The following is a 219777-nucleotide window of genomic DNA, read 5'->3' on the forward strand; positions in this document are numbered from 1 at the left end:
GCCCCGAACGTCGCGACGGCCGGGAGCTCCGGGTCGACTTCGCGACGACGGACGGACCCGGCCGGCCGATCTACACCGCCGCCGTCGCGCTCGACGTCGAGAGCGCAGAGCGGTTCGGCGTGACCTGCGACGCCGGCGACGAGACCCGGCATCCGCCACTCCTGCACTTCTCGCCCATCGGGAGCGTCGAGGACGCGCTCGCCGCCCTGCTGGGGGCCGCCGCCGAGCGCGAACTCCCTCGCCTCCCGACGTGGCTCTCGCCGACGCAGGTCCGGCTCGTCCCGGTCGACGAGACCCACGTCGAGCACTGCGACGCGCTGGCGGCGACGCTCGAATCGTCCGGAATCCGGGTCGACGTCGACGACCGCGACGAACCGGTCGGGGAGCGCCTGGCCCGGGCCGCGGACGACTGGGTGCCGTACTGCGCGGTCGTGGGCGACCGCGAGACCGAGCGCGACGCCGGGACGCTCAAGGTGACGGTCCGGGCCGAGGGAGTCGAACGGGAGCTGACGCCCGACGAACTGGAGGCGGCAGTCCTCGCCGACGTCGGCGATAGACCGACGACGGCGCGCTCGCTGCCGAGACGGCTCACCAGACGTCCGGACCTCGCGAACCACTGATTCCCGGTTCCGTTTGCGGTTCCACGGTCGGAATCGACCTGCTCGCGCGGAACCCGCCTTTCGGCACGACTCGCCGATTCTCCGCCGTCAGGCCGTCTCGATTCGGCCAACCCGTGTTTCACGATACCAGACTGCACTTTGAATATTCTTTATAGGAATAAAACCAATCTCCTTAATACCCTCTGGTAATAAGACCGAACGTCAATGGCTTCGATCGACTTCGAACCGCTGACGTACGGAGAGCTGTCGCCCGAGCGGCGGCCCTCGCCGGCCCAGGCGCTGGTCCCCGTGCTCGGCGTCATCGTCTTCCTCGGGATCGGGTCGGGGTACCTCAAGCTGGCGCCCCACGGCCCGCTGCTCTGGAGCATCGTGCTGACCGGCCTGGTCGGCTACTACTGGATGGGGCTGTCGTGGGAGGAGCTCTACGACGGCATCGCCGACAGCCTGCTGATGGGCCTGCAGGCGATCCTCATCCTGTTCACCATCTACGCGCTCATCGCCACCTGGGTCAGCGCCGGCACCATTCCGGGGCTGATGTACTACGGGCTGACGGTGCTCACCCCGGAGGTGTTCCTGCCCGCGACCGCCGTGCTCGCGGCGATCGTCGCGTTCTCCATCGGCTCGTCGTGGACCACCGCCGGCACGCTCGGCGTGGCGTTCGTCGGCATCGGGTCCGGGCTCGGCATCCCCGCCCCGATGACCGCCGGCGCCATCCTGAGCGGGGCGTACGCCGGCGACAAGCAGTCGCCGCTGTCGGACACGACCAACCTCGCGGCCGCAGTCACCAACACCGACCTCTACGACCACATCCGGGCGATGCGGACCGGAACCGCCGTCGCGTTCGGCGTCGCGCTGGTGCTGTACGCCGTCCTCGGCCTCCGGGCGGGCGGCGCGATCCCCGAGGGCCGCGTCGCCGAGATCCAGAGCGCTCTGGCCGGTACCTACGACCTCTCGGTGTTCGTCTTCCTGCCGCTGGTCGTGACGTTCGGCCTCGCGCTGTACGGCTACCCCGCGCTCCCGTCGCTGGTCGCCGGCGTGTTCGCGGGCGTGTTCACCACCGTCGTCGTCCAGGGCGCCGGTTTCACCGCGGCGTGGGACGTGTTCCTCAACGGGACTACCCCCGAGACCGGGATGAAGCTCGTCAACGACCTGCTGGCCGCCGGCGGCGTCTCCGGGTCGGCCTGGACCATCTCGGTCGTCGTCGCCGCGCTCTCGCTGGGCGGTCTGCTCGAGGGGATGGGCGTGCTCGCGGTGCTGGCCCACTACCTCGCGCAGGGCATCCGGAGCGCGACCGGACTCGTCATCGGGTCGGGCGTCTCGGCCATCCTGGTCAACGTGTTCAGCGCCCAGCAGTACATGGCCATCGTGATCCCCGGGATGACCCTCCGGAACCTCTACGACGAGTACGACCTCGAGAGCAGCGACCTCTCGCGGGCGGTCGAGGCCGCCGGCACCCCGACCGGCGCGCTCATCCCGTGGCACGCCGGGGCGGTGTACATGTCCAGCGTCTTCGGCGTCGCGACGCTGGAGTACTTCCCGTACTACTTCTTCGCGTTCCTCTCGCCGGCCGTGCTGTTCGCCATGGCGCTGGCCGGCGCGGCCACGACCCCGCGGGAGACCGAGGAGTCGACCGCCCCGTCGGCCGACGACTGACGCGGCCGTCCCGTCACTGGCCCGGCCCGGGGCCACACCGGACCGAACGACTCCGGCCCTTCGACAGGACTCGACACTCGTCGGGTCGCCGTCACTCTCCCGTTAGGGGCGGACTATCGGTCGGCGGTTCCCCGATTGACGGCGCGGAAGCGCAGAACACGACCGGCGACCCGGTCGAGCGCGGGGGCCTCCGACCGGCTGTCGCCTCGCGGGTAACCGTTCGATTACCGACCTCTAACTCCGATTACTTCGTGATGGCCAGTTTATAACAAAGTGCCGTTCGCGTACATGTCCTCCGGAGTACGATGCAATCGAGACACGAGCGGTCGGGAGCGAACGGTGTCGGGCGGGTCCGACGGGTGGCGAGAGTAATGGTGACACTTCTCGTGTGCGGCCTCGTCTTGAGCAGCACGGCGGTGGCGGGCATCGGGGCTTTCGGCGTCGAAACGCGGGATACGGCCCCGCTAACGACGGATTCCCCGGGGACGGCGGGACCCTCCTCGGCGAGCGCGGGGATCGCCGGACGAGAGGCCGAACCCCCGGCACGACAGGCCGAGCCCGGGGTCAACACGTCGAACGACAGCTTCGGCTGGTCGGTGTCGTCTGCGGGCGACTTCAACGGCGACGGACACACGGACGTGGTCGTCGGCGCCCCGCGACGCGGCACCAACAACACCGGCGGGGCGTACCTCTTCTACGGGCCGGTCACCGCCGAGAACATCTCGCTGTCCGACGCCGACCTGACGCTCGAAGGCGAGTCGGTCGGCGACTACGCCGGCTGGTCGGTCGACGGCGGCGACGTCGACGGCGACGGTTACTCGGACGTCGTCGTGGGCGCGCCGTACAACGACGACGGCGGCCGGAACGCCGGCGCGGCCTACGTCGTCTTCGGGCGGGAGGACGCGAACGGCACCGTCACGCTCGGCGAGGCCGGGACGGAACTCGTCGGCGCGGCCAACGGGAGCGAAGTGGGCTTCGACGTCAGCGCGCGCGACGTGAACGCCGCCGACGCTCCGGGGCTACTAATCGGCGCGCCGGCGACACGCACCGACGACCGGCGGGGAACCGCCTACCTGGTCGCCGGGTCCTCGCTCTCGAACGAGACGTCGGTCACACTCTCCACCGAGGCTAAGGGAGCGAACGCGACGCGGGCGCGGTTCGTCGGCGCGGCGCCGGACGACCGCGCCGGCTGGTCGGTCGCCTGGGCGGGCGACGCGGACGACGACGGGACCGCGGAGGTCGCGGTCGGGGCGCCGTACCACAACGCGAGCGGCGACGCCCGCGTCGGAGCCGTCTACCTCGCCGACGCGGACGCCTCGGGCCGCCAGAACCTCACGCAGTCCGAGGTCACGTTCGTCGGCGGGTCCGCGGGCGACAACGCCGGCTTCGCGGTGGGGAGGACCGCGGACGCGAACGGCGACGGCGTCGCGGACCTGCTGGTCGGCGCCCCGTCGAACGACACCTCCGGGCCGAACGCGGGCGCCGCGTACGTCGTCTACGGGGGACCGTCGCTGAACGGGACGGTGTCCGCCAGCGCGGCCGACCTGTCGGTGTTCGGCGAGGCGGCCGGCGACCGGCTCGGCTGGTCGGTGGCGTCGGCGGGCGACGTCGACTGCGACGGCGACGAGGACGTGGTCGTCGGTGCCCCGACCAACGCCGACACCGGGGCGGCGTACCTCGTCTACGGCCGGTCGACCGACGGCGGCACGGCGGCCACGAAGCTCGTCGGCGGGGAGGCCGGCGACTTCGCGGGCGCGAGCGTCGCCGGCCTGGAACGCGGCGACGGCGACGGGAGCGACGTCCTCGTCGGCGCGCCAGGCAGCGACATCGGTCGCACCGACAGCGGCGCAGTGTACCTGGTGCGGCCCCGACGCGGGTGCGGGGCGGAGTCCGGCGGAGACGGCGGCGAGCGGACGACGGAAGGGAACAGCAGTGCGGCCAGCTCGAACTCGCGCAGCGGGGGAGGGAGTGACGGGGACACCTCCCTGGAACTCGGCGGCGGGTCGGACGGAGACGCGACCGGCGCGGTCGTCCAACTCGTCTCGAACGAAGGGACCTCGGGCAGTGGACAGGAAGCAGAGCGACGAGTAGCCGGCGGAGACGAGTCCGGCGGCGATGCCGGGGCCGGTAGCGAAGACGGCTCCGGCGACGCCGGTCAATCGAACGGCGAGAGCGGTGATTCGGACGGTAGCAGCGACGGGGCGAACGACGGGAGCCGGTCCGGCGACGGCGACCCCGCCGACGCGACGCCGGCCGATCCCGGAGACGGGACGCCGGAGGACGGGACGCCCGACGACGGGAGCGCGAGTCCCGGAGACGGTGATTCGACCCCCGACGACGGAAACTCCGGACCGGACGACGGGAACCCCGACGACAGTCCGGACGACGGCGACTCCGGCGACGGACCGGGCGACGGGAGCCCCGACGACGGGGAAGACGGCCGGAACCCGGACCGGGCGGACGGGACGCCCGACCAGCGACAGGGCATCTACCTCTACCAGAACCAGTGCCAGCGCCAGGCTGGGACCGGCGAGCAGCGCCAGCGCCAGTCGCAGGGCGTCCGCGGCGGCCAGACCCAGTCGGACGGGAGTATCAGCATCCGGTGGCAGTTCCAGCGAATCCACGTCCAGCAGAGCCAGTGCCAGTACCAGGGCGACGGCCACGACAACGCCCAGCGCCAGCGTCAGCACCTGCGGATTCGGTTCGCCCAGCAGCAGGGCGGGAGCGACGGGCGGGACCAGACCCAGGACGTCGAGGGCGGCCAGAACCAGAGTCAGCGCCAGTCCGGGTCCGAGCAGGTCCAGACGCAGGTCCAGTGGCTCAGCGTGACCTTCGTCCAGGTCCAGCCGGCGGGCGACGACCCGGACCAGCTGCAGTCCCAGTACCTCGACGTCGACCAGGACCAGGAGCAGAGCCAGGGCGACGGGTACGACCAGACCCAGACGCAGTTCCAGGTCGTCCAGATCGTCTACCAGGGCCAGACCCAGACGTACGGGGACGCGCAGGACCAGACCCAGAACCAGTCGGTCGAGGCGAGCCAGCGCCAGCACCAGGAGCAGACCAACGTCTCGCAGAACCAGACGCAGAACCAGTCGATCGAGCTCCGGCAGAACCAGACCCAGAACCAGACCGACCCGAACGCCAGCCAGACCCAGAACCAGAGCATCGACGTCGACCAGACCCAGAACCAGAGCCAGGGCGACGAGGGGCCGAGCCAGAACCAGACCCAGAACCAGTCGGTCGAGGCCGACCAGAACCAGACCCAGGCGGGTGGCGAGAACCAGACGCAGGTCCAGAACCAGACGGCCCGGCTGAACCAGAGCCAGACCCAGAACCAGACGCTGACGAACGCGACCGGGAACCAGAGCGGCGAGGTGGTCGCCGACCAGAATCAGACCCAGCGCCAGTCCGGCGAGAACAACACCCAGCGACAGAACGAGTCGCTTGACGTCGACCAGAACCAGACGCAGGCCCAGACCGACCCGAACGCCACGACGACCGTCTCGGCCGGAGCCGACGACAGCGTCAGGAACGCGTCGGCGTCGAACGCGACCGACGCCGGGGGTGACGACACCACCGCGCACACGGGGGAGAACACCACCGCAGCGACGAACGAGACCAGCGCGTCGGCGAACCTGACCACGACAGTGTCGAACGAGACCGGCGCGTCGACGAACGAGAACGAGACGACCCGGACGGTCGACTCCTCGACCACCGAGACCGGCTCGGCGTCAGACGAGGTCGAGACGACCGAGGAGACGGACGCGACTGCGACGGCGGAAGGAGAGACGACTGCGACGACCGAAGAGGAGCCGACCGAGGCGGAGACAACTGAGGAACAGTCTGACGAGGCGTCGACGACCGTGACGGCGGAATCGACCGGGCAAGAGACGACGACTACGGCGGCGGAATCGGTCGAGGAAGAGACGACGACCGCGACCACCGAGGGACCGACCGCGACCGACGAGCGGGCTTCGACGACCGAAGCGGGGTCGGAGGAGACGACCGCGGAAGGGGAGCCGGACCCGACCACCGGAGAGCAGTCCGAGCCGGCAACCCCAGAGTCGACGACCGCGCAGCAAGCGGCGGACGAGGAGACGGAATCCACAACCGAGGAGACCGCCCACGGAGACTCGGCCGACGAGGCGGAGCCGACCGAGTCCACCACCGAGGAGACGCCCGAACCGACGACCGAAGAGACGGACGAACAATCGGCGGACGAAGAAGAGACGGAGGAGACGACGAGCGAGGAGGAATCGGACGACGAGGGGCCGACGAGCGAAGCGGAGTCCGAGGACGAGCGGCCGACGACTGAAGCGCGGGCCGAGGAAGAGGAGGAGGAGGAGGAAACACCGACCACCGAGCAGGACAGCGACGAGGAGCCGACCACCGAACGGGACGACGAGGAGTCGGCCGACGAGGAATCAGCCGACGAGGAGCCGACGACCGAGAAGGAGGCTGACGAGGACCAGCCGCCGACCGAACAGGAGGCAGAGGAGGAGACGACCGAAGAGCACGACGAGTCCAGCGAGAGCGCGGATACCGAAGGCGACGGCGGAACCGAAGCGGACGAAGAGACCGAAGAGGAAGCGACGACGCCCGACGAGACCACCACGGAGGACGAACCGACGACCGGGGAGGACGGAAGTACGCCGACTGACGGCGAAGACGGCACGACGACCGCCCGAGAGCGCGTCGGCGTCGCCGGTCCGCAGCGGTCGCTCGTAGCGTAGTCGGTCGGCCGGTCGAGTTGTCAGTCGGAGAAAGACGAGCGGACCGCGGCGCCGCGGCCTACGTCCCGGTCGTGGTCTCGGTCTCGTTCGACTCGGTCCCGAACGGCGAGCAGTTCGCTATCGCGGACACCGTCCGGTCGTCGCCGAGGTCGTCGGTGGAGGCGAAGGCCGCGACGACGCCGTCCCCCTCGACGGAGACCGTCTCGTTCCCAGCGAGCGTCATGGTGGAGCTGCTGGTCGACGTCCCCGACGCCGACAGTTCGATGACGCTCACCTTGCCGACGTACTCGGTGTCCTCGGACGCGACGAACCGGACCTCCTCGTCCTCGCAGTCGATCTCGATCCGGGGTTCGGTCACGCGCTCCGTCTCGGTCCCGTCGGTCTCGTTCGGCGTCGTCGTCGCCTCGGCGGCATCACCGCAGTAGGTCACGTCGGACGCCACGACCGCCTCGGAGTCGTTCTCCACGATGGTGAACACGATACCTCGCTCCTCGAAGTCGACCGTCGCGTTCCCCTCGACGGAGCCGAACGACGAGCTCGACACGCTGCTGGACTCGGCCGTGACGTTCGCGACCCCGACGGTCACGCCGTACTCGTACCCCTCGGGCGCCGTGATGCTCACGTTGGTCTCGGTGCAGTTGACGGTGATGTTCACGGCGGTCTGGTCCGCGGTCATCTGCGGACTCGCTCCCTGCGTCCTGTCGATTCCATTCTCGGTCACTCCCCCGGCGATACTCGGCCCGAGGGCCCCGACGCCGAGTATCACCACCCCCACGAGAAGCGCCTCGGAGGGCGAAATTCGTACGCGAGGCATACCGGTATCTCGTCGGAGGCGTACAAACTGTTTCCGCTGGCGTTCACCGTATTCGGGATTAAAATTGCCGCGTTGATACACTGCAGCCATCCGCACCTGCGCCCGGACAGCGGGCGGTTCGTGACCGGCGTCGGCCGGGGAGTACAACGACCGCCCGAGTCGTAGTCGAGTGTGAGTAACGGTGGCAGACTGGGCCGTCGGTCAGCGGCGGTCGGCCGACCCACGCGGTCCGTCGTGCGGTGGTCCGAGTCGGAGACGTGACGGAGATTTCTCCGCTTACGGCGCTCGGAATCGGGGTTACCGTGGGTAAGGGGAAGTTCTCCGGAGGAATTAGGCCCGGTCTAATCACCGATCCGCGACCGCCCTACGGGTGTTAGGCGAATTCGCCGATTGACCCCGATCCGGCGGCAGTTCGACGCCGTAAAATCCGTTACTCAGTGTCATGTGTCAGTTTCGAGTATGTAACAGCGATTGAATTCGACGGGTCCGGATAATAACAAAGTCGGATACTGTGGAGCATCGGTCTGCGGCAGGTGCGAAATCCAATGACACGTGAGAAATCCATGACGAAGCGGATCGGCGTACTCCTCGCGATACTCGTCGCGAGCAGTATGGCCTTGTCCGGTATCGGAGCGGCAAGTGCGATCGGAACCAAAGACTGCGAGAGCGCGCAGAACCAGGCGCTGTCCGTCGACGCCAACCAGTCCAGTACGGACCTCAAGCTTTTCGACACTAACAGTACGCAGGCGGACGACCAGGACATCTCCGGCGACGTCGACCAGGAGCAGGACGCGACCGGAGACCGGAACTGCCAGAAGCAGTCCGAGAGTCTGACCGCCCAACAGAAGGCGAACCAGACGATACTCTTCGGGAGCAACAACGAGCAGACCGCCGACCAGGAAGAGACCGCCGACAGCGAGCAGACGCAGAACGTCTCGAACGGCGACGACAACTACCAGAGTCAGCAGTCGGCCCAGTGGATGGACCAGCAGCTGATCCAGCTGTCGTTCTTCGGTAGCAATAACACGCAGGACGCCACGCAGGACGCCGACCAGAAGAACGACCAGCTGCAGATCGTCGAGAACGGCGACAACAACACGCAGGTCGCCGAGAACGACCAGAACATCACCCAGAAGCTGGTCCAGTTCGTCGCCTTCGGCAGCAACAACTCGCAGGACGCCGAGCAGTACGCCGACCAGGTGAACGACCAGGACCAGATCGTCGTCAACGGTAGCAACAACACGCAGGTCGCCGAGAACGACCAGGACATCACCCAGCGCGGGGCGCAGGTCATCCTCTTCGGCGACAGGAACGACCAGGACCTCGAGCAGGACGCCGAGCAGGTGAACTACCAGGACCAGATCGTCGTCAACGGTAGCAACAACACGCAGGTCGCCGAGAACGACCAGGAGGTCCAGCAGGACGCGGGCCAGGTCGTCGTCTTCGGTAGCGACAACGACCAGTACGCCGAGCAGGAGGTCGAACAGGAGAACAAGCAGGACCAGGTCGTCAAGAGCGGCGACAAGAACGACCAGGAGGCCGAGAACGAGCAGGACGCCGACCAGTTCAGCAACCAGGAAGTCTGGTCCGGCAACGACAACGAGCAGAAGAGCGAGCAGGACGTCGAGCAGGAGAACGAGCAGGAGCAGAAGGTCAAGAACGGCGACAAGAACGACCAGGAGGCCGAGAACGAGCAGAAGGCCGACCAGCAGAACGACCAGCAGATCTGGTCCGGCGACGACAACAAGCAGGAGAACGAGCAGGACGTCGAGCAGGAGAACGAGCAGGAGCAGGAAGTGAAGAACGGCGACAAGAACGACCAGGAGGCCGAAAACGAGCAGGACGCGGAGCAGAGCAGCGAGCAGGACATCTGGGGCGACGACAACAAGCAGGAGAACGAGCAGGACGTCGAGCAGGAGAACGAGCAGGAGCAGGAAGTGAAGAACGGCGACAAGAACGACCAGGAGGCCGAAAACGAGCAGGAGGCCGAACAGGATAGCGAGCAGGAGGCCGAAGGCGACGACAACAAGCAGGAGAACGAGCAGGAGGCCGAACAGGACAGCGAGCAGGAGCAGAAGGTCAAGAACGGCGACGAGAACGACCAGGAGCAGGAGAACGAGCAGGATTCCGAACAGGACAGCGAGCAGGAGGCTGAGGGCGACGATAACAAGCAGGAGAACGAGCAGGACGTCGAGCAGGACAGCGAGCAGGAGCAGAAGGTCAAGAACGGCGACGAGAACGAGCAGGAGCAGGACAGCGAGCAGGAGGCCGAACAGGACAGCGAGCAGGACGCCGACGGTAACGACAACAAGCAGGAGAGCGAGCAGGAGATCGAGCAGGACAGCGAGCAGGAGCAGAAGGCCAGCGGTAGCAACAACGAGCAGGAGCAGGAGCAAGAGAGCGACGTCGAGCAGGAGAGCGAGCAGGAGGCCGACGGTAACGACAACAAGCAGGAGAGCGAGCAGGAGGCCGACGTCGACCAGGAGCAGAGCCAGAAGGTGAGCGGCGAGGACAACACCCAGGAGCAGAGCCAGGAGGCCGAGGTCGACCAGGAGAGCGAGCAGGAGACCGACGGTAACGACAACGAGCAGAAGCAGAGCTCGGACGTCGAGGTCGACCAGGAGCAGAGCCAGACCTCCTCCGGCAGCGGCAACGACCAGGAGCAGAGCCAGTCCGTGTCGGTCGAGACCGACCAGGACCAGGACTCGGAGGACTCGAAGCTCGTCGCGCCCCTCGGGCTCTAAGTCCGGACGCTGACCAACCGCACTATTCTTTCGGCGGACCCGACGAGCGAGGGACGGACCGAGAGCGACTCAGCAGAAGTTCTGCGTCGCGTACACCTTGCCCTCGGCCGTGACGTACACCCCGATGCCCTCGTTGTTCCACGCCTCGGTGAGGATGTTCTCGCGGTGGCCCTGGGAGTTCATCCACTGGCGGACGATGCCGGCCGCCAGATCGTCGGCGTTGGTGTAGTGGACGGTCCCCCAGTCGGCCCGGACGTCCGTGTCGTAGTAGGTGTAGGCGATGTTCTCGCCGCCGGTGTAGTACCGGGTGTCGGTGATGTACGCCCGGCAGTCGTACCCGAACTTCTCGTACCGGTCGGCCCGCGTCTCCCCGTCGGGGGACGTGTGGCTGAAGTAGTCATTCTCGGCCATGTCCCTACTGTGGTACCGGGCGATCTCGCGGAGGTCGGTGTCGAAGCTCAGCGTCCCGAGGCCGTGTTCGGTCCGGCGCTCGTTGACGTACTTGTGGATCAGCTTCTCCACCCGACTCCGGTCGAGCTCCGAGAGCGGGGTGTCCCCGTCGCCGGAGCCTCCGCCGCCCTGCTCCGCCGCGCCCTCGACCACGAGGTAGCCCACGCGTTCGCCCAGATGGGCCGTCTCGGCGTCGGCGCTGCGCTCCTCCTGGACCCGCACGTCGACCGACGACCCGGTGAGATTCCGGTACCGGACCGAGCAGGTGTTCGACCCCCGGAACGTCTGCACGTCGACCAGCAGGACGGGGTCGGAGTAGGTGCTGCCGAACTCGATGGTGGTCCAGGCGCTGCCGACGTCCGAGCGGGTGCCCGCCTCGTAGGCCCGGCCGTCGAGCGTCCCCGACCCGGGTTCGACGGCGAGGTAGCCGACGTCCTCGACCCGGTGGGCGCCGCGGGACTCGGCCTCCTGGAGGCGCACCGAGAGCCCGGAGGCCGACACGTCGCGGTGGCGCGTGACGACCGGCTGGCCGCCCGCGACCGTCTGGGCCTGCGAGAACACCGCGGGCGTCGCCGAGAACGACGCGGAGAACGAGACCGACTCCCACCGGTGGTCCGTCCGGACCCGGCCGAACTCGAAGTCGGTGCCGTCGGCGGGGCTGTAGCGTCCGGGGTCGGTGGCGAGGTAACCGACCGTCTCCGTGCGGTGGGTGCCGTCGAGGTAGTCCCACTCCTCGACCGCGACGTCGAACGCGTCGCTCGCGACGTTGCGGAGCCTGGGGGAGGCGGCCTGGGGTCCCCGGTAGCTCAGCCCGGCCGCGAGGACGACCGGGTCGTCGGCCGACCCCGACAGCCCCACCGTCCGCCACTCGTGGTCCGTCGAAGCCGAGCCCGCGTCGACCGAAATCGCGGGAGCGAGCGCTGTCGCTCGGGTGGCGACCCCGCCGAGTCCGAGGCTGCCGGCGAGCAGCCCGGTCGCCCGGAGGTAGCCGCGTCTGCTGAGTGATGCCTCTGGTTCCGTACCGACGCTCGTATCGCGTGCCATGCGCGTGGTCGGTGCTCCCGCCGACAGTTTATAAATATTCTCCTTTCTTTGAAAACCGGAACCGCAGTTTACACGAACCGGCGGCGGAGAACACGACCGGCCGACCGCCGGTCGCTCCCCTCAGTCGGCTTTCGCCGGGGCGTCGTCCTCGCGGTCGACGCCCGGGATGCTGCCGACGTCGACGTCGCCGTCGTCGCCCGCAGCGATGCCGCTGGTGATGATGGTCCGGATGCCCTCCTCGACGGTCATGTCGACGTCGTAGACGCGGTCCTCGGGGATGTGGGCGAGGTAGCCGCCCATCACCGGGTTGGGCGCGAACGGGAGGAACATCGCCACGAGGTCGTCCTCGCCGACCGCCTCGCCGATGGCCGACGGGGAGTCGGCGGTCTCGAAGCCCAGGATGTACGACCCCTTCCGGGGGTACTCGACGACCTTGACGTCCTCGAAGTTCTCGGCGTCGCTGCCCAGCATCGCGTCGCCGACCCGCCGGAAGCTCCGGTAGACGGTGCCGACGCCCGGCACCTTCGCGAGCGCCGAGTCGAGCGCGACGACGAGTCGCTCGCCGTACCGGACGTGGGCCAGCGTCCCGACCGTCACGACGGTCGCCGCCAGCAGCAGGACCGCGACCAGCTCCGACACGAAGTCGAACAGCGCGCCGTAGACGCCGAGTTCGATGAGTAGCTGCGAGAGCCACAGCGACTCGACGAACGCCACCGCGCCGGACCACTCCAGCACCGCGACGACCGGGGTGAGCGCGCTCGCGATGAACTCGATGACCATCGCCAGCACGTAGACGGTGACGACGAGCGGGACGATGATGGCGATGCCCGTCACCACGACGTCGAGCAGGCCGTCGTACAGCGATTCCCCGGTCTCGCGAACCGCGTCCGCGGGCGTCTCCCGACCTCCCATTTTCACCTACGAGTAGGCCGGCGGACATAGGGATTCGGGCCGTAGGCCGGTCTTGAACGGGGTATAGGGTCGGCCGAACCCGAATCGGCGAGTCTCGCGAGTTCGCGCCCGGAATCGCGGGGCGGCGTAATCTCGATTACGCGGGGCCGAGCGCCTGCCGGGGCCGCGAGAGCGACCACTCTACGCGTGTCGGGCGCCGGTCCCGGGTCGGTCGAGCGATTCGAGGTCGATCTCGCCGGCAGGCATCGGGACGCCGTCGTAGGGGTCGTCGGCCACCAGCAGCGAGCCGTCGAGGTCGGCGTAGTCGAGCAGCGGCGCGAGGTGGGCCGCGGCCGCGATGGCGACGTTCGTCTCGACCATGCAGCCCAGCATCACCTCCAGGCCGTGGGCGCGGGCGGCGTGGATCATCCGCGTCGCCTCGCGCAGGCCGCCGCACTTCATCAGCTTCAGGTTCGCGACGTCGACTCTGCCCGCGATCTGCGGGACGTCCTCGAGCGTGACGCACGACTCGTCGGCCGCGATGGGGAGCGCAGAGCGGTTCCGGACGAACTCGAGTCCGTCGGGGTCGCCCGCGGGCACCGGCTGCTCGACGAACTCCAGGTCGTACGCGGCGAGGGCGTCGATCTTCCGGACCGCCTCGCGGGGGGTCCAGGCCTCGTTGGCGTCGACCCGGATCGTCGCGTCGGGCGCGCGCTCGCGGACCGTCGAGACGATCTCCTCGTCGCGGTCGGTGCCGACCTTCACCTTCAGGGTGGAGTAGCCGCGCTCGACCGCGGTCTCGGTCTTCTCGGCGACGCGCTCGGTCGTGTCGATGCCGATGGTGTAGGAGGTCGAGACCGCCGCCTCGGGGTCGAGCCCCCAGTACCGGTAGAGTGGCACGTCGAGGCGCTTGCAGACCAGGTCGTGGAGCGCGATGCTGACCGCGCACCTGGCGGCCGGGTTTCGTTCGACGGTCTCGCGCATGCGGCGCTCGATGCGGTCGAGCCGGTGCGGATCGCCGACGTCCTCGACGACCGCGAGCAGCTCCGGCAGGACCGCCTCGACGGTGGCGGCGGTCTCGCCGTAGTGGGCCGAGGGCGCGGCCGCGCCGACGCCCACGGTCCCGTCGTCGTCCCGCACGTGGACGACCACGTTCTCGACGGTCTCCTGGGTGCCCCGGGCGATGGTGAAGGCGTTCTCCAGTTCGAGCGAGACCCGCTCGAAGTCGGTCGCGAGGCTCATAGGAGCGCGTCCACCACCTCGTCGGGGTCGAACCGCACGGGGTCGGTCGCGGGCGCGTCGAGGAGGTCGCCGTACGTCTCGACCGCCCCGCGGGCGGTCTCGTCGTCCTCGATCGACCGGGTGTTGAGCGCGCCGGCGACCACCTCGGTCTCGTGGACCGGCCGCGCGAGGTCCTCGTAGAGGTCGACGTACTCGTCGATCGGCGGCAGGTCGAACTCCTCGTAGCCGTGGACGACCTCCCGGCCGGCCTCGTGGCAGAGCACGAGCCGGTCGGCCATCGACCCGTGGAGGATGGCGTCGGTCACCGGCGAGTAGGCGGGGTGGACGATGCTGCCCTGGCCCTCCACGAACAGGTAGTCGTGGTCGTCGCCCCGCTCCAGGATCATCTCCTCGACCGCGCCCGCCGCGAAGTCCGAGACGATGCGGTCGATGGGGGTGCCCCACCCCTCGATCATGATGCCGGTCTGGCCGGTCGGGACGAACCCGACGTCGGCCCCGCGCTCGCGGGCGGCCTCCAGCAGCTCCATCGTGGCGGTCATCTTCCCGACCGAGCAGTCGGTGCCCACGGTCAGGACGACCTCGGCGTCGACCCGGTCGGCGACCCCCTTCGCGACGGTCAGGTCGTCCGGCGGGTTCCGGACGTCCCAGATGTCGCAGCCGTTCTCCGCGGCGAGCCGCGCGAACTCCTCGTCGTCCTCCAGGAAGTAGTGCAGCCCCGAGACGAGGTCGCAGCCCCGCTCCAGGGCGGCGGTCACGTCCGGGCGCCACGACTCGTCGAACCCGCCGCCGATGGGCGCGATGCCGATGACGAGCGCGTCGACCTCGGGGACGTCGGCCATCCCGGCGACGACGGGGGCGTCCTGGACGTCGGGCACGAAGTCCGAGACCCGCGACCCGGCGTTGTCGCGGTCGAGCACGGCCTCGATCTCGTAGTCGGAGTACCGGAGCAGCCCCACCGCGGTCTTGGCGCGGTCGGGGAACTTCTCGTGGGCGAGTACGGCGACTCTCATGGGTAGAGGGTGGGCGGAGGCGGGCTTAAAGGTCGGTGTGGCGGCACCGTGTTGGTCGACGAGGTGACGAGTCTGGTTGAAGGAGTGCTGGCTGTTTGTCGATGGCCGGATTCGAAATCGGACCGAGCTCCACCGAATCGGCGACCACGGCCTCCGGCCGCCGGGAGACAACCGCGTCTCCCGAGGTCACACTCGCTTTGCTCGCGTGACCGCGACCGGGCGGCCCCTTTCAGCCCGCCCGGACTGTGGGTTGGCCGGGCTGCCATCGCGTGACGGGTCCGACACTTCCGAGTCGGTCATCGGTCGGACCGGCGGTCAGACGTCGAAACTGCAGCGGTTCGCCGCCTGCTTGCCCTTCTCGGCCTCCGACTTCGCGCGCTCGTTGTTTCCGTTCGCCAGCGCCTCGGCCGTGGCCGCGAAGTGCTCGCTGGCGTCGCGCAGCGCCTTCGCGTAGCAGGTGAGCTGGACCACCGAGGACTCGACCGACGCCGGCGCCGACTCCTCCTGCTTCTTGAACGTCTGGTACCCGCTCGCGAAGTGGTCCTTCGCCGCCGCGAAGCGTCGCTCGGAGGTCTCGAACTCGTCGTTCCCCAGCTTCGCGTTCGCCGCCTTGAAATCGACCATCCCGAGCGAGACGTCCCTGAGCCCGTCGGCGAACGCGGTCAGCACCGGGACCAGCTCGTCGAGCGTCGCCAGGCCCGTCTGCATCGACTCGACGTCGACCCGCTCCAGTTCGCTCAGGGTGTCCGTGTCCAGCTTCTCGGCCCGGTCCCGGAGCACCGCGAGCACGTCCTCGGCGCGGCTGATCGTCTTCCGCGCCGTCTCGAGCTTGCCGGCCGCGTCCTCGAACCGCTTGGACTTGAAGTAGGTGAGCCCGGTGCCGAGCCGGGTGTACCCCTCCGCGAAGACGTCGAGGAACTCCCCGAACTTGCGGGCGAACGAGACGTAGCCGCGGGCCGCCGCGATGCGCTCGCGCTGTGGGTCGGTGGCCGACTCCTCGGCGGCGTCGAGTTCGCTCGCGGCCGTGTCCAGATACCCGTCGAGCGACTCCGTCCGGACGTCGACGCCGTCGGTCATGTCGGCCTCCTCGAGCCTGTCGCTCTGCGCCGACAGCTCCTCGCCCGCCTTCCGGAGCGCCTCTCCGGCGGCGCTGAGGTGTTGCTGCGCGTCCGCACTGGTCGTGGTCTCCGCAGTCGTCGTTCCGTCGCCGCTGCCGCTCCCGCCCGAGCAGCCGGCGATGGCTACGGCACTGGCCGCCGAGGCGGCCGTCGCGAGATACTCTCGTCTGTCCATCGACCGGGGCACTCGGCCACGCACGTATCAGCGTTCGGGTAGCTTACAATGTTGCCCGTTTATCGGTCGTCGCGGACTCGGTCGCCAACCGGCGCGCGACGTCTCTTCCCCGCGTCCTCGCAGTACCGACAACCGACACAGAAAGCTGTAGAAATCGGGGACGTCCGAGCGCGACCGACTGACGAGCGAGTCCGCCGGGGCTCACTGCCGCGGTCGAGATTCGCCCGCGTCGGACTCGCGGGGCGGCGGAGCGGTCTCGGACTCCCCGGGCGGCGTGCCGAGACCCGGCGGCTCCGGGGCCGGGTGCTCTAGCCACCCCTTCCGTCGGTGAATCGCCTGATACGCCCGCCGGAGCAACTGCTGGGAGGGACTCCGGTCGACCCTGGGCCGGACCCGGCCGTCGCGGATCGCGGCCGCGACGCTCTCGGGAGTGAGCTCGTCGGCCTCGATTTCGGTGTACGCCCGGCCGGCTTCGACCGGGTAGTGGGCGTCGCTGCCGCCGACCAGCGGGAGGTCGCGCTCGCGGGCCAGCTGCTCGACCCACTCGGGCGGGTCGGTCCCCTTGCCGTTGACCTCGACCGCGTCGAAGTCGGCGTCGGCCTCCCGGACCGTGCTGTTGCGGAACGGGTGGGCGATGACCGCGGCGCAGTCGCGGTCGTGGGCCAGTTCGACGACCCGCTTCGGCGGGAGCTCGCCCTCCGGGGTGCGCTCGGGAGGGTCCGGGCCGATCACGAGCGCGTGCCCGCGGGTGGTGGTCACCTCGATGCCGGGCAGCACCGCGACCGGGTCGCCGCCGAAGTCGAACTCGCGGTAGAAGTCGTGGTTGGTCGTGACCACGGCGTCGAGCCCCCGGTAGCTCGCGGCCGCCGCCAGCAGGCGCGCGCCGACGGGGTCGAAGGCCCGGCCGAGCGCCGGGACGCCGTGGAAGAACCGCGTGTGGGTGTGCAGGTCGACGGCGAACATGTGTCCCGTCTAGCGGAGAGAGGGAGTTATCGGTTCGGGCCGGTTCCGCGGGTCCCAAGCGCGGCGCGGGCGCTCACGCCCCGCCCCGGAGCGCCAGCCACGCCACGAACACGACGACCGCGCCCAGCCCCGTGCTCGCCACCGCCTGGGCCCGGAGGCGGTCGAGCAGCGCGTGGGCGTCGTCGGTCACCTGCGCGACCTCGTACACCTCGCCGCCGAGTTCGCACCGCGGCAGGAAGTCCATCGCGACGTGGAGGAACACCCCGGCGGCGAACCCGAAGACGACGGCGTTGACGGGAGCGCTGCTGGGCAGTTCGAGGAGCGCGGACGGAATCGCGGTGAGGCCGACGCCCGCCGCCGGCAGCAGCAGCATCGTGACCGGCTTGCCGGCCCGCCGGAGCCGGTCGGCCGCGGCGTAGCCCGCCGGCCCCTTGTGGGAGACGATGGCGAGGCCGAGCAGGTAACCGACGTCGGCCATGTTGCCGTAGACGAGCCCGATGATGGCCCCCGCCGACAGCGAGTGGGCGGTGAGCTCCACGGCGGTGTGGTCGAACGGCAGGTCGGCGTGCATCGCCCGGTGGCCCAGCGTGTGGGCCGAGAAGCCCGCGAGCACGCCGGCCGCGATGCCGAAGCCGCCGAACTTGGGGTGGTGGCCGATGGCGCCGGGCACGATGAACACCGCCGCGCTGGTGATCATCGCGCCGCTGGCGAGGCCGTACCCCCAGACCAGCCGCCCGGCGTCGGTCGTCGCACCGGTGCGCTCGCCGAGGAAGGCCGCCCCGCCCATCGCGGCGAACGCGATCCACGCGATGGCGACGACCTTCGTCAACCCCGCCCCGAGTGCGAGCGGCGTGAAGACCAGGAGTGCGAGCGGACCGACCAGGCCGAGGCGCGAGAGACGCATGTTATTAACTCTAAACCAGTAATTAATAAGGGCGTCGGTTCGCTCGAGCACGAGTCGTACAGCGGCGGAGTCGGACGGTCCGAGCGCCGACCCGAAGCTCGCGGGCGGGAGGCATATGACGGTCGAACCCGTCGGTTCCGCCGTGTTCGACGGTTCGGACGCGCGGGACCTCCCCGCGCTGTCGCTGACGTGGCGGGACGGGCTGTTCGCCCACTGGCCGGTCGACCCCTCCCGGGTCCGGCCGCTGGTCCCCGACGAACTCGACGTGGAGACCCGCGAGGGGACCGCCTGGGTGTCGGCGCTCCCGTCGCTGGTCACGGCGAGTCGGCCGTGGTTCCTGCCCGAGGCGGTCGGCCTGACGTTCCCGCAGGTCACCCTCCGGACCTACGTGCGCCACGAGACCCGGCCGGGCGTCTACTTCCTGAGCGTCGACGCGGACACCGCGCTCGGCGTCGGTATCGCCCGGGCGCTCTGGGACCTGCCGTACCACCGTGCGGACGTCGACTTCGAGACGGTCGGCGAGACCCGGCGGGTCGACAGCCGGCGCGTCGACCCCGGAGAACCGCCGGCCCGGTTCGCCGCCGCGTACCGCCCGACCGGCGAGGCCGTCCGGCCCGACCCCGACTCGCTGTCGGCGTTCCTCGCCGAGCGCCACCGGCTCTACCTCGTGCGCGACGGGACGGTCCGGTGCGCCAGGGTCGAGCACGAGCCCTGGCGGCTCTGCCCGGCCGAGGCGTCGGTCCACGCCGACGCGCTGCTGGAGGCGGCGGGGCTGCCCGCGCCCGCGGAAGACCCGATGGTCCGATACGCGCCCGGCGCGTCGTTCGCGGTCCGGACGCCGTTCCGGGCGCGAGCGCGAGGAGGGTGAAAGACGCGTTTCAGTCTCTGGAAGGCTTATTCCCGGGGATTCCGAAGGCGGGCGTATGACGGAGTGGACACGGCGCTCGGTCCTCGCGGCGGCCGGCGCGAGCCTCGCACTCGCGGGCTGTCTGACCGACGCCCCCGACGGCAGCGGCGGCGGACCGCCGACCGAGAGGACCACGACCGGAGGTGCGCCGTCGGGGACGCCCGGGCCCGACTCGCCGCCGTCCGAGACCCCCGCGGGCGACGCGACGACGGGCGACTGGGTGGAGCGCCTCTCGAACAAGCCCGACCCCGATCACGGCATCTCCATCGAGAACGAGGCGAGCGTTCCCGCCACTCTCCGGGTCGCGGTCGTCCGCGAGGCGACCGGCGAGACCGTCTTCGAGGCGACCCGGCGCGTCCGGCCGGGCGCGGAGGTCGGGGTGTACAACCTCCGGGAGGCCGACCCCGAGGGCGTCGAGCGCTTCGAGGTCTGCGCCGAACTGGTCGCGACGGGCGAGGCGGAGACCGCGACGGCCGCGACGGCGACTGCCGAGACGACTACCACGACGGCGGCCGGCACGACGACTGCGGCCCCTGCCGACGAGTCGGCCGCCGAGACCGCGAACACCACGGAGGTCAGTACCACCACCGAGTCTGGCACCGCCGGGTCCACGCCGACCGAGACCGCCGCGAGCACCGACGCCGAGACCACCACCGCCGACGCCTCTCGCCGGGACTGCGCGACCATCGCCACGAACGAGTGCTACGGGAGCGCGTCCGCCAGGTTCGCGGCGGACGGGTCGGTCCAACTCGTCTACGCCATCTGTTGAGCGTCCGTGGCGGACTACCGGTCCGCGCCGCTCCGCCACAGTTACGTCCGGCCGGCCCCGACCGTCGGTCATGTTCAGGCCCGGCCACTACGGCGTGGCGCTCGCGCTGTACGCCCCCGTCGGCGGGTGGCTGCTCACGACGGGACACCCGACGGCCGCCGTCGCGGGCGGCGCGGGCGTCCTCTGGCTGACGATGCTGCCCGACTGGGACAGCCGGCTCCCCTTCGTCGCCCACCGCGGGCCGACCCACACCCTGCCGTTCGCGGCGCTGGTGGCCGGCGCCGCGTGGCTGGTGGCGGGCGCGGTCGTCTCCGCGGCCGACCCCGCGCTGGACCTCGGCGGCCCCGTCGCGGGCCCGGTATCGCTCCAGGCGTTCGCGGCCGGCGTCGCCGCGCTGGCGATCCTCGCGCACCTCGCGGCCGACCTGCTGACCCCGATGGGCGTGGCGGTGCTGTGGCCGCTGTCCGGGCGGCGCTACTCGCTGTCGGTGACGACCGCCGACAACTCGGTCTGGAACTACGCGCTGTTCGCGCTGGGCGTCTTCGCGACCGCCGCGGCGGCGTACCTCGGCGCGGAGCTGCTGGCGAACGCGCCGGCGTAGGCCGTGATTCCGCGTCAGACTCTCGGAACCCGACGATCTGACCCCCGCCTGGCGACAACCCTTTTCAGCGCGTCGGCCCTGCTACCGATATGACCTCGGACGCGAACGACGCGCCGCCCGGCGAGCGCGGCGGCGGGCCGACGCTCGCCGACGACGCGCTCCTGGCGCCGCTCCGCGAGACCGACGACCCCGTGCTGACGACCGGGGAGGTCAGCGACACGGTCCCGTTCGGCCGGCGGGCCACGGCCGAGGGGCTCGAACGGCTCGCGAGCGAGGGCGTCGTCGAGCGCAAGTCGGTCGGCGACGGCGCGGTCTGGTGGCTCCCGGGCCACACCGACACGAACGAGCGCCGCGGACCGATGCCCGGCGCGACCCGGGAGTACGACGGCGGCCTCTCGACCGGGCTGGAGAACGCCATCTCGACCCTCTCGGTGCCCGACGAGCGCGAGCGCGGCGCGGTGTACGCGACCTGCTACTTCCTCGCGGAGTACGGCCCGGCCGCGCCCGAGAAGCTCCGTGCGGAGGTGTACCCCAACTACCCGGCCGGCCACGACGACGCCGCGTCGTGGTGGACCGAGACGATCCGGCCCGCGATCGGGGCGCTCGACGGCGTCGAGCGCGACGGCGACGCGTGGCGGGTCGCCGCGGACGAGGAGTAGCGCCGAGCGGACCCGTCCGCCCCGCGCGGCCCCGGACTCGGTCCGGGAGTCACCACTCGCGATAGGTCAGCTCGTCGGCCTTGTTGGTGACCGCCCGCATCATGCACCCGTGGCACACCCAGACGTCGCCGCCGGTGCGGGCCACCAGCCGGGTCCCGTCGGACTTCCGGGACTCGCAGATGTCACAGACGCGCATAGCTCACGTAGCCGGGCCGGAGGTTTGAATCTCTCGGGCGTCACGCCGGGAGACCGCCGTGGAACGGGCTCCCGGCCGACCCGACGTCGGTGGCCTCCCGACCGGCGACTGCCGACTCGGCTCGCGTCCGACCCGCGGGTCGCCCCTGTCATGCCATCGGCCCGGTCGGTCGGCGACCGCCGACACGCGCCGGTTCGGCCAGCCGACACGGCCCGGTCGGGCCCGCCGGTGTGCCGGCGGATTTTTGGGGCCGTCGTCCGACGTATCGGCGTGATGAGTGTTCGACGCGTCGGCGGGCGACCGGGGAGGGTTCGGCGGTGCTGACCGAGTGGTTCGTCCGCGTCGCGGGCCACGACCCCGTGATGCAGGGGCTGGTCGGCGGGATCGTCATTGCGGCGATGAACACCCTGGGCGCCGCGCTGATCGTCGTCTGGCCCGACCCCTCCGACCGGACGCTCGACGGCGCGCTCGGGTTCGCGGCTGGCGTGATGCTGTCGGCGAGTTTCACCAGCCTCATCCTGCCCGGCATCGAGGCGGCGTCCGACCCCGGGTACCGCGCCCTGTCGGTCGGCGGCGTCGAACTGGCCGGCGTCCTCCCCGTGCTGGTCGGCTTCGCGCTCGGCGTGGTGCTGCTCGACCGGGCCGACCAGTGGGTGCCCCACGTCCACGTGGTCATCACCGGCCGCGACCGGCGGGACGCGGCCGGCGAGGCGCGCGGGGTCGAAGAACGCGGAGACGAAACGTCGGCGAACGAGGCGCCGGCGAACGAGGCGCAGGTGGAGGCGATCGAATCGCCGGCGAGCGATGCCGCGTCGACGTCAGCGGTCGAGAATCCGACCGACGGCGAGCCCCGCATCGAGGAGGACACGGCGGCCGGTCGAGTGCCGCTCGACCCCGACGACGCCCGGACCGCCTCGGTCCTACTGTTCATCGTCGCCATCACTATCCACAACATGCCCGAGGGGCTCGCGGTGGGCGTCGGCTTCGGGTCGGGCAACGTCGGCGACGCGCTCGCGCTGATGCTCGCCATCGGCGTCCAGAACGTCCCGGAGGGGCTGGCGGTGTCGGTCGCGGCCGCCAACGCCGGGTTCGGCTCGCTGGCCTACGCCACGTTCGCGGGCGTCCGGGCCGGCCTCGTCGAGATCCCGCTGGCGGTGCTCGGCGCGGTCGCGGTGGGACTGGCCGCGCCGGTGCTCCCCTACGCGATGGGGTTCGCCGCCGGGGCGATGCTGTTCGTCATCAGCGACGAGATCGTGCCCGAGACCCACGCCCGCGGCCACGAGCGGATCGCCACCCTCGGCACGATGCTCGGTGTCGCCGTGATGCTGTACCTCGACATCGTGCTGGGGTGAAGCGGGAAGCGGACGGGCGTACGCCGAGCACACCGACTGAACCCCGGACCGCCAGCACGCACAACCCCTATCCTTCCCCGGACCCAATGAGTGCCCATGAGCGAGAGAGGCGAGGCGAAGGCCGACGACCTGCCCGACTCCGACGAGGAGTGGCGCGAGCGCCTGACCGACGAGGAGTACCGCGTGCTCCGGGAGGCCGGCACCGAACGACCGTTCTCGGGCGAGCACGTCGACCGCAAGGACGACGGCACCTACGCCTGCGCCGGCTGCGGCGCCGAGCTGTTCGACTCCGAGACCAAGTACGAGTCCGGTTGCGGCTGGCCGAGCTTCTACGACACCGACGACGACCGCATCGAGACCCGGCGCGACACCAGCAAGGGGATGGACCGCGTCGAGGTGCTGTGCGCCGAGTGCGGCGGCCACCTCGGCCACGTGTTCGAGGACGGCCCGGAGCCGACCGGCAAGCGCTACTGCATCAACTCGGTCGCGCTCGACTTCGAGGGCGACGAGTAGCCGCGCGGCGCGGAACACGTGGAGGCGGCGCACGGCGAAAACGAGACGACCCGCCGAACCGCGCGCTTCTCGCGAGGCGTATTCGGCCGGCAGTCGCTCAGGGGTACTGCTGCTCCTCGGTGGTGAACGGCGTGATGGCGGCGGTCCGCTGGGCCACGGTGGCGATGCGGAGCACGAACGCGAACAGCACCGCCAGCGGCGCGAACCCCACGGCGACGGTCGCGGCGAGCACCAGCGGCGGCATCGTCGAGTAGAACGACTGGGCCTGCGGGCCGGCGGCCGCGAGCAGCATCACCGTCGAGACGACCTCCGCGGGCACGCCGACGTACAGCAGCAGCCGGGACAGCGAGGCGAGCTCGCTCTGCATGTACAGCGTCTTGAAGTACTGGCGGGCGACGTCGATCTGGCGCATCCGGCTGACCAGCTCGGTCAGCACCTCGCGGTCGTCCTCGGTGAACGCGTCGCCGTACCGCGCCGCGAGCGACTGGACCCGCCGGATCTGCTCGCCGTAGTTGGTGTGGAGGGTCGCCGACAGCGTGGCGAACGTCCCGACGTCGCCCCGGCTCAGCAGCCGGCTCACCTCCGACATGTGCTCGTCGAGCGACGTCGCCAGGGCGTCGAGCTCCCGGTCGAGCGCGGGGTGCTCGCCTTCCGTGGCGACGTCGTAGAGCCGCTCGACCTGGTCGTCGGTGTTCTCCAGCAGCCGGGCGAGGAAGTCCGAGGGCGTCACCGGGGCGATCTCGCCCTCCGATGCGTTCTGGACCGCCTGGCGGTAGTTGGTGACCTCCCGGATCTCCTCGCGGAGCTCGCCCGGCGAGCTCAGCTGGCGCGAGAGCACCAGCTGGTTGATCGAGAGCACGAGCGTGACGAGGGTCAGGTTCCCGCCGACCTGGGCGCTGAACACGTACAGCAGCGGCACGGGCCAGCGGATCGCCCGGAGCACGACGAGCTCGACCGCGACCAGCAGTCCGAACACGCCGACGACGAGCAGGCCGGCGACCGCGAGCCGGTTGCCGTGGAGCATCAGCCAGTCGAGTCCGAGCGAGCCGTCGCCGAGCGCAGGACCGCTCGCCCGCTTGCGGTCCGAGGGCCAATTCATGGGAGACGCCAGGGCTCCGTCGAAGGAAAGTCCGTCGGCCCCGTCGCCGGCTACCGGTCGCAGGGGGCCGGTCGCCGCGCCGTCCCCGGCTCACACCCGGAGCCTGATTGTCGTCTCGGTGATGTTCGAGACGTACTGGTCGCGGAGGTGGTGGACGTCCTGGGAGACCGGCCCGTCCCAGCCCAGTTCCGACGCCGCCTCGTCGTCTGCGTCCGGTTCGACCGAGACGTAGAGGTCCCCGTCCCGGACGTCCTCGACGGTACCCATCTCGACGCCGCTCTGGGCGACGACGCGCTTGCCGATGTGGTCCTCGGAGTAGTCGGCCATGGCCGCGGGTAGGGCCGCCGCGCCCGAATGCGTTCGGGCCGCGGGTCGCCACCGAGCGCCGCGACCGCGAATCGGTCGCGGTTCCGAGCGCGGAACCGAACGACGGCGCGCCACCGGTTCGACCCCGGGCGTGCCACTGCGAGTCACACTTATGGCCGCACGGAGCGTACGCGGAGCCGAGAACAGATGAGCCGAACTGCCGGCGACGGGCCGACCGGCGCGGGCGCACCGACACCCGGAGGCGGCGACCCCGACGCGGCCGAGTTCGAGCGCCTCCGGGCCAGGAAGAAGGAGCGACAGGGCAACGCCGAGTCCGCCGCGGTCCGGGACGTGACCGTCGGCGAGGACCGGGTCGTCCTGACGCTGGGCTTCGACTGGACGGCCGACACCGACCGGCTCGCCTACGACCTCGACGACGACCGGGACGTGCTCAGGCTGGAGGCGCTGGCCGAGTCGCGGGGGTTCGCGTTCGAGCAGGTGTCGTTCCTCGAGGGCGAGACGCTGGACGTCGTCTACACCGGCGGGGAGTGGGTGCCGGAGGCCCACCTCGCCCACGCCGAGGGCGAGGGGTCGGTCCGCGAGACGTTCCGGGCCGAGCTCCGGCTGCTCGGTCGGGAGCTGGCCCGACTGCCGACCGCGCTCCGGCGGCTGGTCCGGGTCGCGCGGACGATGACCGCGAAGCAGGCGATCATCGCGGTCGTCCTCGTGAAGAAGCTGATAGTCATCGCGCTCGTGGCGTGGCTGGTGCTGTAGCCCCGCGGCCGCCGGGCCTTTCCGCGACAGCGGCGGAGTTCCGGAGGTCATGGCCGAGTCGATTCGCGTGCTCTCGTACAACACCCACCAGGGCATCGGGATGGACGGGCGCTACGACCTCCGGCGGATCGCCGACGTGGTCCGGCGGAGCGACGCGGACGCGGCGGCGCTCCAGGAGGTCAACCGCCACCGGAAGGAGAAGACGGACTTCGACGACCAGCCCGCCCGGCTCGAGGAGCTGACCGGGATGAACGCCGAGTACGGCGTCGTGCTGGAGGAGGACCCGACGCTGGCGTCCGACGGCGAGCCGCGCCAGATGGGCCAGCTCGTCCTGAGCGAGCGTCCCATCGAGTCGGCGGAGGTCCACCGCCTGCCGAGTCCGGACGAGAACCAGCCCCGGGCCGCGGTCCGGACGCGGATCGACGTCGAGGGGACCGAGCTCCGGTTCGTCACGACCCACCTCGGCATCGAGCACGAGGAGCGCCGGCGGCAGGTCGAGGACCTGGTGGCGTGGCTGGACGACGACGCGGCGAACCAGGTGCTGGTCGGCGACTGCAACGCCGCGGCCGACAGCGAGCCGGTCATGGCCCTCAAGGACGAGTTCCGGGAGGCGTTCGCCGCGCTCGGGAGGGAGCCGGCCCGGACCCACCCCTCGCCGTACGTCGAGGAGACGGAGGGCGACTTGTTCGTCAAGACCTACCGGCCCCGGACGCAGGCCGACTACGTCTTCGCGGGCGAGGGCGTGTCGGTCGAGGACGCGCAGGTCCGCCACTCGCTGGCCTCCGACCACTCGCCGGTGCTGGCCGACCTGACGCTGTCCGGGTGACACGTCGGGACCGGGCGACCCGCCGCGGAAAGCGTTTTGCCGACCACGGTCCTGGTCTCTCACATGTCGAACCCGGTTCCCGCGGCGGCCGAGGAACTGCTGACCAGCGAGCCGCTGATGGCCCACTTCGCGACCTGTTCCGGGGGCAACCCCCACGTCGCGCCGGTGTGGTACCACTACGACGACGGCGTGCTCGAGGTGCTCACGACCGGTCGGAAGCTCCGGAACGTCCGGGAGAACCCGCGGGTCGCGGTGTCGGTCCAGAAGGACGAGGGCGGGCGGGCCCGGTGGATGGTCACGCTACGGGGGACCGCGACCGTCGTGGAGGACGAGGACGAGACCAGGGCGGCGGCCGGCCGCATCAACCCGAAGTACGGCGCCGACGTCGACGAGTACGCCGAGAACGTGCTGGTGCGGGTCGACGTCGGGTCGGCGAGCTACCAGACGTACTGAGTGCCGGGCAGGCGGTCCGGCGTCCCGCGGAGGCGGAGCGCCTGCCGAATCTCGCGGCGGACAACCGATTCCGCGGCGGACGTCCGGAGCCTACTCGACCGGGAACCGCAGGATAGCGGCCAGTCCGCCGAACGCCTCGCGGAACCGCCGTCCCCGGTCGAAGTCGGCGGGCACCACCACGCAGTCGCCGCCCTCGTTCTCGACCCGCTCCTGGTAGTCCCGGACCTCGTCGACCGGGAGGTCGGCCGAGACCAGCAGCGTCTCCACGGCGTCGTACTCCAGCGCCTCCTCGACCGCGTCGCGGCCGTACACGACGTCGTCGCCGTCGGTCGCGTCTCCGCCGCCCGCGTTCCCGGCGTCGAGCGCGCCGAAGAACCGGTCGAGCGCCTCGCGCATCTCCCGGCGCTCCTCGTCCTCGATCCGGTCGCTGGCCTTCTCGACCAGCTGGCGGAGCCCCTGCTCGGAGGCGTACTCGACCGACACCGGGTCGCCGACCAGCATGTCCTCGAGCCGGTAGTCGAGGTGGTCGCCCTCCCGGAAGTCGTCGACCGTCACGTCGGTGCCGCCCAGCAGCAGCCCGTCGACGTCGGTGGACGCGCTCGCCGACTCGTCGTCGTGCTCGCCGAGGAACGCCCGCTCGGCCTCCTCGGCGACCGACTCGAAGAAATCCTCCTTCTGTCGCTCGCGCTCGCGCTCGAACCGCTGGGCCGACTGGCCGCCGGCCTTGGTCTTGCCCATCACGTCGCTCTCGAACGTCTCGATCACCTGCACGTCGTCGTTCTCGGTCAGGCCGAGCGCCGCGCCGCCGCGCTCGACGATCAGCAGCCCGAACGTCTTCGAGGCGCCGGCGGCCGCGTCGAGCACGCCGGTCTCGAACCCGTTGCCGCGTTCGTAGACGAACTCCGAGACCGGCGACGGCAGGTCGTCGAAGACGTAGTCGACGACCTCGCCGTCCACGACGCCCGCGAAGACGACCAGGCCGTTCTCGGGCGTCGACTCGCGGTGCTGGAGCACGCCGCGGGCGGCCTCCAGGGCGTCGAGGTACGCCGCGTCCTCGCTCTCCTCCTCGATGAACTCCGACTCGGCGCGGTCCTCCTCGACGCGCTCGAGGGCCTCGCCGACGGTGTGGTCGGGCGGGACCGCGACGGTCAGCAGGTCGTCCGCGGTGGCCTCGGCGTCCTCGACGCGCTCGATTCGCTCGTGTCGTTCGTAGTCTTCGATGTCCATCGGTAGCGTGTCCTCGCCGGCTGAGCTGTTCCCGGCGGGCCGTCCCGGCCGGCGGGGACGCCAGCGACTCCTCCCCGTGGGTGACTCCGGTAGGCCCCGCGGGCGATTGAGGGTTTGGGCCGACCCCTGGAGCCGTCGCCGGCGCTCCGGCCGCCGGACGCCGGCGGAACCCCGCACGGAGTCCCTTTTATCAGCGTCGCCGCCGTGCCTCCGCGACGCATGACGGCACGACTCGAATTCCTCCTCGGACTGGTCGCGCTGGTAGTCGCCGGACTGACGCTGACGACGCTGTACCTGCGGACGAAGCTACGACAGGAGCAGCAGGGAGACGAATCGGCGCTTTCGCGGACCGCGCCCGCCTGAGCGGGTCACTCGTCGGTCGGGCGGCGGGCGGTTCCGCCCCGCGACCCGTCGGCGAACTCCGTGGCCCGGCGGAAGCCGAGCAGCAGGAGGACGCCGCCGGAGAGCGCCGTCGTCGCGAAGTCCAGCGGCCAGTGCCAGGGGAACTGCTCCGGCGGGTCGCGCGCGCTCCGGGGGAGCCTCGCGAGCGCGGGGACGTACCAGAACAGGTAGGCGAGCAAGTAGAACCCCGCGATGATCATCCACAGCCAGTCGGTGGTCCGCAGCCACGAGACCACCCGCGAGGTGTCGCCGTCAGTCGCCGCCATCGCTGGCCCTCCGTGTCCCCGAGCACCGCCGGACGGGTTCGCCGGCGAGTCCGCTACGGGTCCGAAGTCGCGCGACGCGAACGGGGCTGCGCGGTCCGGACGCGACGACCGCCGGGGCGTCGCGGTCGGCGGTTGCGCGACCGACGCCGGTGGACCGACCCGCAGTTGGCGCTACTCGCTCCATGGTGTCGCCTCGACCGCCAGCCGGTTATGCGTAATTGCCCCCTGACGGGGACGGAAGCGACTCCTCCCTGTGGGGGCTCCGGTCGGGCCCGCTGGCGAGTGAGGATCTGGGCCGGGCCGGCCGCCGGGCGCTCGGAGGTCGCGGTTCGGTCGGCTCATCGCCCCGACTCGCGGTGGACCCGCGTGAACTCGAACCGCGCCCCGCCCGACTCGCTCTCGGTCACCGAGACCTCCCAGTCGTACACGTCGGCCAGCTCCGCCACGAACGCCAGGCCGAGCCCGGTCCCGCCCTGGTCGGCCGCGGTCGTGTACCCCTCCTCGAACACGCGCTCGCGGTCCGCCTCGGGGATGCCCGCACCGTCGTCGGCCACGTAGAACCCGATCGGGAGCTCGCCGACCGTGACGGTGACGTCGCGGCCGCCGTGCTCGACCGCGTTCTCGAACAGGTTGCGGAACAGGTGGCGCACGTACGTCTCGTCGGTGCGTATCGTGCGGTCGATGTCGACGTCGAGCGCCGCGTCGGGGGCGTCGACGTCGGCCCACACCTCGCGGGCCGCGGCGGCGAGCGGCGTCGGGGTCGGCTCGCCGACCGCCTTCCGGCCCCGGGTCAGCACGAGCATGATGTCGATCATCCGCTCGATGCGGTCGAACGCCTCGGTGACGTACTCGACCGCCTCGGCGTTCTGCCCGCCCGAGAGCTGCTGGCCGTAGATCTGGCCGATCTGGACGGGGTTGCGCAGCTCGTGGGCCAGCATGCTGGCGAAGCTGTCCAGCCGGTCGTTCTGGCGCTGGAGCCGGCGCTCGCGGTCGGTGCGTTCGAGCGCCGCTTCGGTGGTCGCCGCGACGAGTTCCACCAGGTGCTGCATCTTCCCGTCGAACGTCTCGGCGTCGGCCGCGCCGACGACCAGCGCGCCGTGGTCGCCGAGCGGGACCACCATCGCCGGGTGGCTGCCGGTCGCCGGGAGGCCGGACGAGACGTACCTGGTCTCGCCGTCGGCGAAGGACGCCCAGACCGGCGAGTCCGACCCGGCCGGAATCGGCGAGCGCTCGTCCGGGTCGGCCCCGGAGCTGACCGACGAGCTCGCGGGGGCGAGCGCGTCCGCCGAGTCGTCGAGGGCGTACACGACCGCGTCGTCGAGGGCGATGTCGTCGGTGAGCGTCTCGACGATGATGTCGCTGATCTCCCCGACGGTCGCCGTCTGGAGCAGCTCGCGGGTCGACTTCTGGAGCGCGGTGAGCGTCCGCTCGCGCTCCTTGCGCCGGATCGCGGCGATGGCGTGGCTGATGGTCTCGCCGAGCTCGCTCAGGACCGCGATCTTGCGCCCGTCGAACGCCGACTCGCTCTCGGCGTACACCGTCAGGACGCCGTACTCGACCCCGTCGTGGACGAGCGGGACCGTGACCGCCGACTCGTACCCCGCCGCGACCGAGGCCTCCCGCCACGGCTCGCCCGCGAGGTCGCCGCCGAGCCGCTGGACGGGCTGGACCGTGCCGGTCCGGAGCGCGGTCGTCCCGACGCCCTTCTCGGTCTCGTCGGCGGCGTCCGCTCTTCGGATCGCCTCCAGGTAGTCCTCGCCGACGCCGGCCCACGCCCGGGGCGTGATGTCGGTGTACCCCTCGGTGTACTCCGCGGTCCACGCGGCCGAGTACGTGTCCGACGCCGCCAGCCGGTCGCACACCGCCTGCTCGATCTCCTCGCGGGTCGTCGCCGAGACCAGCGCCTGGTCGATGTCGCGGATGACGGCGTTGATCTGGTCGAGTTCGTCCAGCTCGTCGCGCTGCTCGCGGAGCCGCTGCTCGTACTCGTGGCGCTCGGTCATGTCCCGGGTGACCTTCGCGAACCCGCGGACGTCGCCGTCGTCGTCGTAGAGCGCCGTGATGATGACGTTGGCCCAGAACGTCGTCCCGTCCTTGCGGACCCGAAGGCCCTCGTCCTCGACCCGGCCCTCCGCGGCCGCGGTCGCCAGGTTGCGCTCGGGCCGACCCGCCTCGCGGTCCTCGTCGGTGTAGAACGCCGAGAAGTGCCGGCCGACGATCTCGTCCTCGTCGTACCCCTTGAGCCGGCGCGCGCCGTCGTTCCACGTCTGGACGACGCCGTCGGCGTCGAGCAGGAAGATGGCGTAGTCCTTGACCTCGCGCACCAGCGTCTCGAACCGCTCCTTCTGCTCGCGGAGCCGCTGCTCGTACTCGCGGCGCTCGGTCATGTCCCGGGTGACCTTGAGGTACCCGCGGAGGTCGCCGTCGTCGTCGCGGAGCGCGGTGATGGTGACGTTGGCCCAGAAGCGGGTGCCGTCCTTCCGGACGCGCCAGCCCTCGTCCTCGACGCGCCCGTTCCGCCTCGCTCCCGCGAGGTTCTCCTCGGGGACGCCCGCGTCCCGTTCGGCCTGGGTGTAGAACGTCGAGAAGTGCTCGCCGACGATCTCGTCCCGGTCGTACCCCTTGATCCGGCGCGCGCCGTCGTTCCACGTCCGGACGCGGCCCTCGGCGTCGAGCGCGAAGATGGCGTAGTCGGTGACGGCCCCGACCAGCTCGTGGAACTGCGCGTCCCCGAGCGGCGCCGCCGAGTCGGTGCCCCCGTCGTCGGGGTCCTCGGCCGGCCGCCACCAGACGCGACCGTCCGACCCGACCGGCTTGGACCGGAGCTCGCCCCGGTCGGCGAGCTCCTCGAGGTGGCCGGCGACCGCGGCGGGCTCGCAGTCCAGCGCGTCGGCGACCTCGTCTGTCGTGAGCGGCGTTCCGGCGGTCTCCCGCCGGGTGAACACACCCAGCGTCTCCGCGAGCGTGCGCTGGGGCGACCCTGACGTTCCCATTGGTGGTTGTATCCCGTCGTGGCCCTATAAGCCTCCTGAACGGCCGTCCTAGTCGCGCCGGGGTCTCCGGGTGCGAGGCGCCCGCGCCGAGACCTTATACGGGACGGCGTGGTACCCCGGGGCCGAGCCATGCCCGTCATCCACTTCGAGGAGGCCGACTCGCCCGAGCGCACCCAGATCGGCGAGGGGATCGTCAAGTTCGCGCGGCGGGCCGACCGCCTGGAGACCGGCCGCGCGGAGGGCAAGTACTTCCTGAACCACGCGGACGGCTGCGGCGTCGGCGGCGAGCGCATCGCGGCCGGCGACGAGTTATACTTCGACACCGACACCGGCGAGATACTCTGCGCCGACCACGGGGCCGCCCGGAAGGAGGGCCGGGAGTAGCCGACCGTGGCGCCGGGGCCCACCGCCGACCGGACGGACGTCCGCCGGCGGCTCCGCGGCGTCGCCGCCGTAGCGAGCTTCGTCGTCGCGCTGCTGGTCTCGTTCCGGTTGCGGACCGCTCCACGGATCGTGCTCGCGTGGGACCTCGCCACCCTGGTCTGGCTGGCGCTCACGTGGCGGAGCGCCCGGGCGGCGTCCGCGGCCGAGACCCGGTCGTGGGCCCGGCTGCGGGGGTACCGGCGCTCCCGGCGCGACCGGACGCTCGCGGTCGGCTTCAGCCTGTTCGGGCTCGCGTTCGCGCTCGGGCTGTCGACGCTGGCCCGGCGGCCGACCGGGCCGGTCGACCACCTGGAGATCGGGCTGAGCGCGCTGGCCGTCGTGCTCGCGTGGCTCGCGCTCAACGCCGCGTACGCCGCCCACTACGCCGCCCTGTACTACGGCGACCGCCCGCCGGAGGCCGGGCTCGCGTTCCCCGGCGACGAGGCGCCCGCCCGAGTCGACTTCGCGTACTTCGCGTTCACGCTGGGGACCGCCATCTCCACCTCGGACGTGTCCATCACGTCACGGCGGTTCCGGACGACCGCGCTCGGTCACGTCCTGCTCGCGTTCGCCTACAACACCGGCGTCCTCGGCGTCGTGGTGAACGTGGCGAACCTCTACGCCTGACCTCTCGCCGGCAGCGAGACCTCCTGTTCGACCCTCGCGGTCGGAACCGCAGAGGGCTCACTCCTCGCCCGTCACGTCCTCGACCTGCCACTCGGGCAGGACCAGCAGCTGCTCGTTCTCGGCCAGCTCGTCGGTCGTCCAGAACTCGAGGCGGTCGCCGCCGACGACCGCGGTGCCGCCGCCGTACACGTCGTCCCAGTGGTCGAACACCGCGTCGGGCACCCGGAGCTGTCGGCTGTCGTCGGGGACGGCCGTGCTGGTCAGGAACCGCACGTCGGGGTCGTCCTCCAGTGGGTCGTAGAGCTGGGAGGCGACCACCGCGCCGTCGGTCTCGCGGACGCCCCAGTAGACCTCGCCGCCCGACTTCACCAGCTCCATGTTGACGGCCTGCTGGGGGACCGGGACCTCTCGGGAGTCGCCGCTGACTGACGCGCCGCCGAGCTGCTCGTACTCCGTCATGGGTGGAGCGTCGGCGGCCGCGCTGTTAGGTCGTGTGGCCGCCCGGCGGGTCGGCGACCGAGCGACGGGCGGTCGGGACCGACCGCCCGCTCACGCCGACTCGACGAACAGGTCGACCGCCCCGCCGTCGCCCGCCGCGAGCGTCACCGTCGCGGCCACGAAGTCGCCGCTCTCGTCGGTCGCGTACCGGACGTTCCGGATACCGCCGCCCCGACGGCCGAACGCCAGCTTCGGCGGGTCGGCGTAGGGCTTGTCGAACTCGACCCGGACCGTCCGGTCCTCGGGCGTCAGGCCGGGTTAGGCGTCCACCGGCGGCGTGTGGTCCTCGACCGCGGAGGTGGGCGCCCCGATGCGCCACGGGTCGGGCCCGTCGCCGTCGGCCCAGTTGTCCTCGTAGCGGTTGCGCCCCGCCCCGTCGCGCTCGACGAGGGCCGGCGCCCCCGACTGGAGCACGTGGTTGTGTCGCACGGTCACGCCGGAGTCGGCGACCAGGACGCCCGGCGGGGCCGACTGGGACCCGTCTCCGCCGCCGGCCGACGCGCGCAGGCCGAACTCCTTGAGGTAGTTGTCGGCGACGACGTGGCGCGCGAGCCGGTCGGCGTTTCGGGTCGCGACGCCCGCGCCGCCGACCCGCCGGACGCGGTTCCCGCTGACGGTGACGAAGCGGGCGGCGTCGAGCAGGACGCCCTCGCCGGCGGCCCCGTCGACGTAGTTGTCGCGGACGACGCCGTCGGTCGCACCGGTGACTCTGATCCCCGCCTGGCCGGCGTCGTAGACGGCGTTGTCGGTGACGCTGAAGTCCTCGACGCCGCCGCCGACGTTGATGCCCCGCCCGGCGTAGTCGTACAGGTCGTTGTCCCGAACGGCCACGTCCTCGGCGCGCTCGATGGCGAGCGAGATGCCGGAGTACTTCTCCTTCTGGGCCTGGACGCTGACGTTGCCCTCGATCTGGATGCCGCGGAGCGCCTGGCCGAAGCCGATGAGGACCAGCGACTTGTGCTCGCCGAAGCCGATGTTGTCGGAGATGTCGAAGCGGCCGACGTTCGAGTCCTGGCGACCGCCGCTGGCGCCCACGAGCGCGCCCTGCGGGTTGCCGCCCATCACGTTGCCCCGGACCGAGACGTTGGTGGCGTGACGCTCGTTCGGCACCCACGCGTCGAGCGCGACGGCGTGGTCGAAGCCGTTCACGAGCGTGTTACCGACCACCGCGATGCGGTCGCCCGCCAGCTGGATGCCGCGGTCGCCGATGTCGTAGACGTAGTTGTTCACCACCTGCACGTCGGTTGCCCGGCGCTCGACGCTGATACCGCTGCCGCCGTCGTTGTGCTCGTGGTACGGGTGGGTCCGAGTCACCGCGTTGCCCGAGAGCAGGACGTCGGCCGCGTCCCGGACGACGAACCCGTGGAGTCGCTTGGCGGTGGCGCGCTGCCCGCCGGGATTGCCGTGGTAGCCGACGCCCCGGAGCTCGACGTTCTCGCAGTGACTGTTGTGCCCGACGCGGAACCCGCCGACGTTCGCGCCGTCGGCGGGCATCACGAGCCGGCGGACGCTCGGCCCGTCGACGGTCACGCCGTCCGCGTCGACGTCGAGCCACTCCGTCGTCCGGTAGGGCGCGCCCTCGTCGCTGATCCAGACGTTCTCGCCGGCCGAGAGGTCCCGGAACGCGCGCTGGAGCTGCTCGGTCGTGGTGACGACGGTGTCCGGGACCGCCTCCTGCCGGGCCGCGGCGGCCGCGCCGGTCGTCGCCCGCCACCCCGCGGCGGCCAGCAGCCCCGACAGCACGTCGCGCCGCGAGTGGTCACTCATCGGTCGGTTCTCCGGCCCGGGTGCGCCGGTCCTCCCGCCGACCGGCCCTGCGCTCGGAATCCGACTCCCCGGTCCGACCCAGGGGGTCGCGCTTCCGGAGCAGGCGCTGGGCCCGCTCGTCCGAGAGCACGCCGAGCCCCAGCCGGGAGGCCCTGTCGCGCGCCCGGCCCCGGACGACCGCCGCGGCGTAGGTGCCCAGCGTCGCGCTGGGGCCAACGCGGTAGACCGGGTCCGGGCGGTCGGCGGTCGCGGCCCGCCGTATCGCCGCGGCGACGCGCTCGGGGCTGTTGACGCCCGGTCCGCCCGCCTCGACGACGCCGAGGTCGTCCAGCACGGCGTAGAGGTCGTCGTAGGCCGGCGAGTGGTCGTAGGCCGCGACCTCCGCGAGCACGCGGTCGTAGAAGTCGGTGGCGACGATGCCGGGTTCGACCGTGACCGCGTCCACGCCGTACTGCGAGACTTCCTGCCGGAGCGCGTCGGTCAGCGACTCCAGCGCGAACTTCGAGGCGGTGTAGACGCCGAGCCCGGGCATCGTGAGGCCGCCGACTCCCGCGGTGACGTTGATGATCGTCCCGCGGCCGCGCTCGCGCATCCGCGGCAGCGCGGCGCGGGCGAGCCGGAGCGGGCCGAACGTGTTGACCTCGAACTGGCGGTAGACCGCCTCCATCGGCACGTCCTCGACGGGGCCGAACTGGCCGTACCCCGCGTTGTTGACCAGGCAGTCGAGGCGGCCGCGGTCGTCATACACGCCGTCGACGACCGCCTCCGCCCGTTCCGGGTCGGTCACGTCGAGCGCTGCGGTCTCGGCGCCGCGGTCGGCGAGGTCGCGGACGTCGGCCGGGTCGCGGGCGGTCGCGTACACGGTCCACCCGGCGTCGAGCAACTGCGCCGCGGTCTCGCGGCCGATGCCGGTCGAGCAGCCGGTGACGAGAGCTGTCTCCCCCATGGCGCGGCTTCGGACCCGCGCGAGAAACGACTGGCGGCCGCGGCGAAGGGGTCGCTCCGTCGCCTGCGACGACCGACAGACCGATTTGTCCGGCCGCCGACCGTACGCACATGGCCACCGCCTCGAACGCCGAGTCCGAGTCCGCCGCCGAACCGCGGCCCGGCGACCGCTCCGGGCCGGGCGACCGTTCCGGGTCCGACGACGGGTCGCCGACCCCGGCGACGGTCGCCGACCGCCTCGCGACCGCGGCGCGGATCGTCTGGTGGTCGTTCCTCGGCCTCGTGGTCGTGTTCACGCTGATCCCGGTCGTCGGGCTCTGGCTCGGGGCCGTCCCGTTCGATCCGCCGCCAACACTGCCGTACTTCGCGCTCGTGGGCTTCGCCCTTGTGGGCGCTGCGGCGCTGATCGCGGCGGCGGTCTACGACGTGTGACGCGGACCGCCCGTCGGCCGGGGCGGGTCATCTGCCGGCGGGCCGTACCCTTTTGGCGGTTCGGCGCGGCCTTGTACCCGTGAGCAACACGCCCTTCCCCGACCGGATGTACCCGTGCGCCCGGTGCCGCCGGGACGTGCGCGTCAAACGAATCTTCTCCCACTTCCGGTCGATGCACGACGAGACGCTGCTGTCGGTCGAGCGCGACGGGGGCGACGTCTGCGGGCTCTGCGGGATGGAGCTGCCGGCCGCCGACGAGAACAACGCCTGGAAGCTCCGGGTCCGGCACTTCCGGGAGTACCACGGCAAGCGACTGGTCGACACCGACGCGGTGTAGGAGCGGCGGCAGTCGAAATCGGGCCAGTCGGAGATGCGGGAGGAGCCCGACGGGCGGAAGAGGCCGGAGAGGTAGAACGAGCCGGAGAACCCGTCAGTCCTCGCCGGAGGTCGCGACCGCGTTCGACTCGGCCGGCGACTCGCCGGCGGTCCCCTTCGGGCCGGCGTCGAACAGCGGGCTCTGCTCGCCCGGCGTGAGCGTGTTGAGCACCAGCGCGGTCAGCGCGGTCAGGATTACCGGCTCGCCGAAGAACGTCTCGGCCGCGTCCGGGAGCCCCTGGATCGCGTCCGGGCGGGTGGCGACGCCCAGCCCCAGGCCGAGCGCGACCCCGACGATGACCATGTTCCGGCGGTCGAGGTCGACGTGGAGGAAGATGAGCCGGGCGCCGCTGGCGGCGACCATGCCGGCCATCAGCAGCACCGCGCCGCCGAACACCGCGCTCGGGATGGTGGTGACCGCGGCGCCGACCTTCGGGCTGAAGCCCAGCAGCGCCAGGATGACGCCCGCGACGCCGACGACGTGGCGGCTCATCACGCCGGTGAAGTTGACGACGCCCGCGTTCTGCGAGAAGGAGGTGACGGGGAACGCGCCGAACACGCCGCCCAGCGAGCTCATGAGGCCGTCGGTGAACAGCCCGCCGCGGAACTCCTCGTGGGTCGGGTTGCGGCCCTCCGCGGCGGTGATCGAGGACATGTCGCCGACCGTCTCCATCGCCGAGACCAGGAAGAGGAACGCGAAGGTGACGATCGGCACCGGCTCGAACGCGAAGCCGAACGCGCCGGGCCGCGGGACCGCGAACCAGGCCGCGTCGGCGACCGGCGCGAAGTTCACGAGGCCGACCGCGACCGCGGCGACGTACCCGACCGCGATGCCGACCAGCGTGCTCAGCAGCCGCGTGATGCCCGAGGTGAAGAGGTTGAGGACGACCGCGACGCCCAGCACGAGCGCGGCCAGCCCGATGTTGTGGAGCGCGCCGTAGTCGCTCGCGCCGACGCCGCCGGCCGCGTAGTCGACCGCGACCGGGACGAGGTAGAGGCCGATGATGACCACGACCAGCCCGGTGACCAGCGGCGGGAAGAAGGGCCTGATGCGCTCGAACTGCCAGCCGATGAGCCCCTCGACGGCGAAGCCGGCGACGAGTATCGCGCCGAAGACCGCCGCGAGTCCGGCGTCCGCGCCGATGCTGGTCGCCGCGCCGACGAAGGTGAAGCTGGTCCCCATCACGATGGGCAGCCGGGCGCCGACCGGCCCGACGGTGTACGCCTGGACCACGGTCGCCAGCCCGGAGAACAGCAGCACCATCTGGACGATGTAGGCGGTGTCGGCCGCGCTCAGCCCGACCGCGCCCGCGACGATGTAGGCCACCGCGGTCGCCGGCACGATCATCACCGCGACGTGCTGGAGCCCCAGCAGCAGGGACTTCAGCAGCGGCGGCTTCTCGTCGCGTCCGTATTCGAGCTCGATTTCCCCGTCCGTTTCTGTCATGCTATACTTCCCCCGTGCGAGGCCTGATGAATAATAGTTTCGCGTTCGAGCCCATATTCGGCGTCGGGAGGGTAATAATATGCATGTTCGTGCATTTCACGTCGGCGTCCTCCGATAGCTCGGTGGTACCTACAGACTGGCGCGCGCTGGCGTCTCGGCGAGCGGAGCGAGCCGAGGCTCGTGGGAGCGTGCTCCCACGGCGGACCCTGGTGGTCCGCCATCGTCGTGCGAGGGAATACCGAGTGAGCGAAGCGAACGAGGGAGGAGGCTGGGGAGGTGTGAGGCTGTCGCGGTGCAGTGTTGGGGTGGATGAAAGGGGCCGTCCGGTCGCGTACACTTCAGGCGTCTCAGCGACCCCTATCCGGAACGAACGAAGTGAGCGGAGGATATGTCGCTGAGACGACCGCGACCGGGCGGGGGCTTTCTGGGCGGTCCCCGTTCCACTGCTGTTCACGATACTCGTGCTGCCACTGGCTGAGAGCGATCGAACGGGAGCTTTCTAAACAATCAACCCTCCAGTCCGCCCAACTACTCAGACATGATTCCGGTCATCCCCAAGAAGAAGCCGATTCAGTCCCGCGCCTCGTGGATCGTCACCTCGTAGTCCTCGACCGAGATGTCGACCAGGCTGGTCGCCTCGTACTCCGTCTCGTCGAGCGCGGTCTCGCCGACCTTCCGGATGACGACGACGATGTCGGCGATCTCGGCGCCGATCTCGTCGAGCGCGTCGCAGATGGAGGCCAGCGTGCCGCCGGTCGAGAGCAGGTCGTCGACGACGAGCACGCGGTCGCCCGCCTCGATGTCGTTGATGTACATCTCCGACTCGGAGTAGCCGGTGGTCTGGTGGAGCGCGACCTCGCCCTCCAGGCCGTACTCGCGCTTGCGGATGACCACCAGCGGGACGTCGGTCTGGAGCGACAGCGCGGTCGCGATGTGGATGCCCATCGCCTCGGGCGCGACGATCTTGTCGACGTCGAGGTCCGCCGCGCGGGTGACCCCGACCACGACCTCGCGGAGCAGCGCGGGTTCGAGCATCGGCACGCCGTTGCTGATGGGGTGGACGAGGTACTGGTAGCCGTCCTTGTCGACGATGGGCGCTTCGTGCAGCGAGTCGAGGAGCCGGTCCATGGCGTGTGTTGGGCGCAAGGGCGGCAAAAGCGGTTCGTTCTTCCGCGGGACCCGCGGGGTCGACGCGGGACGGCCGCGATCTCGAGTCGGACGCCAGCGAGCGGAGCCGACCGGAGTGGTCGAGCGCGGACCGGCACTGCGTCCGTCGGACCCGGGGGCGAGCCGGGACTGCGCCGGACGGGTGCGGTCCGGTGCCAGAACTCCCGCTACCGGCCACAGCTCCACCTCTGGTAGAACGCTCCATCGAGCGTGGAGGATTACGAGCCTGTTATATCTGAATCCGCGCACGTGTCGAAACTCGGCGTCCACTCGGATTCCGGACAGTTGTAACCGGGATTGCCAGCGGGTCACACCCGATACGGTCGGTCAACATCCGATGGGACGGACCGGACGGTCGATCGCCGGCCCGGCGGGCGTCCGCGCCGCGACCGGGCCATCGAGTTCGAAGCCGATTCCCCGCAGCGGTCGACCGGTCGAGGCGGTAAACGGAGTCAAGTCGGGATTTCGAATCGTCTGCGATTCGAACGGACGCGTTTCGCCCGACGTGACCGGGTTCGCCGCCCTCGCGATAGGTCTCATCGAACGGAACTACGGGCGCAACAATTGGTCGTAACTGTAAATTCGGCGTGTCAATCATTGTCACCTCGTCCGAGTCCGTGGAGTGCTCGCCGATTGAACGAGGCCGGGCGAGCGCAAAGCGACGGTTCTATTCGAAAACTTCCGTTGGACGGCGATACCGGGGGATACGGCGATGCAATCCACCCATCGGAACTGATGACGCATCAGTAGCATTTCCATCGAATAGACTGGTGTAATTCGAAACCTGTCCCGCTACTGTTCCTACCTCTATATGGATGAACAGGTCCTTTGAAGGCCTCTACACCCGTATCAGTTATAACATAATTCTGTCTGAATATGTCACCGAGTACTCCAGTTCGGCACGTGATACTTGCACGGAATGAACGCTCAGCGCCATTAATGCAGAACTCTGTCGTTCGATTCAACCGGACGCCGAGCCCACCGGGAGCAGTGGAAGTCCGTGGGCGGACCACTGGAACGCCAATGACACGGCGTCCACCAACGGAGTGAACACCAATGAGAAAAGCACTAAGCGTGATGCTCGCGCTCGTACTCGCAGTCGGAATGGCCGGTGTGGCGCTGACCGGGAGCGCGGCCGCAGAGGACTTCGGCAGCGAGGAAGAGTGTGAGAACTACGTGGACGACGCGGACGACGAGGTTGCACAGAACATCGACTGTGACGACTACGAGGTCGACCAGGACCAGGACGCGGACGCGGACGTCGATAACGACGCCGACGTCGACCAGGACAACGACGCCGACCTAGAGGACCAGGACGACGTCGAGGACACCGAGTCCAGCGCTGAGGTCGACGACAGCGATGACGACAACACGGCCGAATCTTCCAACGACGTCGAGACTGGCGACAACGAGATCGACCAGGACAACGACGCCGACGTCGACCAGGACGGCGAGGCTGAGGCCGAGAACGAGGGCGAGATCGACATCGACGACGGCGACGACGAGGCCGAAGCGTAAACCTGCAGTCGCTTCGTCACGTATTTCTCATTTTTCGGCGCGATTCGGCGACCGGGAGCTCGACGACCGGTGCGGCTCCGGTTCCGTATCCGGGAGCGATAGGCCGTATCCGCGAGTGATACAGTCTCCAACGGGCGCGCAGTCGTCCACGGAGGAAGCGTACACCTGACTACGGAGAGAGTCGTGACAATCAGCGAGTTTCGTCGCAACAATCAACGAGGCTCGACGCGGCGGTCGGCAGGACTCGTCACGGACACCTGCGACCGGAGCCAGCACCGGACCAGGGTCGGAATCGGCCCGCGGTGTCGCGGCGATTGGCCCGGCCTCCGGTGATTCAGAGCGAGGGCACCGGGTAGCGATGTTCGGGTCCAGTCCCGGCCATCCCGTGGGGCCTCGACGGAGCGCGGGACGCGGATTGCCGCCTGTGCTGAACGGATGGTCGGCATACCGGACCGTCTCCGAGGAACGCGGCCGTCGTAATGCGCGTTCACCCGGACCCGATCCGAGAAACACGCCCATAGGTCGTTCTCAATCCGCGTTATACGGTTGAACGATTGCGGGAACTTAGCGCCGCGATTCCTGTCTACTGAGCGGGGGTACCAATGAGAACAACGTTCAACAAACTACTCTGTCTGTGCATCGTCGCAGGGCTACTCGCGGGCGCGGCAGCGCCGGCGGCCACCGCCGCCGACCCGTGTCCCGACGAAGACGGTTCGGAAGCCGACCTCGAGGTGTGTCAGGACGCGGACGCGGACTCGTCGAACGACGCCGACGTAGATCAGGACAACGACCACGAGTCGTTCGTGAACGACGTCCTGTTCGGGGAGTCCCAGTCCAGCGATCAGAACAACGACCAGGAGTCCGACCAGAGCGGAGACTCGGAGGCCGCGAACCAGTACGAGGCCGACTCCGCGGTCGGGAGCAGCAGCCAGGACGCCGACGCGGAGTCCGACCTCGACGTCGAGTCGGACCAGGACAACGACGCCGACCAGACCGCCCGGGACAGCCGGGGACCGACGGACCAGGAGAACGACCAACTCAACCTGGGCGACTTCCTCCAGGACGGCGACGCGTCGGCGACGAACCAGGACACCGACTCGGGCGGTTCGGAGACGAGCGACCAGGACGCCGACGCCGAGGCCGACCAGGACGCCATCGGCGACCAGGAGAACGACAACAACCAGCTGATCGAGGGCGCCGGCGACGAGGCGAACCAGGAAAACGATCAGACCAACGACGCCGACCTGGCGCAGGGCGGCGACGCCGACGCGAGCAACGAGGACACCGGGTCCCAGGGCTCGGTCGAGCAGGACGCCGACGCCGACGCCGACCAGGGGCTGCTCGCCGACCAGGAGAACGACAACGACCAGGAGGCGCGGAACAACGACGGCGAGAGCGACCAGACCAGCGACCAGGACAACGAAATCGAGGGCGACCAGCTCGCCGACGTGAACGCGAGCAACCAGGACGGCTCCCGCAGCAGCGGCGAGTCGACCGACCAGGACGCCGACGCCGACGCCGAGCAGGACGCCGTCGGCGAGCAGGAGAACGACAACGACCAGGACGCGCAGAACAACGCCGGCGACGTCTCCCAGGACAGCGACCAGGAGAACACCGCCGACTTCGGCCAGGGTGCCGACTCGTCGGCGTCCAACGAGGACGGCGACGGCACGGCCGAGTCGGAGGTCGACCAGAGCGCCGAAGCCGACCAGGAGAACGACAACGACCAGTCGAGCCAGGACGCCAGCGGCGACACCGACCAGACCAACGACCAGGACAACGACGCCGACGTTCTGCAGATCGGCGATAGTTCGGCCAGCACCGACGGCGACAGCGAGTCGGCGTCGGCGGAGGTCGACCAGAACGCCGACGTCGACGAGGAGAACGACAACGAGCAGCAGCGCTCGGGCAGCAGCGACGTGACCCAGTCTAACGACCAGTCCAACGACGCCACCGTCGAGCAGAACGCCGACGTGTCGGAGGACGACGGGAGTTCGTCGGCCGAGCAGAGCGCGGACGTCGACTACGAGAACAGCAACGAGCAGTCGAGCGACACCGACGGCGGCGAGGCAAGCCAGTCCAACGAGCAGAGCAACGACGGCGAGATCGACCAGGACGCCAGCGGCGACGCCGAGCAGGACGCCGACCTGGCGTCCGACTCGTCGAACGTCCAGGAGCAGTCCTCGAGCGGCGAGGGCGCCGACCAGAGCCAGGAGTCGGACTCGGACACCGACCAGAGCATCGACCAGTCTTCGTCCGGCGAGAACAACCAGCAGGACAGCGAACTGAGCAGCGAGGAGGACAGCGAGCAGAGCCAGAGTTCGAGCGGTGACAACACCCAGGACCAGAGCCAGGAGAGCGACACCGACCAGACCGCCGACCAGACCGCCGAGGGCAGCGACAACACCCAGGAGCAGGACGCGAGCGCCGACACCGACCAGACCCAGGAGCAGAGCGCCAGCGGCGACGGCTCCGACCAGGACCAGACCCAGGACAGCGACGTCGACCAGGAGCAGAGCCAGACCGCCGAGGGCGACGGGAACGACCAGCAGCAGAGCTCCGACGTCTCGGTCGACCAGGACCAGCAGCAGACCGACAGCGGCAGCGACAACACCCAGGAGCAGGACCAGTCGGCGTCGATCAGCACCGATCAGGACCAGAAGTCGAGCGACGACGACGAGGAGGACGACAGCAGTTCGAGCAGCCTGACCGGCGCGGTCCTCGTGCGCTGAACGCGAGCTCCGCCGGACTCCTTCTTTCGACGCGCCTTACTCCCGACGGTGAGCGACACGATGCGACCCGCTCGGCCGTCGAGACGTAGCGACTGCTGGACGGACGGAAGCGCGGGGTGAAGGGAACGTCGGGCGACCGAGAACGCTAGCTGATCGAGAACAGGCCTCGCCTCACTGACCGGCCGTCCCTCGACCGGCCGCGTCGCGACCGGTCAGCGTGCCCGCGGTGAGTTCGCCGAGCGGCGCCTCGACGCGGTAGGCGGGCGTGCGGACCGCGACGACCGACGAGTCGGTGACGCCGGCGAACGGGAGTTCGAGCCGGTACGCGCCGTCCGACCGGATGCGGGTCGCCTCGCGCTGACCCGACCCGAGGTGGCGCGCCCAGGCGGTCTCGCCGGCGAACGCCGCGTCCGTCCGGCCCTCGACGACCCGGATCGGCGGGAGCCGCTCGGTGCGCTGGCCCGCCACGGGGTAGTTGCGGTCGTGCCACTCCCGGAAGCCCTCGTCGATGACGAAGACGTTCCGGTAGCCCTCGGAGAGCAGCGACGCCGCCCGGAGCGACGAGAGGTGGTGCGGACAGCTGCAGTAGCAGACGACCCGGGCGTCCTTGGGCCACTGGTCGACGGGGTCGCCGCCGGACCCCTCGGTCCCGTTCGGCGCCGGGCTCAGCACCGCGCCGAAGACGTGCGACCGGTCGTACGACGACGGCCCGCGGGCGTCGACGAACCGCGCCTCGCGCCGGGCGTACCAGTAGTAGACGTCCTCGACCGGCGCCAGCGGAACCGCGGTGCCCTCGACAGTCGTCGTGTCGAAGGCGTCGGTGTTCACCGACCGCGACGTCGGCGTATCCTCGAACGCCGGCGGGTAGCCGTCGTCGGGGTCCGAGTCGCTGGGGAGGTCGTCACCGTTCTTCGGCCCCGTCGCGCCGCCGTCGCTCGTGCCGAAGCAGCCGGCGAGGCCGGTGGTCGCCGCGGCGACGCCCGCCAGGAACGCCCGGCGGGTCCGTCGTCTCGCCGCTGTCGGTCCGGTCGGATTCGTGTTCGAGCCTGTCATTGTGCTCCGAGAAGTCGCGGGGGAAAGGTCCCGCAGTTGGACACAGTCTCTCCGGGAGCGGACTTTGTTATTGAGTGCCACGAGAAGCGGTACTGTGCACTACTGCCCGGGTCCGAGTGCGCCCGGAAACGACTCGCGGGAGTAATTCGGCGTTGTCGAAGGACTCGGAGTAGTTTCGGTTGCGAACGCGGGAACACGCCGGCAGTGGGGCGTGTTTCGGTAGCAGTGCGTTCGGGAATCGTCGGCCGGCCGTCAGTGCGAACCGGTCACACGACGTACGACAGCACGGCCAACACAAGGAACGCGATCACCAGCCACTTCGCCGCGTCCATCGACAGTCCCGCGACCCCGCCGGCGCCGAGCGCCGCCGCGATGATCGCCAGCACGAAGAACGCGATTGCCAGTTCTAGTATGGGCATAGCCGGTCATTGGCGCCCGGACGCGATACGGGTAGTGCTTGACGGGTCCGGGCGAGAAGGGTCGCGGTTACTCCCCGGGATTTCGGTGGCCTCGGCACTCATAGGGCTCGTCACCACCGGTTGCCGAGACCGGTTCGGAGCGGGCGCCTCGTCATCGGCCACCTCGACCTATCCGCTCGGGCGAAAAGACCCTTACTCCTTCCGGGCGAACCACTCGACCCCCACCGAACGCCCCTCCGCCCATGCCAGACCCAGTGGTCAGTTTCGTCGTGCCCGCCCGCAACGAGCAGGCGACGCTCCCCGCGACCCTGGCGAGCCTCCGCGGCCAGCGCACCGACCGCGACTACGAGGTCGTGGTCGTCGACGGCGACAGCGACGACGCCACCCCCGAGATCGCCCGCCGGTTCGGCGCCACCGTGGTCCACCAGCACCGGGCCGCCGCCGACGGGGGCGCGACCGGCGAGGAGCGCCGACCCGCCTCAGCGTCGCGCGTGGACGGCGACGAGTCCCCGCCGGGCATCGGCGACGCCCGCCACCGCGGCGCCGAGCGGGCCGACGGCGACTGGCTGGCGTTCGTCGACGCCGACACCGCGGTCCGGCCCGACTACGTCGACGCGATGCTCGGGTTCGTCCGCGAGGCGGGGCTGGCCGCGGCGTCCTCGCGCTGTCGGCTGGTCGGCCCCGCTCGCGCGAAGGTGATGGAGGCGACCATCAACCACGCGTTCCCGCGGCTCGACCGGCCGGTGCTGCCGGGGTTCAACTGCTTCGTCCGGCGCGACGCCTACGCCGACGTCGGCGGCTTCCCGGACGTGCCCAACGAGGACACCGCGTTCAGCCGCGAGCTGGGCAGGGAGTGGCCGACGGGCTACCACCCGGAGGTGCTGGCGGCGACGTCGGCCCGGCGCATCGCGGAGTCGGGGCTGACCGGGACGCTGTACCACTACCTGAAGCTCGACTGGCGGCGGCTCCGGGCCGACTACTGACGGTGGTGGCGGTGCGCTCGTCGGCGAGAAGCGCGCACCCTCACCCGTCGTCCGGGCCCGAGCACGCCACCGACGCGCCGCAGCACGACGACCGGTAGCGGTCGTGCTGGCGGACCAGCTTGCACTCCTGGTAGCGTCGGCCGACCACCGCGCCGCAGTCGGCGCAGGTCAGGACGTACTTGGGGTCGGCGAACGGCGGGCACTTGACCGAGGCGTCGACCGCGTCGGCCCGGTCCTCGAACGCCGGGCCGTGGTCGGTCGTGCCGTAGCGCTGGAACTGCTCGACGTGGATCAGCTCGTGGCGCAGCGTCGTGGTCCACTCGCCGACGTCGAACGACTCGAACGCGGCCCACGTCAGCGACAGGGTGCACTGCCGGAGGTCGGCGGGCGACGACCCGACGCGGTCGGCCGCGGCCCGCCAGTCGACCGGCTCGCCGACCTCGGTCTCCGGGATCTTCGGGCGCTTGACCGCGGCGGCCCGGCGCTTCGCCCGGGTCGAGACCTCCCAGTCGACCAGCGAGAACTCCACGTCGAAGCCGTACTCCCGGGCGGCCTCCCGGCAGTAGGCCCGCGACCCCAGGATCAGCTCCTCGTGGGTGCCGGCGTGGGCCAGCGCCCGGACCGTCGGCGACCGCTCGGGGTCGTCGTCTGGCGAGAGGCGGCGGGACTCGGACATCGAGGCTCCTTGGCGGGCCGACGAACCCCACCCTCATGAGGGTTTCCCGACGGGGCGGGCGACGGAACCGTCCGGGTCGGTGGGCAGGTGGAGTCAGGCGGCTGGTGGGGTCGGTCAGCAGGTGGGCTCGGTCGGCTGGTGGGTCGGGCGGCCGGTCCCGAGCGGGCCGGCCGGGGCTCCCGAACGCCTAACTTCGCGTCGCTCCTCTCTCCGAGTATGGGAACAGACACGGGCGCCGAGGCCGGCGCGGACGGTGAGGCAGACCCAGATGCGGTCCGCGTCTGGCTGGTCGAGCGCACCTACTCCGACGACGAGCAGAACCTCATCATCCTCGTCTACGCCACGCCCGACGGCGAGCGGTACTACCGGAAGGAGCGCTCGCTCACGAGCTTCTCGGACCGGCGCGACACGACCGCCGCGCTCGACGTGTCGCCCGACAACCTCGGCAGCGTCGACGACCCCGACGAGCGCGAGCAGTACGCCGCCGAGGCCTCGCGGATGGCCGAAGAGCACGAGCCCGACGATCCGATTTAACGCGCCCAGCTACTGTCGTCCCGCTACCACGGGTAGTGGGGAAGGTTTACGTAGGATAGCTAATGTCTTCGAGCCGTGTCTCGAAGCCCTCCGCCCGACGCGTTCGACCGAGTCCCCGACTGGTGCGTCACGTGTTCGATGGTGCTGGGGAGCCTGCTGCTCGTCGTCGGTACGGCGGCCGTCTTCTACGCAGCCCTGCTCGTCCCGTTCGTCGACTGACCGTGTCGGCGACGCCCCGCTCACTCGATGCGCTCGCGGGCCGCCGCGACGACCAGCGGGAGCGTGATGGTCGCGTCGGCGTAGACGCTGGCGTTCCGGGCGGCCTTCTCCAGCTTGCCCCACGACCGCGCCTCGTCGAGGGTCGCGCCCGAGAGCCCGCCGGTCTGGGGCGGGTCCATCGTGAGCTGGACCGCGTAGTCGTACGCCTCCGGCGAGACTAGCATCGTCTGGAGCACGTAGTTCTTCGGCACGCCGCCGCCGACCACCATCGCGCCCGACTTCTCGGCGTCGAACGCCTGGTCGGTGATGGTCGTCATGTCCGCCAGCGCGTCGAGCGTGAAGTCGGCCGTCTGGGAGTACATCCACGCCTGGAGGCCCAGCACCGAGTCCTGGATGGCCGGGCAGTAGATGGGCACGTCGTTCTCGTAGGCGGCGGCCGCGACGCCCGCGCCCTCGTCGACGCCCTCGCGGTCGTTGACCTCGCTGTTGGCCCGGCCGAGGGCCTCCGTGAGTTCCCGGATGCTCACCGCACTCTCGCCCTCGACGGCCGGGAACACCCCCGAGCGCAGGTGGTCCTCGAACAGCGCGAAGTGCTCTTGGGGCAGGTAGACGTTGTAGATGCGGTCGACCTGCTCGTCGCGCAGCTGCTCGTCGTGGTCGCGGAGGCTCCGGTCCTCGCCCGGTTCGTCGGTGCCGTGGTGGTGCTTGCCGCCGATGGCCTCGATGGCGTCGTGGGTCAGGTTCGCGCCGGTCGTGACCAGCGCGTCGATGTGGCCGTCCCGGATGAGGTCGGCCACGATGCGGCGCATCCCGGTCGGCACCATCGCGCCCGCGAGCCCGAAGAAGTTGGTCACCTCGTCGTCGCCCAGCATCTCGGCGTAGATGTCGACCGCCTCGTGGAGGTCGGCCGCGCCGATGCCGGCGTCGCCGTACGCGTCGGCGAGCTCGCCGACGGTCATCCCCGCCCGGACCTCAGCGTGGGCGATGGGGTCGTGGCGGAACTCCTCGCGGTGGGGGTCGTGGTGGCCCCCGTGCTCGTCGTGTCGCTCCTCGCTTCCGTCGCCGGCGTCCTCGCGCTCGTCGTGGCCGTGAGATTCCGCGGCGTCGTCGCTCATGCCCGTCCCTACTCGGGGCCGGGGTTCAATCCCTTCGGTTCGGGCGTCGCGGTGGCGACGGCTCGGCGACGACGCTCTCCGTCCGACGTCCGTCAGGTTCGCCCAAAAGCGGTAGTGCCAACTACCCCGAGGGGCCCGCGTGGCGTCGGTCGGGCGCCAGCGGCGGTTCAATTAGCCGCACCCGAGGGTCGGCTGTCGGGGGCCGGTTGGCCGCGGCCCGTCTCCGCCGAGGACCGTCGCGTGACCATTGCTCCGGCAACCCTGGCGGGTTGTTGAAACCCGGCGGACACGTGATTCAAGTCGAACGGGGGGCTTTTAATATTATCCCTTCGCCGTCGGGGAGACGGCGGGCCAGCCCCAGTTCATAGACAGTTGTCAACACTTATCGCTCTGGAGCGCCAAGCCGACACGTGGCGATCCCACGTCCGCCGGTGAAGCAGGTGACCCTGCTCGTCGTCGCCGCGGTCGCCTGCTTCACCGTCCTTCTGCTCGCCGCTATGGTCCAGTACGCGGGCTATCTCGGCGTCGCACTGTTCGCGGGCCTGCTCGTCGGTCTCGTCGCGCTCGCGGTGCTGGCCGGCGTGTCGCTCGAGGCGGGCTTCGCGGTCGTCGCGTACGTCGCCGGCGCGGCTCGCACCGCGGTCGCGATCGTCGGCGAGCGGTTCGGTCGCTGACGGCGGCCGATCAGCCCTCCGTCGGTCGAAACGCCAGCCGATAGCGGGCGCGCTCATCGCAGTCGCCCGCGGCCGGCTCGCAGCGCTCGGCCCGGACCACGCGGTAGGCGCCCGGCGGCACCTCGCCGTTCCGGGGCGCCGTCCAGACGGTCGGCTCCGTGCCGGGGAGGTCGGCGTACAGTTGCTCGCGGCCACCCGCACACGCCGAGAGCCCGGTCAGCCGGATCGTGTCGCAGTCGGTCCCCTCGCACCGGCGTTCCACGGTGAACGTGCTCCCCTCCGAGTGCCCGTCGCCGCAGGTGACGCCGCGGTGCGCGTCTGCCCTGTCGGCGTCGCCCGGTCGCGCGCCGACGTCGCCGCCGGCCGCGAGGCCGCCACCGCCGAGCGCGAGCGCGCCGGCGGTCCGTTTCAAGACGCTCCGTCGCGAGGGCGACGCCCCGGAGTTGGTGCCTGCCATCGCGCCGAGAGACAGGAGTCGGGTCCTTAGCCCTTTTCGGCGTCGGCCGATATGTCGGAGCAATGTCTGAATCGGGCCCGTCGACCCGCCGGCGCGGAACCGGTCGTTGCGAGCCGTCGACGGGCCGGCGGGTGGTACCTGACGACCACCGGACCGCGACGGACCCGACCACAGTACTTTGAGCGTCGGCGCGCTACCCCCGCGCATGTACGACGCAGCCGTCGTCGGCGGTGGCATCGTCGGGTCGTCGGTCGCCTACCACCTCGCCCGCGAGGGGGCCGAGACCGTGCTCGTGGACCGCGAGGACGAGGGCCGGGCCACCGACGCTGGCGCGGGCATCCTCTCGCCCGCGACGAGCAGCCGCACCGGCTCGGACCCGTGGTTCGAGTTCGCGGTCGAGGCGGTCGACTACTACCCCGACCTCGTCGCCGCGCTCGCCGACGAGCAGGACGGCGAGACCGGCTACGAGCAGTGCGGCCTGCTCAGCGTCGCAGTCGACGATGCGGAGGTCGAGGCGTTCGACCGGGCGAAAGAGCGCATCGAGCGCCGCCAGGAGGCGCTCGGTCGGCCCGACCCCGACTCGTTCGCCGAAGTCGACCCCGGCGAGGCCCGCGAGCGCTTCCCGCCGCTGGCCGACGTCGAGCGCGCGGCCTACTACGAGGAGGCGGCCCGCGTGGACGGCAAGCTCCTGACCGCGGCGCTCCGGCGGGCCGGCGAGGCCCACGGCCTCGACGTCCGGCGGGCGAGCGCCGAGCAGTTCCGGGTCGAGGACGGCGAGATCACGGCCGTGGAGACCGACGAGGGAACGATAGAGACCGCGGCCGCGGTGGTCGCCGGCGGCGCGTGGTCCCCGGCGTTCGGCGATCAGCTCGGCGTCGAGCTCCCGGTCGAGCCCCAGCGCGGCCAGATCGCGCACCTCGACCTCGGTGCGGAGGCCGGCGGGACCGACGCCCGCGTCGACGCTGCGACGACCGGCGCGGACGCCGCGACCGACGGACCCGACACCGGCGACTGGCCCATCGTCTCGGCGTTCCGCGAGCACTACCTCGTCTCCTGGCCCGACGGGCGAGTCGCCGCGGGCGCGACCCGCGAGACCGGGTCCGGGTTCGCGCCGCGCACGACCGCCGCGGGCGTCCGAGAAGTGCTCGACGAGGCGCTCCGGGTCGCCCCCGGCCTCGGCGACGCCGAACTCGCGGAGGTCCGGGTGGGGCTCCGGCCCGTCTCCGCGGACCGACTGCCGATTCTGGGCGCGGTGCCGGACGTGGAGGGCGCGTTCGTGGCGACCGGGCACGGCGCGACCGGCCTGCAGCTCGGGCCCTACAGCGGGAAGCTCGTGGCCGACGCGGTCCGGGGAGAGGAGCCCGAGACCGACGTCTCGGCGTTCGCGGTCTCCCGGTTCGAGTGAGCCGGCGGCCCCGACCGTGGCAATTCAGGGGCGAGTGCGTTGCCGGGGGCCGGCCCAAGAGAGTTACCCCCCGGCGGCGTCGGTGGGGGCATGCCCGACGCGACTGCGCTCGACCGACCCCCGGCGTGGCTCGACCGGACCGAGTACCCGTTCGACCCCAAGTGGCTCGACCGCCCGGCGGGCCGGGTCCACTACGTCGACGAGGGCGAGGGCCGCCCGGTGGTGCTGCTCCACGGCAACCCGACCTGGTCGTTCCTCTACCGGCACCTGATCCGCGGGCTCTCGGACGAGTACCGGTGCGTCGCGCCCGACCTGCTCGGCTTCGGTCGCTCGGCGAAGCCCTCGCCGTCGGACTTCTCGTACCGGCCGGCGGCCCACGCACGGGTCGTCGAGCGCCTGATCGACGACCTGGGCCTGCGGGACCCGGTCGTGGTCGGCCACGACTGGGGCGGTCCGCTCGCGCTCGACTACGCGACGCGAAATCCGGACGCCGTCTCGGGAATCGCGGCGCTGAACACCTGGATGTGGCCCCGCGAGCGCCTGCTGCCCCGGGTCATCTCGCGGGCCGTCGGGAATCCCGCGGGCAGGTACCTCGTCCTGCGGCACAACGCCTTCGCCCGCACGGCGGTCGGACTCCCGCACGTCGCCGGACTCGGCGTCGACGAGACGGCGTACCGCCACTACCTCGGACCGCTCGGGTCGCCCGCCGACCGGATCGGGTCGTGGACCCTCGTCCGGGAACTGCTCGGGTCGCGCGACTGGCTCGCGGCACTCTGGGACCGCCGGGCGGCCGTCGCGGACACGTCGGCGCTGCTGCTGTGGGGTGCGCGAGATCCGGTGCAGGGACCGCTCCTGCGTCGGTGGCAGGCGCTGTTCCCGGCGGCCGACACGGTGGTCTACGACGGGGTCGGTCACTTCGTCCCCGAGGAGGTCGGGCCGGACCTCGTCGGTCCGGTCCGGAGGTTCCTCCGACGGAACGCCTAATCGACTACTCCGTCTCGGCCCGCTCCCGGAGCACGTCCCGGAGAATCGTCCGGTGGCAGCGCTTGTCGTCGGTGTCCTCGTAGCAGACCAGCCACACGTCCCGCGTCTCGAGTTCGGCGAGCAGGTCGTCCATCGCGGCCCGCGCCGCCGGCGTCCGGAGGTGCTCACGGTAGCGCTCGCCGAACTCCACCTCGTCCCAGGCCCCGTCGTGGGTCAGGTCCGGCCGCTCGTCGAGCAGGCCCTTGAACTCGTCCAGGAGGTCGTCGGGCGGCGCGAGCGCCGGGACCTTCCGGTCGATGTAGTTGCCGATGCCGTAGGACGGCCGCCGGACGACACCGACCACCAGGTCCTCCTCGCCGGGGTCGACGTGGCCGTGCCGGAGCGCGGCGTGGTACGTGTCCCGGATCTCGTGGGCGGGACCGTCGGCGGACGACACGCCGGCTCAGAGCCCCGTCGGCGCGTCGATGTACGTCGTCTCGAGCCCCCAGTCGTCGGCCAGCGACTGGAGCGACTGCACGCCGAACGTCTCGGTCGCGTAGTGGCCCGCCAGCACCACGGTGAGGCCGGCCTCCCGGGCCTGGTGGTAGGCCTTCTGCTTGCCCTCGCCGGTGATGAGCGCGTCCGCCCCTTTCTCGGCGGCCTCGTCGAGCCAGTCGACGCCGCTGCCGGTCACGATGGCCACGTCCTCCAGCTCCTCGGGGCCGAAGTCCAGCACGCGCAGCCCCTGCCCGAAGTGGTCGAGCTCGGCCTCCAGGGTCTCGCGGAGGCGGTCGGTCGGAATCGGGTCGGGCGCGCGCCCGCGCTGGCCGACGTGCTCGGGCCCCATCTCGCCGAACGGCTCGCGGTCCTCCAGGCCGAGCAGGTCGGCCAGGCCGGCGGCGTTGCCCAGTTCGGGGTGGGCGTCGAGCGGCAGGTGGGAGACGTACAGCGCCACGTCGTTCTCGATCAGCGGCGCGATGCGGTCGTACTGCCGGCCGGTGACGCGCTCGATGCCGCCCCACGAGAGGCCGTGGTGGACGACCAGCGCGTCGGCGCCCCGGTCGGCCGCTGTCCGGACGGTCTGCTCGGCGGCGTCGACCGCGAACGCGACGGTCTCGACCTCGCGGTGGTCGGGGCCGACCTGCAGGCCGTTGGCGCTGGCGTCGACGTCCGCGAAGTCGCTCGTTCGGAGCTCGTCGTCGTACCGCTCGGCGAATTCGGCGAGGTCCATGGTTCTGGTTCGGACGTTGCGGGGCGAGGGGCTTGTATCTGTATCTCCGTTTGCGAGCACTGTAGGTCGGATCAGTCGAAAGAGCAAGCTATCGTCTGACCACGACATCGAAGCCAGCTACTGCCGTCACATCTGTCCCGCACCGCCACCGCACAGCACCGTAGCCTCACACCTCCCCAGCCTCCTGCGTTTCTCGCTCACTCCGCTCGTGCAGACGCCAGCGTGCGCCGAAGTAGAAAAGCGGAAGGGCTACTCGCCGTCCGAGTCGGAACCCGCCGCGTCGGCGAAGACGAACTCCCGGAGGAGCTTGCCCGCCAGCGCCGCCGACTGGCCGTCGTCGCGGTCGTTGACCTCCACGACGTCGAAGCCCGCGACCGACCCGGTGGCCGCCACCTCGCGCACGACGTCCCGCATCTCGCGGGGCATCAGGCCGAACGGCTCCATCGTCCCCGTGCCGGGCGCGAACCCCGGGTCGGCCGCGTCGATGTCCACGCTGAGGTAGACCGTCCGCTCGTCGTCTCCGCCGTCCTCCGTGCCGAAGTCGGGCGACCAGTCAGCAACCTCCTCGGGCGGAACGACCGTGACGTCCGACTCGGCGGCGCGTTCCCACTCGTCCTCACTCCCGGTTCGAGCGCCCAGAATCACCGCCTCGTCGGCCACGTCGAGGGCGTGGCGGGTCACGGTGGCGTGGCTCAGCGGGTTGCCGTCGTACTCCTCGCGGAGGTCGAGGTGGGCGTCCAGGCAGACGAAGACGTCGGGGTCGACCGCCCGCACGCCGGCGACGGTGACCGTGTGCTCGCCTCCCAGGACCAGCGGGACGGCGTCGTCCCACACCGCGTCGGTCACCACGCCCGCCAGGTACTCCAGGTACTCCGCGGCGTCGTCCCACGCGCGGACGTCGCCGTGGTCGTGGACGGCGAGGTCGGAGAAGTGCCGGTCGGTGCGGGCGTCGTAGTCGTCGTAGGATCGGGCGAACCGGCGGATCCGGTCGGGGCCGAACCGGGCGCCGGGCTGGAACGTCGTCGAGACGTCGAGCGGCGCGCCCACCACCACGTAGGCCGCGGCCTCGCGGTCGGCGGACGCGCCGGGGAACATCTATCCGAGGATCTTGCGCTGCTCTTCCATCTCGAGGTACTCGATCTCGTCGTCGGGCGAGAGGTCGACGTCGTCGGGGGTCTTGATGGTGATGGTCTCGTAGGTGTCGAGGTCCATCACCTGGGCGACGTTGTCGCTCTCGACGGAGACGACCTGGCCCTGCTTGCGGTTGATGATGGGGACCCAGATCTTGGCGTCGACCGGCTGGGAGAGGCTGCGCTTCTTGCCGTCGAAGACGCCGACGGCCTCGATCCGGGCCTTGGCGCTGCCGTGCTTGCCCGGCTTGGCCGTGCTGTAGGAGTTGATCTCGCAGGCCGCGTCGTCGATCATCACGTAGTTGCCTTCCTGGAGGTCTCGCACTTCCTTCTGCTCTTTTGCCATAGGGCGGGATAGCGTCTGGGGTAGTATAAACGGTTTGGAATGGGTTTCCGGCGTTTCCGGCCGGCGGGACGGAGCGACGGGACGACCGACGCTCGGCCGGGACCTGCGGGGAGAATCGGCGGGTGGTCGCGAAGCGGCGTAGCAGAAATATCGGGAAAGGGGAACCGGTGACCGCGGGGACCGGTCGGGCGGTCGACCGGGGACAGTCGGTCGAGCGGTCGCTGCAGCGGTCGTCAGTCCTTGCGGTAGCCGTGGCCCGCGACCAGCGCGAGGGCGTGGGCCGCGAGCAGAGCCGCGAATACGGGGGCCTCGCCGGCCGCGAAACCGCCGGCCAGCATCGGCAGGTAGGCCAGCGGGAGGGCCACGGCCGACCAGAAGCCGGCGAACCGGACCGGCGTCGCGACGAGGTCGAGCGCCGACCTGGCGGCGTCGGTCGCGCCGCCGAGGCGGTCGTCGGACAGTTCCTCGGTGATGGGGGCGTCGAGGGTGGAGGGAGCGTTCGACATCCTGTCCTTCCCTTGGACCCCCGACACCATATAACGGTCAGAGCCTTCGCGATGTTTCGCGTCTTTCACCCCTCGCGTCCCGATTTCCCGTCGTTTCACGGCGCCCCGGCGACGTTTTACTACCGGTTCAGAGGACTCTAGAAATTTTAAAATCCGATCTGAGGAAGTTTCCTCGATTCCAGTGTGTCTCACGACATCCGGTCCCCGGAACTAATCGCTGGCCGCCACGAACGGTCCGCCCGCTCGGCCTCCGACCGCGACCGACGCCCGGGAGCCGTCGTCACGCGCGGCGGTCGATGCAGTCGCCGACGCGCGCCAGCCCCTCGTCGAGTTCGTCGGTCGGCAGGCCGAACCCGATGCGGAAGTAGTCGTCGTAGCCGAACAGCGCGCCCGGCGCGAGCACGACGCTCTCCTCCTCGACGACCGCCCGGCAGAACTCCCTGCTCCCGTCGAACCCGTCCGGGACGGAGACGAACCCGTTGACGCCGACCGGGTCGTACCACGACAGGTCGCGGTCGGCGACGAACTCCCGGACGCGCTCGCGGTTGCGGGCGGCGAGTTCGCGGTTCTCCGCCAGAATGGCGTCCTCGCGCTCGCCGAGCGCCTGGCGTGCGAGGTGCTGGCCGAAGATGGACGGCGAGATGGTGGTGTAGTCCTTCCACTGCCAGGCCCGTTCGACGACCGCCTCGGGGCCGGCAATCCAGCCGAACCGCAGGCCGGCGAGGCCGTACGCCTTGGTGAGGCTGGCGGTGCTGATGCCGCGCTCACCCATGCTCGCGACGGTGGGCAGCGGGTCGTCCGAGAGCAGGCGGTACACCTCGTCGCAGAGCAGGTGGGCCCCGGCGTCGGCCGCGAGGTCGTAGACCGCCCGGACCGTCTCCTCGGGGTGGTAGCGCCCGGTCGGGTTGTTCGGGTTGTTGAGCACGACCACCGCCGTCTCGGGCCGGATGGCGTCGGCAACGGCGTCGACGTCGAGCTCCCACTCCGGCGGTTCGAGCCACACCCGGGTCACCTCGCCGAGCGACTCGGGCACGGCGTGGAGCGCCTGGTAGGTCGGCGTGACCACGACCGCGTGGGGGTCGGCCGCGGAGTCCCCGGCCGAGCCCGCGCCGTCGCTCCCGTCCGCCCCGTCCATCAGCGCCAGGAACGCCAGGAAGTTGGCCTCCTGGGCCCCGCAGGTGAACAGCACCTCGTCGGCCGACCGGTCGTAGCGGTCGGCGACCGCCGCCCGGAGTTCGGGGTCGCCGTCGGTCGGGATGACGTAGTCGAGCTTGCCGGGGTCGAGGTCGAACCGGTCGGCCGCCAGGCTCCGGATGCCGCTCTCGGCCAGCATGATGTCGGCCTCGTGCTCGTACTCGGCGAACCACCGCTCGAGTTCGAAGGGCGCGATGTCCATGCGGGGAGGTGGACGGACAAGGGGGTAAAGGCACGGAAAGAGGCAGCGTATCGGAACCGGTGATCGCCCGGCGCGGCCTACACGTACATCAGCGGGACCATCGCCGCGATGCCCGCGGCGAGTCCGGCCAGCAGCTCCCGGTGGCCCTCGCCGGGCAGGTCCTCGCCGGTCTCCAGCGCCTCGGGGATGAACTCGGTGGCGACCAGGTAAATCATCGCGCCCGCGGCGAACCCGAAGCCGAAGGGGAGGAACTCCCGGGCCCACCGCACGAACGCGAAGGCGACGACCGCGCCGATGGGCTGGGGCAGGCTGGAGAACACCGCCGCGCCGACCATCCGCCACTTGCTCACGTTCATCGCGCGCATCGGGATGGAGATGGCCAGCCCCTCCGGGACGTTGTGGATGGAGATGGCGACGGTCATGAAGACCGCGAGCAGCGGCACCGAGAAGCCGAGGATCGGGATGCCGCCCCCGAAGCCCAGTTCCGCGAACGAGACGCCGATGGCCACGCCCTCCGGGAAGCTGTGGACCGTCAGGATACCCAACACCAGCACGAGCGTCCGGAGGTCCCCGGTTGCGATGGCCTCGGCCTCCGCCGCGTGGTCGTCGTGGCCGTGGCCGCCGTCGGCGTGGACCGGCTCGTCGCGCTCGTGGCTGTGGTCGTCGTCCGCGGCGTGCTCGTGTTCCTCGTCGTGACCCCCGCCAGCGTCACCGCCGAGGTCGACCGCCTCGAGCGCCCGGTCTGCGACCTCGACCAGCGCGACGCCCGCGAGCAGGCCGGCGACCATCAGCGTCGGGAACCCGCCGGCGGCGTAGGCCAGCCCCTCGTTCACGAGGCCGAACAGCGACGCCGACACCATGATGCCCGACGCGAGCCCCCACAGCGCCACGTTCCACCGGTCGCTGAAGTCGTCGACCACGAAGAACGGGAGCGCGCCGAGCCCCGTCGCCAGCGCCGTCACGAGCCCCGCGACGAACACCAGGACGAGGTTCTCCAGTAACGCCATGTCGTACCGTTCTAACTCCTGTTCAAAAAGACTTTCCAAAACGCGAACTCGTTTTGGCTATCCTAAAACAGTCCGCGCGTCGCCGGGCTTTCGTCGGTAACCCGGAAGCTCGGTCGATTCCCCACGTTCGCACGAACTGTCGCTCCGACGAACCGTATATTTCTGTACCACATTGTGAGAAATTAAGACGGTTCGACCCGACTTTCGAAGCGCAGACTGACGACGAGCTTCCGCGACCGCGTCCGTCGGGCGACCGGGTGCTCGTCGACCCCGGCGGGAGCCGCGGCGCTCGCCGTCCCCCGACACCATGCTCGCACGAACCCCCGTCGACTGCGAAAGTCGGCACGGAGACCAGGCGTATCGACCGACGACAGTCGAACCGTCCCCCGTCGCGGACGACCCACCGGCCGGACTCGCGAGCGGACCCGCCGGGAGGGTCGCCCGATGAGCCCGGACGTCCGGTCGCTGCTCGACCGCGAGGCGTTCGACCGCGGGGTGTTCGACGTGTCGCGCGACCGGACGACGGCGGTCGTCGCCGCCGTGCTCGCGCTCGACGCCGCGTGGTGGGTGCTGCTGTACGAGGGCCACGTGCCGATGCCGGGGATGACGTGGCTGATGGAGCGGGGCGTCCCGATGGCCGCGCCCGGCGCGCCGGAACTGGGCGTCTTCCACGTCGGGACCCTCGGCGCGGTGGTCGGGTACGTCGCGATGTGGGGCGTCATGATGGGGGCGATGATGCTCCCCGCGATGACCCGGTTCGCGCGGGACTACGCCGCGGCCCACCGCGGGACGAACGCCGACGCCGGCCGCTCGCTCGCGTCGTTCCTGACGGGCTACCACCTGGTGTGGGCGCTCTCGGCGGTGATCCCGCTGGCGTTCCACGCCGTGCTCCCCGGCGGCATCTACGGGGTCACCCGCTCGCACACCGTCCCCGTCGTGGGCGGCGCGCTGGTCCTGACGGGGCTCTACCAGCTCACGTCGGTCAAGCAGTCGCTGCTACGCTCGTGCTGCGACGAGGTCGGACCCCACGCCGACCGCCCCGCCGCGGCGTTCGAGGCGGGCCTCCGGCACGGCGTCCAGTGCGTCCTCATCTGCTTCGGCCCGTTCTTCCTCCTGATGCCGTTCCTCGGCGAGATGAACCTCCTCTGGATGGTCGCGCTCACGACCGTGGTCACGATGGAGCGGCTGCCGTCGTGGGGCCGGGAGATCGCGGTCGGGACGGGCGTCGTCTCGCTGGCCGCCGGCCTGACCGTGCTCGCCCTCCGGCCGAGCCTCCCCCTGGCGTTCGCGACGGCGACCTGAGCGGCGGCGCGGCGCCGCACTCCTGACGACTCCCACCGCCCGCGTCTACTCCCCGCCGCGGCGCTGGCGCATCTCGTGGCGGGTGAACTGGGGCGTCACGCGGGTGCCCCGGCGCCCCCGGAAGTTCCGGTAGAGCAGCGCGGCGATACCCACCGAGAACAGTCCCGCGACCGCCGCGGCCTCGACGGTGGTCAGCGCGTAGAGGAACGCGGTCGAGAACGCGCCCGAGGCCAGCAGCATCCCGTAGACCAGCCGCTTGGCCAGCGTCTCGAACACGTCGTTGCCGTCCTCGACGTCGGCCCGGACGTAGAAGTCGTCGCGGTCGATCCGGTCGAGGGCGCGCTCGAGCTTCGGCGCCACGCGGATGGACGACTGGACGGACCGGCGGACCTGGTCGCTCGTCTCCTCGGCGAACTGCCGGATCGACTCCTCGCGGTAGCCCTGCTCGGTCAGGTAGTCGGTCGCGACCGCGATGAAGTCGAAGTCGGGGTCGAGCGTGACGCAGACGCCCTCGACGACCGTCGCGACCCGCAGGACGAGCGCGAGGTTCGAGGGCAGCCGGAGCGGGAACTCGTAGATGGTGTCCTCGACCTGGCCGACGATCTGCTGGACCCGGTAGGTCTCGATGTCCTCGCCGCGGGCGTCCTCGATGGCGAGCTCCATCACCTTGCCCATCGTCGCCCGGTCGGCCTCCGGGCTGAGGGTGCCCATCTCGATGAGCGCGTCCAGGATGGCGTCGATGTCCTGGTTGGCGACCGCGATGTAGAAGTCGACGATCTTCTCCTGGACGAACTCGTCGACCCGGCCCGACATCCCGAAGTCGTAGAAGACGATGGTCCCGTCCTCCCGGACCGCGAGGTTCCCCGGGTGCGGGTCGGCGTGGAACACCCCGTCCTCCAGCAGCATCTGGAGGTAGGCCCGCTGGAGGGTCACCGCCAGCTCGTGCCGGTCGAGCCCCATCGCGTCGAGCTCGTCGACGTCGTTGATCTTGGTGCCCCGGATGTACTCCATCGTCAGCACGCGGGCCCCGGAGTGGGAGTCGAGGACCGCGGGGATCGCCACGTCCTCGTCGCCCGCGAAGTTCGCCCGGATCTCCGCGAGCATCTCGGCCTCCCGCTGGTAGTCCATCTCCTGTCTGATGACCCGGTCGAACTCGTCGGCGAGGTTCTCCAGCGAGAACGCCCGGGCCTGGCCGAGGAACCGCAGCAGCACCGGCAGCGACCAGCGAATTACGCGCAGGTCGGCGTTCACCAGCTCCTCGATGTTGGGCCGGCGGACCTTGACGGCGACCTCCTCGCCGTCGACCTCGGCGGTGTACACCTGACCCAGGCTCGCGCCCGAGATGGCCTCGGTGTCGAACGCGTCGAACTCCTCCTCGATCGGGCCGAGCTCGTCCTCCAGGACCGCCCGGGCCTCGGGCCACGGCGCCGGCGGCACCTCGTCCTGGAGCTGCGAGAGGACGTCGACGTACTCGGGCGGCAGGACGTCGGGCCGGGTCGAGAGCAGCTGGCCGAGCTTGATGAACGTCGGACCGAGCGTGAGCAGCGACTCGAGCAGCGTCTCGGCCCGCTCGATCCGGGTCCGGCTGTCGACCCGGCGGGGACCGCCGAACAGCAGGAACCGGCGCCTGTCGCGGGCGTAGCTCAGCAGGAGCGGCAGGAAGTGGTACGCGACGACGAAGAACCGCCGGTAGGCACGGAGGTGAGCCAGTGTGACCACCCCGCGGGGTCACCGGCTCTCGACGGGGATGTCCCGTTCCGGGGCGGCGTCGCGCTTGGGCAGGCGGAGTTCGAGGACGCCACGGTCGATGGTGGCCTCGGCGCCCGCGCCGGTGGCGTCCGGGGGCAGCGGCAGTTCGGCGTCGAGGAACAGCGAGCGCTCCTCCTGGAGGTAGGAGAACTCCGTCGGCACGTCCTTCTCGCGGCGCGCCTCGATCTCGAGCCGCCCGTCGACCACGTCGACGTCCACCGTCTGCTCGTTGGCACCCGGCAGGTCGATGACCAGCAGGTAGGCCTCGTCGCTCTCCAGCAGGTCGGCGAACACCGCGTCCGGCAACTCCCGCATGGCATCACGAAGCGCTGACATACCAGCGTGTTAGGACGGCGGGGCGAAAAAGGGTGTGGTCCGTCCGGGCGGTCCCACACGCTTTTGGCCTCGGGCGGCCGATTTCACCCCATGAGCGACGAACGACCCGACCGCAAGCGGTCCGGGTTCAAGGACAAGACGCGGCTCGCGGCGGCCCGCGAGCGCCTCCTCGACGCCGTGAGGCCCCACGGCCGGACCGAGGAGGTGCCGCTCTCGTCGGCCGACGGACGGGCGCTGGCCGAGGCGGTCGTCGCGGCCCGGAACGTGCCCCACTACCCCCGGGCCGCGATGGACGGCTACGCGGTCCGGGCCCGCGACACCTTCGGCGCGAGCGACCGGTCGCCCGAGGTGCTCCGGCACGCCGGCGGCCCCGAGGACGCCGACGAGGTGCCCCCGGACGGCGCGGTCCGGGTCCACACCGGCAGCGAACTCCCGCCGGGCGCCGACGCCGTGGTGATGATCGAACAGACCGACGAGTTCGGCGACGAGGTGGAGGTCTTCGACGCCGTCGCGGAGGGCGAGAACGTCGCCCCGGTCGGCGAGGACGTCGAGGCGGGCCAGCGCCTCTACGACCCGGGCCACCGCCTGCGACCCTCGGACCTGGGACTGCTCAAGTCGGTCGGCGTCGACACGGTCGAGGTCCGCGACCGTCCCACCGTGGGAGTGATTCCGACGGGCGAGGAGCTGGTCCAGGCCGACCCCGAGCCGGGCGAGGTCGTCGAGACCAACGGGCTGACGGTCTCCCACTACGTCGAGCGCTGGGGCGGCGACGCCACCTACCGCGACGTGGTGACCGACGACCCCGACGCGCTCCGGGCGGCCGTCCAGCGCGACCTGACGAAGGACGTGGTGGTCACCACCGGCGGGTCGTCGGTCGGCGAGCGCGACCTGCTCCCCGAAGTCGTCTCGGACCTCGGCGAGCTCCTGTTCCACGGCGTCGCGCTCAAGCCGGGCCACCCGGTCGCGGTGGGAGTCGTCGAGGACACCCCCGTCGTCATGCTCCCGGGCTACCCGGTCGCCTGCATCATCAACGCGGTCCAGTTCCTCCGGCCCGCGATGAAGACGGCCGGCGGGCTTCCCATCGAGGGGTTCCCGACGACCGAGGCCCGACTGGCGCGGAAGATCCGGAGCGAGCCCGGCATCCGGACGTTCGCCCGGGTGCAACTGGACGAGGAGGACGGCGAGACGACCGCGACGCCCACGAGAGCGTCCGGATCGGGCGTGCTGTCGAGCGTGGCGCTGGCCGACGGCTGGGTCGAGGTGCCCGAGGGCCGCGAGGGGATTCCCGAAGGTGAAATCGTGTCGGTCCAAGACTGGGAGTGGATAGCATGAACACCTCCTCGACGATTGGCGCGCGCTGGCGCGGCTTCATGCCACGCCGAGCCGCGCGAGGGACGAGCATCGCAGGCCGAAGGCCGAGAAGCGCAGGCGGCTGGGGAGGTGTGAGGCTCTCGCCAGAGGAACTCCGTTTTCCGTCTGGGTGGATGAAAGGGGCCGGCCGGTCGCGTTCACCTGGTCGTCTCAGAGACCCCTATCCGAGGCGGTCACGCGAGCGCAGCGAGCGTGACCTCGGAAGTCGCAGCCCGCACAGCGAAGCGAGCAGGACCGTCTTCCGGCGAGCGAAGCGAGCCGAGGATATGTCGCTGAGCGACCGCGACCGGCCGGGGGCTCTCTGGGCCGTCTCTCCCGTGATTATTCCGGGTGCGAAGAGTATCGAGAGTCAAGCAACAGCTACCGACCTGACGAAGCAGAGACCAGGAGCTGATACCCGATGACAGAGCGAAAGGAGTTCAGAGACCTCGCCGACCCCGAAGCCGCAAAAGACGCCATCGCGAGCCTCGACCTTGCGCCCGACCCCGAGGAAGTCCCCCTCGCCGAGGCCAGAGGACGAGTGTTAGCCCAGCGCGTCGACGCCGACCTCGACGTGCCCGGGTTCGACCGGGCGAGCATGGACGGCTACGCGGTCCGGGCCCGCGACACCTTCGGCGCCGACGAGACCGATCCCGCGACCCTCGACCTGGTCGGGGCGGTCCACGCCGGCGAGGAGCCCGACGTCGCGGTCGGCGAGGGCGAGGCCGCCGAGATCTCCACGGGAGCCGTGATGCCGCCGGGCGCGGACGCCGTGGTGATGGTCGAGCGCACCGAAGAAGCAGACGACGGAGACCGCGTCCTCGTCCGCACCGCGGTCGCGCCGGGCGACAGCGTGATGCTCGCGGGCGCCGACGTGGCCGCGGGCGAGCGCGCGCTCGGCCCCGGCACCAGACTGACGCCCCGGGAGATCGGCCTGCTGTCGGCGCTCGGCGTCGAGTCGGTGCCGGTCCGCGGGCGACCGACCGTCGGCATCGTCTCGACCGGCGACGAGCTGGTCCGGCCGGGCGGGGAGCTCAACAGCGCGGCCGGCCAGATCTACGACGTCAACAGCTACACCGTCGCCGCCGCGGTCGAGGAGGCCGGCGGCGAGCCGGAGCTCTACCCCCACGCGGGCGACGACTACGACGAGATGGAGACCGTCCTGCGGGAGGCCGCCGACGAGTGCGACCTGGTGCTGTCGTCGGGATCGACCAGCGCGAGCGCGGTCGACGTCATCTACCGCGTGATCGAGGAGCGGGGCGAGCTCCTGCTCCACGGCGTGGCGGTCAAGCCCGGCAAGCCGATGCTCGTGGGCCGGGTCGGCGAGAGCGCCTACGTCGGCCTGCCGGGCTACCCGGTGTCGGCGCTCACCATCTTCCGGACGTTCGTCGCGCCCGCGATCCGCCGGGCCGCCGGCCTCCCCGAGCCGCGGACCGCGACCGTGGAGGCCCGGATGGCCGCCGAGGAGCGCTACGGCGAGGGCCGGACGCGGCTGATGCCGGTCGGGCTGGTCGAGACCGGCGGGGACGAAGCGGAAGCGGGTGCCGCCAGCAGCGAATCCGACGAGGGCGACCTGCTGGCCTACGTCGTCGACAAGGGCAGCGGCGCGACCACCAGCCTGGTCGAGGCCGACGGCGTGGTCGAGGTGCCGGCCGACACCGCCTACGTCGCCGCGGGCGAGCAGGTCGAGGTCCGGCTGTTCTCGCCGGACGTCCGCCCGCCCGCGGTGCTGGGGGTCGGCGAGGACGACCCCGCGCTGGCCCGGCTGCTGGACGCGGTCGACCGGCCGCGGTACCTCTCGGTCGGGACCCGGGGCGGGCTGCGCCGGCTCCGGGACGGCGTGCCCGACTTCGCGGTGGCGACCGGCGACAGCGGGCGGGAGTCGGGCGTCGACGCCACCGAGTTCGCGGCCTACGAGCGCGAGTGGGGACTGGTCGTGCCCGCCGGCAACCCCGAGGGAGTCGAGGGGCTGGCGGACCTGGTCGACCGCGACCTCCGGTTCGTCAACCGGGGGTCGGACTCGGGGCTGCGGGCGAGCCTCGACGACGCGCTCGCGGCGCTGGCCGACGAGCGGGACACCGGTCGGCGCGAGCTGACCGACAGCATCGACGGCTTCGGACTCGCCGCGAAGGCCCACGAGAGCCCCGCGCGGAAGGTGACCGGCGGTCAGGCCGACGCCGGACTCGGCCTGCGCGCGACCGCCGAGAAGCTGGGCCTGGGGTTCGTGCCGGTCGGGACCGAGACGGTCCGGGTGCTGGCGAACCCCGACCGGGCGGACAAGCCCGGCGTCCGGGACCTGTCGGCCGCGCTGGACGAGCAGCTAGACGGGGTCGTCGCAGAGCTGCCGGGATTCGGTCGATAGCGGAGTAGAACGGCCTGGAAGGGGAGAGCGGCGGGCGTTCACTGCGGGTTCAGGCCGTAGAGGAGCGAGCGGGCGAACACCAGCACGGGGATGATCTCCAGCCGGCCGACCCACATGTTGAGGATGAACATCCCCTCGGCCACCGGGGCCATCCCCGGCCCGGTGATGCCCGTCGAGAGCCCGACGTTGCCCTGGGCGCTGGCCACCTCGAACAGCGCGTCGGCGAGGTCGTGGTCGGGGCCGGTGACGTTCACCATCACCAGCGCGCTCGCGACCAGCAGGGTGACCCACAGCATGCTCACGATGGCGGCCTCGCTGAACTCCCGCTCCATCTCGTTGCGGCCCAGCCGCCGGCCGTTTATCTCGGCGGTGACTATCGCGCTCGACGGGAGGAAGACCCTGGAGAACTGCCAGATGATGCCCCGGCCGATGGTGTAGGCCCGGATGATCTTGATGCCGCCGACGGTCGACCCGGCCGCGCCGCCGATCACCATCGCCACCGACAGCAGCAGCTTCCCGCCGGCCTGCCAGCCGCCGATGGGCGAGGACTGGAATCCGGTGCACGACAGCGCGCTGATCCACTGGAACGCCGAGTCCCGTACCGCGGTGGTCTGGGCCGCCGTGAGCCCGACCGACTGGAGCCCGGCGTAGTCGGCCGCCTCGAACGCCGCGGTGACCGCCGTCGCGTTCTGGAGCGAGAGGACGAGCACGCCCACCCCGAACAGCAGCAGCAGCCACCGGGTCTGGAGGTCCTCCCAGAGCGGCTCGGGGTCGCGCTCGGCGAGCACGACGTAGTGGATGGGGAACGCGATGGCGCCCAGCGCCATGATCGGCAGCAGCACCGTCTCGATGAGCGGCGAGTCGTAGGTCCCGATGGAGTTGTCGGTGACCGAGAACCCGCCGGTCGACAGCCCGGTCATGGCGTGGTTGAGCGCCTGCCAGAACGCCTGCCAGGTCGGGAGCCGGGCGCCGTAGTCGGACAGCGAGATGGCGACGAACATCGCGACGACCGCCAGGGCGGTGTAGAGCACGAAGATCTTCCAGACGGTCCGGACCGTCGAGATGATGCTGGGGTGGATTTTCTCCTCGCGGGCCTCGCTCCGGTAGAGCGCGTAGCTCCCGCTGCCGGGCCGGGCGAGGATGGCGGTCGTGAGCACGATGACGCCCACGCCGCCGACCCACTGCATGAACGACCGCCACCACTGGATCGCGCGGGGCAGCGTCGGCTCGTGGACCGCCATGGTCAGCCCCGACCCGGTCCACCCGCTCATGCTCTCGAAGAAGGCGTGGAGCGGGTGCCGGAAGTAGACGAGGCTCGACCGGGAGGTCGCCCCGAACACGGTCACCGCCTCGTAGGACTCCGGTCCCGGCGACGACACGTACGTCGCCATCACCGCCGGCGGCGTGAGGTACGCCATCAGGAGGAAGGGCAGCGCCCCGAACACCGCGACGAAGAACCACCCCGAGGCGGCGATTATCATCCCGTGTTTCATCCGGGGTTCGGGCGCGTCGGCGAACGCACGCCGGGCGCCCAGCCCGACGGCGGCGGTGACGCCGGCCGCGACGAGGAAGGCGAGTGCGCCGTACCACTCGGCGAAGACGAGCGCGACGCCCACGGTGAACGCCATCATCGCCGACTCCATCGCGAGCAGCGACCCCACGTCCCGCGCGATGGTGGCGAGGTCCGCCGGAATCCGACGGACGGTCCGGTTCCCGGCCATGTCAGCGGTCGGCGTCGTCGTGGTCCTCGAAGTGGCCGAACACGTCGGTCACTTCGGGCGTCGCACCCCGCTCGGAGTAGACCGTCACGACGTCCCCGGCCTCGATCTCGGTGTCACCGCGGGGCGTGATCGGCTGGTCGGCCCCGTTACGCTCGACCGCGACGATGAGCATGTCCTCGGGGAGCAGCCCCGCCGAGGCGGCCTCCTCGATGGTCTTGCCCGCGATATCGGCGTCGGGGCCGACGCTGATCTCGAACACCTCGGCCTCGTCGCCGATTCGCATGTAGTCGATGATGGAGGGCCGCTTGACCGCGCGGTAGAGGTACTCGGCGATGAGCCGCTGGGGGTTCTGCATGGTGTTGACGCCGATCCGGCGGAACAGCTCCATGTGGTCGGGGTCGTGGACCACAGAGACGATGTTGGGCACCGCCAGCTCCTGGCCGAGCAGGCTGACCATGATGTTGGTCGCGTCCTGGTCGGTCGTCGAGATGAGCGCGTCCGCGCGGTCGATTCCCGCGTCGACCAGCGTGTCCTTTATCGTCGCGTCGTCGTTGAGCACGAGGCAGTCGAACGACGAGGCGGCCCGCTCGGCCTTCGCCTCGTCCTTCTCGACGACGACGACCTCGTTCCCCCCTGCAGTCGCGATCTCGATGAGCGGCGTGCCGATGTTGCCGGCGCCGACGATGACGATGTACATCTTTCGAGACTGTCCCTTCGGGGGAAACGAAAAGATAGCGGTTCGTCTCGGATTCGGAAATCAGGCGGGCCCCAAATCGACCAATCCGAATTGCTGTCGCCGGAGATTCATCTCCGAGGTGTTCGCCGACTCCGGACCGGCCGACCGCGGGACCCGTCAGTCCGCGCTGGCGGTCGTCAGCAGTTCCTCGAAGGACTCGACCCGGTAGTCGCCCAGGACGCACTGCTCGCGGCGGTGGTGGCCGTGGCGCTCGACGTGGATGGCGTCGAGGCCGGCGTTCCACGCCGCGCCGACGTCGCTCGCGCCGTCGCCCGCGTACACCCCTTCGTGGCGGTCCCGGTGGACGCCGATTCGCTCGCTGGCGTGGTGGAGCGGCGCCGGGTCGGGCTTCCAGCCCAGGTCCTCGTCGCAGCAGACCACGACGTCGAACCAGTCGCGGATGTCGAGCTCGTCGAGCACCGGGTCGGCCAGGAATGACTGGCAGTGGGTCACCAGCCCGACCGGGCAGTCGAGATCGCCCACGAACGCGGCGTCGTCGTAGAGGTAGGTCTCCTCGGCCCGGCGCTGGGGGTCCTCGACGTCGTGGAACGCGGGCCAGAACTCCTGGGGGTCGATGCCCCACTCCCGGAGCTGGTCGTTGCGGTTCCCGCCGAGGCCGTGCCAGAGGATCTCGGCCTCGCGGTCGGTGAACTCCCGGCCGAGCCGATCGCCGACCCGGTCGAACACCGACCGGGGGTACGACCAGTCCACGTCGATGAGGGTGCCGTCGAGGTCGAGCAGCCAGTAGTCGTACTCGCGGGCGACCATAGGGACAACTGAGTAAGCACTCGGGGAATTTAAGCGTTTTCCGGGGCTCGACCGCGACCGAGTGCAGTCCGTCCGGGTCCGAGTGCAGTCCGTCCGCGACCGGGATTCGGACGAACCGAGCCCTACTCCCGCCGGACCTCCAGCGAACTGCCGAGGTACTTGTTCAGCACCTCCGACACCGAGTCGGCGTTGAACTCCGCGAGGTCGTCGCGGACGGCGTCCTTGAGCGCGTCGAGGTACTCCTCGTCGGTTTCGAACGCGCGGTACTCGACCGACAGCACCGTCACGCCCAGCGCCTCCTCGACCAGCCGCCGGAAGTGCCGGTCGTCGTTGATCTCGCCGCGCCAGAGGTTGTCCCGGAAGAACAGCCACCCCTCCTCGCCCGGCGGGTCGGCCTCTCGCCGGAACCGGGTCTCGAACTCGTTCGGCGACAGCGAGACGCCCTCGGCCGCCGGGTCGAGCCGGAACCGGACCGCGAAGACGTAGCTGGCGTCCATGCGGGGTCAGCGCAGGTCGTCGGTCAGTTCGGCCATCTCGATGTCGGCGTCGGTGATGCCGCCCTCCTCGTGGCTGGTGAACCGGACCTCGACCTCCCCGTACCGAATCTCGATGGTCGGGTGGTGGAACTCCTCCTCGGCGAGTTCGCCGACCTCGCTGGCGAACGCGACCCCCTCGAGGTAGTCGTCGAACTCGTACACCCGGACGATCTCGTCGCCGACGCGCTCCCAGTCGTCTGGCATCTCGGCCTCGATCTCGTCGTCGGAAAGCAGGTCTGCCATGTCCGGTAGTTCGACGTGATCGCTGATAAAGTTCGGTGGCGGGCGTGCGAACCGTGGGGTCGGCCAGACGGGGGTCCGCGGTCAGTCGTCGCCGGCGCTCGCCCAGATCGGGCCGGCCCAGGCCATCCCGCCGTCGGTCTGGCGGACCCGCAGGTAGTAGTGGTCGTCGTCGGTGCCCCGGTCCCCGTCCCACGAGAGCCCGGTCACCGGCTCGGTGTCGACGAACGTCGCCTCCAGCGTGTACGCGTCGAAGTCGGGGTCGCCGGACGGCGCGTACCGGCTCGGCGGTCCGAAGCGGCCGGGTTCGCCGACCTCGGCCGGGATCGTCGTCCCGGAGTCCGCGTCGGACGACGTCGCACCGGTTCCGCCGTCCGCGGTGGCCGCGGCCGCGCGCGAGTCGGCGGCGACGCCCTCGGCGACCCGCCAGACGTCGTTGTTCTTCACGACCTCGACCCGGTCGAGCGGCGCGGTGCCGGCGACCGAGAGCTCGACCCGGCGGTCGGCCTCGGGACCGTCCGCCGCGACGACGCTCCGGGCGTCTCGCAGCCGGAGGCCGTCGACCGCGAACGAGACGAGGATGCGGCGGGGCTGTGTCGTCCCGTACACCGCCCGACGGTCGAGGCTGTCGAACACCGCCTCCCGGGAGAGCTCGGGGGCGTAGAACGCGGTGAGCCCGCCGGGGTAGCTCCGCTCGTTCCACACCCGCCAGATGAGTCCCCAGCCGACGCCGTCGCCCAGCCACTCCGAGAGCCGCGGGAGGTGGGGCGGCACGTGGATGTGGGAGTGGCCGGGGTACGGGCCGTGGATGTCCGAGGCCGCCATCATCCCGACGCGGTTGCCCATCGCGAGGGCGTCCTGCACGTAGTGGCCGGGCTCGTCGACCTCGCCGCTGCCGATGCCGCCGATTGGCTTCGGGTTCCCGTCGGCGCCCCGCAGTTCGCTGCTGCCCCACTGGGAGTACACCTCGACCAGCGGCGCGAGCTCGTCGTCGTAGTCGGTCGCGTCGAAGTCGAACGGGTAGAGCGCCTCCGCGGGGTGGTGCGGGATCGTCAGCACCCGGTCGCCGGTCTCCTCGCGCCACGCCCGCAGGCTGTCCCAGAGCCCCTCGTAGGTGTCGGACTCGGGGCTGCGCGAGTCGAACAGCCGGGCGCTGTCGACCGACTCGAAGTAGACGTTGACGTGGCCGCCGACGGTGGGCTGCTTCGTCCACTCGTAGCCGAACAGCGTCACGAACTCGCCGGGGTCGTGGTGGTCCTCGACCGCCGCCTTGGTCCGGTCGACGTACCGCCGGCGCATCTGCCGGAGCTGGAGCGCCGGCGGGATGAAAAAGCCCATCGTGTCGTGGTCGGTGCAGGCGACGACGTCGAGCGCCATCACCTCGCGCGCGAACCGGAACCCCTTCTCGACGCTGCCGACCCCGTCGGAGAGCCGGGAGTGGAAGTGGAGGTCGCCCCAGTACACCCGGTGGTCCGGCGCCGACTCGTGGACCCGGACGGGGTTGCTGACGAACGCCTCGTCGGTCCCGCGCCGCCGGAGCGTGACGTAGTGGACGCCGGGCGTGGCGAACTCGACGCCCCGGGCGCGGACGACCGGGTTCCCGTCGAGTTCGAGCGCGTCCGGCAGCGTCGCCGCGGGATCGGTCGACTCGACGACGAACCGCTCGGCGGGGTCGGCGACGAGTCGCTCGTAGCGGTCCCAGGCCTGCACCGTGAGCGAGGCCGACTCGCCGACGACGGCCGTCGAGGGGACGACGACGTGGGCGCTCTCGAACTCGCTGTGCCGGCTGGCGAGGAGGTCCCGGACCGAGGGTGCGCCGGCGAGAAACAGCCGGACCGACTCGCGGCCCTTCGCGAGGAAGTCGGGGACGAGTGTCACTTTCCCGATTTCTACCCCCGGCCAATTAGCGCTTCCGCCGCGCGAGGCCGGTCAGGCCAGAACCGCCTGCGACGACGGCTCGGCCGGACGGCGTCCTTTTGTCAGTTCGGACTGAACGTTGGTTCAGTCACGATGGCAGACACCCACGTCTCGGCCCGGACGGTCCTCTGGGGATTCCTGGCCGCGTTTCTCGCCCTCGCCGCCCTCGCCGCCGTCGTCGGCATCGACGCCGTCGTCGGGGGACTCGCCGACGCGGAGCCGCGGGCGACCGCCGCCGCCCTCGGCGTCGCCGCCGCCTGGCTGGTCGCCTGGGGGCTCTCGCTGTACGTCGCGCTCCGGACGCTCCGCGTGGACGTGACCCCGTGGCGGTCGGTGCTGGTCTACGCGAGCGCCACGTTCTTCAACGGGCTGACGCCGTTCGCGCAGGTCGGCGGCGAGGCGCTGTCGGCGGCCGTCATCGCGCGCTCGACCGATACCGAGTACGAGACGGGACTGGCGGCCGTGGCGAGCGTCGACCTGGTCAACCTCGCCCCGTCGCCGGCGTTCGCGCTCGCCGGACTGGTGTCGCTCGTCGCCGCCGGGGAGCGCTCCGCCGAGCTGCGCCTGGCCGCGATGACGGTGTTCGGCGTGGCGATGGCCGCGGTCGTCGCCGGGGCGCTCGCCTGGCGCTTCCGGACCGACGTCGGGCGGTCGCTCACCCGGACGACCGTCGGGGCCGTCGCGGCCGCGAACCGGGTCACCGGTCGCGTGCTGCCGGTCGACACCGCCCGCCTCGCCGGGCGGGTCGAGGCGTTCCTGGGCGGGGTCGGCCGGGTGTTCGGCTACCGACGCCGGCTGGTGGTCTGCCTGGGGCTCTCGACCGCCGGTTGGGGGTGTCTGGTCCTGGCGTTCTGGCTCTCGCTGCGCGCGGTGGGTCACCCGGTCGGGGGCGGCCTGGCGGCCTTCGTCCTGCCCGTGGGGATGCTCGCCATCGCGATTCCGCTTCCGGGCGGGGTCGGCGGCATCGAGGCGGCGCTGGTCGGCCTCCTGGTCGCCGTCGGCGGGGTGCCGGTGGCCGGCGCGACGGCCGGCGTGGTGCTCTACCGCGGCGCGACCTACTGGGCGCCGCTCCTGTTCGGCGGCGCCGTCACCGCGGCGCTGACGGTCGAGGCCCGCGCCCACCGCCGGTGAGCGGGACGCACCCGGCCCGACAGTCGCTACCTCCGTACTGAACGCAGAATCAGCCCCCGGTCGCCGGAACCGGAGTCAATCGTCGTCGGCGCTGACCCTCGCCGCGACGTCGTCGGGCATCCGCTCGGCAACCTCGTCGGGCACGTCGCCGTCGGCGATCGCGTCGCGGACGAACTCCGGCGGGCGGTCGTCGCCGCCGAAGTCCGGGTCGAACAGCTGGAGCGCCGTGTTGATGGTGGCCCAGTCGTCCTCGGCCGCGGCGTCCCGGAGGCTCTTGGTCGGCGGCGCGAGCAGCTGGGAGACCAGCGCGTCGGCCATCGACGCGACGACCTCGCGCTGGCGCTCCGAGAGGTCGCCGGTCGCGTCGAGCTTCGAGAGCGCCTCGGAGAGCTCCCGCTCCTTGACGCGCTCGGCGCTCTCGTACATCGCCGAGATGACCTCGTCGGCGCGCTTGCGCTTGTAGCTCTCCAGCAGGTGGTCGAACTCCCGGTCGATCATCGCCTCGACCGACTCGGCGGCGGCCCGCCGTCTGCGCTCGGTCTCGTCGGTGACCGACTCGAGGGCCGCCATCCCGCGGACGGTGACGCCGTCGACCGCGTCGGCGGCCGGCGAGACGTCGCGGGGCTGGGCGATGTCGACGACCCGAATCTCGCCGACGCCCCGGAAGTCGTCGGCGGTGAGGACGTGACCGCTGCTCCCGGTCGCCGAGACGACCGCGTCGGCGGCGGCGAGCGCGGCGTCGAGTTCGTCGAGCGCGAGGGTGCGGACGTCGCCGTGGTCGACGTCGCGGGCCACCTCGGCCGCGCCCTCGGGCGAGCGGTTGGCGACGTACAGCGTCCCGACGCCGGCGTCGGCGAGCGCGTGGGCCGCGATGGTGCCCATCTCGCCCGCGCCGACGACCAGCGCGGTGGCCCCGGCGAGGGCGGTCTCCTCGGCCAGCAGCTTCACCGCCGCGCTCCCGACCGACATCGCGCCGTCGTTGATGGCGGTCTCGGTCCGGGCGCGCTCGCCGACGTGGATGGCCTTGGTGACCGCCGCGTCGAGCATCGGGCCGAGCGCGCCGAGGTCGTGGGCCAGCGCGTAGGCGTCCCGGAGCTGGCCGAGGATCTGGTCCTCGCCGAGCACGAGCGACTCCAGCCCGGTCGCGACCCGCATCAGGTGCCGGAGGCTCTGCTCGTGGCCCATCTCGACGACCGAGTGGTCGGCCACGTCGGGCGCGAAGTCGGCCAGCGTCGCCCGGCCGACCGCCTCGCCGTCCGTGACCACGTAGGCCTCGAAGCGGTTGCACGTCTGGAGCGCGAACGCCTCCTCGACGCCGGGAGCGTCGAGCAGCCGCCGGAGGACCGCCTCGTCGTCGGCGTGGCAGGCCGCCTCGACCGCCTCGAGGCTCGCCCGGTCGTGGCTGACCCGGACGCCGGAGACGACGCCGGTCGCGGCGGTCACGGCGACCGCCCCCCGGCCCGCGTGTCAGAGAGAGAGAGTTCGAGAGTCATGTTGTCACCCTGTGTTCGTCCGTCGAACCGTCGTTGCCGAAAGCTATGGACGGCCGGTACGTAAAGCCTTCCAAACGAGACACGTTCTGCAGGTACCTGCAACCCGGCGTCACCCCTCGACGCCGACCGCGTCGAACCCGAGCTCCCGGACGTCCTCGAGGATGGCCTCGTGGTCGGCGTCGGCCTCGTAGTAGAACACGACGTCGAAGGTGCCGTCCCGGAGCAGCTGCTGGCACTCCCAGACGAACGACTCGTCGTCGAGCGTCAGCCCCTGGTGCTGGTTCGAGGCGAACTCGGGGTCGTCGGTGCCCGAGTAGACGAACGTGTCCGTGGGATCGTGGCCGGCGTGCTCGGCGATGATCTCGCCGACGTCGACGGTCGCCTGGTGCATCTCGGTCTCCTCGTCGCTGCCGAGGTCGGTCCTGACGATGGCGCCGTTGAGTTCGATGTCGCCGGGTTCGAGCAACTGCTTCGTCCGGCGGTAGAGGTCCTCGTCGACTGCGTCGTCCATGTGAGAGCGAAGCCGACCGCCGGTTAAACGCCCTGCGGTTCGACCGCGCGCGGTCGGCGCTCTCGGCCGAACGAGTTGCGACGAACCGGAGCCGTCCGTGGTAGCCGAAAGCGTTGCCACTGGTCGAACGTGCTACCAACGGCCGAACCCCGTTTCTCCCGACTGTACACGCGGCTCCCGACCTGACGCCGCAATTCGACGCCGACCGGCGCGGTCGCTAGCGGACTTGCTCCAATAAAAGCTCAGTTCGATGTGTGACGCTTACAGGCGCTCGAGGTTCTTCGCGCGCGGACCCTTGTCCGCCTGCTCGATCTCGAACTCGACTTCCTGCCCTTCTTCGAGGTCCGGGCCGCCGATGTCCTCCATGTGGAAGAACACGTCTTCCTCGGAGTCCTCTGTGTCGATGAAACCGTAACCGCCGGTGTCGTTGAAGAAATCAACCGTACCTTTCGCCATTGCATTCGTGTTGAGTCGCTCCACGCTTAAAAAGGTATGCAACTAGCTGAACGTGTTGGGGCGACAGGTCACCGACCCGGACGTTTCGGGGTCAAAAGGCTAATTGCGCTCGGCGCTGTCCGTGCCGGTAACGGATGTTCACGTGGGTACAGCGGCGCGCCCGGGCCGCATACGAACGCCTCCTCAGACGGGAGATCTCAGGTGCCCCGACGCACGTCGCCGTCATCCAGGACGGGAACCGGCGCTACGCCAGCAAGCAGGGCGGCGACGCCCCCGACGGCCACCGCGCCGGCGCCGAGACGACCGAGCGGGTGCTGAACTGGTGTCAGGACATGGGCGTCGAGGAGCTGACGCTGTACGCCTTCTCTACCGAGAACTTCGACAGGCCGGACCACGAGCGCGAGGCGCTGTTCGACCTGCTGGAGGAGAAGCTCTACGAGTTCGGCGACGACGACCGGGTCCACGACGGCGAGGTCTGCATCCGGGTCATCGGCGACCGGGAGCGGCTCCCCGAGCGCGTCCGCGAGGCCACCGCCTACGCCGAGCGCCGGACCGCCGACTACGACTCGTTCACGCTCAACGTCGCGCTGGCCTACGGCGGTCGGAACGAACTGCTCGGCGCCGCCCGCGACGTCGCCCGCGCGGTCGAGGACGGTGAGCTCGACCCCGAGGACGTCGACGTCGCCGAGATCGAGAGCCGGCTCTACGACCAGCCGGTCCGCGACGTCGACCTCATCATCCGGACCGGCGGCGACGAGCGCACCTCCAACTTCCTGCCGTGGCACGCCAACGGCAACGAGGCCGCGGTCTTCTTCTGCACGCCCTACTGGCCCGAGTTCTCGAAGGTGGACTTCCTCCGGGGCATCCGGACCTACGAGTCCCGCGAGGAGTCGTGGCGCCGCGCCCGGGTCAAGCGCGCGGCGGCGCTGGTGAAGGCCATCGGCGGCGTCGAACTCGCCGAGGCCCGCAGCATCATCGACCGGTTCCGCGGGAGCCTCCCCGAGGAGTCGAGCGTGGAGGACCTGAGCGCCGACGACCTGCGCATCGAGGAGATGGACGTCGAGAGCGAGTCGTCGATGGATTAAGGCCCGCCCGACCCGACCGTCGAGGTTCGCCCTAACGGCCGAACTACCGTCACTTCGCTCCGCTCGCGACGGCGTTCGGTCTACCGACCGAACCGCCGACGGACTCGCTTCGCTCGACCGTCGAGGTTCGCCCTAACGGCCGAACCGCCGCTGGCGGTTCTTGTAGTCCAGCAGCGCCCGGAGGTAGTCGCGCTTCCGGAAGTCCCGCCAGTTCACGTCGGTGAAGTACAGCTCCGAGTACACCGACTGCCAGATCATGAAGTCCGAGAGCCGCTCGGCGCCGGTCTTGAGCACGAGGTCGGGGTTCTCCGGGAACACCAGGTGGTCCTCGACGTCGGTCTCGTCGACCTGCTCGGCCGACAGCTCGCCGTCCCGGACGTTCTCGGCGATCTTCCGGACCGCGCCCGCGAACTCGTGCTTGCCGCCGAGTCCGATGGAGACCTGGATTGGCGCGTCGGCCCGGTGGGTGTCCTCGGGCCCGCGGACCGCCAGCGGGCGCGGGGCCGACACCTGGTCGAGCTCCCGCCGGAGGGTCGGGGCCGCCCCGGAGTCGAGGACGCTGACGTAGACGGTGATGCGCTCGACGTCGTACTCGAACGCCCACTCGAAGAAGGCCTCCAGGGTCGCGTACGCCCCCTGCTCCAGCAGGTCGCGCTCGGTGATGTTGACCGCGACGTGACCGGGCGGGTCGGCGTCGTGTCTCCGGAGGCGGGCGGCGAGATACCGGTCGTACAGTCCCACGAGCGGTAGTTTGCCGTCCACCGCCCTAAACGTCACGGACCGCCGGCGGCCCGGCTCCGGGGACAGTGACGTCCGCCGAACTCCGCCGGAACGGCGACCCGCCTCCCCGAGCGAGGCGGAAACGGTCGCACGCGGAGGACCGCGAGAGCCGCCGTGTCGGCCGTTCGTCCGACGCTCGTCCGACGATTCGACGGCGACGGGTCCCCTCGCTTCGGGAAGATTAAGTGGGCGTCGGCGGAACCCACGTCTAACGTGACGACCAGAGTTCGGCGCGCGGCGGCGTACGCCGCCGTCTCGACGCTGGCGCTCGCGGCTCCGGCGGCGGAGTGGGCGGCGGCGGTGGCGTTCGGCGCGCTCGCGTTGGCTGGCCTGTCGGTCACCGACGGGCCGGTGTTCGAGACGTTCGCCCGGCCCGCCGACCGCCAGGAGGGCCGGCTCCACGGGCTGGCCGCGTTCGCCTTCGCGGCCGCCGGGCTGGCGCTGCTGACCTCGTTCGCCGGCCTGCCGGACCACGTCTTCGTCGCCAGCGTCCTGATCGTCGGCTACGGCAACCTCGCCCAGCAGGTCGCCTGGGAGCTCGACGCCGAGTCGATACTCCGGACCGGCGCGTTCGTCACCGGCGCGCTGCTGGCCGCGGTGGCCGGCCAGGTGCTCGCGCTCCGGCTCCAGGGCCTGCCGATCGCGCTCCCCGAGGTCGTCTTCCTGGCGGCCAGCGGCGCGCTGCTGGCCGGCCTGCTCCGGTCGGTGCTGTTCGCCCGCGACGACCCGCTGGTGATGCTGTCGGTCGCGTTCCTGCTGTGGCTGTTCGCCGACCTCACCGTGACGGTGACCGTCGACGGCATCGCGGTCGCGCTCGCGGTGACCGCGCTGTTCGGCTACATCTCGTGGGCGCTCGACGCCGCCTCGATCCCGGGGATGATGACCGGCGCGCTGCTGGCGATGCTGACCATCGTGCTCGGCGGGTACGGCTGGTTCGCGGTGCTCATCGCCTTCTTCGGCATCGGGAGCCTCTCGACCAAGTTCCGCTACGAGGAGAAGGCCGCCCGCGGCGTCGCCGAGGACAACGAGGGCGCCCGCGGCAGCGGCAACGTCCTCGGGAACGCCGCGGTGGCACTGGTGGCCGTGCTGGCGTACGCCGCCCGCGGCCGGCTCACGGTTCCCGGCGACATCTTCCTGTTCGCGTTCGCCGGCTCCATCGCCACCGCGATGAGCGACACCCTCTCCTCGGAGATCGGCGGCATCTTCGACGAGCCGCGGCTCATCACCACGCTCGAACGGGTCGAACCCGGCACCGACGGCGGGGTGACCTGGCAGGGCGAACTCGCCGGCGTCGCCGGCGCGGCGGTCGTGGCCGGCATCGCGGCGCTGCTGTTCGAGAGCGTCGGCCCGGCGGGGGCGGCCGTCATCACGGTCGCCGGGGCGGGCGGGATGACGATGGACAGCCTGCTCGGCGCGACCCTGGAGGGCGACCGCCTCGGCAACCAGGCCGTCAACTTCCTCGCCACCCTCACGGGCGCGCTGGTCGGGGCGGGGCTGGCGGTGGTCGCGCTGGCGTGATCCGACCAGCCCGCGCGGCCGACCGCGAGCGCCTGGGCGAGATCCAGACCGCGCTCCGCGAGCCGAACCCGGCGCTGCTGACCTACGCCGCCGACGGCCCGCCGCTCGTGCTGGTGTCGACGACGCCCGACGACGAGCCGGTGGGCTACCTCGTCGCCTTCCACGACGAGACGGTCGGGTACGTCGCCGAGATCGCCGTCGAGCCCCTGCACCGCCGCGAGGGCCGGGCGCGCCGCCTCCTCGCGGCCGCGTTCGAGGGGCTCCGCGACGCCGGCTGTTCGCGGGTCCGGCTGACGGTCCACCCGGCGAACGGCGCCGCCAGGGGCCTCTACGAGTCGGTCGGCTTCGAGGCGGTCGGTCGCGAGCCCGACTACTACGACGACGGGAGCGCGGGGGTAACGATGGAGCGGGCGCTCTGAATCGGAGACCAGTCGGAGGAACCGCGGCAGATCCGGACGCAGCCGACAGTGTCGGTCGCCGCCTCAGAACTGGTCGGCGGTCCGGACCCGCACGTCCGCGGGCTGCTTGACGAACTCGTCCACGTCGGCGCCGACGACCTGACCGACCCCGCGCTGGGCCGACACGTCGAGGAGGCGCTGGTCGATGACGCCGTCGACGACCACCGCGTACGGCGGCTCGTCGGCGCCCTCGACCGCGTCGAAGGCGTTCTCGGCCGCCACCTCGGCGACCGTCTCGAACGCGTCGTCGAGCAGGCGGGCGGTGCCCGTCTCGGCGTCGACGACCGCCGCGACGTGCTCGCCGAGGGTCGCGGGTTCCGCGTCCGCGGCCCCGGTCGTCGCGGTCGAGTCGTCCGCGGTCCCGTCGGCCGTCGTCTCGTCGTCGGCGTCCGCGCCGGGAGCGGACTGGGCGGGCTCGGCGTCGGTCGCGGCGGCGTCTGTCGCCGGCCCGTCGCCGACCGTCTCGGCGTCGGTGGCGGCGTCCCCGCCGCTCGGCGACTCGGCGCCCGCCACCTCGGCCGCGGCGTCCGGGGTCGGTCCGACGTCCTCGTCGCTCTCGGGCGCGGGGCGGGCGCTCCCGTCGGTCGCGGCCGGGCCGGCCTCGCCGGCGGCGGGGTCGGCGCGCGCCGCCTGCGCTCCCTCCGCGTCGTCCGGGCCGGCGCCGTCGGACTCGGCGTCCTCGCCGTCGGCGTCGTCCGGCGCCTCCTCGACCATCGACTCCTCGAAGGGGCGCTTGCTCCGGAGCGCGGACATGACCTCGTGGCGCGCGAGGTCCTCGACCGACTTGTTCGCGGGCGCGAACGCCACGTAGTCGATGTCGCCGACCTGCGCCAGCTCCTTCCGGATGAGGTCGCCGCCCCGGTCGCCGTCGAGGAACGCGGTGACCGTCCGGTTCTGGGTGAGCTCGGCCACCGCGTCGGGGACGTTGGTCCCCTCGACCGCGATGGCGTTCTTGACGCCGTACTTCAGCAGGTTGAGTACGTCTGCCCGGCCCTCGACCACGACGATGGCGTCGCTGTCGGTCACCCGGGGACCGGCCGGCAGGCCCTCATACTCGGCGATGTCCTCGACCCGGACGCTCTGGCGGACCTCCTCCATGATCTCGCGGGAGGACATCACGTCCTCGTCGAACGACTCCGAGAGGAGCTCCTTCGCGCGGTCGACGACCTTGCGGCGCTTGGCGGCCCGCACGTCCTCGATGCCGGCGATGGAGACGGTGGCCCGGCAGGGGCCGACGCGGCTGATGGTCTCCAGCGCCGCCGCGAGGATCGAGGTCTCGACCTTGTCGAGGCTCGACGCGATGGTGATGGTGCCGAAGGACTGTCCGTTCTCGCTGTCGACGTCGACGTCGATGCGGCCCAGCTTGGATGACTGCTGAAGGTCCCGGAGGTCCAGGTCGTCGCCGAGCAGGCCCTCGGTCTGCCCGAAGACCGCCCCGACGACGTCACTCCGCTCTACCACCCCGTCGGCGGTGATGTCGGCGTGAATGACGTATTTGGCTGTGTCGTCCATGAGTGGTGAACTGCCCCGGCGAGGGGCTGGATTGTGATGTGTCCATGAGCAGCGCGGCCATGGATGTTTTAAAATCACACGCCGTGACTGAAATACCTGTCGTCAGCAGAACTGTTTGCGGGCCTATCCTACCCGAAACGTTACATCTCCGCCGACCGCCGGCCGTCGCGCACGACCGAGATCGCGTTCCGTCGACCGGCCGCCACGGTAAAGGCCGTCTCCGCCGTCCGTCGGGCGAAGGATGCGCGTTCTCCTCGTTCCCGAACTCTACCGGCCCGACGACGCGACCGCCAACGGCACGCTCAACGACGCCGTGGCGCTGGTCGAGGAGTGGCTCGCCGTCGACCCGAACCTCCACGTCTACTGGCTGCTGGCGCCGCCCGAGACCGCGAACTACGACCCCGAGTACGTCCTGGCCGACCGCGACCGGGTCACCCTCGTCGAGGCCGAGCCCTTCATGCACGGCCACGACCACGAGGACGCCTTCTCCGAGACGGGCTACACCGAGGCCCAGCTCCGGGCCGTCGAGGAGGCCGTCTTCGAGCAGACCGGCTACGTCGACGTCGCGGTCGACCAGCAGGTGACCGGCCGGTACGACCTCGCCAAGTGGCTCGACCGCCTCGGCGGGGGCCGGGAAGCAAGCGTCCGGCCGACCGACGTCGTCGGCTACGTCCACGACCTGCGGCTCCCCTTCAAGCGCCACGGCCGGGAACTGCCGGACGACAAGCCCATGAAGGCCGAGCTGTCGGCCGCGGCCGTCGCCGACGGGCTCTGGTTCAAGGCCGGGGTCGACGCCTCGCGCATGCGGGAGTACGGCAGCTCGGTGCTCGACGACGACTTCCTGGACGACCTGCTCGGCGACGCGCTCGAAACCGGGAGCCCGCTCGACTTCGAGGAGTTCGAGGAATCGTACGCCGAGGACCCCGAGTGGCTCCACGTCGCGGGCTCCGGCTGGGGCAAGAAGAACCTCGACGTGGTGATGGACGCCGCCGAGGCGCTCCACGAGGAGTTCGGCATCCGGACCCTGATGACGAACATGGACCCGATTCCCGAGGGGCTCGCGGAGTACCCCTTCGTCGACGCCTACCCGGAGTGCTCCCGCGAGCGCTACGAGGCCGCGCTCCGAACGGGCGACCTCGCCGTGGTCGCCTCGGACCACGAGACGATGCCCCGGACCCCCTTCGAGCAGGCCGCCAGCGGGCAGGTGCTCGTGATCCGGGACGAGCCGTGGGCCTACGACTGCGTGCCCGAGGACTACCGGCTCGCCGGCGGCCTCGACGACCTGGAATCGCTGGCGGTCCGCGCGGTCGAGCGCTGGGACGAGGCGGTCGCCGAGAACCGCCGGATGGTCGACCGCGTGCGCGAGGTCCGGGGTCCCGCGCAGTGCGGCCGCCGGACCCGCGAGGACCTCGTCGACCGCGTCGAGCGCCGACTCGCAGCGTTCGAGGACAACGGGAGCAGCGACGTCCTCGCGGCGGTAGAATCGGCCGCCAGCGCGTTCGACGGCGAAGTGCCCCTCGACGAACTGGCCGACCGGGTCGACGCCGACGACCGGGTCGACGACCCCACGGTCACCGACCTGGTGTACGCGCTGCGGTCGCTCGGCTACGCCGACGCCGGAAATCCGGGGACGCCGGCGTTCGTGCCGGCCGGCGATAGTGCCGGTTCGGGGACCTAAGGAGCGTCCCCGAACCGGTCGAGGCCGAACAGGCCGACTTCGCGGTCCGTCTCCCCGTCGACGGCCAGGTCCGCGAGCACCTCGCCGACGGCGCTCGCGAACTTGAAGCCGTGGCCCGAGAACCCAGCGCCGACCGTGACCTGCGGACGGTCCGGGAGCGTGTCGAGGACGAAGTGGCCGTCCGGCGTGTTCGTGAACATGCAGGTGGCGAGCCGCATCGTCGGCCCCGCGCCCTCGGGGAAGTAGCGCTCGGCGTACGCCCGCAGCAGCCGCTCGTCCTCGGGGCGGGGCTCGCGGTCCATCCCGTCGGGGTCGACGGTCTCGCCGAGGTGGTTGAACTTCCCGAACTTGAACCCGGGGACGTCGTACCGGGGAAAGCCGTAGTAGTGGCCGTCCGCGGTCGCGTGGACGAACACGGGGAAGTTCTCCGGGTCGAACCGCTCCGGGGCGCTGGGCCGGAGCCACGCCAGCACCTGGCGCTCGGGGACCGCGACGTCGGCGAGTCCGGGCAGGAGCTTCCGGGCCCACGCGCCGGCCGTCACGACGAGCCGGTCGGCCTCGTAGGCGTCCTTCGCGGTGGTCACGCGGACGCCGCCGTCGGAGAGCGCGGTGAAGTCCGCAACGGGTTCTCTCGCGCGGACCGCCGCGCCCTCCGCCTGGGCCGCCTCGACGTGGGCGATGATGGCCTGCTCGGGGACGAGGAACCCGCCGTCGGGCTGGTACACCGCGCGGTGGCCCTCGGGCAGGTCGTAGCCGGGGAACCGGTCGTTCACCTCGGCGGCCGACAGCACCTCGTGGTCGATGTCGCGGGCCTCGCACGACCGCAGCGACCCGGCGAACACGTCGCTGTCGGGCGGGCCGGCGTCGATGCCGCCGGTGACGTGCAGCAGGTCCCGGCCGGTCCGCTCTTCGAGGTCGCGCCACAGGTCGTAGGCTCGGCGGACGAGCGGGACGTACGCCGGGTCCTCGTACTGGGGCTTGCGGATGATCCGGGTGACGCCGTGCGAGGACCCCATGTCGTGGGGGACGTCGTAGCGTTCCAGTCCGAGGACGTCGAGCCCCCGCGACGCGAGGTGGTAGGTCGTCGCGCTCCCCATCCCGCCGACGCCGACGACGATGACGTCGTATCGGTCGGTCACAGGAACGACTACTCCAGCAGGTCGGCCAGCGTCTCGGCGCCGTGGGCCAGCGACGCCGCGGGGTCGTCTGGCTCGTCGTGCTCGTAGATGAGCCACTCGGTCCCGGCGTCCTCGGCGGCCTCGACCGCGGCCCCGACGTCGAGGTCGCCCTCGCCGAGTTCGACCGGCGTGGTGCCCGCGACGTCCTTGAGGTGGACCAGCGGGACGCGGTCGCTGTACTCGGCGAGCAGGTCGGCCGGGTCGTACCCCGCGGCGTTCGCCCACCCGACGTCGAGTTCGAGGTCGAAGTCGGTCGCGTCGGCGAGCGCCTCGAACGCCGACCGGCCGCCGAGGTCGACGAACTCGTGGTCGTGGTTGTGGTAGCCCAGCGCGACGCCCCGGTCGTCGAGGCGGTCCGCGAGGGCCGACAGCCGGTCGGCGGTGTCGGCGACCGCGTCCTCGCTCTCGAACGCGGACCCGTCGAGGTACGGGACGACGATGCGGTCGCAGCCAAGCGCCTCGTAGCGCTCGACCACGCCCGGCAGGTCGTCCTCCAGCGCCTCGGCACCGACGTGGGCGCCCGCGGCGTCGAGACCGGCGTCGTCGAGCGCGTCGCGGATCTCGGCGGGGTCGGCGTCGCCGAGACCGGCGAACTCGACGCCCTCGAACTGGGTGTCGCCGACGCGGGCCAGGAGGTCGGGCAGCGGCTCGTCGAGGTCGCGGAGCGTGTACAACTGGATCGCAGGTCGCATAGCGGGGGTTCGGCGGGGCGTCGTAAATCGGTTGTCGTCGGGGCAAGTGGACTGAATCGCCTTCCGCCGCACGTTCGCGGGGCACCAGCTATTAGCCGCCCTCGGCCGACCCGGAACGTATGAGCGAGCGACCCGACGTCCTGATCCCGCACTACGTCTCCCAGTCGGCCCGCCGGAGCCTGCGCGAGAGCATCGCCGACCTGCTGCCCGACGTCGACCTCTCGGTCGCCGCGACGCCGCCCGAGACCGACGAGGCCCTGTCGAGCGCCGAGGTGGTGGTGACCGACCGGTTTCCGGCCGAGAAGGTGGCGGCGGCGCCGGAGCTGCGGTGGGTGCAGTCGCTCAGCGCCGGCGTCGACCACTTCCCGCAGGAGGAGTTCGCGGACGCCGGCGTCGCGCTCACCAGCGCCTCGGGCGTCCACGCCGAGCCCATCGGCGAGCAGGTGCTGGCCTACCTGTTGGCGTTCGAGCGCAACGTCCAGAAGGGGATGGCCCAGAAGCACCGCGGCGTCTGGGAGAACTACGGCGGCCGGGAGCTCCGGGACGAGACGGTCGGCGTCCTGGGGCTCGGTGCCATCGGCGGCCGGGTGGCCGAGCTCGCGTCGGCGTTCGGCACCGAGGTCCTCGGCACCAAGCGCGACCCAGAGACCGCCCCGGAGGCCGTCGACGAGGCGTTCGGTCCCGACGGCCTGTACGAGGTGCTGGCGCGGTCGGACTACGTGGTGGTCGCGCTCCCGCTGACTGACGAGACCCGGGGGCTGATCGGCGACGACGAGGTCAGGACGATGCGGTCGTCGGCCGTGCTCGTCAACGTCGCCCGCGGCGAGATCGTCGACCAGGACGCCCTGACCGAGGCGCTCCAGGAGGGCCACCTCCGCGGGGCGGCCCTCGACGTGTTCGAGGAGGAGCCGCTGCCGGCCGACTCGCCGCTCTGGGACCTCTCGAACGTCATCCTGACGCCCCACATGGCGGGGTCGACGCCCCACTACTACGACCGCTGCGCCGACCTGTTCGCCGGGAACTACGAGGCGTTCGTCGCGGGCGACACCGACGCGATGGAGAACCGCGTCGTCTGAGGCTTCGCCGGTAGCGAGTCCGCGTCCCGGCACGTCCGCCGCTCTCGGCGCATGATTCAAGGTGGCGTCGACCGTTTTCGGAGTCACCTTGGGGGACCCAGATGCGCGTACTCATCGTTCCTGAACTCTACCGGCCCGACGACGCGACCGCCAACGGCACGCTCAACGACGCGGTGGTGTGGGTGGAGGAGTGGCTCGACGTCGACCCTGACCTCCACGTCTACTGGCTGCTGGCGCCGCCCGAGACCGCGAACTACGACCCCGAGTACGTCCTGGCCGACCGCGACCGGGTGACGCTGATCGAGGCCGAGCCCTTCATGCACGGCCACCGCTACCAGAACGCGTTCACCGAGTCGGGGTACAGCGAGGAGCAACTGGAGGCGCTCGCCGAGGCGACCTACGACCAGTTGGGCTACGTCGACGTGGTGGTCGACCAGCTCCGGCGGGGACGGGCCGACCTCGCCAAGTGGCTGTTCGCGCTCGACGGCCACCGGGTCGGCAAGCCGTGGCCCGTCGACGTCGTCACCAACGTCCACGACCTCCAGCTCCCGTTCAAGTACGCCCACACCGGGTGGCGCGACGAGTTCCAGCGCCGGACCGAGATCAGCGACGCCGTGCTGAGCGACGGGATGTGGTTCAAGGCCGCGGTCGACCTGGAGGGGATGCGGGAGTTCGGCCACGAGTTCCTGCGGGAGTCGGTGGTCGACGCCGCGCTCGACGACGCGGTCCAGACCGGCAGCCCCATCGACTTCTCGCGGTTCGAGGCCGCGTACGCCGACGAGCCCGAGTACCTCCACATCGCGGGCTCCATCTGGGACAAGAAGCAGGTCGGCACGGTGATGGAGATCGCCGAGCTGCTCCACGACCGGTTCGGCATCCGGACCGTGATGACCAGCATGTCCAAGATCCCGGCCGAGTACGCCGACCTGCCGTGGGTCGAGGCCTACCCGCAGGCCTCCCGCGAGGAGTTCGAGGCCGCCCTCCGGAAGGGCGACCTCTGCATCTCGGCGACCGAGTACGAGACGCTGGCCCGGACCTGGTTCGAGCAGGCCGGCAGCGGGCAGGTCCTGATCGCCCGGAACCAGCCGTGGATCTACGACGCCGTGCCCCGGGACTACGAGCTCGCCGGCGCCATCGAGGAGCTGCCCGACCTGGCGGTCTGGGCGGTCGAGCACTGGGACGAGGCGGTCGCCGAGAGCCGGCGGATGCTGGAGTACGCGAAGGAGATCCGGGACCCCGAGCGGTCGGGCCGGCGCACCTACGACGACATGGCCGACCGCGTAGCGGCGAAGGTCGAGGCCTACGAGCCCGACGAGAACGACGAACTCGTCGGAGAAGCGCTGGCGGAGGTCGGCGACTCGTTCGGCCTCGACGACCTCAACCGGGCGACCGCCGACCACACCGACGACGGCGAGCCCGTCCTCGACGGCGACTGCGCGCTGAGCGAGGTGGTGTTCGCGCTCCGGCGCCGGGGGTACGCCGACACCGGCGAGCCGGGGACGCCCGTCTTCGAGCGGCGGGAGTAGGCCGACGGCTGGCTACTCCCGGCGGTCGTCGGTCGTCGACTCCGGCGGCGCGTCGAGGTCGCCGGACCGCGCTGACTCGCCGGACTGCGCCGCATCGCCGGACCGCGCCGCCCCGCCGTCCGCGGTGCGCTCGCGTCCCGAGAGGGCGGCGACGGGCGGGCGGACGCCGACGTGACGGTGGGTCGCCGACCGGCCCAGCGTCCCGGAGGTGGGCGTGTCGGGTTCGACGTCGAACTCGCCGCGCTCGACCAGTTCCGGCACGATGACCCGGACGAAGTGGACCACCAGCACGAGCAGCAGCGGACCCAGGAACAGCCCGTACCAGCCGAACAGCACCGGCCCCAGCACGTACGCCAGCATCACGAGCCCGGTGTGGAGGTCCCGGCCCGAGACGTACGGCCGGAGCAGCAGCTCCGGAGCCGTGTCCACGATCACGAACGACACCAGCAGGAACAGCGCCGGGAACCACAGCAGCCTGGGGTCGGTCGCGGCCGCGACGACGGCCAGCACGATGCCGAGCGGGACGTAGACCAGCTTCATCCCGACGACCGGGATCAGGCTGGCGAGGCCGGTCAGCAGGCCCAGCAGGGTCGGCGAGGGGACCGAGACGGCGGCCGGGGCCGCCATGTCGAGGGCGTTGAACACCACCGCGGCGACGATGGCGATGACGAACGCGGTCAGGATGTTGCCGAAGTACACCGTCTCGAGGTCGTCGTCGACCGCCCGGGCGAACGCGACCGTTGGGCTGTCATCGCCGGCGACCTCGTCGCGGAACCACGCCGCGAGCCGGTGGTCGTCCCGGAGCAGGTAGAACGCGACCACGAGCACGATGACGATGCCCAGCGCGGCGCTGGCCAGGACGCCCAGCACCGCGACGACCGACGCCAGGATCTCGCGGACGGCGTCGGCGCCGCGCTCGGCGGCGAACTGCCGGAGCTGCTGCTGGAGCCGCTGGGGCGTCGTCTGGAGGAGCCCGGACAGCTGCTGCACGTCGAGCAGCCGCGCCAGGTTCAGTTCGCTCCCGACCACGCCCTCGAGCTCGTCGGCGCCGACCCCCGCCAGCGAGCTCAGCTCGCGGACGCTGACGACCACGGTGTAGCCCAGCAGGACCAGCCCGGGCAGCGCCAGCCCGAACAGCGCCGTCACGGCGGTCAGCGTCGGCTGCCCGATCCGGCCGAGCAGCGGCCGGTACATCGGCCGGGTCGCGTAGTAGACGAACAGCCCGAGCAGGAAGGTGCCCAGGAACGACGCGACGACGTAGCCGACCGCGACCGCCAGCCCGACCGCGACCAGCCACCACGCGATGCGCTCGCGGTCGAACGAGAACTCCCGTACCCAGCCCATGCCAGATTCTTCGGCTCGCGGACAATAAGTCGTCGGGCAGCTCGGCGGCCAGTCGACGCCGCCGGGGAGTTCCGGAAGCGGGGACCGACCTCAGAACAGCGGTTCGCCCTTCGTCTCCCGGCCGAACGCGAGGACGACCAGGCCGCCGAGGACGAAGGCGACCGCGAGGGGCGCGAGCGCCGTGAGGTAGCCGGTCTCGACCAGCGCGCCCGCCAGGACGGGGCCGACGACCGCGCCGATCTTGCCGACCCCGCCCGCGAACCCGTTGCCGGTGCCCCGGACCTCGGTGGGGAACAGTTCGGGCGTGTAGGCGTAGATGGCGCCCCACGCGCCGAGGGTGAAGAAGCTCGCGGCGAGTAGGCCGCCGAAAAACGGCCAGAAGCCCGACAGCCCCGCGCCGAACAGCGAGACGTCGGGCATCGAGGCCGCGAAGACGAACGTGAACACGCCCGACAGCACGAGGTAGCTCCCGAGCGTGGGCTTGCGGCCGATCCTCTCGACCAGGTAGGCCGCGCTGAAGTAGCCCGGGAACTGGACCAGCCCGATGAGCAGGAAGTAGACGTAGAGGCCCTCGACCGTCAGGCCGGCGACGGAGATGCCCTCGACGACCCCGGCCGCACCGACCGTCTGGGGCAGCCAGATGAACACGCCGTAGTAGCCGAAGTTGACCGCGAACCACGCCGCGGCGATCATCGCCGTGCGCTTGCGGAGGTCGGGCTCGAACAGCCGGCCGTAGCTCGGCGACGAGCCGGTCTCGACCGACGCGGCGGAGATGGGCGTGAACTCCTCGCCGTTCTCCTCGGCGATCTCGCGGATGCGGTCGTTGGCGGCGTCGACGTCGCCCTTCCGGGCGAGGTAGTAGGGCGTCTCCCGGAGCTGGCTCCGGATGACGAACACGAGCAGCGCCGGGAACGCCGCGCTGGCGAACAGCAGCCGCCAGCCGGCGACGTCGCCCAGGACGGGGACCGCGACGGCGCCGGCGGGGCCGGCCAGCGCCGAGAGGAACACCCACGCCAGCACGACCGCGAGGACGTTGCCCAGCGGCCAGAACGCGTCGAGGTAGACGAGGTAGCGGCCCCGCCGGTCGGTCGGCAGGTGCTCGGAGAGGTAGGAGGTGTCGACCGCGAGCGCGCCGCCCAGCCCCACGCCCGTCAGGAACCGGAGCGCGAACCCCGAGTAGAAGCCGGTGGCGAACGCGGTCAGGCCGGCGAACAGCGAGTAGGTGAGCACCGTCCACTGGAAGGCGTCGATGCGACCGTGCTCGTCGGCGTACCGGCCCCAGACCCAGTTGCCGGCGATCATGCCCATCAGGCTCGCGCTCCCGAGGAGCCCGGCGCTCAGCCCCGACAGCCCCCAGGCGGAGATGAGGACCGGCAGGGTGAAGCTGATGATGATGACCTCCATCCCGTCGAACGCCCACGCGCTCCCGCAGATGGCGAGCAGTCGGCGGTGGAACCGCCCGACCGGGATGCGGTCCATCACCTGCGAGACGGTCACGCGCTCCTCCGTCCGGACTCCGTCTGTCATGGTTTCCCTTCGGAGGAGGTGCGTATCGGACGTACTTAAGAGTAGGGAGTTTCGGCCACAGTCGCCGTTTTTGGAGAACATTTCTCTTCAATATCCGAGTCCGATTTGCCGTGCTGTTGCGTCGACCGGCTCCGAGACGCATCGCCGGTGTCACCGGATCGAATCCGCCGACGCCATCGGGTGATTGGCCGAGTCGGTGGCCGCGACGCCGACCGGTCTCCGGCGAGCGCGAAAGGCTGGATATAAGTACGCCCGTAGCCGAATTCAGGGGTATGAAGGACCAAGGCGGTTCCACGCGCAAGCGCACCGGCGGCCGACTCCGACCCTCCCACAAGAAGAAGAAGCACGAACTGGGCCGCGAGCCCACCGAGACCACCGTGGGCGAGCAGCGGCTCCGGACCACCGACGCCCGGGGCAACACCCAGAAGGTCCGCGCGCTCTCGACGGACGTGGCCAGCGTCGCGGTCGACGGCGAGACCGTCCAGGCCGAGATCGAGGACGTCGTCGAGAACGACGCCAACCCCAACTACGTCCGGCGGAACATCATCACGAAGGGCGCCATCATCGAGACCAGCGAGGGCCGCGCCCGGGTCACCTCCCGACCCGGCCAGACCGGCAACGTCAACGCGGTCCTGGTCGACGAGGAGTAGAGCGACGCTGTTTTTCCTGGCTCGGCATCACTTCCGCGGTAGCGGAGCCGAACGTCCGGTTCAGGGCGTCGCGTCGTCCGCGCCCTCCAGCCCCGAGTCCGTGATGCGGAACTTGGCCTTCTCGCCCGCGAGCTTGGCGCGGTGCTTCTCGAGGGTCGCCCGTCGGTTCCCGCCGCGGAACCGCTCGATGCGGACCACGGTGCCGGTCCAGTGCTCCAGGGTGTGGCCCCCGAGCGGCCGGGTGCGGTCGCTGTCGGGGTCGGTGTACACCTGGTTGGTGAGCACGACCGCCAGGTCGTGCTTGCGCGCCAGCGACAGCAGGTGGGTGACCTGGCTGGCGACCTCCCGGAGCGCCTCGCCGCCCTCCTCGTCCTCGGCCCGCTGGAGCCGGTAGAACCCGGTCGCGCTGTCGAGCACCACCAGGTCGGCCCGGTCGGCGAGCTCGGCGACGTCGCGGACCGCCTGCTCCTGCTCGTCGAAGTCGTAGGCCTCCTTGACGATGATGCGGGAGGTCAGGTCCTCGACGTCGTCCGCGCCGCCCGCGGCGTCCGCGCGGGCCTCGGCGACCTGTCGGAACCGCGCCAGCGACAGCCCCTCGGTGTCGATGTACACCGCGGTGCCGCCGCCGGCGGCGACCTCGACCGCCGCGCCCAGCGCGACGTTGGTCTTGCCCGCGGCGGGCGGACCGTACACCTGCGTGACGGTCCCGGCCTCGAATCCGCCGCCCAGCAGGTCGTCGAGCGGCCCGCACCCGGTCGGAATGGCCTCTTCGTTCACGACCGGCGGTTGGGGCTACCCCGCCAAAAGCCTCCGGATTCGCGTCAGCGACTCCGTCGGGGCGCCGGGTTCCGGCCGCGGAGGGTCCGCGAGACGCCGCGGCGAACCCGGTTTCCTCGGAACTGGCGGACGGTAAAACCATTCGGCCGAGCGGTATTGATAACCGTTAACAATAACCACGGTGACGGAGAGATTTGGTCCGCATGTCGGGGGAAACCAGACGAACGCGGAGAACGTACTTGAAAGCGCTCGGCGGCGTGGGGGCCGCCGGAGTGACGGGCCTGGCGACCACCGGATCGGCCGCCGGCCGGCAGGGCGGTCCGATCCCGATGGGGTCGCTCGTGCCGGTGACCGGGTCGGCGAGCCCGTACGGCGAGGGGATGCAGCGGGCGGTCAACATCGCCGTGCAGGACGTCAACGACGCCGGCGGCCCGCTCGGTCGGCAGATAGACATGACGAACCGGGACACCGAGACGAAGCCGAGTCGGGCGGTGGTGAAGCTCCGGAGCCTCATCAGCGAGCAGAACATCGTCGGGTTCGTCGGGGCCTTCTCCAGCGGGGTCTCGACCACGCTCGCGCCGGTCGCGGCCGACAGCAGGGTGATGGAGGTGAGCCACGGCAGCACCAGCCCGGTGCTCGCGGAGGCGGGCTACCGCGACGGGGTGAAGTACTTCGCGCGCACCTCGCCCAACGACGCCCAGCAGGGCATCGTGATGGCCCGGGCGATGGAGAACCAGGTCGGCGCGAGCACGGTGGCGTTCCTCCACGTCGACAACCCGTACGGCGCCGGCCTCGCGGAGAAGGCCAGCCAGGCGTTCGGCGGCGAGACGACCGCGGTGGTCGGCTACGGCCAGGACACGACCGACTTCACCTCGACGCTGGACAACGTGTTCGCCGACGACCCGGACGCGGTCGGGTTCATCGGCTACCCGGGCAACGCCCGGACCATCTTCCGGCAGTGGTCGAACGGGGGCTACGGCGGCCAGTGGGTGCTCAGCGAGGCGGTCAACTCCCCGGAGTTCATCAGCAGCATGGGCGACATCCTGGAGGGGATGTACCTCGCGTCGCCGAGCCCGGAGTCGACCGAGGGCCGAGAGCGCTACCTGGAGAAGATCGGCGACGCGAACACCCTGTTCGCGCCCCACGCCTACGACGCCCTCTTCCTCCAGGCGCTCGCCATGCAGAAGGCGGGCGAGGCCTCGGGGACCGCCATCGCCCGGAACATCCGGTCGGTGTCGCGGCCGCCGGGCACCACCGTCACTGTCGGGGAGTTCCAGCGGGCGAAGGACCTGCTGGCGAACGGCGAGCAGATCAACTACCAGGGCGCGTCGAGCCCGGTCGACCTCAACGAGCGGCTCGAACCCCTCAACCGGTTCGCGCTGCTCCGCATCTCGGGCGGGGAGACCCAGACGGTCGAGACCATCCCGCGGTCGTTCTTCCGGGGGAAGCTGTACGACGACGGCAGCGGGACGGCGACCACGACGAGTTCCTGACTGACACTCCGAGCGCGGCCGGCGCGCCGGTCGGTCCGGAAGCGTCGGTCGGTCCGGAGAGCGCCCGCCGCGGCGCGAACGTCGAACGCCGCGAGCGCCCCGGGCGAGCGTCCCGGTGCCCGCGCCGACGGCCGAGACGCCGCCGTCCGGGGCTGTCGCGGCCCGCACTCGGGTTTCAGCGTCCAAGTCGCTCGCCGGACTTCTCCGCTGGGGGTGACGTCCCGATGTCCGTACCGCGACCGGACCCGCGCGGAACTGGTAACCGAATCAACTACTATCGTATTATTTTATATTATCCAACGTTGCACTTCGTCTAGCATGATCGTCGCGACCGTGCTCGAGTGCCCCCAGTGCTCGGAGGAACACCAGGCGGAGTTCACGGGGCGACTCGTCGACGGCGACGGGGTGTGGCGGATGCGGTGCTGCGGCGCGCTCGCCGACGGCCCGCACCCCGAAGCGGGGTGACCGGGGGCGCCTGTCGGCCCCGAGCGCGCGGGGCGGTCCGCCGACGCGGCGGGAGCCCGGAGAACGGGGAGTTCGGACCGCGCCCCGGTTCGAGTCAAACGCGTCGAGTCCGAGTCGGACGCCCCCGGACGGAGGCAGATGCACTTTTCATCCCCGGCGGCCAAGCGCGAACCGTGACAGTCGTCGTCGCCACAGCGGACTTCGAGGTGTACCACGGGGTGGTCAACGAGCTTCGCGACCGGGGCGTGACCTTCACCACGGTCGAGCCCGGCGACCCGCTGCCGGACGGCGCGACGGTGCTGATCCGCGCCGAGAGCGACGAGGACGCTGCGGAAGTCGAGAGCGACGCGGACGCCGCGGAGGGCGAGCCCGCTGCCGGCGCCGACGGCGTGGAGACGGTCGTCGCCGACCCCGAGGACCCCCGACGGGCGGTCGACGAGGCGCTGGCCCGGCTCCGGGGCGGCGAGGGCCGGACCGTCGTGGGGGTCGACCCCGGCACCCGGCCCGGCATCGCGGTGCTGTCGGGCGACGTGGTGGTGGCGGCGTTCCACGTCCCGCTGGCCGACGTGGCCGAGACGGTCCGGCGGGAGGTCGCCGACGCGGTCGACCCCGTGGTCCGCATCGGCGACGGCGCGCGGCTCCAGGGCGCCCAGCTCGTCCGCGAGCTCGAGGACGTGCCGGTCGAGCTCGTCGACGAGACCGGGACCACGCCCTACCTCGGGACGGGCGCCCGCGGCATGGGCGACGTGCTGGCCGCGGTCAACATCGCCCGGCTGGAGGGCGAGCGCGTCGAGGGCCGGGACGTCGAACCCACCGCCGGCGAGCTCCAGGTCATCCAGAACCGGTCGCGCGAGCGGGCCGACGACAACCGGGAGATCGACGAGGAGCTGGCCCGGCGCGTGGCGGCCGGCGACCTCACCCTCGAGGAGGCGATGGACGAGCACCGGAACGGCGACCGGTAGCCCGAGGCCGGATTACGAGCCCCTCGCCGCGTTCTCGGCCCGCCGCATGACCTCCCGGACGGGGACGTCCGCCTCGCTGGCGACCGCCTCGCAGTCGTCGTACTCCGCGCTCACGTCGTACACCTCGCCCGAATCGTCGCTGGCGACCTTCACGTCGACCTCGTGGCGCTCGCCGCCGACCTCGACCGCGACCGTCTCGACGTCCCGGTTCGCGATCCAGCGGTGGGTCGCGCCGGTCTGGCGGACCCCGAGCGTGCCGGTCTCCTCGGCGAGGCGACGGGCGACGGCCTGGGCGTCGTCGGGCTTGCAGATGACCCGCACGAGGTGGCCCGGCCGGGACTTCTTCATCGTGAGCGGGACGATCGACACGTCCCGCGCCCCGACCGCCGCCAGCGAGTCGTGGAGGCCGCCCAGTAGCTCGGGCGCGGCGTCGTCGAGGTTGGTCTCGAGGACCGCCACGTCGTCGTAGACGAGTTCGCCGTGCGGTCCGCCCGCCGCTGCGGCCTCGGTCCCGTCCGCCTCGTCGCCGGGGCCGTCGCTCTCGCCGACCATCGCCCGGAGGACGTTGGGGTGGTCCGGGAAGTCGTACCCGCCGGCGCCGTAGCCCGAGTCGTCGACCCGGAGCGGGGGCAGCGAGTCGACGCCCTCGGCGAAGTGGGCGAGGATCGCCGCGCCGGTCGGCGTGAGCAGTTCGGCCTCGACCGGACCGCCCCGGAGCGCCCAGTCGGCGCGCTCGGCGATCTCGACCACCGCGGGCGTGGGAACCGGGTAGGTGCCGTGGCTCATCTCGACGTCGCCGCCGCCGGTGGCGAGCGGCGTCGTCACGACGCGCTCGGGGTCCAGGTCGTGGACGAGCAGCGCCGCGCCGACCACGTCGGCGATGGCGTCGTCCGCGCCGACCTCGTGGAAGTGGGTCGATTCGAGGTCGGTGCCGTGGACGCCCGCCTCGGCCTCGCCCAGTATCTCGAAGACCGCCAGGGCGTCGGCCTCGACCGGTTCGGGCAGGTCCATCGACTCGACGATGTCGACCACCTCGGGGTAGGTCCGGAGCGGGCCGGCCCCCTCGGCGTGGGTGTGGTCGTGCGAGTGACCGTGGCCCTTCGAATGGTCGTGTCCGTGGCCGTCGTGGTTCTCGTGCGAATGGTCGTGGTCACCGTCGCCGTGTTCGTGGGCGTGGTGGGCGTCCTGCGAGTCGTGGGCGTGCGAGTGACCGCCTCCGTGTGAATGGCCTCGATTGTGCGAGTGACCGCCTTCGCCCGCGTCGTCGTGAGCGACGGCGTCGTCGTCCTCCAGCAGGACCGAGACCGCGGTGGCCGAGATGCCGTTCTTCAGGGTCTCCCCGACCTCGTAGCGCACCGGCAGGGCGTCCTCGACGGGGGCGAGCGCGCCGCGGTCGGCGCCGGCCGCGAGCAGGGCGGCGAGTATCATGTCGCCGCTGGCGCCCATCCGGCCGTCGAATGCGAGCGTCCTCATGGTTGATGGTGGGTCGCTCGCGGCGAAAAAGGCGGTGATTGTCCGCGCGTCGGGTCCGGACGGCGGAGTTCAGAAGAGGGAACAGGGCGGGAGCGCGCTCCGCCGGAAGACCCATTGCCGTCCGGACCCACGTGACGACACGTATTCGGCGCCCGAACCACGCGACCGGAAAGTACCCCCGAAGGCCAAACGGCTTTGTAGCGCGAACACGTATGCAAAGCCATAGCATGCGCCCCGTCGCGACGACTCCGTCGGCCGATTCAGGACGTATCCCCGGTAGCAAAGGACTTATCCTTCGCGGGCGCGGACCGACAAACAATCCCCGTACTATCGAATCATGAATGAAGTTCAACTAGAGGTGGCAAAGGCGTACCCGAACGACTCGGGTCGCGGAATCGCCCGTCTCGACCCGGACACGCTGCTGCATCTGAAGCTGAGTCCGGGCGACATCATCGAGATCGAAGGCGGCGACACCACCGCGGCGAAGGTGTGGCGCGCGGACCGGCAGGACTGGAACACCGACACCGTCCGCATCGACGGCTTCACCCGGCAGAACGCCGACGTCGGCATCGGCGAGCGCGTCGAGATCCGGAAGGCCGAGGCCGAGAAGGCCGACAAGCTGGTGCTGGCGCCCCCGGAGGAGGCCAGCGTCCAGTTCGGCTCCGACGCCGCCGGCATGGTCAAGCGCCAGATCCTCAAGCGGCCGGTGGTCGAGCGCGACATCGTCCCCGTGATGTCCTCGACCAACCACCCGTTCATGCGGTCGCCGGGCCAGGCCATCCCGCTCATCGCGGTCGAGACCGACCCCGACGGGGTCTGTCTCATCACCGAGGACACCGAGGTCGAGCTCCGCGAGGAGCCCATCTCGGGCTTCGAGAAGACCGGCGGCGGCATCACCTACGAGGACATCGGCGGCCTGGAGAACGAGATCCAGCGCGTCCGGGAGATGGTCGAGCTCCCGATGAAGCACCCCCAGATCTTCAAGAAGCTGGGCATCGAGCCGCCCCAGGGCGTGCTGCTCCACGGCCCGCCCGGCACGGGCAAGACCCTGCTCGCCAAGGCGGTGGCCAACGAGACCTCCGCCAGTTTCTTCTCCATCGCGGGGCCCGAGATCATCTCGAAGTACTACGGGGAGTCCGAGCAGCAGCTCCGGGAGATCTTCGAGGACGCCACCGAGGAGTCGCCCTCCATCATCTTCATCGACGAACTCGACTCCATCGCCCCCAAGCGCGAGGACGTCACCGGCGAGGTCGAGCGCCGCGTGGTCGCCCAGCTGCTGACGATGATGGACGGCCTCGAGTCCCGGGGTCAGGTCATCGTCATCGCCGCCACGAACCGCGTCGACTCGGTCGACCCCGCGCTCCGGCGGCCCGGCCGGTTCGACCGCGAGATCGAGATCGGCGTGCCCGACGAGACCGGCCGCGAGGAGATCCTCCAGATCCACACCCGGGGGATGCCCCTCTCGGACGACGTGGCGCTGGACTCGCTGGCCAACGACACCCACGGCTTCGTCGGCGCCGACATCGAGAGCCTGACCAAGGAGGCCGCGATGAAGGCGCTGCGGCGCTACCTCCCGGAGATCGACCTCGACGAGGAGGACATCCCGCCGAGCCTCATCGACCGGATGATCGTCAAGCGCGAGGACTTCAACGGCGCGCTCAACGAGGTCGAGCCCTCGGCGATGCGCGAGGTCCTCGTCGAACTGCCCAAGATCTCGTGGGACGACGTCGGCGGCCTCGAGGAGGCCCAGCAGCAGGTCAAGGAGAGCGTCGAGTGGCCCCTCTCCTCGCCCGAGAAGTTCCAGCGGCTGGGCATCGAACCGCCGAGCGGCGTGCTGCTGTACGGCCCGCCCGGCACGGGCAAGACCCTGATGGCGAAGGCGGTGGCCAACGAGACCAACGCCAACTTCATCTCGGTCCGCGGGCCCCAGCTGCTGTCGAAGTGGGTCGGCGAGTCCGAGAAGGCCATCCGCCAGACGTTCCGGAAGGCCCGGCAGGTCTCCCCGACCGTCATCTTCTTCGACGAGCTCGACAGCCTCGCGCCCTCGCGCAGCCAGGAGATGGGCTCGAACGTCTCCGAGCGGGTGGTCAACCAGCTGCTGACCGAGCTCGACGGCCTGGAGGACAAGGGCGACGTGATGGTCATCGGCGCGACCAACCGTCCGGACATGATCGACCCGGCGCTGATCCGGTCGGGCCGGTTCGACCGCCTCGTCATGATCGGCCAGCCCGACGAGGAGGGCCGCGAGCAGATCCTGAAGATCCACACCGACGACACGCCGCTGGCCCCGGACGTCAGCCTGCGCGAGCTCGCCGAGATCACCGACGGCTACGTGGGTAGCGACCTCGAGTCCATCGCGCGGGAGGCCGCCATCGAGGCGCTCCGCGAGGACGACGAGGCCACCGAGGTCGGCATGAGCCACTTCCGGCAGGCGATGGAGAACGTCCGGCCCACCATCACCGAGGACCTGCTCGACTACTACGAGCAGATGGAGGACGAGTTCAAGGGCGGCTCCTCCAGCCCGACCCAGGGCCGGCGCGGCGGCCGCATCGGCTTCCAGTAACCCGCTGCTACTAGCTTTTCGAGGGGTCGCGCAACGGCCCCGGCGTTTCTGCGGACGGAACCACGGACGCGTTCCAGTTCGGGGGACTTCTCCGACGAGCCCAGGGACAACCGCCAGCACGTCGCTCGCGGCGTCCGGCGAGCGAGGCGCCGGACCTCGTCGGGTTTCCCGGCAGCGTGTCCGTCGAGGGGAACCGCCAGCGGACGCGAATATCGTGGTTGATAATCTCAAGCAGAGTTATGTACGGACCGGAATAGGTTTCGGACATGACCCTCGGCACGCTCGTTCCCGACCTCGTCCGGCGGAGCTACCTCCGGAAGTTCGCGGCGGTCCTGCTGGTGGCGCTCGTCGTGGTCGGCGGGTACGGGATGTGGACCCAGAGCCAGGCCTCGGCCACGCTCGAGCGCCAGACCCACACCGAACTGCGGACGTTCGCGTCGCTCCAGGCGACCCAGCTCCACGAGTGGATCGAGGAGCGCAAGCGGCTGGCCGGCATCATCGCCGAGCAGGGCGAGATGCAGAGCGGCGAGCCGACCACGATCAAGATCGAGTTCCACGAGCAGCTCCAGAACGCGCCCGACGACACGGAGGCGATCCACTACGTCGACGTCGATTCCCGGGAGATCCGGTCCAGTACCGCCTCGGGAGTCGAGGGGAAGTCGCTCGATCAACTCGGCGTGACGTGGATGAACGGGACGTTCGACCTCGAGAACGAGCAGGACCGGGCGGTGTCTCAGACTTACTCGCGCGACGGCGAGAAGCGCGTCGCGTTCGCGGCGCCGGTGTGGGGGCAGAACGCGGCGGTCGTCGTCACCTTCAACGCCACGGCGCGCGGGGATAGCTTCCGCAAGCCGGTCGAGGGGACCGTCACGCGGGTCGTCAACGCCAACGGGACGGTGGTCCTCTCGGACACCGGAGACGACCTCCTCGAGACCTACGGCGACGGGAGTTCGATGGCGGTCGAACGCGGCCTCCGGGGCAACGCGGCGGTCATGGAGATGAGCCAGCCGATGGAGGGCGTCATCGACTCGAAGCACCTGATGGCGTACGCCCCCGTCGCGGGGACCGACTGGGTCGTGCTGATGCACGTCCCGCAGTCGACCGCCTACGCGGTGATGTCCGGCATCGAGTCCAACCTGCTGGTGCTGGTCGGGCTGGTCGCGCTCGGGTTCGCCTTCGTGGGCGCGACCCTCGGACGGACCACCGCCAACGCGCTCGACGACATTTCGGAGAAGGCCGCGGCCATCGCCGACGGCGACCTCAGCGTGCAACTCGACGAGAGCGACCGCATCGACGAGGTCGGAGAGGTCCAGGACGCGTTCGTCTCGATGCGAGCGTACCTCGACACGGCCGCGGACCAGGCGACCGCCATCGCGAACCGGGAGTTCGACGCGCCCGTGATGGACGAGGACGTGCCGGGCGAGTTCGGCGAGACGCTCCGGACGATGAGCGCCGACCTCGAAGCGCTCATCGACGACATCGAGCAAACCCGGGCCGAGGCCCAGCGGGCCCGGACGGAGGCCGAGGACCTCAACGCCGCGCTCGAACGGAAGGCCGCCGAGTTCGGTGACGTCATGGCGGAGGCCGCCGACGGCGACCTCACCAGGCGGATGGATCCCGAGAGCCGGAGCGACGCGATGGCAGAGATCGCCGAGCAGTTCAACGAGATGATGGACGCGCTCGAACGCACGACCGGCCGCATCAAGGCGTTCTCGACGCGGGTGGCCGACGCGAGCGAAGAGGCCACCGAGGGCGTGCGCGAGGTCGAGCAGACGAGCGAGCGGGTCGCCGACTCCATCGAGGAGATCTCGACCGGCGCGGTCGAGCAGGCCGAGCACCTCGACGAGGTGACCGGGGAGATGAGCACCCTCTCGGCGACCATCGAGGAGGTCGCGGCCTCCGCCGACGAGGTCGCGAGCCTCTCCGAGCAGGCCGCCCGGGAGGGCCGGTCGGGTCGCGAGGTGGCCGGCGAGGCCATCGAGGAGATGGACCGGATCGAGGAGACGACCGTCGAGACCGTCGAAACCGTCGAACGGCTCGACGACGAGATGGCCCAGATCGGCGCCATCGTCGAGATGATCGACGACATCGCCGAGCAGACCAACGTCCTGGCGCTCAACGCGTCCATCGAGGCGGCGCGGGCCGGGGAAGCCGGCGAGGGCTTCGCCGTGGTCGCCAGCGAGGTCAAGGACCTCGCCGAGGACACCCGGGACGCCACCCAGGAGATCGGCGACCTCATCGAGCGCGTCCAGGACTCGACGTCCGAGACGGTCGCCGAGATGCAGGAGATGCGCGAGCGGGTCGACGCCGGCGCGGAAACCATCGACGAGGGCCTCGGCGCGCTCGACGAGGTGGTCGAGTCGGTGGCGGAGGCGAACACGGGCGTCCAGGAGATCCACGGGGCGACCGACGAGCAGGCCACGACGACCGAGGAGGTCGTCGCGATGGCCGGCGAGGTCGCCGACATCAGCGAGCAGACCTCCTCGGAGGCCGAGACGGTTTCGGCGGCGGCCGAGGAGCAGACCGCGTCGCTGCGCCAGGTCCGCACGGAGGTCGAGGCGCTGTCGGCGCAGTCCGACGACCTCGACGAGCTGCTCGACGGCTTCGACGTGTCCGAGGAGTTCGATCGGGACGCAGCGACCGAATCCGGGCGAATCGCGACGGCCGGGGCGGCGACTGAGGGCGCCCGGGGACCGACCCGCGCTCAGTAGATGAGTTCGTCGTCGTTCTCGACCATGTAGAGGGTCCGGGCCGCGATGTTGACCGCGTGGTCGCCCACCCGTTCGAGGTCCCGGACCGTAAGCAGGAGCCGGGAGACGTCCTGGAGGAGCTGTTCGACCTCCTCCTCGGTGTTGTTCTCGAGTTCGGTCTCGATGAGGTCCCGGACCACCAGCTCGCTGGCCCGCTCGCACAGCGCGTCGAGGTCGTCGTCGCGCTCGGCGATGCCGTAGCAGCCCTCGGCGTCCTCCTCGGCGTAGGCCTCCATCGCGTCGTCGATCATGTCGAGGGTGATGGTGCCCAGCTCCTGGATGTCGACCTCGGGGAACACGTCGTGGTTGGCGTCGAGGGTGTAGTCGCCGAGGTTGGTGGCGAGGTCGCCGATGCGCTCGAGGTCGGTGATGATCTTGAACGACGCCGCGATGAACCGGAGGTCGCCGGCGACGGGCTGCTGGAGCGCCAGCAGGTCGATGCAGTCCTGTTCGAGCTCCAGGTAGAGCTGGTTGACCTCCTCGTCGCCGTCGATGACCTCCCAGGCGAGGTCGTCGTCCTTCTGCTCGAGGGCGTCGAGTCCCATGCGAAGCCGCTCCATCACGACCTCGCTCATGTAGAGGACGTTCTCGCGGAGGTCGGTGAGCTTCTGCTGGTAGTCCTCTCGGGGCATACCTACGCATGCGCGTGTCCGGGTGTTGTACCTTTCGCCCGCGCTACCCGAGTGCCGCCGCGCGCTACCGGCCCGGTCTCCGGGCCCGACCGCGGTCACTCGATGAGCCGGTCGTCGCTCTCGACCATGTAGAGGGTCCGGGCCGCGACGTTGACCGCGTGGTCGCCGACCCGCTCGAGGTCCCGGACGGTGAGCAGCACGCGCGAGACGTCCTGGAGCAGCAGCTCGACCTCCTCGGCGTCGGCGCCGTCGGGGAGTTCGGTCTCGATGAGGTCCCGGACCACCAGCTCGCTGGCCCGCTCGCAGGCGGCGTCGAGTTCGGCGTCCCGGTCGGCCAGCGCCTCGCAGGCCTGCGGGTCGGCGGTCTCGTAGGCCGCCAGCGCGTCCTCGACCATCTCGGTGGCCTGCCGGCCGAGCGCCCGGAGGTCGACGTCCGCGAACACGTCGCGGTCGGCGTACAGCGCGTACTCGCCCAGGTTCGCCGCCAGGTCGCCGACGCGCTCGAGGTCGGTGATGACCTTGAACGACGCCGTGACGAGCCGGAGGTCGCCGGCGACGGGCTGCTGGAGCGCCAGCAGGTCGATGCAGTCCTGTTCGAGGTCGAGATAGAGCCGGTTGATCTCGTCGTCGCCGTCGATCACGTCCCACGCGAGGTCGTGGTCCTGTCGGTCGAGCGCGTTCAACCCCATGCGCAGTCGGAGGACGACGAGGTCGCCCAGGTCGACGACCTCCTCGCGCAGGGTCTCGAGCTGGTCCTGAAAGCCGGTTCGGGGCATGCGTTTACTTACAGCGTTCTTGACGCGCTGTCGTGATGAGTCCGTCGGGCGCGGCGATGCGGCGGCGAGCGGTGCTGGCTGTCAGGCGTCCCTTTCTGTCTCTCGAATGTCCGACTTCCCACCGTACACCGCAATCTTCCGCGAGCGAACGAAGTGAGCGAGCGGACCAAGGTACCCTCGACGGAGCGAAGGCGAGGCGGCCACGCCGCCTCGCCGAAGCGACCGAGGGGGTGACGCAGCGTTTTTCATGAAAGTTTTCCAAGGGTGGGCGCGTTCATGCGCCCGACCGCTGGAAAAGTTTCATCCGAACTTCCCGGTGATGTAGTCCTCGACGCGCTGGCTGTTGGGGTTCTCGAAGATCTGGTCGGTCTCCCCGTACTCCACGAGGTCGCCGCCCGTCAGGAACACCGCGGTCTGGTCGGAGATGCGGGCGGCCTGCTGCATGTTGTGCGTGACGACGACCACGGTGTAGTCCTGCGAGAGGTCCTCGATGAGGTCCTCGATCTTGGCGGTGGCGATGGGGTCGAGGGCGGAGGCGGGCTCGTCCATCAGGATGACTTCGGGGTCGACCGCGAGACAGCGCCCGATGCAGAGGCGCTGCTGCTGGCCGCCCGAGAGCCCGAGCGCGTTGTCGTCGAGGCGGTCGCTGACCTCGTCCCAGAGCGCGGCCTGCCTCAGCGAGCGCTCGACCAGCTCGTCCTCCTTCTCGGGATCGGCGGGACCGAGGAGTTTGTCGAGCAGGCCGTCGTTGATGTCGCCGTGCTTGCGCGGCCCGTAGGCGATGTTGTCGCGGATGGACTTCGGGAAGGGGTTGGGCGACTGGAAGACCATGCCGACGCGCTTGCGGAGCTCGACCAGGTTCACGCCGTCCTGGTAGATCTCCTCGCCGTCGAGCTCCACCGACCCGTCGACCCGCGCCGAGCTGATACGGTCGTTCATCCGGTTGAGACACCGCAGGAACGTCGACTTCCCGCAGCCCGACGGGCCGATCAGCGCCGTCACGCTGTTCTCGGGGATGTCCATCGACACCGACTTGATCGCGTGGTCGTCGCCGTAGTGGACGTCGAGGTCCTCGACGGAGATCTTGGGCGCGCCGTCGAACTCGTACTCGGTCCACTCGTCGCGGAGCTCCTCCTGGCTCTCCCCGCTGACGGTCGTCGACTGGGGCTGGCTGTCGGGCTGTTCCTCGGTCTGTCTGAATTCTGCGTTGCTCATTGTTCGAGTTTCCTCCGGAAGTAGATGCGGGACGCGATGCCGATCGCGTAGAACGACAGCACCACCACGAGCAGCACCAGCGCGGTCGCCCACCCGAACGCGGGGTCGGAGCTGACGACGCCGGCGGTGATGGTCGCGTACAGCTTGTAGGGCAGCGCGCTGATGCTGTCGAGCAGCGCGGGGTTCGCCACGAACGGCGGGCTCGACGTGAACTGGAACGACGACAGCACCTGCGGGCCGCCGGTGGCCCGCAGGTTCCCGGTCGCGACCAGCAGGATGGGCGCGGTCTCGCCGGCGATGCGGCCGACGCCCAGGATGACCCCCGTGATGACGCCGGGCATCGCGGCCGGCACGACCACGCTCTTGATGGTCTCCCACTGGCTGACGCCCAGCGCGGCGCTGGCGTCGCGGTACTCGTCGGGCACCGTCATGATGGCCTCACGGCTGGTGATGAGCACCAGCGGCAGGAGCATGAACCCCAGCACCAGCTGGCCCGCCAGCAGCGAGGTGGTGTTGCCGAGCCGCGGCACGAGGAAGGCGTAGCCGAAGAGGCCGTAGACGATGCTGGGCGTGCTCCACAGCCCGTTGGTCGCGATCTCGACCACGCGGGTGAACCCGCCCTGCTCGGCGTACTCGGTGAGGAACACCGCCGCGCCGACGCCGAGCGGGACCGCGAACAGCACCGCCCCGATCACCAGCCAGACCGTGCCGACGATCGAGGGCAGGACGCCGTTCATCACGTCCTGGGACAGCGAGTAGCCGTTCATCGTGAACGGCCAGTAGAACCAGACGCCGGGGATCTCGAAGATGACCCACCGGTCGAGGACGGGCGCGTGGAACCAGAAGGCGGGTTCGGTGAACAGCCCGAACTTGATGCCCTCGACCATCCGCGACCAGCCCTTCCCGGCGACGAAGAGGATGAGCAGCAGGAGCACCCCGAGCATGGCGAAGGCGTTCATGCCGACGAGCAGGTACGCCCCGGCCTGGCGCCCGCGGGTGCCGAACCCCTCGTAGGCCTTCGCGGCCGCCCACGCGGAGACGAGCCCCGCGAAGATGGTCAGCACCGGACCGGCGACGGGGCCGGTGAAGGTCGCCGAGAAGCCCTGGGGCGCCCACTCCCACGCGGGGGTGATGACGTCGAGCAGGAGGAGGGCGCCGACGAGCACCGACAGCCCGCCCGCCGGCAGCGTCGACCCGACGTCCTCCCGGGGCAGGACCGTCGCCGCGGCCACGCCGACGCCGACCAGCAGCGCGGCGGGCACCCAGCCGACGGCGCCGAGCCCCAGGGTCTGGGAGGCGAACAGGCCGCCGGCGACCACGCCGACGAGTCCGAACAGCCCGCCCGTGAGCAGGCCGGCGCTCCGGTCGGGCGCCGTGTCGACGAGGTCGGCGCGCGACGCCAGCCCCAGCGCCACGACGCCGGCGCCGGCCAGGACCAGGCTCGCGCCGTAGACGTTGAACAGCGTCACGCCGAAGAACTCGCTGTCGACCTCGGTCCACTTGAAGACGGCCGCGACGCCCAGAATTACCGACAGCACGTTCAGGCCGACGACGCCGGAGGCGACCCGCTCGGCCAGCGTCGACTCGTCGGCGACGAGGGTGCCGGTTCCGTAGCTCATCGGCTACCACCCAGCTTGCGCTCCATGTGGGCCTCCACGAGCTGCGAGGCGATGCTGAGCCCCAGCACGGTGACGAACAGCACCACGCCGGCCGCGAACAGCGCCGACATCTGGTTGCCCGAGGCGACGCCGTACTGGCCCGCGATGAGGCTGGTGAGCGTCTCGGTCCCCCGGAACACGTCGTAGATGGGGTCGGGCAGCACCTGCTGGTGGGGCAGCATCACGGTCACTGCCATGGTCTCGCCGACCGCCCGGCCGACGCCGAGCAGCACCGCGGCCGACACCCCCGAGAACGACGCCGGGACGGTGACGCTCTTGACGGTCTGCCAGTCGGTCGCGCCGAGCGCGAGCGACCCGCTCTTCATCGACTCGGGTACGCTCCCGATGGCGTCCTCGGCGACCGACACCACCGTCGGCAGCGCCATCACGCCGATGACCAGCGCGGCCGCGAACAGGCTCCCGAAGTTCGCCAGCTCGAACTCCTCCATCATGTACGTGTTGATGATGACGTAGCCGATGAAGCCGTAGACGATGGAGGGCACGCCGGCCAGGATCTCGACGCCGGGCTTGATGACTTCGCGGGCCCACCGCGGCGCGATCTCGCTGATGAACAGCGCGCCCGCGACGCCGAGCGGACCGGCGATGGCCATCGCGAGCACGGTCGTCACCAGGGTCCCCCACATCATCGGCACCAGCGAGTAGATCTCCTGGCTGGTGCTCCACAGGGGTTGCTCGGTGCGGAGGACGATGTCGAGTCCCATCGCCTGGAACACCGGAACCGACCGGAGCACCAGGTATATCGTGATGAGTCCGAGGATGACGACGGTCGAGGCCGTCATCAGGAACATCAGCAGCTTCGCGGTGTCGGCCTGGTGGGCGGCCCACCCGTAGCCGGTCACGACCAGGAACGCCAGCACCGGGAACACCGTGTACGCCGGCGCGGCGAGGAACGCCGCCAGCGCGGCGAGCACCGAGACGACGGCCGCGGCGTCGACGAACTGGGCGCCGCGGTCCATCTCGTCGACCGACGCGCGGGCCGACCTGACGCGGGCGTCGATTCCCCCGATCATTGCGCGTCCGGCAGCTTCGAGAGCTGGTTCTCCCGGCGCTTCTTCGTCAGCATCGAGTAGCCCGACGCCTTGACGAAGTTCTCCTGGCCGAACTCGCTGATGAGCATCCGCAGGTAGGCGGCCTCCATGTGCGAGGTTCCCTCGTATGTGTAGCAGTGGAGGTCGCGCGACAGCGGATACCCCTTCTCGGCCAGGTTCTTGCCGGGCTCGTACACCTTCCCGTCGAACGAGAGCTTGATCGGCGGCGTCTCGCTGGTGACGAACGCCAGCGCCATGTAGGCGATGGCGTTGGTCGACTGGGCGACGATGGTCTTGACCTGCTGGTTCTGGCCCTTCCGGACGTCGACGCCCGACATCGGCGCGTTCGCGTCGCCGAGCATGTGGAGCCGGAACGCGGTGTCGGTGCCCGACCCCTCCGCCCGGCCGACCGCCTGGATCTGCTTGTCCTCGCCGTCGTACGACGGGATCTGGGACCAGTTGGTGATCTCGCCCTGGTAGATCTTGCGGACCTGCTCGGCGGTGAGCTTGGTGACGCCCGCCTCGTAGATCTCCTTGCTGACGACGATGGGCTGGGCGTCGACCCCGACCACGTGGTTCGTGAACTTGTCGAGCTCCTCCTTGCTCAGGTCGGGCAGTTCCGCGTCGACCGGGGCGCTCGCGTTGCCGATGTCGATGAGGCCGTTCTTGAGCTTCTCCAGGCCGGTCCCGGAGTGGCTCAGGCCGACCGTCACCTTGAACGGCGGCGTCTTGCCGTCGGCCGAGAACTCCTCGTACATGCTGGCCCAGTAGTTGGCCAGCCGCTCGTCGGTGTCGATGCCGTAGTTGCTCGGTCCCCAGTACTCCTCGTCGCTCGCCGGCGGGTTGGAGTTCCACACCGACGCGGCCTTGCTCGTGATCGGGTACACCGTCGAGGACCCGCCCGCCTTCAACTGGTCGACGGACGAGTCGTCCGCGCTCCCGGACGTCGTTCCCCTGCCACCCGGAGGTGTCGGACTCGTGCTGATGCACCCCGCCAGCGATGCGATGGCGGCACCCCCTCCGAGGAGAACGGCTCGACGGTCGACTGAGGGTCTATCCCGCATTACGATGGAGTTGCCCGAGACCAAGTAAATACCCTACTATTATATCTATATAGACGTACTTACCCACGCATATTCAGGTTGACTGACGACGGGGCGCGACCGCGAAACGCCGCGAGTAGCAATCTCGACCCAATCGCCGGAGGTAGGGCGCGATTACCGTCCAGGGTGTGCCAGAAGTCTCTCAGGACGCCCGATCGGCCACCACCGGATTTCCCGGCCACGTATATAGATTTGAATAGATTTATTGTGCATCGTCACCCGGAGTCACACATGGAAACCCGGAAGGTCCAGGTCACGGGCGGTTCCACGTTCACGGTCTCCATCCCGAAGGACTGGGCGACCGAGAACGGCATCGAGGCGGGCGACCGGGTGGAGTTCCACCCGGAGGGCGACTCGCTACTGCTGTCGCCGCGGTCGACCGAGGACACCGTCGAGGGCACCGTCGAGATCACCGACCTCGAGGGGCCGGAGCTGATGCGGACCGTGTTCACGATGTACGTCAGCGGCTTCGACATCATCAACCTCGAGGCGACCCGGGTGACGCCAGACCAGCGCCGGACGGTCCGGGACGCCACGCAGGGGCTGGTCGGCCTCGAGGTCATCGAGGAGACCAGCGACCGGGTGGTACTCCAGGACCTGCTCGACTCCTCGGAGCTGTCGATACTCAACGCCATCACCCGGATGCGGCTGGTCTCGGCCACGATGCTCGAGGACGCGGTGACCGCCCTGGTCGAGGACGACGACGACCTCGCGACCGACGTCATCGAGCGCGACGACGACGTCGACCGGCTCTGGTTCATGATCTCGCGGGTGTTCCGGTCGGCGCTGCGCAACCCCAGCACCGCGGCCGACATCGGACTGCCCCGGGAGACGTGTTTCGACTACCACTCCAGCGCCCGCCAGCTCGAGCGCATCGCGGACCACGCCGCCAAGATCGGCAACCTCGCGCTCGAACTCGGGGAGATCCCCGAGGACGTCGCCGAGGCGCTCGAGGAGCTCCACGCCGAGTCGGCCGACATCGTCGAGATGGCGATGGACGCGCTGCTCGAGGACGACGGCGACGAGGCGACCCGACTGGGCAATCAGGCCCGCGAGCGCGTGCGCGGCGTGGACGAGCACACCCGCGCGGTCGACGACATCATCCGGGAGATGGACGCCCAGCGCGCCCAGCACCTGAGCCTCGTCGTCGACTCGCTGTCCCGGAGCGCCGACTACGGCGGCAACATCGCCGAGACCGCGCTCCAGAAGGCGGCGCCGCGGCCGGAGATCTAAGTCGGAATCGGAGAGAGGAGAGACGGAGAGCCGAACCGACCCGACTTCAGAGCTCGCCGAGCTTCCGGAGGAGCTGGCCCTGGTACTCCCGGTCGCTCTCGACGCCCTTCAGCTCGAGGACGTTGCGCTCCAGCTTGTCGCGCGCGACGCTGAACGCCTGCTCGGCGCCGTACCCCTCGCCCGACCCCGCGACCTGGCCCCGGTTCGTGCGGAGCCGGATCTTGCACTGGACCAGCGGCGTCCCGCGGAGCTTCTCCTTGTGCTCGTGGAACCGGACGTGGGCGTGGCGGACCCGCATCTTGCTGTACTTGTCGGCGATCTCCTCGATGGACGACCGGACGGAGTCCCGGGTGAGTGTGTCGAGCAGGCTGACGTTGGTGATCTGGACGTCCATCACGTCCTCCTCGGTGTACGACAGCGCCCGGAGCACGTCGGTCTTGGTGATGACGCCGCCGACGACCCGGTCGTCGTCCTCGGGCGTGACGACCAGCCCGGAGTAGTCGTGCTCGAACATGCGCTCGACCGCCTCGCGGACGGTCTCGTCGAGCCGGGCGGTCACGGCGGGACTCGACATCACGTCGTACACCGGCAGGTCAAGCAGCCGGTCGCCCTCGCCCGAGCGGTCGCCCCGCGTGGTCTTCTCGACGTTCCGCGTCGCGAACTCCACCACGTCTTGGGTCGTGACGACCCCGGTCAGGAACCCGTCCTCGTCGACGACCGGAAGGCGGGAGATGCCGTGCTCGCGCAGGCGGTTGATGGCCTGGCCGAGCGTCGCGTCCTCGGCGATGGTGATGGCGTTCTCGGTGTAGATCTGCTCGACGGTCAGGGTGTCGAGGTGCTCCAGAACCGCCTCGAGGATGAGGTCCTGGCCGACGACGCCCCAGAGCGACCCCGACTCGAAGACGGGCGCGACCTTGGTGCCGCCCTCCACGAGCGCGCGGGCGACGTCCCGGACGTCGTCGGTCCGGTCGACCCTGGGCGCCGACTTGGTCAGCGTCTCGATCTTGGTGTGGTCCTCGATGTGCGAGCGCAACAGCTGTTTCTGGGTGATGACTCCCTCGTACTCGCCGCCCTTCGTCACGATGATACCCTTGGGGTTCTCCTCCTCGAAGACGGACCGGGCCTTCCCGACGTTCGATTCGGCGTCCAGCTCGGTGTAGTCCGTCGTTGCGATGTCAGCGATGTCCATCGTCACGTGGAGATACTCCTCAGCCGGTAATGAAACTTAGCCGAATTACAGCCCCGTGAGAATCGCTCCGAGCGCCGGCCCGAGACGTCGAGCGGCCGCTGACCGGGGATATTTGGGCCGTCCGCCCGTACTCGGCGAGGTGATACCCGACATCGGCGCCGCGTTCGGACAGTACACGTACCTCGCGACAGAGGTCGTCTGGGGGGTCGTGGCGGTAGGACTGCTCTATCGGGCCGACGCACTGGTTCAGGCGGTCCGGACCGTCGTCGTCCTCTACCCTATCGCCTACGCGTGGGACTGGTACACGCTGCATATCGGCGTGTTCGCCATCCGGCTCCGGACCGGGATCGACCTCCTGGGCATCCCGATCGAGGAACACATATTCATGGTGGTAGTTCCGTGGCTCGTGCTCGGAATCCACGAGACCCTGCGCGACGGGTGATCGACCCTACCGTCTCAGACCGCCGAAATCGGGGGGTAAGCGGTAATTACCGCGGGACGTGCGGGGGTTGGAACAGACGTGCAACTGTTCGTAAGCAACGGTTTCTGGCGGGTAAATGGTGAATAACAAAGACTAATCCGAGCGATGTGTTCTATCCATGCTGGGTTACGAGCAAGGGGTGGCAGAGTAATGAGCACCATTGGTGACTCATCCGGAACCGAAAGCGCGGACCCGGAGGAGACTCCGGACCAGCAGGACGCTGGGGTCGCGGACTCGCAGGTCTCCGACATCGTCGACGCCGAGGACGAGGACGAGGAAGAGGAGGAGCTCTCGCGGGATCTCGTCTTCGACGTCCTCAAGAACCGGCGACGGCGGTACGCCCTCCACTACCTCCGACGCGCGGACGGCTCGGTCCAGCTCTCGGAGCTGGCCGAGCAGGTGGCGGCGTGGGAGAACGACATCACCGTCGACGCGATCTCCGCGGCCGAGCGCAAACGGGTGTACACCGCGCTCTACCAGTCCCACCTCCCCAAGTTAGACGACGCCGGCATCGTGGAGTACAACCAGAACCGCGGTATCGTTGAGCTGTCGAGCGCCGCCGACCAGCTCGACGTCTACCTGGACCTCGAGTCCCAGCCCGACGTCCCGTGGGCCAACTGGTACCTCGGGCTCGCGGTGGGCGGGCTCGGCCTGCTCTCGGGGGCGTGGCTCGGGCTGCCGCCGCTCGCGGCGGTCGCGGACGTCCTGCTCGCGACGCTCATCGTCGCGGCCTTCGGCTCGGTGGCGCTGGCCCACACCTACTACACGCGCCACGCGGGGGCTTCGAGCGAGACGCCCCCGGAGATCCAGGAGTCGTAGCCATGGAGGAGGCGGTGGGGCCCGGCGAGACGCCGGTAGCGCCGGACGCGCTCGCCGGCACCGCGACCCAGACGCTGGTCCGGACGCCGGCGGAGGCCGATCCGGTCGCCGCCCTGCCCGACCGCGCGTTCGAGAACCTCCTGGTGGTCTCGGCACGCGACCACCCGAACCGGCTCCAGACCCGCCTCGAACGCGCCGGACGGGACCCGACCGCGGTCGGGGCCGTGCCGGTGCTCCCGGCGGCAGAGGCGTACGACGGCGACCTCTGGACGACCGACCCCGTCGATCCCGACGACCTGACGGGGCTCGCCATGCGGTTCGCCGACGCGATGGAGCACGTCGAGCCCGGCACCGGCTGGGTGCTGGTCGACGCGCTCGGGGTTCTCCTCGTGTACGCCGACGACTCGCGGGCGTGTCGCTTCTTCCAGACGCTCACCAGCCGGGTCCGGGCGCGCGACGTCCGGGGCGTCTACTGCGTGAACCCGGACGCGGTCGCCGACGAGACGTACGAGCGGTTCCGCGCGATGTGCGACGCGGAGTGCACGCTGGAGTAGCGAACCGTTCTCTTCCGGTTCAGAGCGCCTACCGGACTTCAGGAACTGCCTACGACTCGTCTCGGACGGATTTCTGTCGCGGCGGCCGAGCGTCGACCGTCGTCACGGTCGACTAACTACCGTCTGGCGGACCAGTCCCGCCCCCGAAACTATCCGAAACTCGACTCAACGGTTCGAACGCCGACTCGATCACTGCCCAATAGTCAACCTACAAAGTATTACTATTTGAAACCTCGGGACAGTTCCCGTCTCCTGGAACCGACCTACCGCAAATACGTGTCGGACGATCGAACTGTCTGGCGGTTCCCATGGACGCAGACAAGTATCCGCCCGAAGGCGGTCGGCGTCGATTCGTGAAAGGCGTGGTCGGCTCGGCGGCGCTGACCGGCGTCGGGACCGCCGCGACGACCGCCCTGAACTCCGCCACCGCCGTCACCGGCGGGACCGGCGGACCGACCGACTACGTCGGCATCGAGAACACCGACGGGCCGGCCCCGCGGGGCATGCCGCTGGTGCCGCTCACTATCGACGACGAGGGGTACCTCAAGGGCATCTGGCCCGAGGTGAAGGAGAAGGAACTCAAGAGCGGCGACACCGTCACCATCACCGAGCAGGAGATCGGCGGCGTCACCTACACGGGCCGGTGGTACCAGTACTGCGGCGTCCAGACCGCCCAGGGGCTGCGCCCCGACGCCGACCAGGACAACTTCCTGCGCTCGAAGCCCGGCCTCTACGACTGGCAGGCCGACCACGAGCCGGGCCGGAAGCTCCGCGTGGACGACTTCGACGACTACGAGGAGTGGACGAACGGCATCGGGTCGGCCGGGGCGGGCAAGCCGGCCCAGACGACGTGGCGCTCGGAGTCGTCGGGCGACCAGGACGTCCAGGAGCTGCCGGTCCAGGTGCTGCGGTCGCCGAAGGTGTCCGAGCTCCCCGCCGAGAGCGACACCCCCGAGTTCCTGAAGGCGGCCACGGAGTCGGACTTCGTCGCGTGGCTCGACAAGTGCACTCACTTCTGCTGCACGCCGGGGTTCAACTCCTCGCGGGACGCCTCGAAGTTCGACGCGACCGACGCGGTGTACTGCCAGTGCCACCAGTCGGTGTACGACCCGTTCTCGCCGGTCGAACTGTCGTTCAACGCCTTCCCGCGGCCCGACTCGTAGCGGAGAGTCGGCGCTCGGCGAATCGGACTCGGAAGAAGTGGAGTGGGTTTGGGCAGATTTGAACTGCCGGCCTCCTCCATGTCAAGGAGGTGTCATAACCAACTAGACCACAAACCCATTTCGGTGCGGCCTTCGTCGGACGCATTTCCGAGTTTGTCCGGGGGATAATTGAACCTTTCGGATTCCGACGCAGTCCGGCGATTTTCGGCGAACGACCCGGCGAAGCGACGGACGGGCCGACGAGCGGCCGGTTCGGTCTGGCGGAGGAGCACCGATACCGGCCCGGGACGAGCGGACGCGCGGAACGGGAAGTCGAAACCCGACCGGCGCCCCGACAGCTTTAAGCCGATGTACGATTGTGTTCATCGTAAGACGAAGAAGTACATTGGTGATTCAGGATGCAGGACTACATCGAACGCGTCACCGAGGGCGAACACCTTTCGCAGGACGAGGCCCGCGAGGCCGCCGCGGCCGTCTTCGAGGACGCGACCGAGGCCCAGATCGGCGCACTGCTCGCCGCCCTCCGCGCGAAGGGCGAGACCGAGACCGAGATCGCGGGGTTCGCCCAGGGGATGCGCGACGCCGCCCGGACCATCGACCCCGACCGGTCGCCGCTGGTCGACACCTGCGGCACCGGCGGCGACGACTACGACACCATCAACGTCTCGACGACCAGCGCCATCGTCGCCAGCGGCGCGGGCGTGCCGGTCGCCAAGCACGGCAACTACTCGGTCTCCTCCTCGTCGGGCAGCGCCGACGTGCTCGAGGAGGTCGGCGTCGAGGTCGACGCCGAGCCGCCGGCCGTCGAGCGCGCCATCGAGGACGACGGCATCGGGTTCATGCTCGCGACCGTCTTCCACCCCGCGATGAAGGCGGTCATCGGTCCCCGCCAGGAGCTCGGCATGCGGACCGTGTTCAACGTGCTCGGCCCGCTGACCAACCCCGCGGGCGCCGACGCCCAGATCGTCGGCGTCTACGACCCCGACCTGGTGCCGGTGCTCGCGCGCTCGCTGGCTCAGATGGACGTCGACCGCGCGCTGGTCGTCCACGGCTCCGGGATGGACGAGATCGGCGTTCACGGCGAGACCACCGCCGCCGAGGTCCGGGGCAGCGACGTCGAGGAGTACACCCTCGCGCCGGCCGACCTCGGCCTCGACCGCCACGACGTGGCCGACGTCGCGGGCGGGACTCCCGCGGAGAACGCCGCCGACCTCCGCGGCATCGTCGAGGGCGAGGTCGACGGCGCGAAGCGCGACATCATCCTCGCCAACGCCGGGGCCGCCCTCTACGTCGCCGGGGAGGCCGACTCCCTGGCGGACGGCGCGGAGCTCGCCGCCAAGGCCATCGACGACGGCGCGGCCGCCGACCGACTCGAACAGCTCCGTTCGACCGTGAGAGCATGACGCGGGTGAAGATCTGCGGGCTCACCTCCCGGGAGGACCTCCGGGCCGCGATCGACGCGGGGGCGGACGCGGTCGGGCTGCTGGTCGACGTCCCGGTCGACTCGCCGCGGGAGATCGACACCCAGCGCGCGGTCGAACTCGCCGACGCCGTCCCGCCGTTCGTCACGACGGTGCTGGTGACGATGCCGGAGACGCCCGAGCGCGCGGTCGAACTCGTCGAGGCGGTCGAGCCCGACGCGGTCCAGGTCCACGGCGACATCGGCGCGGGCGACCTCGCCTACCTGACCGCGACCGTGAGCGCGCAGGTGCTCAAGGTCGTCGACGCCGCCGACCCCGAGGCGGCCCGGCGCTACGACGACCTGGCCGACGGGCTCCTGGTCGATTCGGTCGACGACGACGGCGCCGGCGGCACCGGCCGGACCCACGACTGGGAGCGCACCGCCGAGGTCGCCGCGACCCTCGACTCGCCGGTGATCCTCGCCGGGGGGCTGACCCCGGGGAACGTGGCCGACGCCGTGCGCGCCGTCGAGCCGTTCGGCGTCGACGTGGCCAGCGGCGTGGAGGCCGCCGACCCGGCGGACGTCGCCGGTCGGAAGGACCCGGACGCGGTCGCCGAGTTCGTGGCGACCGCGAAGCGCGCCCGCACGACGCCGACGCCATGAATCCCGACCGCGAGCAGTTCGTCGAGCACGCCGGCCGCGACGACCCGGCCGTGATCCGCGTCGCGGTCGAACTCGACGCCGAGACGACGCCGCTGGCGGCCTACGCGGCGCTGACCGGGCGGTCGACCGGGACGGACGCCTCCGAGTACGCCTTCCTGCTCGAGAGCGCCGAGAAGACCGCGTCCAGCGACCCGGACGGCGCGTTCTCGGCCGACCCCTCGGGCGACCGCCACGCCCGCTACTCCTACGTCGGCTACGACCCGGACGCGGTCGTGACGGTCGACCCCGAGGAGGTGGCGGTCGAGTCGCTCGGCGGCCGGGCGGCCCGGTACGTCTCGGCCGACCGCGAAGGTGACACGCTCGATACCCTCCGCGAGGCCATTCCCGACGCCACTCAGCGCGGATTCCCGGAGGGCGACCGCCAGCACTTCGAGGGCGGGCTGGTCGGCTTCCTGGCGTACGACGCGGTGTACGACCTCTGGCTCGACGAGGTAGGGGTCGACCGACCGGACTCGCGGTTCCCCGACGCACAGTTCGTGCTCAACACCAAGACCGTCGCCTTCGACCACCGGGAGGGGACGGTCTCGCTGGTGTTCACGCCGCTGGTCGGACCGGACGACGACCCCGAGGCGGTGTACGAGGACCTCCGGGCGGAAGCCGAGCGCGTGGCCGACCTGCTGGAATCGGCCGACGGACTAGAGACGGGCGGATTCGTCCGCGAGTCGGCGACCGCCGGGCCGCGCGACGAGTACGAGGAGGCGGTCCGGACCGCCAAGGAGCACGTCCTCGACGGCGACATCTATCAGGGCGTCATCTCCCGGACTCGCGAACTCCGGGGCGAGGTCGACCCGCTGGGCTTCTACGCGGCGCTCCGGGACGTCAACCCTTCGCCGTACATGTACCTGCTCGGCTACGACGACCTGACCGTGGTCGGGGCCAGCCCCGAGACGCTGGTGTCGGTGCGGGGCCGCGAGGTGATGGCCAACCCCATCGCGGGCACCTGCCCGCGGGGGTCGAGCCCGGTCGAGGACCGCCGGCTCGCGGGCGAGATGCTGGCCGACGGCAAGGAGCGGGCCGAGCACACCATGCTGGTCGACCTCGCGCGCAACGACGTCCGCCGGGTCAGCGAGCCCGGAAGCGTCCAGGTCGAGGAGTTCATGAACGTCCTCAAGTACAGCCACGTCCAGCACATCGAGAGCACCGTGACGGGCCGACTCGCCGACGATTCGGACCCCTTCGACGCGACCCGGGCGTCGTTCCCCGCCGGGACGCTGTCGGGCGCGCCGAAGATCCGGGCGATGGAGATCATCGACGACCTCGAACTGACGCCCCGCGGCCTCTACGGCGGCGGCGTCGGCTACTACTCGTGGTCGGGCGACGCCGACTTCGCCATCGTCATCCGGACTGCGACGGTCGAGTCCGGGCCGGCGGTCGACGGCGACGCGTCCGACCGCATCACGGTGCAGGCGGGCGCCGGTATCGTCGCCGACAGCGACCCGGCCGCCGAGTACGAGGAGACCGAGCAGAAGATGGACGGGGTGCTGACCGCGCTCGACCGGATCGAGGAGTCTGACGGGTCGGAGGCGGCGGACGCGCCCGACGCCGCGGACGCGCCGGGGGTGGGCCGATGACCGCGAGCGCCGACACGGAGTCGGGAACGGCCACCGACCTGCAGGTCCTGTTCGTGGACAACTTCGACTCGTTCACGTACAATCTGGTGGAGTACACCAGCGAGCACGCCGCCACCGAGGTCGTGCGGAACACGGCCTCGCTCGACGAGGTGCGGGCGGCCGACCCCGACGCCGTCGTCATCTCGCCGGGTCCGGGCCACCCCGAGAACGAGCGCGACGTCGGCGTCACGCTCGACGTGCTCAGAGAGGTGAGTCCGGAGGTGCCGACGCTCGGCGTGTGTCTCGGCCTGGAGGCGGCGGTGTACGCCTACGGCGGCTCGGTCGGCCGCGCGCCCGAGCCGATCCACGGCAAGGCGTTCCCGGTCTCCCACGACGGCGAGGGCGTCTTCGCGGGGCTCGACCAGGGGTTCCGCGCCGGCCGCTACCACTCGCTGATCGCGACCGAGGTGCCCGACTGCTTCGAGGTGACGGCGACGACCGAGCACGGAGGAGATGAACTGGTGATGGGCGTGCGCCACCGCGAGCACCCCATCGAGTGCGTCCAGTTCCACCCCGAGAGCGTGCTGACCGCTGTCGGTCACGACGTCATCCGGAACTTCCTGTCTGACGCGGCGTGATCACTCTCGGCGTCCTGTTCTGGCGCAGTCCTCTCGGAGTAGTCGGACTGGCGGTCCCGCAACGTGTACACGGTATCGGCTGCTGCCCTCGCCCGGAACCGCTCGGGGCGTCCGGTCGGGGTTCGTCCCGGCTTCGCACTTAAATTACAGGAGGACGCCGGCCGTGTAGATGCCGCCGACGACCACGATGGCGACCAGCAGCAGCTTCCACGCGAGGCTCAGCAGTATGCGTCCGACGAGCACGACCGCGGCGAGCACGACGAGTCCCGCGAGCAGCTTGCCGAGCGGAGTGGCCAGCAGACCGGCGAGGACCAGATTCATAGTAAAATCAACGCGTCCCCGGCCACGTAAACGTATCGGCTGGGGGACACCGAGGCGGTCGGAGAGAACCGCAGTACGTGGGCGGGTTACGCTGTTCCTACTAAAGTACTCGTCCGGTTCGCTGACCACTTCCGCTCCGGTCTGCATACTCTTATTAGGGGCCGGATACAAGCTACGAACGACTACGAACAGCCGCGAATCCGGCCCGTGGGAGTCCGGGATACGGCGAGGCTCATTTCCGACAGAGGCATCGCAATGCAAACCGAGTTGAAGTAGTGAAAGAAATGCTTATTTAGGAGGCTTCAGAATGAAATCGCCGTCACGAATGAATCAGAAGACGCCACCAGTAGGAGCGGAAAACGCGGGACAGACCGCCGAGGTGACCCGCGCATGAGCGGTGCGGGCGAACTCACGGCCGACGAGCTCACACTCCCCATCAAGCGGACCGAGGGCGAGACGCTGGAGGACCGGCTGACCGGCAACGCGTACCACAACATCCTGCCGGCCCGCTACCTCCGGAAGAACGCCGACGGCGACCTCATCGAGGAGCAGGAGGACCTGTTCCCCCGGGTCGCCAAGAACATCGCGCTGGCCGAGGCCGTCTACGAGGCCGAGCGGCGCGACGAGGAGATCGCGGTCACGCCCGACCAGCTCAAGCCCGACCACCCCCGGCGCGACGAGCTGGCCGAGGAGGTGTTCGGTAAGGGCACGACCGCCGACGACGACGTCGAGACGACTCTCTCGATCTACAACGTCAACAAGTTCGCGTACGACACCGTCGTCCCCGAGCTCCCCGAGGACATCCGCGAACACGTCGAGGACGTCCGCGAGGAGTTCCAGGAGCTGATGGAGGACCTCTCGTTCATGCCGAACTCGCCCACGCTGATGAACGCGGGCGACGAGCTCCAGCAGCTCTCGGCCTGCTTCGTCGACTCCCCCGACGACGACATCGACGACATCCACCAGACGGCCAAGGAGGCCGCGCAGGTGTTCCAGAGCGGCGGCGGCATGGGCTACGCCTTCTGGCGGCTCCGGCCCTACGGCGACGCCGTCGGCAGCACCGGCGGCATCGCTTCCGGCCCCATCACGTTCATGCGGACGTACGACCAGATGTGCGAGACCATCGCGCAGGGCGGCGCCCGCCGCGGCGCCCAGATGGGCGTGATGCGGGTCTCCCACCCCGACGTCATCCAGTTCATCCACGCCAAGAACAAGGACGTGAGCCTCGCGCGGACCCTCCGGCTCAACGACCCCGACGACTACACCCACAACTCCTTCGTCGAGGCCCTGGCGGAGGCCCGCGAGCTCATCGACGAGGACGGCCGGGTGCCCAAGCACCTCCGGAACGCCGCCGAGGGCCACCTCTCTAACTTCAACATCTCGGTCGGCGTCACCGACGACTTCATGGAGGCGGTGAAGAACGGCGAGGAGTTCACCTTCACGAACCCCCGAACGGGCGAGCCCCACGTCGCCACTGAGCACACCAAGGAGCTCTACGAGATGTTCGACCTCGGCGAGCACGTCGAGGTCGGCGAGGAGCTGTCGGTTCCCGCCGAGCTCATCTGGGACCGCATCGTCGAGGGCGCCCACGAGAACGGCGAGCCCGGCGTCATCTACCTCGAACGCGTCAACAAGGAGCACTCGTTCGACGTCGAGGAGCACCCCGACCACCGGATTCTCGCCACGAACCCGTGCGGCGAGCAGCCCCTCGAGGAGTACGAGGCCTGCAACCTCGGCCACATCAACCTCTCGACGCTGGCAGACACCGAGGCCCCCGACTGGCGGGTCTGGTACGACGAGCACGGCGACGAGTACGGCGACTTCGAGGAGGCGGTCGACGCCTTCCTCGCCGACGCGGTGGCGTGGGACGAGTTCGACCACCGTATCGACTACGGCACCCGCTTCCTCGAGAACGTCGTCACGATGTCGGACTTCCCGGTCGACAAGATCGAGCAGAAGGTCCGGGAGATGCGCAAGATCGGTCTCGGCGTCATGGGGCTGGCCCAGCTCTACGTCCAGCTCGGCGTCGAGTACGGCAGCGAGGCCGGCAACGAGATCGCCCGCCAGCTGATGCGGTACATCAACCACGAGAGCAAGTGGACCTCCCACGAACTCGCCGAGGAGCGCGGGTCGTTCGCCGAGTGGGACAACTCGAAGTACGCGAACCCGACCGAGTACCGCGAGTGGTTCGAGAAGCAGACCGGCCTCGACGCCGACGACTGGGAAGACGGCTTCCCGGTCCGCAACCACAACACGACCACCATCGCGCCGACCGGCACCACCTCGATGGTCGGCAACACCACGGGCGGCTGCGAGCCCATCTACAACGTCGCCTACTACAAGAACGTCTCCGACGACGTGCAGGGCGACGAGATGCTCGTGGAGTTCGACGACTACTTCCTCCGCGTGCTGGAGGACAACGACATCGACGTCGAGGAGGTCAAGCGGGAGGCCCAGGACCAGATGGCCAACAACGAGTTCGACGGCGTCGAGGGGCTCGAGACCGTCCCGGACGCCATCGGCGAGCTGTTCGTCGTCACCGCCGACCTCACGGGCAAGGAGCACGCCGCGGTCCAATGCGCCTGCCAGGAGGGCGTCGACTCGGCCATCTCGAAGACCTGCAACTTCCCGAACGACGCCAGCAAGGAGGACATGCGGGAGGTCTACGAGTACATCTACGACAACGGCGGCAAGGGCGTGACCGTCTACCGCGACGGCACCCGGAGCAAGCAGGTGCTCACGACCCGCGCCGAGAACAAGGAGTTCGCCGACGAGTCCGAGGCCGCGGCGGCGCTGGTCGAGCAGATCGAGGAGGTCTTCGGCGGCATCGAGGGCTTCCTCGACAACGAGGACGTCCGGGCCGCGCTCGACCGCGAGGTCGAGTCGCTGCTCGGCTCGGTCGACGCCGCGACCGCCGAGAGCGGCGGCGAGGGCGGCGCGTACGCCAAGGAGCGACCGCGCCCCGACGTGCTCCACGGCGTGACCCAGCGCATCGACACCGGCTACGGCAAGATGTACGTCAACATCAACGAGGACGAGAACGGCGAGCCGTTCGAGCTGTTCATCACCATCGGCAACTCCGGCGGGTTCACCAACTCGTTCACCGACGCGCTGGCGAAGGTCATCAGCTACGCGCTGCGGTCGGGCGTCGACCCCCGCGAGATCGCCGAGGACCTCCAGGGCATCCGGAGCCCGAAGGTCGCCTGGGACAAGGGCGAGCAGATCAACTCCATCCCGGACGCCGTCGGCGTGGCGATGCGCCGCTACCTCGACGACGAGATCGACAAGCCCTACCCCAAGCAGAAGAACCTCACCGAGGTCGAGGAGGAGATCGACGAGGACCCGAACCGCGAGACCGACGGCGGCGCGCGAGCCGACAGTTCGCAGGCGCCGGCCGACGGGAGCGCGACGGCCGACGCGGCCGCCGACAGGGAGGCCGACCAGCGGGACATCATCGAGTCGGGCGAGAGCCCCGAGTGTCCCAGCTGCGGCTCGCTGTCGCTGTACTACTCCGAGGGCTGCAAGACCTGCGAGTCCTGCGGCTGGTCGGAGTGCTGAGCCCCGCGTAACCGGGCGCTCCAACCGCCTCTTTCTGGGTCCCGCCGGCAGACCGGCCGGAGACGTTACGTGAATTGATACCATACCCTCTCCGGCCATGGGTTCGAACCGACGGGTCGGGACGATCGAAACGACCGCACAGCGGGCGACGACAGAGCCGACCCCACGGGAGCAGCGTCGATGCGGGGTCTGAGGGGCCCCGGCGAACGGGGCGTCGCCTTCGTGGCGGCCGGACTGCTCGTCCTGGTCGCGGCGTTCGGCGCGAGCTGGGCCCTCGCACCGGACACCGAGCGCATCGCGGACGATCCGGACGGGAACAACACGTCCGTGCTGGTGGGCGTCCAAGGGCCGGGACCGAACGGGAACGTGACCGCGCTCTCGGGTCTGGGCGAGGCGCGCTGGAGCATCGGCGACATCATCAGCTACCAGAGCGTCGAGAAGCTGGACAACGGGACCGTGCTCGCGTCGTTCGCGGCGGGCGGCTACCGCAACTGCGGGCCGTACGACGGGCCCTGCAAGCGAACGGGCGTCCGCATCGTCGAGCCGCGACCGACGCCGGAGGTCGTCTGGCAGTGGAGCTACCCGGTCCGGACCCGCGAGGACAGCGAGGTCCACGACGCCGAGATGCTCCCCTCGGGTAACGTCCTGATCGCCGACATGGAGTTCGAAAGCATCTTCGTCCTGGAGCCGAAGACGGGCGAGCGCGTCTGGACGTGGAACGCCAGCCAGCACTACGACGGCCCGGCCGATCCGACGACGACCGACTGGCTCCACCTCAACGACGTCGACCGCATCGGCAAGGGCCGCTACCTCGTCTCGATCCGGAACATGAACCAGCTCCTCGTCGTCGAGCGCGGGAAGGGCGTCGTCGACGTGATAAACGAGAACCGCGACGCGAGCGTGCTGAACAAGCAGCACAACCCCCAGTGGCTCGGCGACGGCGCGGTCCTCGTCGCCGACTCCGAGAACCACCGCGTGGTCGAACTCCACGAGAACGGGACCACCGGCGAGTGGGAGGTCGCGTGGTCGGTGGCGACGGTCGGCGGCATCCCGCTCGACTGGCCGCGGGACGCCGACCGCCTGCCGAACGGCCACACCCTGATAACCGACAGCCGGAACAACCGCGTGGCCGAGATACGCGCGAACGGGAGCGTCGTGGCGAGCTACTCGGTCCCGTCGCTCCCCTACGAGGCCGACCGGTTGCCCTACAGCGAACCCCCGGCGGAGTCGGTGTCGCCCTACGACCGCGATCGCCGGGCCGACGTCGGTCCGGGCGACAGGGAGATCCCGGTGCTGTCGACGCTGCTCGCGGGCGCCCGTCACGTCGTCGCCCTCCCGTACTGGGTGTCGGAGTTCCACCTCGTGGTGGTCGGTCTCGCCGTCGTGCTCTGGGTTCGGGGCGGCTACCTGCTGGCCCGCGCCGGGCTAGGGAAACAGTGATGGCGCTGGGGGCGCGACTGTGACCCATGAGCGAGGACGCGGGGCCGGACGCCCGATCCGACGACGCCGAACCGGGCGGTCGCCCGTGTCCGATCTGCGAGGCGCCGATGTACCACCGCCACTGCAAGTACGTCTGTCCGAACCACGGCGTCATCATGGACTGCGCCGACACCTTCTACTGACTACTTCACCGTCACCCACGTCAGGAACGCGACCGCGACCAGCTGGAGGCCCCGGAGCACGAGCACGGCCTGCTGGACGGTCGGGTCCCCCGAGTAGAGCATCTTCATGCTGAAGAAGAAGTAGAGCGCGACCACGTTCTCCGCGAGCATGACGCCGCCGAACGCCACGAGACCCAGCACCAGCGACGAGCGGAACTTCCGGTAGTTGCGGACCCACACGGCCGTGAGCAGACCGAGCAGGAGGATGTTCACGACCGCGATTCCGCTTGCGAGTTGTATCGTGCTCATGCTATGTCCCTCTCATTCGATGTGCTCCGTGATCTCCTCGAACGCCTCGCGGTGCTGCTCGAACTGGTCGGTGAGGAAGTAGAGCTTCCCGTACTCGTTGTCGCCGGGCTCGACCACGCCGTGGTCCTCGAGCATGTCGAGGTGGTGGCGGACCGTCTTGTACCGGACGTCGAGTTCGTCGGCGAGCTGGTTGGCGTTGCGCGGGCGCTCCGACAGCGCGCGGATGAGCCGCGCGCGGTTCTCGCCGCCGCGGGTCGCCGTGAGCAGGTACCAGAGCGCCTTGTCCATCGCGCTGCCCCTCGGTTCTCAGCCACGACCCTTATAGCTACGGCTCCACCCGCCGCGAGACCCAGCCCGTCGGCCCGCTCGGGAAGGCGTCGCGCCGCTTCTTCGGCTGTCGGTTCCCCTCGCCGTCGGTCGCGCGGACGACGACCTCGTGGGGCGCGTCGGCCTCGTAGGTGTACTCCCACTGGCGCCACGCGTCCTCGGCTGCCCCGGACCGGGAGCGGGACTCGGACCCCGAGGAGCCGCCAGCCGAGTCCCGCCGCCCGGTACCGGCCGGCAGCGGCTCGGAGAGGGTCGCCTCGTTCCACGAGTCGCCGCCGTCGGTCGAGACCTCCACCTTCCGAATCCCTCGCGTGCCGGCGTAGGCGTGGCCGCCGACCTGGATCGACCCGTCGTCGCGGTGGTTGACGGCGTGGAGCTTCGCGACGGTGTTGACCGGGCCGGTGCCGTGCCAGCCGCGCTTCTCCCAGTAGCCCGTCGCCTCCTCCTCGAGCACCTCGATCTCGGTGAGCCACTTGACGTTGATCTCGCCCCAGTGGCCCGGGATCAGCGCGCGCATCGGGTAGCCGTGGCTGCGGGGGAGCGGCCGGCCGTTCATCTCGAAGGCCAGGAAGCCGTTCCGGAGGGCCGACAGCGGGAACTCCTCGAAGTAGTCGTCCGCGGCACGCAGCATCACGCAGCAGTTGCCCGAGGCGTCGACGCCGGCCGACTCCAGCAGGTCCGTCACGGGCACGCCGGTCCAGAGCGCGGTGTCCATCTTCTCGCCGTTGAGCCCCTCGCCGACGCACCGCAGGGTGACGAACCGGTGCTCGACCGCGTCGGTCATGCCGCTGATCTCCCCGAAGTCGAACTCGACCTCCTCCTCGACCGCGCCGGTCACGCTGAGCGTCCACTCCTCGAGGTCGACCGCGGGGTCGACGCTGTTGATGTCGACCTGGTAGAACTGCTCGCTCACCAGGGGTTCGATGCCCGGGACGTCGAGCGACCGCGACTCGGCCTCGCCCAGCAGCGAGCCGACGTCGGCCGCGACCTCGCCGTCGTCGACCGGGTCGGGGACCCGGCCGCCCTTGCCGGAGCCGAGGACCGCGCCGACGCCGCCGACCGCGAACGCACCCGCCACGGCCTGGAGGACGCGCCGCCGGGCGGCAGTCGGGGCGGTCGCGTCGGCGCCGGAGCCGATGCCGACCGAGGCGAGCCCGACGACGAGCCCCGCGCCCGCCCCGGCCGCGAGCGCCGAGCGGGGAGCGCCGACGAGGGTCACCGCCGCGGCGACGCAGCCGACGCCGGCGACCGGCCACGCCGGAACCGCGAACCGGTCGGCCAGCGCCGCCCCGGCCGCGGCCGTCAGCGCGAACAGCCCGACCGTGAGCGCCAGCGCCAGCAGGAAGCCGAGCTGGTGGCCGAGGTCCCCGAGCGTCTGGATGGACCACGTGACGACGGCGTCGGGCGTGAGGGCCACGACGAGGTCGGCGACCGGCGCGGCGACGAACGCCGGCGTTCGACCGACCGCCGCGTACGAGCCGCCGACCGCCGCGACGCCCGCCGCGGCCGCCACCACGCCGGACGCGAGCAGGCGCTGCGGGCGGAAGGCGTCGTCCGAACCGGGGTCACCGGTCACGGTCGCCTCCGCGCGACGAACAGCGCCCCCGCGAGCGCGACGACCGCCGCCGCGACGCCGAACCCGGGCACGAAGGCGCTCGACCCGTCCGGCGTGGCCGTGCCGTCGTTCATCGTGTCGGCCATGCCCTGCTCGGTCGTCCCGTCCATCGAGCCGTCGTTCGTCCGGCTGGTGGTGTCGTCCATCGAGTCACCGCTCATCGACTCGGACGCGCAGGTGGTGGTCTCGGCGGCCATCGAATCGGTCGTCTCGTTCGTCGAGTCGCCCATCATCTGCTTGGTCGTCGCCATCGAGTCGTTACCCATCGACTCGTTGCCCATCGTCTCGGTCGTTTCGCTCGTCGAGTCGTTGGCCATCGAGTCGCCCGCCATCGACTCGGTGGTCCCGTTGGCCATCCCGTCCATGGACTCGTTGCTCATCGAGTCGTTGCCCATCGTCTCGTTGCCCATCATCGTCGTCTCGTTCATCATCTGCGCCGTCTCGTCGCCCATCGTCCCGTCACCGGTCGTCGTACCGCACTCGGTCGTCTGGGCCGCCGCCGGAACGACGCCGGCGGCGAGCACGAGCAGCGCCACCGCGATCGGAGTTGCGAAACGCATGGGTACACCGGCGACAGCCACCCTAAAAGGAATTTTTCGGACTCTCGCCCACTTCGTGACGACTCGAGTGGGACTCTCTTCCAATTTCGTTCCGACTTCCCGCGGTCGGGCGGTTGAGACTGGCAGGTGACCCCCGAGGTGACGCTACCGCCGGGCGGTCGCGGCCCGGTAGGCCGGGCCGGCGAGCAGCGCCACCGCCACCGCGGCCCCCGCCGCGATCAGTTCCCACCCGACGGCGCTCAGGCCCGCGGTCGAGAGCCGGTCGAGCGACCCGCCGGCCAGCACCGCCGCGGCGGTCCACGGCACCTCGCCGACCGCGGTCCCGGCGACGAACGCCCCGGTCGAGACGCCCGAGAGGCCCGCGGCGGCCGAGACCGGGTCGGAGGGCGCCGGCGCCAGCCGGGAGGCCACCATCCCGCGGAGGTCGCCGGTGGCGGCGAAGAACCGCTCGCCGGAGTCGGCGAGGCGCCCGACCAGCCCCGACCCCGCGCCGACGTAGCGCGCGGCGAGGAACGGGAGGAGCGCGCTCCCGGTCGTCCCCGCCAGCGCGACGGGGAACCCGACGACCGGGCCGTAGGCGTACCCCGCGAGGATCGCGACCAGCGTGGTTGGCCACGCGAACAGCGGTCGGACGAGGTAGACCCCCACCAGGAGCGCGCCGAAGGCGACCGGCCGGTCGGCCAGCCGGCGGGCGGTCCCGAGGAGGTAGTCCGGCCCGGCGAGGAGACTCGCGACCGCGACGACGGCGAGGAGGGCGAGGCCGGCGGCCTGCCGGCGGACGAACGCGGTCATCGCCGGGGATTTCGGTCCGGCGGGTAACTGCTTTTCGGGTCGCGGCGACGGCGCCGGTCCGGCCCCTCGCGCAAGGTTTAATCCGCCTCGCGGGCGAATCGGGAGTGATGGCCGACGACGAGGACCCGGCGAGCGGGGGGCCCACCGCCGACGCCGCAGGAGGGGGTTCCGCTACCGGGACGCGGTCCGACCGCGAGGAGGCCGACCCCGATCCCGTGGAGCTCGGCGTCGAGCTCCTCTCGAAGCTCGAACACCCGGAGCTGTCGGTCGCGGAGGCTGTCGACCGCATCGAGACCGTCACCACCCACCCCGCGACCACGCGGAAGATCCTCGACGAGGCCGAGAAGCGCGGCGTCATCGAGCGCGAGGACGGCGTGGTCAGGACGACCGGCGGGGGCTACGTCAGCTTTCAGAGCGAGGTCGTCACGAAGGAGGGCGAGTTCTCGTGTCGGCGCTGCGGCGCGAGCATCTCCACCGGCTACTTCATCGAGTTGGACGCCGGCGAACACGGCGCGTTCGGTCCCGAGTGCATCCGGAAGGTCACGGGGCGAGACTGACGAGGAGAGCGGGACGCGAACTGCGCGCCGTACCGCCGGTGACCGCGTCCGTCAGCGACCGCGGCTCAGCTCCTCGATGAGCTGTTCGAGCGTCCGCTGCTGCTCGGCCAGCAGCTCGTTCTGGCGCTCGACGGCCTCGGTCAGCGCGGCCAGCTGCTCCTCGGTCCCGTCGCTCTCGACCGACGAGCTCGCGGGCTCGAAGCCCGAGTCGGCGAAGCCGCTCGACTCGGCCGGTTCTTCGGTCGCGCCCGCGTCGTCGACCTCGCCGGCGTCGGCGGACCTGGCAGTCAGGGGCGAGCCCTCGGAATCGTTCGCCCGGTCGGCGTCGCCCGTCGGCGGGGCGTCCTCGCTCGCTCCGGCGCCGGTCGCCTCGGCACCGGTCGTTGCGGTCTCGTCGGTCGCGGCCTCGGCCGAGCCCGGTTCGGCGTCCCCCGGCTCCTCGGTCGCACCCGCACTTGCGGCAGTAGCCTGCGCCGTCGCCTCGTCCGACTCGGCGGTCGACTCCTCGCGAGCGGTCGACTGCACGGCGTCGTCGCGCCCGCTCGTGGTCACGCTGGTCTCCTCCTCGATGATGGCGCCGTCCGCGTCGAGCTCCGGCGGGTTGGCGTCGATGGGGTCGACCCCGCCGCCGGCCAGCGGGTCGTTCTCGTCCGGGGTCTCGGCGGCCTCCTCGGAGTCGCGTTCGGCCTCGGCCTGGTCCTCGGGGTCGGCTTGCCGGCGAGCGAACTCCTCGTACGAGCCCGCGCCGTGGTGGTCGAGCAGCGCGCGCTCGATGCGCTCGCGGACCTCGCGGGTCTGGTCGCTCGGGGTCTTGATGCGCTGGGGCCGGCCGTCGCTCTCGATGATGATCTGGGAGGAGACGCTGCCCTCCTCGACGTCGAGGGCGGTCACGTCGTCGAAGTGGAACTCCTCGTAGTCCTCGTCCCAGACCGCGGCGCCGACGTGCTTGACGACGCGCTCGCTGGTGATGACCAGCGTGAGCTCGCTGAACTGGTAGGTCTGCTTGACCGTCTCCTCGGGGCCGGTCACGCCCGCGGCGTTGAGCACGCCCGCCAGCACCGGGTGGAGCGCCTCGTACAGGCGGTTGCTCGGCACCTTGAACTTCGCCTCGCCGTCGATGCCGTAGTCGAGTTCGACCGCCGACTTGCGCCGCCCCTCCGAGATCTCGATGCGCTCGGCCTCGTGGGGGTACTCCTCGACCGACTCGTCGCTCAGCAGCCCGTCGGCGCGGTAGACGAGGGTCCGCGTCCGGGTCACGTAGAGGCCGTCCTCGCCGCCGAGCGAGACGCTTGCCGCGACCTGTTCGTCGTCTTCGAGCCGGGACTGTACGAGTCCGGGAACGTTCATGCAGACGTATGATTAGCCCCCCGGCTTAAATCCGCCGGGTGAGCAGTGCGGTGTTTTTGTCCCCGTTCGACGGACTGATTCCGGGTCGCCGGCGGGCGAATCCGGTCGGAGCCGACCCGGAAATCGCCGTGCGTCGGAGTCCCGAACCGCCGGGAGATGAGAACTTTAAAGAGCAGCACCCGCCTACGGGGAACTGAGCCCGGGTGGCTTAGCTGGACATAGCGCCGCACTCATAGGGTTACTGAGATTCGGTGCTCAGGCCTTGGAAGCCTCCCATGCCCGTGAGGCCCGCCGAGCCTCGTACCTGGGTCATGCGGAGATCGAGGGTTCGGAGCCCTCCCCGGGCATAAACTTAATCCTGTACATGCCCGAAAATTACTGTGCGAGACAAGGGTACAGGATGAACCACATTCTGCAATAGCCACCGCTCCCGCAACAGCGGAAACTCGGGGGTGTTCCGCGTGACGGGCGTCTGTCCCTGCTGTGGGACGGCCTACGGGCCCGGTGACTACCGCTGCGGCGAGTGCGGCAAGGACCTCGTCGATATCGACGAAAGCTCGTCCCGTAGCGCGGGGTGGTCGGCGTGAGCGACGTCCCGAACCTCGACTGGGACGCCCTCTTCTGGGAGACCCGGGGGTTCCTCGACATCGACGAAGACGCCCCAGTCCCACGCGACGAGCTCAAGGAGACGGCGCTCGCGAACGGCTGGAGCGAGCGCGAGTTCGAGACAGCGTTGCGGGCGACCGACGACGTCGAAGCCGTCGACGATCCCCTCGCCTCGAACCCCGACCTCCAGCTCACCACCGCCGACCAGAGCGATAGCGCCGGCGACAACGACCCAGACGGTGATCACAACCATGCCCAATCCGAGGATGAGAACCCCGAGGACCTCAGCTCGACCGACGCACGGTCGACCAACACTGGGTGGGGTGACGCTGACTTTACGACGCCCGACTCAGGCGTCTGGCCCGCGGAACTCCTCGAGCGCCAGCAGTGGATGGGCCACGTCGAGAAGAAGCCGTTCGCCCCCTGGGGCAACCGCGACGCCCCGGCAGACTGCAGCAAGGATGGTCACGACACCGCGGCGACGTGCGACTGCGACGCCCGCTGGAAGTGGGGCTACACCGACCACTACGTCGACGGTGAAACGGTCGCGATGGCCGAGGTCGACGACCGCCTCGATGGCCGGGCGTTCCTCCAGCAAGAGGACGACCCCTACGTCTACGTCGACGGCGACGACGTCCGCGACCCCGAGACCGGCGACGTCCACCCGGCCTTCGAGGCCATCCTCGAGCATCTCGGCCTGACCTACGCCGACGTCTCCCAGTCCGGCGCCGGCGCGCACGCCATCTACCGCGGCGACCTCCCCGACGATGTAAAGGAGGCCTCGTGGCAGCTCGACGACGAGCCGTGGGGCGCCAACGACGACCTCCCGAGCATCGAAATCTACCCGGGCAAGCGCGTATGCGTGATGACCGGCGACCACGTTCCCGGCACCCCGACCGCGGTCACCGAGTGGAACGACGACGTCCTCGAACCGCTCCTCGAGGCCAACGACCAGACCACCGAGGACCGACCGGACGTCTCGACCGCTCGCGAGGACTACGACCTCGACAACTACGAGCCAGAGGCGACCACCGCAGCCGAGACCACCGACGACATCCGCGACATCTTCGCTGCGCTCGACCGCCTCGACGCCCGCCGCGTCGCCGACCGCACCATCGTCCACCGCTGGAACGACTCTGCATCGACCAGCCAGGGCAAGCGCGCGTTCGCCCCGACGTGGGGGCGAAACTCGAACGGGACCGCGAACATCGTCGACGAGAACATCTGGCAGGACACCGGCGACGAGGGCGGCTACGGAGGCCCGGTGACGATGGCCGCGATCGACGCCGGCGAGATGAGCCACCGAAACGCCTCCCCACCTCGTGGTGAGACGTGGTGGAAGGGCGTCGAGCACCTCCGCGAGCTCGGCTTCGACATCCCGAAACTCGACCGGTGTACTGCTCGCGACGACGAGGACCTCCCGGGCCTCCTCGAGGACGGCCTCGACGCCGGCGACGACGTCGACAGCCAGCCCGTCAGCTCGCTCCCGGTCGGCCAGCTAGAACACCTCTCCTACCAGGAGCGCAAGCGCGCCGCGAAGAAGCGCGGCCTCGACTGGCCAAGTACTCGCGAGGCTCGCGACCAGTTGTTCGCGACCATCACCGAGGTCATGCGGAACGGGGACACCGCAGTCGTCGATGCGCCAACCTCGCTCGGAAAGAGTCACACCGTCGCGACCACCGCCTGGAACAGCGACCCCTCACTCGACGGCATCACCGGCGGCAAGCCCGTCGTCCACCTGCAGGCGACTCGCGACGCTCGCGACGAGGCCATCGAGGCCGCCCAGAGAGCCGACGGCATCGACTCCTTCGTCCTGCAGTCCCGCCATGAGGCGTGCCCGGTCGCCGCCGGCGACTACGACCCGCCCGAGGACGACGAAGACGTCAACCACGAGCCGATCACCATGGACGGGGTACCGGCGTCCGAGTGGATCGAGATGATGTGCGATGGCCGTGGCCTCCCGTTCTCGTTCGTCCACCGTCGCCTCGAGGACCACAACGACCAAGGCACCAAGCTCCCGTGCTGTGAGGGCTCGTCGAGGACCTACAACGAGGACGAGGGCGACTTCGACGACGGCGAACCCTCCCAGTGCCCGGCGATCCGGCAATGGGAGACCTTCCGGTCGAAGCGCGAGCACGGCGAGCTCGACGTCGTCTTCGCGACCCACAACTTCGCGCACGTCCCCGGCCTCCGGATGGGGACGAACATCGTCATCGACGAGGAGCCCGACTTCGTCCAGGACATGGACAAGCAGCGCGTCGAGGAGGCGGTCACCGCCTACCTCCAAGAGATTGATGCGCCGGTCACCAACTGGGAGGCGTTCATCCAACTCTCCCGGCATGGCGGCTACCAAGGTGACGCCGCTCGCGAGCGCGACGCCCTCCAGGACGCCCTCGACAAAGAGCCGTCGGCCGAGCACTACTTCGAGGATCCCCGGGCGCACACGATGGCGCCAGCACTCGCCCGCGCGATCTTCCACGCCGAAGACCGCGGCAACGGCCGCCGCGTCGGCAAGACCAGCTACGAGCCACCCCGGCTCGACGCCGGCGCCGTCGACGACGACGGCTGGAACCGCGAATGGGTCACCGTCGTGCTCACCGACGACAACGAACTCCAGACGGTCCGCTGCTCGCCTGACTTCAGCCAGACCCGCTCGGTGGTCGGCCTCGACGCCCACCCAGCTCGCCCGAAGTGGATGGCCGACGTCCACCCTAACATCCAGGTCAAGCAGGTGCTCGACCCCGAGGAGCGCCAGCTCTGGCGGCGGTTCGAGCGCGGCCTCCGCGTTGTCCAAGTCGGCACGGCGACCCGGCCGCTCGCGAGCGGCGAGTACTTCAACGAAGACCAGGTCCGCACGCTCGTCGACCACCTCCAGGAGGAGTTCGGCCACCAATTCCGGACCGCCATCACCACCAGCTCGGTCGAAGCCCAGACGAAGCAGCTGATGCAGGACGCCGGCTGTCCGGAGCCCGAGACGATGCACTACGGGGAGGAGAAGAGCCGGAACGATTTCGCTCACGAGCGCGTCGGCCTCATCAACGGCTGCATCGACCCCGGCGACGACTTCGTCCTCGACCTGCTCGCGGAGCTCGACTTCGACGCTACACCCGAGACGACCGTCGACGACGACGGCACAGAGCACCGGGCCCACGGCCGTGGGTTCGTCGGCGAGGACGCGGACATCGCCGAGGAGATTCTCGCGAGCGTTCGCGAAAACCACACCGCCCAGGCCGCCGGTCGCTACGCTCGGGACCCGAGCAACGACGACTCCCACGCGACCGTGTTCGTCCGGACCGACGCCATGCCCACCAACTTCGCCGACGTCCAAGTCTCGGGGGTCGAGTGGGTCTATACTGACACCCAGCGCGCGATCGTTGAGGAACTCCGTGACGCGACCGGGAGCGTGACGGCTCGGGAGGTCGCCGACGCGGTCGGCTGCAGCAAAGAGCACGTTCGGAAGACGTTCCGCCGCCTTGAGGAGCGTGACGTCCTCCAGGCGTTCGAAGGTGCAGGCCCGAACGGCGCCACTCTCTACGCCGAGGAGGGCTGTCCGAACTCGGGGATGGTCGATGTCTCCCCGTCGACTGCCAACAGCAACGTATGGGGGTCCTATACGTGGTCGTTGGCGATTCGAGAGCCGGCGACGCCAGTTCAGACCGAGTCCGAGCACACCTCTGCTGGAACTACTGGTAAGACGGAGGTGTGGGACTGGCAATCGACTAGTGACCCACCGAGTTGACGGCCGAGAACGAGCCGCGACCGCCCGGCGGAATAGCTGCAGGACTATCCACCCGGTGATACCATGACCTCGCTTACAATCGACTCCGAGGCCGTCCGCGATCTTCCGCCGAGTGCGAAGCTCGTCTATCTCGTCCTGCAGGAGGACGGCCCGCTGACGCAGGCCGACCTCATCGACCAGACCGCGCTCCCCGAACGGACTGCCCGGTTTGCGCTCGACGAGCTCGCCGACGCCGGCGTCGTTTCAGAGCGGCCATTCACTGGGGGTGACGCCCGTAAGAGCGTCTATACCGTGCGTTCACGGCAAAAGAACAAGTAATAATTCCGGTATAGAATGTCACTAATACCTACTTCCCGTTTATCTCAGGCAATAGGATCGCCCGTCGCTCGGATGGTCTTGACCGCGGTCGTCGAGGCCGATGAAGGGGGACGAACCACAGCGACAGCTTTCCTCTCTGCGAGACGATGAAAGGCGCACACAAGTTCAGCCCTAGCAGTGGCGCTGACCTCTCCCGTGACCGACTCTACCCCGGCTCGATCCCGCTCCGCGAAGCACTCGACGGTAGCGGCGAACTCTCCAACGGCAAACTGGTCTCTGACTCCTCGACTGCGCTCGCCCGCTACTTCAAGCGAATGCACCAACGCCGCCACGACAACGAGGACGCCGACCTTTACCGGGCGGCCGCCCTCGCGATCAAGCGCCTGCGCGAGCAAGACCCGTGGGACTGCTGGCTCTGGTACGCACTTGCCGAGCGACTCCACCGGAAAGACCACGACGTCGAGTGGATGCTCGACCACGTCGAAGCCCGCTGCCCTCGCTGCTCGAGCCAGCTCCAGTACGAGCCCTCAGTATCGGGGTACGCAAACGCGAAGTGCGCGTCATCCTGCGGCGCTGACCAGTACAAGGACCGCACCATCGAGATCCTCACCCGAATCCTCGACCTCTACGCCGACACGTTCGGCGATATCGACCGCATCACCCTCCTCTCCCGAGAGTAACCCTATGGCTCGCCAGCCGCCGATCGAGTTCGCCCTCGGAGCTCCCCTACAGCTTCGGCGTGTCGACGGCGACCTCGTCGTCGGCATCCGGACGGCGAACGGCTGGCTGGAGTTGAAGCGCATCCGAGAATAGGATTCTGACAGCACTACACCATGAGCACGAAGAACACGCCCGTCTGGTTCTGCCCGCGGGAACTCACGGAACACAACCAGCAACTCGCACGCATCGCACACATGGACATCCGTAAGCTCAAGGCCATCAAGGCCCTCGTCGTCAGCCTCGCAATCCTCGTCGTCGCCGCCTACGGCATCCACTCCGGCGGCGATCCCACCACGATCAGCTGGCTCGGCCTCGCTGGCCTGCTCCTCGTCAACGGCATCGAAGTCGGCGAACTCCTCGCCGTCGCCGCTGCCGCCCGCAACGACCCCAGCGATGGGGAGGACCACCAGTGACTATCCAAGACCTTCTCGAGCTCGCCCAGTCTCCGCTCGGTCAGGCGCTCGTCGCGCTCGCCGGCGCCGTCTCCACCACGGCCGTCCAGTACCGCCGCACCGGCCGCGTCCCCCTGGCCGACGTCCCCTGGCGAGCACTCCGGCGCGTCCTCTACGCAGCCCGCCGGCGATTCTTCTCGGTCGAGCGCCCCGACGTCGACGTCTTCACCGTCGACGCCAGCCTCAACGACGTCCGCCGCACGCTCGCCGCCCAGTCGTACAACCCCGGCTGGCCCCTCTCCTACCACTACTACGGCGAAGACCTCAACGCCCGCCGGTACTTCTACGACCCAACCCGACCCCACCCTCACCGCCAGCTCCACATCCGGGGCTTCGAGACCACCGAGGGCGCCGTGGAACTCATCGCCCACGAGGAACCAGCACCCGAGCATCACCCGCGAGCCCACCTCAAGGAGATCGACCTCCACGACGCGACCGCGTGGGTCGAGGACGTCTGGGACTCGAAGAACCTCGACCCGCGGGGGTTCGAGCGCATCGGGCCGAAGTAGCCCCATGACTTGGACGTGCTCGAGCGGCGTCGCCGACGACTGCCGGGAAGGCGACCTTTTCGACCCGCCCCACCGGAAGGGCGAGGCCGCGATCTGCACGGCCTGCGCTCGCGAACTCGGCCTCACCGACTCATCCATGAAGCAACTCGACTTCCGAAACGGCACCCCAGTGGAACCGGACGAGAACGACGACCAGGACGACGTCGACGAAGACGCGGAGGACGACGAACAGTGAACCCGTTCATCGAGCTCTACCAGAACCCGGTCGGGTTCCTCACCGCGGTCGCGTACACGCTCGCACTCCTCGCGCTCGTGTTCGTCACGCTCGCCGCCTGCTGGCGGAACGCCGCCGTAGTGAAAGCCCAGTTCGACAAACAGTACCCCCACAAGTGGCAGTACTTCCCACCCGCCAGCTGGCTCCTCCGCGTCGCCGCAATCCCCGCGGTGCTCGCCGTTGACGCCTGGGCGCTCTCCGCACTCATCTGGCTGGTGTTCTGACACATGGGCTACAAGAGCGAATGCGACCACTGCGAGGACACCGTCGACGAACCGATGCTCATGGGCCAGTTCCACGAGGACGAGTACATGACGAGCGACGTCGGCGACCTCCTCAAGGACGCCGGCTACGACCTCGCCGATACCATCACCTTCTGTCCCGACTGCACGGTCGAACTACTCACCGATGCCGGATGACGCCGACAGCCGCGAACGCGCCCGCCGCCAGTACTGGCAACGCCGATCCGCGAAGGGCTGGCGATGCCCCGGCTGCAACCGGTCCCGCAGCGAGGTCGACCGCGTCGACGTCCACCACCGCGACGGCAATCCGAACAACAACGACCCCGACAACCTCGTCGCGCTCTGCCGGCGCTGCCACCTCGGCGGCCAACACGACCGCGACGTCGACGAAGAACACCTCGGCCCACCCGAGCCTCGAGGCACGGGCCCGCCCCAGCCGCGCAACCTCGACCCGCCGTGACCCGTCCGCGACCGCCATGCACGGTGAGTTCCGACGAAACCCCCATGCACGACGATGACATCTGAAGAACCGCTCCCGGATCGCTGCGCGGCCGAGTGCCGTGACGGCGGCTACTGCACGAACTATCCCGTCGACGGCGCCGAGCGCTGTCGGATGCACGGCGGCACCCAGCCGACGGGATCTGACTCGCCGAACTTCGAGCACGGTGCGTACTCGAAGCACTTCAAGAGCGACCTGTCTGACCGCGAGCAGGAGGCGTTCGGCGACCTCGTCGACGCCCTCAAGGACGAGGAGCGCACCCAGGACGTCTTTCGGGAGACCGCCGCCGAGCTGTTCCTCAAGTACAAGCGCTCCGGAGATCCGCGGTTCCTTCGGGAGGCCCGGCAGTTGCTCTCGGAGTTCAACGTCGTCGACGCGACCGACCACCGCGAGGTCGAGTTCGACGTCACGACGATGAGCCCCGAGGAGAAGGAACAGCTCAACGGACTGCTCGACCGCAACCCCCAGGAGTAACCGACCATGTCCGACCTCGATCTCTCCCAGCTCGCCGAACAGCACCCGCTCGCCCACCCGGCGGTCGCGAGCATCCGGCTGTTCGACTACAGCAACCCGCCGGGCGACCACCTCCTCGAGTTCTACAACGCGCTCTGGCGCGCCACCGACCCCGACTTCCCCCACGCGCCCACCAGGATCGCCCGACTCATGCCGCGCGGCCACGGGAAGACCGAGGGCGCCGGCGTTGTCTTCCCGACCTGGCTCGTCCTCAGCCAGCCCGACGTCCGGGTGGCGGTGATCTCGAAGACGAAGGGGCTCGCCGCAGAGCGGACTGAGAAGGCGGTCGAGTACATCGGTCGGTACGCCGAGCAGTTCGGGATTGAGATCTCGGACGAGGGCCGCACCCAGCTGACGACGTCGGCGAACGACCACAAGGAGCCGACGATCAGCCCGTACGGCATCGAGTCGCAGCTGACCGGGAAGCACTTCGACTGCATCGTCTACGACGACATCGCCGACTGGGACAACCAGCGCACCGAGACCCAACGCCGGAACGTCCGCAACTACTTCGGCGACTACGTCGACAACCTCCCGAGCAACGACAGTGTGCTGCCGAACGGGCCCGTCCAGGCCGTGATCGGCACCCGGAAGCACCTCGAGGACATCTACGCCACCCACATCCTGGACTCGGCGACCTGGGACGTCGAAGTCTACCGAGCCATCCACGAGAAGGACTGGCCGATCGTCGAATCTCGGGACTGGAAGGTCCGCGGCGAGGACGGCGAGCTCTACGACTCGCTCGCTGACCTACCGCCGGATGTGAACCTCGCGAACGACGGCGTCGTCCCGAACCGGGACGTCAACGTGCTCTGGCCGGAGCTCCAGCCGCCCGAGTCACTCCTGTTCGACATCGTCGACGGCGACAGCTCGCTGGCCGTCTGGCAGCGGGAGAACCAGCAGGACCCGAACGCGCTCGCCGGCCAGGTCTTCCAGTCCGAGTGGCTGATCTACGAGGACGAACTCCCGACCACCGAGGACGGCGAGCCGGTGCCGCTCCGGTGGGTCGCCGGCCTCGACCTCGGGCTCGTCGAGGACCCCCAGAAGGCCGCCGAGGGCGACAGCGACTACACCGCGCTCGCCGTGGTCGGCGTCGATCCCCGGAACAAGCGCGCCTACCTGGACCACCTTGTCCGCAAGCGCGGGATGAGCGTGAAGGGCATCGTCGAGTGGGTCCAGGCGCACGTCGACGGAACCGCGGAGGGGTCGCCGGGCTACGAGATCAGCAAGCTGCTGGTCGAGCAGAACGCCGGTCGCGGGCCCGGCCAGCGCCTCCGCGATGACACCGACATCCCGACCGAGAACGTCTCCTCGAGCGGCTCGAAGGAGTCTCGAATCCACAGTCTCTCGGCGGACTTCGAGAGTGGGACGCTCCGGATCCACGGCGACCCGGACGAGCAACCGTGGCGGGGCTGGGAGCAGAACGAGTGGGTCCAGTTCCCGACCTCCGCGCACGACGATCGCCTCGACGCCATCGAGCTCGCGATGCGTGCGGTCGGGTTCGGGTCGGTGCCGGTCGCGACCGCGACCATCGGCGAGGGCCCGCCGCCAAGCACGCCCGAGGAGAAGGCGCGCCGGGACTTCAAGCAGAGCCCGATCGGGCAGGCCGTCCAGAACTACCAGGACCAGCAGCGCGGAGGGTTCCGCCGATGAAACTGCCGGCGCCGATCAACCACGACCCGAGCAACGAGCGCCCGGCGCCGACCGAGGACGAGCTCGACATCCGGGCGCCGCTCGACACGATGCCAGCGTCGTCGTTCCAGTCGTCGAACGTCCACTCGGCGCTCTACGACTACGGCGAAGCCCAGCTCTACATCCGATACCTCCGCGACGGCCAGGATGCCATCTACGAGTACTGGGGCGTGCCCGCCTCGACGTGGGACGGCCTCCTGAAAGCCGCCAGCAAGGGGTCGTTCATCAACGCGAACATCGCCCAGAGCTACACGTACAGCAAGCTGTCCGCGAGCAGCTTCCCGCAGCGAGGCCACGGCCTCAACAACGACCTCGCGCGCCGGTTCGTCACCACACCGTAGGAGCACACGACCATGGGAATCTTCGAGAATGCAACCCGAGAAGCAGCAGATCGCTTGCACAGTGACGACGCCGGTACCAACCAACCACCGCCGACGAGCGCGTCGACGGCCACTATGGCCGGGTCGCGGGCGGCCAAGACTACGGTCGCCGGCGAGACCGTCACGGTCGAGGAGCCCGAGACCGTCCAGGGCGACGACGACACCTGGCTGTCCGGCACAAACAAGTACGGCTGGCCCCGCGGCCGCGAAGCGCTCGAGGCCCGGGAGATCGTGCAGACGTCGGCGATGCAGTCGATCACGAACGGCATCGTCGACCAGCTGGTCGGCGGCGAGCTCGCATTCGAGAGCGAGACCGAAGGCGAAGCGGACGGCGTCGAGGCCGAGGTCCAGGAGCTCATCCGGGACGTCCTGACGGGCCCGCACCTGATGGACGACGACCTCGACGACCTCCTGACCGCGGCGGTCGAGGACATGATGGGGCCCGGCAACGCCTACTGGCAGCTGCTCTCCTCGGAGGACGGCAGCCTGCCGGTCGTGAGCCTGATCCCGCTCGACGCACTCACCATCCGGCACAACTACAACCGGCACGGCTACCCGAAGGATCCGCCGTACTACCAGGCGTCCAGCGCGTTCTCGGGTGACAGCATCGCGTCGATGTCGAGCATGAATCCGACGCCGCTCCAGGCGGAGGATCTCGCAGTGATGCACTACCCGAAGGGCCGCCGGACCCACAAGGTCTACCCGGTGAGCCCGAGCCTCCAGGTGCGGGAGTGGCTTGAGATCCTCGCGAACTCGACGACCCACCATAACCGGTTCTACAGCGATAACGAGATTCCGCCGGGCCTCATCCAGATCATCGGCTCGCAGAACGTCGACGACGTCAAGGACAAGATCCAGGCCGCGTCGGGCGACCCCCGGGACGTCCCGGTGATCGGCGGCGAGGGCGGCGCGCAGTGGATCGAGCTCGGCGGGACAGCGGTGAACCTCAACATCATCGAGGAGCAGCGCTGGTTCTTCCAGATGTGCCTCGCCTCGCTCGGGCTCGGCAAGCAGGAGCTGGGGTTCATCGAGGACGTCAACCGGTCGAACGGCGAGGTCGAGTCGTCGAGGATCTACAAGCGGGTGACGGGCCCGTTCGCCAAGCAGTTCCACAAGGCGTTCGAGCACATCGCCAGCCAGTTCGACGCCTACAACTCGCTCGACGAGCCGTTCAAACCCCGGCTCCGGTTCACGGATCCACGCGAGGAGCGCGCTCGCGAGGAGCGCCTGCGCGAGATGTACAACGCCGGCGGGCTCACCCTCCGCCAGTACATCCGGCGGCGGGGTGACGACGACCTCGCCGACGAGGACCTCACGGTGGAGCTCAACGGGGAGACGGTTGACTACGGCGACCACCCGAAGCACGTCGTCGACGCACTCCTCCGAGACGCTCGCACTGGTGAGGACGCAAACAGTGACGTGGGAAGTGAGCCTAAATGACCTCGTCCAAGACGACCTTTGCTGAAGCAGCTATCAATTCTGGTCCAGGGAGTACAAGGGCGACAAGTAACAACCTAAGCGGACTAAACGGTCCTCCGAGTTGGCTCCAGAACTCCACGAGAACAGCGAGGAGAACGAAACTCAAGATAAGTCGGCCGCCGAGGTATCTACTGAAATCTATTAGTCCTTCCATACCTCCGGAACCTGATTGAATCATAATAAACACCCTACCCTCAACGCATAGGAACTCTCCCGATGACCCCACTGCCTGCCGTGGGCGTGGGACGCGAAGGGCACCATCACCACGGCCACCCCCCTTTTCGAGGACATGCACTGACATGACTCCCCAGAACGAGCTCCAGCATCGCGCCTATCACCAACCCGACCCCGACCGCGTCACCGTCCGGGAACCCGACGACGAGGACACGGACGGCGTGTTCACGGTCCGGATGCCCATCGCCAGCACTGGCGAGGTCCGGAACCAGGGCGACGACCCGCTCACCCGCGACGAGCTCGCGGGGATGGCCCAACAGATCGAGGAGCGATCGGTCGGCGTCTTCCTCGACCACGGCGCCAACCGCGACATCTCAGCGTCACGGTACGGCGCCACCGGCAAGGTCGGCGAGTGGGCGAACCCCGACGTCGTCGACGCCGGCGAGGAAGATCTCCTCGAGGCCGACGCCCGCCTGATGGACCCCGACACGCTCCCCGACGCGACCGGGAGCGTCCGGGAGGCACTGTCCGCGCTGAAAGCCCAGGTCGAGCGCGACTTCGCGCTGTCCTCGAGCATCGGCTGGCGCGAGGACGACACCTACCCGGGCGGGAACGACCTGATGGAGGCGTCCATCGTCGGCATCGGCGCCGACCCTCGGACGACGAGCGAGGCGCCCGGCGCTGCGACAGCTCGGGCTGTGGTGATGGGCCCAGATGGCGACCACCGCCATCTCTCCGGCCAGCAGGCCGAGATCGCCCAGCAGATGCTGGCGTCCTACCGCGACGAACAGGGCAACGGCAGCGTCTCGAACTTCGAGGACTGGCTGTGGTCGGTCGCCTACTACGAGTTCGACGACAACCAGTTCCACGCTGCACGCACGGCCCTCCAGGAGTTCTACCGCGACACCACGCCGCTCGAGGAGCCGGTCAGCGAGCAGTTCGCACCCTTCCTCGACGGCCAGCAGGACGCCAGCGGCGACGGAGATGGCGATAGCGGCGACGGTGCGGAGCAGAACCAGAACGACATGAGCGACACCGACACCGAACAGTCCGGCGACGAACCGGACAACGAGAACGACGGATCGGACGGCATCTCGGCGGACGAGTTCCGCTCGACGATGCTCGAGATGCAGGAACAGCAGACCGAGACCCTTCGGACCCTCGCCGACTCGCTCCGTGCTGACGACGAGGACGACGAGGACAACGAGGGCGACGATGACGACGACGATGACGACGAGCCCGGCGAGGACGACGACGATGACGGCGAGCAGTCGTCCGACGACCCCGACACCACGCAGACCGTGGTGATCGACGGCGAGGAGCGCGCCCTCGAGGACGTCGTCGACGAGCAGCGCGAGCAGCTCGCGGCGCTCCGCGAGGGCGGCGTGAGCCTCCACGACCTCGACCTCGACACCGTCGACGACGCCAGCAGCGACGGCGCCGACGGCGAACGCGAGGCCAAGACCGAGGAGTCCGAGCAGACGACCAGCGACCCCCGCGACCTTCTGTAACCCATGAGCACGACCCCCAACTCCACGCAGTTCGACGACCTGCAGACGGACCGCGACATCGCGGCCCGACTCGCATCGCCTACTGACGACAACGCCCGGACCGTCTACGACACGCTCCTGCGCGCCTGGGGCCTCCCCGAGGTCCCGATCGAGCAGGGCCGGACGGGCGTCCCCATCTCCCACATCCAGGACAAGCTCCTCGCGAGCCACAAGCGCGCCGAGGACGACCCGGACGCCGAGACGCGCGCCGAGCAGCAGTACGGCACGCGCTCGCCGTTCGCCGCCGCTGCGGCGGCCGGTGACGGCTACGACGACGTCGACTCCTCGGACCGCATCAGCGCGATCGACGACATGGTCGAGCGCGCCGCCATCGACAAGTCCGTCGTCGGCGCCGCGACCCCCATCGAGGTCGACCCCCGACTCGTCGACGTCCAGCGGTCGGCTGCCCCGATCCTGGGGATCATCACGACCCAGGCGCAGGCCGGTTTCACTGCGCAGTACAACGTCATCGACAGTCGGAACGACCCGATCGGCATGGTCTCCGAGGCGGAGGCCGCGGGTGACATCTCCTCGCTGTCGGAGGGTGACTTCGGGCTCACCACCGAGTCGAAGGACATGAAGATCTACCTCGACCAGGCCCGGATCTCCGACTACAGCCAGCGTGCGGAGGATACGCTCGGCTACATGGACCTGAGCGAGACCACGCTCGGCCAGCGCGCCATCGCTCACGCGCTGTTCAAGGCCAAGCAGATCTTCTACGGTGACCCTTCGGTCGCGGCGGGCGACAAGTCCATCGAGGACGGCGACGCCTACGAGGGCATCGCGAAGATCGCGAGCGACGCCGGGAACACCGTCGACAAGTCGACGAAGTCGAGCGGGTTCCTCGAGGACCTCCTCGACGAGGTCACCGGGCTCGTCACCGACACGGGCGCGATGTGGGATTCGACCCGCGTCGTCTGCAGCCCGCAGTTCTACAACAAGGTCTACGACGAGGTCACGCCCGTCGTCCGGCTGGACGGCTACGACGCCGACGTCGAGTACGGGCCGAACGGCCTCGCGATCGGCTTCGAGCAGGGCAGCGTCCAGATCTCGCCGTGCGACAACATCCGCTCGTACAGCGGGCTCACGGGTGTCGGTGCGAACTCGAGCACGGGCGACGTGTTCGTGTTCGACGAGCGTGCGCTCCAGTTCCGCCAGCTGGCGCCGTTCTCGACGGTGCCGCTCGGGCGGACCGGCCTCGCGGACAAGGTCGCGATGTTCGAGTACGGCACGCTCATCGACAAGTCGCAGGGCAACCACACGCTCTGGCTGCAGAACTACAGCCTCTGAGGTGCCAGATGACGCATAGTACTACAGTCGAACGGCGTGGGATCGCGGGCGACCACGAGTACGTGGTCGCGACGCTCGACATCACGTCGCTCGACGCGGCGAACAACGAAACGTTCGACCCCGCCAGCGAGTTCGGGTTCGACGACGTCTTCGGTGTCAGCATCCTTGGCGTCGAGAACGCCGGGTCGTACATCGCACAGTTCGACCATCTCGCCGGCAACGCCCTCTACGTCGAGGGCTACGGTGGCACCGACCCGACCGCCGGTACGGACGTCGGTGAGGTCCGAGTCAAGGTCTCCGGCGACGGGAGTGCCTGACCCATGCAGGTCGAGCATCCGCTCGCCGGCGACGGCGACGGCGTCCCGCCCGGCAAGGTCGACGTCAACGGCGAGGCCATCTCGGTCGACGAGGAGGGCGTGTTCGAGCTCCCCGACGATCAGTCCGGGTGGCTGCAGCGGTTCGCAGACGCCTACGACGTCGACCCCGAGACGCTCATCCCCTCGGACGACGCGGTGGAACCGCCGTTCGACCCGAGCGAGTTCAACGTCGACGAGCTCGAGGAGCGCCTCGAGGGCGCCGATCTCACCGTCGACGAGCTCGACGCGCTCGCCGACGCAGAGGCGGACGGGAAGAACCGCGAGACCGCTCTCGATGCGATCTCCGACGCGAAGGAGGAGTAATCCGTGCCGGGTAACGACAAGTGGACGTTCACCCTCTCCATCACGGACACGAACACCCACGACCTCCCGAACACCGACGGCGACGACAGCGGTGCCGCGACCAACAACGGTGGCGAGGGGCTCCAGGTCGATCGGGAGAAGACCCAGCTGGTGAAGGTCGTCAACACGCACGATCAGGACCTTACGGTCAACCTGCGCGGGTCGACCCACGACGACGCCGGCATGGCCGAGGACGTCCAGGACAGCGGCGGCAAGACCGCGTCCGCCAGCGGTGGGGTCGCGTACTTCAAGACGGACGCACCCTGGGACTACCTCCGCGTGACGGTCTCCGCAGCGACCGCGCCGACCGCCGGCGATGTAACGGCTGTCTTCCAGGAGGGCTGATAGATGCCGACGGGGTTCTGCGAGACCGAGGACGTCCGAGAGGCACTCCAGGAAACCGATCTCTCCGGGTCAACCAACGAGTCTATCGTCACGAGCGCGATCACGGCGGTCTCGCGGTGGTTCTCGAGAGCGACGAACGGCCACTGGTACGACTCGACCGCCTCGTCGAGCGACCTCGTCGACGCCACGCACGCGACCGCGTCGGACGTCCGTCTAGACGTCCCCTCGAGTCCGCACCGCCAGGACCGCCAGCTGTTCCAGCACGAGACGGGCGTCCGCTACCCCGTCACGCGGAACGGCCCGTACGCAAAGATCCAGCTCCCCCACCCGTACGTGACGTCGGTGACCGTGCTCGAGGTCCGCGGCCGCGGCGGTGACGTCGAGGACTGGGTCGCTGCCAGCGACAAGCAGGAGGGCCGCGGATCGACTACGGGGGGCTGCTCTCGCTCGACTACGAGTACGGGCTCGACTGGCAGACCGAGGCGTGGGATGACGTCCAGCGGGGCGTCGCGAACCTGGCGGCCGCCGAAGTCGTCGACGACGACTCCGTCATCGCGCAGATCCCCGAGAACGCCCGGCTCGCCGGCGTCAGCACCGAGCACCAGAACCTCATCGACACCGCCAGCCGGTTCCTCGACCCCTACCTCGCCGGAGGGAACGTCCGGTGAAGCTCGACTCGGACTTCGAAGACCAGCTCCGTGAGGCCGTCCTGGACGAGGCAGAGCACGAACTCATAGGGCAACACAACGGCCTCGTCCACCAGGCCATCCAGCGGAGCCGCGAGGCGCTCGAGCAGTTCGCCGACCAGTACGACGTCGAGCCGATCCTGCAGTCGCTCGAGGGCCCGGAGGTCGACCGGACGGACGACTCGATCACGATCCGGTGGCGGTTCAGTCACCCCGCGGCCGGCTACTTCGAGTTCGGGACGCCCGACCACTACGACATCGAGGGCAACCCCGTTCTGTCGTTCGTCTGGACAGACCCGCCGGCGGACGCGATCCCGTGGCTCAGGGAGAACTTCGAGCGCGAGGGCGACGGCTGGCGCGTGTTCCTCCCGGAGGTCGACTCCGGGGAGGGCATCAAGGAGACCCGATTCACCCGCCGCGGACTGCGGTGGCTCCGTAACCAACTGGAGGAGTGGTAGATGGCAGACCCACGCTACGTCGATCTCGTCCTCAACTGGTTGGAGTCGAACTGGGACAGCAGTAACTACCCCGGAACTGACAGCAACGGCGACTTGACCGGGAAGGTCCCGGCGTTCGTCGACAAGGACGACACGACATCAACGTCGGAGTACTCGGGCCGTAAGGTCGCCTTCGACCTCTCGAAGAACAACGCCGTCATCGTCTCGTCGAGTCCCGACCGGACGCAGGAGCCAATCGGCTCGTCGTTCGACTACCGGTTCGAGGACGGCGTCAGCATCCGGGTCGTGGCCGCCCACGAGAGCGAGGTCGCGTTCCCGGGCGACGATGGAACGCCGGCGGGCGTCGCCGGCAGTGACGAGTTCCGCCAGCTCTACCAGGAGGTCCGCCGCGTCCTCCACGCCGATCGTGTCTGGCCGAATCCGAACCAGTCGGGCAGCCAGCACGCGTACACGCTGCGCATCCCCGACGAGACGAATCTCTCCTCGCGGTATCAGAACCTCTACGAGTACGACATCACCGTGCTCGTCCGCGGCCACGAAGAACTATGACTACACTCAGCAGCATCCCCCCTGACGACGGAGGTATCGACACATGACCGGCGCCGGCACTGCGGACCTCGCGTTCGCGAAGGAGTCCAGCTTCCTGGGCTCGCTCGTCGACAGTGACGCCGACGGCACCCCGGAGTACTTCGAACCCGGGAAGGATCCGACGCTCCAGGAGCTCACCCTGCAGCGGGCGCTCCAACGCCAGCGCGACCCGTCGAACGTCTGGTCGTCGCAGTCGGTCGCCCAGAACCTCGAGGGCGCGTTCGGCATCCAGTTCACCATGGATGACTCCCGGATCGGTGACGTCCACGACATCGTCTTCAACGACGCCGGCACCGGCCTCACCTCGGGGCTCGCCGCCTCCAGTCGGTGGTTCCTCGGCCTCGACTACCTCTCGGGGACCGCCGAACGCGTCCTCAAAGGCGTGGTCCCGATGGACTTCACGGTCGAGTACTCCCAGGGCGGCCAGATCCGGCTCAACATCACGTTCGCCTACGCCGACGAGGAGTACAACACCTCGATCACCCCGAGCTCGGTCCAAGCCGCGAACGGCGCCTCGGCCCAGTGGCACGGGATGGACCTCACAATCGGCGGAACCACTCAGGTGAAAGAACAGAGCGCGACGCTGTCCATCTCGGACATGAGCCGGTTCCAGCGCGGCTCCGAGCCCATCGCGGTCGAGGCCGTCGTCGCCAACCCCCAAGCAACCCTCGACGTCACTGGCATCTTCTCCGAGACCAACCAGATGGAGCTCGCCTACGGCGGCTCGGGCCAGACGACGACGTCGAAGACGATGAGCAGCGTCTCGGGCTCGATGGCGCTGTCAGCCGCCGGTGCGACGGTCACGACGTACAACTTCGGCCAGCTGAAGCCGAACGAGTACTCGTGGAACGAGCTCCTCGGCACTGAGGATACGACCGAACAGGTCCCGTTCAACATCGACGGCAACCCTGCGGTGAGCATCACGTGACACTCAACAGTGAGACCCTCCGGCTCGGCGACGAGCTGGACCGGCTCGACGAACAGGCCGACGAGTACGCCCAGCTGCTACGCGACGCCGACAACGACGACGGCGAGGAGGGGGAGTCTGCGTCGGCGGCGGCGCTCCAGCAGTCGGCGAACGAGATCGACCAGCAGGGCCGCGGCGTCGCCTACCTCGCTGCCGAGTACGGCGAGGACGCCGAGGTCGTCGTGGCCGGCCTCGACGCTGGCGAGTTCGCACGGGTCGAGGACCGCGTCGCCGCGATCCGTGCGGGGCGGACCGACCAGAGCCCGACCCCGGGCGCCCACCGGAACGTCTACGCGGCGGTCGGCCTCCAGGACGCACCGTTCCTCGACCTCGAGGACGAGGCCGACCTCTCGCAGCGCGAGCGCGTCGACGCGAAGCTCGACGCGGTCAGCGCGCTCCCGGTCGGGGCGACGAAGTGGCTGTACGACCGCGTGGACAACCTCTCGACGGTGTCGGAGGGAAACTGGCGGCGCTTCGGCGAGCGGCTACAGGAAACGTCCACGGACTGACGACGGACGAGCTCGTCTTGTACGCGATCGGCCTGCTCGGCACTTACGGCATCCCTCCGCGGGAGACGCTCGAGATGCCGTGGCGGTACGTCGAGGCGATCCTCACCGTCGACCAACTTAAAGCGCGAGGTGGAAGGCTATGACAGAGTTCTCAACCGGCGCGAGTCTCGAGCTCACGGTCCCCGACCGCGAGCTGCGGGCGGCGCGCCAGCAAATCGAAGAGGAGATCGGCGAGACCCCCATCTCGGTCTCGGTCGACGTTGAATCGAGTGGCGCCGGCGCGTCGAGCGTGAACCGGCGGTCGCGGGAGAACGCGATGGCGCGTCAGCTGATGTCGACGTCGAACGACTACCTGGAGGACGTCAGCAAGTACGGTGAGGAGAACCTCCAGTTGAACCAAACGCGGAACGAACTCCTCCAGGAGCTCGTCGACGAGAGTGAGGTCGCCGGCGGCAGTGGCAACATCGGACTCCCCCGGCCGCGCAACCCCGGCGGCGGTGGAGGTGGCGGTCTCGGCGGTGCGGGCCTCGCGGGCGCTGCGATGCTCGGGACTGCGATGCTCGGGCTGACGAGCGCGCTGACCGGGTTCGAGATCGAGGTTCCCGACATCCCACCGCTGGAGGTGCCGAAGATCCCGCCGGTCACCATCAAGAAGCCGGACTGGCTGCCGCTCCCGGTCGCCACTCCGACCGGTACCGGGCCCGGAACTGGGACTGGCACCGGGACAGGGGGTTCGGGCGTCACTATTCCGGGGACTGGAACACCGGGGGTGTCGCCGCGTGATCACGGCGTACCATCCGGTGGAGGGTCACCGTCACCGGGGCCCTCGGGGATGAACCTGCCCCTCCCAGATCCGGATACTCTCTGGAAGGTGGGTGTTACTGGAGGCGCTGGCTACTTAGCGAAGGACTCAATCAAATCAGGGCTACGGGGAATTCTCGGTTCTGGAAGCGCTGGCGCTGGCTTTCCGGTTCTGACCCCCGAGATGCTTCCCGAAGGCAATCCGCTGGGGACGAACCCTATGACGGGGAAGGACCTTCCGCCGTCGATTCTCCAGGAGGAGGGTCGCGAGAAGCGGCTTGGTCCAGCATGGGACTGGGTGGAGGGGAAGACGCAGCTCGGGGGCAAGAGCGAGACGGAGTCTGGGTGGAACACCGACACGCGGAAGAACCAGGCTCGAGAGCGCAAGCAGCAAAAGACGACGGTCAACTACGAGCCGACGTTCGAGGTGAACCTCCGAGAGTTGAAGCGGATGATCCGCAAAGACGTCAAGGAGGTCGAGCGGCGGGTCAAGAACATCGAAAGCGAACTCCCAGGCGGTGCAGGCGGGCCGGGCAGCGTCCACCAGCTTTAGCTATTCGACCTCTCCTATTTCCTCCTGAAGTTGTCGATTCTTGCGTTTCAGCTGAGCATACGAAAGAATACAGACGGTAAACCCGGCAGACATAATCCCGAGGTCGAGATCCCCTTCCTGAACAGCGGTCCAGAGACCACCGACTCCACCGACCAGTCCGGCGATCACCCACCAGTATTTGTCCATGAACTCGCCGCGCATATCTCGCTAGCTCTCAGCCGCCTGTAAAAAACGTTCTGTCAAACCCACACCACCATCACCATGAGCTTCACCGCAAAACTCGTCCTTCCGCCAGGGGACGTCGACAACGACGGTACCGACGAACAAGGGACGTTCGTGTTTTCCGGAAGTAACGCCCAGGTCGAGATCTACACCGTGTTCAACTGGCTCGCCGAGAGCGGCGGCCAAGCCACCAGTATCGTCGACGTCCTGGTCAACTGGTTCGAGAACCAGACCGACACCGACCTCCCCGCAGGGATGGGCCAACGCCAGGGCTTCTACATCGACGCCGGCGCCGGCCAGCACGTCTTCGAGATCGCCGCCGACCCCGCCGAAGGCACCGGCGACCAGTGGGGCGACACCGGCGACGCCTCAACCGTGACGGAGACCGACGCGACGGGCGGCACCGCAATCCAGAAACAGATGGTGCTCGACCACTACATCCAGCGGGTCACCATCGACTCGACATCGCCGGCGACCCTCCACATCGGCGAGTACTCCAAGAACGGCCTCCTCAGCCCCGTCGACGTCGTCCTCTCCGAGCCTCGGTTCTCGTTCGACAGCACCCAGCAGTCCAGCACGTTCGACATGTCGCTGACGATGATCGAGGCCGGCACGCTCGACTCCCTCATCGACGGCGGAGGACGCCGAGAGCGATAACATGACGGAGAAAAACCTTTACACCCTCATCGTCCCGAGCGACGCGCAAACTCTCACCCGCAACCAGATCCAGCGGAACACCGCCACGCAGGGCCTCCTGAACGAGGGGACTGCGTCCGTGCAGTCGCTCTCGCTGGATCCGGACCAGAAGCTGCTGCGCGGACAGTACCGCGGGAAGTACAGCGAGTTGATGGCCGAGGAGTTCGAGGAGCTGTTCTCGAGCGACGTCGAACAAGTCCCGTTCTTCGCGGTCAGCAGTCAGTCGAAGGACGACGGCTACTACACGCTCGCGAACGTCGACATCGAGCCGGTCGACCCGCGGACGAGCCACGTCCACTCGTTCGACGGCGTCCTCACGAAGGCCGGGACACGATCGACCCACCACCGCTCGGTCGCGACCACCGTTCGACAGGTCGAGAACGACATGGGCAACACCCAGACCGCGCTCGTCGGCGTCGACGCTGGCGCAACCAACGTCCGGTGGTACGACAACGAGAGCGAGCAGACCGAGGCCGTGTCAGTCGTCGAGACCCGGACCGGCGAGAAGGGAAGCGTCGACGTCGTCGACGCGCTCGCCTCCTCGTACGACAATCCGACCCTCGTCTACGACCTGCCCTACTCGGATGAGGGGAAGGTCGACGTCGTGGTGTGGGACGATCATGGCCGGTCGAAGCTCGACTCAGATGGGGTGAACTCGTGGCAGTGGGTGTTCGCGACCAGCCACGAGTTCGCGGGGAGCGCGATCGTCGACAACGGCCTCGTCCGCGTCCAGTTGGACTCGGGGCTCTCGGTCACGCAGTGGGACTCCTCAATTAGCTCGTGGTCGGCGGTTTCGCTCGGCTCGTCGAACTGGGAGCTCGACGACTGGAGTCTCACCCGGATCGGGCCCGGCCGCGTCGAGGCACGGACGCGGTTCCGAGATCCGTCGACGTCGCCAACCTCGTACTTCGAGCTCGATATGCGACTCCCTCGAGGCTGGACGCTCCCGCAGTGGGTGGTCGCCGAGAACGAGCAGGGGCCGACCCCGTCGGGCCTCCAGGATCTTCTGTCGCCGGTCGCAGACGGCCAAGATTACGCGGCTGAGGCTTCGCAGGGGCTCGTCACGCGTGAGGAGGTGTCAAAATAGATGGCGAAGTGGTACGATTCCTTCGAGGACGGCGATGCAAGCGGCTGGACAGTTGCAGACGGCAGCGCCTCGTTCAGCGTCGTCAGCGACTACGCCTACGACGGTTCATACTCCTACTACGGGTATCATGATAGCTCTCCCGGCAACTTGGCGTACAACCAGCCGTCGGCCTGGGATGGCGGGAAACAGATTTCCGAGTTCTACTGGGCGTTCCGGGAAGGCCCAAATTCTGCCGGGTGTAAAATCGCGATTCAGAACACCGACTACAACGACGAAATCGAATTTTGGTCATCCAGCCCGGAATGGCAGGTCACTGATGGTGATGGAACTACGCAACTGTACTCAGGAGATGGCCTCGAGCGATGGGTTGTCGTCTACTGCACATTCGACTGGGCGAACGCGAACTATACCGTCGAGTTCGAAGACCAGCAGTCAGGAACCACCAAAACCCATAGCGGGAACCTGGGCTACGGGAACAACGCCTGGCGGGTCTTCATCCGTGGCCGGGGGACGACGTATGATGCGTGGAACGACTACATCGGCGAAGCCCCTTCACCACCGTCTGCGCCGTCGAACACCTCCCAGACAATCGACGCGGACGACTCGATCACCGTCACCTGGACGGACAACTCTGACAACGAGGACAACTTCCGCGTCCAAGTGAGCGAGGACGGCAGCTCGTATTCGACGGTCGCAACGCCGGGAGCGAACTCGACCAGCTACACCTACTCGGCCACACCCGGGACCAACACCCACCGATTCCGGGTTCGCGCGGAAAACACCGCCGGGAACAGCAGCTGGGACTACAGTAGCACGAAACGGACTGATGCGACGGGGCTGGCAGTCGACGCGACGACGGATTCCAGCGTCGACCTATCGTGGACCGGTGCAGACGATGAGTCGGGGTATCACGTGTATCGCGCCGAAGCGTCTGGCTCGACGCAGTCCGATTACACGCAGGTCGCAGACCTCGCTGCGGGGACCAGCACGTACAGCGACACCGGCTTGGAGAATGGCGAGAAGTATTACTACCGGGTTGCTGCGTACTACTCTACGGGTGACAGTCAACTCACCGGCGAGGTCGCCGCGACGACTTCGCTCCCCGCGCCCACGCTTGACTCGCTCGACGCCACGACCGAGGACGAGATCACGGTCAACTACACGCTGAACGACAATTCCAGCGATGGGAATGTCGAAATCGTGCGGTCGACCGACGGCACGACCGGTTCAGTCGTCGCGACAATCTCCAACCTGTCGAAGACGTCCTACACTGATACGGGGCTCTCGGACGGCGAGAAGTACTACTACACCGTCCGGCGGAACACCGACCACGTCACGGACGTGGATAGCAGTCAGGCGAGCGCGACGACCGTTCTTCCAGCGCCATCTGGACTCGCCGTCGACGGTGTCACCGGTGACCAGGCGACCATCTCTTGGTCGCCGAATCACGACTACGGCAACCAGCGTGTCGAGGTAAAGCAGACTGATGCGTCGACGTGGACAGTTGACGGTGACGGAATCGGGCTAACGACCAGCCAGTACACGACGTCACATCTACTGGACGGCGAAAAGTACGACGTGAGGGTCGTCGCCTACACAGACCACGATACTGCTGAGACCGGCACGGTCCAGTTCACGACCGAACTGCCTGAGGCGACCATCGACAGTCTCGATAACGGCATCGAAGACGAGGTCACCGTCAACTGGACGGACGTCATCGACTACGGCGAGTACCGGGTGGAGTTCCGGGAAACTAGCGACACGGACTGGCTCACCGCGCTCTCAGGTCGGCAGACCATCACCGCGGCAGACGGAACGACCAACTGGACCAGCGGGTCGAACGCAACGATCTCGACCGTGAGTACTCCGAGCGAGGACGGCACCGCGGTTCGCGGCGTGACGGACGCCCCGTCGACGCAGGGGTCCCGCTGGATTGAGTACTCCCCGGGAACCGCCGTTGACCTTTCAAGTGACAACTACGTCCAGTTCTGGTACCAGACCGACGAGACTGCCGGGTCCCATGCGCTCGAGCTCAATGACGGCTCGTCGTGGGCCACCCTCGACTTCTCCGGGCAGCTCACCGCCGGGGAGGGTCAACTCGTGCAGATCGACCTCTCCGGGGTTCCCATCGACCTCACCAGCATCGGCCAGTTCCGCTGGCTCTACGACGGTGACGGCACCGGCGTCGATAAGACCATCTACGTCGACTCAGTGCTGGCCGGCAGCGCCACCGTCGGGCAGGCCACCACCTCGATAACCACACCCAGCTTGGAGGACGGCGAGCAGTACGAGTACCGCATCCGTAGCGAAACCGAACACGTCACCCAGTCCTGGTCGGCTGCGGTGAGCATCACCACGGCGTTTCCGACGCCGACGAATACAACGGCAGACTCGGCGGCGAAGACGAGCATCGACATCTCATGGGGCGACCAGTCCGACAACGAGGATGGCTTCCGGATCTCCCGCGCCCGAGAGTACGACTACGGCTGGGGGCCGTTCCAGCAGATCGACGACCTCGCCCCGAACACGACACAGTACACAGATACCACCGTCTCCCCGGGGAACACGTACAAGTATCAGGTTGAAGCGTACACCGAGGACTCAACCAGTGCTGCGGAGACAGGGTCGATCAGTACGCCGAGTTCTGGCCTGCCTCGCGAGCGCGTACAGGCGTCGGGCTGGACGGTGAAGGTCGAGCACCCGTCGGGGCAAACGCTCGAGCCGCGGCTGCTCGACGACCCCCAGTTCACGCCCGTCCTCAACGGCTATCCACGCGTGGAGGTTCCGGTTCCGCGAGACGAGAAGTGGCAGGCGTCGGCGTTCGAGAACGCCAAGCTGTCGGTCTGGCAGGACGGCCGCATCCTTCCGATCGACGAGCTCGTCAGTGTGCGGATGGAGCCGGGTCGGACCATCCTCGAGGGCCGTGGCGGCTCGGAGCTCCGCGACCGCGTGCAGGCCGAGTACACCAGCCGGGACGCTCACCTCGCTGCGGAGGATCTCATCACGGCGAACACGAGCTATACGGCAAACGTCGACGCGCCTGGCGGGTCGGTGAAGTCGGATACGCTCCTCCAGAAGGCCAGCGACAACGCGAGCTTCAACGAGATCGTCGACATCCCGGCGTCGACACCGGCTGCTGTCCAGAACGGTGGCATCGAACTCCTGCAGACGGCGTGGTCGTTTGACGCGGTCGACGAGTGGAGCGACTACAACGTCGCCAGTTTCATCCGTGACAGCAACCACGCGACCGCCAACCCGGACAGTACCGACTACGGGAACGAGGCGGTGCTCTCGCAGAACGGCCACTACATCGAATGGCAATTCACCCCCCAGTACGATATGGCCGCGGGGGCGGTCGGCGCATGGGCTCGTCTCGGCAACCCGAACGACATCACGGACTTGAAAGGGCTGGACATCACCATCAGCAGCCCATCGCTCGGGACCAAGACCGCGGTGGGGTATAGCGCAGGGTACAGCGGGGCTTCCGGTGACAAGTGGGAGGCGCCTCACAACACTGTCTCGGGATCCATCCCGGCCGGAGAAACCGCGACTGTGCGGGTTGAAGTGACTGACGACGCGGCGAGTCAAGACGTCTACGTCGACATCGGTGGCGGCTACGACGGTCGATACAGCTACCGCTGGCACACTGAGGACACGATGGAGACCCACTCTGCGGAGGGTCCCGAGGACTACCCGGACGCCGTCGACGTCGAACTGAACACGGTGAACTCCGCGTACAAGGTCGTCGGCGGCCGGGTCGACGGCACGTTCACCGACACCTCGAACGGCCAGGGCGTGGCGCTCAGCAACGACGGCGGGTCGACGTGGAAGTCCGCGAGCAACACCGCGGACTTCGAGACCAGCTTCTCGTCGACCGGGACCAGCCTCACCTTCCGCGTCACCTTATCGCGGTACAGGTTCCGGAACACGCCGTCGCCGAAGTTCGGGTTCCGGACCCAGCGGCTCGACTCGTTCAAGCTCTACGGCGACCTCCAGGACACGCCCGTGCTCGACCAGCAGAAGTACGACGGCTCACTCCAGGAGGTCCTCACCCAGATCGCGGACTACGGCAACTTCATCTGGGAGGTCAGGCGTGACCGGAACGGCTGGAGTATCGAGTGGACGCAGCCCGGCCAACGCCAAGCGAGCGGTGAGCCCGGTATCGCGGAGTACGCGGTACAGAAAAGCGTGGAAAAGAGCTACGAGAAATCCGTGATCAAGGGGTCGGCCCAGCCGGTGCGTGGCGAGTCCTTCAGCGTCTCGAGCACGGGGACGTGGAAGTCGCTCGACCACGGGAATCTCGTGCCAGCGACGGACCGCGTCTACGACCCGTCGACGGGCGAGGTGTTCACGATCGGGGACGACTACGACGTCGACCGCAGCGAGGGCCAGATCAAGATTTTGTCGAGTGGGTCGATGAGCACGGGCACGACTTACGAGATCGACTACCAGTACAAGACCGAGGGCAGCTACACGCTCGAGTCGGCAACGGATCCGGACACGATCGTGCGGACGATTCCGAACCTCGCGTCGAACCAGGCGTGCTCGCGAGCAGCGCTCTACCTCATCCAGCGGATCCAGGATCCGCTCTGGGAGGCGTCGGTGACGGTGCCGAAGATGGAGGCCGGCCGTTCGCTCGTCGACGACCTCCTGCTCGAGGGGCTGCCGACCCAGAGCGAGCGCCTGGAGATCAGGGAGATCGAGCAGACGCCTCAGGAGGTCGTGCTGCGGCTTGGGAGTCGGCAGTCGGTCGCAGAGGTTATCAACGACATTCAGAGCCGGGTGTCGGTGGTGAGTGACCGGGTGTGAGAGTTAGTGAGTAACGTCTCGCTAATAGAGGGTCAGAGCGTTTGGTCACTCCTGGACAGGAGTCAATTGGCGGCCTTGTCGCTGTCGAGTGGGGGTGTGTCGGTTGAAAACCAAGGCTTCACGCCGTCAGCCGGCGTGAAGTCCCTACCCTTGGTGGCGTGTGGTCACCGACCGAGGTGACCAACCAAACCTTGTACGCCAATAGTATTGGCGTGCATCCGGGAAATTGTACCTTTCCTATTTAACCATTTTCATGCATTTCTCGGTAAGCCGTGATTGAACTGCGCTAGCACGAAGGTGATGAAACACAAAGCATTTAATACACCGTTGATATGGACTCGAATGTACCCCTACCCGACAGGCGTTAAGTAACGCTGCACGCCTCCCCCAGAGGACGACGCAGCCGAAAGACCCCTGTCAACGAAAAGCAACCCCAACCATGACAACGACAACAGACAAGGTACGTGGCGCATTGCTCGCCGCGCTACTGGTGTTCTCTGTGTTCGCGGGCGTTCCCATGGCTGCGAGTGCGCAGTCGGCGAACAACGCGACCGTTAGCACAGGGTCCACCATTGACCTTACGCAAGACGACTCTGCGCTGAGTAGTGTTAGTCAATCAGTTAAGCTGACCGGTGTTAGCGCCGGTAACAATGACGTCCTCGTCATTGATGTGAGCGAAACTACTGCCGCTAACATCGACGTTTCTAACACGGGGTCCGTGTCCGGATCGGGCACCCTCGCTAACGTCGAGGACCCTGTGTACAACGAGTTTAACAACACAATCACTGTCAACTTCACTGGCAGCTACAGCGGCGACCTCACGGTTCCGTTCACGCTCGACGCGAGCAGCAACGACGTGAGTGCTGACAGCCGCATCCAGCACCAGATCTCGCTCGGCAGCAACTCGTACACGGCTGCCTACAAGACGTACAACCGTGAGACGCCCGTCCTCGACGGCACCACCACGGACAGCCACACCGTCTACTCGGGCGACGTCGTGACGTTCGACGCTGGTTCGAGCCAGAACACGGTCATCACGATCTGGAAGCCGGACGGCGACAACAGCTGGACGCAGGTCGACCGGTTCTCGACCGCGCCCGGCACCGCCGTCAACTACAACACGTCCAAGCTCGACGGCAAGTACCGCGTCACCTACAATGATAAGGAGCCTGCGGGTGACCCCGGTACTGCCCTGCAGAACTCCGAGACGAGCCTGACGGTCAACCCGCTCAACCTTGAGGCGTCAGCTCAGGAAAACAACCTCACCACCGAGGAAGCCATCGCAGTTGACGTCTCCTCGGCCGACTTCGGCGGTAGCTTCACGGCCGAACTCTACGAGGAAGGCGCTGACTTCGACGACGACAACCCGGTCGACACTATCAGCTCCACGTTCGACGGGACTGGCGATGCGACCGTCACGTTCGGTAACATCTCCAGCTACGACGACCAGAACGCTGGCGACTACGTCGTCCGCGTCGTCCACGGTGAGACCAGTGTCACCGCCAAGACTGACACGATCAACGTCACTGAAGCTGGCGACGCGCAGGTCAGCTTCAACAACACCAACACGGTCTACCAGGAGCGCGGTGACATCGCGAAGTTCACCGTCAACCTGAAGAACACCGACGACGCGTACGTCGAGGTCGGTGGCGACTCCAGCAACTTCCTGGCGAACTTCTCCGTCAGTGACGGAAGCGACGACGACAAGAGCGTCACCGTCTACGTCAACACCAACGAGACGAACGGCGCCGCCACTGTCGGCAAGTTCATCTCGGTCAGCGACTCTGACTCGTTCAGTGTCGCGAACAACGACGGATCCAGCGGTGCGAACGAGCACGGCGAGCAGGGCGTCTACACGGGCAAGTCGCTCACCCCTGTCGGCCACGCTAACGGTGCTGCGCTGAGCAGCCCGATGGCGACGGGTTCGTACAACCTGATCCTCGGCACCTCTGACGCCCAGCGTGACGCCAAGAAGATTCTGAGCGTCAGTCAGCCGTCGGTTGACTCGCTCAACACGTGGGTCTACGCGGGCTCGAGCCTGCCGGACTCCGACGAGCTCAACGAGCTCGTCAACGGCGTTAGCCAGTCCGACACCATCGCCGCCGGCGACACGGTCGTCGTCGAGGCGCAGGTGTCCGGCATCCACGGCTACATCAACAACAGCATCCAGAAGACCGCGTACGGCTACGGTGACGACAGCGCCCAGAACAGCTTCGTCTACCTGAACGTCACGGAGACGAACACCGGCCCGAACACGGTCGCTAACACTATCTACGCCGGTGCTGCTGACAGCACGTGGTACGACGCGAAGAACAACACCGTCTACTACGCGTTCAAGACGGGTTCGGACGCGACCCTTAGCTCGGACACCGCCTACAAGGCCGACCTGAAGGTCAAGAAGTCCAACAACGTCTTCAAGAACACGCAGAACGCCTCGGCCACCTTCAGTGTCGAGGATCAGACGATGGAGATCACCGGCCTGAACTCGAGCGACGTGCTCGAGGTCGAGGCTGGCGAGAACGCGACGGTCTCCGGTGAGACCAACCTGGCGCCCGGGACGTCCGTGAGCGTCGAGGTCGAGACCGAGGGCCAGCTGTTCACCACCTCGACCAAGGTCACCAAGAACGGCACGTTCAGTGCCACGTTCGACCTCAGCCAGTTCGACGCTGGCACGTCGCTGACCCGCGTCTACGCGGCTGGCGGCTCGACCAGCGACGAGGTCACCGACGCGGTCCTCGTCGAGGCTGCCCAGCAGACCACGACCACCACCAGCGGTGGCGAGACGACGACTGAGTCGACGACGACCGAGTCGACCACGACGACGACCACGACGACTGAGGAGACCACGACTGAGACGACCACCGAGGAGACCACCACCGTGGAGACCACCACCGGCGACAACACCGGTAGCATCCCCGGCTTCGGCATGGCTGTCTCGCTGGTCGCGCTCGTCGCGGCTGCGCTGCTGGCGCTCCGCCGCAGCAACTAGGCATAGATAACTAACCACCGGGATTCCCCGGTCATTCGCGGTTCCAATTTTTTCGGACGCTAAAATCCGTAGTGCCAGCGCTTCCTATACTACGAGACCTGAGTCTCCCGCATCGAAGCCAGTTCCGTAGCTAATTCTACAGACTCGTCTGACTCATTGTGGATGACGAGAATATTCGGGCTTACTTGGACCGGCGCGGTGTCTCCTTCTTCGAATCCGGCCTCAGAGCCGTTTGGGAGTTGCACCATGTAGCCTTGGCCCATGATGGAGACGATGGCGTTCAGCGCACTGAAGACAGTCTGGGTCTCCTCGATCGCATGTGCGACGAGTTCAGCTGCATCTGACTGCGCGACACGGTCACGGTCAAGGATTAGAATCAGGCCGTCGAAGGCGTGAATGCGGATGGCCGCGCGGTAGTTTGGGTATGGTGGATTTTCGTCTTCAGCGCGTTCTTCTGGCTTTAGTTCTTCGACAAGGCCTGCGTCTCGTACTGGGCGTGTAACTTGGAGGCCTAAGTGCCCGCTATCGCCGACTACCTTCATTGAGTTCGGCATACTGCCGCTTATGGGCGCGTTCTAATAATTCTGCTCCAAACCGGGAAACGGTTCTCTCGGGCCGAGAATTTCTTCCAGCCAAATTCTCAGAATGGTAATGCCGAACGTACTTATTGGTGGTCTGGCAAGGTTCAAGTGCGCGTAGTACGGGAGCTTTCGATACCGGGCGGGGAGGAGACCGACCCCGCCGCGCATTTCACGTCTTCGCCTCCCACTCGGCTAGCGGTTGATACGTTTCTCGCACTCGTGCATGAACATGTTCAGGTCACGGCCGACTTCAGGCTCAAGCGTGACAACCGTCCCCCGCTCTTGTGTGTCGGGGAAGTGCATCACCATCGCATCCTCAAATGATCGCAGCGTTCCATTGAGTCCGCCGAATGGGAACGATTGTTGCTCGCGAACTCGCGTTTCCTGGCGGAGTCGTTCCACCATCTGGTCGACTTCTGACCGAACTCGCTCAGCACGGAGATCCTCGCGGATGTAGATGACGTCGTAGTTGTCGGCGTCGTAGACTGTGATGCCGCGGAGGGAGCTGTCGACGTGGTCTCGAAGATACGCGAGGAGCTGGGTGTGGGTATCTCCGTCCATAGGCGGTGCTTACTATCGCCAGTGCAATACTTTCTTTGATGGTTTCGATGAACTCGGTTCAATGACGACTTAGTTTTACCCCGCTCTTACGGTAGTATGGCTGTCACTATCATGCCGTTTATTACAAACCGGTTTGAAGGACCCAGGTGGCGGTAAGTCGCCACCCAGTTCCGGCGCGCCAGCCAGAACCACCGTTAGCTTACCGCCACCCCCCTCACCCAGCCTCCCCCTTCCCTCCACCCACTTTCACTTCCGCTCAGGGGATGGCATACATCTTAGTCACACCCACATGCAACCCCAGATATGTCGCACCAAACGCAGAAACCCCACGGTGAGAAGACCGACTACGGCGCAACCATGGTCGAACTCGCCAAACGCCCCGACGGCACATGGGAGGCCACCCAGCCCGGCCTCGACGTCGTCGGAACCGGCCAGTCAGCAGCGCGGGCAACCGAGGACATGGCTGCCACGATCGCCGACCAACTCGACCGGGATGCCTGACTCACGACTCGCCCGACTCGCGCCCAAGGGCAGGGCCGAACTGCTCGGCGAGATCGCGAACGAACTCGTCGATCTCCGCCCGGACCTCGACGACCCAATCCTCGCTGCCCGCCACCTGGTCTGTCGGTCGGCCCCCGACCTCGTCGGCCTCCAACCCGACGGCCGCGCCGTCTACTACTGGCAACACGCCGAGTTCGCGTCAACAGTCCCGTTCGATGACGAGGACGTCTACGGTGGCGAGTCGGAGATCTTCGCACGACAGGACGGTGTCCTCGAGGCGGCGTTAAATCGGGAGTACGTCTGGGTGCATCCCGACTATCAAGACGCTACTACGAATTGAACTTGAGGAACACTATGATGCCCGCAGCGATGGCGACCAAGAACATGAGAGCGTCGAGTGAACCTGGCACTCCGACAGGTTGGCCCATCTCTTTCGTTAGCCGCACCCACGAACTTGTCACAAAATTCCAAGCGATCAAAATTGCCATGAACGTGACTAAGCCAAGTATCGCGACCAGTCCTTCTCGGTCTGCCATGCCGATAACATAAGGACAAGTGGTAGTAAAGTTTCCGGCGTTTAGGTAAATCTGAATTCAACTTGAAGTCGAAGCAGTATCGCAAATGTGCCACCCCTCGTCGTCGGTATAATGGAGAGTGTATTCAGTCCCATCTCGTTGGATGAAGAGAACATCAGTGTCACCGGACTTATCGACAGTCTGAACTCCATCGAAGGAATCCATCTGCTGGATTTTCTGGAACTCGTCGAACGTGAGAGGACGGTCCGGAAGTGCGTCTTGAATCGCCATGGGACGTTCTTCCCAGCGACTCTATAATTATTTTGTCCCCGTTAACACTTTAAAAGGATGTGCCGATTACAAGTCACTCAGCCCCGTTCTCACGAAGCCTCTTCTAATGCGTAATTTGCGTTCAATCCTCAATCACCGCCGCTCTCCACGCAGTACCGTTTCGTCCGATAGTGTCCCTCCGCGATGCCGTGGCCGGCCATCGCCGCCGCACTACAGCGTTGCGCGAGCTCGATATCCCGTTCCTCAACCCGCCGCTCCCAGTCACAGTCTTCATGTTCGCACCAGCAGCGGTAGACGACCACCGTCTGTTCTTCAAGCATCGAGCAGTTCCTCCTTCGCCTGCTTCACCCGGTGGAACTCGCTCCGATCGCCACCCTGGTCGGGGTGCGTTTGGGCGAGCTTCTGGCGGGCTGCCGCCTTCACGACCTCTGGGCTCGCGTCCGGACTCACCTCCAGGACCTCGTGAGGCTCGGGCTGATCGGCGGCACCGCCGACCACGATCGCGTCGCGCTCGCTGTCGCCCGGCGGGAGTCGGGCGTTCGCGAACTCGCTCTCGCCGGTCTTCACGGGGCGCTGCTGCATCTTCCGCTTCTCGCGGATGTAGAGGTAGAGCGACCGGATGTTGTCACGGAGCCGGGTGTAGGCGTCGCAGGCGGCCGCGTACTGGTCGCCGTCCATCGTCCAGCGGACGACAGCGCCGGGGTCGTCCGGGCTGGCGTTGGCGTACGGGTAGCGCGGGTTCTGCTTCTGGTGCTGGGCGGCGGTGGAGAGCCGCCAGTCGTCGACGCCGACGCGCTCAAGTTCGTCGACGAGGTCGTCGATCGACTGACGGAGCCCAGTGTCGAACCGGTTGTTCCGCGTGCGCTCGCCTGGGGGTGTGCGGTCCCAGCCAGTCGGCCAATCCAGGCCGTTACTCATCGGTATCGTCCTCCTCGCGGGGATCGCTAACGAACTCGTAGACACCTCCTCCGATGTTCTTTACGTGCCCTGCAGCTTCGAGCATCCCGAGTCGGGTGTTCATGTGTTGTCGGGAGTAGCCGAGGTCGTCTCCAAGGTTCTTCGGAGTATTCCGCCCCCATGGCTGGTCGTCGTAGCGTCCGTCTTGAAGTGCGTCGAGGATTTCTCCGTCGACGCCGTCGAGTTTCAGGCTCACTGATTCTGGCATTGGTCAATCGCCACTTTACAATTGTCCTTTGCTTCGTAAATAGCTTTTCAACAGACGGTCTTATCGACCCTCTCTAAGATAGTACAATAGTAAACTATTAGTGGCCGGCTGGCGAAGATGTAACTGAGAAGCGCGGGACACCGGCCGCAGAAGTTGGCCGGGGCGTGCGCCAACACGCCCGACCGTGCTTCGCCAGGAGACGAAGCGATGTCAACTAAGAACGTGAACGCTGAAAACGATACCGAAGCACCGAGCACCGACTGCCCCGTCGTCCTCCCTGACGGCTGGACGTTCCGCCATGACGGCGGCTACGTCGTCGAGCACGAGGAGGCCGGCCTGCGCGTGAAGATCACTAAGCAGTACGGCCAGTCCGGCCGCCACGACGACTTCAAATGGACCGGCACCATCCGCCGCGAAGGCGGTATCGGTGAACCGCTGACGTGGGGCGGCAGCCCCGAGCGCGACCAGCTGCTCGCGAGCGCTGCGAAGTTCGCCGCCGCCACCCCCGACGGCGAGTACGACCCCGCCGACCACGAGCCCGACAACGCGTGGGAGTGGGAGCGCCCGCGCTGGCCGGCCGCCCTCGGCGCCGACGACTACTTCGCGAGCATCGAGGAGTGGAGAGCTGACTGATGGCGCGCTGGAAGCGTGACGCCGACGAGATCCGCGCCGACATCGCGTATGCGGTCGGCGAGGACCAGGACATCATCAGTCTGCTACGCGCGCAGCATCACGGCCGCGGTTGGAACGGGGTCGAGAACTGATGGGTGACGTGGTCGACGCACGCCGTGCGTTCGTCCAGGAACTCCAGGGCCGAGCGATCGTCGAGGAGGTCGACTATACGCGGGATGGCTACGAAACTGTCGTCTTGACGCTCGGCACGCCCAGCAACTCGGCCGAACTTGAGGAGTGTTCCACCTGTGGTGCTGTCGGGCTGGGTGAGCGGATCGAGGACCACGATTGCGGGAGATTTATGGCGGGGAGGGATGAGCAGTGAACGAGATGACCGTGGAGCAGTTGCGTGACTTAGCTGCCGGTGAATCGAAGGCTGCCTTTCGGTCTGCGGCATTGGCGTGCGGGATGACGAGCGAGGAGGCTGACCTGGTGTGGCGGGCCGACGGTCAGCCAGTTACCGGCGACGATGTCGTGGCGGACGTCCGCGAGTCGGGGATGGAACTCCGCAGCGACCGCGGGTGGCTCTTGTCGACTGTCACCGTCGACCTTGAGGAGTGGCGATAGATGCATTCGAAGCACAATTGGGAGTACCCCGACACGCACTTCGAGCTGTTGACGCGGGATACCGGCGACCAGTTTGGGGTCGCCACGGGCGAGGTGTCCTGCGATTTATGCCATTGCGTCAGTCTCCACATCGAACACCTGGATCACGAGCCATGGTGTCGCAACGCCGAGAATAACGACGAGCGGCCGCCCGCCCGGACGCCGACTGGCTGGATCGTACCGGTGCGCCCTGAGCGAGAGGGGCATGATCCGCGTGTGGAGACATGCATCAATGTCGCTCGGACGCGGACGTTGAACCCGATGGATTACGGCGACTACAGCGAATTCTCTACTGCGAAGGCATTGGACTTCTTCGGACAGTTCCTTACCCGCGCCGAGACCTACCACGAGCGTCGTGACCAGCACGACTGGAACAATCTTAACTGGCGGCTTGACGAGCTTCTGCCGGACGAGGTCAACTCATCTGAACACCGGTGTCCTACGATAGTGGATTAATGGCTATCCTACGGGTAATCCGATGGTGACCGAGAGAAGGGTCTATTCTGTGAACATTTAAGAACCGTCGTTCGGAACTACCGCTTAGATGGCTGAAGAAAACGCGGTTGGCGCACTTGCTGCTCTTTTCATTGTCGCGTTAGTGGGCTTTGCGATGATTAACATAATGCAGGGCGCTGACCCAAACAATACTGCCCTTGTCTGGTTTGCTAACCGACCCGACCTGTTCCTTGGTAGCATTATCTTCCTTGTTCTTGTCGGGGCAATACTCCAGTTCGCATCTAAATTATAATGTCACAGGAACAAGTTGAAGAAAAGACCGATAACCACCAGCCCCCAAGAATAGACGACGCGGAGGGGCGGGCTGTTCTTGACACTCAAATCCAAATCCTTCGCCGAATCAATGACGAGTTACTTCGGACACTCCGACTTCATGCCGTCTTCGGCGGAGTCGTGGTGACCGCTCTCTCTGTCATTGGAGTGAATGGTTTAAAAATCAATTCAGTAGATGTAACCAACCAGGTCTTTTGGCTGCTCTCGTTCTCTGCCACGTTATTCGCACCAATGTGGGTCCTCAGACTACTATCTGAGCGTGTCTCTTACTCTGAGCTTACCCTTGGCATCCATCCAGACCCCCAGAATATGCCACAAGCCGAAAAGGATCACGCACCAACTCGTGGAATTCCGGAAAAAACCATTGACTTCTTCACTGCAATTGGAGACGGTATCCTTACACTCCTCTTCCCTAAGATTTCTGTAGAAGCATCAGAAGAGGACATTACTCAAGAAGAGGTTGCCGGAAAAATGCTTAAAGAGAATTATACTGACGCAATCTACCAAAATACCTGGGTCCTCCAGACCCGGGAGGACTACGTCAATAGTGTCCAAAATTACCTTAGTGCGACGTTCATCATCTATGTTTTCGGCTTAGCAGGGATGTATGTATTCTGAGGAGAGGACAAAATAGGATCAGTTAGCTGTCGGTACGGTCGCCGCCGTATTCCAATTTCCCTCTGGAAGAACCTCCTCACCGTGCTCTTCAATCTGCTCCTCAATCCACTCCTCCATTAGAGTTCGGACGACACTGCTGCGGCTCTCGTCGCGGTCGAGTTCTCCGCGACGCTGGAGCTCCCAGATAACGTCGTCGAAGTCTTCGAGCAGTTCGTCGGGGATTGTGAAGCTTGGATGTGCCATTGTGCGTTGGTGCTATCTTGCGATAAGAGCGACTTAAAGAGTATGCCACTCGCAGTCAGCGAGAGTGCGATACTGCGATAGATTTAACTACCGACAGGAGTATACTGCGATAGTGCGATAGTGCGATGCCACATCCAAGCATAACCATGGACGAGTCGCTGTACGACGAAATCGACGGACACCGGCACAGTCGCACTGACCGGAGCCTTTGGTTCCGGAATGCAGCGAGGGTCCGACTGGCTCTCGAAGATGCCGGCAGGTGGCCGCCCGAAGATCTCGACGTTGACCTCGAAGAGGAAGCCGGCGAGAGCACCGCCTAACCACTACGGGAAGTGCCTCGGCCTGTCCTAGCAGGCCGAGACGAGAAGCACACCACAATGCGCACGACCACTTTCGCGCCGAGAGGGCTTTGTTACGCGGCCGGTACCGGCGGGTATCGGCAGCTTACCTCTGGGATTAGCCGGAATCCCCGCGGTGAAAGGAATAGTTTCACTTTCGCTTCGGGTGAGAAAACGGCTTATCTTAACCCCCGTTGTACCAGTGGTTGGACATGCCCGTTTCGAAATCAAAGCAGGGCGACAACCAGGCCCCCGCAAACACCGTCCCTGACACTGACACGGAGACTGTCGAAATCGACCGAACGGGTCCTGAGCGCTACCGCTACGTCTGTCCCAACGGCCACCCCCAGTGGGATCGGACGAATAACCACATCTGGTGTCCCGGCTGTCAGCGCCAGAGCGAACAAGGCGCCGACGTCACACCGGAACACTGGCACGTCTACGACAAGCGCGACGACCGGACCATCCACTGGAGCCAGGTCACCATCCTCGACGAATAGCACCGCCCCGCGACCCCACGTCGCGCGAACCAGCCGGAACGCACCCAACCCTTCCACAAGCCCGGTGCGCCCCGGCCTCTCACGCGGTCCAACCAAGGACAATGAGTACTGAAACCCCCACTACGGAAGAACGTACCGGCACCAAAAAGAACGACTTCGAATTCACCGACGACGAGGTCTCCGACGTCGACCTCACGGAGTTCCAGGTTCACTGCCTCTTCGCGATTCGCGGCTTCGAGACCGGCCGCTACACGCGCACTCGAGGCACCAAGGGCGCGTACGGTCTCGACATCAAGCGAACTCTCGAACGCGACGAATGGTACGGCGAGGAGATTAACCACGGCCGGCTCTACCCCAACCTCGACGGCCTCGTCGATAAGGGCCTCCTCGAGAAGGCCGAGCTCGACAAGCGAACGAACACCTACGATCTCACCGAGGCTGGATCGAAGCTCATCGCGAGGACACTGCAGCGCTACATCGGCTGCTTCAAAGGCGACGCCCCGGACGAGGGACGGTGATCAGCCGTGAGCACGTACAGGCCCGAGGTCACGTTCGATCTCCCATCGGGCGACAGTCGCGTCCAGGACCTCGTCGAGGCGGCCGACGTCGACTACGGCGACACCCACCACTACCGGAACGACCACGACATCGACGATCTCCGATCGCCGCTGCGGGAAACAATCACCGCCGCGACCCACGGCGCCGTCGACCCCGCCGGTTTCGAGCTCCACACCATCGACCATGCGGCGGCCCGAGTCGAGATCACCGGCAGCTTCGTCGCCGGCGAAGACCTGCCAAGCGACTTCGAGTCATTCGCGACGCAGGGGGGTCAAGCGTGAGTCACGCCGACACCCCGTCCTCGGGGACCACATCGGAGGACGTCGACCCGATGCGGACGGAAGTCGCAGCTGCCGCCCCCGGCGATCAGGTCGACCTCGCGATCGACTCCTACAACTGGAGCAACCCGCTCGACGTCGTCGACGCTGACGACCCCGTCGAGTGGGACACGCCGTTCGCCGACGGCTGGTGGACGCGCACCCTCCTCCTTGAGGCCACCAGCGTCGAGTACGAACTCGAGTACAGCAGCATCCCCGACCCCGCGCGCGTCGAACTCTACCGGGTGGAGGACGGCGAGCGCGGCGAGAAGCGCGGCGACGTCGAGCAACTCGCAGTGGTCGAGAATGACAACGACGACGGTGACTCCGACGACGAGGGCACCACGAACGTCGACGTCGAGCTCCCCGACCGACTCACCCCCGAGGACGTCGAGGACGCCGTTGACGACAACCGCCACTCCCACGGGATGGCGAAGCTCGGCGACGTCGCCGACGCCCTCGACCTCTCCGTCGGTCGAACGCGGATGGTACTGGTCGCCCTCGACCTCTACGGCGACAACGTCCAGGAAGTCTACCGGCCGAAGGGCGGTGGTCGCGATGCCTGAGTGCCAAAACTGCGGGTCGTTCGTCACCGAGGCCTATGTCCGCGTCTTCGCACCGGACGGCGTTGAGGACCCCAGGGCCTGTCTCGAGTGCGAAGATAAGATTCGCGACAACGGCAAGATCCGGGAGGCACGCGGGCCACGATCGGGTGGCAGTGATCCGACGAAGTACGACCCCGAGAAGGATCCCACCGTCGACACAACCGCCGATACCGAGACGGCGGAGGCAGGTGGTCGCGATGAGTGAGGATCTCATCGCCATTCTGAACGAGGGCGCCGACGAGAGCACGATGCTCGCACGTGTCCTTCGGCACGTCGAGGACCGGCCGGTCGCCCCTCGCGCCGAGGATTTCCTCGCAGCGCTCAAGTACAGCCCAGCGATCGTCATCCGACTCCGGGCACCCACTGCGGACGGCGAGTCGCTCGAGATCGACTGCCGGTACCGCAACGGTGTCATTCAGTACCGCCACGACTTCCGCCAGCGCGGCGCCGCCAGCCGCGAGGCGTTCCTCTACGACGTCCGGACGACGGACGACATCGAGGTCGTCCACCACCGTGACAGCCAATTCGGCGAGGGCTACACGTGTCCCGACTGTGGCGAGGAGAGCTTCAACCCCGAGAGCAAGTTCATCCAGTCACGGAACATGGTCCAGGTGACGTGCCCGGACTGTGGCGCCGTCGACGAGGCCCCCCAAGGAACCAACCCGGTGCGGCGCCGGGAGGAGGTGGCCTGATGGCGGCGACCAACTGGACCGACGTCGTCCAGGAGGACTGCGAGCGCTGCGGGCACCGAACACCCCACGACGTCTCGCTGGAAATGCGGACCGAGAGCGAGCAAAAGGAGAACGCGGAGTTCTCCCGCGAACCGTACCGGGTCAGCGAGTGCCAGTACTGCGGTACCGAGATCACGCGGAGGATGAACAATGCCTGAGGTCATCCCCGTCGAGGCCTACCACGACCTCGTCAGCGACGACCACCTCAACCTCGAGGAGGCCGACGCGATCGCCGGCGCGCTCAACCGCGTCACCGGAAATGATGTCGACGTCCTCTACCTCCCGGCCGAGCTGGCCGAGGAGAAAGTCCTCGAGCCCGAGGACGGTACCGAGTCGGTGTTCGTCGCCAGACTCGTCCCCGAGCGTGAAACCCAGGCTGCCTACTACGCTCGCCAGGGGCTGGGTGGTGCATGGGTCCCGAAGGCAGCGACTCGGATCTACGTTGCCGCTGGGGACTCGGACATCTACGCACCAGCGTCTACACACGAAACGGAGGGGTCCGCGTGAGCACCGACACCTCCACGGGCATCAGCATGCAGCTCACGCCGCTGGTCTACACGTACAGCACGCACTTGCAGACGATTCCGAATCCCCCGGAAACGTTCCTGATGCGCGACCTCCCCGAGACGCTCCAGGGTGGACTGTTCGATCGTCTTCGCGAGAACGATATCATCGAGCGTGTCGAGAAAGACACTGACGCGGGTGTCTACCGGTGGCGGCTTAACCCGACGGTCGCGGACGCACTCGACCGGTTCGAGAAGCCCGCCGAACCAGGGACGCGCGTGACACCGTGCTGCGGCTACCGCGGATTCTCGAACCTCCGCAACGGTGGTTTCGAGTGCGGCCTCTGCAAGCAGGAGTTCGACGACTTCGATGTCGTCGAGGAGGTGGTCGATGCAGAGTGACTGGATCGATTTCATCCGCTGCGGTGGAACTGGTGAGTACGTCGAGTGCGTTGACGATCTCTGTCACGCGCAGGACCGGTGTATGCACGGCCAGAATACGTGCAAGCTCTGCGAAGGCCTTGGGCGGATAACGACGGCACTCGCCCAACACTGGCGTCGACGCGACCTCTTCGAGAGCGTGACCCTCCCCGATGCGGACCTCCGGGCCCGTGGTAAACTCCATGCGGTCGCTCGCGAGCGGCATCGTACGACGAGTGCCGAGGACGGTGATTCTGATGAGTAAGAGCGAACTCCCCCAAGACTCCCCCACCCCGAATAGCGACGACGACCGGCTTGACGAGCTGTACGAGCTTCGCGAGGAGCTCCAAGAGATCGCCGGTTCGGACGCGAAGTACGCCAAGTACGCCGAGAACGCCCTCGAAAGCCTCCGGGAGGCCGGCTACGATGTCTGAGTCAATCGTCGAACATCTCGGCCCGCAGCGAGACGTCATCGCCGAGCACAGACTCGACTGTGAGAATCGCGTCGGCGAGCTCGTCGCGGTCGACGTTCCGGATGTCGTCCATCGCGTCTTGCCGCTGGGTTTCGGCCTTCTCGACGGCCTCCTGGGAGAGCGCCTGGCCGCACCAGACGCACGTCTCCTTCTCTCGAGGCGTCTTCTGCTCGCATCGGACGCAAATGACGGGCCCGACGGCGTCCGGTTCGTCGGCCTCGACGTCGAGGCCGTGGGCGCGGGCGATCTCCCGTTCGTTCGCATCGTCGAAGACTGCGATGTAGCGGGCGGCGATACTCGAGCCGCGCTTCCAGCCGTGGTGGTCCTCGAGGTGGGCCTGGCTGACGCCCTGGCTTGCGAGATAGCTGGCGCTGGACTTCCGGAAATTCGTCGGAGTGACGGTCTTCGTGACGTCGGCGCGGTCGGCGACCTCCTTCAGGATGTCTCGGACGCGGTTGTTCGAGATCGGGTCCGGCGAGGTCAGCCCGCAGAACAAGGGGTCGCTGTCGCCGCCGGGATGATCGTCGAGCCACTTCCGGACGTAGGGGACGCTCGGGACGAGGACAGGGGATCGGCGACCAGTCTTGCCGTCGAGGGTGACCTGGAGGCCGTACTGGTGGTCGGTGACGGCGCCGACCGTGAGGTCGAACAGTTCGCCCGGCCGGGGGCCGAGGTCCCAGGCGAGACTGACGAGAGCGCGGTCGCGGGAGTTGAGGCAGGCGTCGAGCATCGGTTGGATGTCGTCTTCCCACTTGAGCATCTGGGCGGGGTCCGGTGCGGGGTCGTAGTTCTTCGGGTAGCCACCGGGGATCCAGTCCATGCTCTCGGGGATGTCGTCGCCGTCGGTGACGATCTTCCCGATGTTGCGGAGGGCGACGCGGTAGTCCTTGTTCGTCTCGGGGCTGTCGGTCTGTTCGCTGTTGATCCAGCCGACGAGCTTCTCGGCGGCGTCGCGGTCCTCGACCGCGTCGGCGAGACCGCCGACCTCTTTGGCCAGCTTCAGGCCACGGCGGAGGAGGAACTCGTGACGGTGGTCGCTGTACTCGCTTGGGCCGAGCAGTCGGATCTGGTTGGAGAGTTCGAGGAGAAGCTCTCGGTCGGCCTCGCTGATGTCGTAGGGGTCGACGTCGCGGGCGGAGGTGGCGTCGGGGTCGCCGAGGCCGGCGCGCATGGTCTCGATGGCGGTGCCCGGGTTCTGGGTCATGTATCAGTTGTCACTCATGGCGGGCATGTAAAGGTCGGGTTCGGAGCCCTCCCCGGGCATCGCTCCGATTCTGTCGCGCCGAGCTGACCGCCGAGCGCCTGCTGCGTCCCGACGACGGTGTTCCGAAACGGGTGAGCGCGGATACCACCTGAGGGGCCTATTTTTATGCCGCTTCCGTCTTCACGCTACGCCACGACATGAGGAATTCTGGAGCAGTGCTCGCCGCGGTGCTCGTCGCGCTGGCGGGGTGTTCGGGGATGGTCCAGGAGCGGCCCGAGACGACCACCGCCGAACCGACGACGACGTCGCCGCCCGCACCGACGGCGTCGACCCCGGCGGCGGAGATTCGGACGACGTCGGGGGCTGAGACGACTGCTCGCACAACGACCGGCGCAGCGCCGACCGGGGCGACGGCCGCTCCGCCACCGTCGACCACGGTCACGACTCCCACGGCGGACAACCCCTGGGGAAAGGCGACGGTCACCGTGACGGTCGACAACGAGGCGAACGCGTCCCGGAACGTCACTCCGCTCGTCCGGCGCACGCTCGCCTACTGGAACCGGAACGCGTCCCGGTACGGGGACTACGCGGTGCGGTTCATGCTCACCAAGAGCACGAACGCCGACATCCGCCTGGAGTACGTCGACCAGATCGCCGAGTGCGGCCACGAGCGCGACGACCGGACCGTCGGGTGCGCGCCGGTGCTGGAGTCGGGAACGACCGCGGGCGCGTCCGAGACGGTCCGAATCGTCGCGGGCTACTCGAACGAGTCGACGCTCCAGATCCTGCGCCACGAGTTCGGCCACGTCCTCGGCATCGAGCACGGCGAGGAACCGATGCCGACGATGCGAGCGCTCGGCCGGTACCGCCACCTCGCCCGGCCGAACACGACCGAGCGACCGGTCCCGTGGTCCGACCCGACCCTGTCGGTCCACGTCGACGCGAGCAACGTCTCGTCGGCCTCGCGCGACGACGTGAAGTCCCAGATCGGCCACGCGCTGACCTACTTCGAGACCGGCGCCGACGGTCGCGTCCCCGACAACGTCACGTTCGTCCGGACGGACAACCGGTCGGCCGCGGACGTCCGGATCGCGTTCCCGGACGACGCCTTCGACTGCTACGGCGAGGAGATGGACGAGGGGTCCTGCGGGACGTCGTGGGGGTACGACACCGATGTGGACGCGGCCTTCGAGTACTACTCGGAGTGGACGGTGCGGGTCCGGGGCGTCGACGACGAGGCGGTCGGCTGGCACGTCGGGTACTGGCTGGCGCGGGCGCTGGGACTCACCGACGACGAGCTGCCGTCGCCGTTCCGGGACGCGACCTACAGCGAACGCCGCAGCGACTGGTGGGCCGACACCTAGTCGGCGGTGGCAGCGGCGGTCGGCCGGCCACCGGTTCGGTCAGGCGTCGCCTTCGGGGCCGACCGCCGGCGCTTAGACAACGCCTGATTACCGCCTCTCGGCCGCGAGTATTCCGTCATTTCTGTCCAGAAACCACCGCTGAGAAAAACGCGCAGAGCCGGTTTTAAATTTTATCCGGGCGTCAGAGGCGTTTTTGAAACGTATCGTTCTCGCCGGTTTTCGCGCGTTCGGACGGTGAACTGTGGTGAAATCGCGCTAACACTCTCGGCGTTATATGACCCTCCCCGTGTAACGACACGACGAGGTCGAACCGCCCATGCCCGAATCCACCCTCCAGAACGAGAACAACTCCGCCATCGGCTCCCCCGCGGACGCCGGCGAGGCGACCGGCGGGCGGCAGCGACTCGCCGCGCTGTACGACCGCTACCGGCAGCACGCCCTCACGACCCCGCTCGAGGTCGTCGGCTTCTGGTCGGCGATCGCCCTCCCGTTCCTCTACCTGCCGCTGCTGCTCACCGGCATCTCCACGCAGGGCGAACTGCTGACGTTCGTCGGCCTCCTCGTCCTGAACGTCGCGGCCTTCCTCGCCGGCCACGGCCACAAGCAGGAGTAGCCCGCTTCGGCCCTCCAGCCGCCGACTCCGCCTCCGCCGGTCCCGCCGCCGGTCTCCCGCTACCGGCTCTCCGTTACCGACTCCCCGCGGACCACGCCGCTGCGCTCTCGCCCGACTCCTCCTCTCTGACGCCCCCGTCTCTCCCGACATCGTCCTCGTCCCGCTCGTCCGACCCTGTCGCTGATTCCGCCCCGGCCAGACCGTCGAGGCGACTCACCGGGGCGGTCGACTCGCCGTCGCTACCGCTCGCCGAGGTACAGCGGTATCAGCAGGGCCAGCGCGAGCACCGAGACGGCGGGGTGGGACAGCGAGTCGACGCCGAAGAAGTAGAGCGCGCTGTTGGCGGCCACCGCGACGAGTCCGACGACGAACAGCGCGGTGGCGGCCCGCGACCGGCCCGAGTCGGCCGCGAGCCCCGCGAACTGGGTGCCCCGTTCGGTCATTGGTCGGTGCCATTCGGCGGGATGGTAAAGCCCTTGTGGAGCGCGCCGGCCGCGCTTGCGGGTCGTCCGGCGACTGCTCGTTCGTCGGTGACGCGACCGCCGGGGTCCGTCACCGCCGGGTCACGGCCGCCCTGAGCTTCGGCAGTTCCTGGGCCAGCGCCTCGCGCTTCAGGAGGCAGAACCCGGCGAAGATGACGAGGAAGCCCGCGACGGTGGTCAGGTCGATGACCTCGTCGAGGAACCACCAGCCCGAGAGCGCCGCGAACACCGGTGCGACGTACGAGACCAGGTTGATCTCGACGGGACCGAGCCGGTCGAGCAGGTCGAAGTAGACCAGGAACCCGAGCGCGCTCGCCGCGACGGAGAGGTACGCCAGCGCCCAGAGCGCCTCGGGAGTCCACCGGACCATGGCCAGCGACTCGCTCGGTCGGGCGACGCTGACGGCGTGCATCAGCACCGCGCCCAGCACCATCGACCACGCCTCCATCGTCTCGATGGGGAGCTCGGCGTCGATGCGCCGGGTCAGGACGCTGCCGAGCGCGAACGACGCCGCGGCGGCGAACACCAGCGACTTGCCGACCACGCTCGAGGTCACGAGGTTGTTCGGGTCCGGGTTGCTCAGGACCGCGACCCCGACCAGCCCGAGCAGCAGCCCCGCGACGCTCGCCGGCGTCAGGCGCTCGCTCGGTAGCAGGGCGCGGGCGAACCCGGTCGTCAGCACGGGGCTGAGGCTGACGACGACCGCGGCGACCGCGCTGGTGACGCTGTCGTACCCCTCGCCGACGAACAGGAAGGCGTGGTAGCCCGCGATCATCAGGGTCGCGCCGACCAGGACGAGCTGCCACTCCCCGCGGGTCCGGGGCCGCCAGCGGTCGGTCGCGTACGCGGCGTAGCCCAGCATCAGCACGCCCGCGACGTCGTACCGGATGGCGGCGAAGAGGACCGGCGGGAAGTACTCGAGCCCGACCTTGATGGCCATGAACGCCGACCCCCAGACGGCGGCCAGTGCGACGAACAGCGCGACGTTCCGGTATCTGCTCACGGCCGAACTGGACGCCGCCGGAGAGTCAACGTTTCGAAGGGCGACCGGAATTGCCGGTTCGAGCGACCGCCCGGTCGAGAGTCGCCGGCTACGAGACCGTGTCGCCCCGCGCTCGACGCTCGTCGCGGATCGCCCGGAGCACGTCCTGCCGGGCGACGATGCCGACCAGCCGGCCGTCGCCGTCCACGACCGGCAGCCGGTTGATGTCGCGCTCGTCGTCGGCCAGCAGGTCGAGGATCGTCTCGAAGTCGGTGTCGGGTTCGACCGTCACCACGTCGTCGGTCATCACGGTGCTCACGGGCTTGCCGGCGTGCTTCAGCATGTCGAGCTCGGTGTCGAGGTCGTCCCACGAGAGGTCGATGGCGTACTCCAGCGTCTCGAGGAACGGCGGGAACCCGACCGGGATCCAGAGCGTCCGGTCGCTCGGCTGGAAGATGTGGACCAGGTCGTGCTGGGTCACGATGCCGACCACGCGCTCGTCGTCGTCCACCACGGGGAACCCGTTGAAGTCCGCGCGCGCGAGGCGGGTCAGCACCTCGCTGATCTCGTCGTCGGGGCGGACCGTCTCAACGTCGGTCGTCATCAGGTCGCGGGCCTGCATGTTCGAAGCCGAGGCGGCGACGCGCCGTATCGTTTCCGGTCGCGCGACAGGTTCGCGGCCCCGGCAGGCACCTTCGGGGAGTCACCCTGAACGGCGCGGGACGAGAGCCGGGCAACGCTTACCCCGCTGCCCGTCCTGCACCCGTCCATGGGGGACCGAGCGAACTCGGGAGAGGAACGGAGGAGAGAGGAGGCGCAGTACGTCTGCGAGGCGTGCGGGGAGTCGTTCGACTCGGAGGCCGAACTCCGCGAGCACCTGTACGCCGTGGGGTTGGTCGAGTAGGCCGCGCGAGACCGCCGAGCGGACCGCGTCGGACTGGTCGTCGAGACCGCCGCCCGACGGTATCACCGGCGCCCGCGAGCCGCGGATTCGCGGCCTGAGAGCCGCGGGTCGGTCGACCGTCCGGCAGCGGTCAGTCGCTGGCCCGGGAGTCGCCCGCCCGCCGGTCGGCCCGCGACGGCGGCGGGATCTGGGTCTCGCCCGACGACGGGCGCTCGGGCAGGAGGCAGCGGTCGGTCTCGCGGTTGACGTGGGCGTACTCCTCTGGGGCGTTCGCCAGCGCGTGGGCGGGGTTCTGCCCGCTGTCGAGCACCGCGGCCCGGAGCTCGCCGAACCGGCAGATGCGGGCCCGGATTCCCCGCCAGTGGTTCCTGCCGGCGGCCGGCACCGTCAGCTCTCGCGGGGGCGTGTGGTCGGTCCGACGGGTCGCCAGCGCCGCGCTGTTGACGTTGGCGGCCAGGTCGTCGTGGTCGACGAGGACGCCGACCCGCGACCCCGGCGGCGCGCGGGCCGCGAGCACGTCGAGGCCCAGGTGGAGCGCGCGGTACTCCGCGACGTTGTTGTCCGGAGCCGTCTCGTCGGGGACGGACAGCCGGGCGACCCGCTCGCCGTCTCGCGTCTCGATGATGGCGCCCAGGCCCCCGTCGCCGCTCCGGAGGTCGTAGGAGCCGTCGGTGGCGACGTAGAAATCGCGGTGGTGCGTCCGCGGCGGGTGGGCGATGTGGGGCGTGGGCGATTCGTCGAACAGTGCCCGGAGTGGGGAGGAACGGCCGTGAACGGCCATACCCTGGCTTCGGTTTGGCAAGTCTTAAAGGTACGGCCCGAACCGCCGAGTTCGGAAAACGCGGCCATTACCGCGTTAGTCGGCGACAACTTACCCCCACGCTTAATGGGGATAGTGTCGTGGCTACCCTCTCATGGGGGAGAACAACGACGCGACCAGGCGGTCGGTTCTGAAAGCAGTGGGCGGTGCGGCGGCGGCCGCCGCCGCGACGGGCGCAGCGAGCGGACAGGAGACGACGACGGCCGGGGCCGGCGGACAGGAGACGACGACCGGCGGCGGGGACCTGCCCGACGACTTCCCGGTCACCATCACGCAGGGCCAGATGCCGACGACGCTCGACCCGCAGAACCACCGGTCGACCCCGACCGACAACGTGGTCCTCCACGCCTACGAGGGGCTGCTCGGTCGCGACCGGAAGGGCAAGGTCGTCCAGAAGCTCGCGACCGGCTACGAGCGCCAGGAGCCGGGCCGGGTGCGGTTCCAGATCCGGGAGGGCGTGACGTTCCACGAGGGCGGCCAGCTCACGCCCGAGGACGTGGCGTTCAGCATCAACCGCATCGTCAAGGAGAACGTGAGCATCGCGAGCCCGCAGGCCGACCAGCTCGCGGGGGTCACGGGCGCGGAGGTGGTCGACGGCCAGCGAGCGGTCGACGTGCTGTCCGACGGCATCAACCCCATCGTGTTCTCGCTGTTCGCGACCTACTGCGACATCATGCAGAAGTCGTGGGTCCAGCAGCGCTCGAAGTCCGAGATCGCCCAGCAGATGAACGGCACCGGCCCCTTCGTGCTCGAACAGTACCAGTCGGACGTCATGGTCCGGTTCTCGCGGTACGAGGACTACTGGCGCCGCCCGCCCGCCGTCACGCAGCTGACGTTCCGGGCGGCCAAGGAGTCGAGCACGCGCGTGAACCAGCTGCTGGAGGGCGAGACCGACCTCATCGTCAACGTCCCGCCCCAGTCCATCTCGCGGGTCCGGAACAACGGGAGCACCCGGATCGCGGCGGCCCCGAGCACGCGCATCATCTACAACGCGATGAAGTACAACGTCGAGCCGTTCTCCAGCCCGAAGTTCCGGCGGGCGATGAACTACGCCGTCGACCTCCAGAGCATCATCCAGAACGTGCTCTCGGGGTTCGCGGACCCGACCAGCCAGCCGACGCTGGAGGGGTTCTTCGGCTACAACCCGCAGCTGTCGGTGTACCCGCACAACAAGTCGAAGGCCGAGTCGCTGGTCGAGGAGAGCGGCTTCGCCGGCGCGTCCATCACGCTCCACACGCCGGTCGGCCGGTACCTCAAGGACGTCGAGATCGCCCAGGCGGTCGCCAACCAGATCGACCAGCTCTCGAACGTCTCGTGCTCGGTCAAGCAGCGGGACTTCGCGACGCTGGCGGGCGAGCTCACCGACGGGAAGTTAGAGACGAGCCCGGACTTCTACCTCATCGGCTGGGGGAACGCGACGTTCGACGCGAGCCAGACCATCATCCCGCTGCTGACGACCGACGGGGCGCTGACCTCCTACAGCAACGAGAAGGTCGACAGCCTCATCGACCGGGCCCAGAGCACCGGCGACTCCAACAAGCGCGACAGGCTACTGCGGCAGGCCAACCAGGTGCTTCACAACCAGGCGCCCTGGATCTACCTCAACCGCCAGTACAGCGTCTACGGGGTGCGCAACCGGATCCAGTGGAAGGCCCGCCGCGACGAGCGCATCGACGCCTACGACATGCAGCCGGCCGGCGGCCAGTAACCCCGACCGATGGTCTCTCGACGGAGTGATGCCTGATGTCGATGGGACGATTCCTGTTCAAGCGCTCGTTGCAGGGCGTCTTCGTCGTCTGGGGTGTCGTGACTGCCGTGTTCGCCCTGCGGTACGTCACGCCGGGCAACCCGATCACGTTCGTCGCCCCGCTCGACGCCAGCCAGCAGCTGCGCCAGCAGATCGCCCGGGAGCTGGGACTGACACGGCCGTTCTACGTCCAGTACTTCGACTACCTCTGGGGGCTGGTCCACTTCGACATGGGCTACTCGTACATCAGGGGCGTCGAGGCGAGCGGCCTCATCTTCGCCCGGCTCCCCGCCACGGTCGAGCTGGCCGTGGCCGCGAGCGTCGTCGCCGTCGTGCTCTCGATTCCGCTCGGGGTCATCTCGGCCACCCGACGCCACGAGCCCGCCGACTACGCCGCGACCGGCTTCTCGCTGGTCGGCATCTCGACGCCGAACTTCTGGCTGGGCATCATGCTCGTGCTGGTGCTGGCGGTCCAGTTCGGCCTGTTCCCGACGAGCCGCCGCGGCATCGGCCTCGCGCCCGCGGTGGCGATGCTGGTCACCGAGTTCGAGATCTCGGGGCTGGTGAACTGGCTCGCCCACATCACGCTCCCGGCCATCACGCTCGGGACGTACTTCACCGCGCTCATCACCCGCCTCACCCGGAGCGGGATGCTCGACGAGCTCGGTAAACCCTACGTCAGGGCCTCGCGGGCGAAGGGGCTGCCCGAGACCCTGGTCCGGTACAAGCACGCGCTCCGGAACACGCTGATCCCGGTCATCACCGTGCTCGGGCTCCAGCTCGGGACGCTCATCGGCGGCGCGGTCATCACCGAGGCGGTCTTCGCGTGGCCCGGGCTCGGCACGCTGCTCATCGGCGCCATCAACGCCCGCGACTGGCCGCTGATCCAGGGGTCGCTCATCGTCATCGGCGTCGGGTTCGTCCTCATCAACATCCTCGTGGACGCGCTGTACGCCTACATCAACCCGCAGGTGGTGCACTGATGGGCATCATCGAACGACTCGCCGGCGCTTTCTGGGACGGCCTCCGGAGGGTCGTCTCGCCCCGGACGGTCCGGAACCTCCGGAAGGAGCTGCGCCAGAGCGCGCTGGCGAAGCTCGGCATCGCCGTCGTGGTCGCCATCGTCCTCGTGGCGGTGTTCGCGCCGCTGCTCGCGCCCCACAACCCGCGGGTCCAGCACCTCGACCGGTCGCAGTTGCCGCCGCTCGGGTTCTCCAAGACGACGACCCAGACCACCTCCCAGATGGTCAACGGCTCCATCGAGATCGTCAACAAGACGGTCACGGTATCGGCCACGCCGAAGTACCCGCTGGGGACCGACGCGCTCGGCAGGGGGATGCTCTCGCGGGTCGTCTACGGCGCGCGGACCTCGCTGCTGGTCGGCCTGCTCGGCACCGTCATCGCCGGGGCGGTCGGCGTGACCGTCGGACTGGTCGCGGGCTACTACGGCGGGAAGGTCGACGACGCGCTGATGCGGAGCGCCGACGTCATGCTCGCGTTCCCGTCGCTGGTGCTGGCGGTCGCGCTGGTCGGGCTGTTCGGCCGGGCGGTGGTCCGGATCCCCGACCCGCTGGTGGCGCTCGGCGTCGCGCCGGACATGCCCGAGACGTTCGCGCTGCCCGGGACGGTCATCGTCGTCGTGGGGCTGGTCAACTGGGTGTGGTTCGCCCGGGTGGCCCGCGGCGAGGCGCTGTCGGTCGAGGGCCAGGAGTACGTCAAGGCCGCCCGTTCGATAGGGGCCGACGACGGGTTCATCATCCGCAAGCACATCCTGCCCAACAGCGTCACGCCCATCCTCGTGCTGGCGACCATCCAGATCGCGGCCATCATCCTGCTCGAATCCGCGCTGTCGTTCCTCGGGTTCTCGGGGACCAACCTCTCGTGGGGCTTCGACATCGCGCAGGGCCGGGACTACCTGGCCTCCTCGTGGTGGATATCCACGATACCCGGGATGGCCATCGTGGTGACGGTCATCGGGATCAACCTCGTGGGCGACTGGCTCCGGGACGCGCTCGACCCCGGCATCGAGGGCGAAGGGGGTGGCGTCTGATGAGCGAGCCCGGTCCGGGCGCCGGAGACCGCGACCTCCTCCGCGTGCGGGACCTCTCGACCCGCTTCTTCACCGAGGACGGCCAGGTCAACGCGGTCGAGTCGGTCGACTTCGACGTCCGCGACGGCGAGGTGTTCGGCATCGTCGGCGAGTCGGGGTCCGGCAAGAGCGTGACCGCCCTCTCCGTGATCGACCTCGTGGAGTCGCCCGGGCGCATCACCAGCGGCGAGGTCTGGTACCGCAACCCCGACCTGGCCGGGGAGGTCCGCGACGACGCCCCCGAGGCCGTGGACGGCGACTTCGTGGACGTCCGGCGGGTGCCCGAGAACGTCCGGCGGGCGCTCCGCGGGCCGTCGTTCGCCACCATCTTCCAGGACCCGATGAGCAGCCTCAACCCCTCGCTGACCGTCGGCGAGCAGATCGCCGAGGCGGTCGAGGTCCAGCGGCGGGCCCGGTCGAACCCGCGCTCGACCCGGTCGCGCACCCAGGGGTACGGGCTGACCGACCTGCTCGCGAGCGCGGTGCTGCCCTCGCGGGGCTACGTCAGCGAGGAGAGCCGCGCCGAGGCGGTCGACCTGCTCGAACAGGTCGGCATCCCCGACCCGGCCGAGCGGGCCGAGGAGTACCCCCACGAGTTCTCCGGCGGGATGCTCCAGCGCGCGATGATCGCCCAGGCGCTGGCCGGCGAACCCGACCTGCTGGTCGCCGACGAGCCGACCACCGCGCTCGACGTCACCATCCAGGCCCAGATCCTCGACCTCCTGCGCGACCTCCAGGAGGAGACCGGGATGAGCATCGTGATGATAACCCACAACCTCGGGGTCATCGCCCGGATGTGCGACCGGGTCGGCGTGATGTACGCCGGCGAGATCGTCGAGCGCGGCACGCTCACCGACGTATTCGACGAGTCGGTCCATCCCTACACCCGGGGGCTGCTGGGGTCGATCCCCGACCTCGACGACCCCGCGCCCCGGCTCCAGCCCATCGAGGGCAACGTGCCCGACCTCTACGACGAGGAGATGGGCGACCGCTGCTACTTCGCCGACCGGTGTCCGAAGGCGATGGAGGAGTGCCTGGACCACCCGCCGGAGTTCGAGGTCGGCGCGACTCCGGAGGAGTCGCGAGGGGGAGGCGGTGAAACCGCCGCCTCCGGCGAGCCCCGGGACGTGAAGACGCCGGCCGGCGAGCACGGCGTCCGGTGCGTCCTCGCGCGGCACGAGTACGACCCCTCCCGGGCGCTGCCCGACGACTACTTCGAGCGCGAGGGCGACCGCGACGAGTCGGGTCGGGGGTCCGACCGCGAGGAGGAGGTGAGCGCGGATGACTGACGACCCGCTGGTCCGCGTCGAGGACCTCCGGAAGTACTACTACGAGCGGGACAGCCTCACCGACCGCCTGCTCGGCAAGGAGCCCGAGAGCGTCCAGGCGGTCGACGGCGTGAGCTTCGACATCTACGAGGGCGAGACGCTCGGACTGGTCGGCGAGTCCGGCTGCGGGAAGTCCACGACCGGCGAGACCCTGCTCGACCTCCGCGAGCCCACCGGCGGCGCGGTGTACTTCGACGGGGAGAACGTCTTCGAGCGCGACGACCTGACCTCGTTCCGCGAGCGCGCCCAGGTCGTGTTCCAGGACCCGTTCTCCAGCCTCGACCCGCGGATGACCGCGGGCGAGATCGTCCGCGAACCGCTCGACGTCCACGGCATCGGGACGAAAGCGGACCGGAACGAGCGCGTCGCGGAGCTGCTGGAGCGGGTCGGCCTGTCGGCGGGGCAGGTCGACCGCTACCCCCACGAGTTCTCGGGCGGCCAGCGCCAGCGGGTCGGCATCGCCCGGGCGCTGGCGCTCGAACCGGAGTTCATCGTCTGCGACGAACCCGTCTCGGCGCTGGACGTCTCGGTCCAGGCCCAGATTCTCAACTTGCTGGAGGACCTCCAGGACGAGTTCGGGCTGACCTACCTGTTCATCGCCCACGACCTCAGCGTCGTCCGGCACATCTGCGACCGGGTCGCCGTGATGTACCTCGGCGAGATCGTGGAGGTCGGGCCGGTCGACGAGATATTCGAGAACCCCGGCCACCCGTACACCGAGGCGCTGCTGGAGAGCGTCCCGCGGGCCGACACCGGCGAGCAGGGCCGCGAGGTCGAGACGCTGGCGGGCGACGTCCCCTCGCCGCGCGACCCGCCGTCGGGCTGTCGGTTCCACACGCGGTGTCCGTACGCCCGGGAGGTCTGCGCGGAGGCCGACCCCGAGGGTTACGCGGTCGACGGCGACGCCGACCACCGGGCGGCCTGCTTCCGGCGGGTCGAGGACCACGAGTACTGGTCGAGCCCGCCGCTCGACGCCGACGATCGACCGGCCGAGCACCCCGCCGACAACTGACGGCCGCTCGCCGTCGTTTTCGACGGTCTGACGCGCCGTGCTTGAATAGTCGGGCAGGGCCCTTATCCTTGTGACTGTGTTTATCAAAACACGGAACGACGCACGGCGTGTCACGCCAGCGGGGAGGGTCGCGACCGCCAGCGCGGCCGCGGCGCCGTCGCACCCGGAGCGTCACACGATAGTCATGAGCCAGGATCACAACCGGGGGACGCCGTCCCCACCGCACGTTTCGGAGAAGGACGTACTGCCGGTCGACAGCGACAGCGAGTCGCTGGACGTGGTGTTCCGGGCGCTCTCGGACCACCGGCGCCGGTGCCTCTGTCACTACCTCGCGCGGAGCGACGAGCCGATGCGGGTCGACGAGCTGGCGGAGCTGCTGGCCGCGTCGATGACCGAGAAGACCCGCGCCGTGCTCACGTCCGCGGAGATCGAGAAGACACGGGCCGAGGTGCTCCAGATGCACCTCCCGAAGCTCTCGGAGGCCGGCATCGTAGACTACGACACCGGCGAGGACGTCGTTCGCCTTGTCGAGTCGCCCGGCGTCGTCGATACCCTCCGGGCGGCCTCAGGGGTGGACCTGCAGTAGGCGCTGGTCACGGCAGACCCGAAGTCGGCGCTCGTCGAGGGATCGCCGCGTGTCGCGACCCCGTCGACCGGCGGCGCCGCTCGGGACGCGTCCGGCACCGTTTTCTATCCGGCGGCCCTTCCCCGAGTCATGGCAGACGATCTGACCGCGACGCTCCACACGAACCGCGGCGACATCGAGGTCCGGCTGTTCGACGAGCGGGCCCCGACCACCGTCGAGAACTTCGTCAACCTGGCGAAGCACGACCCGGCCGCGAACGACGACCCCGCGCCGGACACCACCACCTGGGAGGACCCCGAGACCGGCGAGGTCCGGGGCGACGCACTCTACGACGACGTCGCCTTCCACCGGGTCATCGAGGACTTCATGATCCAGGGCGGCGACCCGACCGAGACCGGCCGCGGCGGCCCGGGCTACGAGTTCGAAGACGAGTTCCACGAGGAACTCCGCCACGACGACGCCGGCAAGCTCTCGATGGCCAACAGCGGTCCCGACACCAACGGCTCGCAGTTCTTCATCACGCTCGACGCCCAGCCCCACCTGGACGACCGCCACGCCGTGTTCGGCGAGGTCGTCGACGGGATGGACGTGGTCGAGGAGATCGGCTCGCTGCCGACCGACGCCAACGACCGGCCGACCGAGGAGGCGGTGCTCGAATCGGTCGAGATCCACGACTGATCGCGCCGTTTTCGCGTAGCGCAGCCGTCCCCGGTTAGTCGGACTGGCGGTCCCCGGTCCCGGTGGCGGTCGGGGGTCGACCCGGTGTCGGCCGAGGTCGGTCCCGACGCCGGGCGACCGCGCGAAGCGTCCGGGCGGGACTCGTTGCGGCTTCTGCCTTGAAGCTTCGCACCGGTGGGGCGGGCGCCCCGACCCGCGGACCGAAACCCACTTCGGAGAGAACCGTCAACTGCCACCCGCGCGAGGGTTGCCCAGCCTGGCCAACGGCGGCGGGCTTAAGACCCGCTCGTGTAGACGTCCATGGGTTCGAATCCCATCCCTCGCATACGTCCGTTTTATTGCGAGCGCGGGCGGTTTCGACTGTCCGCACTCGAGAGAGGTCGACCCGAAAGCACTGCACGCTTCCCGATGGTCGTCGCTTGGCCCGCTCGTTCGCCATGCTCACTCGCGGTACAACTGGTCGTACTCACCGCCGGACTGGCACTCGAGACACCTCGATTACTGAGTGGAACTTTCAGTGGGGATTGCCCCCTCTGTATCGGAACTACCGATTTCACTGACCAAGTCCGGCAAGCAGTCGAAACCCACATTCGGCCCGACCCGCTACCAATCGCTAATGACCGACGAGCGAGTCGAACGCGCGTTCCGGGACCACCCGGACTTCGAACCGACCGACGACGGGGCGTTCGAGACGCCCGCCAAGCCCTTCGAGAACGTCGTCTCCGTCGAGGAGGACGGCGACGCCCACCGGTACGAGGTGGTCGTCCGGACCCCGACGCTCGACGCCGCGGTCGAGGGTGAGACGGTCGCCGACGTCGTGGAGGACGGCTGGTTCGAGACGCTGGAGCTCCGACTTGACGACGCCCACGAAGTGGCCGAGACCGACGACGCCGCGCCGCCCGAGATCGAGCGGGAGGGCGACGAGGTGGTCGTCACCGTCGAGTTCGCGTCCGACGACCCCGAGCGGGCCGCCGAGGACGCGCTGGCCGTCGCGGAGTACGTCGAGGGGACGTGGGTCCAGGGCATCATCCCCGGCTACGACTATCGCGACCCGGCGGCGAGCCTGCGAGAGCGCGCCCGGCAGAACTACGGCGAGGGCGAACGGGGCGGCGGTGAGGGCGGACGGAGTAGCGGTGAGGGCGGTGAGTCCGGACCGGGCGGTCCGTCGGGCGGCCCACCGCTGTAGTCGACGGGAGGAACGACGTACCGCCGGTCACTCCATCGCGATGTAGGTCTGGGTGCCCTCCACGCCCCGGATGCCCTGGATGGCGTCGGCCGCGATGTCCTTGACGTTCGCGGGCGTCTCGACGTCGAGCTTGGCGACGAGGTCCACGTCGCCGGCGACGATGTGGGCGTCGACCACCCCGTCGATGTCGAGGATCTCGCTCTTGAGCCGGTCGGCCTCGCCGGTGTTGGCCTTGACCATGACGTACGCGGTGACCATGCTACGTGCCCCCCGTCATCGCCTGCGCGCTGGCCCTGCTGGCGTCTCCGACCAGGATCTTGCGGACGTCGCCCAGCACGTCGAAGTCGGCCAGCACCGCGAGCCGGTCGCCGACCGCCAGCGAGTCGTCGGGCAGCGGGATGCCCATCGGCTCGTCGGCCTTGCCGAACGCCAGGATGCGGGAGTCGGCCGGCAGCGAGAGCTCGCTGATGGAGTAGCCCTTCACCGGCGAGTCGTCGGTGATGGTGAGTTCGACGACCTGGAGGTGGTGGGCGATGTCGGCGATGGCCCGGATGTTCCCGCCCAGCAGCGCGTTCTTCGCGCCGATGGCGCCGAGCCGCTCGGGGTAGACTACCTCGTCGACGTCGCTGGCGAACTTCCGGTAGATCTCCTCGCGGTAGTCCTCGTCGATGCGCAGCACCGTCCGGCAGTCGAAGTGCTTGGCCACCATGCACGCCGCGAAGTTGACGTTGAGGTCGCCGGTGAGCGCGCCGACGGCGTCGGCGGATTCGAGGTCGGCCTCTCGGAGCGTCGCCTCGCGGCCCCCGTCGCCCTCGACCACCTCGAAGTCGTCGTTGCGGGCGCGCTCGACCTTGTTGGCGTCGCGCTCGACCAGCGTGACGTCGTGGCCCTCCTCCCGGAGGACCCGGGCCGTGCGGAGCCCGACCCGCCCCGACCCGATGATAACGAATCGCATGGTAACGCTTACGGGGCACTGACTGAATAAGTTTTCTCCACCCCAAACGCTTTTCTCGTATGGTACTGAATGGCACAGTGCGATGGTTCACGCGTTTATCATGGTGGAGACTGCCGCCGGGCGCTCCGGCGACGTGCTCGAAGCGATCCGGGGGCTCGACCGCATCACGGAGGCCCACGTGGTCGCCGGCGAGTTCGACGTGATCGCGGAGGCCGACGCCGACGAGGTGTACGACGTGCTCCACGCCGCCTCGACCGACATCTCCGGGATGGACGGGGTCGCCGACACGCGGACGTACATGGCGATCGACTAGGCGGACCCCGGCGCTCGTTCTACCGGTTCGGCGGCACTCTAGCCCGACCCCGACACCCCGCGCAGTGCTCGGCCGCCCGTCAGTGGTCGAGCTCCCGCACCTCGTGATCGGCGAGGAACGAGTCGAGCCACGCCCGCTGGTCGCGCAGCCTCGGCGGCAGGTCGGCGTACACGCGGTCGAACGCGTGGTCGGGGTCGGCCGGGCGCTGTATGGTGATTCCGGGGCTCGACCCCGGCTCCCAAACGACCATACTACCGGGGGCCGAAGTCGGGGGCCAATGAGTGTCATCGCGGAGCTGTCCGTCCCCGTCGAGAACTTCCCGCTCGGCCGGGCGCTCGCCGCGACGCCCGAGATGGCGGTTGAGCTCGAGCGCGTCGTCCCGACCGGCGACGCGACGCTGCCGTTCTTCTGGGTCTGGGGCGACGACGTGGCGGCGTTCGTCGCCGCGCTCGAGGACGACCCCGGGATCGAGTCGGTGACGGTGCTCGACCGGGTGAACGACGGGGCGCTCCTGCGGGCGACCTGGACCGCCGCGCCCGGTCTCATCGAGGCCGTCGTCGAGTCGGAGGCCACCCTGCTGGAGGTGGCCCGGCACGACGGCAGCTGGCGGTTCCGGCTCCGGTCGCCCGACAGGGGCGCGATCGCGGCCCTCCAGCGCTACTGCGCCGACCACGGCATCGACCTCCGGCTCAACTGGATCCACTCGGTCGAGTCGGTCGAGGCCGGCGAGCAGTACGGGCTGACCGACGACCAGCGCGCCGCGGTCGTGGCCGCGTTCGAGGCGGGCTACTTCGACGAGCCCCGGGGCACGACCCTCGAAGAGCTATCAGCGGAGTTCGACGTCTCTCCCCGGGCGATCTCGCGGCGGATGCGCCGCGGGCTCCGGAACCTGGTCGCGGCCACGCTCGCCACCGAGGAGTGACTACTTAAACCCGTTCGGGACCGAACGGGACAGGGTACGCCCCCGGGGCCCGACTTCGGGGTAGGAACGCTCCGGAGACCCGCTCTTCGAAGCCGAGTCAGCATGAGCGACAAGCAATCGACTGTACGTCCAGAGCCGGTACTGACCTACGAACTGAACGGCGGCGAGCGACCCAGCGAGGGGGTCGTCGCGGCCGTGGCGGCGGCCGCGGGCGCCGACCCGACCGACCTCGACCCGCTGGCCGAGACCCTCGACCCGGACGCGCTCGACGCGCTGTTCGCGGCCCACCTCGACGGGACGCCCCGGGACGCCGGCCGCACCGAGTTCTCCTTCTGCGGGTACGGCGTCGTCGTGAACGGCACGGGGCACGTCTCGGTGCTCGACGCCGGCCGGTAGCCGGCCGGGCGTCGGACCGTCGGCCGGTGCGACCGACGGGGCGGTCCTCGCGTCCCGGCCGACCCGCCCGGTCGTCGCGTCGCCGATTCCCCAACGGTTATCGCCTCCGGGGCGCACGTCTCGGACATGACAGCGCCGGCAGACCGCATCTTCACGAACGCGGAGGTCCACACGCTGGGCGACCCCGACGAGGTCGCCGAGGCGGTGGCGGTCCGGGACGGCGAGATCGTCCGGGTGGCCGACGCCTACGAGGTCGAGTTCCTGGAGGGGGTCGGCACCGAGGTGGTCGACCTCGGCGGGCGGGTCCTCCTCCCGGGGTTCGTCGACGCCCACACCCACCTCCAGCACCTCGGGGCGAGGCTGGTCCACGCCGACCTGTCGGCGGCAGACTCGCCGGCCGACAGCGTCGCCCTGCTCGGCGAGACCGCCGAGTCCCGCCCCGACGACGAGTGGGTGCTCGGCTTCGGCTACGACGAGAGCGGCTGGGACGAGTCGCGGTACCTCACCCGCGAGGACTTGGACGCCGTCTCCGGGGACCGGCCGGTCGCGGCGTTCCGCGAGGACATGCACACCGCGGCGGTCAACTCGGTCGCGCTCGACCGCCACGCCGACGCGATGCCCGACGCCGACGTCCGGACCGAGGGCGGCGAGCCCACCGGCGTTATCGTCGAGGAGGCGGTCGACGTCGTCTACGAGGCCATCGAACCCGACGCCGACCAGCTGCGCGAACTGCTCGCGGCCGCCCAGCGCGAGGCCCACCGGAAGGGCGTCACCGCGGTCCACGACATGGTCCGCCAGTCCCGCGCTCCCGAGGTGTACCGGCGGATGGACCTCGACGGCGACCTCGCGCTCCGGGTGCGCATCAACTACTGGTCGGACCACCTCGACGCGCTCGACGAGGTCGGCCTCCGGACCAACCACGGCAGCGAGTTCGTCCGGGTCGGCGCGATCAAGACGTTCACCGACGGGAGCCTCGGCGGCCGGACCGCGAAGCTCTCCGAGCCCTACGCTGACGTCGAGGGCGCAGGGGAAGGAGCGGACACCGAAAGCGCGGCCGCCGATGACGGGACCGGTTCGGCGACCGGCCAGTGGGTCGTCCCGCCCGAGGAGCTCCGCGACCTCGTCGACGAGGCCGACGGCGCCGGGTTCCAGGTGACCGCCCACGCCATCGGCGACGAGGCGGTCGACGAGGTGCTGTCGGCCTACGAGGCGACCGGCGACCCCGGCGCCGCCCGCCACCGGGTCGAGCACGCCGAGCTCGCCGACGACGCGGCGGTCGAGCGGTTCGCCGAGTCCGGGGTCGTCGCCTCGGTCCAGCCCAACTTCCTCAAGTGGGCGCGCGAGGGCGGCCTGTACGACGACCGCCTGGGCACCGAGCGCCGCGAGCGGTCGAACCGCTTCGCCGACCTGCTGGCGGCGGGCGCGCCCCTCGCGTTCGGCAGCGACTGCATGCCGCTGGACCCGCTGTTCGGCGTCCACCAGACGGTCAACGCGCCGGCCGAGCGCCAGCGCCTCCCGGTGACCGAGGCGCTCCGGGCCTACACCCGCGGGGCGGCCTACGCCGGGTTCGACGAGGACCGCCTCGGCACCGTCGAGGCGGGGAAGAAGGCCGACCTCGTGGCGCTGGAGCGGTCGCCGTGGGACCACTCCGGGGACATCGAGAACATCGACGTGGCGCTGACCGTCGTGGACGGCGAGGTCGTCTACGACGACCTGGGCTGACGCTCAGTTACTCTCTCCTGCGGTCGGCTCTCCTTCCCCGACCAGACGTTACCGGGCCGACCACGCGGTAGTACCTCGCTGTTTTTCCACTTCGAGGGAGTAGACTGTCGGCCGATTATCCCCTTCGATAAGGTCCGTCCATCCAAGCCACTTCACACCCAATCTATGAAGAGAAAATATTTTCAATAGTGCCTACCGAAATCTGTCACAATCGTAGGTGGATAACCGTGCCAAAGATGGAAACAGCAGACATCGAAACGGACCTCAGCCTCTTCAAGTACGACAACCTCGAACAGTTGCCCGAAGCGTACCGGGGACTGGACGAGGAAGAGCGAACGGAGCGCATCGAGGCCGCGAGGGCGGCGCTCGGCGACGACCTCGTGATCCTCGGCCACAACTACCAGCGCCGGGAGATCGTCGAACACGCCGACTTCGTCGGCGACTCCTACCAGCTGAGCGTCGAGGCCGCCGGGGCCGACGCCGCGTACGTGGTGTTCGGCGGGGTGACGTTCATGGCCGAGTCGGCAGACATCATCACCGACGACGACCAGACCGTCATCCTGCCGTCGATGGAGGCGTCCTGCCCGATGGCCGGGATGGCCGAGGCGCTCCAGGTCGACGCCGCGTGGGCCGAGATCACCGAGGCGGCGCCCGACGCCGACATCGTGCCCGTCACGTACATGAACTCCTACGCCGACCTCAAGGCGTTCTGCGCCGAGCAGGGCGGCGCGGTCTGCACCTCCTCGAACGCCCACGAGGTGTTCGAGTGGGCGCTTGAGCGGGGCGACAAGGTGCTGTTCCTGCCGGACAAGCACCTCGGTGAGAACACTGCCCACCGCCTCGGCATGGAAGACGCCGTCGCCGAGTGGGATCCGTGGGACCCCGAGGGCAAGGACGCCGACGAGGTCGCGGAGAGCGACATCATCCTGTGGGACGGCTACTGCCAGGTCCACGAGCGCTTCCGCGTCGACCACGTCGAGCAGGTCCGGGAGGAGTACGACGACGCGAACGTCATCGTCCACCCCGAGTGCCGGCGCGAGGTCGTCGAGGCCGCCGACGTGGCGGGCAGCACCGCGACCATCTGCGACACCGTGGCGGACGCAGACTCCGGCGAGACGTGGGCCGTCGGGACCGAGATCCACCTCACGAACCACCTCCAGCGGTGGCACCCCGAGGTGAACGTCGTGCCCCTCTGCGGCGAGGCGTGCATGGACTGCAACGCGATGCGCCAGATCGACCCCAACTACCTGACGTGGGTGCTGGAGGAGCTGGTGGCGGGCCGCGAGCGCAACGTCATCGAGGTCGCCCCGCAGGAGGCGGAACTGGCCGAACTGGCGATGGAGCGCATGCTGGAGATATGACGGTGGCGGAAACTGCCATCCCCACGGAGACAGACGTCCTCGTCGTCGGTAGCGGCGTCGCCGGCTGTGCGGCCGCGCTCGCCGCGGCCCGCGAAGGTGCCGAGGTGCTGGTCGTCACGAAGGCGACCCGGCCCGAGGAGACCGCCTCCCACTGGGCGCAGGGCGGGGTCGCCACCGCGCGGTCGGACCCCGAGTCGTTCGCACAGGACGTCCTCGACGCCAGCGCCGGCACCGCCGACCCCGAGGCGGTCGAGGTGCTGGTCGAGGAGTCGCGCGAGGCGGTCGAGGACGTGCTGGTCGAGACGCTGGACGTGCCGTTCGATCGCGCCGGCTCGGCGGACGGCGAGGACGCGGGGAGCGGCGGCTTCGACTTCGCCCGCGAGGCCGCCCACTCCGAGGAGCGCGTCCTCCACGTCGACGCCAGCACCGGCGAGCACGTGCTCGCGCCGTTCCTGAACCACCTCGACGCCCGCGACCGGGTGACGGTCCGGGAGGACACCGCCGCGCTCGACCTGGTCGCCCACGAGGGGCGCGTTCACGGCGCAATCGTCGACGGGGGAGACGGAACCGCGCCGGAGCCGGTCTTCGCCGGCGCGACCGTCCTCGCGACGGGCGGCATCGGCGCGCTGTACGAGACCTCTACCAACCCCGAGACCGCGACCGGGGACGGCATCGCGATGGCGGCGCTGGCGGGCGCGACGGTCGAGGACGTGGCGTACGTGCAGTTCCACCCCACTGCGTATTCCGGCGACGACCCCTTCCTGGTCAGCGAGGCGGTGCGGGGCGAGGGCGCGGTCCTCCGAAATGCGGCGGGCGAGCGCTTCATGCCCGACTACCACGAGGACGCCGAACTCGCGCCCCGCGACGTGGTCGCAAGGGCGGTCGCCGACGAGCGCGAGCGTACCGGCGAGGTCGTCCTGGACGTCTCGCCCCTCGACTTCGCCGACGAGTTCCCGGACCTCGCCGGGAAGTGCGAGACCCGCGGCGTCGACTGGCGCGACGGGATTCCGGTCGAGCCGAGCGAGCACTTCCTCTGCGGCGGCATCGCGGTCGACGACCGCGGCCGGGCCGACCTCGACCGGCTGTTCGCGGTGGGCGAGTGCGCCCGGACCGGCGTCCACGGCGCGAACCGGCTGGCGTCGACCAGCCTGCTGGAGGGGCTGGTGTGGGGGCTGCGGGCCGGGGAGGTCGCGGCCGGCTTCGAGCCCCGGACCGGGGTCGCGGCGGCGCCCGACCTGCGCGACAGCGACCCCGCCCTGCCCGCGGGGTTCGCCCGGGAGAAGTTCGTCCGGCTCCGGCGGGTGATGGACGAGCACGTCGGCCTGCGCCGGACGCCCGAGGGGCTCCGGCGCGCAACCGCGGTGCTTCGGCGGCTGAAGGGCGAGGTCGACGCCTACACCCGGACCCGGACGTCCCGGAGCCTCTACGAGCTCCGGAACGCCAGCGTGGTCGCGCTGCTGGTCGCCCGGCAGGCCGCGGAGGCCGACCCCGTGGGGTGTCACGCGCTCGCGGAGCGCGGGGCGGACGACGACGCCGGGAGGAGGGACGAGGTGACCCCGAATGCGAGTGACTGACCGAGAGGTCGAGACGTGGCTCCGGGAGGACGTGGGCCACCGCGACGTGACCAACCACGTGCCCGGGGAGACGACCGGCCGCCTCGTCGCGAAGGAGGCGGGCGTCGCGGCCGGCCTCGACGCCGCGACGGCGGTCTTCGACTACCTCGACGTCGACGCATCGGCGGTCGTCGACGCGGGCGACCGAATCGAACCGGGAGACCCGGTGCTGGCGGTCGAGGGCCCCGCGGAATCCGTCCTCCGGGGCGAGCGGGTCGCGGTCAACGTCGCCGGCCACGCCTCGGGCGTGGCGACTGCGACCCGCCGGGCGGTCGAGGCGGCCCGCGAGGTCGACGACGACGTGGCAATCGCGGCCACCCGGAAGACCACGCCGGGGCTCCGCGGCGTCGAGAAGCGCGCGGTCGCCGCGGGCGGCGGGGACACCCACCGGCTCACGCTCTCCGGGATGGTGATGGTCAAGGACAACCACGTCGCCGAGATGGGCCTGGAGGCGGCGGTCCGGCACTTCCGCGAGGAGAAGTCGTTCACCGCCAAACTGGAGGTCGAGGTCGAGTCGCCCGAGGACGGCGTCCGGGCCGCCGACGCGGGGGCCGACATCGTCCTGTTCGACAACATGACGCCCGACGAGGTGCGGGAGGGCGTGGAGCTGCTTCCCGACGGCGTGCTCGCGGAGGCCAGCGGGGGGATCGGCATTGCGGACGTATCGGATTATGCTGCGACTGGTGTCGATGTCATCTCGATGGGGGCGCTGACCCACTCGGCGCCGAGCCTGGACCTGTCGTTCCGGACCGGCGGGTGACACGGTCGCCTCGCGGTCAGTGCTCCCGGCGGGGGTCGAGCACGTCGCTGAGAGCGCGGCCGAACAGGTTGAACGACAGCACCGTCAGGACCAGCAGCACGCCCGGGATCGCCGTGATCCACCAGCCGGGGTGGACGTCCGCCACCCTGACGCCGTAGAAGATGGTCTGGCCCCACGAGACCACGGTTGGGTCGCCGAGCGTCCGCTCGTGCGGCCGGAAGATGATGAACGAGAGCGCGGCCTCGGTGACGATGAGCAGCGGGATCTGGAGGGTCACGTTGGTGAGCACCGGACCGGAGATGTTCGGCAGCAGGTGCCACCGCATCACCTGGCGGCCGTCGGCGCCCGCGGTCCAGGCGGCCTTCACGAACAGCGACTCGCGGCGCTGGAGCACCTCGTTGCGCACCAGCCGGGCGAGCCCGCCCCAGCTCGCCATCCCGAACACCGCGATCATCGCGAGCAGCCGGTACTCCCGGTTCCACTGCCAGAACAGCAGGTAGACGAAGATGGCGGGCACCGTCTGGAGCACCTCGGCGACTCGCATCAGCACCGCGTCGGTCCGACCGCCCGCGTACGCGGCGACGAGACCGACCCCGACGCCGGTCGGCACGATGATGGTCGCCGAGACCAGCGCGACCTGGAGGCTGGTCCGGGCGCCCAGCACGACGAACGGGAGCATGTCCTTGCCGAGGTGGGTCGTGCCCAGCGGGAACCGCCACGTGCCCTGACACCGGCCGTCGACGACCGGCCCCACGCAGGAGCCCAGCAGCCACCGGGTGTCGACGCTCAACCCGACCGGGGGCTGGTACGACCGGGAGAGCACCCACCTGGTCGGTTCGGTCACGAACAGCGGCCCGACGAGTCCGACCGCGGCGAACAGCAGAATGTAGGCGAGGCTCGCGACGCCGAGGGGGTGGCTCCGGAGCCGCTTCCAGTAGCGCCGCGTCATCCCCGGGTTCCTGGCGAGGGGAACCGCGACGAACGACCCGACCGCGACCAGCGACACCGCCAGGAGCCAGTCGAGCGGTTCGAGGGCCGCGACCAGCGGGAGCGAGTTCCCGCCGGCGTCGTAGAGGAACCCCGCCGCGAGCAGGCCGAGTCCCGCGAGGAACGCCCGGACGTTCCGACCGAGGTGCTCGGACTCGGCCGCGGTCACGCGCTCCCAGTCGACCGCCTCGAACCGGTCGGGTTCCGACGGAGGGCCAGAACTCATGTCGACGGCTTGGCCGATGACGAACTAAAGCATTTATGTCTCGTCATTTACTTTCTGACACTACGATGACCGCCTACTCCACGACGACGGCGACCGCCGGGTCCGTGATCGCGGGTCGGACACCTCGACCGGAGGAACTGCCCCATGAGTAAGCGGTCGTTCCTCCTCCGGCGGCTCGCGGGGACGGCCGTCTCGGTCTGGGTGGTGTTCACCCTGGCGTTCGCGTACGTCAGGGCCACCTCCGGCCTCGCCGGGGCCGTCTCCGTCGGCGGCGGTCCGGCGTCGCCGAGCGACTCGCTGCTGGCGCAGTACGTCGACTGGCTCGTCTGGTTCGCGACGATCTGGGACGCACCAGTCGCGGCGCCGATACTGGAGAGCCTGCCCTACACGCTCGCGTACCTGGTTCCGGGACTCGCGTTCGCGGTCGTCGCCGGCATCGGCGTCCGGATCTACACGGTGGCGTCCGAGGGCAACCGGCTCGAACGCCTGACCGACGGGTTCACGCTCCTGGCCGTGAGCGTCCCGACGTTCCTACTGGCGTACTTCCTGCGGTGGTGGCTGCTGCCCCACTACTTCAGCCTCCTGAACGACGTCCGGATCTACGACCCCCTGCTCGGGCCGCTCAGCCTCCGGAACCTACAGGCGACCGTCTGGCCGGCGTCGGTCATGGGGCTGTACCTGTTCGCCGTCCAGTTGCACTACTCGGGCGAGGAGCTCCGGGAGTACCTGTCGGCGGAGTTCGTGAAGACGGCCCGCGCGAAGGGCGCGGGCGTGTGGCGGGTCGGCCGGCACGTCTTCAGGAACGCCGCGATTCCGCTTCTGACGCTGTTCTTCACCGACATGCTCGGGATGGTGGTGGTCGGCGTCTTCGTGGTCGAGTTCGTCACGCACGTCCCGGGCGTCGGCGAGCTGGCGATGGACGCGGTGCTCGACCGGAACCTGAAACTGGTGTTCAGCCTCGCGCTGCTGTCGGTGCTGGCCGGCGTGTTCACCAACTTCCTCCAGGACGTCGCGTACGCGCTGTTCGACCCGCGGGTCGACTTCGGGGAGTGAGCGCCGGGTCCGAGCTCGCGGACGGAGCGTCCGGCCGACGCGGCGGCCTACTCCAGCAGGCTCTCGCCGGTCATCGCCTCGGGCTGGTCGACGCCGATGAGCGAGAGCATGGTCGGCGCGACGTCGCAGAGCGACCCGCCCTCGCGGACTCGCGTGCCGCCGGAGCGGTCGCGTCGCTCCCGCTCCGAGCCTCCGCTCGCCGCGCTCGCCGAGACGCCGCTGTCGCCCTCGGGCGTCAGGTAGACGAGCGGGACCGGGTTGTAGGTGTGGGCGGTGTGAGGGTTCTCGGGCGTCCCCATGTCGTCGGCGTTGCCGTGGTCGGCGGTGATGAGGACGTGCCCGCCCGCGGCTTCAATCGCCTCGACGAGGCGGCCCAACTGGGCGTCGACGGCCTCGACGGCTTCGACCGCGGCGTCGAAGTCGCCGGTGTGGCCCACCATGTCGGGGTTCGCGTAGTTGAGCACCAGCACGTCCGGGTCCTCCTCCTCGATGGTGGCGACGGCGGTGTCGGTGACCTCCTCTGCGCTCATCTCGGGCTGCTGGTCGTAGGTCGGGACGTCCGGCGACGGGACGATCTTGCGTATCTCGCCGTCGAACTCGACCTCGCGGCCGCCGTTGAGGAAGTAGGTGACGTGGGCGTACTTCTCGGACTCGGCGATGCGGAGCTGGGTGAGCCCGTGGTCCGCGAGCACCTCGCCGAGGACGTCCTCGGGCTGGTGGGGCGGGAACGCGACCGGCAGGTCGAACTCCTTGTCGTACTGGGTCATCGTGACCAGCCGGATCTCGGGAGGATCGGTCTCGAACGTCCACACCGGGTCGATGTCGGCGAGCATCCGGGTCAGCTGGCGGGCGCGGTCGGCCCGGAAGTTGAAGAAGAGCGCGGCGTCGCCGTCCGCCATCGCGAGATGGCTGCTCGCCGAGCCCTGCTCGGGGGCGTCGCCGTCCGAGAGGGCGGGGCCGCCCTCGACCAGGGTCGGCTCCACGAACTCGTCGGTGGTGTCGCGGTCGTAGCTCTGCTCGACCGCCTCGACCGCGGAGTCGGCGGTGTACTCGGCGTCGCGCTCGACGATGGCCTCGTAGGCCCGGCGGGTGCGCTCCCAGTTCCGGTCGCGGTCCATCGCGTAGTACCGCCCGGAGACGGTCGCGACCTCGCCGGTCCCCTCGCGGTCGATCACGTCCTGGAGGTCCGCGAGGAAGCCGGCGCCGCTCCGCGGCGGGGTGTCCCGGCCGTCGGTGAACGCGTGGGTCACCGCGTCGACCCCGCGCTCGGCCGCCAGTTCGATGAGCGCGTAGAGGTGCTTCTGGTCGGAGTGGACGCCGCCCTCGCTGACCAGCCCCATGAAGTGGACCCGGCCGTCGTTCTCGCGGGCGTACTCGAAGGCCGAGTCGATGGCCTCGTTCTCGCCCAACTCGCCGTTCGCGATGGCGTCGGAGATGCGGGTGTACTCCTGCTTGACCACCCGGCCCGCGCCGATGTTGAGGTGGCCGACCTCGCTGTTGCCCATCTGGCCCTCGGGCAGGCCGACCCGCCGCCCGGTCACGTCGAGGGTGCCGTACGCGCCCGCCCCCGCGAACCGGTCGAAGTTGGGCGTGTCGGCGGCTTCGATGGCGTTGCGACCGCCGTCCTCGCTTCCGAGACCCCAGCCGTCGAGGATTATCAGCGCGGCCTTCATGCCCGAACGGAAGGCGCCGCGTCCTAACTACTCTTCGCTTGGCGAGGAATCGGCGGCCCGTCGACCCCGGGCACCCCCGCCCGTCGACCGACGTGTCCTCGGTCCGACACCCCGGAACGTTCAACAAGACCTTTGGCCGCCCGCGGCGAACGCCGTGGTATGAAAGGCGTCGTCGGTGGGGGAATCGCGGGTCTCGCGGCCGCCTACCGCCTCCAGCAGCACGGTCACGACGTGCAGGTGTTCGAAGCCAGCGACCGGGTCGGCGGGCTCGCCGCGGTGTACGAGACCGCGGGCGACCCGATAGAGAAGTTCTACCACCACCTCTCGGCCTCCGAGGAGACCATCGTCGACCTCATCGAGGAGCTCGGCCTTGGCGACCGGCTGACGTGGCCCATCGGGAAGAACGCCTACTACTGGGACGGGACCGTCTACCCGATGGACAAGCCCTGGGAGATCCTGGCGTACCCCTACATGAGCGTCTACGACAAGTTCCGGCTCGCGATGCTCACCCAGGAGATCGACGTCCGGGGCGGCATCCCGAAGTTCGACACCTACGAGAACCTCGAGGACTTCGAGGACGTCCCCATCGAGCAGTTCCTGCGCGAGCACACCACCAACGGCGTCTACGAGGGCTTCTTCGAGCCGCTGCTCGACGCCAAGTTCGGCGACCGCAAGGACGACGTGAGCGCCGCCTGGCTGCTGGGCCGCATCAAGTTCCGCGGCGAGCGCGATCTGCTCCGGGGCGAGCCCCTGGGCTACCTGGAGGGCGGGTTCGGCCAGCTGCTCGACGCGCTCGTGGAGGCGGTCGGCCGGGAGAACATCACGACCAACGCCCGGGTCACCGACCTCGACCTGGAGGACGGCCGGGTCGGCGCGATGACGGTCGAGACGAAGTCCGCGGCGAGCACCGAGGGCGGCGAGACCGCGGCCGAGGCCGAAGCCGAGGCGGACGGCGGGGTGGAGGCCGCCGACGCCGGCGTCACCACCGAGACCCACGAGGTCGACGACGTCGTGGTCGCGGCGATGCCCAACGTCTTGGAGGACCTCTGCGGCTACGAGTGCGACATCGACTTCCAGGGCGCGGTCTGCGCGCTCGTGACGATGGACGAGCCGCTGACCGACACCTACTGGCTCAACATCGCCCACGACGCGCCGTTCGGCGCGCTCATCGAGCACACCAACTACATACCGCCCGAGAACTACGGCGGCGACCACCTGCTGTACGTCGCCAGCTACATCCAGGACTACGAGGAGGAGCTCTGGCAGCTCGAGGAGGACGAGGTCCGGGACCTGTGGCTCGGCCACATCGAGGAGATGTTCCCCCAGTGGGACCGCTCGCACGTGAAGGAGTTCCGGCTGGCCAAGAACCCGCGGGCGGCGCCCATCTACGAGCGGGGGTACCTCGACACGGTCATCCCCTACGACCTCTCCGAGGAGGTCGCCGAGGGGCTCTACTACGCCGGGATGGCGAGCCGGGCGCAGTACCCCGAGCGGAGCCTGAACGGCGGCATCGTCGCGGGCTACGAGTGCGCCGACCGGATCGCCGGCCGCAAGCGGGTCGTCAGCCCGGAGTAGGCCTCCCGGTCGACGGTATCCGCCGGAGACACCGTCTCACGCCGGCGAACGCCCAGAACACCTTTCCGCGATTTCGGCCGATTCCCGCGGGGGAACCTATGAGCAGCATCGGGGACTGTTCGCCGAAACCGACGGCTCGCTGCCGGACTACGACGCCGCACAGGTCGGGCTCGAACGCACCGTCGAACAGACAGCGGGAGTCGACGCCGGCACCGAGGCGTTCAGCGCCGACGGCCACGGGCTGTCGTCGGTCGCGCTCGGTGCTCGGACAGTTTGACGGCGACGACAGGAACAGCCGAGCGCAACCGATGCCGACGTGCTACGAGTCGGCCCGTCGCTGTGCGGACACGGGACGGAGTCGGTCAGACGCGGTCGGCGACCCGGCACCCATCTCGAAGTCGGAATCAGCCGAGCAGAACCGTTACACCGCCGAAATGGCCCAGAATACTTTTCCGCGTTTTTCCCGTATCCTAGCCCGGGATACCATGAGTAGCATTCTGTCACGGGAGACGCAGGAACGGGGAGCGAAACGAACGGGCGACGGCGGAAGCAGTTCGCTGATGGACGCGTTCGAGGTGAAGATGAAGGGGTCCGGAGGCTCGCAGGGGGACGGCTCTACCCGCCCGATCCTGCTCGTGGACCTACGTGCGATGTACGATTGGATGAGAGGGAGCGGCGGCAGCGGCGGTAGCAGCGGTAGCGGTGGCAGCAGCGGCGGCGGGATGGCCGCGACCGTCGAGAGCGCCGCCGAGGACACGCTCAAGACTGCGACGAAGGACACGGTGAAAACAGCGACAAAGGACGCGGTGAAGAAGAGCGTCGGCAGCAGCGAGAGCAGTAGTAGCGGTCGCAGCAGTAGTAGCGGAGGCGGACGCGGCGTCCTGTCGAAGGTGTTCCTCCTCGGCATCGCGCTCGGCCTCGGCTACGCGGTGAGCAAGCGGTCCGGGTCGGTCGGCGAGTCCGTCGGCAAGGCCACCGACCGCGCCCGGGACATCGCCGACAAAGCCGAGATGCGCTCGGGCGAGGTCGCCGGCCAGGCCGAGCAGGTCACCGACGAGGCCGCCGACCGGATCGAGGAGCGCGGCGGGCCGGTCGCCGAGGAGGCGGCCGACCGCGTCCGCGACGCCGGGGAGACGGCCGCCGACAGCGTCCAGGAGGGCGGCGAGATGGCCGCCGACCGAGTTGACGAGGCGGCCGACGCGGCCGAGGACGCGGAGCAGCGTGCCGAGGAGGGCGGCAGCGGCGGAACCGACGGCGACGACCAGAGCGGCGACTGAGGCGAAAGGTCCGGAGCAGTCCGAGCGAGCGAGAGCCGGGACCGCTTCGGTCCGGCGGAAACGGGGACGCCGGCCGAACCGGTGACGACGCCGGCCGAACCGGTGACGACGCCGGCCGCACTGCTGACGACCACGTTCGGACCGGAGAGGAACCGTCGGCCGGCGGTGGACCGCCTTGCGGGCGGCAGTCCGCCGCCGGCCGGCAATCATCGTTTTCCCTGTCGCTGTCCAAGCGCCGGCCATGGCACACGTCACCGTCGAGAGGCCGGACATCTCGCTCGACGCACCGACGCTGGTCGGCGGGCTGCCCGGCGAGGGGCTCATCGGCAAGCTGGTCGCCGACCGGCTGGTCAGCGAGTTCCGGATGGACTACTACGCGGGCGTCCACTGCGAGGGGGTCCCGCCGGTCGCGGCCTACCGGTCGGACGAGCCGGCGGTCCGGCCCGGCATCCAGCTGTACGCCGACGTCGACCGCGACCTGCTGGTGCTGGCGAGCGACATCCCGGTGTCGACCTCCAGCGCGCCGGCGTTCGCGGGGTGTCTCACCGACTGGCTCCGCGAGCACGACGCGACGTCCATCTACGTCAGCGGCCTCTCGAGGGCGGTCGACGACGGGTCGCGGGCGCTGTACGGGCTCTCGACCGGCGACGGCGACCGGCTGCTCGCGGACGCCGGCATCGCGCCGCCCGAGCACGCCGGCATGGTCACGGGGCCGACCGGGGCGCTGCTGAACCGCGCCGGCGACGAGCGGATGGACGGCGTCGGCCTGCTGGTGGAGACCGACGGCTCGCTGCCCGACTACGACGCCGCCCAGACCGTGCTCGAGGACGGCGTCGAGCCCATCGTGGGCGTCGACGTCGACACCGAGGCGTTCAGCGCCGACACCCACGAGCTGTCGCCGGTCGCGCAGTCGGCGCTCGAACAGCTGGGCGGGAACGGCGACGGGAACAGCCGGGCGCAGCCGACCCCGACGTTCTACTAGGCCGCGAGCGGCGCAACCGACGACCGCAACGAGAGGCCACTGACGAGCCCGGCGGGAACGAATCGGTGACGAACCCGGCGGGAACGAATCGGCGACGTCCGCAGCGAGAACAGAGCGGCTACGCCTCTGCGTCCTCGTCGCTCACGCCGGGCGCGTCCGACACGTTCACGTCCTCGGGTTCCTCCCGGCCGCCGACGTGGACGTTGCCGTCCTCGTCCTCGACGTACACGTCGTCGGCGAACCCGCCCTCGGCGTAGGGGTGCTCGGGCTCCTCCAGCTTCTCCGGGGTCGAGGGCGCGGCCGGGAGGCCGGCGGGCGGGCCGAACTCCCCGAGCGGGTCCTCGATGGTGATGCCGTGGCGCTCGAAGAAGGTCTCGTAGCGCTCGTAGTGGTCGCCGAGCTCGTCGACCGGGAACTCCATCATCTCGGTCCAGCCGTGGTTGTAGAAGTCGAAGTTGGCCTGGACGTGGGTGATCTCGCGGGCCTCGGCCTCGGGCGCGCCCTGCTGGAGCGCGGCGAGGTAGGTGTCCATCGTGGCGTCGAAGAAGGCGTCGAGGTGCTCGCGGCGCTCCTCGCGGTGGTCGGGGTCGGCCTTCTCGAGGAAGATGCGGGTGTGGAGGTCGACCAGCTTGTCCTTCACGAGGTCCGAGACCACCGGCAGCTCCAGCGCCTTCTTGGAGGCGAAGTGGCGGACGTTCTGCTTTATCTTCATGGGCGACGGTTGGGGCGCGACTCCCAAAAGTCCGTCTGTCCGTGAGTCAGTCGCACGATTCGGAGATAGCAACCCACTTTAACCCCGATAGTGAAGGTTCGGCTATGAGCGAGTCGTACGTGATAATCGGTGACGGGATCGCGGGCAGCTCCGCCGCGGAGACCCTCCGCGAGGAGGACCCCGACGCCGACATCGCCGTCATCACCGACGAAGGTGAGGCCCTGTACAACCGTATCCTCATCAAGGAGTTCGCCAAAGGAAAGCTCCCCGAAGCGCCCATCTCCATCCACGAGGAGGACTGGTACGCCGAGCGGGACATCGACCTCGAGCTCAACACGTTCGTCACCGAGGTCGACGCCGACGCCCACGAGGTCCACACCCACGACAGCGGCACCTACGAGTACGACAAGCTGCTGGTCGCCACGGGCGGGACGCCGACCCAGCTGCCGGTCGAGAACAGCGACGCGGAGGGCGTCCACCACTTCTGGACGTTCCAGGACGCCCGCCGCATCGAGGAGCACGCCAGCGAGGCCGACACCGGCGTCGTGGTCGGGGCGGGGCTGCTGGGCATCGACCTCGCGGCGGTCTGCGCCGCCCAGGGGGTCGACGCCAAGTACATCATGCGGGGCAACCGCTGGTGGCGCTACGGCCTGAGCCTCGACGGCGCCGAGATCATCCACGACGCCCTCGAGGAGAAGGGCGTCGAACCCGTGCTCGAGAGCGGCGTCGAGCGCTTCGAGACCGACGACGACGGCCGCGTCGTCTCGACGGTCGACGCGAACGGCGAGGAGTACGACAGCGACTTCGTCGGCGTCGCCATCGGGCTCAACTTCAACACCGAGTTCCTCCAGGGCGCGGGCGTCGAGGAGGACAGCGGCATCGTGGTCGACGAGTACATGCAGACCAGCGCCGAGGACATCTACGCCGCCGGCGACATCACCCGGTACTACGACACCATCCTCGACGAGTACGCCCAGAACGGCTCGTGGGGCTCGGCGAAGGAGCAGGGCCAGGTCGCCGCCAAGAACATGGTCGCCGACGACGAGGCCGAGGCGTTCCGGTGGGTCTCCTCCTACTCCATCACCCACTTCGACTTCCCGTTCCTCAGCTTCGGCTTCCCGACGCTGGGCGACGACGAGTGCGAGCGCAAGTACAGCGACACCGAGTGGCGCCGGCTCGCGTTCAAGGACGGCAAGCTCGTCGGCGGCGTGCTCATCGGCGACATCGCGCCCCAGGGCAAGTACAAGGACCTCATCCGCCAGGAGGCCGAGGTGGCCGACCAGAAGGAGGTCCTGCTGGAGAAGGAGTTCGACCCCGACGAGCTCGCGATCCCCCAGGAGCAGTAGGCGCCCCTCCCGGCAGTAGACGCCCCACCGGCAGTCGGCGCCCCCGCCGACCAAGAGCGATCGGGGCCGCAACCCGCGACGGATTCGCGGACGCAGTGGGACGGCGGCAAAGTGATTAACTCTTCTCGGTGCGTACGTTCGGACGACCATGGGTCCGACCTGGGTGTACGGGGCCGTGATCGCGGTCGCGCTGGTCCAGCTGGTCGCGCTGTCTCGGCTGCGAACCGGCGTCGCTCGCCCCGCGGACGGCGCCCCGAGCGCCGGCGCGGGCGACGACGACACCGTGGAGTGTCCGGAGTGCGGCGCGGAGAACGAGCCCGGATACCGGTTCTGTCGGGGGTGTGCGAGCGAGCTCCCCGGCGCCGCCGCCCGCGCTCGCGGTCCGCGCGGGGCCCGGGCCCGACGGCTCGGCTGACGCCCCGGCTCACTCCGCCAGCCACGAGTCGGCGGGGATCTCGTACCCCTCCTCGTCGCAGATGTCGCGCGCCAGCGACCGCACCGACCGCTCCCGGGGCAGGGTCTCGGACTTGCGTATCGACCGCTCGATGTCCGCGGCGAGCCGGTCGACCGCCGACTCGCCGCCCACCGCGCGCATCGCCTCGAGCGCCTCGCGGTACTCGTGGTCCTCGGGCGCGGGACCGACCCGTTCGTCGAGCTCCTCGTCCGCGAGCGCGGCGATCTCGTTCAGGTGGGTGTCGACGCTCGCCATGCGCGATCCGACGGCTTCGACGCTCAAAACCCTGGTCGCCGCCCGCGGAACGAACTGCAACCGTACCCAACGTTGTTATACGTGGAACCGCTACCGGCTCCACATGCCCCAACTCGAAATTTCTCTGTCGGACGACATCGACATGCAGATCGACCAGCTGGTCTCCCAGGAGGAGTTCGTCGACCGGCAGGAGGCCCTCGAGGAGATGCTCTCGCTCGGCATCAAGGAGTACCAGACCACGATGGAGAGCGACACCCGCGACGAGATGGAGTTCGCCGACGAGATGATGGAGACGACCGAGCGGTCGCTGGGCGACGACGACGAGGGCTACCGGTTCTGACCGGCCGGCGCCCGCCGCGGCCGATTCGCGCCGCGCTCCCGGTCAATCCGCGCCGTCCCTTTTCCGACCCCTCGCCGGCGAGGAATATCTACATCCGCGAGACGTTGGTTCCGCACGCCAGAAGGCTTAAGATACTCCACGACATTTGGTATCGTGTAGCATAATGTCCCTGAACACGACTTCCGGAGCCGACGGCGACGGGCGGACGCTTCGCCTCCGTCCGACGACCGACGTCTCGTCCGGCACGCCGGTGCGACACTTCGACGAGCTGTCGGACCGCGCCCAGCAACTGCTCGCCGAGACCGACGACCGAACGAACGTCGCAGTGACACCCGACCTCGCCGCCGAGTTCGACGACGAGCCGGTGGTCGTGTTCGCCGAGTACCTCAAGGTAGAGCTCGCCTGACGCCGACTCGCGTGCTCCGGAGCGTCGGCGCCGGGCCCCGCACCGGCCCGCCGGCCGCCCCGGGCCGGTACCGAAGGCGTTTTGCCCGCCACGGGCCGACACACGGGCATGAACGGAAGCGGCGACATGACCCTCGCCTTCGAGCTCTCGGCGCTGGAGGAGCTGGCCGACCCCGGCGCGGTGTTCGACGACGCCCGGCGGTGGAGCAAGTACGTCGGCGTGGTCTCGGACAAGCCCACCTACGTCGTGACCAACTTCACCCGGAAGAACCGCATCCGCCAGGACTTCTTCTCGGGCCCGCGCGGGAAGGCCGAGAGCTTAGAGAGCGTCCGCGAGCAGTTCGACACCGACCGCCACGTCTTCGTCAGCACGGCCGACGAGGACCGCGAGCTGGCCGACGAGACCGGCTGGGAGTTCCTCGACGTGACCGAGGCCGCCGAGGCCGCGGAGTGGCAGCTCGCCGACGACGTCGACGGGGACGCGGTCGAGACCGAGGAGAACCAGCGCGACGACTGGCCCTGACCGCCGGCGTCGTCTCCGATTACAGACCGATTACAGCCGACCGGGGAACGGTTACGGGACCGCGGCGAGCGGTGAACCGGCGGCCGACCCGGTTCCGACCGTCTCGCGCTCCCCCTCAACGACCGAGTAACAACCGAACGGTTTCGAACGGGGTCGCCCGCTTATCCGCGTCGAGGGGCAACCATCGCCCGGGAAAGCATGGTCGACAACGACCCGTACGACGGTGACGATGACGACGACGCCGGTTTCGACGACGACGTCGCGGACTCGGACTACAACGACTACGACGAGGCGCTCGACGAGAACCCCGACGAGGAGGGCAAGTGGACCGCGGGGCTCAACGTGCTGCTCGGCCTGTGGCTGATCGTCGCCCCGTTCGTGTGGGACGCGGTCGTCGCGGGCGACATCTGGGCCGACGGCGTGTTCGGCGGCGCGCTCGCCGCCAACCCGTGGAACGACATGGTGGTCGGCGCCGCCATCGCGGTGCTGGCGGCGTACAACTTCTACCGGGCCGCGAACGAGGAGGCCATCAGCGTCGGCGTGGCGTCGCTGGTCGCGCTGCTCGGCCTCTGGCTGGTCGTCGCGCCGTTCATCTACGACACCGCCAGCGCGCTGAGCTTCTGGAACGACATCGTCGTCGGGGCGCTGGTCGCCATCCTGGCGGGGTACAACATCTACACCGCCAGGGACGTCGAGGAGACCACCGCGGCAGAGGCGTGACGGAGTCGACCCGTCCCTGATTTTCCGCCGACGCGCGGTTCCCCGAGTCGCGGCCTTTAAACGCGCGAGTCACCAACCGGGAGACATGGCAGAACCGCGCGTTCCGGGCGGCCGCGGGGCCGAGCTCGAGCTCCCCTGCGGCGAGTCGGTCCACGTCCACGACCTCGACATGGGCATGCGCGAGTACGACTGCGCGTGCGGCGAGGCCCACGCGGTCGTGACCGACGTCCACCCGCCCTCCCGCTTCGTCCCGGAGTTCCTCGTGGAGGTGCTCCGGGCGACCATCGACACCGACGACGACCTCGGCGAGTTCGGCACGCCCCACGTGATGGGCGTCGTGCTCGAGGAGTTCCCCGAGGACGTCGTCAGCGAGAACGTCGAGGACGACCAGGACGTCGGCTACGCGCTGGTGTGGGTGACCGACTTCGACTCCCGGCGGCTCCACGAGATCGTGGTCGAACTGCTCGTGGAGCTGATGGAGCACGCCGTCAGCCACGCCGACGACGACTCCGCGATGGCCCAGTTCGAGGAGGACATGCTCGACTTCGACGTCTCGGCGTTCGTCGACCAGTACCGCCGGGAGCGGGACTTCTCGGGCCCCCACGACCAGGCGGTCTGACAGCCGCCGCCCTCTCGCCGGACCCGTCGATCCGCATCTCTTGACAGTTAGATTTCATATGTCTGACGCCCGTCTGACTGAACCATAAGTGGCAATCAGTCACATACTGGAGTAGACCCATGGCTCAGTGCGCGAGGGAGTACGACCGGATCCGGACCGTCCTCGCCGACGCCGACGCCGACGAGCCGTTGACCGCGCGCGAGATCCACCAGTTGCTGGAGGCACGCGGCGAACCGATCGAGAGCGCCCACCGCGTCGCCACCGTGCTCGGGCGGCGCGCCCGGCGCGGCGAGGTGACCGTCATCCGGTCGTCGCCGTACCGGTACCGGCTCGACACGTAGACCGGCCGTCGAAAACAGCCCGACGCCCTCAGTCCGGCGTCGGCTCGTAGTTCTCGCCCACCGGGAGTTCGACCGTCTTCTCGCCGGTCGCCATCGTCAGCGAGCCGTGCGAGCTCGTCTCGCCGTCGAAGCTGAACCCGACCGGCTCGTCGCGGCGGACCTCCACCCGGAGCTCGGACGCCTGCAGGGTGGTGACGTGCTCGGTCTCGTCGCCGAACAGCCGGTGGATGGCGGTCTCCTGGAGCAGGTCGGCGGGCGGCGTCCGCTCGACGATGGTCGCCTCCAGCAGCCCGTCCTCGCAGTCCGACTGGGCGCGGCCCTCGGCGGGGAATCGCCGGGCGTTGCCGACCAGCACCATCAGGGCCTCGCCCGACCACGTCCGGTCGGCCGCCGGGCAGTCGGCGTCGACCGCCAGCGGGAGCGCGTCGAACTCCCGGAGCGTCCGGAGCCCGTTGAGCACGTAGGCAAGCACGCCCAGCCGGCCCTTCAGCTCGGGGGACGTCGAGGCGCTGGCCTCGGCGGTCAGCCCCGCGATGCACGAGTTCAGGAACAGCTCCCCGTCGGCGGTCGCCACGTCGATGCGGCGGCGCTCGCCGTCGGCCAGCAGCTCGAAGGCGTGCTCGACGCTCTCGATCCCGAGGTTCGACGCGAAGTTGTTCCCGGTCCCGGTCGGGACGACGCCGAACGTCACCTCCCCGAAGGCGTCGGCGGCGTCGAGGCCGCGGGCCACCTCGTTGATGGTACCGTCACCGCCCGCGGCGACGACCCGCTCGGCGCCCGCCGCGGCCGCGAGCCGACCGAACGCGACGGCCTCACTGGGTTCTCGGGTCTCCAGCACCGTGAACCCGGCCCCGTCGGCCAGGCCCCGGACCTGCTCGCGGTGATCGCCGTTCCCGCTGACCGGGTTGAGAACGAGCACGCTGTCGTTCCGGTCACCGCCGCCGTCGGGGAGAATCGGTTCGCCCGTGGGTTCGCCCCCGCTGTCGGGCATGTGACCTCGAATTGGGGGCAGAAAGCAAAAGGTCTACCGGCTGGTACAGTTCGGCGTGTACACGGTCGACCTGCACGCGCACACGCGGTTCTTCCACGGCCGCGAGCGGGCCGCGGCCTACTACGACCCCGTGGGGGTCCGGCTGCTGGCCGGGGCGGCCCGACTGCGGGGGCTCGACGGGGTGGCGCTGACCAACCACGACTACTACCGCGAGTTCGACCTCGGCGACGCGGCGCCGGGCGGCCGGTTCGCCGCGACGGTCCCGGGCATCGAGATCTCGACCACCCACGGCCACGTCCTCGCGGTGGGGCCCGATCCGCCGCGCCGGACCGAGCCCGGCGAGCTCTCGCCGGCCGAGGCGGTCGACCTGGCCCACGACCGAGACTGCGCGGCCGTCGTCGCCCACCCGTACCGCAACAGCACGGTCCGGGAGGTCGACGCAGACTTCGACGCGATGGAGATCAACGGCAAGCACCCCCGGACCGAGGAGTGGGTCCGGGAACTGGCCGACCGCCACGACCTGCCGCTGGTCGGCGGCAGCGACGCCCACTTCCCGGTCGAGGTGGGCCGGGCCTACACCGAGGTCGACGTCGAGGAGTTCTCGCCCGAGGCCGTCGTCGAGGCGATTCGGGACGGCCGGGTCCGGCCCCGGGTCGGCCGAGGGACGTTCAACCGCGCAGTCCGGTCGCTCTACCGCCGGGTCCACGAGGGGAAGGACGACCTCCAGGAGCCCGAGTGGCTGGAGTCGCCGGGCGTGGGCGACCCCCCGAAGTCGAAGTGACCGTTCGGCCGGTGCTGCCCCGACCCCGGGTCGGCGTCTCCGCATCCCGGACCCTGATTCGTACAGACGGCGTCGAATCCGGTTCGTCGCACCAGATAGCTGGCCACCGTCGCGCCTGTTCTGTCTGCATTGACCCAATTATTCACTCTCTAATTTCACTTAAGATTATCCGATCGTTCCGTATCCCGTGTCAGAGTAGTTCATAATTAACTAACTCCGAGCGGTGGAATTATTTCGCTCGCTGCGCCATGAGACGAACACGAGGAGACACAGAACGAGACGGTAACGGCCCGTCGATGGACCGACGCCGGCTGCTGCAGACCGCCGGCGTCGGAATCGGGAGCCTCTCGCTCGCCGGGTTCGGCGGCGAGGTCGCGACCGCCCGGGCCGACTGCGCGGACGGCCCGTTCGAGCGGACGTACGAGGGCGCGACGGTCAACCTCGGACAGATCCGGGCCGACCGGGCCCGCGGGGAATCGCCGGGGTCGGTCGCCGCGGCGAGTCCGGGCGCCGACGCGACCGCCGCGGACCTGCGCGCGGCGGCCAGCGAAGGCCGGGGACGACAGCCGCCCCGGAGGGCCGCCCAGGAGTCGAACCTCGACGACCCCGGGCCGCTGACCGCCGAGACGGAGTACGACGGGGTGAACGCCGCCGGGACGCGGGGCGGCGTCCCCTCGGACTCGCAGGTCGCGGCGGGCGACGGCAAGGTCGTCCACGCGCTCAACCGACAGGTCGCCATCTTCGACAAGCAAGCGGGTCGCCGCCAGCACCAGTTCCCGCTGGAGCGGCTCTGGGAGCCGGTCATCCCCGAGCCCGAGGGCGGCTTCGTCTACGGCGCGCCGTTCGTGTTCGACCCGCGGGCGCGCTACGACCGCGGTGACGACCGGTTCGTCCTGGCCGCGACCCAGTACGAGCCCGGGCTGACGACCGACGGCGAGGTCATCGACCGGGAGGCCCTGGAGGAGGGCGAGTTCGACGCCGAGCGGGTCAGCCGGCCGCCGCGGGGCTGGTGGCTCGTCGCGGCGTCGGCCACCGGCAACCCGAACGGCGAGTGGCACGTCTACCGCGTGCCCCCGATCCGCAACGAGGGGCTGGTCGACTACCCGACGCTGGGCCTCGACCGCGACGGCGTCTACCTCGCCCAGAACTTCTTCGGCGAGGTGTTCGAGGTGACGACGGTCGCGCTCGACAAGGCCGCGCTGTACACCGGCAAGCCGGCGACCGCCAACCACTTCACCGGGCTGAGCGACCCCGACGCCGACGGCCTGACGTTCACGGTCCAGCCCGCGCTCCAGCCGTTCTCGGGCGGGAGCGGCGGGACCTACTACCTGGTGAACGCCGACTTCCCCTCGCCCGACGCGAGCCCCGGCACGCTCACGCTCTGGGAGCTCACCGACCCGGTCGGCGATCCCGCCCTGACGTGCCACACGCTCGCGGTCGACCCGTACAGCTACCCGCCGCCGGCCCGCCAGAAGGGCGGCGACGACACCGACCTCGTGGACACCCTCGGGACCCGACTGATGAACGCCGACTTCGACGACGGGTCGCTGTGGACCGCCCACACCGTCCAGTACGACTGGGACGGCGACGGCCGCGCGGTCGCGGCGGTCCGGTGGTACGAGATCGACGTCGCGTCGCGGTCGGTCGTCCAGAGCGGCGTGTGGGGCGAGCCCGGCGCCTCCTACTACATCCCGACAATCGGGGCCGACGACGGCGCGGCGGTCATCGCCCACAACGCGAGCGGCCCGGACACGTACGTCCGGTCGGTCGTCGCGGGCCGGACCGCCGACCACGAGCCGGGGCGGCTGGAGGACGCGCTCGTGGTCCAGGAGGGCGCGTCGAACTACGACTTCGGCGAGGGGTTCGGCACCGTCGAGAACCCGCTGCGCTGGGGCGACTACAACGGCGTCTCGGTCGACCCGCAGTCGGGGCGGTTCTGGACGGTGAGCCAGTACTCGCCCGACGTCGAGATTCCGCCCGAAGCCGAGGAGCGCGACCCCTACAACACCCGCATCGCCGAGGTGTCGTTCGAGGGGGACGGGTCGGAGACGGACGGCTGAGGACGGTTCGACCCGCCGACCGGGAGACGGCGCGCTCCGCGACCCCGATTTCCCCTGTCGTTCCGGTCGAGAAGACGGATTCCGCCGGCGAGAAGAGCGTCCCCGACGCGCCGCGCGACCGCGCGACGTCAGCCCAGCTTCTCGTCCAGGATGAGTCGGGTCTTGGTGTTCACGACCTCCTCCAGCTCGCGGGCCCGGGTGATGAGCCGGTTGACGCTCTGGGTGTCGGCGGCGTCGACCACCAGCACGATGTCCTCCTCGCCCGAGACCTGCCAGACGAAGTCGACCTGCTCCCAGTCGGCCACCCGCTCGCTGAGCGACGAGGTGTTGACGTCGACCGCCACGTCGAGTTCGATCATCGCCTTCACGTTGCCGGTCTGGGTGGCGACGGTGAACCGCTCGATGACCCCCTCGTCGGTCATGCGTTCGACCCGGTTCCGGACGGTCCCCTCGCTGGTGCCGACCTCCTCGGCGATCTCCGTGTACGGTTTTCGGGCGTCTCGCCGGAGGATGCTCAGGATGTCGCGGTCGAGTTCGTCCATTGAGATGTGAGGGTAGTCCGGGACCCCACTTGATGATTACGAAATTCGTAATCTCACTACGAAAGCAAGGTTTATACGGGTGGGTTTCGTATGAATCTCGTAATGTCGGACGCATACGTCGCGCTGGAGGGCGGCAGTGTCGTGGAGGCGCGCTGTCGCGCTCCGGGCACGTCCCACGGGGAACTAGTGTTCACGACCGCGTACACCGGATACGAGGAGAGCCTGACCGACCCCTCCTACGAGGAGCAGGTCCTGACGTTCTCGTACCCCCTGATCGGGAACTACGGCGTCCGAACCGAGCGATTCGAGGACGACCGCGTCCACCCCCGCGCGGTCGTCGCGCGCGAGCTCACCGACGACGTCGCCGAGTGGCTCGCCGACGAGGGCGTGCCCGCGGTCGACCACCTCGACACCCGCGACCTGGTGGGCCAGATCCGCGAGGGCGGCGCCATGAAGTGCGGCATCTCGGCCGGCCCCGACGCCTCACCCGAGCAGGCCAAGGAGGCGCTCGCGGACTGCCCCGGCATGAGCGAGCACACCGACATCGGCGCCCAGGTCAGCGTGGCCGATGCGACGACCTACGAGGGCGGCGACGGCCCCGACGTCGCGCTGATCGACTGCGGCGCGAAGGGCAGCATCGTCGACTCGCTGCTCGCCCGGGGCGCGACGGTCCACGTCCTGCCCTACGACGTCTCGCCCGAGAAGGTCGCCGCGTTCGACCCGGACGTGCTGTTCATCTCGAACGGACCGGGCGACCCTGCGAACTTCGAAGCCGCCCGGGCGCTGGTCGAGGAGTTCGCGGGCGAGGTCCCGCTGGCGGGCATCTGCCTGGGCCAGCAGATCATCGCCCGGGCGCTCGGCGGCACCACCGAGAAGATGGCCTTCGGCCACCGCGGGGTCAACCAGCCGGTCCGGGACCTCCGGACCGACCGGGTCGTGATGACCACCCAGAACCACGGCTACACCGTCGCCGAGCCGGGTCCGGAGCTCGACGTGACGCAGGTCAACGTCAACGACGACACCGCGGAGGGCCTGGAGAGCGACGACCTGAACGTCATCACCCGCCAGTACCACCCCGAGGCCAACCCCGGCCCGCACGACAGCCTCGACTTCTTCGACGACGTGCTCGCGATGGCCGGCGACGGGTGTCGAACGCCGGCCGCCGCGGCCGACTGAGAACCCAGACGACCGGAATTCTCACGTCTTGTTCGCACCGCGCCACGCGCCTTTTTCACCGTCGGCGTGGTGGATAGCGCCATGCCGACCGACCTGCTGCTGCCCCAGACGACCGACCTCGACACCACCGCCCTCGGCGTCCGTGCCGAGGAGTTGGGCTACGACGGCCTCTGGCTCGGCGAGCTCTGGGGCGAGAGCGCCGTCGTCCGACTCACCGACATCGCCGCCCGGACCGACGAGGTCGACCTGGGAACCGCCATCCTCAACGTCTTCTCGCGGTCGCCCGCGGTGCTGGCGATGACCGCCGCCACCCTCGATCGGGTCTCGGACGGCCGGTTCCGGCTCGGCGTCGGCACCTCGACGCGGAAGGCCGTGGAGGACCTCCACGGCGCGGAGTGGGACGCACCGAACCCGGTCCGGCGCGCCCACGAGACCATCGAGCTCGCGACGGCCTTCCTCGGCGACGGGGGCCGGGTCGACTACGGGGGCGAGGTGTTCGACGTGCAGGACTTCCCGCCGCTGGACGCGGACGTTCCGATCTACCACGCTGCGCTCGGGGAGGCCAACCGGCGCGTGGTGGCGCGGCTGTGCGACGGCTGGATTCCGCACAACGTCCCGTTCCCGGACCTCGACGACGCCTACGCGTACATCGTCGAGCAGATGGAGGCCGCCGGCCGCGAGGCGAGTATCGACGTCGCGCCCTACGTCCCCGCCGCGGTCGGCGACGACCCCGAGGAGGCGAGGGACGTCATCCGCGGCCACGTCGCCTACTACGTCGGTAACGGCCGGGGGTACGAGCGCGCGGTCGGCCGGCGGTTCCCGGACGAGGCTCAAGCGGTCGCCGAGGCCTGGCGCGACGGCGACCGCGGGACCGCCGCCGACCGCGTCACCGACGAGATGGTCGCGGCGCTCGGGGTCGCGGGGACGCCCGACGAGGCCCGCGAGCAGTTCTGGGCCGTGGCCGACGTCGACTGCGTGACCCGGCCGATGGTGACCATCCCGAGCAACGCCGACGACGAGACGGTCGAGCGCACCGTCGAGGCGTTAGCGCCGTCGAACGCCGATTAGAGGAAACGGGATTCTTACCGCTCGTCCGCCAGCGGCAGCTCCGCCAACTGCCGCTCGACCACGTCGCAAATGCTCGCGCTCCGGTCGGAGTGGGTCTGCGCGAGGTCGTAGGCCTCCGCCAGGCCCTCGTCGTCGGCGATCGGGACCAGCCGGAGCGTCGTGCCCTCCGGACCGATCTCCGCGAGCACGTAGGCCTGCGGGAACGACGACAGCGCCGGGCAGACCAGCCCCCGGACGTCGCCGGTGATCGCGGCAGGGAGGTGGACGTGGCCCGAGACGTGGAGCGCGTCGTGGCCGGAGAGCGCCTCGACGAGCGCGGGCGCGTCGCCGACCGGCGGGTGGGGCGCGTGGCCGTCCGGGCCGACCGCGGCGTCGAGCCCCGGCAGGTTGTGGTGGCTCGCGACCAGCGCGGCGTCGGTCTCGGGCAGCGTCGCTTCGAGCCACGCCAGCTGGTCCTCGGAGACCGCGCCGTCGTGGGTGGCGTCGAGCGCGCCGTCGGGCGCCGACGCCGAGTTCAGCCCCAGCACGTCCACGCCGCCCAGCCGCGCCCGGAACGGGAACTCGTCGGGCGCGAATCGGTCGGCGAACGCCGCGACGGAGGGCGTGTCGTGGTCGTCGAACGCCTTGGGCACGTCGTGGTTGCCCGGCACCGCGACCGCGGGCGCGTCGAGGTCGGCCAGCGCGTCGGCCGCGGCGTCGAACTCCGCGGGGTGGCCGTCCTTCGTCAGGTCGCCCGCGACGACGACGCCGTCCACGTCGCGCTCGTTGGCGTCGGCGACCGCGGCCCGGAGGCGGGCTTCGGTCCGGTGGTAGGCCTTCCAGGTGCCCTCCTCCTCGGTGGCGACGTGGGGGTCGGAGAACAGCGCGAGCGTCGTGGGCGTCTCGGCGCGGGGGCCGGCGAACCGGGCCAGCGGGGCGGGTTCGCCGCCGAACTCGAATTCGGAATCGTCAGCGTCGGGTGCCGACGCGGCGTCTCGTCGGGTGACTGCGGTTCCCTCGGTAGTCATTTCTCGGTCGGAGCTAGCCGACTGACGCCCTTAAACGTGCCGCCGAAAGTATATATTTAGCACCGTATTCTATATATTTCGTAGCGGCATCGGTGTCGGTCGCGGCGGCGCCGGTCCCGACCGGCGCACGGCGCTGAGCTGCTCCGGAACCGTCCGGCCGAACAGAAACTACAAGGCGCCTCCGCTCGCCACTTCCGCCGAATGCTCGACGAGCTGCTCGGGCGCGCGGAGCTGAAGGAGCGCATCGCCGACCTCGAGGAGGACAAGCGACACCTCGAGCGCCAGCTGGAGGCCGAGGAGGAGCGCCGGGCCGAGGCCGCCACCGCCCGCCAGGAGGCCGAGGAGCGGGTCAACCGGCTGGAGGACCGCATCGCCGAGCTCGAAGACCGGGTCGAGCGCACCGAGGGCGGCGCCGACGCCGGCCTCGACTTCCGGGGCGCCGAGTCGGTCCGGGGCGACCGGCTCGCCGACGTCCTCGACCGGCTCGACTCGGTCGAGACCGGACCGGAGGCCGCGCTGACCGCGATGGTCGGCGAGGGCGGCGACCTGCCCGACCCGGTCGAAGACGCCTTCGGCGACCGGGCCGCGCTCGTGGACCGGGCCCGGCCCTGCCTGGCGGTGACCGACGACGCCGGCCTGGTGAGCGCCGCGCTCGCCCCGCCGGTCGCGCCCGACCCCTTCGCCGAGTGGGCCGAGGGGTTCCGGCTCGACCGCGAGTGGTTCCTGCCGACCGGCGGGTTCGCGCTGGCGCTGGTCCGGTCGGACCTGTTCGCGCTCGGCGTGTACGACGGCCGCGACCGGGTCGCCTTCGAGGGGTTCGAGAGCGACGTGAAGGGCGACCACTCGAAGGGCGGCTTCTCGCAGGGCCGGTTCGAGCGCCGGCGCGACGCCCAGATCGACGAGCACCTCGAGAAGTGCGAGGCGGCCGTCGACGACGTCCTGGCCGACGAGGGCGTCGACCGGCTGTTCGTCGCGGGCCAGCGCACCCTGCTGGGGGAGTTCGACGACCGGGCCGACGCGACCCGGCCGGTCGACGCCACCGGCGAGCCCGAGGCCGCGCTCGACGACGCGTTCCGCGAGTTCTGGACGACCCGGCTGTACCTGATATAGCTCCGGCCGTTCCCCGTTTCGCTCCCACTCAGGGCCGCGGCCGGGCGTCCGCCCAGGGCCACGCGATCCGAATTGCGCGGGACACGTCGCCCAGCGCGCGCCGGGCGACCCCGCGCACCTCGACGTCGACCGCGAACAGGACCACGCCGTAGGTCACCAGGCCCGTCGCCGCCAGCGCCGCGAGCCCGTGCCACCCAGTCGTCACGGCCGGAACCGCGGCCCGGAGGCCCAGCACCGCCGCGACCAGCGCGGCCCCGGCCGCGAACTGCGACTGGACCGTCGCGGGCAGCCTGGCGACCTCGGCGCCCTCGGCCGCGAGCACGCGGTGGAGCAGCGCCCAGCGCACCAGCTCGGCCGCGATCGTGGCGACGACCGCGCCGACCGCCGACCCGTACCAGACCAGCGGGACGCCGACGACGACGTTGACCGCGAGCGCGACCAGGCTGACTCGGAACGTGGCGTCGGGCCGGTCCAGCGCCTTCGCGGCGTCGTTGAGCGGTTCGCGCTGGGTCTGGACGACCCGGTAGACGCCGAGGCCCGCGACGAAGCCCGCCGCGCTCGCGTACTCCGACCCGTAGACGGTGACGACCGCCGGCCGGGCGAGTGCGAGCGCCAGCCCGCAGACCGGGATCGCCAGCAGGCTGCTGTACGCCAGCCCCCGGGTTATCTCGGGGCCGACGTCGCGGTCCAGGCTGGCGAGGTTGCTGACCCGCGCGAGCAGGCCGTCGAGGATGACGTTCGAGAGGATGGTCGCGGGCACCGTGAGTTCGAGCGCGACCTCGTAGCCGCCGACCGCGCTGGCGGTCACGAGCGCGCCGATGAGGAACACGTCGAACCGGGTGTAGGCCTTGCCCGCCAGGTTCGTCAGGATGTTCCACCGGGCGTGCGACCAGACCGAGGCGACGGTCGCCCGCGAGGGCACCTCGGGCCTGACGCCCAGGCAGTACAGCGTGACGGGCACCCAGACCGCGGTCGCCGCGATCAGGCCGCCGGCCATCCCAGCCGCGCCGAGGCCCATCGCGACCAGCGCGAGCTGAAGCGGGAGCCGGACCGCGGTCCGCCCGAGGTCGATCCAGTTGGTGACGCCGACCCGACCGGTGCCCGCGAGCAGGAACTGCATCGGGACGAACGTCGAGATGGCGACGAACAGCGCCGCCACCAGCAGCGGGGCGTCGGCGACCCCGGTATAATCGCGGAGCGGTCCGGCGAGCGCGACGGCGCCGACCGCGACGACCGCGCTGTTGAGGCCGATCGCGCCGAGCGTCAGCCCCAGTATCTCGCCGTTGGGCGTGTCGGTCTCGGCGAGTCGCTTCTGGCCCGCGCCGGCGAAGCCGTGGGTGAACCGGGCCGCGAACTGGGCCAGCGACAGCACGAGGTAGAACCCGCCGTACACCGCGGGCCCCACCGTCCGGGCCATGTACGTCGACCCGGCGAGGCCCACGACGAACATCAGGAGCTTCGCGGTGGCGCCCTTCAGCACCTCGACCCGGAACGACACCTCGCTGGCGTCGGGGCCGGTCGCGGGGTCGGGCTCGCCGCCGCTCGCGGGGTCGTCCCCGCCGCCAGTCGCGTCCGTGCGGCCCGCGCCGTCGGACGTCCGGCCCGCATCGCCGGACGCCCGACTCGCGGGCTCGTCGCCGGGGGCTGGCTGTCGGTCGCTCGGTGCGTCGGTCGCGTCGGAGGGGGAGGCGGAGTCGCTCATGGGGACGGGCGGGACGCCGCCGAACCCCGGCCGCCGGACGGGTGACAGCGCCGTCGGACGGATAGCGAGAGCCGCGGCTAGCGGCCGCGAGACGGCCCGGGGCGACGGGGACGCGGGCGGCGTCCGGAACTCGTCCGGCGCCTTTCGATACCACCGGGAAAAAGCTACCGCTCACCGCCGGCGGTGCGAGGCGGTGCCACCACCGGAAAGCGGGAGCCGGAGCCGGCCCTTCAGATGCCCGTGGGCGGGTGGCCGCGGGCCTCCCGGAACGCGCCCTGGACGACCTCCGAGAGCGCCGGGTGGACGTGGATCGTCTCGGCGATGCGGTCGGCGTCGGCCCCCGCCGCGACCGCGGTGGCGACCTCGTGGACCAGCATCGAGGCGTGGGGCCCGACCACGTGGAACCCCAGCACCTCGCCATCGGGCGCCGCGAGCGCCTTGGCGAAGCCGTCCTGGACCAGCGCCGACCCGAGCGCGGTGTCGTCGTACGCGAAGGTGCCGACGTCGTAGTCGTCGCGGTCGAGGTCGCCCTCGGTCTCGCCCAGGGACCCGACCTGCGGCGACCCGAAGACGGCGTGGGCCATCCCGGGGTAGTCGACGCTCGCGCGCTCGCCCCGGACCGCGTTCCGGACCGCGAACTCGGCCTCCCGGTCGCCCGAGTGCTTGAACATGTAGTTGCCCGCCACGTCGCCGATGGCCCACACGCCGTCGGCCGACGTCTCCAGGTACTCGTCGGTCTCGACGAACCCTTTCTCGTCGGTGTCGATGCCCGCAGCGTCGGCGTTCCACGAGTCGGCGTTGGGCCGCCGACCGGTCGCCAGCAGCACCTCGTCGCCGCGGAGTTCGAGCTCCTCGCCGTCCTTCGATTCCGCGCGGACCAGTTTGCCTCCCTCGACCGCTCCCTCCTCGGCGTCGTCCCCCTCGCCCTCGGCCAGTTCGGTCACCTCGTACCCGGTGTGGACCTCGTGGCGCTCGGCGTAGGCGTCGGTCGCGAACTCGGCGACGTCGCGGTCCTCGCGGTCGAGCAGCACCTCGCTGCGACCGACGATGGCCACGTCGGCCCCCATCGCGCCGAAGAAGTGGCCCATCTCCGCCGCGACGTAGCCCCCGCCCGCGATCACGAGCCGGTCGGGGCGCTCGCGGAGGCGGAGGGCGTCGGCGCTGGTCAGGAAGTCGACCTCGTCGGTGCCCGCGATGGAGTCCGGAATCATCGGTCGGGAGCCGCCGGCGAACACCACCCTCTCGGCGGTTATCTCCTCCGGTCCGTTCTCGGCGTCGACCTCGACGGTGCGCTTGCCGACGAACCGGCCCTCCGCCCGGAAGAGGGTGATGCGGTCGCTCTCGCGGGCGGTCTCGGCCTTCGACTCGGCCGCGTTCGTTATCTCCCGGTTCACCTCGTCGACGACGTCGGCGAACGCGACGTCCTCGACGCTGGCGTCCACGCCGAGCGCGCCGGCCCGTCGGACGGTCTCGGCCACGTCGGCCCGGTGGATCAGCTTCTTCGAGGGGTTGCAGCCCCGGTTGAGACAGGTCCCCCCGAGCCGGTCGCGCTCGACCAGCGCCACGTCCAGCCCCTCCTCGGCCGCGGCCGACGCCACGACGTTGCCGGTGCCGCCGCCGAGGACGAGCAGGTCGAACTCGGTCATGCGGACAGTAGGCGGTCGAACCTGAAGAAACTCCTCGCCGCGGCGTCGGTCGACCCCGGTCCCCGGTCGTCGCCCGCGGGTCGTCACGTCCGTTGGGCGACGGGCGTCCCCGGGGGTCGGTACCGGCGGGGACGACCCCAGCCAGAAACGGTATCCGGAGACTAGTGGTAGCGATGAACATGGCTCTGATCGAGGAGGACGTGGAGGCGTACGAGTGTCCCGTCTGCGGTAGCCTCGGCCGCCACGAGGAGGTCCCGTGCTGCGCCGAGTCGCGGGACCCGGTCAGCGACGTGGTGACCTACGACCGGCCGGACACCGAGTCGGTCCTCGCGGCGGTGTTCGACCTCTCGTCGACCGACCTGGCGATCTGCCGGGCGCTCATGACCGAGGAGGAGGCGACGGCCGAGGACCTCGCGGCCGAGCTGTCGCTGGACAGGACGACCGTCAACCGGCGCCTCAACCACCTCGACGATCTCGGCGTCGTCGAGAAACGGCCCCGCGGCCTCGAGCAGGGCGGACAGGTCAACCAGTACTCGCCCGTCCCGCTCGACGAGGTCCACCGACGGCTCCAGCTGGGGCTGTACCGGTGGCTGGCCGACGCCGAGACGGTGCTCGACGAGTTACACCGCGAGAAGCTCGAACTGCTGGTCCGGGAGGCGGAGGTCGACCCGACCGACGACCCCGGCTCTCGGGCGGTCCGGGGCGAGGAGACCGCCAGGGAGGACGCAACGCAGAGAGCCGCGACCGGAAGCGCAGACTCGCCTGCCGCCGGAGGCGGAGGCGACTCCGGGGCCGCGAACACCGACGGAGCGGGGACCGACGACGCCGATTCACGTGCCGATTCGGACGGGGAGCGGTCGCTGGTAGACCGACTGCTGGGTCGTTACCGGTCCTGAAGTCGCCGGTAATCCCCACGTATTGCGGCTGTTCTCCGGGCCGGTGGCGCCGACAGCGGGCGCGTCGGGGACGAGGCGGGTACACCGCGTCCGGACCCGGGCCGCCGAGCGGAAATGCACTGCTAGCGCACGAACGATTCTCCCGGTTTATCCGGGGCTGTCCCGTCGCCAGACGGGGGGAGGACAGTGACAGGAGACCGCAGATTCGACAGGCGGGAGTTCATGCAACTGAGCGGTATCGCGGCCGCGAGCACCTTCGGCTTCGGGGAGGACGTGCCGGTGCGGACCGAGCGGGCCGAGGAGTTCCACCGGTTCCCGACGATCGAACTCAGGGCCCACCAGGACCCGGGGAGCGTCGTCAACTGGGTGCTGCCCGGCAGGCGGACGCTGAGCCGGTTCACCTTCGGGACGCCCGACCAGCCGTACAGCCTGCCCGACCACTGGATCAACGTGGCCGAACCGCCGGTGGCCGACGTGCTGCGGGAGTTCCCGCTCCCGTCGGGACTGCCCCTCGAGGCGCGGGCGGTCAACGAGGACGGAACCCGCTTCACGCACACGACGATCCCGACGCCGTTCAGCGACAAGTACAGGACGACCAGCGGGAGCTTCGACATCACCTACACGAACCGGCGGCTCCGGGACAGGACGGGCAAGGACGACCCCGACCTGCCGAGCGACGACGTCGAGCTGAGCTCGACGTTCACCGACCCGGCCGGCAACGAGTACGAGCTCCGGCTCCAGAAGGTCATCGAGCCGCTCTGGCCCAACTACGCGACGGGCGGCGGCGTGGTGACGACCGAGCTGCTGCACGGGGTGACCGGGACCGGCACGCCGCTGATGCCCCGCATGATGGCCTACGGCGCGATGTGGTCCATCGGGAAGCTCCTCATCAACGGCGAGGTGGTGGACAAGAACCGGGTCATCCACTTCATGACGACCGAGATGGTCCGGGACAGCCAGTACCACCTGGTCACGACGAAGGACCTCCCGCTCTCCGAGGACGAGGCGTATCTCGGCTATCCCCACCACACCCACGGCATCCTGCCGCCGGTCAAGATCACCGAGCAGGGGCCGACGTACGACCCGGTCCCGACCGCCTTCGAGCTCCCGAACGGCCAGAAGCAGCCGTTCATCCACATCATGTACGACAAGGACGTCATCGACGAGTTCGTCGTCAAGCAGCCCGAGGCGGGCGGGGCGGGGACCCGGACGACCACGGCGGCCCGCCAGACCACGACGGCCCGGCAGACCGCGACGGCAACCCAACGGGCCCAGCAGACGACCACCGCCGACGTGGCGACGAGCTTCTTCATCGGCGGCGAGGTGGCGGGCTGGCAGGCCCTCCAGCAGGGGCCGATCTCCGAGGGCGTGAACCCGACCCTGAACCTCGAGACCGGCAGGCGCTACGAGGTGACGTGGCGGAACCTGGACGGGCTGCCGCACAACTTCGCGATCGTCGACTCGAACGGGAACGTCCTGCTCGCGACCGACATCATGTCCCGGCAGGGCGAGACCCAGACGGTCACGTTCGAAGCGACCGAGCGGATGGCCGAGTACCTGTGCCAGGTCCATCCGAGTTCGATGCGCGGCGAGATCGCGTTCGGGGGTGGCGGGTAGCCGGTGACCGGTAGCGGCTGGGACCCGACTGCCGGCGGCGACGGACCGCCGCGGGACGCGCCGGCAGCGACCGCCAGTCCGCGGTGTCGTGGGGGCGAACAACCACTAGTGGCCCGGAGCCGAGGCATCGACCATGAGGAAAGGGGGATCTAGGCTACCGCTTCCCGACAGCGCGATGTCGTACTGGGTGGACTCGACGGCCCAGCCGTCGCATCCGGAGCTGACCGAGTCCACCGAGGCGGACGTGGCGGTCGTCGGCGCCGGCATCGCCGGCGTCTCCACGGCCACGTTCCTCGCCGAGGAGGGTCACGACGTCGTGTTGCTGGAGGCGAATCAGGTCGCGCGTCAGACGACCGGGCACACGACCGCCAAGGTGACCGTCGCCCACGGCCTGCGGTACCACTATCTGATCGAGACGTTCGGCGAGGAGCGGGCCAGACTGTACGCGGACGCCAACCGGACGGCGCTCGAGGAGATGGCGTCCCGGGTCGACGAGCGGAACGTCGACTGCGAGTTCACGCGGGCGTCGGCGTACTCGTACGTCCCGTCGCTGAAGAAGGAGAAGAAGGTCGAGCGGGAAGTGGACGCGGCGCGGCGGCTCGGACTCGACGCCTCGTACGTCACCGAGGTCCCCGCGCCGGTCGACGCGGCGGCCGGCGTCCGGTACGACGACCAGGCCCACTTCCACCCGCGGAAGTACCTGCTCTCGCTGCTCGACGCGTTCGAGGACCGCGGCGGCCGGATCTACGACGACACCCGGGTGACCG

231 protein-coding genes, 3 tRNA genes and 1 pseudogene (2 of these 235 running past the window's edge) are annotated in these 219777 nt (G+C 69.4%); 142 read left to right on the top strand and 93 right to left on the bottom strand.

Going from position 1 to position 219777, the window contains the following annotated elements:
* The 3 genes from ACQUQF_RS02500 to ACQUQF_RS02510 form a co-directional block, all read left to right on the top strand.
* Window positions 1–620: the end of a threonyl-tRNA synthetase editing domain-containing protein gene (locus tag ACQUQF_RS02500; RefSeq protein WP_435175387.1), read on the top strand. The gene continues 1312 nt to the left of window position 1, outside the view; the window shows 620 of its 1932 coding nt (coding positions 1313–1932); its start codon lies off the left edge, out of view; its stop codon occupies window positions 618–620.
* Between the two features lie 204 nt (window positions 621–824).
* The gene (gene nhaC / locus ACQUQF_RS02505; protein WP_435175389.1) at window positions 825–2273 is read left to right on the top strand and encodes a Na+/H+ antiporter NhaC; all 1449 of its coding nucleotides are present in this window, start codon (window positions 825–827) and stop codon (window positions 2271–2273) included.
* A gap of 371 nt (window positions 2274–2644) precedes the next feature.
* On the top strand, window positions 2645–7006 hold the full coding sequence (locus ACQUQF_RS02510) for a hypothetical protein (protein ID WP_435175391.1): 4362 nt from the start codon (window positions 2645–2647) through the stop codon (window positions 7004–7006).
* A 58-nt stretch (window positions 7007–7064) separates the two neighbouring features.
* Here the strand turns inward: ACQUQF_RS02510 and ACQUQF_RS02515 are convergent, their stop codons facing one another.
* On the bottom strand, window positions 7065–7682 hold the full coding sequence (locus tag ACQUQF_RS02515) for a hypothetical protein (protein ID WP_435175393.1): 618 nt from the start codon (window positions 7680–7682) through the stop codon (window positions 7065–7067).
* A 701-nt stretch (window positions 7683–8383) separates the two neighbouring features.
* Between ACQUQF_RS02515 and ACQUQF_RS02520 the strand changes: the two genes are divergently transcribed.
* Entirely contained in the window at window positions 8384–10564 is a 2181-nt protein-coding gene (locus ACQUQF_RS02520; protein WP_435175395.1) for a hypothetical protein, read from the top strand.
* Between the two features lie 69 nt (window positions 10565–10633).
* Here ACQUQF_RS02520 and ACQUQF_RS02525 read toward each other — a convergent pair whose 3' ends face one another.
* From ACQUQF_RS02525 to ACQUQF_RS02555, 7 genes are all read right to left on the bottom strand, one after another.
* Window positions 10634–12058 (bottom strand): CAP domain-containing protein, encoded by a 1425-nt coding sequence (locus ACQUQF_RS02525; RefSeq protein ID WP_435175397.1) that lies wholly within the window; start codon window positions 12056–12058, stop codon window positions 10634–10636.
* Between the two features lie 120 nt (window positions 12059–12178).
* Complete coding sequence (locus ACQUQF_RS02530; RefSeq protein ID WP_435175399.1) at window positions 12179–12970, bottom strand: DUF502 domain-containing protein; 792 nt, start codon at window positions 12968–12970, stop codon at window positions 12179–12181.
* Window positions 12971–13150: 180 nt separating this feature from the next.
* Window positions 13151–14191, bottom strand: a complete 1041-nt coding sequence (locus ACQUQF_RS02535) for a dipeptide epimerase (RefSeq protein WP_435175400.1) — start codon at window positions 14189–14191, stop codon at window positions 13151–13153.
* Window positions 14188–15201 (bottom strand): DUF1611 domain-containing protein, encoded by a 1014-nt coding sequence (locus ACQUQF_RS02540; RefSeq protein WP_435175402.1) that lies wholly within the window; start codon window positions 15199–15201, stop codon window positions 14188–14190. Before ACQUQF_RS02540 ends, ACQUQF_RS02535 begins: the two co-directional genes overlap by 4 nt.
* Before the next feature lie 315 nt (window positions 15202–15516).
* On the bottom strand, window positions 15517–16494 hold the full coding sequence (locus ACQUQF_RS02545; protein ID WP_435175404.1) for a hypothetical protein: 978 nt from the start codon (window positions 16492–16494) through the stop codon (window positions 15517–15519).
* 201 nt (window positions 16495–16695) lie between these two features.
* A complete protein-coding gene (locus tag ACQUQF_RS02550; RefSeq protein ID WP_435175406.1) occupies window positions 16696–17457 on the bottom strand; it encodes a CehA/McbA family metallohydrolase in 762 nt (253 codons plus the stop codon).
* A 73-nt stretch (window positions 17458–17530) separates the two neighbouring features.
* Window positions 17531–18361 (bottom strand): ZIP family metal transporter, encoded by an 831-nt coding sequence (locus ACQUQF_RS02555; RefSeq protein WP_435175408.1) that lies wholly within the window; start codon window positions 18359–18361, stop codon window positions 17531–17533.
* Between the two features lie 142 nt (window positions 18362–18503).
* Here ACQUQF_RS02555 and ACQUQF_RS02560 point away from each other — a divergent pair, with 142 nt between their 5' ends.
* The 4 genes from ACQUQF_RS02560 (at window position 18504) to ACQUQF_RS02575 (ending at window position 21297) form a co-directional block, all read left to right on the top strand.
* Window positions 18504–19229, top strand: coding sequence for a YqjF family protein (locus tag ACQUQF_RS02560; RefSeq protein ID WP_435175410.1), 726 nt, complete (start codon window positions 18504–18506; stop codon window positions 19227–19229).
* 55 nt (window positions 19230–19284) lie between these two features.
* Window positions 19285–20037, top strand: coding sequence for a hypothetical protein (locus ACQUQF_RS02565; RefSeq protein WP_435175412.1), 753 nt, complete (start codon window positions 19285–19287; stop codon window positions 20035–20037).
* 70 nt (window positions 20038–20107) lie between these two features.
* Window positions 20108–20638, top strand: coding sequence for a metal-dependent hydrolase (locus ACQUQF_RS02570; protein ID WP_435175414.1), 531 nt, complete (start codon window positions 20108–20110; stop codon window positions 20636–20638).
* An 89-nt stretch (window positions 20639–20727) separates the two neighbouring features.
* Complete coding sequence (locus tag ACQUQF_RS02575) at window positions 20728–21297, top strand: hypothetical protein (protein ID WP_435175416.1); 570 nt, start codon at window positions 20728–20730, stop codon at window positions 21295–21297.
* 49 nt (window positions 21298–21346) lie between these two features.
* Here the strand turns inward: ACQUQF_RS02575 and ACQUQF_RS02580 are convergent, their stop codons facing one another.
* A complete protein-coding gene (locus ACQUQF_RS02580) occupies window positions 21347–21493 on the bottom strand; it encodes a hypothetical protein (RefSeq protein ID WP_435175418.1) in 147 nt (48 codons plus the stop codon).
* Between the two features lie 362 nt (window positions 21494–21855).
* On the opposite strand from ACQUQF_RS02580, the gene ACQUQF_RS02585 reads away from it, so the two are divergent.
* Window positions 21856–22845, top strand: coding sequence for a ZIP family metal transporter (locus ACQUQF_RS02585; protein WP_435177589.1), 990 nt, complete (start codon window positions 21856–21858; stop codon window positions 22843–22845).
* A gap of 96 nt (window positions 22846–22941) precedes the next feature.
* The gene (gene msrB / locus ACQUQF_RS02590; protein WP_435175420.1) at window positions 22942–23358 is read left to right on the top strand and encodes a peptide-methionine (R)-S-oxide reductase MsrB; all 417 of its coding nucleotides are present in this window, start codon (window positions 22942–22944) and stop codon (window positions 23356–23358) included.
* Window positions 23359–23455: 97 nt separating this feature from the next.
* On the opposite strand, the gene ACQUQF_RS02595 is transcribed toward msrB, so the two are convergent.
* Complete coding sequence (locus tag ACQUQF_RS02595; RefSeq protein ID WP_435175421.1) at window positions 23456–24457, bottom strand: hypothetical protein; 1002 nt, start codon at window positions 24455–24457, stop codon at window positions 23456–23458.
* A gap of 90 nt (window positions 24458–24547) precedes the next feature.
* A complete protein-coding gene (locus ACQUQF_RS02600) occupies window positions 24548–24784 on the bottom strand; it encodes a hypothetical protein (RefSeq protein WP_435175423.1) in 237 nt (78 codons plus the stop codon).
* Between the two features lie 186 nt (window positions 24785–24970).
* Here ACQUQF_RS02600 and ACQUQF_RS02605 point away from each other — a divergent pair, with 186 nt between their 5' ends.
* The 3 genes from ACQUQF_RS02605 (at window position 24971) to ACQUQF_RS02615 (ending at window position 26816) form a co-directional block, all read left to right on the top strand.
* Window positions 24971–25537 carry a hypothetical protein gene (locus ACQUQF_RS02605; RefSeq protein ID WP_435175425.1) on the top strand — a complete coding sequence of 189 codons (567 nt, stop codon included), beginning with the start codon at window positions 24971–24973 and terminating at the stop codon, window positions 25535–25537.
* 49 nt (window positions 25538–25586) lie between these two features.
* Window positions 25587–26363 carry an endonuclease/exonuclease/phosphatase family protein gene (locus ACQUQF_RS02610; RefSeq protein WP_435175427.1) on the top strand — a complete coding sequence of 259 codons (777 nt, stop codon included), beginning with the start codon at window positions 25587–25589 and terminating at the stop codon, window positions 26361–26363.
* Window positions 26364–26426: 63 nt separating this feature from the next.
* Entirely contained in the window at window positions 26427–26816 is a 390-nt protein-coding gene (locus ACQUQF_RS02615) for a pyridoxamine 5'-phosphate oxidase family protein (RefSeq protein WP_435175429.1), read from the top strand.
* A 90-nt stretch (window positions 26817–26906) separates the two neighbouring features.
* Here ACQUQF_RS02615 and ACQUQF_RS02620 read toward each other — a convergent pair whose 3' ends face one another.
* A complete protein-coding gene (locus ACQUQF_RS02620; protein WP_435175431.1) occupies window positions 26907–28043 on the bottom strand; it encodes a Vms1/Ankzf1 family peptidyl-tRNA hydrolase in 1137 nt (378 codons plus the stop codon).
* A gap of 219 nt (window positions 28044–28262) precedes the next feature.
* Here ACQUQF_RS02620 and ACQUQF_RS02625 point away from each other — a divergent pair, with 219 nt between their 5' ends.
* Window positions 28263–28406 carry a hypothetical protein gene (locus tag ACQUQF_RS02625; RefSeq protein WP_435175433.1) on the top strand — a complete coding sequence of 48 codons (144 nt, stop codon included), beginning with the start codon at window positions 28263–28265 and terminating at the stop codon, window positions 28404–28406.
* A gap of 5 nt (window positions 28407–28411) precedes the next feature.
* Here ACQUQF_RS02625 and ACQUQF_RS02630 read toward each other — a convergent pair whose 3' ends face one another.
* Together ACQUQF_RS02630 and ACQUQF_RS02635 are read right to left on the bottom strand one after the other, a co-directional pair.
* Window positions 28412–28711 carry a hypothetical protein gene (locus ACQUQF_RS02630; protein WP_435175435.1) on the bottom strand — a complete coding sequence of 100 codons (300 nt, stop codon included), beginning with the start codon at window positions 28709–28711 and terminating at the stop codon, window positions 28412–28414.
* Between the two features lie 338 nt (window positions 28712–29049).
* Window positions 29050–31704 (bottom strand): PAS domain S-box protein, encoded by a 2655-nt coding sequence (locus tag ACQUQF_RS02635; protein WP_435175437.1) that lies wholly within the window; start codon window positions 31702–31704, stop codon window positions 29050–29052.
* Window positions 31705–31833: 129 nt separating this feature from the next.
* Between ACQUQF_RS02635 and ACQUQF_RS02640 the strand changes: the two genes are divergently transcribed.
* Window positions 31834–32088 (top strand): hypothetical protein, encoded by a 255-nt coding sequence (locus tag ACQUQF_RS02640; protein ID WP_435175439.1) that lies wholly within the window; start codon window positions 31834–31836, stop codon window positions 32086–32088.
* Between the two features lie 6 nt (window positions 32089–32094).
* A complete protein-coding gene (locus ACQUQF_RS02645; RefSeq protein ID WP_435175441.1) occupies window positions 32095–32754 on the top strand; it encodes a DUF1345 domain-containing protein in 660 nt (219 codons plus the stop codon).
* Between the two features lie 57 nt (window positions 32755–32811).
* Here the strand turns inward: ACQUQF_RS02645 and ACQUQF_RS02650 are convergent, their stop codons facing one another.
* The 3 genes from ACQUQF_RS02650 to ACQUQF_RS02660 all read right to left on the bottom strand — a co-directional run bounded on the left by ACQUQF_RS02650 (window position 32812) and on the right by ACQUQF_RS02660 (window position 35965).
* Window positions 32812–33213 carry a hypothetical protein gene (locus tag ACQUQF_RS02650; RefSeq protein WP_435175443.1) on the bottom strand — a complete coding sequence of 134 codons (402 nt, stop codon included), beginning with the start codon at window positions 33211–33213 and terminating at the stop codon, window positions 32812–32814.
* A gap of 297 nt (window positions 33214–33510) precedes the next feature.
* A complete protein-coding gene (locus ACQUQF_RS02655) occupies window positions 33511–35019 on the bottom strand; it encodes a right-handed parallel beta-helix repeat-containing protein (RefSeq protein ID WP_435175445.1) in 1509 nt (502 codons plus the stop codon).
* Entirely contained in the window at window positions 35012–35965 is a 954-nt protein-coding gene (locus ACQUQF_RS02660) for an SDR family oxidoreductase (RefSeq protein ID WP_435175447.1), read from the bottom strand. The genes ACQUQF_RS02655 and ACQUQF_RS02660 overlap by 8 nt, the downstream gene beginning before the upstream one ends.
* Before the next feature lie 110 nt (window positions 35966–36075).
* Between ACQUQF_RS02660 and ACQUQF_RS02665 the strand changes: the two genes are divergently transcribed.
* Together ACQUQF_RS02665 and ACQUQF_RS02670 are read left to right on the top strand one after the other, a co-directional pair.
* Window positions 36076–36396: a hypothetical protein gene (locus tag ACQUQF_RS02665; RefSeq protein WP_435175449.1), complete on the top strand. Its 321-nt coding sequence runs from the start codon at window positions 36076–36078 to the stop codon at window positions 36394–36396.
* 79 nt (window positions 36397–36475) lie between these two features.
* Window positions 36476–36733 carry a hypothetical protein gene (locus ACQUQF_RS02670; RefSeq protein WP_435175450.1) on the top strand — a complete coding sequence of 86 codons (258 nt, stop codon included), beginning with the start codon at window positions 36476–36478 and terminating at the stop codon, window positions 36731–36733.
* Between the two features lie 93 nt (window positions 36734–36826).
* Here ACQUQF_RS02670 and ACQUQF_RS02675 read toward each other — a convergent pair whose 3' ends face one another.
* Together ACQUQF_RS02675 and hpt are read right to left on the bottom strand one after the other, a co-directional pair.
* Window positions 36827–38218, bottom strand: coding sequence for a uracil-xanthine permease family protein (locus ACQUQF_RS02675; RefSeq protein ID WP_435175452.1), 1392 nt, complete (start codon window positions 38216–38218; stop codon window positions 36827–36829).
* A gap of 570 nt (window positions 38219–38788) precedes the next feature.
* Window positions 38789–39346, bottom strand: a complete 558-nt coding sequence (gene hpt, locus ACQUQF_RS02680) for a hypoxanthine/guanine phosphoribosyltransferase (RefSeq protein ID WP_435175454.1) — start codon at window positions 39344–39346, stop codon at window positions 38789–38791.
* A 1095-nt stretch (window positions 39347–40441) separates the two neighbouring features.
* Between hpt and ACQUQF_RS02685 the strand changes: the two genes are divergently transcribed.
* Entirely contained in the window at window positions 40442–40903 is a 462-nt protein-coding gene (locus tag ACQUQF_RS02685) for a hypothetical protein (protein WP_435175456.1), read from the top strand.
* Between the two features lie 602 nt (window positions 40904–41505).
* Complete coding sequence (locus ACQUQF_RS02690) at window positions 41506–43635, top strand: hypothetical protein (protein ID WP_435175458.1); 2130 nt, start codon at window positions 41506–41508, stop codon at window positions 43633–43635.
* 171 nt (window positions 43636–43806) lie between these two features.
* Here ACQUQF_RS02690 and ACQUQF_RS02695 read toward each other — a convergent pair whose 3' ends face one another.
* Window positions 43807–44688, bottom strand: a complete 882-nt coding sequence (locus ACQUQF_RS02695) for a rhodanese-like domain-containing protein (RefSeq protein ID WP_435175460.1) — start codon at window positions 44686–44688, stop codon at window positions 43807–43809.
* Window positions 44689–44954: 266 nt separating this feature from the next.
* Window positions 44955–45101 carry a DUF1328 family protein gene (locus ACQUQF_RS02700; protein WP_435177591.1) on the bottom strand — a complete coding sequence of 49 codons (147 nt, stop codon included), beginning with the start codon at window positions 45099–45101 and terminating at the stop codon, window positions 44955–44957.
* Window positions 45102–45349: 248 nt separating this feature from the next.
* Between ACQUQF_RS02700 and ACQUQF_RS02705 the strand changes: the two genes are divergently transcribed.
* Window positions 45350–46090 (top strand): glycosyltransferase, encoded by a 741-nt coding sequence (locus tag ACQUQF_RS02705; protein WP_435175462.1) that lies wholly within the window; start codon window positions 45350–45352, stop codon window positions 46088–46090.
* Window positions 46091–46130: 40 nt separating this feature from the next.
* Here ACQUQF_RS02705 and ACQUQF_RS02710 read toward each other — a convergent pair whose 3' ends face one another.
* A complete protein-coding gene (locus tag ACQUQF_RS02710; protein WP_435175464.1) occupies window positions 46131–46766 on the bottom strand; it encodes a SprT-like domain-containing protein in 636 nt (211 codons plus the stop codon).
* Window positions 46767–46982: 216 nt separating this feature from the next.
* Here ACQUQF_RS02710 and ACQUQF_RS02715 point away from each other — a divergent pair, with 216 nt between their 5' ends.
* Together ACQUQF_RS02715 and ACQUQF_RS02720 are read left to right on the top strand one after the other, a co-directional pair.
* Window positions 46983–47300, top strand: coding sequence for a hypothetical protein (locus ACQUQF_RS02715; RefSeq protein ID WP_435175466.1), 318 nt, complete (start codon window positions 46983–46985; stop codon window positions 47298–47300).
* 75 nt (window positions 47301–47375) lie between these two features.
* Window positions 47376–47519 (top strand): hypothetical protein, encoded by a 144-nt coding sequence (locus ACQUQF_RS02720; RefSeq protein ID WP_435175468.1) that lies wholly within the window; start codon window positions 47376–47378, stop codon window positions 47517–47519.
* Window positions 47520–47539: 20 nt separating this feature from the next.
* Here the strand turns inward: ACQUQF_RS02720 and ACQUQF_RS02725 are convergent, their stop codons facing one another.
* Window positions 47540–48634, bottom strand: coding sequence for a deoxyhypusine synthase (locus ACQUQF_RS02725; RefSeq protein ID WP_435175470.1), 1095 nt, complete (start codon window positions 48632–48634; stop codon window positions 47540–47542).
* A 410-nt stretch (window positions 48635–49044) separates the two neighbouring features.
* Here ACQUQF_RS02725 and ACQUQF_RS02730 point away from each other — a divergent pair, with 410 nt between their 5' ends.
* On the top strand, window positions 49045–49308 hold the full coding sequence (locus ACQUQF_RS02730) for a hypothetical protein (protein WP_435175472.1): 264 nt from the start codon (window positions 49045–49047) through the stop codon (window positions 49306–49308).
* A gap of 10 nt (window positions 49309–49318) precedes the next feature.
* Here ACQUQF_RS02730 and ACQUQF_RS02735 read toward each other — a convergent pair whose 3' ends face one another.
* Window positions 49319–49765, bottom strand: a complete 447-nt coding sequence (locus ACQUQF_RS02735; RefSeq protein WP_435175474.1) for a hypothetical protein — start codon at window positions 49763–49765, stop codon at window positions 49319–49321.
* A 205-nt stretch (window positions 49766–49970) separates the two neighbouring features.
* Between ACQUQF_RS02735 and ACQUQF_RS02740 the strand changes: the two genes are divergently transcribed.
* On the top strand, window positions 49971–51170 hold the full coding sequence (locus tag ACQUQF_RS02740) for an NAD(P)/FAD-dependent oxidoreductase (protein WP_435175476.1): 1200 nt from the start codon (window positions 49971–49973) through the stop codon (window positions 51168–51170).
* Between the two features lie 90 nt (window positions 51171–51260).
* Window positions 51261–52154 carry an alpha/beta fold hydrolase gene (locus ACQUQF_RS02745; protein ID WP_435175477.1) on the top strand — a complete coding sequence of 298 codons (894 nt, stop codon included), beginning with the start codon at window positions 51261–51263 and terminating at the stop codon, window positions 52152–52154.
* A gap of 4 nt (window positions 52155–52158) precedes the next feature.
* Here ACQUQF_RS02745 and ACQUQF_RS02750 read toward each other — a convergent pair whose 3' ends face one another.
* The 7 genes from ACQUQF_RS02750 to ACQUQF_RS02780 form a co-directional block, all read right to left on the bottom strand.
* On the bottom strand, window positions 52159–52590 hold the full coding sequence (locus ACQUQF_RS02750) for a DUF488 domain-containing protein (RefSeq protein ID WP_435175479.1): 432 nt from the start codon (window positions 52588–52590) through the stop codon (window positions 52159–52161).
* A 6-nt stretch (window positions 52591–52596) separates the two neighbouring features.
* The gene (locus ACQUQF_RS02755; protein ID WP_435175481.1) at window positions 52597–53364 is read right to left on the bottom strand and encodes a Nif3-like dinuclear metal center hexameric protein; all 768 of its coding nucleotides are present in this window, start codon (window positions 53362–53364) and stop codon (window positions 52597–52599) included.
* A 249-nt stretch (window positions 53365–53613) separates the two neighbouring features.
* The gene (gene speB / locus ACQUQF_RS02760) at window positions 53614–54459 is read right to left on the bottom strand and encodes an agmatinase (protein ID WP_435175483.1); all 846 of its coding nucleotides are present in this window, start codon (window positions 54457–54459) and stop codon (window positions 53614–53616) included.
* Complete coding sequence (locus ACQUQF_RS02765; RefSeq protein WP_435175485.1) at window positions 54460–54840, bottom strand: translation initiation factor IF-5A; 381 nt, start codon at window positions 54838–54840, stop codon at window positions 54460–54462.
* A 233-nt stretch (window positions 54841–55073) separates the two neighbouring features.
* Window positions 55074–55346 carry a hypothetical protein gene (locus ACQUQF_RS02770; RefSeq protein WP_435175487.1) on the bottom strand — a complete coding sequence of 91 codons (273 nt, stop codon included), beginning with the start codon at window positions 55344–55346 and terminating at the stop codon, window positions 55074–55076.
* A gap of 280 nt (window positions 55347–55626) precedes the next feature.
* Window positions 55627–56742 (bottom strand): aminotransferase class I/II-fold pyridoxal phosphate-dependent enzyme, encoded by a 1116-nt coding sequence (locus tag ACQUQF_RS02775; RefSeq protein WP_435175489.1) that lies wholly within the window; start codon window positions 56740–56742, stop codon window positions 55627–55629.
* Window positions 56743–56819: 77 nt separating this feature from the next.
* Window positions 56820–57749 carry a ZIP family metal transporter gene (locus ACQUQF_RS02780; RefSeq protein WP_435175491.1) on the bottom strand — a complete coding sequence of 310 codons (930 nt, stop codon included), beginning with the start codon at window positions 57747–57749 and terminating at the stop codon, window positions 56820–56822.
* Between the two features lie 444 nt (window positions 57750–58193).
* Here ACQUQF_RS02780 and ACQUQF_RS02785 point away from each other — a divergent pair, with 444 nt between their 5' ends.
* The gene (locus ACQUQF_RS02785; RefSeq protein WP_435175493.1) at window positions 58194–59051 is read left to right on the top strand and encodes a DUF2182 domain-containing protein; all 858 of its coding nucleotides are present in this window, start codon (window positions 58194–58196) and stop codon (window positions 59049–59051) included.
* Window positions 59052–59096: 45 nt separating this feature from the next.
* On the opposite strand, the gene ACQUQF_RS02790 is transcribed toward ACQUQF_RS02785, so the two are convergent.
* Both ACQUQF_RS02790 and ACQUQF_RS02795 read right to left on the bottom strand, forming a co-directional pair.
* A complete protein-coding gene (locus ACQUQF_RS02790; protein ID WP_435175495.1) occupies window positions 59097–60770 on the bottom strand; it encodes an ABC1 kinase family protein in 1674 nt (557 codons plus the stop codon).
* A gap of 9 nt (window positions 60771–60779) precedes the next feature.
* Window positions 60780–61136 (bottom strand): Hsp20/alpha crystallin family protein, encoded by a 357-nt coding sequence (locus ACQUQF_RS02795; RefSeq protein WP_435175497.1) that lies wholly within the window; start codon window positions 61134–61136, stop codon window positions 60780–60782.
* Window positions 61137–61226: 90 nt separating this feature from the next.
* On the opposite strand from ACQUQF_RS02795, the gene ACQUQF_RS02800 reads away from it, so the two are divergent.
* Entirely contained in the window at window positions 61227–62468 is a 1242-nt protein-coding gene (locus ACQUQF_RS02800) for a molybdopterin molybdotransferase MoeA (RefSeq protein ID WP_435175499.1), read from the top strand.
* 439 nt (window positions 62469–62907) lie between these two features.
* Window positions 62908–64848, top strand: a complete 1941-nt coding sequence (locus tag ACQUQF_RS02805; RefSeq protein WP_435175501.1) for a molybdopterin biosynthesis protein — start codon at window positions 62908–62910, stop codon at window positions 64846–64848.
* Window positions 64849–64886: 38 nt separating this feature from the next.
* Here the strand turns inward: ACQUQF_RS02805 and ACQUQF_RS02810 are convergent, their stop codons facing one another.
* From ACQUQF_RS02810 to ACQUQF_RS02835, 6 genes are all read right to left on the bottom strand, one after another.
* The gene (locus ACQUQF_RS02810) at window positions 64887–66569 is read right to left on the bottom strand and encodes a TrkH family potassium uptake protein (protein ID WP_435175503.1); all 1683 of its coding nucleotides are present in this window, start codon (window positions 66567–66569) and stop codon (window positions 64887–64889) included.
* 1 nt (window position 66570) lies between these two features.
* Complete coding sequence (locus ACQUQF_RS02815; protein ID WP_435175505.1) at window positions 66571–67266, bottom strand: potassium channel family protein; 696 nt, start codon at window positions 67264–67266, stop codon at window positions 66571–66573.
* 156 nt (window positions 67267–67422) lie between these two features.
* A complete protein-coding gene (locus ACQUQF_RS02820; protein ID WP_435175507.1) occupies window positions 67423–68073 on the bottom strand; it encodes an HAD family hydrolase in 651 nt (216 codons plus the stop codon).
* Between the two features lie 122 nt (window positions 68074–68195).
* On the bottom strand, window positions 68196–68570 hold the full coding sequence (lwrS, locus tag ACQUQF_RS02825; RefSeq protein WP_435175509.1) for an LWR-salt protein: 375 nt from the start codon (window positions 68568–68570) through the stop codon (window positions 68196–68198).
* Between the two features lie 6 nt (window positions 68571–68576).
* Window positions 68577–68852, bottom strand: a complete 276-nt coding sequence (locus ACQUQF_RS02830; protein WP_435175511.1) for a 4a-hydroxytetrahydrobiopterin dehydratase — start codon at window positions 68850–68852, stop codon at window positions 68577–68579.
* A gap of 81 nt (window positions 68853–68933) precedes the next feature.
* Window positions 68934–70727 (bottom strand): DUF3604 domain-containing protein, encoded by a 1794-nt coding sequence (locus ACQUQF_RS02835; protein ID WP_435175513.1) that lies wholly within the window; start codon window positions 70725–70727, stop codon window positions 68934–68936.
* A 132-nt stretch (window positions 70728–70859) separates the two neighbouring features.
* Here ACQUQF_RS02835 and ACQUQF_RS02840 point away from each other — a divergent pair, with 132 nt between their 5' ends.
* Window positions 70860–71897, top strand: a complete 1038-nt coding sequence (locus ACQUQF_RS02840; protein ID WP_435175515.1) for a lysylphosphatidylglycerol synthase transmembrane domain-containing protein — start codon at window positions 70860–70862, stop codon at window positions 71895–71897.
* Window positions 71898–71972: 75 nt separating this feature from the next.
* Here ACQUQF_RS02840 and hemA read toward each other — a convergent pair whose 3' ends face one another.
* The 3 genes from hemA to ACQUQF_RS02855 all read right to left on the bottom strand — a co-directional run bounded on the left by hemA (window position 71973) and on the right by ACQUQF_RS02855 (window position 74357).
* Window positions 71973–73340: a glutamyl-tRNA reductase gene (hemA, locus tag ACQUQF_RS02845; protein WP_435175517.1), complete on the bottom strand. Its 1368-nt coding sequence runs from the start codon at window positions 73338–73340 to the stop codon at window positions 71973–71975.
* A 159-nt stretch (window positions 73341–73499) separates the two neighbouring features.
* The gene (locus ACQUQF_RS02850; protein ID WP_435175519.1) at window positions 73500–73901 is read right to left on the bottom strand and encodes a DUF5778 family protein; all 402 of its coding nucleotides are present in this window, start codon (window positions 73899–73901) and stop codon (window positions 73500–73502) included.
* 261 nt (window positions 73902–74162) lie between these two features.
* Window positions 74163–74357, bottom strand: a complete 195-nt coding sequence (locus ACQUQF_RS02855; RefSeq protein ID WP_115797292.1) for a cold-shock protein — start codon at window positions 74355–74357, stop codon at window positions 74163–74165.
* Window positions 74358–74491: 134 nt separating this feature from the next.
* Here ACQUQF_RS02855 and uppS point away from each other — a divergent pair, with 134 nt between their 5' ends.
* Complete coding sequence (uppS, locus tag ACQUQF_RS02860) at window positions 74492–75442, top strand: polyprenyl diphosphate synthase (protein ID WP_435175521.1); 951 nt, start codon at window positions 74492–74494, stop codon at window positions 75440–75442.
* A 132-nt stretch (window positions 75443–75574) separates the two neighbouring features.
* Here uppS and ACQUQF_RS02865 read toward each other — a convergent pair whose 3' ends face one another.
* Window positions 75575–76183, bottom strand: a complete 609-nt coding sequence (locus tag ACQUQF_RS02865) for an undecaprenyl diphosphate synthase family protein (RefSeq protein ID WP_435175523.1) — start codon at window positions 76181–76183, stop codon at window positions 75575–75577.
* A 252-nt stretch (window positions 76184–76435) separates the two neighbouring features.
* Here ACQUQF_RS02865 and ACQUQF_RS02870 point away from each other — a divergent pair, with 252 nt between their 5' ends.
* Together ACQUQF_RS02870 and ACQUQF_RS02875 are read left to right on the top strand one after the other, a co-directional pair.
* Complete coding sequence (locus tag ACQUQF_RS02870) at window positions 76436–77740, top strand: DUF92 domain-containing protein (protein WP_435175525.1); 1305 nt, start codon at window positions 76436–76438, stop codon at window positions 77738–77740.
* A complete protein-coding gene (locus ACQUQF_RS02875) occupies window positions 77737–78159 on the top strand; it encodes a GNAT family N-acetyltransferase (protein ID WP_435175527.1) in 423 nt (140 codons plus the stop codon). The genes ACQUQF_RS02870 and ACQUQF_RS02875 overlap by 4 nt, the downstream gene beginning before the upstream one ends.
* A 63-nt stretch (window positions 78160–78222) precedes the next feature.
* Here ACQUQF_RS02875 and dnaG read toward each other — a convergent pair whose 3' ends face one another.
* Window positions 78223–79710: a DNA primase DnaG gene (gene dnaG, locus ACQUQF_RS02880; RefSeq protein WP_435175529.1), complete on the bottom strand. Its 1488-nt coding sequence runs from the start codon at window positions 79708–79710 to the stop codon at window positions 78223–78225.
* A gap of 241 nt (window positions 79711–79951) precedes the next feature.
* Here dnaG and ACQUQF_RS02885 point away from each other — a divergent pair, with 241 nt between their 5' ends.
* Window positions 79952–81388 (top strand): glycosyltransferase family 1 protein, encoded by a 1437-nt coding sequence (locus ACQUQF_RS02885; RefSeq protein ID WP_435175531.1) that lies wholly within the window; start codon window positions 79952–79954, stop codon window positions 81386–81388.
* Here ACQUQF_RS02885 and solA read toward each other — a convergent pair.
* Window positions 81385–82527 carry an N-methyl-L-tryptophan oxidase gene (gene solA / locus ACQUQF_RS02890; RefSeq protein ID WP_435175533.1) on the bottom strand — a complete coding sequence of 381 codons (1143 nt, stop codon included), beginning with the start codon at window positions 82525–82527 and terminating at the stop codon, window positions 81385–81387. The genes ACQUQF_RS02885 and solA overlap by 4 nt on opposite strands.
* A gap of 8 nt (window positions 82528–82535) precedes the next feature.
* Window positions 82536–83258: a sugar phosphate isomerase/epimerase family protein gene (locus ACQUQF_RS02895; RefSeq protein ID WP_435175535.1), complete on the bottom strand. Its 723-nt coding sequence runs from the start codon at window positions 83256–83258 to the stop codon at window positions 82536–82538.
* Window positions 83259–83377: 119 nt separating this feature from the next.
* On the opposite strand from ACQUQF_RS02895, the gene ACQUQF_RS02900 reads away from it, so the two are divergent.
* Window positions 83378–84334 carry a D-2-hydroxyacid dehydrogenase gene (locus ACQUQF_RS02900; RefSeq protein ID WP_435175537.1) on the top strand — a complete coding sequence of 319 codons (957 nt, stop codon included), beginning with the start codon at window positions 83378–83380 and terminating at the stop codon, window positions 84332–84334.
* A gap of 101 nt (window positions 84335–84435) precedes the next feature.
* On the top strand, window positions 84436–85860 hold the full coding sequence (locus tag ACQUQF_RS02905) for a glycosyltransferase family 1 protein (RefSeq protein WP_435175539.1): 1425 nt from the start codon (window positions 84436–84438) through the stop codon (window positions 85858–85860).
* Between the two features lie 12 nt (window positions 85861–85872).
* On the opposite strand, the gene ACQUQF_RS02910 is transcribed toward ACQUQF_RS02905, so the two are convergent.
* Entirely contained in the window at window positions 85873–87204 is a 1332-nt protein-coding gene (locus tag ACQUQF_RS02910; RefSeq protein ID WP_435175541.1) for an AI-2E family transporter, read from the bottom strand.
* 90 nt (window positions 87205–87294) lie between these two features.
* Window positions 87295–88731 (bottom strand): MFS transporter, encoded by a 1437-nt coding sequence (locus ACQUQF_RS02915; protein WP_435175543.1) that lies wholly within the window; start codon window positions 88729–88731, stop codon window positions 87295–87297.
* A 272-nt stretch (window positions 88732–89003) separates the two neighbouring features.
* Between ACQUQF_RS02915 and ACQUQF_RS02920 the strand changes: the two genes are divergently transcribed.
* Window positions 89004–89381: a 30S ribosomal protein S8e gene (locus tag ACQUQF_RS02920; protein ID WP_435175545.1), complete on the top strand. Its 378-nt coding sequence runs from the start codon at window positions 89004–89006 to the stop codon at window positions 89379–89381.
* A 60-nt stretch (window positions 89382–89441) separates the two neighbouring features.
* Here the strand turns inward: ACQUQF_RS02920 and radB are convergent, their stop codons facing one another.
* Window positions 89442–90158, bottom strand: a complete 717-nt coding sequence (radB, locus tag ACQUQF_RS02925) for a DNA repair and recombination protein RadB (protein WP_435175547.1) — start codon at window positions 90156–90158, stop codon at window positions 89442–89444.
* Window positions 90159–90397: 239 nt separating this feature from the next.
* Between radB and ACQUQF_RS02930 the strand changes: the two genes are divergently transcribed.
* From ACQUQF_RS02930 to ACQUQF_RS02940, 3 genes are all read left to right on the top strand, one after another.
* The gene (locus tag ACQUQF_RS02930) at window positions 90398–91651 is read left to right on the top strand and encodes an ABC transporter substrate-binding protein (RefSeq protein ID WP_435175549.1); all 1254 of its coding nucleotides are present in this window, start codon (window positions 90398–90400) and stop codon (window positions 91649–91651) included.
* A 318-nt stretch (window positions 91652–91969) separates the two neighbouring features.
* Window positions 91970–92116, top strand: a complete 147-nt coding sequence (locus ACQUQF_RS02935; RefSeq protein WP_162829524.1) for a hypothetical protein — start codon at window positions 91970–91972, stop codon at window positions 92114–92116.
* Between the two features lie 173 nt (window positions 92117–92289).
* The gene (locus ACQUQF_RS02940) at window positions 92290–93078 is read left to right on the top strand and encodes a hypothetical protein (RefSeq protein WP_435175551.1); all 789 of its coding nucleotides are present in this window, start codon (window positions 92290–92292) and stop codon (window positions 93076–93078) included.
* Window positions 93079–93090: 12 nt separating this feature from the next.
* On the opposite strand, the gene larC is transcribed toward ACQUQF_RS02940, so the two are convergent.
* Window positions 93091–94551: a nickel pincer cofactor biosynthesis protein LarC gene (larC, locus tag ACQUQF_RS02945; RefSeq protein ID WP_435175553.1), complete on the bottom strand. Its 1461-nt coding sequence runs from the start codon at window positions 94549–94551 to the stop codon at window positions 93091–93093.
* A 337-nt stretch (window positions 94552–94888) separates the two neighbouring features.
* Between larC and ACQUQF_RS02950 the strand changes: the two genes are divergently transcribed.
* Both ACQUQF_RS02950 and ACQUQF_RS02955 read left to right on the top strand, forming a co-directional pair.
* A complete protein-coding gene (locus tag ACQUQF_RS02950; RefSeq protein WP_435175555.1) occupies window positions 94889–97114 on the top strand; it encodes a CDC48 family AAA ATPase in 2226 nt (741 codons plus the stop codon).
* Window positions 97115–97380: 266 nt separating this feature from the next.
* A complete protein-coding gene (locus ACQUQF_RS02955) occupies window positions 97381–99825 on the top strand; it encodes a methyl-accepting chemotaxis protein (protein WP_435175557.1) in 2445 nt (814 codons plus the stop codon).
* Here the strand turns inward: ACQUQF_RS02955 and phoU (ACQUQF_RS02960) are convergent.
* From phoU (ACQUQF_RS02960) to ACQUQF_RS02985, 6 genes are all read right to left on the bottom strand, one after another.
* Window positions 99819–100496: a phosphate signaling complex protein PhoU gene (gene phoU, locus ACQUQF_RS02960; RefSeq protein ID WP_435175559.1), complete on the bottom strand. Its 678-nt coding sequence runs from the start codon at window positions 100494–100496 to the stop codon at window positions 99819–99821. The two genes, ACQUQF_RS02955 and phoU (ACQUQF_RS02960), sit on opposite strands and share 7 nt — an antisense overlap.
* A gap of 95 nt (window positions 100497–100591) precedes the next feature.
* Window positions 100592–101272, bottom strand: a complete 681-nt coding sequence (gene phoU / locus ACQUQF_RS02965; protein WP_435175561.1) for a phosphate signaling complex protein PhoU — start codon at window positions 101270–101272, stop codon at window positions 100592–100594.
* 300 nt (window positions 101273–101572) lie between these two features.
* The gene (pstB, locus tag ACQUQF_RS02970) at window positions 101573–102487 is read right to left on the bottom strand and encodes a phosphate ABC transporter ATP-binding protein PstB (protein WP_435175563.1); all 915 of its coding nucleotides are present in this window, start codon (window positions 102485–102487) and stop codon (window positions 101573–101575) included.
* Complete coding sequence (pstA, locus tag ACQUQF_RS02975; protein ID WP_435175565.1) at window positions 102484–104106, bottom strand: phosphate ABC transporter permease PstA; 1623 nt, start codon at window positions 104104–104106, stop codon at window positions 102484–102486. The genes pstB and pstA overlap by 4 nt, the downstream gene beginning before the upstream one ends.
* On the bottom strand, window positions 104103–105176 hold the full coding sequence (pstC, locus tag ACQUQF_RS02980) for a phosphate ABC transporter permease subunit PstC (protein WP_435175567.1): 1074 nt from the start codon (window positions 105174–105176) through the stop codon (window positions 104103–104105). The genes pstA and pstC overlap by 4 nt, the downstream gene beginning before the upstream one ends.
* Window positions 105173–106258 carry a PstS family phosphate ABC transporter substrate-binding protein gene (locus ACQUQF_RS02985; protein WP_435175569.1) on the bottom strand — a complete coding sequence of 362 codons (1086 nt, stop codon included), beginning with the start codon at window positions 106256–106258 and terminating at the stop codon, window positions 105173–105175. The genes pstC and ACQUQF_RS02985 overlap by 4 nt, the downstream gene beginning before the upstream one ends.
* 270 nt (window positions 106259–106528) lie before the next feature.
* Between ACQUQF_RS02985 and ACQUQF_RS02990 the strand changes: the two genes are divergently transcribed.
* Entirely contained in the window at window positions 106529–107530 is a 1002-nt protein-coding gene (locus tag ACQUQF_RS02990; RefSeq protein WP_435175571.1) for a PhoU domain-containing protein, read from the top strand.
* A 46-nt stretch (window positions 107531–107576) separates the two neighbouring features.
* On the opposite strand, the gene ACQUQF_RS02995 is transcribed toward ACQUQF_RS02990, so the two are convergent.
* Window positions 107577–108719, bottom strand: a complete 1143-nt coding sequence (locus ACQUQF_RS02995; protein ID WP_435175572.1) for a CBS domain-containing protein — start codon at window positions 108717–108719, stop codon at window positions 107577–107579.
* Window positions 108720–108858: 139 nt separating this feature from the next.
* On the opposite strand from ACQUQF_RS02995, the gene ACQUQF_RS03000 reads away from it, so the two are divergent.
* From ACQUQF_RS03000 to ACQUQF_RS03015, 4 genes are all read left to right on the top strand, one after another.
* Window positions 108859–109161, top strand: a complete 303-nt coding sequence (locus tag ACQUQF_RS03000) for a lycopene cyclase domain-containing protein (RefSeq protein WP_435175574.1) — start codon at window positions 108859–108861, stop codon at window positions 109159–109161.
* A 189-nt stretch (window positions 109162–109350) separates the two neighbouring features.
* Entirely contained in the window at window positions 109351–110019 is a 669-nt protein-coding gene (locus tag ACQUQF_RS03005; RefSeq protein ID WP_435175576.1) for a DUF7344 domain-containing protein, read from the top strand.
* Window positions 110020–110021: 2 nt separating this feature from the next.
* Window positions 110022–110573: a DUF7504 family protein gene (locus ACQUQF_RS03010; RefSeq protein WP_435175578.1), complete on the top strand. Its 552-nt coding sequence runs from the start codon at window positions 110022–110024 to the stop codon at window positions 110571–110573.
* Between the two features lie 308 nt (window positions 110574–110881).
* Entirely contained in the window at window positions 110882–111736 is an 855-nt protein-coding gene (locus tag ACQUQF_RS03015) for a ubiquinol-cytochrome c reductase iron-sulfur subunit (protein ID WP_435175580.1), read from the top strand.
* 43 nt (window positions 111737–111779) lie between these two features.
* Here ACQUQF_RS03015 and ACQUQF_RS03020 read toward each other — a convergent pair.
* A tRNA-Val gene (locus ACQUQF_RS03020) sits at window positions 111780–111853 on the bottom strand.
* Window positions 111854–112134: 281 nt separating this feature from the next.
* Between ACQUQF_RS03020 and trpD the strand changes: the two genes are divergently transcribed.
* Genes trpD through trpG form a run of 4 tightly spaced genes read left to right on the top strand, consistent with a single transcriptional unit; the run spans window position 112135 to window position 116049 of the window.
* Entirely contained in the window at window positions 112135–113139 is a 1005-nt protein-coding gene (gene trpD, locus ACQUQF_RS03025; RefSeq protein WP_435175582.1) for an anthranilate phosphoribosyltransferase, read from the top strand.
* The gene (locus ACQUQF_RS03030; protein WP_435175584.1) at window positions 113136–113801 is read left to right on the top strand and encodes a phosphoribosylanthranilate isomerase; all 666 of its coding nucleotides are present in this window, start codon (window positions 113136–113138) and stop codon (window positions 113799–113801) included. The genes trpD and ACQUQF_RS03030 overlap by 4 nt, the downstream gene beginning before the upstream one ends.
* A complete protein-coding gene (gene trpE, locus ACQUQF_RS03035) occupies window positions 113798–115432 on the top strand; it encodes an anthranilate synthase component I (RefSeq protein ID WP_435175586.1) in 1635 nt (544 codons plus the stop codon). The genes ACQUQF_RS03030 and trpE overlap by 4 nt, the downstream gene beginning before the upstream one ends.
* Complete coding sequence (gene trpG, locus ACQUQF_RS03040; protein ID WP_435175588.1) at window positions 115429–116049, top strand: anthranilate synthase component II; 621 nt, start codon at window positions 115429–115431, stop codon at window positions 116047–116049. The genes trpE and trpG overlap by 4 nt, the downstream gene beginning before the upstream one ends.
* Before the next feature lie 144 nt (window positions 116050–116193).
* Here the strand turns inward: trpG and ACQUQF_RS03045 are convergent, their stop codons facing one another.
* Window positions 116194–116370 (bottom strand): hypothetical protein, encoded by a 177-nt coding sequence (locus ACQUQF_RS03045; RefSeq protein ID WP_435175590.1) that lies wholly within the window; start codon window positions 116368–116370, stop codon window positions 116194–116196.
* A 390-nt stretch (window positions 116371–116760) separates the two neighbouring features.
* Here ACQUQF_RS03045 and ACQUQF_RS03050 point away from each other — a divergent pair, with 390 nt between their 5' ends.
* From ACQUQF_RS03050 to ACQUQF_RS03060, 3 genes are all read left to right on the top strand, one after another.
* Window positions 116761–119928, top strand: coding sequence for an adenosylcobalamin-dependent ribonucleoside-diphosphate reductase (locus ACQUQF_RS03050; protein ID WP_435175592.1), 3168 nt, complete (start codon window positions 116761–116763; stop codon window positions 119926–119928).
* Window positions 119929–120108: 180 nt separating this feature from the next.
* On the top strand, window positions 120109–121368 hold the full coding sequence (locus ACQUQF_RS03055) for an arylsulfotransferase family protein (RefSeq protein ID WP_435175594.1): 1260 nt from the start codon (window positions 120109–120111) through the stop codon (window positions 121366–121368).
* Between the two features lie 26 nt (window positions 121369–121394).
* Window positions 121395–121550 carry an HVO_2523 family zinc finger protein gene (locus ACQUQF_RS03060; RefSeq protein WP_435175596.1) on the top strand — a complete coding sequence of 52 codons (156 nt, stop codon included), beginning with the start codon at window positions 121395–121397 and terminating at the stop codon, window positions 121548–121550.
* On the opposite strand, the gene ACQUQF_RS03065 is transcribed toward ACQUQF_RS03060, so the two are convergent.
* The 5 genes from ACQUQF_RS03065 to ACQUQF_RS03085 form a co-directional block, all read right to left on the bottom strand.
* Entirely contained in the window at window positions 121551–121838 is a 288-nt protein-coding gene (locus ACQUQF_RS03065; RefSeq protein WP_435175598.1) for a hypothetical protein, read from the bottom strand.
* A 12-nt stretch (window positions 121839–121850) separates the two neighbouring features.
* Window positions 121851–122126, bottom strand: coding sequence for an ArsR/SmtB family transcription factor (locus ACQUQF_RS03070; protein ID WP_435175600.1), 276 nt, complete (start codon window positions 122124–122126; stop codon window positions 121851–121853).
* Window positions 122127–122163: 37 nt separating this feature from the next.
* Window positions 122164–123741 carry a molybdopterin-dependent oxidoreductase gene (locus ACQUQF_RS03075; RefSeq protein WP_435175602.1) on the bottom strand — a complete coding sequence of 526 codons (1578 nt, stop codon included), beginning with the start codon at window positions 123739–123741 and terminating at the stop codon, window positions 122164–122166.
* Complete coding sequence (locus ACQUQF_RS03080) at window positions 123738–124340, bottom strand: PGF-CTERM sorting domain-containing protein (RefSeq protein ID WP_435175604.1); 603 nt, start codon at window positions 124338–124340, stop codon at window positions 123738–123740. Before ACQUQF_RS03080 ends, ACQUQF_RS03075 begins: the two co-directional genes overlap by 4 nt.
* Window positions 124341–124484: 144 nt before the next feature.
* The gene (locus ACQUQF_RS03085) at window positions 124485–125132 is read right to left on the bottom strand and encodes a TVP38/TMEM64 family protein (protein WP_435175606.1); all 648 of its coding nucleotides are present in this window, start codon (window positions 125130–125132) and stop codon (window positions 124485–124487) included.
* 107 nt (window positions 125133–125239) lie between these two features.
* Between ACQUQF_RS03085 and ACQUQF_RS03090 the strand changes: the two genes are divergently transcribed.
* Window positions 125240–125689 (top strand): DUF5830 family protein, encoded by a 450-nt coding sequence (locus ACQUQF_RS03090; protein ID WP_435175608.1) that lies wholly within the window; start codon window positions 125240–125242, stop codon window positions 125687–125689.
* Between the two features lie 51 nt (window positions 125690–125740).
* Here the strand turns inward: ACQUQF_RS03090 and ACQUQF_RS03095 are convergent, their stop codons facing one another.
* Window positions 125741–127036, bottom strand: coding sequence for a DUF7115 domain-containing protein (locus tag ACQUQF_RS03095; RefSeq protein WP_435175610.1), 1296 nt, complete (start codon window positions 127034–127036; stop codon window positions 125741–125743).
* A 197-nt stretch (window positions 127037–127233) separates the two neighbouring features.
* On the opposite strand from ACQUQF_RS03095, the gene ACQUQF_RS03100 reads away from it, so the two are divergent.
* From ACQUQF_RS03100 to ACQUQF_RS03165, 14 genes are all read left to right on the top strand, one after another.
* Window positions 127234–127383: transfer RNA gene (locus ACQUQF_RS03100), tRNA-Met, on the top strand.
* A 236-nt stretch (window positions 127384–127619) separates the two neighbouring features.
* Entirely contained in the window at window positions 127620–131381 is a 3762-nt protein-coding gene (locus tag ACQUQF_RS03105) for a hypothetical protein (protein WP_435175612.1), read from the top strand.
* Between the two features lie 63 nt (window positions 131382–131444).
* On the top strand, window positions 131445–131699 hold the full coding sequence (locus tag ACQUQF_RS03110) for a winged helix-turn-helix transcriptional regulator (protein ID WP_435175614.1): 255 nt from the start codon (window positions 131445–131447) through the stop codon (window positions 131697–131699).
* 146 nt (window positions 131700–131845) lie between these two features.
* Window positions 131846–132379 (top strand): hypothetical protein, encoded by a 534-nt coding sequence (locus ACQUQF_RS03115; protein WP_435175616.1) that lies wholly within the window; start codon window positions 131846–131848, stop codon window positions 132377–132379.
* A gap of 153 nt (window positions 132380–132532) precedes the next feature.
* Entirely contained in the window at window positions 132533–132832 is a 300-nt protein-coding gene (locus tag ACQUQF_RS03120; RefSeq protein ID WP_435175618.1) for a hypothetical protein, read from the top strand.
* A complete protein-coding gene (locus ACQUQF_RS03125; protein WP_435175619.1) occupies window positions 132829–133380 on the top strand; it encodes a hypothetical protein in 552 nt (183 codons plus the stop codon). The genes ACQUQF_RS03120 and ACQUQF_RS03125 overlap by 4 nt, the downstream gene beginning before the upstream one ends.
* Before the next feature lie 4 nt (window positions 133381–133384).
* Window positions 133385–133615: a hypothetical protein gene (locus ACQUQF_RS03130; protein WP_435175621.1), complete on the top strand. Its 231-nt coding sequence runs from the start codon at window positions 133385–133387 to the stop codon at window positions 133613–133615.
* A complete protein-coding gene (locus tag ACQUQF_RS03135; protein ID WP_435175623.1) occupies window positions 133612–133878 on the top strand; it encodes a hypothetical protein in 267 nt (88 codons plus the stop codon). The genes ACQUQF_RS03130 and ACQUQF_RS03135 overlap by 4 nt, the downstream gene beginning before the upstream one ends.
* A gap of 3 nt (window positions 133879–133881) precedes the next feature.
* Window positions 133882–134073, top strand: a complete 192-nt coding sequence (locus ACQUQF_RS03140; RefSeq protein WP_435175624.1) for a hypothetical protein — start codon at window positions 133882–133884, stop codon at window positions 134071–134073.
* Window positions 134063–134356: an HNH endonuclease gene (locus ACQUQF_RS03145; protein WP_435175626.1), complete on the top strand. Its 294-nt coding sequence runs from the start codon at window positions 134063–134065 to the stop codon at window positions 134354–134356. The genes ACQUQF_RS03140 and ACQUQF_RS03145 overlap by 11 nt, the downstream gene beginning before the upstream one ends.
* A 54-nt stretch (window positions 134357–134410) precedes the next feature.
* Window positions 134411–134869 (top strand): HGGxSTG domain-containing protein, encoded by a 459-nt coding sequence (locus ACQUQF_RS03150; protein ID WP_435175628.1) that lies wholly within the window; start codon window positions 134411–134413, stop codon window positions 134867–134869.
* A 6-nt stretch (window positions 134870–134875) separates the two neighbouring features.
* A complete protein-coding gene (locus ACQUQF_RS03155) occupies window positions 134876–136561 on the top strand; it encodes a hypothetical protein (RefSeq protein ID WP_435175630.1) in 1686 nt (561 codons plus the stop codon).
* Window positions 136558–136941: a KTSC domain-containing protein gene (locus ACQUQF_RS03160; protein WP_435175632.1), complete on the top strand. Its 384-nt coding sequence runs from the start codon at window positions 136558–136560 to the stop codon at window positions 136939–136941. The genes ACQUQF_RS03155 and ACQUQF_RS03160 overlap by 4 nt, the downstream gene beginning before the upstream one ends.
* A gap of 114 nt (window positions 136942–137055) precedes the next feature.
* Window positions 137056–138420, top strand: a complete 1365-nt coding sequence (locus ACQUQF_RS03165; protein ID WP_435175634.1) for a phage portal protein — start codon at window positions 137056–137058, stop codon at window positions 138418–138420.
* Here the strand turns inward: ACQUQF_RS03165 and ACQUQF_RS03170 are convergent.
* The gene (locus tag ACQUQF_RS03170) at window positions 138413–138613 is read right to left on the bottom strand and encodes a hypothetical protein (RefSeq protein ID WP_435175636.1); all 201 of its coding nucleotides are present in this window, start codon (window positions 138611–138613) and stop codon (window positions 138413–138415) included. The genes ACQUQF_RS03165 and ACQUQF_RS03170 overlap by 8 nt on opposite strands.
* A 145-nt stretch (window positions 138614–138758) precedes the next feature.
* On the opposite strand from ACQUQF_RS03170, the gene ACQUQF_RS03175 reads away from it, so the two are divergent.
* From ACQUQF_RS03175 to ACQUQF_RS03195, 5 genes are read left to right on the top strand one after another with little or no spacing between them, the layout of a single operon-like run.
* Entirely contained in the window at window positions 138759–140144 is a 1386-nt protein-coding gene (locus ACQUQF_RS03175) for a hypothetical protein (protein ID WP_435175638.1), read from the top strand.
* Between the two features lie 3 nt (window positions 140145–140147).
* Window positions 140148–141473 carry a hypothetical protein gene (locus ACQUQF_RS03180; protein WP_435175640.1) on the top strand — a complete coding sequence of 442 codons (1326 nt, stop codon included), beginning with the start codon at window positions 140148–140150 and terminating at the stop codon, window positions 141471–141473.
* An 8-nt stretch (window positions 141474–141481) separates the two neighbouring features.
* Window positions 141482–141790, top strand: coding sequence for a hypothetical protein (locus tag ACQUQF_RS03185; protein ID WP_435175642.1), 309 nt, complete (start codon window positions 141482–141484; stop codon window positions 141788–141790).
* A gap of 3 nt (window positions 141791–141793) precedes the next feature.
* Window positions 141794–142153 (top strand): hypothetical protein, encoded by a 360-nt coding sequence (locus ACQUQF_RS03190; RefSeq protein WP_435175643.1) that lies wholly within the window; start codon window positions 141794–141796, stop codon window positions 142151–142153.
* Between the two features lie 3 nt (window positions 142154–142156).
* Window positions 142157–142537, top strand: a complete 381-nt coding sequence (locus ACQUQF_RS03195; protein ID WP_435175645.1) for a hypothetical protein — start codon at window positions 142157–142159, stop codon at window positions 142535–142537.
* 278 nt (window positions 142538–142815) lie between these two features.
* On the opposite strand, the gene ACQUQF_RS03200 is transcribed toward ACQUQF_RS03195, so the two are convergent.
* The gene (locus ACQUQF_RS03200; RefSeq protein ID WP_435175647.1) at window positions 142816–143139 is read right to left on the bottom strand and encodes a hypothetical protein; all 324 of its coding nucleotides are present in this window, start codon (window positions 143137–143139) and stop codon (window positions 142816–142818) included.
* A gap of 62 nt (window positions 143140–143201) precedes the next feature.
* Here ACQUQF_RS03200 and ACQUQF_RS03205 point away from each other — a divergent pair, with 62 nt between their 5' ends.
* The 5 genes from ACQUQF_RS03205 to ACQUQF_RS03225 all read left to right on the top strand — a co-directional run bounded on the left by ACQUQF_RS03205 (window position 143202) and on the right by ACQUQF_RS03225 (window position 147099).
* Window positions 143202–143681, top strand: coding sequence for a hypothetical protein (locus ACQUQF_RS03205; RefSeq protein ID WP_435175649.1), 480 nt, complete (start codon window positions 143202–143204; stop codon window positions 143679–143681).
* Window positions 143682–144230, top strand: coding sequence for a hypothetical protein (locus ACQUQF_RS03210; protein WP_435175651.1), 549 nt, complete (start codon window positions 143682–143684; stop codon window positions 144228–144230). It begins immediately after the preceding gene.
* 43 nt (window positions 144231–144273) lie between these two features.
* Window positions 144274–145197 (top strand): phage tail tube protein, encoded by a 924-nt coding sequence (locus ACQUQF_RS03215; RefSeq protein ID WP_435175653.1) that lies wholly within the window; start codon window positions 144274–144276, stop codon window positions 145195–145197.
* Entirely contained in the window at window positions 145194–145745 is a 552-nt protein-coding gene (locus ACQUQF_RS03220; RefSeq protein WP_435175654.1) for a hypothetical protein, read from the top strand. Before ACQUQF_RS03215 ends, ACQUQF_RS03220 begins: the two co-directional genes overlap by 4 nt.
* 139 nt (window positions 145746–145884) lie before the next feature.
* On the top strand, window positions 145885–147099 hold the full coding sequence (locus ACQUQF_RS03225; protein WP_435175656.1) for a hypothetical protein: 1215 nt from the start codon (window positions 145885–145887) through the stop codon (window positions 147097–147099).
* Here the strand turns inward: ACQUQF_RS03225 and ACQUQF_RS03230 are convergent, their stop codons facing one another.
* Complete coding sequence (locus ACQUQF_RS03230; protein ID WP_435175658.1) at window positions 147100–147300, bottom strand: hypothetical protein; 201 nt, start codon at window positions 147298–147300, stop codon at window positions 147100–147102.
* Window positions 147301–147360: 60 nt separating this feature from the next.
* On the opposite strand from ACQUQF_RS03230, the gene ACQUQF_RS03235 reads away from it, so the two are divergent.
* From ACQUQF_RS03235 to ACQUQF_RS03250, 4 genes are all read left to right on the top strand, one after another.
* Window positions 147361–147978 (top strand): hypothetical protein, encoded by a 618-nt coding sequence (locus ACQUQF_RS03235; RefSeq protein WP_435175660.1) that lies wholly within the window; start codon window positions 147361–147363, stop codon window positions 147976–147978.
* Window position 147979: 1 nt separating this feature from the next.
* On the top strand, window positions 147980–149104 hold the full coding sequence (locus ACQUQF_RS03240) for a hypothetical protein (RefSeq protein WP_435175662.1): 1125 nt from the start codon (window positions 147980–147982) through the stop codon (window positions 149102–149104).
* Window positions 149105–153913, top strand: coding sequence for a fibronectin type III domain-containing protein (locus ACQUQF_RS03245; protein ID WP_435175664.1), 4809 nt, complete (start codon window positions 149105–149107; stop codon window positions 153911–153913). It abuts the gene before it with no gap.
* 757 nt (window positions 153914–154670) lie between these two features.
* Window positions 154671–156902 carry a BGTF surface domain-containing protein gene (locus ACQUQF_RS03250; protein ID WP_435175666.1) on the top strand — a complete coding sequence of 744 codons (2232 nt, stop codon included), beginning with the start codon at window positions 154671–154673 and terminating at the stop codon, window positions 156900–156902.
* Between the two features lie 89 nt (window positions 156903–156991).
* Here the strand turns inward: ACQUQF_RS03250 and ACQUQF_RS03255 are convergent, their stop codons facing one another.
* Both ACQUQF_RS03255 and ACQUQF_RS03260 read right to left on the bottom strand, forming a co-directional pair.
* Window positions 156992–157456 carry a hypothetical protein gene (locus ACQUQF_RS03255; protein ID WP_435175668.1) on the bottom strand — a complete coding sequence of 155 codons (465 nt, stop codon included), beginning with the start codon at window positions 157454–157456 and terminating at the stop codon, window positions 156992–156994.
* 219 nt (window positions 157457–157675) lie between these two features.
* Window positions 157676–158044, bottom strand: a complete 369-nt coding sequence (locus ACQUQF_RS03260; RefSeq protein WP_435175670.1) for a DUF7522 family protein — start codon at window positions 158042–158044, stop codon at window positions 157676–157678.
* Between the two features lie 303 nt (window positions 158045–158347).
* On the opposite strand from ACQUQF_RS03260, the gene ACQUQF_RS03265 reads away from it, so the two are divergent.
* Together ACQUQF_RS03265 and ACQUQF_RS03270 are read left to right on the top strand one after the other, a co-directional pair.
* Window positions 158348–158545: a hypothetical protein gene (locus tag ACQUQF_RS03265; protein WP_435175672.1), complete on the top strand. Its 198-nt coding sequence runs from the start codon at window positions 158348–158350 to the stop codon at window positions 158543–158545.
* A complete protein-coding gene (locus ACQUQF_RS03270) occupies window positions 158538–158885 on the top strand; it encodes a hypothetical protein (protein WP_435175673.1) in 348 nt (115 codons plus the stop codon). Before ACQUQF_RS03265 ends, ACQUQF_RS03270 begins: the two co-directional genes overlap by 8 nt.
* Here the strand turns inward: ACQUQF_RS03270 and ACQUQF_RS03275 are convergent.
* The 5 genes from ACQUQF_RS03275 to ACQUQF_RS03295 all read right to left on the bottom strand — a co-directional run bounded on the left by ACQUQF_RS03275 (window position 158875) and on the right by ACQUQF_RS03295 (window position 160504).
* Complete coding sequence (locus ACQUQF_RS03275; RefSeq protein ID WP_435175675.1) at window positions 158875–159081, bottom strand: hypothetical protein; 207 nt, start codon at window positions 159079–159081, stop codon at window positions 158875–158877. The two genes, ACQUQF_RS03270 and ACQUQF_RS03275, sit on opposite strands and share 11 nt — an antisense overlap.
* Before the next feature lie 57 nt (window positions 159082–159138).
* A complete protein-coding gene (locus ACQUQF_RS03280; RefSeq protein ID WP_435175677.1) occupies window positions 159139–159351 on the bottom strand; it encodes a hypothetical protein in 213 nt (70 codons plus the stop codon).
* Window positions 159352–159479: 128 nt separating this feature from the next.
* Window positions 159480–159671, bottom strand: coding sequence for a hypothetical protein (locus ACQUQF_RS03285; protein WP_435175679.1), 192 nt, complete (start codon window positions 159669–159671; stop codon window positions 159480–159482).
* Window positions 159664–160269 (bottom strand): J domain-containing protein, encoded by a 606-nt coding sequence (locus ACQUQF_RS03290; protein WP_435175681.1) that lies wholly within the window; start codon window positions 160267–160269, stop codon window positions 159664–159666. Before ACQUQF_RS03290 ends, ACQUQF_RS03285 begins: the two co-directional genes overlap by 8 nt.
* Window positions 160262–160504, bottom strand: a complete 243-nt coding sequence (locus tag ACQUQF_RS03295) for an ArsR family transcriptional regulator (RefSeq protein WP_435175683.1) — start codon at window positions 160502–160504, stop codon at window positions 160262–160264. Before ACQUQF_RS03295 ends, ACQUQF_RS03290 begins: the two co-directional genes overlap by 8 nt.
* A gap of 219 nt (window positions 160505–160723) precedes the next feature.
* Between ACQUQF_RS03295 and ACQUQF_RS03300 the strand changes: the two genes are divergently transcribed.
* The 7 genes from ACQUQF_RS03300 (at window position 160724) to ACQUQF_RS03330 (ending at window position 163201) form a co-directional block, all read left to right on the top strand.
* Window positions 160724–161149, top strand: coding sequence for a hypothetical protein (locus ACQUQF_RS03300; RefSeq protein WP_435175685.1), 426 nt, complete (start codon window positions 160724–160726; stop codon window positions 161147–161149).
* Window positions 161149–161280 (top strand): hypothetical protein, encoded by a 132-nt coding sequence (locus tag ACQUQF_RS03305; protein WP_435175687.1) that lies wholly within the window; start codon window positions 161149–161151, stop codon window positions 161278–161280. The genes ACQUQF_RS03300 and ACQUQF_RS03305 overlap by 1 nt, the downstream gene beginning before the upstream one ends.
* Entirely contained in the window at window positions 161280–161513 is a 234-nt protein-coding gene (locus ACQUQF_RS03310) for a hypothetical protein (RefSeq protein ID WP_435175688.1), read from the top strand. Before ACQUQF_RS03305 ends, ACQUQF_RS03310 begins: the two co-directional genes overlap by 1 nt.
* Before the next feature lie 5 nt (window positions 161514–161518).
* On the top strand, window positions 161519–161755 hold the full coding sequence (locus tag ACQUQF_RS03315; protein ID WP_435175690.1) for a hypothetical protein: 237 nt from the start codon (window positions 161519–161521) through the stop codon (window positions 161753–161755).
* A complete protein-coding gene (locus ACQUQF_RS03320; RefSeq protein WP_435175692.1) occupies window positions 161756–162250 on the top strand; it encodes a hypothetical protein in 495 nt (164 codons plus the stop codon).
* 88 nt (window positions 162251–162338) lie between these two features.
* Complete coding sequence (locus tag ACQUQF_RS03325) at window positions 162339–162542, top strand: hypothetical protein (protein ID WP_435175694.1); 204 nt, start codon at window positions 162339–162341, stop codon at window positions 162540–162542.
* Window positions 162542–163201: a hypothetical protein gene (locus ACQUQF_RS03330; protein WP_435175696.1), complete on the top strand. Its 660-nt coding sequence runs from the start codon at window positions 162542–162544 to the stop codon at window positions 163199–163201. Before ACQUQF_RS03325 ends, ACQUQF_RS03330 begins: the two co-directional genes overlap by 1 nt.
* Window positions 163202–163219: 18 nt before the next feature.
* On the opposite strand, the gene ACQUQF_RS03335 is transcribed toward ACQUQF_RS03330, so the two are convergent.
* Window positions 163220–163444 (bottom strand): hypothetical protein, encoded by a 225-nt coding sequence (locus ACQUQF_RS03335; protein ID WP_435175698.1) that lies wholly within the window; start codon window positions 163442–163444, stop codon window positions 163220–163222.
* A gap of 146 nt (window positions 163445–163590) precedes the next feature.
* Between ACQUQF_RS03335 and ACQUQF_RS03340 the strand changes: the two genes are divergently transcribed.
* The 11 genes and pseudogenes from ACQUQF_RS03340 (at window position 163591) to ACQUQF_RS03390 (ending at window position 167850) form a co-directional block, all read left to right on the top strand.
* On the top strand, window positions 163591–163764 hold the full coding sequence (locus tag ACQUQF_RS03340) for a hypothetical protein (RefSeq protein WP_435175700.1): 174 nt from the start codon (window positions 163591–163593) through the stop codon (window positions 163762–163764).
* 230 nt (window positions 163765–163994) lie between these two features.
* Window positions 163995–164282: a hypothetical protein gene (locus tag ACQUQF_RS03345; protein WP_435175702.1), complete on the top strand. Its 288-nt coding sequence runs from the start codon at window positions 163995–163997 to the stop codon at window positions 164280–164282.
* A gap of 101 nt (window positions 164283–164383) precedes the next feature.
* Window positions 164384–164800: a PadR family transcriptional regulator gene (locus ACQUQF_RS03350; protein ID WP_435175704.1), complete on the top strand. Its 417-nt coding sequence runs from the start codon at window positions 164384–164386 to the stop codon at window positions 164798–164800.
* A gap of 6 nt (window positions 164801–164806) precedes the next feature.
* On the top strand, window positions 164807–165121 hold the full coding sequence (locus ACQUQF_RS03355; protein WP_435175706.1) for a hypothetical protein: 315 nt from the start codon (window positions 164807–164809) through the stop codon (window positions 165119–165121).
* On the top strand, window positions 165118–165723 hold the full coding sequence (locus ACQUQF_RS03360; RefSeq protein WP_435175708.1) for a hypothetical protein: 606 nt from the start codon (window positions 165118–165120) through the stop codon (window positions 165721–165723). Before ACQUQF_RS03355 ends, ACQUQF_RS03360 begins: the two co-directional genes overlap by 4 nt.
* Window positions 165716–165868: pseudogene (locus ACQUQF_RS03365) on the top strand (DUF7563 family protein); the annotation flags it as partial. The gene ACQUQF_RS03360 and the pseudogene ACQUQF_RS03365, both read left to right, overlap by 8 nt.
* Before the next feature lie 91 nt (window positions 165869–165959).
* Entirely contained in the window at window positions 165960–166454 is a 495-nt protein-coding gene (locus ACQUQF_RS03370; RefSeq protein WP_435175710.1) for a hypothetical protein, read from the top strand.
* A complete protein-coding gene (locus ACQUQF_RS03375; RefSeq protein WP_435175712.1) occupies window positions 166454–166651 on the top strand; it encodes a hypothetical protein in 198 nt (65 codons plus the stop codon). Before ACQUQF_RS03370 ends, ACQUQF_RS03375 begins: the two co-directional genes overlap by 1 nt.
* The gene (locus ACQUQF_RS03380) at window positions 166644–167000 is read left to right on the top strand and encodes a hypothetical protein (RefSeq protein WP_435175714.1); all 357 of its coding nucleotides are present in this window, start codon (window positions 166644–166646) and stop codon (window positions 166998–167000) included. Before ACQUQF_RS03375 ends, ACQUQF_RS03380 begins: the two co-directional genes overlap by 8 nt.
* Window positions 166997–167398, top strand: a complete 402-nt coding sequence (locus tag ACQUQF_RS03385; RefSeq protein ID WP_435175716.1) for a hypothetical protein — start codon at window positions 166997–166999, stop codon at window positions 167396–167398. The genes ACQUQF_RS03380 and ACQUQF_RS03385 overlap by 4 nt, the downstream gene beginning before the upstream one ends.
* Window positions 167399–167673: 275 nt before the next feature.
* Window positions 167674–167850: a hypothetical protein gene (locus tag ACQUQF_RS03390; RefSeq protein ID WP_435175718.1), complete on the top strand. Its 177-nt coding sequence runs from the start codon at window positions 167674–167676 to the stop codon at window positions 167848–167850.
* Window position 167851: 1 nt separating this feature from the next.
* On the opposite strand, the gene ACQUQF_RS03395 is transcribed toward ACQUQF_RS03390, so the two are convergent.
* Entirely contained in the window at window positions 167852–169093 is a 1242-nt protein-coding gene (locus tag ACQUQF_RS03395; RefSeq protein ID WP_435175720.1) for a tyrosine-type recombinase/integrase, read from the bottom strand.
* 197 nt (window positions 169094–169290) lie between these two features.
* Between ACQUQF_RS03395 and ACQUQF_RS03400 the strand changes: the two genes are divergently transcribed.
* Together ACQUQF_RS03400 and ACQUQF_RS03405 are read left to right on the top strand one after the other, a co-directional pair.
* Entirely contained in the window at window positions 169291–170457 is a 1167-nt protein-coding gene (locus ACQUQF_RS03400) for a matrixin family metalloprotease (protein WP_435175722.1), read from the top strand.
* Window positions 170458–170773: 316 nt separating this feature from the next.
* A complete protein-coding gene (locus ACQUQF_RS03405; RefSeq protein WP_435175724.1) occupies window positions 170774–171070 on the top strand; it encodes a hypothetical protein in 297 nt (98 codons plus the stop codon).
* 239 nt (window positions 171071–171309) lie between these two features.
* Here ACQUQF_RS03405 and ACQUQF_RS03410 read toward each other — a convergent pair whose 3' ends face one another.
* The 3 genes from ACQUQF_RS03410 to ACQUQF_RS03420 all read right to left on the bottom strand — a co-directional run bounded on the left by ACQUQF_RS03410 (window position 171310) and on the right by ACQUQF_RS03420 (window position 173156).
* Window positions 171310–171513, bottom strand: coding sequence for a hypothetical protein (locus ACQUQF_RS03410; protein ID WP_435175726.1), 204 nt, complete (start codon window positions 171511–171513; stop codon window positions 171310–171312).
* A 109-nt stretch (window positions 171514–171622) separates the two neighbouring features.
* The gene (locus ACQUQF_RS03415; protein WP_435175728.1) at window positions 171623–172555 is read right to left on the bottom strand and encodes a DMT family transporter; all 933 of its coding nucleotides are present in this window, start codon (window positions 172553–172555) and stop codon (window positions 171623–171625) included.
* An 88-nt stretch (window positions 172556–172643) separates the two neighbouring features.
* Window positions 172644–173156, bottom strand: coding sequence for a CBS domain-containing protein (locus ACQUQF_RS03420; protein WP_435175730.1), 513 nt, complete (start codon window positions 173154–173156; stop codon window positions 172644–172646).
* A 147-nt stretch (window positions 173157–173303) separates the two neighbouring features.
* Between ACQUQF_RS03420 and ACQUQF_RS03425 the strand changes: the two genes are divergently transcribed.
* Window positions 173304–173438, top strand: a complete 135-nt coding sequence (locus ACQUQF_RS03425; protein WP_435175732.1) for a C2H2-type zinc finger protein — start codon at window positions 173304–173306, stop codon at window positions 173436–173438.
* A gap of 130 nt (window positions 173439–173568) precedes the next feature.
* Here ACQUQF_RS03425 and ACQUQF_RS03430 read toward each other — a convergent pair whose 3' ends face one another.
* The gene (locus tag ACQUQF_RS03430) at window positions 173569–174219 is read right to left on the bottom strand and encodes a reverse transcriptase-like protein (protein WP_435175734.1); all 651 of its coding nucleotides are present in this window, start codon (window positions 174217–174219) and stop codon (window positions 173569–173571) included.
* 133 nt (window positions 174220–174352) lie between these two features.
* Between ACQUQF_RS03430 and ACQUQF_RS03435 the strand changes: the two genes are divergently transcribed.
* From ACQUQF_RS03435 to ACQUQF_RS03475, 9 genes are all read left to right on the top strand, one after another.
* Complete coding sequence (locus ACQUQF_RS03435; protein ID WP_435175736.1) at window positions 174353–175966, top strand: ABC transporter substrate-binding protein; 1614 nt, start codon at window positions 174353–174355, stop codon at window positions 175964–175966.
* A 35-nt stretch (window positions 175967–176001) separates the two neighbouring features.
* Window positions 176002–176988, top strand: a complete 987-nt coding sequence (locus ACQUQF_RS03440) for an ABC transporter permease (protein ID WP_435175738.1) — start codon at window positions 176002–176004, stop codon at window positions 176986–176988.
* On the top strand, window positions 176988–178055 hold the full coding sequence (locus ACQUQF_RS03445) for an ABC transporter permease (protein WP_435175740.1): 1068 nt from the start codon (window positions 176988–176990) through the stop codon (window positions 178053–178055). The genes ACQUQF_RS03440 and ACQUQF_RS03445 overlap by 1 nt, the downstream gene beginning before the upstream one ends.
* Window positions 178055–179383, top strand: a complete 1329-nt coding sequence (locus ACQUQF_RS03450) for an ABC transporter ATP-binding protein (RefSeq protein ID WP_435175742.1) — start codon at window positions 178055–178057, stop codon at window positions 179381–179383. The genes ACQUQF_RS03445 and ACQUQF_RS03450 overlap by 1 nt, the downstream gene beginning before the upstream one ends.
* Window positions 179376–180434, top strand: coding sequence for an ABC transporter ATP-binding protein (locus ACQUQF_RS03455; RefSeq protein WP_435175744.1), 1059 nt, complete (start codon window positions 179376–179378; stop codon window positions 180432–180434). The genes ACQUQF_RS03450 and ACQUQF_RS03455 overlap by 8 nt, the downstream gene beginning before the upstream one ends.
* Window positions 180435–180618: 184 nt before the next feature.
* The gene (locus tag ACQUQF_RS03460; protein WP_435175746.1) at window positions 180619–181020 is read left to right on the top strand and encodes a DUF7344 domain-containing protein; all 402 of its coding nucleotides are present in this window, start codon (window positions 180619–180621) and stop codon (window positions 181018–181020) included.
* Window positions 181021–181149: 129 nt separating this feature from the next.
* Window positions 181150–181698 carry a peptidylprolyl isomerase gene (locus tag ACQUQF_RS03465; protein WP_435175748.1) on the top strand — a complete coding sequence of 183 codons (549 nt, stop codon included), beginning with the start codon at window positions 181150–181152 and terminating at the stop codon, window positions 181696–181698.
* 240 nt (window positions 181699–181938) lie between these two features.
* Window positions 181939–182023 (top strand) — tRNA-Leu (locus tag ACQUQF_RS03470).
* 291 nt (window positions 182024–182314) lie between these two features.
* The gene (locus tag ACQUQF_RS03475) at window positions 182315–182884 is read left to right on the top strand and encodes a DUF5813 family protein (protein WP_435175750.1); all 570 of its coding nucleotides are present in this window, start codon (window positions 182315–182317) and stop codon (window positions 182882–182884) included.
* Window positions 182885–182911: 27 nt separating this feature from the next.
* Here ACQUQF_RS03475 and ACQUQF_RS03480 read toward each other — a convergent pair whose 3' ends face one another.
* Window positions 182912–183142 carry an Lrp/AsnC family transcriptional regulator gene (locus ACQUQF_RS03480; protein ID WP_435175752.1) on the bottom strand — a complete coding sequence of 77 codons (231 nt, stop codon included), beginning with the start codon at window positions 183140–183142 and terminating at the stop codon, window positions 182912–182914.
* Between the two features lies 1 nt (window position 183143).
* A complete protein-coding gene (locus ACQUQF_RS03485) occupies window positions 183144–183839 on the bottom strand; it encodes a potassium channel family protein (RefSeq protein WP_435175754.1) in 696 nt (231 codons plus the stop codon).
* Between the two features lie 82 nt (window positions 183840–183921).
* Here ACQUQF_RS03485 and ACQUQF_RS03490 point away from each other — a divergent pair, with 82 nt between their 5' ends.
* A complete protein-coding gene (locus ACQUQF_RS03490) occupies window positions 183922–184152 on the top strand; it encodes an Lrp/AsnC ligand binding domain-containing protein (RefSeq protein WP_435175756.1) in 231 nt (76 codons plus the stop codon).
* A gap of 79 nt (window positions 184153–184231) precedes the next feature.
* Here the strand turns inward: ACQUQF_RS03490 and ACQUQF_RS03495 are convergent, their stop codons facing one another.
* The gene (locus tag ACQUQF_RS03495) at window positions 184232–184402 is read right to left on the bottom strand and encodes a hypothetical protein (RefSeq protein WP_435175758.1); all 171 of its coding nucleotides are present in this window, start codon (window positions 184400–184402) and stop codon (window positions 184232–184234) included.
* 27 nt (window positions 184403–184429) lie between these two features.
* Between ACQUQF_RS03495 and ACQUQF_RS03500 the strand changes: the two genes are divergently transcribed.
* The 6 genes from ACQUQF_RS03500 to nadC all read left to right on the top strand — a co-directional run bounded on the left by ACQUQF_RS03500 (window position 184430) and on the right by nadC (window position 190926).
* Window positions 184430–185074, top strand: a complete 645-nt coding sequence (locus tag ACQUQF_RS03500) for a bacterio-opsin activator domain-containing protein (RefSeq protein WP_435175760.1) — start codon at window positions 184430–184432, stop codon at window positions 185072–185074.
* Between the two features lie 102 nt (window positions 185075–185176).
* Window positions 185177–185470, top strand: a complete 294-nt coding sequence (locus ACQUQF_RS03505) for a HalOD1 output domain-containing protein (RefSeq protein ID WP_435175762.1) — start codon at window positions 185177–185179, stop codon at window positions 185468–185470.
* 126 nt (window positions 185471–185596) lie between these two features.
* Window positions 185597–187192, top strand: a complete 1596-nt coding sequence (locus tag ACQUQF_RS03510) for an amidohydrolase (protein WP_435175764.1) — start codon at window positions 185597–185599, stop codon at window positions 187190–187192.
* Window positions 187193–187419: 227 nt separating this feature from the next.
* Window positions 187420–188553, top strand: a complete 1134-nt coding sequence (gene nadA, locus ACQUQF_RS03515) for a quinolinate synthase NadA (protein ID WP_435175766.1) — start codon at window positions 187420–187422, stop codon at window positions 188551–188553.
* Window positions 188550–190127: an L-aspartate oxidase gene (locus tag ACQUQF_RS03520; protein WP_435175768.1), complete on the top strand. Its 1578-nt coding sequence runs from the start codon at window positions 188550–188552 to the stop codon at window positions 190125–190127. Before nadA ends, ACQUQF_RS03520 begins: the two co-directional genes overlap by 4 nt.
* A complete protein-coding gene (gene nadC, locus ACQUQF_RS03525) occupies window positions 190114–190926 on the top strand; it encodes a carboxylating nicotinate-nucleotide diphosphorylase (protein WP_435175770.1) in 813 nt (270 codons plus the stop codon). Before ACQUQF_RS03520 ends, nadC begins: the two co-directional genes overlap by 14 nt.
* A 16-nt stretch (window positions 190927–190942) precedes the next feature.
* On the opposite strand, the gene ACQUQF_RS03530 is transcribed toward nadC, so the two are convergent.
* Window positions 190943–192139 carry an ABC transporter permease gene (locus ACQUQF_RS03530; RefSeq protein WP_435175771.1) on the bottom strand — a complete coding sequence of 399 codons (1197 nt, stop codon included), beginning with the start codon at window positions 192137–192139 and terminating at the stop codon, window positions 190943–190945.
* A gap of 144 nt (window positions 192140–192283) precedes the next feature.
* Between ACQUQF_RS03530 and ACQUQF_RS03535 the strand changes: the two genes are divergently transcribed.
* Window positions 192284–193192 carry an ABC transporter permease subunit gene (locus tag ACQUQF_RS03535; protein ID WP_435175773.1) on the top strand — a complete coding sequence of 303 codons (909 nt, stop codon included), beginning with the start codon at window positions 192284–192286 and terminating at the stop codon, window positions 193190–193192.
* Window positions 193193–193239: 47 nt separating this feature from the next.
* Here ACQUQF_RS03535 and gpmI read toward each other — a convergent pair whose 3' ends face one another.
* Window positions 193240–194865, bottom strand: coding sequence for a 2,3-bisphosphoglycerate-independent phosphoglycerate mutase (gene gpmI / locus ACQUQF_RS03540; protein WP_435175775.1), 1626 nt, complete (start codon window positions 194863–194865; stop codon window positions 193240–193242).
* Window positions 194866–195024: 159 nt separating this feature from the next.
* Between gpmI and ACQUQF_RS03545 the strand changes: the two genes are divergently transcribed.
* From ACQUQF_RS03545 to ACQUQF_RS03555, 3 genes are all read left to right on the top strand, one after another.
* On the top strand, window positions 195025–196440 hold the full coding sequence (locus ACQUQF_RS03545) for an NAD(P)/FAD-dependent oxidoreductase (protein ID WP_435175777.1): 1416 nt from the start codon (window positions 195025–195027) through the stop codon (window positions 196438–196440).
* Between the two features lie 485 nt (window positions 196441–196925).
* On the top strand, window positions 196926–197717 hold the full coding sequence (locus ACQUQF_RS03550; RefSeq protein WP_435175779.1) for a hypothetical protein: 792 nt from the start codon (window positions 196926–196928) through the stop codon (window positions 197715–197717).
* A gap of 241 nt (window positions 197718–197958) precedes the next feature.
* Entirely contained in the window at window positions 197959–198699 is a 741-nt protein-coding gene (locus ACQUQF_RS03555; RefSeq protein ID WP_435175781.1) for a proteasome assembly chaperone family protein, read from the top strand.
* Window positions 198700–198817: 118 nt separating this feature from the next.
* Here ACQUQF_RS03555 and ACQUQF_RS03560 read toward each other — a convergent pair whose 3' ends face one another.
* On the bottom strand, window positions 198818–199411 hold the full coding sequence (locus ACQUQF_RS03560; protein ID WP_435175783.1) for a DUF6149 family protein: 594 nt from the start codon (window positions 199409–199411) through the stop codon (window positions 198818–198820).
* Between the two features lie 104 nt (window positions 199412–199515).
* On the opposite strand from ACQUQF_RS03560, the gene ACQUQF_RS03565 reads away from it, so the two are divergent.
* Both ACQUQF_RS03565 and ACQUQF_RS03570 read left to right on the top strand, forming a co-directional pair.
* Complete coding sequence (locus ACQUQF_RS03565) at window positions 199516–200757, top strand: NAD(P)/FAD-dependent oxidoreductase (protein ID WP_435175785.1); 1242 nt, start codon at window positions 199516–199518, stop codon at window positions 200755–200757.
* Between the two features lie 148 nt (window positions 200758–200905).
* Window positions 200906–201172, top strand: a complete 267-nt coding sequence (locus ACQUQF_RS03570; protein WP_435175787.1) for a zinc ribbon domain-containing protein — start codon at window positions 200906–200908, stop codon at window positions 201170–201172.
* A 9-nt stretch (window positions 201173–201181) separates the two neighbouring features.
* On the opposite strand, the gene ACQUQF_RS03575 is transcribed toward ACQUQF_RS03570, so the two are convergent.
* Window positions 201182–201466 (bottom strand): hypothetical protein, encoded by a 285-nt coding sequence (locus ACQUQF_RS03575; protein WP_435175789.1) that lies wholly within the window; start codon window positions 201464–201466, stop codon window positions 201182–201184.
* A 103-nt stretch (window positions 201467–201569) separates the two neighbouring features.
* Here ACQUQF_RS03575 and ACQUQF_RS03580 point away from each other — a divergent pair, with 103 nt between their 5' ends.
* The 6 genes from ACQUQF_RS03580 to ACQUQF_RS03605 all read left to right on the top strand — a co-directional run bounded on the left by ACQUQF_RS03580 (window position 201570) and on the right by ACQUQF_RS03605 (window position 204414).
* Window positions 201570–201806, top strand: coding sequence for a DUF7120 family protein (locus ACQUQF_RS03580; protein WP_435175791.1), 237 nt, complete (start codon window positions 201570–201572; stop codon window positions 201804–201806).
* 163 nt (window positions 201807–201969) lie between these two features.
* A complete protein-coding gene (locus ACQUQF_RS03585) occupies window positions 201970–202212 on the top strand; it encodes a hypothetical protein (RefSeq protein WP_435175793.1) in 243 nt (80 codons plus the stop codon).
* 126 nt (window positions 202213–202338) lie between these two features.
* Window positions 202339–202734 carry a DUF7124 domain-containing protein gene (locus ACQUQF_RS03590; protein ID WP_435177593.1) on the top strand — a complete coding sequence of 132 codons (396 nt, stop codon included), beginning with the start codon at window positions 202339–202341 and terminating at the stop codon, window positions 202732–202734.
* A 198-nt stretch (window positions 202735–202932) separates the two neighbouring features.
* On the top strand, window positions 202933–203454 hold the full coding sequence (locus tag ACQUQF_RS03595) for an SPW repeat domain-containing protein (RefSeq protein ID WP_435175795.1): 522 nt from the start codon (window positions 202933–202935) through the stop codon (window positions 203452–203454).
* Window positions 203455–203539: 85 nt separating this feature from the next.
* Window positions 203540–204073 (top strand): DUF5815 family protein, encoded by a 534-nt coding sequence (locus tag ACQUQF_RS03600; RefSeq protein ID WP_435175797.1) that lies wholly within the window; start codon window positions 203540–203542, stop codon window positions 204071–204073.
* 119 nt (window positions 204074–204192) lie between these two features.
* Entirely contained in the window at window positions 204193–204414 is a 222-nt protein-coding gene (locus ACQUQF_RS03605; RefSeq protein WP_435175799.1) for a hypothetical protein, read from the top strand.
* A gap of 28 nt (window positions 204415–204442) precedes the next feature.
* Here the strand turns inward: ACQUQF_RS03605 and ACQUQF_RS03610 are convergent, their stop codons facing one another.
* Complete coding sequence (locus ACQUQF_RS03610) at window positions 204443–205405, bottom strand: diacylglycerol/lipid kinase family protein (RefSeq protein WP_435175801.1); 963 nt, start codon at window positions 205403–205405, stop codon at window positions 204443–204445.
* A gap of 55 nt (window positions 205406–205460) precedes the next feature.
* Here ACQUQF_RS03610 and ACQUQF_RS03615 point away from each other — a divergent pair, with 55 nt between their 5' ends.
* Complete coding sequence (locus tag ACQUQF_RS03615) at window positions 205461–206186, top strand: CehA/McbA family metallohydrolase (RefSeq protein WP_435175803.1); 726 nt, start codon at window positions 205461–205463, stop codon at window positions 206184–206186.
* 248 nt (window positions 206187–206434) lie between these two features.
* Window positions 206435–208246, top strand: a complete 1812-nt coding sequence (locus tag ACQUQF_RS03620; protein ID WP_435175805.1) for a hypothetical protein — start codon at window positions 206435–206437, stop codon at window positions 208244–208246.
* Between the two features lie 128 nt (window positions 208247–208374).
* Here ACQUQF_RS03620 and ACQUQF_RS03625 read toward each other — a convergent pair whose 3' ends face one another.
* The gene (locus ACQUQF_RS03625) at window positions 208375–208788 is read right to left on the bottom strand and encodes an Lrp/AsnC family transcriptional regulator (protein ID WP_435175807.1); all 414 of its coding nucleotides are present in this window, start codon (window positions 208786–208788) and stop codon (window positions 208375–208377) included.
* Between the two features lie 102 nt (window positions 208789–208890).
* Here ACQUQF_RS03625 and carA point away from each other — a divergent pair, with 102 nt between their 5' ends.
* Window positions 208891–209964: a glutamine-hydrolyzing carbamoyl-phosphate synthase small subunit gene (gene carA / locus ACQUQF_RS03630; protein WP_435175809.1), complete on the top strand. Its 1074-nt coding sequence runs from the start codon at window positions 208891–208893 to the stop codon at window positions 209962–209964.
* A gap of 81 nt (window positions 209965–210045) precedes the next feature.
* Entirely contained in the window at window positions 210046–211032 is a 987-nt protein-coding gene (locus ACQUQF_RS03635) for an LLM class flavin-dependent oxidoreductase (protein ID WP_435175811.1), read from the top strand.
* A gap of 14 nt (window positions 211033–211046) precedes the next feature.
* On the opposite strand, the gene ACQUQF_RS03640 is transcribed toward ACQUQF_RS03635, so the two are convergent.
* Entirely contained in the window at window positions 211047–212039 is a 993-nt protein-coding gene (locus ACQUQF_RS03640) for a metallophosphoesterase family protein (protein ID WP_435175813.1), read from the bottom strand.
* 201 nt (window positions 212040–212240) lie between these two features.
* Between ACQUQF_RS03640 and ACQUQF_RS03645 the strand changes: the two genes are divergently transcribed.
* Window positions 212241–213149 (top strand): Vms1/Ankzf1 family peptidyl-tRNA hydrolase, encoded by a 909-nt coding sequence (locus tag ACQUQF_RS03645; RefSeq protein WP_435175815.1) that lies wholly within the window; start codon window positions 212241–212243, stop codon window positions 213147–213149.
* Between the two features lie 28 nt (window positions 213150–213177).
* On the opposite strand, the gene ACQUQF_RS03650 is transcribed toward ACQUQF_RS03645, so the two are convergent.
* Window positions 213178–214851 carry an oligosaccharide flippase family protein gene (locus tag ACQUQF_RS03650; protein ID WP_435175817.1) on the bottom strand — a complete coding sequence of 558 codons (1674 nt, stop codon included), beginning with the start codon at window positions 214849–214851 and terminating at the stop codon, window positions 213178–213180.
* Between the two features lie 230 nt (window positions 214852–215081).
* Window positions 215082–216497 (bottom strand): dihydrolipoyl dehydrogenase family protein, encoded by a 1416-nt coding sequence (locus ACQUQF_RS03655; protein WP_435175819.1) that lies wholly within the window; start codon window positions 216495–216497, stop codon window positions 215082–215084.
* 179 nt (window positions 216498–216676) lie between these two features.
* Here ACQUQF_RS03655 and ACQUQF_RS03660 point away from each other — a divergent pair, with 179 nt between their 5' ends.
* The 3 genes from ACQUQF_RS03660 to ACQUQF_RS03670 form a co-directional block, all read left to right on the top strand.
* On the top strand, window positions 216677–217393 hold the full coding sequence (locus ACQUQF_RS03660) for a helix-turn-helix domain-containing protein (RefSeq protein WP_435175821.1): 717 nt from the start codon (window positions 216677–216679) through the stop codon (window positions 217391–217393).
* Window positions 217394–217579: 186 nt separating this feature from the next.
* Complete coding sequence (locus ACQUQF_RS03665; protein ID WP_435175822.1) at window positions 217580–219010, top strand: cupredoxin domain-containing protein; 1431 nt, start codon at window positions 217580–217582, stop codon at window positions 219008–219010.
* Window positions 219011–219185: 175 nt separating this feature from the next.
* Window positions 219186–219777: the 5' end (the start) of an FAD-dependent oxidoreductase gene (locus tag ACQUQF_RS03670; RefSeq protein WP_435175824.1), read on the top strand. 914 nt of this gene lie beyond the right edge of the window; the window shows 592 of its 1506 coding nt (coding positions 1–592); its start codon is at window positions 219186–219188; its stop codon lies beyond the right edge, outside the window.

The organism is Halorussus sp. AFM4, from assembly GCF_051194995.1.
Lineage (GTDB): Archaea > Halobacteriota > Halobacteria > Halobacteriales > Haladaptataceae > Halorussus.

Coding starts and splice junctions, on each gene's coding strand:
- nhaC (WP_435175389.1), top strand. CDS start 825: ATGGCTTCGATCGACTTCGAACCGCTGACGTACGGAGAGCTGTCGCCC.
- ACQUQF_RS02510 (WP_435175391.1), top strand. CDS start 2,645: ATGGTGACACTTCTCGTGTGCGGCCTCGTCTTGAGCAGCACGGCGGTG.
- ACQUQF_RS02515 (WP_435175393.1), bottom strand. CDS start 7,682: ATGACCGCGGACCAGACCGCCGTGAACATCACCGTCAACTGCACCGAG.
- ACQUQF_RS02520 (WP_435175395.1), top strand. CDS start 8,384: ATGACGAAGCGGATCGGCGTACTCCTCGCGATACTCGTCGCGAGCAGT.
- ACQUQF_RS02525 (WP_435175397.1), bottom strand. CDS start 12,058: ATGGCACGCGATACGAGCGTCGGTACGGAACCAGAGGCATCACTCAGC.
- ACQUQF_RS02530 (WP_435175399.1), bottom strand. CDS start 12,970: ATGGGAGGTCGGGAGACGCCCGCGGACGCGGTTCGCGAGACCGGGGAA.
- ACQUQF_RS02535 (WP_435175400.1), bottom strand. CDS start 14,191: ATGAGCCTCGCGACCGACTTCGAGCGGGTCTCGCTCGAACTGGAGAAC.
- ACQUQF_RS02540 (WP_435175402.1), bottom strand. CDS start 15,201: ATGAGAGTCGCCGTACTCGCCCACGAGAAGTTCCCCGACCGCGCCAAG.
- ACQUQF_RS02545 (WP_435175404.1), bottom strand. CDS start 16,494: ATGGACAGACGAGAGTATCTCGCGACGGCCGCCTCGGCGGCCAGTGCC.
- ACQUQF_RS02550 (WP_435175406.1), bottom strand. CDS start 17,457: ATGTTCGCCGTCGACCTGCACACCCACACGCGGTTCTTCCACGGCGTC.
- ACQUQF_RS02555 (WP_435175408.1), bottom strand. CDS start 18,361: ATGCGTCTCTCGCGCCTCGGCCTGGTCGGTCCGCTCGCACTCCTGGTC.
- ACQUQF_RS02565 (WP_435175412.1), top strand. CDS start 19,285: ATGACGGAGTGGACACGGCGCTCGGTCCTCGCGGCGGCCGGCGCGAGC.
- ACQUQF_RS02570 (WP_435175414.1), top strand. CDS start 20,108: ATGTTCAGGCCCGGCCACTACGGCGTGGCGCTCGCGCTGTACGCCCCC.
- ACQUQF_RS02575 (WP_435175416.1), top strand. CDS start 20,728: ATGACCTCGGACGCGAACGACGCGCCGCCCGGCGAGCGCGGCGGCGGG.
- ACQUQF_RS02580 (WP_435175418.1), bottom strand. CDS start 21,493: ATGCGCGTCTGTGACATCTGCGAGTCCCGGAAGTCCGACGGGACCCGG.
- ACQUQF_RS02585 (WP_435177589.1), top strand. CDS start 21,856: ATGCAGGGGCTGGTCGGCGGGATCGTCATTGCGGCGATGAACACCCTG.
- msrB (WP_435175420.1), top strand. CDS start 22,942: ATGAGCGAGAGAGGCGAGGCGAAGGCCGACGACCTGCCCGACTCCGAC.
- ACQUQF_RS02595 (WP_435175421.1), bottom strand. CDS start 24,457: ATGAATTGGCCCTCGGACCGCAAGCGGGCGAGCGGTCCTGCGCTCGGC.
- ACQUQF_RS02600 (WP_435175423.1), bottom strand. CDS start 24,784: ATGGCCGACTACTCCGAGGACCACATCGGCAAGCGCGTCGTCGCCCAG.
- ACQUQF_RS02605 (WP_435175425.1), top strand. CDS start 24,971: ATGAGCCGAACTGCCGGCGACGGGCCGACCGGCGCGGGCGCACCGACA.
- ACQUQF_RS02610 (WP_435175427.1), top strand. CDS start 25,587: ATGGCCGAGTCGATTCGCGTGCTCTCGTACAACACCCACCAGGGCATC.
- ACQUQF_RS02615 (WP_435175429.1), top strand. CDS start 26,427: ATGTCGAACCCGGTTCCCGCGGCGGCCGAGGAACTGCTGACCAGCGAG.
- ACQUQF_RS02620 (WP_435175431.1), bottom strand. CDS start 28,043: ATGGACATCGAAGACTACGAACGACACGAGCGAATCGAGCGCGTCGAG.
- ACQUQF_RS02625 (WP_435175433.1), top strand. CDS start 28,263: ATGACGGCACGACTCGAATTCCTCCTCGGACTGGTCGCGCTGGTAGTC.
- ACQUQF_RS02630 (WP_435175435.1), bottom strand. CDS start 28,711: ATGGCGGCGACTGACGGCGACACCTCGCGGGTGGTCTCGTGGCTGCGG.
- ACQUQF_RS02635 (WP_435175437.1), bottom strand. CDS start 31,704: ATGGGAACGTCAGGGTCGCCCCAGCGCACGCTCGCGGAGACGCTGGGT.
- ACQUQF_RS02640 (WP_435175439.1), top strand. CDS start 31,834: ATGCCCGTCATCCACTTCGAGGAGGCCGACTCGCCCGAGCGCACCCAG.
- ACQUQF_RS02650 (WP_435175443.1), bottom strand. CDS start 33,213: ATGACGGAGTACGAGCAGCTCGGCGGCGCGTCAGTCAGCGGCGACTCC.
- ACQUQF_RS02655 (WP_435175445.1), bottom strand. CDS start 35,019: ATGAGTGACCACTCGCGGCGCGACGTGCTGTCGGGGCTGCTGGCCGCC.
- ACQUQF_RS02660 (WP_435175447.1), bottom strand. CDS start 35,965: ATGGGGGAGACAGCTCTCGTCACCGGCTGCTCGACCGGCATCGGCCGC.
- ACQUQF_RS02665 (WP_435175449.1), top strand. CDS start 36,076: ATGGCCACCGCCTCGAACGCCGAGTCCGAGTCCGCCGCCGAACCGCGG.
- ACQUQF_RS02675 (WP_435175452.1), bottom strand. CDS start 38,218: ATGACAGAAACGGACGGGGAAATCGAGCTCGAATACGGACGCGACGAG.
- hpt (WP_435175454.1), bottom strand. CDS start 39,346: ATGGACCGGCTCCTCGACTCGCTGCACGAAGCGCCCATCGTCGACAAG.
- ACQUQF_RS02685 (WP_435175456.1), top strand. CDS start 40,442: ATGAGAAAAGCACTAAGCGTGATGCTCGCGCTCGTACTCGCAGTCGGA.
- ACQUQF_RS02690 (WP_435175458.1), top strand. CDS start 41,506: ATGAGAACAACGTTCAACAAACTACTCTGTCTGTGCATCGTCGCAGGG.
- ACQUQF_RS02695 (WP_435175460.1), bottom strand. CDS start 44,688: ATGACAGGCTCGAACACGAATCCGACCGGACCGACAGCGGCGAGACGA.
- ACQUQF_RS02705 (WP_435175462.1), top strand. CDS start 45,350: ATGCCAGACCCAGTGGTCAGTTTCGTCGTGCCCGCCCGCAACGAGCAG.
- ACQUQF_RS02710 (WP_435175464.1), bottom strand. CDS start 46,766: ATGTCCGAGTCCCGCCGCCTCTCGCCAGACGACGACCCCGAGCGGTCG.
- ACQUQF_RS02715 (WP_435175466.1), top strand. CDS start 46,983: ATGGGAACAGACACGGGCGCCGAGGCCGGCGCGGACGGTGAGGCAGAC.
- ACQUQF_RS02725 (WP_435175470.1), bottom strand. CDS start 48,634: ATGAGCGACGACGCCGCGGAATCTCACGGCCACGACGAGCGCGAGGAC.
- ACQUQF_RS02735 (WP_435175474.1), bottom strand. CDS start 49,765: ATGGCAGGCACCAACTCCGGGGCGTCGCCCTCGCGACGGAGCGTCTTG.
- ACQUQF_RS02740 (WP_435175476.1), top strand. CDS start 49,971: ATGTACGACGCAGCCGTCGTCGGCGGTGGCATCGTCGGGTCGTCGGTC.
- ACQUQF_RS02745 (WP_435175477.1), top strand. CDS start 51,261: ATGCCCGACGCGACTGCGCTCGACCGACCCCCGGCGTGGCTCGACCGG.
- ACQUQF_RS02755 (WP_435175481.1), bottom strand. CDS start 53,364: ATGGACCTCGCCGAATTCGCCGAGCGGTACGACGACGAGCTCCGAACG.
- speB (WP_435175483.1), bottom strand. CDS start 54,459: ATGTTCCCCGGCGCGTCCGCCGACCGCGAGGCCGCGGCCTACGTGGTG.
- ACQUQF_RS02765 (WP_435175485.1), bottom strand. CDS start 54,840: ATGGCAAAAGAGCAGAAGGAAGTGCGAGACCTCCAGGAAGGCAACTAC.
- ACQUQF_RS02770 (WP_435175487.1), bottom strand. CDS start 55,346: ATGTCGAACGCTCCCTCCACCCTCGACGCCCCCATCACCGAGGAACTG.
- ACQUQF_RS02775 (WP_435175489.1), bottom strand. CDS start 56,742: ATGGACATCGCGCCCTTCGAACTCGAGCGGTGGTTCGCCGAGTACGAG.
- ACQUQF_RS02780 (WP_435175491.1), bottom strand. CDS start 57,749: ATGGCGTTACTGGAGAACCTCGTCCTGGTGTTCGTCGCGGGGCTCGTG.
- ACQUQF_RS02785 (WP_435175493.1), top strand. CDS start 58,194: ATGAGCCCGGACGTCCGGTCGCTGCTCGACCGCGAGGCGTTCGACCGC.
- ACQUQF_RS02795 (WP_435175497.1), bottom strand. CDS start 61,136: ATGTCAGCGCTTCGTGATGCCATGCGGGAGTTGCCGGACGCGGTGTTC.
- ACQUQF_RS02800 (WP_435175499.1), top strand. CDS start 61,227: ATGAGCGACGAACGACCCGACCGCAAGCGGTCCGGGTTCAAGGACAAG.
- ACQUQF_RS02805 (WP_435175501.1), top strand. CDS start 62,908: ATGACAGAGCGAAAGGAGTTCAGAGACCTCGCCGACCCCGAAGCCGCA.
- ACQUQF_RS02810 (WP_435175503.1), bottom strand. CDS start 66,569: ATGGCCGGGAACCGGACCGTCCGTCGGATTCCGGCGGACCTCGCCACC.
- ACQUQF_RS02815 (WP_435175505.1), bottom strand. CDS start 67,266: ATGTACATCGTCATCGTCGGCGCCGGCAACATCGGCACGCCGCTCATC.
- ACQUQF_RS02820 (WP_435175507.1), bottom strand. CDS start 68,073: ATGGTCGCCCGCGAGTACGACTACTGGCTGCTCGACCTCGACGGCACC.
- lwrS (WP_435175509.1), bottom strand. CDS start 68,570: ATGGACGCCAGCTACGTCTTCGCGGTCCGGTTCCGGCTCGACCCGGCG.
- ACQUQF_RS02830 (WP_435175511.1), bottom strand. CDS start 68,852: ATGGCAGACCTGCTTTCCGACGACGAGATCGAGGCCGAGATGCCAGAC.
- ACQUQF_RS02840 (WP_435175515.1), top strand. CDS start 70,860: ATGGCAGACACCCACGTCTCGGCCCGGACGGTCCTCTGGGGATTCCTG.
- ACQUQF_RS02850 (WP_435175519.1), bottom strand. CDS start 73,901: ATGGACGACGCAGTCGACGAGGACCTCTACCGCCGGACGAAGCAGTTG.
- ACQUQF_RS02855 (WP_115797292.1), bottom strand. CDS start 74,357: ATGGCGAAAGGTACGGTTGATTTCTTCAACGACACCGGCGGTTACGGT.
- uppS (WP_435175521.1), top strand. CDS start 74,492: ATGTTCACGTGGGTACAGCGGCGCGCCCGGGCCGCATACGAACGCCTC.
- dnaG (WP_435175529.1), bottom strand. CDS start 79,710: ATGGACGACACAGCCAAATACGTCATTCACGCCGACATCACCGCCGAC.
- ACQUQF_RS02885 (WP_435175531.1), top strand. CDS start 79,952: ATGCGCGTTCTCCTCGTTCCCGAACTCTACCGGCCCGACGACGCGACC.
- ACQUQF_RS02895 (WP_435175535.1), bottom strand. CDS start 83,258: ATGCGACCTGCGATCCAGTTGTACACGCTCCGCGACCTCGACGAGCCG.
- ACQUQF_RS02900 (WP_435175537.1), top strand. CDS start 83,378: ATGAGCGAGCGACCCGACGTCCTGATCCCGCACTACGTCTCCCAGTCG.
- ACQUQF_RS02905 (WP_435175539.1), top strand. CDS start 84,436: ATGCGCGTACTCATCGTTCCTGAACTCTACCGGCCCGACGACGCGACC.
- ACQUQF_RS02910 (WP_435175541.1), bottom strand. CDS start 87,204: ATGGGCTGGGTACGGGAGTTCTCGTTCGACCGCGAGCGCATCGCGTGG.
- ACQUQF_RS02915 (WP_435175543.1), bottom strand. CDS start 88,731: ATGACAGACGGAGTCCGGACGGAGGAGCGCGTGACCGTCTCGCAGGTG.
- ACQUQF_RS02920 (WP_435175545.1), top strand. CDS start 89,004: ATGAAGGACCAAGGCGGTTCCACGCGCAAGCGCACCGGCGGCCGACTC.
- ACQUQF_RS02935 (WP_162829524.1), top strand. CDS start 91,970: ATGATCGTCGCGACCGTGCTCGAGTGCCCCCAGTGCTCGGAGGAACAC.
- larC (WP_435175553.1), bottom strand. CDS start 94,551: ATGAGGACGCTCGCATTCGACGGCCGGATGGGCGCCAGCGGCGACATG.
- ACQUQF_RS02950 (WP_435175555.1), top strand. CDS start 94,889: ATGAATGAAGTTCAACTAGAGGTGGCAAAGGCGTACCCGAACGACTCG.
- ACQUQF_RS02955 (WP_435175557.1), top strand. CDS start 97,381: ATGACCCTCGGCACGCTCGTTCCCGACCTCGTCCGGCGGAGCTACCTC.
- phoU (WP_435175559.1), bottom strand. CDS start 100,496: ATGCCCCGAGAGGACTACCAGCAGAAGCTCACCGACCTCCGCGAGAAC.
- phoU (WP_435175561.1), bottom strand. CDS start 101,272: ATGCCCCGAACCGGCTTTCAGGACCAGCTCGAGACCCTGCGCGAGGAG.
- pstB (WP_435175563.1), bottom strand. CDS start 102,487: ATGAGCAACGCAGAATTCAGACAGACCGAGGAACAGCCCGACAGCCAG.
- pstA (WP_435175565.1), bottom strand. CDS start 104,106: ATGAGCTACGGAACCGGCACCCTCGTCGCCGACGAGTCGACGCTGGCC.
- pstC (WP_435175567.1), bottom strand. CDS start 105,176: ATGATCGGGGGAATCGACGCCCGCGTCAGGTCGGCCCGCGCGTCGGTC.
- ACQUQF_RS02985 (WP_435175569.1), bottom strand. CDS start 106,258: ATGCGGGATAGACCCTCAGTCGACCGTCGAGCCGTTCTCCTCGGAGGG.
- ACQUQF_RS02990 (WP_435175571.1), top strand. CDS start 106,529: ATGGAAACCCGGAAGGTCCAGGTCACGGGCGGTTCCACGTTCACGGTC.
- ACQUQF_RS02995 (WP_435175572.1), bottom strand. CDS start 108,719: ATGGACATCGCTGACATCGCAACGACGGACTACACCGAGCTGGACGCC.
- ACQUQF_RS03005 (WP_435175576.1), top strand. CDS start 109,351: ATGAGCACCATTGGTGACTCATCCGGAACCGAAAGCGCGGACCCGGAG.
- ACQUQF_RS03010 (WP_435175578.1), top strand. CDS start 110,022: ATGGAGGAGGCGGTGGGGCCCGGCGAGACGCCGGTAGCGCCGGACGCG.
- ACQUQF_RS03015 (WP_435175580.1), top strand. CDS start 110,882: ATGGACGCAGACAAGTATCCGCCCGAAGGCGGTCGGCGTCGATTCGTG.
- trpD (WP_435175582.1), top strand. CDS start 112,135: ATGCAGGACTACATCGAACGCGTCACCGAGGGCGAACACCTTTCGCAG.
- ACQUQF_RS03030 (WP_435175584.1), top strand. CDS start 113,136: ATGACGCGGGTGAAGATCTGCGGGCTCACCTCCCGGGAGGACCTCCGG.
- trpE (WP_435175586.1), top strand. CDS start 113,798: ATGAATCCCGACCGCGAGCAGTTCGTCGAGCACGCCGGCCGCGACGAC.
- trpG (WP_435175588.1), top strand. CDS start 115,429: ATGACCGCGAGCGCCGACACGGAGTCGGGAACGGCCACCGACCTGCAG.
- ACQUQF_RS03045 (WP_435175590.1), bottom strand. CDS start 116,370: ATGAATCTGGTCCTCGCCGGTCTGCTGGCCACTCCGCTCGGCAAGCTG.
- ACQUQF_RS03050 (WP_435175592.1), top strand. CDS start 116,761: ATGAGCGGTGCGGGCGAACTCACGGCCGACGAGCTCACACTCCCCATC.
- ACQUQF_RS03055 (WP_435175594.1), top strand. CDS start 120,109: ATGCGGGGTCTGAGGGGCCCCGGCGAACGGGGCGTCGCCTTCGTGGCG.
- ACQUQF_RS03060 (WP_435175596.1), top strand. CDS start 121,395: ATGAGCGAGGACGCGGGGCCGGACGCCCGATCCGACGACGCCGAACCG.
- ACQUQF_RS03065 (WP_435175598.1), bottom strand. CDS start 121,838: ATGAGCACGATACAACTCGCAAGCGGAATCGCGGTCGTGAACATCCTC.
- ACQUQF_RS03070 (WP_435175600.1), bottom strand. CDS start 122,126: ATGGACAAGGCGCTCTGGTACCTGCTCACGGCGACCCGCGGCGGCGAG.
- ACQUQF_RS03080 (WP_435175604.1), bottom strand. CDS start 124,340: ATGCGTTTCGCAACTCCGATCGCGGTGGCGCTGCTCGTGCTCGCCGCC.
- ACQUQF_RS03085 (WP_435175606.1), bottom strand. CDS start 125,132: ATGACCGCGTTCGTCCGCCGGCAGGCCGCCGGCCTCGCCCTCCTCGCC.
- ACQUQF_RS03090 (WP_435175608.1), top strand. CDS start 125,240: ATGGCCGACGACGAGGACCCGGCGAGCGGGGGGCCCACCGCCGACGCC.
- ACQUQF_RS03095 (WP_435175610.1), bottom strand. CDS start 127,036: ATGAACGTTCCCGGACTCGTACAGTCCCGGCTCGAAGACGACGAACAG.
- ACQUQF_RS03110 (WP_435175614.1), top strand. CDS start 131,445: ATGACCTCGCTTACAATCGACTCCGAGGCCGTCCGCGATCTTCCGCCG.
- ACQUQF_RS03115 (WP_435175616.1), top strand. CDS start 131,846: ATGAAAGGCGCACACAAGTTCAGCCCTAGCAGTGGCGCTGACCTCTCC.
- ACQUQF_RS03120 (WP_435175618.1), top strand. CDS start 132,533: ATGAGCACGAAGAACACGCCCGTCTGGTTCTGCCCGCGGGAACTCACG.
- ACQUQF_RS03130 (WP_435175621.1), top strand. CDS start 133,385: ATGACTTGGACGTGCTCGAGCGGCGTCGCCGACGACTGCCGGGAAGGC.
- ACQUQF_RS03140 (WP_435175624.1), top strand. CDS start 133,882: ATGGGCTACAAGAGCGAATGCGACCACTGCGAGGACACCGTCGACGAA.
- ACQUQF_RS03145 (WP_435175626.1), top strand. CDS start 134,063: ATGCCGGATGACGCCGACAGCCGCGAACGCGCCCGCCGCCAGTACTGG.
- ACQUQF_RS03150 (WP_435175628.1), top strand. CDS start 134,411: ATGACATCTGAAGAACCGCTCCCGGATCGCTGCGCGGCCGAGTGCCGT.
- ACQUQF_RS03155 (WP_435175630.1), top strand. CDS start 134,876: ATGTCCGACCTCGATCTCTCCCAGCTCGCCGAACAGCACCCGCTCGCC.
- ACQUQF_RS03160 (WP_435175632.1), top strand. CDS start 136,558: ATGAAACTGCCGGCGCCGATCAACCACGACCCGAGCAACGAGCGCCCG.
- ACQUQF_RS03165 (WP_435175634.1), top strand. CDS start 137,056: ATGGCCGGGTCGCGGGCGGCCAAGACTACGGTCGCCGGCGAGACCGTC.
- ACQUQF_RS03170 (WP_435175636.1), bottom strand. CDS start 138,613: ATGGAAGGACTAATAGATTTCAGTAGATACCTCGGCGGCCGACTTATC.
- ACQUQF_RS03175 (WP_435175638.1), top strand. CDS start 138,759: ATGACTCCCCAGAACGAGCTCCAGCATCGCGCCTATCACCAACCCGAC.
- ACQUQF_RS03180 (WP_435175640.1), top strand. CDS start 140,148: ATGAGCACGACCCCCAACTCCACGCAGTTCGACGACCTGCAGACGGAC.
- ACQUQF_RS03185 (WP_435175642.1), top strand. CDS start 141,482: ATGACGCATAGTACTACAGTCGAACGGCGTGGGATCGCGGGCGACCAC.
- ACQUQF_RS03190 (WP_435175643.1), top strand. CDS start 141,794: ATGCAGGTCGAGCATCCGCTCGCCGGCGACGGCGACGGCGTCCCGCCC.
- ACQUQF_RS03210 (WP_435175651.1), top strand. CDS start 143,682: ATGGCAGACCCACGCTACGTCGATCTCGTCCTCAACTGGTTGGAGTCG.
- ACQUQF_RS03215 (WP_435175653.1), top strand. CDS start 144,274: ATGACCGGCGCCGGCACTGCGGACCTCGCGTTCGCGAAGGAGTCCAGC.
- ACQUQF_RS03225 (WP_435175656.1), top strand. CDS start 145,885: ATGACAGAGTTCTCAACCGGCGCGAGTCTCGAGCTCACGGTCCCCGAC.
- ACQUQF_RS03230 (WP_435175658.1), bottom strand. CDS start 147,300: ATGCGCGGCGAGTTCATGGACAAATACTGGTGGGTGATCGCCGGACTG.
- ACQUQF_RS03235 (WP_435175660.1), top strand. CDS start 147,361: ATGAGCTTCACCGCAAAACTCGTCCTTCCGCCAGGGGACGTCGACAAC.
- ACQUQF_RS03240 (WP_435175662.1), top strand. CDS start 147,980: ATGACGGAGAAAAACCTTTACACCCTCATCGTCCCGAGCGACGCGCAA.
- ACQUQF_RS03245 (WP_435175664.1), top strand. CDS start 149,105: ATGGCGAAGTGGTACGATTCCTTCGAGGACGGCGATGCAAGCGGCTGG.
- ACQUQF_RS03255 (WP_435175668.1), bottom strand. CDS start 157,456: ATGCCGAACTCAATGAAGGTAGTCGGCGATAGCGGGCACTTAGGCCTC.
- ACQUQF_RS03260 (WP_435175670.1), bottom strand. CDS start 158,044: ATGGACGGAGATACCCACACCCAGCTCCTCGCGTATCTTCGAGACCAC.
- ACQUQF_RS03265 (WP_435175672.1), top strand. CDS start 158,348: ATGTCGCACCAAACGCAGAAACCCCACGGTGAGAAGACCGACTACGGC.
- ACQUQF_RS03270 (WP_435175673.1), top strand. CDS start 158,538: ATGCCTGACTCACGACTCGCCCGACTCGCGCCCAAGGGCAGGGCCGAA.
- ACQUQF_RS03275 (WP_435175675.1), bottom strand. CDS start 159,081: ATGGCAGACCGAGAAGGACTGGTCGCGATACTTGGCTTAGTCACGTTC.
- ACQUQF_RS03280 (WP_435175677.1), bottom strand. CDS start 159,351: ATGGCGATTCAAGACGCACTTCCGGACCGTCCTCTCACGTTCGACGAG.
- ACQUQF_RS03285 (WP_435175679.1), bottom strand. CDS start 159,671: ATGCTTGAAGAACAGACGGTGGTCGTCTACCGCTGCTGGTGCGAACAT.
- ACQUQF_RS03290 (WP_435175681.1), bottom strand. CDS start 160,269: ATGAGTAACGGCCTGGATTGGCCGACTGGCTGGGACCGCACACCCCCA.
- ACQUQF_RS03300 (WP_435175685.1), top strand. CDS start 160,724: ATGTCAACTAAGAACGTGAACGCTGAAAACGATACCGAAGCACCGAGC.
- ACQUQF_RS03305 (WP_435175687.1), top strand. CDS start 161,149: ATGGCGCGCTGGAAGCGTGACGCCGACGAGATCCGCGCCGACATCGCG.
- ACQUQF_RS03310 (WP_435175688.1), top strand. CDS start 161,280: ATGGGTGACGTGGTCGACGCACGCCGTGCGTTCGTCCAGGAACTCCAG.
- ACQUQF_RS03315 (WP_435175690.1), top strand. CDS start 161,519: ATGACCGTGGAGCAGTTGCGTGACTTAGCTGCCGGTGAATCGAAGGCT.
- ACQUQF_RS03320 (WP_435175692.1), top strand. CDS start 161,756: ATGCATTCGAAGCACAATTGGGAGTACCCCGACACGCACTTCGAGCTG.
- ACQUQF_RS03325 (WP_435175694.1), top strand. CDS start 162,339: ATGGCTGAAGAAAACGCGGTTGGCGCACTTGCTGCTCTTTTCATTGTC.
- ACQUQF_RS03330 (WP_435175696.1), top strand. CDS start 162,542: ATGTCACAGGAACAAGTTGAAGAAAAGACCGATAACCACCAGCCCCCA.
- ACQUQF_RS03335 (WP_435175698.1), bottom strand. CDS start 163,444: ATGGCACATCCAAGCTTCACAATCCCCGACGAACTGCTCGAAGACTTC.
- ACQUQF_RS03340 (WP_435175700.1), top strand. CDS start 163,591: ATGGACGAGTCGCTGTACGACGAAATCGACGGACACCGGCACAGTCGC.
- ACQUQF_RS03345 (WP_435175702.1), top strand. CDS start 163,995: ATGCCCGTTTCGAAATCAAAGCAGGGCGACAACCAGGCCCCCGCAAAC.
- ACQUQF_RS03350 (WP_435175704.1), top strand. CDS start 164,384: ATGAGTACTGAAACCCCCACTACGGAAGAACGTACCGGCACCAAAAAG.
- ACQUQF_RS03370 (WP_435175710.1), top strand. CDS start 165,960: ATGAGTGAGGATCTCATCGCCATTCTGAACGAGGGCGCCGACGAGAGC.
- ACQUQF_RS03375 (WP_435175712.1), top strand. CDS start 166,454: ATGGCGGCGACCAACTGGACCGACGTCGTCCAGGAGGACTGCGAGCGC.
- ACQUQF_RS03380 (WP_435175714.1), top strand. CDS start 166,644: ATGCCTGAGGTCATCCCCGTCGAGGCCTACCACGACCTCGTCAGCGAC.
- ACQUQF_RS03390 (WP_435175718.1), top strand. CDS start 167,674: ATGAGTAAGAGCGAACTCCCCCAAGACTCCCCCACCCCGAATAGCGAC.
- ACQUQF_RS03395 (WP_435175720.1), bottom strand. CDS start 169,093: ATGACCCAGAACCCGGGCACCGCCATCGAGACCATGCGCGCCGGCCTC.
- ACQUQF_RS03400 (WP_435175722.1), top strand. CDS start 169,291: ATGAGGAATTCTGGAGCAGTGCTCGCCGCGGTGCTCGTCGCGCTGGCG.
- ACQUQF_RS03405 (WP_435175724.1), top strand. CDS start 170,774: ATGCCCGAATCCACCCTCCAGAACGAGAACAACTCCGCCATCGGCTCC.
- ACQUQF_RS03410 (WP_435175726.1), bottom strand. CDS start 171,513: ATGACCGAACGGGGCACCCAGTTCGCGGGGCTCGCGGCCGACTCGGGC.
- ACQUQF_RS03420 (WP_435175730.1), bottom strand. CDS start 173,156: ATGCAGGCCCGCGACCTGATGACGACCGACGTTGAGACGGTCCGCCCC.
- ACQUQF_RS03425 (WP_435175732.1), top strand. CDS start 173,304: ATGGGGGACCGAGCGAACTCGGGAGAGGAACGGAGGAGAGAGGAGGCG.
- ACQUQF_RS03430 (WP_435175734.1), bottom strand. CDS start 174,219: ATGGCCGTTCACGGCCGTTCCTCCCCACTCCGGGCACTGTTCGACGAA.
- ACQUQF_RS03435 (WP_435175736.1), top strand. CDS start 174,353: ATGGGGGAGAACAACGACGCGACCAGGCGGTCGGTTCTGAAAGCAGTG.
- ACQUQF_RS03440 (WP_435175738.1), top strand. CDS start 176,002: ATGTCGATGGGACGATTCCTGTTCAAGCGCTCGTTGCAGGGCGTCTTC.
- ACQUQF_RS03445 (WP_435175740.1), top strand. CDS start 176,988: ATGGGCATCATCGAACGACTCGCCGGCGCTTTCTGGGACGGCCTCCGG.
- ACQUQF_RS03450 (WP_435175742.1), top strand. CDS start 178,055: ATGAGCGAGCCCGGTCCGGGCGCCGGAGACCGCGACCTCCTCCGCGTG.
- ACQUQF_RS03455 (WP_435175744.1), top strand. CDS start 179,376: ATGACTGACGACCCGCTGGTCCGCGTCGAGGACCTCCGGAAGTACTAC.
- ACQUQF_RS03460 (WP_435175746.1), top strand. CDS start 180,619: ATGAGCCAGGATCACAACCGGGGGACGCCGTCCCCACCGCACGTTTCG.
- ACQUQF_RS03465 (WP_435175748.1), top strand. CDS start 181,150: ATGGCAGACGATCTGACCGCGACGCTCCACACGAACCGCGGCGACATC.
- ACQUQF_RS03475 (WP_435175750.1), top strand. CDS start 182,315: ATGACCGACGAGCGAGTCGAACGCGCGTTCCGGGACCACCCGGACTTC.
- ACQUQF_RS03480 (WP_435175752.1), bottom strand. CDS start 183,142: ATGGTCACCGCGTACGTCATGGTCAAGGCCAACACCGGCGAGGCCGAC.
- ACQUQF_RS03485 (WP_435175754.1), bottom strand. CDS start 183,839: ATGCGATTCGTTATCATCGGGTCGGGGCGGGTCGGGCTCCGCACGGCC.
- ACQUQF_RS03490 (WP_435175756.1), top strand. CDS start 183,922: ATGGTTCACGCGTTTATCATGGTGGAGACTGCCGCCGGGCGCTCCGGC.
- ACQUQF_RS03495 (WP_435175758.1), bottom strand. CDS start 184,402: ATGGTCGTTTGGGAGCCGGGGTCGAGCCCCGGAATCACCATACAGCGC.
- ACQUQF_RS03500 (WP_435175760.1), top strand. CDS start 184,430: ATGAGTGTCATCGCGGAGCTGTCCGTCCCCGTCGAGAACTTCCCGCTC.
- ACQUQF_RS03505 (WP_435175762.1), top strand. CDS start 185,177: ATGAGCGACAAGCAATCGACTGTACGTCCAGAGCCGGTACTGACCTAC.
- ACQUQF_RS03510 (WP_435175764.1), top strand. CDS start 185,597: ATGACAGCGCCGGCAGACCGCATCTTCACGAACGCGGAGGTCCACACG.
- ACQUQF_RS03520 (WP_435175768.1), top strand. CDS start 188,550: ATGACGGTGGCGGAAACTGCCATCCCCACGGAGACAGACGTCCTCGTC.
- nadC (WP_435175770.1), top strand. CDS start 190,114: ATGCGAGTGACTGACCGAGAGGTCGAGACGTGGCTCCGGGAGGACGTG.
- ACQUQF_RS03530 (WP_435175771.1), bottom strand. CDS start 192,139: ATGAGTTCTGGCCCTCCGTCGGAACCCGACCGGTTCGAGGCGGTCGAC.
- ACQUQF_RS03535 (WP_435175773.1), top strand. CDS start 192,284: ATGAGTAAGCGGTCGTTCCTCCTCCGGCGGCTCGCGGGGACGGCCGTC.
- gpmI (WP_435175775.1), bottom strand. CDS start 194,865: ATGAAGGCCGCGCTGATAATCCTCGACGGCTGGGGTCTCGGAAGCGAG.
- ACQUQF_RS03545 (WP_435175777.1), top strand. CDS start 195,025: ATGAAAGGCGTCGTCGGTGGGGGAATCGCGGGTCTCGCGGCCGCCTAC.
- ACQUQF_RS03550 (WP_435175779.1), top strand. CDS start 196,926: ATGAGTAGCATTCTGTCACGGGAGACGCAGGAACGGGGAGCGAAACGA.
- ACQUQF_RS03555 (WP_435175781.1), top strand. CDS start 197,959: ATGGCACACGTCACCGTCGAGAGGCCGGACATCTCGCTCGACGCACCG.
- ACQUQF_RS03560 (WP_435175783.1), bottom strand. CDS start 199,411: ATGAAGATAAAGCAGAACGTCCGCCACTTCGCCTCCAAGAAGGCGCTG.
- ACQUQF_RS03565 (WP_435175785.1), top strand. CDS start 199,516: ATGAGCGAGTCGTACGTGATAATCGGTGACGGGATCGCGGGCAGCTCC.
- ACQUQF_RS03570 (WP_435175787.1), top strand. CDS start 200,906: ATGGGTCCGACCTGGGTGTACGGGGCCGTGATCGCGGTCGCGCTGGTC.
- ACQUQF_RS03575 (WP_435175789.1), bottom strand. CDS start 201,466: ATGGCGAGCGTCGACACCCACCTGAACGAGATCGCCGCGCTCGCGGAC.
- ACQUQF_RS03580 (WP_435175791.1), top strand. CDS start 201,570: ATGCCCCAACTCGAAATTTCTCTGTCGGACGACATCGACATGCAGATC.
- ACQUQF_RS03585 (WP_435175793.1), top strand. CDS start 201,970: ATGTCCCTGAACACGACTTCCGGAGCCGACGGCGACGGGCGGACGCTT.
- ACQUQF_RS03590 (WP_435177593.1), top strand. CDS start 202,339: ATGACCCTCGCCTTCGAGCTCTCGGCGCTGGAGGAGCTGGCCGACCCC.
- ACQUQF_RS03595 (WP_435175795.1), top strand. CDS start 202,933: ATGGTCGACAACGACCCGTACGACGGTGACGATGACGACGACGCCGGT.
- ACQUQF_RS03600 (WP_435175797.1), top strand. CDS start 203,540: ATGGCAGAACCGCGCGTTCCGGGCGGCCGCGGGGCCGAGCTCGAGCTC.
- ACQUQF_RS03605 (WP_435175799.1), top strand. CDS start 204,193: ATGGCTCAGTGCGCGAGGGAGTACGACCGGATCCGGACCGTCCTCGCC.
- ACQUQF_RS03610 (WP_435175801.1), bottom strand. CDS start 205,405: ATGCCCGACAGCGGGGGCGAACCCACGGGCGAACCGATTCTCCCCGAC.
- ACQUQF_RS03620 (WP_435175805.1), top strand. CDS start 206,435: ATGAGACGAACACGAGGAGACACAGAACGAGACGGTAACGGCCCGTCG.
- ACQUQF_RS03625 (WP_435175807.1), bottom strand. CDS start 208,788: ATGGACGAACTCGACCGCGACATCCTGAGCATCCTCCGGCGAGACGCC.
- carA (WP_435175809.1), top strand. CDS start 208,891: ATGTCGGACGCATACGTCGCGCTGGAGGGCGGCAGTGTCGTGGAGGCG.
- ACQUQF_RS03635 (WP_435175811.1), top strand. CDS start 210,046: ATGCCGACCGACCTGCTGCTGCCCCAGACGACCGACCTCGACACCACC.
- ACQUQF_RS03640 (WP_435175813.1), bottom strand. CDS start 212,039: ATGACTACCGAGGGAACCGCAGTCACCCGACGAGACGCCGCGTCGGCA.
- ACQUQF_RS03645 (WP_435175815.1), top strand. CDS start 212,241: ATGCTCGACGAGCTGCTCGGGCGCGCGGAGCTGAAGGAGCGCATCGCC.
- ACQUQF_RS03650 (WP_435175817.1), bottom strand. CDS start 214,851: ATGAGCGACTCCGCCTCCCCCTCCGACGCGACCGACGCACCGAGCGAC.
- ACQUQF_RS03655 (WP_435175819.1), bottom strand. CDS start 216,497: ATGACCGAGTTCGACCTGCTCGTCCTCGGCGGCGGCACCGGCAACGTC.
- ACQUQF_RS03660 (WP_435175821.1), top strand. CDS start 216,677: ATGGCTCTGATCGAGGAGGACGTGGAGGCGTACGAGTGTCCCGTCTGC.